The 230,686-nt window shown below is 42.9% G+C and carries 196 protein-coding genes, 4 tRNA genes, 1 other RNA gene and 2 riboswitches (2 of these 203 only partly in view); of the genes, 99 read left to right on the top strand and 102 right to left on the bottom strand.

From position 1 onward, the window contains the following. The 6 genes from JMX96_RS04175 to JMX96_RS04150 all read left to right on the top strand — a co-directional run. Positions 1 to 180: the final stretch of a glutamine synthetase family protein gene (locus JMX96_RS04175; RefSeq protein ID WP_201567509.1), read on the top strand. 1,164 nt of this gene lie to the left of the window's left edge; only the last 180 of its 1,344 coding nucleotides appear in the window; its start codon lies beyond the left edge, outside the window; its stop codon occupies positions 178 to 180. A 1-nt stretch (position 181) separates the two neighbouring features. After that, entirely contained in the window at positions 182 to 1,558 is a 1,377-nt protein-coding gene (locus tag JMX96_RS04170; RefSeq protein ID WP_227676907.1) for an NAD(P)/FAD-dependent oxidoreductase, read from the top strand. A 198-nt stretch (positions 1,559 to 1,756) separates the two neighbouring features. Continuing rightward, positions 1,757 to 3,250: a Na+/H+ antiporter NhaC family protein gene (locus tag JMX96_RS04165; RefSeq protein WP_101205679.1), complete on the top strand. Its 1,494-nt coding sequence runs from the start codon at positions 1,757 to 1,759 to the stop codon at positions 3,248 to 3,250. Positions 3,251 to 3,382: 132 nt separating this feature from the next. Next, positions 3,383 to 4,255, top strand: coding sequence for an N-carbamoylputrescine amidase (aguB, locus tag JMX96_RS04160; RefSeq protein ID WP_201568033.1), 873 nt, complete (start codon positions 3,383 to 3,385; stop codon positions 4,253 to 4,255). Between the two features lie 68 nt (positions 4,256 to 4,323). Further along, positions 4,324 to 5,439 carry an agmatine deiminase gene (aguA, locus tag JMX96_RS04155; protein WP_201567508.1) on the top strand — a complete coding sequence of 372 codons (1,116 nt, stop codon included), beginning with the start codon at positions 4,324 to 4,326 and terminating at the stop codon, positions 5,437 to 5,439. 97 nt (positions 5,440 to 5,536) lie between these two features. After that, positions 5,537 to 6,910 carry an NAD-dependent succinate-semialdehyde dehydrogenase gene (locus tag JMX96_RS04150; RefSeq protein WP_201567506.1) on the top strand — a complete coding sequence of 458 codons (1,374 nt, stop codon included), beginning with the start codon at positions 5,537 to 5,539 and terminating at the stop codon, positions 6,908 to 6,910. Between the two features lie 80 nt (positions 6,911 to 6,990). Here JMX96_RS04150 and JMX96_RS04145 read toward each other — a convergent pair whose 3' ends face one another. From JMX96_RS04145 to JMX96_RS04130, 4 genes are all read right to left on the bottom strand, one after another. Further along, complete coding sequence (locus JMX96_RS04145) at positions 6,991 to 8,433, bottom strand: APC family permease (protein WP_201567504.1); 1,443 nt, start codon at positions 8,431 to 8,433, stop codon at positions 6,991 to 6,993. A gap of 60 nt (positions 8,434 to 8,493) precedes the next feature. After that, positions 8,494 to 8,643: a hypothetical protein gene (locus JMX96_RS04140; protein WP_201567502.1), complete on the bottom strand. Its 150-nt coding sequence runs from the start codon at positions 8,641 to 8,643 to the stop codon at positions 8,494 to 8,496. Positions 8,644 to 8,757: 114 nt separating this feature from the next. Then, entirely contained in the window at positions 8,758 to 10,017 is a 1,260-nt protein-coding gene (gene gabT / locus JMX96_RS04135; protein ID WP_201567500.1) for a 4-aminobutyrate--2-oxoglutarate transaminase, read from the bottom strand. Between the two features lie 201 nt (positions 10,018 to 10,218). Continuing rightward, positions 10,219 to 11,682: an NAD-dependent succinate-semialdehyde dehydrogenase gene (locus tag JMX96_RS04130; RefSeq protein WP_156410706.1), complete on the bottom strand. Its 1,464-nt coding sequence runs from the start codon at positions 11,680 to 11,682 to the stop codon at positions 10,219 to 10,221. Between the two features lie 232 nt (positions 11,683 to 11,914). Here JMX96_RS04130 and JMX96_RS04125 point away from each other — a divergent pair, with 232 nt between their 5' ends. Next, positions 11,915 to 12,691 carry an IclR family transcriptional regulator gene (locus tag JMX96_RS04125; protein ID WP_201567498.1) on the top strand — a complete coding sequence of 259 codons (777 nt, stop codon included), beginning with the start codon at positions 11,915 to 11,917 and terminating at the stop codon, positions 12,689 to 12,691. Between the two features lie 47 nt (positions 12,692 to 12,738). Here JMX96_RS04125 and JMX96_RS04120 read toward each other — a convergent pair whose 3' ends face one another. After that, positions 12,739 to 13,947, bottom strand: a complete 1,209-nt coding sequence (locus tag JMX96_RS04120; protein WP_201568032.1) for a CaiB/BaiF CoA transferase family protein — start codon at positions 13,945 to 13,947, stop codon at positions 12,739 to 12,741. Positions 13,948 to 14,152: 205 nt separating this feature from the next. Continuing rightward, complete coding sequence (locus JMX96_RS04115) at positions 14,153 to 15,337, bottom strand: acyl-CoA dehydrogenase (protein WP_201567496.1); 1,185 nt, start codon at positions 15,335 to 15,337, stop codon at positions 14,153 to 14,155. Between the two features lie 176 nt (positions 15,338 to 15,513). Between JMX96_RS04115 and JMX96_RS04110 the strand changes: the two genes are divergently transcribed. Continuing rightward, on the top strand, positions 15,514 to 16,341 hold the full coding sequence (locus JMX96_RS04110; protein WP_227676905.1) for an IclR family transcriptional regulator: 828 nt from the start codon (positions 15,514 to 15,516) through the stop codon (positions 16,339 to 16,341). 73 nt (positions 16,342 to 16,414) lie between these two features. Here the strand turns inward: JMX96_RS04110 and JMX96_RS04105 are convergent, their stop codons facing one another. Together JMX96_RS04105 and JMX96_RS04100 are read right to left on the bottom strand one after the other, a co-directional pair. Beyond that, the gene (locus tag JMX96_RS04105) at positions 16,415 to 17,407 is read right to left on the bottom strand and encodes a hypothetical protein (protein ID WP_201568053.1); all 993 of its coding nucleotides are present in this window, start codon (positions 17,405 to 17,407) and stop codon (positions 16,415 to 16,417) included. Positions 17,408 to 17,428: 21 nt separating this feature from the next. Next, the gene (locus JMX96_RS04100) at positions 17,429 to 18,292 is read right to left on the bottom strand and encodes a hypothetical protein (RefSeq protein WP_201567494.1); all 864 of its coding nucleotides are present in this window, start codon (positions 18,290 to 18,292) and stop codon (positions 17,429 to 17,431) included. A 485-nt stretch (positions 18,293 to 18,777) separates the two neighbouring features. On the opposite strand from JMX96_RS04100, the gene JMX96_RS04095 reads away from it, so the two are divergent. Both JMX96_RS04095 and JMX96_RS04090 read left to right on the top strand, forming a co-directional pair. Further along, the gene (locus JMX96_RS04095) at positions 18,778 to 20,592 is read left to right on the top strand and encodes an FMN-binding glutamate synthase family protein (protein ID WP_201567492.1); all 1,815 of its coding nucleotides are present in this window, start codon (positions 18,778 to 18,780) and stop codon (positions 20,590 to 20,592) included. 105 nt (positions 20,593 to 20,697) lie between these two features. Continuing rightward, entirely contained in the window at positions 20,698 to 21,510 is an 813-nt protein-coding gene (locus JMX96_RS04090) for a phosphodiester glycosidase family protein (protein WP_201567490.1), read from the top strand. 216 nt (positions 21,511 to 21,726) lie between these two features. Here the strand turns inward: JMX96_RS04090 and JMX96_RS04085 are convergent, their stop codons facing one another. The 5 genes from JMX96_RS04085 to JMX96_RS04065 form a co-directional block, all read right to left on the bottom strand. After that, on the bottom strand, positions 21,727 to 22,944 hold the full coding sequence (locus JMX96_RS04085; RefSeq protein ID WP_201567488.1) for a globin domain-containing protein: 1,218 nt from the start codon (positions 22,942 to 22,944) through the stop codon (positions 21,727 to 21,729). Between the two features lie 311 nt (positions 22,945 to 23,255). Continuing rightward, positions 23,256 to 24,479 carry a vWA domain-containing protein gene (locus tag JMX96_RS04080; RefSeq protein WP_201567486.1) on the bottom strand — a complete coding sequence of 408 codons (1,224 nt, stop codon included), beginning with the start codon at positions 24,477 to 24,479 and terminating at the stop codon, positions 23,256 to 23,258. A gap of 153 nt (positions 24,480 to 24,632) precedes the next feature. Continuing rightward, on the bottom strand, positions 24,633 to 25,496 hold the full coding sequence (locus tag JMX96_RS04075) for an AAA family ATPase (RefSeq protein WP_057760758.1): 864 nt from the start codon (positions 25,494 to 25,496) through the stop codon (positions 24,633 to 24,635). 298 nt (positions 25,497 to 25,794) lie between these two features. Continuing rightward, a complete protein-coding gene (locus JMX96_RS04070; RefSeq protein ID WP_201567484.1) occupies positions 25,795 to 26,391 on the bottom strand; it encodes a hypothetical protein in 597 nt (198 codons plus the stop codon). Positions 26,392 to 26,652: 261 nt separating this feature from the next. Next, positions 26,653 to 26,973, bottom strand: a complete 321-nt coding sequence (locus JMX96_RS04065; protein WP_057760762.1) for a YcgL domain-containing protein — start codon at positions 26,971 to 26,973, stop codon at positions 26,653 to 26,655. A 249-nt stretch (positions 26,974 to 27,222) separates the two neighbouring features. After that, a riboswitch (glycine riboswitch) is annotated at positions 27,223 to 27,362 on the top strand. A 69-nt stretch (positions 27,363 to 27,431) separates the two neighbouring features. Next, positions 27,432 to 27,580: riboswitch (glycine riboswitch) on the top strand. A 168-nt stretch (positions 27,581 to 27,748) separates the two neighbouring features. Here JMX96_RS04065 and gcvT point away from each other — a divergent pair. The 5 genes from gcvT (at position 27,749) to JMX96_RS04040 (ending at position 34,399) form a co-directional block, all read left to right on the top strand. Further along, complete coding sequence (gene gcvT, locus JMX96_RS04060; RefSeq protein WP_201567482.1) at positions 27,749 to 28,930, top strand: glycine cleavage system aminomethyltransferase GcvT; 1,182 nt, start codon at positions 27,749 to 27,751, stop codon at positions 28,928 to 28,930. A gap of 117 nt (positions 28,931 to 29,047) precedes the next feature. After that, on the top strand, positions 29,048 to 29,428 hold the full coding sequence (gene gcvH, locus JMX96_RS04055) for a glycine cleavage system protein GcvH (RefSeq protein ID WP_201567480.1): 381 nt from the start codon (positions 29,048 to 29,050) through the stop codon (positions 29,426 to 29,428). Between the two features lie 353 nt (positions 29,429 to 29,781). Further along, positions 29,782 to 30,540: a nitroreductase family protein gene (locus tag JMX96_RS04050; protein ID WP_201567478.1), complete on the top strand. Its 759-nt coding sequence runs from the start codon at positions 29,782 to 29,784 to the stop codon at positions 30,538 to 30,540. Between the two features lie 64 nt (positions 30,541 to 30,604). Continuing rightward, complete coding sequence (gcvP, locus tag JMX96_RS04045) at positions 30,605 to 33,502, top strand: aminomethyl-transferring glycine dehydrogenase (RefSeq protein WP_201567476.1); 2,898 nt, start codon at positions 30,605 to 30,607, stop codon at positions 33,500 to 33,502. A 207-nt stretch (positions 33,503 to 33,709) separates the two neighbouring features. Further along, complete coding sequence (locus JMX96_RS04040) at positions 33,710 to 34,399, top strand: esterase/lipase family protein (protein ID WP_201567474.1); 690 nt, start codon at positions 33,710 to 33,712, stop codon at positions 34,397 to 34,399. Positions 34,400 to 34,494: 95 nt separating this feature from the next. On the opposite strand, the gene JMX96_RS04035 is transcribed toward JMX96_RS04040, so the two are convergent. From JMX96_RS04035 to JMX96_RS04020, 4 genes are all read right to left on the bottom strand, one after another. Then, positions 34,495 to 35,835, bottom strand: a complete 1,341-nt coding sequence (locus JMX96_RS04035) for a ribonuclease D (protein WP_227676903.1) — start codon at positions 35,833 to 35,835, stop codon at positions 34,495 to 34,497. A gap of 135 nt (positions 35,836 to 35,970) precedes the next feature. Next, positions 35,971 to 36,564, bottom strand: coding sequence for a recombination mediator RecR (gene recR / locus JMX96_RS04030; protein WP_057760773.1), 594 nt, complete (start codon positions 36,562 to 36,564; stop codon positions 35,971 to 35,973). Positions 36,565 to 36,681: 117 nt separating this feature from the next. Further along, the gene (locus JMX96_RS04025) at positions 36,682 to 37,011 is read right to left on the bottom strand and encodes a YbaB/EbfC family nucleoid-associated protein (RefSeq protein WP_045445429.1); all 330 of its coding nucleotides are present in this window, start codon (positions 37,009 to 37,011) and stop codon (positions 36,682 to 36,684) included. A 111-nt stretch (positions 37,012 to 37,122) separates the two neighbouring features. Further along, entirely contained in the window at positions 37,123 to 38,397 is a 1,275-nt protein-coding gene (locus tag JMX96_RS04020; protein ID WP_201567472.1) for an O-succinylhomoserine sulfhydrylase, read from the bottom strand. Positions 38,398 to 38,843: 446 nt separating this feature from the next. On the opposite strand from JMX96_RS04020, the gene JMX96_RS04015 reads away from it, so the two are divergent. From JMX96_RS04015 to dusA, 3 genes are all read left to right on the top strand, one after another. Beyond that, positions 38,844 to 40,478: a phospholipase D family protein gene (locus tag JMX96_RS04015; RefSeq protein WP_201567470.1), complete on the top strand. Its 1,635-nt coding sequence runs from the start codon at positions 38,844 to 38,846 to the stop codon at positions 40,476 to 40,478. Positions 40,479 to 40,701: 223 nt separating this feature from the next. Beyond that, on the top strand, positions 40,702 to 42,006 hold the full coding sequence (locus JMX96_RS04010; RefSeq protein WP_201567468.1) for an MFS transporter: 1,305 nt from the start codon (positions 40,702 to 40,704) through the stop codon (positions 42,004 to 42,006). A gap of 132 nt (positions 42,007 to 42,138) precedes the next feature. Further along, positions 42,139 to 43,122, top strand: coding sequence for a tRNA dihydrouridine(20/20a) synthase DusA (gene dusA, locus JMX96_RS04005; protein ID WP_201567466.1), 984 nt, complete (start codon positions 42,139 to 42,141; stop codon positions 43,120 to 43,122). An 81-nt stretch (positions 43,123 to 43,203) separates the two neighbouring features. On the opposite strand, the gene JMX96_RS04000 is transcribed toward dusA, so the two are convergent. The 4 genes from JMX96_RS04000 to JMX96_RS03985 all read right to left on the bottom strand — a co-directional run bounded on the left by JMX96_RS04000 (position 43,204) and on the right by JMX96_RS03985 (position 49,467). After that, positions 43,204 to 43,992, bottom strand: a complete 789-nt coding sequence (locus JMX96_RS04000; protein WP_227676902.1) for a CPBP family intramembrane glutamic endopeptidase — start codon at positions 43,990 to 43,992, stop codon at positions 43,204 to 43,206. A 68-nt stretch (positions 43,993 to 44,060) separates the two neighbouring features. Further along, complete coding sequence (locus tag JMX96_RS03995) at positions 44,061 to 44,951, bottom strand: alpha/beta fold hydrolase (RefSeq protein WP_201567464.1); 891 nt, start codon at positions 44,949 to 44,951, stop codon at positions 44,061 to 44,063. Positions 44,952 to 45,231: 280 nt separating this feature from the next. Next, positions 45,232 to 46,284: a signal peptide peptidase SppA gene (gene sppA / locus JMX96_RS03990; RefSeq protein WP_201547820.1), complete on the bottom strand. Its 1,053-nt coding sequence runs from the start codon at positions 46,282 to 46,284 to the stop codon at positions 45,232 to 45,234. A 222-nt stretch (positions 46,285 to 46,506) separates the two neighbouring features. Next, entirely contained in the window at positions 46,507 to 49,467 is a 2,961-nt protein-coding gene (locus JMX96_RS03985; RefSeq protein ID WP_227676900.1) for a ComEC/Rec2 family competence protein, read from the bottom strand. Positions 49,468 to 49,712: 245 nt separating this feature from the next. On the opposite strand from JMX96_RS03985, the gene JMX96_RS03980 reads away from it, so the two are divergent. After that, positions 49,713 to 50,288: a DUF2062 domain-containing protein gene (locus JMX96_RS03980; protein WP_227522947.1), complete on the top strand. Its 576-nt coding sequence runs from the start codon at positions 49,713 to 49,715 to the stop codon at positions 50,286 to 50,288. Between the two features lie 58 nt (positions 50,289 to 50,346). Here the strand turns inward: JMX96_RS03980 and JMX96_RS03975 are convergent, their stop codons facing one another. The 3 genes from JMX96_RS03975 to JMX96_RS03965 form a co-directional block, all read right to left on the bottom strand. Further along, the gene (locus JMX96_RS03975; RefSeq protein ID WP_201567460.1) at positions 50,347 to 50,652 is read right to left on the bottom strand and encodes a hypothetical protein; all 306 of its coding nucleotides are present in this window, start codon (positions 50,650 to 50,652) and stop codon (positions 50,347 to 50,349) included. A gap of 178 nt (positions 50,653 to 50,830) precedes the next feature. Further along, entirely contained in the window at positions 50,831 to 51,511 is a 681-nt protein-coding gene (gene lolD / locus JMX96_RS03970) for a lipoprotein-releasing ABC transporter ATP-binding protein LolD (RefSeq protein ID WP_057760792.1), read from the bottom strand. A 57-nt stretch (positions 51,512 to 51,568) separates the two neighbouring features. Beyond that, positions 51,569 to 52,804, bottom strand: coding sequence for a lipoprotein-releasing ABC transporter permease subunit (locus JMX96_RS03965; protein WP_102092330.1), 1,236 nt, complete (start codon positions 52,802 to 52,804; stop codon positions 51,569 to 51,571). A gap of 444 nt (positions 52,805 to 53,248) precedes the next feature. On the opposite strand from JMX96_RS03965, the gene JMX96_RS03960 reads away from it, so the two are divergent. Beyond that, on the top strand, positions 53,249 to 54,223 hold the full coding sequence (locus JMX96_RS03960) for a hypothetical protein (protein WP_165596796.1): 975 nt from the start codon (positions 53,249 to 53,251) through the stop codon (positions 54,221 to 54,223). A 132-nt stretch (positions 54,224 to 54,355) separates the two neighbouring features. On the opposite strand, the gene JMX96_RS03955 is transcribed toward JMX96_RS03960, so the two are convergent. Beyond that, the gene (locus JMX96_RS03955; RefSeq protein ID WP_057760797.1) at positions 54,356 to 54,745 is read right to left on the bottom strand and encodes an SCP2 sterol-binding domain-containing protein; all 390 of its coding nucleotides are present in this window, start codon (positions 54,743 to 54,745) and stop codon (positions 54,356 to 54,358) included. An 866-nt stretch (positions 54,746 to 55,611) separates the two neighbouring features. Between JMX96_RS03955 and ccoN the strand changes: the two genes are divergently transcribed. The 6 genes from ccoN to JMX96_RS03925 all read left to right on the top strand — a co-directional run bounded on the left by ccoN (position 55,612) and on the right by JMX96_RS03925 (position 61,798). Next, positions 55,612 to 57,093, top strand: coding sequence for a cytochrome-c oxidase, cbb3-type subunit I (ccoN, locus tag JMX96_RS03950; RefSeq protein WP_201567458.1), 1,482 nt, complete (start codon positions 55,612 to 55,614; stop codon positions 57,091 to 57,093). Between the two features lie 9 nt (positions 57,094 to 57,102). Further along, positions 57,103 to 57,741 carry a cytochrome-c oxidase, cbb3-type subunit II gene (gene ccoO / locus JMX96_RS03945; protein ID WP_057760802.1) on the top strand — a complete coding sequence of 213 codons (639 nt, stop codon included), beginning with the start codon at positions 57,103 to 57,105 and terminating at the stop codon, positions 57,739 to 57,741. Beyond that, positions 57,741 to 57,920, top strand: coding sequence for a CcoQ/FixQ family Cbb3-type cytochrome c oxidase assembly chaperone (locus JMX96_RS03940; RefSeq protein WP_057760804.1), 180 nt, complete (start codon positions 57,741 to 57,743; stop codon positions 57,918 to 57,920). The genes ccoO and JMX96_RS03940 overlap by 1 nt, the downstream gene beginning before the upstream one ends. Continuing rightward, positions 57,920 to 59,065 carry a c-type cytochrome gene (locus JMX96_RS03935; protein WP_201568027.1) on the top strand — a complete coding sequence of 382 codons (1,146 nt, stop codon included), beginning with the start codon at positions 57,920 to 57,922 and terminating at the stop codon, positions 59,063 to 59,065. The genes JMX96_RS03940 and JMX96_RS03935 overlap by 1 nt, the downstream gene beginning before the upstream one ends. 527 nt (positions 59,066 to 59,592) lie before the next feature. Further along, complete coding sequence (gene ccoG / locus JMX96_RS03930; protein ID WP_201567456.1) at positions 59,593 to 61,002, top strand: cytochrome c oxidase accessory protein CcoG; 1,410 nt, start codon at positions 59,593 to 59,595, stop codon at positions 61,000 to 61,002. 214 nt (positions 61,003 to 61,216) lie between these two features. Further along, positions 61,217 to 61,798 carry a FixH family protein gene (locus JMX96_RS03925; RefSeq protein ID WP_057760810.1) on the top strand — a complete coding sequence of 194 codons (582 nt, stop codon included), beginning with the start codon at positions 61,217 to 61,219 and terminating at the stop codon, positions 61,796 to 61,798. A gap of 97 nt (positions 61,799 to 61,895) precedes the next feature. Here the strand turns inward: JMX96_RS03925 and ttcA are convergent, their stop codons facing one another. After that, a complete protein-coding gene (gene ttcA, locus JMX96_RS03920) occupies positions 61,896 to 62,918 on the bottom strand; it encodes a tRNA 2-thiocytidine(32) synthetase TtcA (RefSeq protein WP_227676947.1) in 1,023 nt (340 codons plus the stop codon). A gap of 434 nt (positions 62,919 to 63,352) precedes the next feature. Here ttcA and queC point away from each other — a divergent pair, with 434 nt between their 5' ends. The 12 genes from queC (at position 63,353) to JMX96_RS03860 (ending at position 76,901) form a co-directional block, all read left to right on the top strand. Next, entirely contained in the window at positions 63,353 to 64,129 is a 777-nt protein-coding gene (gene queC / locus JMX96_RS03915) for a 7-cyano-7-deazaguanine synthase QueC (RefSeq protein WP_201567452.1), read from the top strand. Between the two features lie 344 nt (positions 64,130 to 64,473). Then, positions 64,474 to 64,803 (top strand): hypothetical protein, encoded by a 330-nt coding sequence (locus JMX96_RS03910; RefSeq protein ID WP_057760815.1) that lies wholly within the window; start codon positions 64,474 to 64,476, stop codon positions 64,801 to 64,803. A 175-nt stretch (positions 64,804 to 64,978) separates the two neighbouring features. After that, on the top strand, positions 64,979 to 65,476 hold the full coding sequence (locus JMX96_RS03905) for a peroxiredoxin (RefSeq protein WP_201567450.1): 498 nt from the start codon (positions 64,979 to 64,981) through the stop codon (positions 65,474 to 65,476). A 144-nt stretch (positions 65,477 to 65,620) separates the two neighbouring features. After that, a complete protein-coding gene (locus tag JMX96_RS03900) occupies positions 65,621 to 67,111 on the top strand; it encodes a dihydrolipoyl dehydrogenase (RefSeq protein WP_201567448.1) in 1,491 nt (496 codons plus the stop codon). A 160-nt stretch (positions 67,112 to 67,271) separates the two neighbouring features. Next, positions 67,272 to 68,456: a mechanosensitive ion channel family protein gene (locus tag JMX96_RS03895; RefSeq protein ID WP_227673188.1), complete on the top strand. Its 1,185-nt coding sequence runs from the start codon at positions 67,272 to 67,274 to the stop codon at positions 68,454 to 68,456. 150 nt (positions 68,457 to 68,606) lie between these two features. After that, the gene (gene rlmKL / locus JMX96_RS03890; RefSeq protein ID WP_201567444.1) at positions 68,607 to 70,913 is read left to right on the top strand and encodes a bifunctional 23S rRNA (guanine(2069)-N(7))-methyltransferase RlmK/23S rRNA (guanine(2445)-N(2))-methyltransferase RlmL; all 2,307 of its coding nucleotides are present in this window, start codon (positions 68,607 to 68,609) and stop codon (positions 70,911 to 70,913) included. Positions 70,914 to 71,191: 278 nt separating this feature from the next. Next, complete coding sequence (locus tag JMX96_RS03885; protein WP_057760825.1) at positions 71,192 to 71,767, top strand: TerD family protein; 576 nt, start codon at positions 71,192 to 71,194, stop codon at positions 71,765 to 71,767. 227 nt (positions 71,768 to 71,994) lie between these two features. Beyond that, a complete protein-coding gene (locus JMX96_RS03880; protein WP_057760827.1) occupies positions 71,995 to 73,062 on the top strand; it encodes a DUF475 domain-containing protein in 1,068 nt (355 codons plus the stop codon). 244 nt (positions 73,063 to 73,306) lie between these two features. Further along, complete coding sequence (locus JMX96_RS03875; protein ID WP_165596804.1) at positions 73,307 to 74,227, top strand: glutaminase; 921 nt, start codon at positions 73,307 to 73,309, stop codon at positions 74,225 to 74,227. A gap of 454 nt (positions 74,228 to 74,681) precedes the next feature. After that, positions 74,682 to 75,257 carry a TerD family protein gene (locus tag JMX96_RS03870; protein ID WP_057760832.1) on the top strand — a complete coding sequence of 192 codons (576 nt, stop codon included), beginning with the start codon at positions 74,682 to 74,684 and terminating at the stop codon, positions 75,255 to 75,257. Positions 75,258 to 75,463: 206 nt separating this feature from the next. Then, on the top strand, positions 75,464 to 76,216 hold the full coding sequence (locus JMX96_RS03865) for a TIGR00266 family protein (protein WP_057760834.1): 753 nt from the start codon (positions 75,464 to 75,466) through the stop codon (positions 76,214 to 76,216). A 76-nt stretch (positions 76,217 to 76,292) separates the two neighbouring features. After that, positions 76,293 to 76,901, top strand: a complete 609-nt coding sequence (locus JMX96_RS03860) for a TerD family protein (protein ID WP_057760836.1) — start codon at positions 76,293 to 76,295, stop codon at positions 76,899 to 76,901. A 121-nt stretch (positions 76,902 to 77,022) separates the two neighbouring features. On the opposite strand, the gene JMX96_RS03855 is transcribed toward JMX96_RS03860, so the two are convergent. Then, positions 77,023 to 78,297, bottom strand: a complete 1,275-nt coding sequence (locus JMX96_RS03855; RefSeq protein WP_201567442.1) for a TerD family protein — start codon at positions 78,295 to 78,297, stop codon at positions 77,023 to 77,025. 288 nt (positions 78,298 to 78,585) lie between these two features. Between JMX96_RS03855 and JMX96_RS03850 the strand changes: the two genes are divergently transcribed. Then, on the top strand, positions 78,586 to 79,737 hold the full coding sequence (locus JMX96_RS03850; protein ID WP_201567441.1) for an ATP-grasp domain-containing protein: 1,152 nt from the start codon (positions 78,586 to 78,588) through the stop codon (positions 79,735 to 79,737). A 128-nt stretch (positions 79,738 to 79,865) separates the two neighbouring features. On the opposite strand, the gene JMX96_RS03845 is transcribed toward JMX96_RS03850, so the two are convergent. Next, positions 79,866 to 80,606 carry an MHYT domain-containing protein gene (locus tag JMX96_RS03845; protein ID WP_102093609.1) on the bottom strand — a complete coding sequence of 247 codons (741 nt, stop codon included), beginning with the start codon at positions 80,604 to 80,606 and terminating at the stop codon, positions 79,866 to 79,868. Between the two features lie 119 nt (positions 80,607 to 80,725). After that, positions 80,726 to 81,433, bottom strand: coding sequence for a hypothetical protein (locus tag JMX96_RS03840; protein WP_201567439.1), 708 nt, complete (start codon positions 81,431 to 81,433; stop codon positions 80,726 to 80,728). Between the two features lie 722 nt (positions 81,434 to 82,155). Here JMX96_RS03840 and JMX96_RS03835 point away from each other — a divergent pair. The 5 genes from JMX96_RS03835 to JMX96_RS03815 all read left to right on the top strand — a co-directional run bounded on the left by JMX96_RS03835 (position 82,156) and on the right by JMX96_RS03815 (position 87,970). Further along, complete coding sequence (locus tag JMX96_RS03835; RefSeq protein ID WP_201567438.1) at positions 82,156 to 83,382, top strand: S1 family peptidase; 1,227 nt, start codon at positions 82,156 to 82,158, stop codon at positions 83,380 to 83,382. Positions 83,383 to 83,424: 42 nt separating this feature from the next. Next, positions 83,425 to 84,732 (top strand): phosphoribosyltransferase domain-containing protein, encoded by a 1,308-nt coding sequence (locus JMX96_RS03830; RefSeq protein ID WP_201567437.1) that lies wholly within the window; start codon positions 83,425 to 83,427, stop codon positions 84,730 to 84,732. 30 nt (positions 84,733 to 84,762) lie between these two features. After that, the gene (locus tag JMX96_RS03825) at positions 84,763 to 85,593 is read left to right on the top strand and encodes an HAD hydrolase family protein (protein WP_201567436.1); all 831 of its coding nucleotides are present in this window, start codon (positions 84,763 to 84,765) and stop codon (positions 85,591 to 85,593) included. Between the two features lie 65 nt (positions 85,594 to 85,658). Beyond that, a complete protein-coding gene (locus JMX96_RS03820; RefSeq protein WP_201567435.1) occupies positions 85,659 to 86,840 on the top strand; it encodes a cysteine protease StiP domain-containing protein in 1,182 nt (393 codons plus the stop codon). Between the two features lie 65 nt (positions 86,841 to 86,905). After that, positions 86,906 to 87,970 carry an HpcH/HpaI aldolase/citrate lyase family protein gene (locus tag JMX96_RS03815; RefSeq protein ID WP_227676899.1) on the top strand — a complete coding sequence of 355 codons (1,065 nt, stop codon included), beginning with the start codon at positions 86,906 to 86,908 and terminating at the stop codon, positions 87,968 to 87,970. Between the two features lie 153 nt (positions 87,971 to 88,123). Here the strand turns inward: JMX96_RS03815 and JMX96_RS03810 are convergent, their stop codons facing one another. Further along, the gene (locus tag JMX96_RS03810) at positions 88,124 to 88,936 is read right to left on the bottom strand and encodes an alpha/beta fold hydrolase (protein WP_057760852.1); all 813 of its coding nucleotides are present in this window, start codon (positions 88,934 to 88,936) and stop codon (positions 88,124 to 88,126) included. A gap of 338 nt (positions 88,937 to 89,274) precedes the next feature. On the opposite strand from JMX96_RS03810, the gene JMX96_RS03805 reads away from it, so the two are divergent. After that, entirely contained in the window at positions 89,275 to 90,072 is a 798-nt protein-coding gene (locus JMX96_RS03805) for an enoyl-CoA hydratase/isomerase family protein (protein WP_201567434.1), read from the top strand. Positions 90,073 to 90,142: 70 nt separating this feature from the next. Here JMX96_RS03805 and JMX96_RS03800 read toward each other — a convergent pair whose 3' ends face one another. From JMX96_RS03800 to acnB, 3 genes are all read right to left on the bottom strand, one after another. After that, the gene (locus JMX96_RS03800) at positions 90,143 to 90,583 is read right to left on the bottom strand and encodes a PACE efflux transporter (RefSeq protein WP_160020982.1); all 441 of its coding nucleotides are present in this window, start codon (positions 90,581 to 90,583) and stop codon (positions 90,143 to 90,145) included. Between the two features lie 206 nt (positions 90,584 to 90,789). After that, entirely contained in the window at positions 90,790 to 91,233 is a 444-nt protein-coding gene (locus JMX96_RS03795; RefSeq protein WP_227676897.1) for a DUF805 domain-containing protein, read from the bottom strand. A 218-nt stretch (positions 91,234 to 91,451) separates the two neighbouring features. Continuing rightward, the gene (gene acnB, locus JMX96_RS03790; RefSeq protein ID WP_201567433.1) at positions 91,452 to 94,055 is read right to left on the bottom strand and encodes a bifunctional aconitate hydratase 2/2-methylisocitrate dehydratase; all 2,604 of its coding nucleotides are present in this window, start codon (positions 94,053 to 94,055) and stop codon (positions 91,452 to 91,454) included. Positions 94,056 to 94,460: 405 nt separating this feature from the next. Between acnB and JMX96_RS03785 the strand changes: the two genes are divergently transcribed. Beyond that, complete coding sequence (locus JMX96_RS03785; protein ID WP_191113905.1) at positions 94,461 to 94,871, top strand: carboxymuconolactone decarboxylase family protein; 411 nt, start codon at positions 94,461 to 94,463, stop codon at positions 94,869 to 94,871. Between the two features lie 148 nt (positions 94,872 to 95,019). Then, positions 95,020 to 96,063, top strand: a complete 1,044-nt coding sequence (gene lipA / locus JMX96_RS03780) for a lipoyl synthase (protein ID WP_057760861.1) — start codon at positions 95,020 to 95,022, stop codon at positions 96,061 to 96,063. A gap of 144 nt (positions 96,064 to 96,207) precedes the next feature. Here lipA and JMX96_RS03775 read toward each other — a convergent pair whose 3' ends face one another. Genes JMX96_RS03775 through JMX96_RS03765 form a run of 3 tightly spaced genes read right to left on the bottom strand, consistent with a single transcriptional unit; the run spans position 96,208 to position 99,782 of the window. Continuing rightward, positions 96,208 to 98,211, bottom strand: coding sequence for a TRAP transporter permease (locus tag JMX96_RS03775; protein ID WP_201568024.1), 2,004 nt, complete (start codon positions 98,209 to 98,211; stop codon positions 96,208 to 96,210). 10 nt (positions 98,212 to 98,221) lie between these two features. Further along, positions 98,222 to 98,785, bottom strand: a complete 564-nt coding sequence (locus tag JMX96_RS03770) for a DUF1850 domain-containing protein (RefSeq protein ID WP_201567432.1) — start codon at positions 98,783 to 98,785, stop codon at positions 98,222 to 98,224. Next, positions 98,763 to 99,782: a TAXI family TRAP transporter solute-binding subunit gene (locus tag JMX96_RS03765; RefSeq protein ID WP_201567430.1), complete on the bottom strand. Its 1,020-nt coding sequence runs from the start codon at positions 99,780 to 99,782 to the stop codon at positions 98,763 to 98,765. Before JMX96_RS03765 ends, JMX96_RS03770 begins: the two co-directional genes overlap by 23 nt. Positions 99,783 to 100,248: 466 nt before the next feature. Between JMX96_RS03765 and mtnP the strand changes: the two genes are divergently transcribed. Continuing rightward, complete coding sequence (mtnP, locus tag JMX96_RS03760) at positions 100,249 to 101,142, top strand: S-methyl-5'-thioadenosine phosphorylase (RefSeq protein WP_201567428.1); 894 nt, start codon at positions 100,249 to 100,251, stop codon at positions 101,140 to 101,142. Between the two features lie 161 nt (positions 101,143 to 101,303). Here mtnP and JMX96_RS03755 read toward each other — a convergent pair whose 3' ends face one another. The 6 genes from JMX96_RS03755 to JMX96_RS03730 form a co-directional block, all read right to left on the bottom strand. Further along, the gene (locus JMX96_RS03755; RefSeq protein WP_201567426.1) at positions 101,304 to 102,347 is read right to left on the bottom strand and encodes a methyltransferase domain-containing protein; all 1,044 of its coding nucleotides are present in this window, start codon (positions 102,345 to 102,347) and stop codon (positions 101,304 to 101,306) included. Positions 102,348 to 102,650: 303 nt separating this feature from the next. Continuing rightward, on the bottom strand, positions 102,651 to 103,298 hold the full coding sequence (locus tag JMX96_RS03750) for a TIGR04282 family arsenosugar biosynthesis glycosyltransferase (RefSeq protein ID WP_201567424.1): 648 nt from the start codon (positions 103,296 to 103,298) through the stop codon (positions 102,651 to 102,653). 84 nt (positions 103,299 to 103,382) lie between these two features. Next, complete coding sequence (locus tag JMX96_RS03745; protein WP_227676896.1) at positions 103,383 to 104,087, bottom strand: TIGR04283 family arsenosugar biosynthesis glycosyltransferase; 705 nt, start codon at positions 104,085 to 104,087, stop codon at positions 103,383 to 103,385. Positions 104,088 to 104,132: 45 nt separating this feature from the next. After that, entirely contained in the window at positions 104,133 to 104,954 is an 822-nt protein-coding gene (locus JMX96_RS03740) for a DUF547 domain-containing protein (protein ID WP_201567420.1), read from the bottom strand. A gap of 120 nt (positions 104,955 to 105,074) precedes the next feature. Beyond that, positions 105,075 to 106,067: an arsenosugar biosynthesis radical SAM (seleno)protein ArsS gene (gene arsS, locus JMX96_RS03735; protein ID WP_201567418.1), complete on the bottom strand. Its 993-nt coding sequence runs from the start codon at positions 106,065 to 106,067 to the stop codon at positions 105,075 to 105,077. Positions 106,068 to 106,288: 221 nt separating this feature from the next. Further along, positions 106,289 to 107,491: an FAD-dependent oxidoreductase gene (locus tag JMX96_RS03730; RefSeq protein WP_201567415.1), complete on the bottom strand. Its 1,203-nt coding sequence runs from the start codon at positions 107,489 to 107,491 to the stop codon at positions 106,289 to 106,291. A gap of 377 nt (positions 107,492 to 107,868) precedes the next feature. Between JMX96_RS03730 and JMX96_RS03725 the strand changes: the two genes are divergently transcribed. From JMX96_RS03725 to JMX96_RS03700, 6 genes are all read left to right on the top strand, one after another. After that, positions 107,869 to 108,825, top strand: coding sequence for an alpha/beta fold hydrolase (locus JMX96_RS03725; RefSeq protein WP_201567413.1), 957 nt, complete (start codon positions 107,869 to 107,871; stop codon positions 108,823 to 108,825). A gap of 224 nt (positions 108,826 to 109,049) precedes the next feature. After that, the gene (gene dapD / locus JMX96_RS03720; protein ID WP_057760881.1) at positions 109,050 to 109,871 is read left to right on the top strand and encodes a 2,3,4,5-tetrahydropyridine-2,6-dicarboxylate N-succinyltransferase; all 822 of its coding nucleotides are present in this window, start codon (positions 109,050 to 109,052) and stop codon (positions 109,869 to 109,871) included. A gap of 225 nt (positions 109,872 to 110,096) precedes the next feature. After that, entirely contained in the window at positions 110,097 to 110,828 is a 732-nt protein-coding gene (gene queE / locus JMX96_RS03715; RefSeq protein WP_201567411.1) for a 7-carboxy-7-deazaguanine synthase QueE, read from the top strand. A gap of 61 nt (positions 110,829 to 110,889) precedes the next feature. Next, positions 110,890 to 112,035, top strand: a complete 1,146-nt coding sequence (locus JMX96_RS03710) for a multidrug resistance efflux transporter family protein (RefSeq protein ID WP_201567409.1) — start codon at positions 110,890 to 110,892, stop codon at positions 112,033 to 112,035. 100 nt (positions 112,036 to 112,135) lie between these two features. After that, complete coding sequence (locus JMX96_RS03705; protein WP_201567407.1) at positions 112,136 to 112,771, top strand: trimeric intracellular cation channel family protein; 636 nt, start codon at positions 112,136 to 112,138, stop codon at positions 112,769 to 112,771. A 71-nt stretch (positions 112,772 to 112,842) separates the two neighbouring features. Beyond that, positions 112,843 to 113,508 (top strand): trimeric intracellular cation channel family protein, encoded by a 666-nt coding sequence (locus JMX96_RS03700; RefSeq protein WP_057760888.1) that lies wholly within the window; start codon positions 112,843 to 112,845, stop codon positions 113,506 to 113,508. A gap of 81 nt (positions 113,509 to 113,589) precedes the next feature. Here the strand turns inward: JMX96_RS03700 and recJ are convergent, their stop codons facing one another. Next, on the bottom strand, positions 113,590 to 115,428 hold the full coding sequence (gene recJ / locus JMX96_RS03695) for a single-stranded-DNA-specific exonuclease RecJ (RefSeq protein WP_201567405.1): 1,839 nt from the start codon (positions 115,426 to 115,428) through the stop codon (positions 113,590 to 113,592). 317 nt (positions 115,429 to 115,745) lie between these two features. On the opposite strand from recJ, the gene JMX96_RS03690 reads away from it, so the two are divergent. Continuing rightward, positions 115,746 to 116,261 carry a hypothetical protein gene (locus JMX96_RS03690; RefSeq protein WP_057760892.1) on the top strand — a complete coding sequence of 172 codons (516 nt, stop codon included), beginning with the start codon at positions 115,746 to 115,748 and terminating at the stop codon, positions 116,259 to 116,261. A gap of 184 nt (positions 116,262 to 116,445) precedes the next feature. Then, positions 116,446 to 116,835 carry a hypothetical protein gene (locus JMX96_RS03685; protein ID WP_201567403.1) on the top strand — a complete coding sequence of 130 codons (390 nt, stop codon included), beginning with the start codon at positions 116,446 to 116,448 and terminating at the stop codon, positions 116,833 to 116,835. Positions 116,836 to 116,933: 98 nt separating this feature from the next. Here JMX96_RS03685 and JMX96_RS03680 read toward each other — a convergent pair whose 3' ends face one another. From JMX96_RS03680 to uvrB, 3 genes are all read right to left on the bottom strand, one after another. Further along, positions 116,934 to 117,311, bottom strand: a complete 378-nt coding sequence (locus tag JMX96_RS03680; protein ID WP_057760896.1) for a hypothetical protein — start codon at positions 117,309 to 117,311, stop codon at positions 116,934 to 116,936. Between the two features lie 283 nt (positions 117,312 to 117,594). Beyond that, complete coding sequence (locus tag JMX96_RS03675) at positions 117,595 to 118,647, bottom strand: pyridoxal phosphate-dependent aminotransferase (RefSeq protein ID WP_227676895.1); 1,053 nt, start codon at positions 118,645 to 118,647, stop codon at positions 117,595 to 117,597. Positions 118,648 to 118,952: 305 nt separating this feature from the next. After that, positions 118,953 to 121,064, bottom strand: a complete 2,112-nt coding sequence (uvrB, locus tag JMX96_RS03670; RefSeq protein WP_201567401.1) for an excinuclease ABC subunit UvrB — start codon at positions 121,062 to 121,064, stop codon at positions 118,953 to 118,955. A gap of 482 nt (positions 121,065 to 121,546) precedes the next feature. Here uvrB and dps point away from each other — a divergent pair, with 482 nt between their 5' ends. Next, positions 121,547 to 122,029 (top strand): DNA starvation/stationary phase protection protein Dps, encoded by a 483-nt coding sequence (dps, locus tag JMX96_RS03665; RefSeq protein WP_201567399.1) that lies wholly within the window; start codon positions 121,547 to 121,549, stop codon positions 122,027 to 122,029. A gap of 158 nt (positions 122,030 to 122,187) precedes the next feature. Here the strand turns inward: dps and JMX96_RS03660 are convergent, their stop codons facing one another. From JMX96_RS03660 to JMX96_RS03645, 4 genes are all read right to left on the bottom strand, one after another. Then, complete coding sequence (locus tag JMX96_RS03660; RefSeq protein ID WP_201567397.1) at positions 122,188 to 123,276, bottom strand: cation diffusion facilitator family transporter; 1,089 nt, start codon at positions 123,274 to 123,276, stop codon at positions 122,188 to 122,190. A gap of 206 nt (positions 123,277 to 123,482) precedes the next feature. Further along, positions 123,483 to 124,043, bottom strand: coding sequence for an acyl-CoA thioesterase (locus JMX96_RS03655; RefSeq protein WP_201567395.1), 561 nt, complete (start codon positions 124,041 to 124,043; stop codon positions 123,483 to 123,485). Positions 124,044 to 124,194: 151 nt separating this feature from the next. Continuing rightward, a complete protein-coding gene (locus JMX96_RS03650) occupies positions 124,195 to 124,605 on the bottom strand; it encodes a DUF2177 family protein (protein WP_057760908.1) in 411 nt (136 codons plus the stop codon). Positions 124,606 to 124,644: 39 nt separating this feature from the next. Continuing rightward, on the bottom strand, positions 124,645 to 125,550 hold the full coding sequence (locus JMX96_RS03645; protein ID WP_261863127.1) for a LysR family transcriptional regulator: 906 nt from the start codon (positions 125,548 to 125,550) through the stop codon (positions 124,645 to 124,647). 105 nt (positions 125,551 to 125,655) lie between these two features. Here JMX96_RS03645 and JMX96_RS03640 point away from each other — a divergent pair, with 105 nt between their 5' ends. Next, a complete protein-coding gene (locus JMX96_RS03640; RefSeq protein ID WP_201567393.1) occupies positions 125,656 to 126,828 on the top strand; it encodes an MFS transporter in 1,173 nt (390 codons plus the stop codon). Positions 126,829 to 126,943: 115 nt separating this feature from the next. On the opposite strand, the gene JMX96_RS03635 is transcribed toward JMX96_RS03640, so the two are convergent. From JMX96_RS03635 to JMX96_RS03620, 4 genes are all read right to left on the bottom strand, one after another. After that, a complete protein-coding gene (locus JMX96_RS03635; RefSeq protein WP_201567391.1) occupies positions 126,944 to 128,398 on the bottom strand; it encodes an SAM-dependent methyltransferase in 1,455 nt (484 codons plus the stop codon). Between the two features lie 147 nt (positions 128,399 to 128,545). Beyond that, a complete protein-coding gene (locus JMX96_RS03630) occupies positions 128,546 to 129,574 on the bottom strand; it encodes a DUF1365 domain-containing protein (RefSeq protein ID WP_201567389.1) in 1,029 nt (342 codons plus the stop codon). Between the two features lie 83 nt (positions 129,575 to 129,657). Further along, positions 129,658 to 131,394 (bottom strand): NAD(P)/FAD-dependent oxidoreductase, encoded by a 1,737-nt coding sequence (locus tag JMX96_RS03625; RefSeq protein ID WP_201567387.1) that lies wholly within the window; start codon positions 131,392 to 131,394, stop codon positions 129,658 to 129,660. Positions 131,395 to 131,472: 78 nt separating this feature from the next. After that, a complete protein-coding gene (locus JMX96_RS03620; protein WP_201567385.1) occupies positions 131,473 to 132,210 on the bottom strand; it encodes an SDR family NAD(P)-dependent oxidoreductase in 738 nt (245 codons plus the stop codon). Positions 132,211 to 132,761: 551 nt separating this feature from the next. Here JMX96_RS03620 and JMX96_RS03615 point away from each other — a divergent pair. From JMX96_RS03615 to JMX96_RS03605, 3 genes are all read left to right on the top strand, one after another. After that, entirely contained in the window at positions 132,762 to 133,964 is a 1,203-nt protein-coding gene (locus tag JMX96_RS03615; protein WP_057760918.1) for a pyridoxal phosphate-dependent aminotransferase, read from the top strand. 255 nt (positions 133,965 to 134,219) lie between these two features. Beyond that, positions 134,220 to 134,295: transfer RNA gene (locus JMX96_RS03610), tRNA-Asn, on the top strand. A 505-nt stretch (positions 134,296 to 134,800) separates the two neighbouring features. After that, complete coding sequence (locus tag JMX96_RS03605; protein WP_201567383.1) at positions 134,801 to 135,148, top strand: hypothetical protein; 348 nt, start codon at positions 134,801 to 134,803, stop codon at positions 135,146 to 135,148. A gap of 12 nt (positions 135,149 to 135,160) precedes the next feature. On the opposite strand, the gene JMX96_RS03600 is transcribed toward JMX96_RS03605, so the two are convergent. The 6 genes from JMX96_RS03600 to JMX96_RS03575 all read right to left on the bottom strand — a co-directional run bounded on the left by JMX96_RS03600 (position 135,161) and on the right by JMX96_RS03575 (position 139,136). Then, a complete protein-coding gene (locus JMX96_RS03600) occupies positions 135,161 to 135,787 on the bottom strand; it encodes a hypothetical protein (protein ID WP_201567381.1) in 627 nt (208 codons plus the stop codon). A gap of 57 nt (positions 135,788 to 135,844) precedes the next feature. After that, a complete protein-coding gene (locus JMX96_RS03595; RefSeq protein ID WP_201567379.1) occupies positions 135,845 to 136,144 on the bottom strand; it encodes a hypothetical protein in 300 nt (99 codons plus the stop codon). A 42-nt stretch (positions 136,145 to 136,186) separates the two neighbouring features. Then, entirely contained in the window at positions 136,187 to 137,497 is a 1,311-nt protein-coding gene (locus JMX96_RS03590) for an arsenic transporter (RefSeq protein WP_201568021.1), read from the bottom strand. 64 nt (positions 137,498 to 137,561) lie between these two features. After that, positions 137,562 to 138,335: an arsenical resistance protein ArsH gene (gene arsH / locus JMX96_RS03585; RefSeq protein WP_201567378.1), complete on the bottom strand. Its 774-nt coding sequence runs from the start codon at positions 138,333 to 138,335 to the stop codon at positions 137,562 to 137,564. Then, a complete protein-coding gene (gene arsC, locus JMX96_RS03580) occupies positions 138,322 to 138,729 on the bottom strand; it encodes an arsenate reductase (glutaredoxin) (RefSeq protein ID WP_057760920.1) in 408 nt (135 codons plus the stop codon). Before arsC ends, arsH begins: the two co-directional genes overlap by 14 nt. Before the next feature lie 44 nt (positions 138,730 to 138,773). Next, positions 138,774 to 139,136: an ArsR/SmtB family transcription factor gene (locus tag JMX96_RS03575; protein ID WP_201567376.1), complete on the bottom strand. Its 363-nt coding sequence runs from the start codon at positions 139,134 to 139,136 to the stop codon at positions 138,774 to 138,776. Between the two features lie 356 nt (positions 139,137 to 139,492). Between JMX96_RS03575 and JMX96_RS03570 the strand changes: the two genes are divergently transcribed. Further along, entirely contained in the window at positions 139,493 to 140,842 is a 1,350-nt protein-coding gene (locus JMX96_RS03570; protein ID WP_201567374.1) for an MBL fold metallo-hydrolase, read from the top strand. Positions 140,843 to 141,213: 371 nt separating this feature from the next. Here the strand turns inward: JMX96_RS03570 and JMX96_RS03565 are convergent. The 4 genes from JMX96_RS03565 to msrB all read right to left on the bottom strand — a co-directional run bounded on the left by JMX96_RS03565 (position 141,214) and on the right by msrB (position 142,677). Then, positions 141,214 to 141,290, bottom strand: a tRNA-Asp gene (locus JMX96_RS03565). 37 nt (positions 141,291 to 141,327) lie between these two features. Next, positions 141,328 to 141,403 (bottom strand) — tRNA-Val (locus JMX96_RS03560). A 225-nt stretch (positions 141,404 to 141,628) separates the two neighbouring features. Continuing rightward, positions 141,629 to 142,114 (bottom strand): glutathione peroxidase, encoded by a 486-nt coding sequence (locus tag JMX96_RS03555; RefSeq protein WP_201567372.1) that lies wholly within the window; start codon positions 142,112 to 142,114, stop codon positions 141,629 to 141,631. 137 nt (positions 142,115 to 142,251) lie between these two features. Continuing rightward, positions 142,252 to 142,677, bottom strand: coding sequence for a peptide-methionine (R)-S-oxide reductase MsrB (msrB, locus tag JMX96_RS03550; RefSeq protein WP_057760931.1), 426 nt, complete (start codon positions 142,675 to 142,677; stop codon positions 142,252 to 142,254). Between the two features lie 442 nt (positions 142,678 to 143,119). Here msrB and JMX96_RS03545 point away from each other — a divergent pair, with 442 nt between their 5' ends. Then, a complete protein-coding gene (locus JMX96_RS03545; protein WP_320157901.1) occupies positions 143,120 to 144,772 on the top strand; it encodes an aminotransferase class I/II-fold pyridoxal phosphate-dependent enzyme in 1,653 nt (550 codons plus the stop codon). A 116-nt stretch (positions 144,773 to 144,888) separates the two neighbouring features. Here JMX96_RS03545 and JMX96_RS03540 read toward each other — a convergent pair whose 3' ends face one another. Continuing rightward, the gene (locus JMX96_RS03540) at positions 144,889 to 146,496 is read right to left on the bottom strand and encodes an inorganic phosphate transporter (protein ID WP_101206393.1); all 1,608 of its coding nucleotides are present in this window, start codon (positions 146,494 to 146,496) and stop codon (positions 144,889 to 144,891) included. Between the two features lie 569 nt (positions 146,497 to 147,065). After that, positions 147,066 to 148,757, bottom strand: a complete 1,692-nt coding sequence (locus tag JMX96_RS03535; protein ID WP_201567370.1) for an ATPase — start codon at positions 148,755 to 148,757, stop codon at positions 147,066 to 147,068. 320 nt (positions 148,758 to 149,077) lie between these two features. On the opposite strand from JMX96_RS03535, the gene JMX96_RS03530 reads away from it, so the two are divergent. The 5 genes from JMX96_RS03530 to JMX96_RS03510 all read left to right on the top strand — a co-directional run bounded on the left by JMX96_RS03530 (position 149,078) and on the right by JMX96_RS03510 (position 155,092). Next, positions 149,078 to 149,791 carry an FFLEELY motif protein gene (locus JMX96_RS03530; RefSeq protein WP_201567368.1) on the top strand — a complete coding sequence of 238 codons (714 nt, stop codon included), beginning with the start codon at positions 149,078 to 149,080 and terminating at the stop codon, positions 149,789 to 149,791. A gap of 87 nt (positions 149,792 to 149,878) precedes the next feature. Beyond that, a complete protein-coding gene (gene ubiE / locus JMX96_RS03525) occupies positions 149,879 to 150,982 on the top strand; it encodes a bifunctional demethylmenaquinone methyltransferase/2-methoxy-6-polyprenyl-1,4-benzoquinol methylase UbiE (RefSeq protein ID WP_413786730.1) in 1,104 nt (367 codons plus the stop codon). A 117-nt stretch (positions 150,983 to 151,099) separates the two neighbouring features. Beyond that, positions 151,100 to 151,804, top strand: a complete 705-nt coding sequence (locus JMX96_RS03520) for an SCP2 domain-containing protein (RefSeq protein ID WP_114700361.1) — start codon at positions 151,100 to 151,102, stop codon at positions 151,802 to 151,804. 102 nt (positions 151,805 to 151,906) lie between these two features. Then, a complete protein-coding gene (locus JMX96_RS03515) occupies positions 151,907 to 153,568 on the top strand; it encodes an ABC1 kinase family protein (protein ID WP_201567366.1) in 1,662 nt (553 codons plus the stop codon). A 96-nt stretch (positions 153,569 to 153,664) separates the two neighbouring features. Continuing rightward, a complete protein-coding gene (locus JMX96_RS03510; protein WP_201567364.1) occupies positions 153,665 to 155,092 on the top strand; it encodes an FAD-binding oxidoreductase in 1,428 nt (475 codons plus the stop codon). 105 nt (positions 155,093 to 155,197) lie between these two features. Here JMX96_RS03510 and ruvB read toward each other — a convergent pair whose 3' ends face one another. The 5 genes from ruvB to JMX96_RS03485 all read right to left on the bottom strand — a co-directional run bounded on the left by ruvB (position 155,198) and on the right by JMX96_RS03485 (position 160,364). Further along, a complete protein-coding gene (ruvB, locus tag JMX96_RS03505) occupies positions 155,198 to 156,181 on the bottom strand; it encodes a Holliday junction branch migration DNA helicase RuvB (RefSeq protein ID WP_057760949.1) in 984 nt (327 codons plus the stop codon). A gap of 175 nt (positions 156,182 to 156,356) precedes the next feature. Continuing rightward, positions 156,357 to 156,977: a Holliday junction branch migration protein RuvA gene (gene ruvA / locus JMX96_RS03500; protein ID WP_201567362.1), complete on the bottom strand. Its 621-nt coding sequence runs from the start codon at positions 156,975 to 156,977 to the stop codon at positions 156,357 to 156,359. Positions 156,978 to 157,055: 78 nt separating this feature from the next. Beyond that, on the bottom strand, positions 157,056 to 158,093 hold the full coding sequence (fba, locus tag JMX96_RS03495; RefSeq protein ID WP_057760953.1) for a class II fructose-bisphosphate aldolase: 1,038 nt from the start codon (positions 158,091 to 158,093) through the stop codon (positions 157,056 to 157,058). Positions 158,094 to 158,505: 412 nt separating this feature from the next. Next, positions 158,506 to 158,892: a hypothetical protein gene (locus JMX96_RS03490; RefSeq protein WP_201567361.1), complete on the bottom strand. Its 387-nt coding sequence runs from the start codon at positions 158,890 to 158,892 to the stop codon at positions 158,506 to 158,508. Positions 158,893 to 159,149: 257 nt separating this feature from the next. After that, positions 159,150 to 160,364, bottom strand: a complete 1,215-nt coding sequence (locus JMX96_RS03485) for a phosphoglycerate kinase (RefSeq protein ID WP_201567360.1) — start codon at positions 160,362 to 160,364, stop codon at positions 159,150 to 159,152. Between the two features lie 507 nt (positions 160,365 to 160,871). Between JMX96_RS03485 and JMX96_RS03480 the strand changes: the two genes are divergently transcribed. Beyond that, the gene (locus tag JMX96_RS03480; protein ID WP_102090459.1) at positions 160,872 to 161,201 is read left to right on the top strand and encodes a TraR/DksA family transcriptional regulator; all 330 of its coding nucleotides are present in this window, start codon (positions 160,872 to 160,874) and stop codon (positions 161,199 to 161,201) included. A 65-nt stretch (positions 161,202 to 161,266) separates the two neighbouring features. On the opposite strand, the gene JMX96_RS03475 is transcribed toward JMX96_RS03480, so the two are convergent. Both JMX96_RS03475 and JMX96_RS03470 read right to left on the bottom strand, forming a co-directional pair. Then, positions 161,267 to 161,935 carry a thiamine phosphate synthase gene (locus JMX96_RS03475; protein ID WP_201567359.1) on the bottom strand — a complete coding sequence of 223 codons (669 nt, stop codon included), beginning with the start codon at positions 161,933 to 161,935 and terminating at the stop codon, positions 161,267 to 161,269. 87 nt (positions 161,936 to 162,022) lie between these two features. Next, the gene (locus tag JMX96_RS03470; protein WP_057760963.1) at positions 162,023 to 163,105 is read right to left on the bottom strand and encodes a serine hydrolase; all 1,083 of its coding nucleotides are present in this window, start codon (positions 163,103 to 163,105) and stop codon (positions 162,023 to 162,025) included. A 393-nt stretch (positions 163,106 to 163,498) separates the two neighbouring features. Here JMX96_RS03470 and JMX96_RS03465 point away from each other — a divergent pair, with 393 nt between their 5' ends. From JMX96_RS03465 to JMX96_RS03455, 3 genes are all read left to right on the top strand, one after another. Continuing rightward, positions 163,499 to 164,134 (top strand): response regulator, encoded by a 636-nt coding sequence (locus tag JMX96_RS03465; RefSeq protein WP_102092927.1) that lies wholly within the window; start codon positions 163,499 to 163,501, stop codon positions 164,132 to 164,134. 33 nt (positions 164,135 to 164,167) lie between these two features. Then, entirely contained in the window at positions 164,168 to 165,925 is a 1,758-nt protein-coding gene (locus tag JMX96_RS03460) for a sensor histidine kinase (RefSeq protein ID WP_201567358.1), read from the top strand. 78 nt (positions 165,926 to 166,003) lie between these two features. Then, complete coding sequence (locus JMX96_RS03455) at positions 166,004 to 167,716, top strand: sigma-54-dependent transcriptional regulator (protein WP_201567357.1); 1,713 nt, start codon at positions 166,004 to 166,006, stop codon at positions 167,714 to 167,716. Positions 167,717 to 167,790: 74 nt separating this feature from the next. On the opposite strand, the gene JMX96_RS03450 is transcribed toward JMX96_RS03455, so the two are convergent. Then, complete coding sequence (locus JMX96_RS03450) at positions 167,791 to 169,260, bottom strand: S41 family peptidase (RefSeq protein ID WP_201567356.1); 1,470 nt, start codon at positions 169,258 to 169,260, stop codon at positions 167,791 to 167,793. 234 nt (positions 169,261 to 169,494) lie between these two features. Next, the gene (gpmI, locus tag JMX96_RS03445) at positions 169,495 to 171,153 is read right to left on the bottom strand and encodes a 2,3-bisphosphoglycerate-independent phosphoglycerate mutase (RefSeq protein WP_201567354.1); all 1,659 of its coding nucleotides are present in this window, start codon (positions 171,151 to 171,153) and stop codon (positions 169,495 to 169,497) included. 247 nt (positions 171,154 to 171,400) lie between these two features. Between gpmI and ssrS the strand changes: the two genes are divergently transcribed. Next, positions 171,401 to 171,596, top strand: a non-coding RNA gene (ssrS, locus tag JMX96_RS03440) — 6S RNA. Between the two features lie 106 nt (positions 171,597 to 171,702). On the opposite strand, the gene JMX96_RS03435 is transcribed toward ssrS, so the two are convergent. Beyond that, positions 171,703 to 172,335: an FxsA family protein gene (locus JMX96_RS03435; protein ID WP_201567352.1), complete on the bottom strand. Its 633-nt coding sequence runs from the start codon at positions 172,333 to 172,335 to the stop codon at positions 171,703 to 171,705. 259 nt (positions 172,336 to 172,594) lie between these two features. On the opposite strand from JMX96_RS03435, the gene ruvC reads away from it, so the two are divergent. Then, positions 172,595 to 173,179, top strand: coding sequence for a crossover junction endodeoxyribonuclease RuvC (ruvC, locus tag JMX96_RS03430; protein WP_057760973.1), 585 nt, complete (start codon positions 172,595 to 172,597; stop codon positions 173,177 to 173,179). A 161-nt stretch (positions 173,180 to 173,340) separates the two neighbouring features. On the opposite strand, the gene JMX96_RS03425 is transcribed toward ruvC, so the two are convergent. The 5 genes from JMX96_RS03425 to JMX96_RS03405 form a co-directional block, all read right to left on the bottom strand. Then, positions 173,341 to 174,291, bottom strand: a complete 951-nt coding sequence (locus tag JMX96_RS03425; RefSeq protein ID WP_201567350.1) for an META domain-containing protein — start codon at positions 174,289 to 174,291, stop codon at positions 173,341 to 173,343. 486 nt (positions 174,292 to 174,777) lie between these two features. Further along, positions 174,778 to 175,440 (bottom strand): glutathione S-transferase family protein, encoded by a 663-nt coding sequence (locus JMX96_RS03420; RefSeq protein ID WP_201567349.1) that lies wholly within the window; start codon positions 175,438 to 175,440, stop codon positions 174,778 to 174,780. A gap of 219 nt (positions 175,441 to 175,659) precedes the next feature. Continuing rightward, positions 175,660 to 176,298, bottom strand: coding sequence for a peroxiredoxin (locus JMX96_RS03415; protein ID WP_201567348.1), 639 nt, complete (start codon positions 176,296 to 176,298; stop codon positions 175,660 to 175,662). A 243-nt stretch (positions 176,299 to 176,541) separates the two neighbouring features. Then, positions 176,542 to 177,285 carry a phospholipase D family protein gene (locus JMX96_RS03410; RefSeq protein WP_201567347.1) on the bottom strand — a complete coding sequence of 248 codons (744 nt, stop codon included), beginning with the start codon at positions 177,283 to 177,285 and terminating at the stop codon, positions 176,542 to 176,544. A 163-nt stretch (positions 177,286 to 177,448) separates the two neighbouring features. After that, positions 177,449 to 179,188: a glutamine--tRNA ligase/YqeY domain fusion protein gene (locus JMX96_RS03405; protein WP_201567346.1), complete on the bottom strand. Its 1,740-nt coding sequence runs from the start codon at positions 179,186 to 179,188 to the stop codon at positions 177,449 to 177,451. Positions 179,189 to 179,481: 293 nt separating this feature from the next. Between JMX96_RS03405 and JMX96_RS03400 the strand changes: the two genes are divergently transcribed. Together JMX96_RS03400 and JMX96_RS03395 are read left to right on the top strand one after the other, a co-directional pair. Further along, entirely contained in the window at positions 179,482 to 179,997 is a 516-nt protein-coding gene (locus tag JMX96_RS03400; RefSeq protein WP_057760980.1) for a peptidylprolyl isomerase, read from the top strand. 123 nt (positions 179,998 to 180,120) lie between these two features. Further along, positions 180,121 to 181,005 (top strand): UDP-2,3-diacylglucosamine diphosphatase, encoded by an 885-nt coding sequence (locus tag JMX96_RS03395; protein WP_201567345.1) that lies wholly within the window; start codon positions 180,121 to 180,123, stop codon positions 181,003 to 181,005. Positions 181,006 to 181,123: 118 nt separating this feature from the next. On the opposite strand, the gene orn is transcribed toward JMX96_RS03395, so the two are convergent. Beyond that, on the bottom strand, positions 181,124 to 181,711 hold the full coding sequence (gene orn, locus JMX96_RS03390) for an oligoribonuclease (protein ID WP_057760984.1): 588 nt from the start codon (positions 181,709 to 181,711) through the stop codon (positions 181,124 to 181,126). A gap of 230 nt (positions 181,712 to 181,941) precedes the next feature. On the opposite strand from orn, the gene rsgA reads away from it, so the two are divergent. From rsgA to secB, 4 genes are all read left to right on the top strand, one after another. Further along, entirely contained in the window at positions 181,942 to 183,045 is a 1,104-nt protein-coding gene (rsgA, locus tag JMX96_RS03385) for a ribosome small subunit-dependent GTPase A (RefSeq protein WP_201567344.1), read from the top strand. Positions 183,046 to 183,266: 221 nt separating this feature from the next. Continuing rightward, positions 183,267 to 183,722 carry a rhodanese-like domain-containing protein gene (locus JMX96_RS03380; protein ID WP_201567342.1) on the top strand — a complete coding sequence of 152 codons (456 nt, stop codon included), beginning with the start codon at positions 183,267 to 183,269 and terminating at the stop codon, positions 183,720 to 183,722. Positions 183,723 to 184,072: 350 nt separating this feature from the next. Further along, positions 184,073 to 184,336, top strand: a complete 264-nt coding sequence (gene grxC / locus JMX96_RS03375; protein ID WP_021813631.1) for a glutaredoxin 3 — start codon at positions 184,073 to 184,075, stop codon at positions 184,334 to 184,336. 181 nt (positions 184,337 to 184,517) lie between these two features. Next, on the top strand, positions 184,518 to 184,970 hold the full coding sequence (gene secB, locus JMX96_RS03370) for a protein-export chaperone SecB (RefSeq protein WP_057760989.1): 453 nt from the start codon (positions 184,518 to 184,520) through the stop codon (positions 184,968 to 184,970). 194 nt (positions 184,971 to 185,164) lie between these two features. Here secB and adk read toward each other — a convergent pair whose 3' ends face one another. The 6 genes from adk to JMX96_RS03340 all read right to left on the bottom strand — a co-directional run bounded on the left by adk (position 185,165) and on the right by JMX96_RS03340 (position 192,309). After that, positions 185,165 to 185,818 carry an adenylate kinase gene (gene adk / locus JMX96_RS03365; protein ID WP_180952604.1) on the bottom strand — a complete coding sequence of 218 codons (654 nt, stop codon included), beginning with the start codon at positions 185,816 to 185,818 and terminating at the stop codon, positions 185,165 to 185,167. A gap of 335 nt (positions 185,819 to 186,153) precedes the next feature. Then, entirely contained in the window at positions 186,154 to 187,434 is a 1,281-nt protein-coding gene (ccmI, locus tag JMX96_RS03360; protein ID WP_201567340.1) for a c-type cytochrome biogenesis protein CcmI, read from the bottom strand. Further along, positions 187,431 to 187,919, bottom strand: a complete 489-nt coding sequence (locus JMX96_RS03355; RefSeq protein ID WP_379545001.1) for a cytochrome c-type biogenesis protein — start codon at positions 187,917 to 187,919, stop codon at positions 187,431 to 187,433. Before JMX96_RS03355 ends, ccmI begins: the two co-directional genes overlap by 4 nt. 65 nt (positions 187,920 to 187,984) lie before the next feature. After that, entirely contained in the window at positions 187,985 to 188,662 is a 678-nt protein-coding gene (locus JMX96_RS03350; RefSeq protein WP_201567338.1) for a DsbE family thiol:disulfide interchange protein, read from the bottom strand. A 1-nt stretch (position 188,663) separates the two neighbouring features. Continuing rightward, a complete protein-coding gene (locus JMX96_RS03345; RefSeq protein ID WP_201567337.1) occupies positions 188,664 to 190,694 on the bottom strand; it encodes a heme lyase CcmF/NrfE family subunit in 2,031 nt (676 codons plus the stop codon). 280 nt (positions 190,695 to 190,974) lie between these two features. Further along, the gene (locus tag JMX96_RS03340) at positions 190,975 to 192,309 is read right to left on the bottom strand and encodes a hypothetical protein (RefSeq protein ID WP_102093742.1); all 1,335 of its coding nucleotides are present in this window, start codon (positions 192,307 to 192,309) and stop codon (positions 190,975 to 190,977) included. A gap of 494 nt (positions 192,310 to 192,803) precedes the next feature. On the opposite strand from JMX96_RS03340, the gene mrdA reads away from it, so the two are divergent. From mrdA to scpB, 8 genes are all read left to right on the top strand, one after another. Then, positions 192,804 to 194,789, top strand: coding sequence for a penicillin-binding protein 2 (gene mrdA / locus JMX96_RS03335; protein ID WP_201567336.1), 1,986 nt, complete (start codon positions 192,804 to 192,806; stop codon positions 194,787 to 194,789). A 100-nt stretch (positions 194,790 to 194,889) separates the two neighbouring features. Further along, on the top strand, positions 194,890 to 195,576 hold the full coding sequence (gene rsmD / locus JMX96_RS03330; RefSeq protein WP_201567335.1) for a 16S rRNA (guanine(966)-N(2))-methyltransferase RsmD: 687 nt from the start codon (positions 194,890 to 194,892) through the stop codon (positions 195,574 to 195,576). Between the two features lie 210 nt (positions 195,577 to 195,786). Continuing rightward, complete coding sequence (gene rplM / locus JMX96_RS03325) at positions 195,787 to 196,215, top strand: 50S ribosomal protein L13 (RefSeq protein WP_057761004.1); 429 nt, start codon at positions 195,787 to 195,789, stop codon at positions 196,213 to 196,215. A 10-nt stretch (positions 196,216 to 196,225) separates the two neighbouring features. Continuing rightward, the gene (gene rpsI / locus JMX96_RS03320; protein WP_101206364.1) at positions 196,226 to 196,612 is read left to right on the top strand and encodes a 30S ribosomal protein S9; all 387 of its coding nucleotides are present in this window, start codon (positions 196,226 to 196,228) and stop codon (positions 196,610 to 196,612) included. Between the two features lie 324 nt (positions 196,613 to 196,936). Continuing rightward, positions 196,937 to 198,025, top strand: coding sequence for a lipid A biosynthesis acyltransferase (locus JMX96_RS03315; protein WP_201567334.1), 1,089 nt, complete (start codon positions 196,937 to 196,939; stop codon positions 198,023 to 198,025). A gap of 108 nt (positions 198,026 to 198,133) precedes the next feature. After that, the gene (locus JMX96_RS03310; protein WP_191113962.1) at positions 198,134 to 199,219 is read left to right on the top strand and encodes a tryptophan--tRNA ligase; all 1,086 of its coding nucleotides are present in this window, start codon (positions 198,134 to 198,136) and stop codon (positions 199,217 to 199,219) included. Between the two features lie 180 nt (positions 199,220 to 199,399). Beyond that, entirely contained in the window at positions 199,400 to 200,221 is an 822-nt protein-coding gene (locus tag JMX96_RS03305) for a segregation and condensation protein A (protein WP_201568019.1), read from the top strand. A gap of 124 nt (positions 200,222 to 200,345) precedes the next feature. Beyond that, entirely contained in the window at positions 200,346 to 200,906 is a 561-nt protein-coding gene (scpB, locus tag JMX96_RS03300) for an SMC-Scp complex subunit ScpB (RefSeq protein WP_201567333.1), read from the top strand. A gap of 120 nt (positions 200,907 to 201,026) precedes the next feature. On the opposite strand, the gene lolA is transcribed toward scpB, so the two are convergent. The 3 genes from lolA to rplU form a co-directional block, all read right to left on the bottom strand. Beyond that, positions 201,027 to 201,713 carry an outer membrane lipoprotein chaperone LolA gene (lolA, locus tag JMX96_RS03295; protein WP_227676893.1) on the bottom strand — a complete coding sequence of 229 codons (687 nt, stop codon included), beginning with the start codon at positions 201,711 to 201,713 and terminating at the stop codon, positions 201,027 to 201,029. Between the two features lie 411 nt (positions 201,714 to 202,124). Beyond that, a complete protein-coding gene (rpmA, locus tag JMX96_RS03290; RefSeq protein WP_021813611.1) occupies positions 202,125 to 202,382 on the bottom strand; it encodes a 50S ribosomal protein L27 in 258 nt (85 codons plus the stop codon). 91 nt (positions 202,383 to 202,473) lie between these two features. Continuing rightward, positions 202,474 to 202,785 (bottom strand): 50S ribosomal protein L21, encoded by a 312-nt coding sequence (rplU, locus tag JMX96_RS03285; RefSeq protein ID WP_057761012.1) that lies wholly within the window; start codon positions 202,783 to 202,785, stop codon positions 202,474 to 202,476. Positions 202,786 to 203,354: 569 nt separating this feature from the next. On the opposite strand from rplU, the gene JMX96_RS03280 reads away from it, so the two are divergent. The 5 genes from JMX96_RS03280 (at position 203,355) to hemB (ending at position 213,090) form a co-directional block, all read left to right on the top strand. Next, positions 203,355 to 204,380, top strand: coding sequence for a polyprenyl synthetase family protein (locus tag JMX96_RS03280; protein ID WP_201567331.1), 1,026 nt, complete (start codon positions 203,355 to 203,357; stop codon positions 204,378 to 204,380). A 783-nt stretch (positions 204,381 to 205,163) separates the two neighbouring features. Then, positions 205,164 to 206,567: an efflux RND transporter periplasmic adaptor subunit gene (locus JMX96_RS03275; RefSeq protein WP_201567329.1), complete on the top strand. Its 1,404-nt coding sequence runs from the start codon at positions 205,164 to 205,166 to the stop codon at positions 206,565 to 206,567. Positions 206,568 to 206,601: 34 nt separating this feature from the next. Continuing rightward, the gene (locus JMX96_RS03270) at positions 206,602 to 209,832 is read left to right on the top strand and encodes an efflux RND transporter permease subunit (RefSeq protein ID WP_201567328.1); all 3,231 of its coding nucleotides are present in this window, start codon (positions 206,602 to 206,604) and stop codon (positions 209,830 to 209,832) included. Next, entirely contained in the window at positions 209,829 to 211,643 is a 1,815-nt protein-coding gene (locus JMX96_RS03265; protein WP_201567327.1) for an efflux transporter outer membrane subunit, read from the top strand. Before JMX96_RS03270 ends, JMX96_RS03265 begins: the two co-directional genes overlap by 4 nt. A 439-nt stretch (positions 211,644 to 212,082) precedes the next feature. Continuing rightward, on the top strand, positions 212,083 to 213,090 hold the full coding sequence (gene hemB, locus JMX96_RS03260) for a porphobilinogen synthase (protein ID WP_201567326.1): 1,008 nt from the start codon (positions 212,083 to 212,085) through the stop codon (positions 213,088 to 213,090). Positions 213,091 to 213,180: 90 nt separating this feature from the next. Here the strand turns inward: hemB and JMX96_RS03255 are convergent, their stop codons facing one another. Beyond that, positions 213,181 to 214,158: a glutathione S-transferase family protein gene (locus JMX96_RS03255; protein WP_201567325.1), complete on the bottom strand. Its 978-nt coding sequence runs from the start codon at positions 214,156 to 214,158 to the stop codon at positions 213,181 to 213,183. A gap of 311 nt (positions 214,159 to 214,469) precedes the next feature. On the opposite strand from JMX96_RS03255, the gene JMX96_RS03250 reads away from it, so the two are divergent. Further along, a tRNA-Val gene (locus JMX96_RS03250) sits at positions 214,470 to 214,546 on the top strand. A gap of 218 nt (positions 214,547 to 214,764) precedes the next feature. Here JMX96_RS03250 and JMX96_RS03245 read toward each other — a convergent pair. Further along, positions 214,765 to 214,968, bottom strand: coding sequence for a helix-turn-helix domain-containing protein (locus JMX96_RS03245; protein WP_201567324.1), 204 nt, complete (start codon positions 214,966 to 214,968; stop codon positions 214,765 to 214,767). 864 nt (positions 214,969 to 215,832) lie between these two features. On the opposite strand from JMX96_RS03245, the gene JMX96_RS03240 reads away from it, so the two are divergent. Continuing rightward, positions 215,833 to 217,224 (top strand): GntP family permease, encoded by a 1,392-nt coding sequence (locus JMX96_RS03240; RefSeq protein WP_201568013.1) that lies wholly within the window; start codon positions 215,833 to 215,835, stop codon positions 217,222 to 217,224. Positions 217,225 to 217,272: 48 nt separating this feature from the next. On the opposite strand, the gene JMX96_RS03235 is transcribed toward JMX96_RS03240, so the two are convergent. Next, entirely contained in the window at positions 217,273 to 218,166 is an 894-nt protein-coding gene (locus JMX96_RS03235) for a LysR family transcriptional regulator (protein ID WP_201567323.1), read from the bottom strand. A gap of 168 nt (positions 218,167 to 218,334) precedes the next feature. On the opposite strand from JMX96_RS03235, the gene JMX96_RS03230 reads away from it, so the two are divergent. Next, positions 218,335 to 219,312: a zinc-dependent alcohol dehydrogenase family protein gene (locus tag JMX96_RS03230; RefSeq protein WP_201567322.1), complete on the top strand. Its 978-nt coding sequence runs from the start codon at positions 218,335 to 218,337 to the stop codon at positions 219,310 to 219,312. Positions 219,313 to 219,480: 168 nt separating this feature from the next. On the opposite strand, the gene JMX96_RS03225 is transcribed toward JMX96_RS03230, so the two are convergent. After that, positions 219,481 to 220,098 carry a trimeric intracellular cation channel family protein gene (locus tag JMX96_RS03225; protein WP_201567321.1) on the bottom strand — a complete coding sequence of 206 codons (618 nt, stop codon included), beginning with the start codon at positions 220,096 to 220,098 and terminating at the stop codon, positions 219,481 to 219,483. Between the two features lie 438 nt (positions 220,099 to 220,536). On the opposite strand from JMX96_RS03225, the gene JMX96_RS03220 reads away from it, so the two are divergent. Both JMX96_RS03220 and JMX96_RS03215 read left to right on the top strand, forming a co-directional pair. Beyond that, a complete protein-coding gene (locus tag JMX96_RS03220) occupies positions 220,537 to 221,523 on the top strand; it encodes a hypothetical protein (RefSeq protein ID WP_201567319.1) in 987 nt (328 codons plus the stop codon). 120 nt (positions 221,524 to 221,643) lie between these two features. Further along, a complete protein-coding gene (locus JMX96_RS03215) occupies positions 221,644 to 222,597 on the top strand; it encodes an Imm49 family immunity protein (RefSeq protein ID WP_201567317.1) in 954 nt (317 codons plus the stop codon). An 821-nt stretch (positions 222,598 to 223,418) separates the two neighbouring features. Here JMX96_RS03215 and JMX96_RS03210 read toward each other — a convergent pair. From JMX96_RS03210 to JMX96_RS03180, 7 genes are all read right to left on the bottom strand, one after another. Then, positions 223,419 to 223,619 carry a hypothetical protein gene (locus tag JMX96_RS03210; RefSeq protein ID WP_201567315.1) on the bottom strand — a complete coding sequence of 67 codons (201 nt, stop codon included), beginning with the start codon at positions 223,617 to 223,619 and terminating at the stop codon, positions 223,419 to 223,421. 155 nt (positions 223,620 to 223,774) lie between these two features. Further along, positions 223,775 to 224,272 (bottom strand): GNAT family N-acetyltransferase, encoded by a 498-nt coding sequence (locus JMX96_RS03205; RefSeq protein WP_201567313.1) that lies wholly within the window; start codon positions 224,270 to 224,272, stop codon positions 223,775 to 223,777. 354 nt (positions 224,273 to 224,626) lie between these two features. Next, positions 224,627 to 225,400: a phosphonatase-like hydrolase gene (locus JMX96_RS03200; RefSeq protein WP_201567312.1), complete on the bottom strand. Its 774-nt coding sequence runs from the start codon at positions 225,398 to 225,400 to the stop codon at positions 224,627 to 224,629. Then, positions 225,400 to 226,536 carry a TIGR03364 family FAD-dependent oxidoreductase gene (locus JMX96_RS03195; RefSeq protein WP_227676889.1) on the bottom strand — a complete coding sequence of 379 codons (1,137 nt, stop codon included), beginning with the start codon at positions 226,534 to 226,536 and terminating at the stop codon, positions 225,400 to 225,402. Before JMX96_RS03195 ends, JMX96_RS03200 begins: the two co-directional genes overlap by 1 nt. Positions 226,537 to 226,644: 108 nt before the next feature. After that, entirely contained in the window at positions 226,645 to 227,631 is a 987-nt protein-coding gene (locus JMX96_RS03190; protein ID WP_201567310.1) for an ABC transporter substrate-binding protein, read from the bottom strand. 77 nt (positions 227,632 to 227,708) lie between these two features. Next, positions 227,709 to 229,391, bottom strand: a complete 1,683-nt coding sequence (locus tag JMX96_RS03185) for an iron ABC transporter permease (RefSeq protein WP_201567309.1) — start codon at positions 229,389 to 229,391, stop codon at positions 227,709 to 227,711. A 56-nt stretch (positions 229,392 to 229,447) separates the two neighbouring features. Further along, positions 229,448 to 230,326: an ABC transporter ATP-binding protein gene (locus JMX96_RS03180; RefSeq protein ID WP_201567308.1), complete on the bottom strand. Its 879-nt coding sequence runs from the start codon at positions 230,324 to 230,326 to the stop codon at positions 229,448 to 229,450. Between the two features lie 257 nt (positions 230,327 to 230,583). Between JMX96_RS03180 and JMX96_RS03175 the strand changes: the two genes are divergently transcribed. Continuing rightward, positions 230,584 to 230,686, top strand: partial view of a LysR family transcriptional regulator gene (locus JMX96_RS03175; RefSeq protein WP_201567307.1) — the 5' portion only. 773 nt of this gene lie beyond the right edge of the window; only the first 103 of its 876 coding nucleotides appear in the window; the start codon lies at positions 230,584 to 230,586; its stop codon lies beyond the right edge, outside the window.

Below are 230,686 nucleotides of genomic sequence, written 5' to 3'. Positions count from 1 at the left end.
AAAACCTTACCGTTGGACTGGCTCTCAGCCATTCGTCAATTTGAGAGCAGCGATGTGGTTGATTCACTATTTCCAAGCGAGATGATTGAGCTATTGATTGCGGTCAAAAAGCAAGAGGCCAAACGCTTTGCTCAGCAAGTGACCAACCTTGAATACCTCACCTATTTACAGGATGTTTGATATGTCAAATAGCAGCCCAAATAGCAATCAAAGTAGCAATATGGCAACGAACCAAAACCCACCTTCTAATAACACGCGCAATATCCCGCATTACTCGGATAAGGGTCAATACCCTGACAGCTATTATGCAGCCAGTCGTAACCCTAAGCCTGACAGACCAACGCTTAAAAACGATATTCAGGTAGAAATCTGCGTGGTCGGTGGCGGTTATAGCGGCCTATCGACTGCCCTGCACCTTATCGAAACAGATCATGAAGTCGTTGTGCTTGAAGGCGCACAGATTGGTTGGGGCGCATCAGGTCGTAACGGTGGTCAAATCGTCAACGGTCTAAATGCCAGCCTGCAAAAAATCAAAAAATCTTATGGTCAACAAAGTGCAGACTTCGTCGGTCAGCTCGTGACTCGCGGTGGCAAAATTATTCGTCGTTTTGTCAGTGACTACGATATCAGCTGCGATCTGAAAGAAAAAAACATCTTTGCAGCATTGAATAACGGACAGCTAAAAGATTTGCAAGAAACGCATGCACTGTGGGAAAGCCACGGTATGCACGACCGAGAGATGCTAGACAAAAACGGCATTCAAGAGCATATCAAGTCAGATGCTTATGTGGGCGGTGTCATCGACCATTCAGGTGGACACTTCCATCCATTGAACCTTGCATTGGGTGAAGCGGCAGCTATCGAAAAAAATGGCGGCACGATTTATGAAAACACCTTAGTCGTAGATATTGAGTACGCTGACGACTCTATTAAAGTCATTACTGAGTTTGGCACGGTGACTTGTAAGCAAGCCGTTCTATGCGGTAACGCTTATCTCAATAAAGTCATTCCTAAGCTGACTGATCGCGTAATGCCAGTATCGACGCAGATTATCGCGACCGAGCCATTGGGTGATTTGGCCGATCAACTGCTCCCTACTGATGTCTGTGTCGAAGATGTGCGCTACATTCTTGACTACTATCGCCTCTCAGCAGACAAACGCATGTTGTTTGGCGGCGGTACGGTTTACGGCGGTCAAGATCCTGCTGATATCACCGCCAAAATCAGACCCAATATGAATAAGATTTTCCCAGAGCTGCGCGATGTAAAAATCGACTACGCGTGGAGTGGTAACTTTGCCTTGTCTTTCTCTCGTGTACCGCAAATGGGCAAACTACATGAGCGCGTATATTTCGCCCACGGCTATAGTGGACATGGCGTAACAGGCTCTCATCTGTTCGGGCAAATCTTGGCCGATGCCATCAATGGCAAAACCAAAGAGTTTGACACCTTTGCACAGATTCCTTGGATTCCGTTCCCAGGTGGCAGGGCTCTACGAGTTCCTTACTCGGTCATGGGCTCATGGTGGTATGCACTAAAAGACACCACCGGCATGTAAATACATGACCAACCATGCATAAAAGCGGTCGACATAGACAACGCTTTTATCATAAAAACTACTGTTGCCTTGACCTATCACAGTAATGGATTGCTGTGATAGGACGCTCGATAGAAAGTTGATTCGCTACTGGCTGTCGAGCATCAACCACCGAATAGAGTTTGTTTTAAAAAATGAGGTTCTACAGGGAGCGTAAGTATGAACATGAAACTCAATGATGCTGTCGAAGGGCACTATCATAACAAGCGAGTCTTTCTCACCGTAATAGTAGCCGTCGTCATCTATCTGGCCTTTGCTTGGCTATCCATGAGCCGTGGTCCAGATGAATCTTGGGGTGCTTTATCTTTATTACCCACATTATTAGTATTAGTCACCGCCATTGTCTCTAGGCGACCGTTTGAATCTATGATCGCAGGCTGCGTCGCTGGCCTTGTGATGCTCAACCCCTTTGATTTGGTTTCCCCCTTTGCAGACAATATGTCGATGGTCTTGGGCAACGAGACTATCATTTGGATTGTCCTCGTCTGTGGTCTGATGGGCGGGTTAATTCAACTCCTGGAAATCAGTGGCTGCCTAGATGGTTTTAGTGAATGGCTACAAAAAATTATCAAGTCACGTCGTCAGTCATTATTGGCCACTTTTGCTTTGGGCGTTGTGGTCTTTATCGATGATTATTTAAACTGCTTGGCCGTATCAACTTCCGTCAAAAAACTCACCGACGTCTATAACGTCTCTCGTGAAAAGCTCGCCTATATCGTCGATTCGACCGCTGCCCCTATGTGTATTATCGTGCCTATCTCTACTTGGGCAGTCTACTTTGCAGGTCTACTAGAAGAAAATGGCGTAGCAGCAGATGGCGAAGGCATTGGACTTTATATCAGTGCTATTCCTTATATGGCCTATGCTTGGTTTGCCTTACTTATTGTATTCTTAGTTGCTTATGGCATATTGGGCGATTGGGGGCCGATGAAAAAAGCAGAGAAACGTGCCAAGGCTGGTAACCCTGTTCCTGAAGCATTTGTTGAAGAACAACTGATTTCAAACGTCAAAGCCAAGCGCAAGCTGTCATTCAAAGCCAATATCGCTAACTTTGCTTTTCCGATGATTCTATTGATTGTCTCAACCGTTTACTTTGAAATCGACCTGTTACGCGGGGCACTATTGACCTGTTTTGTGACTGTCGTTGTCTACTGGATGCAAGGTATCTTAAGCTTTGAGACACAAGTTGAAGCCATCTTTAAAGGCTTTAAAGTCATGCTCTATCCACTATCGACCGTTATTGGTGGCTTTTTCCTAAAAGCAATCAACGATGAGCTTGGTATGACCATGTATGTGATTGAAGCTATCACGCCTTATATGACCATTATTATCTTCCCTGCGGTTATCTTTGCGGTCATGGCCTTCTTAACCTTCGCTACTTCATCAAGCTGGGGCCTATACGTGTTGGCGATGCCTATCGTGTTCCCAATATCGCTCGCCCTTGGCGTGAGCACACCACTTATGATTGGCGCATTGTTATCAGCCTCATCATTCGGTAGTCATGCGTGTTTCTTTAGTGATTCATCATTACTTGCCGCGCAAGGTGCTGGCTGCTCACCCATGCAGCATGCCTTTACCCAATTCCCGTATGCGATGTTAGGTGCGGGACTGTCCGTCGTGACCTTCTTAGGATTGGGCTATATGATGGCTTAAGCCGATAAAACTTAACCAATATGGACTTAACTATTGTCGCTATACACTAACGAATGATGAGAAATTGTTCGTTAGCAAATACGAATCATCATTTACCTATAGTATTACTTATCTATCAATAAAAGGATTGAGATCATGCGAAACGTTACTGTGGCGACTACGCAAATGACATGCGGCTGGGACATCCAGCAAAACATTGCGACCGCGACTGACTTGGTCAAAAAAGCGGCCAACGATGGTGCCAATATTATCTTACTTCAAGAACTGTTTGAGACGCCCTACTTCTGCCAAGTTCATGACTTTGATTATTTTAAACTGGCAACTTCAGTCGAAGACAATGCAGCTATCAATCACTTCAAAAAGTTGGCAAAAGAGTTAGAAGTGGTACTACCGATTAGCTTTTATGAAAAATCAGGCAATACTTTCTTTAATAGCATCACTGTGATCGATGCCGATGGCGAGATACTGGGCACTTATCGCAAAACGCATATACCAGATGGTATTCCTTATGCCGAAAAATTCTACTTTACCCCTGGTGATACAGGATTTAAGGTTTGGCAAACCAAATACGCTAAGATTGGTGTCGGTATCTGCTGGGATCAGTGGTTCCCTGAATGCGCCCGTAGTATGGCATTGATGGGTGCCGAGTTGCTGTTTTACCCGACTGCCATTGGTGATGAGCCAACACTCGGTATCGACTCAAAAGGCCATTGGCAGCGCTGTATGCAAGGCCATTCTGCCGCCAACCTGATGCCAGTTATTGCAGCCAATCGCATTGGCACAGAAACCATCAGCCAAAATGGCAATGACAGCACGATGCAGTTCTATGGTAGCTCATTCATTACCGACGGCCGCGGCGACATCATAAAAGAAGCCTCAGCAAATACTAGCGAAGTGATTAGTACCACCTTTGACTTAGATCAACTGGCTATCGATCGTCAGCAATGGGGTGTGTTCCGTGACCGTCGTCCATCGATGTATGGCACACTGCTCACTCACGGTTAATTTGTTTTCCGTCTCTTTAGTTTACTCTCACTATTTTTATAGTCGCTCGTGTACGATAAGGTGATTTTATGTCTATATTACTGACAGACTCAACCCCGCAGCAAGATGGTTTTTATATGCCAGCAGAGTTTGAGCCAATACAAAAGGTATGGATGGTCTGGCCATACCGTGCTGATAACTGGCGACAACAAGCAATCCCTGCCAAGAAGGCTTATGCTGATGTTGCATTGGCAATTAACAAGTTTTGTGAAGTCGGCGTACTGGTTAATCCTGAGGATTATCAACAGTGCCGCGATAGCTTACCTGATGATATCGATGTTATCTCTATGCCTAGCAACGATGCGTGGGCGCGTGATACTGTGCCGACATTTTTAATCAATGACGCAGGCGAGCTACGCGCTTGTGATTGGACATTCAATGCGTGGGGCGGAGACTATGATGGGCTCTACTCGCCATGGGATGACGATGATAAACTCGCAGAACGCTTATGTGAGCATCTAGATATTCCGCGTTATCGAACGGATGACTTTGTCATGGAAGGCGGCGCGTTTCATGTCGATGGTGAAGGCACGGTTCTGACCACGCGTATGTGTCTGCTAAGCCCGGGGCGCAATCCACATCTGAGCGAGCAGCAAATCGAGGACAAGCTAAAAGCCTATCTCAATGTCCAAAAAGTGCTCTGGATTGATGATGGTATCGACCCTGATGAGACTACAGGTCACATCGATGATATCGCTTGCTTTGCACGACCTGGTGAAGTGGTTTGCTTATTCACTGATGATCCTGAGAATCCGTTTTATGAAGCAACGCAAAAAGCCTACGAGCAGCTCTCAAATATGACCGATGCAAAAGGCAGACGACTAACAGTCCATAAGCTGTGCTGTACCCAACAGCCAGTGACCTTGCCTGATGATTATGACATTGTGCAGTCTGATGATGCCAAACCTCGCCTAACGGGTGATGTTTGTATCGCCTCATATGCCAATTTTTTGATTTGTAATGACGCGGTCATCGTACCGCAATATGATGATATAAATGATGCACTCGCCATCGAGCAGCTTGAAAAAGTCTTTCCTCAGCATCAGGTAGTGGGAGTACGAACAAGAGAGATTGTTTTTGGTGGCGGTAATATTCACTGTATTACGCAGCAGCAACCAAAACCATCGATCAAAGGCAATAACTAAAAGCATTAATCAGATGCACCTGATTAATGCACACGCATAAAAATATAGACCCAAATGGATTTTGAACCCAATAATATTTTAAAATAAAGGACATAATATGAGCGATTATCAAGTTAATAACCCAGCCACTGGTGAAGTAGAAGCCACTTACCCTACTGCCACTGAACAAGATATCCAACAAGTCATTGAGCAAGCAGATACCGCTTATCAAGACTGGCGTAAAGTGCCATTAAATGAGCGCAGTGCATTACTGCATAAAATCGCTGATATCTATATTGAGCGTCAAGACGAGCTATCACGTATCGTTGCAAATGAGATGGGCAAACCTGTTGCCCAAGCAAAAGGCGAAATTGGTCTGGTGGCTGATATCTATCGCTACTATGCAGATAACGCTGAGCAGCTACTGGCAACCAGTACCATTGAAGTTGATTCAGGATCAGCATCGGTAGAAAAACACCCTGTAGGCGCGCTATTAGGTATCATGCCGTGGAACTATCCACATTACCAAGTAGCCCGTTTTGTCGCGCCAAACTTTATGGCAGGTAATACAATTATTCTAAAACACGCACCGCAGTGTCCAAACACCGCAGAAGTGATCGTCGATATCTTTAAAGATGCAGGCGTACCTGAAGGTGTTTATAACAATATCTTCGCGACTAATGAGCAATCAGCGACCATCATCAATGACACACGCGTACAAGGTGTCTCGCTAACGGGTTCTGAACGCGCTGGACAAGCCGTTGCGAAAGAAGCTGGCGGCGCACTTAAAAAAGTCGTTTTAGAATTGGGTGGTTCAGATGCCTTTATCGTTGCAGCAGATGCCGATATCGAGCAAGCGATACAAGGCGCTATCTCTGGTCGTTTTGGTAATACTGGACAAGCCTGTAACGCAGCCAAGCGTTTGATCGTCATCGAATCAGTCTACGACAAATTCGTCGAAGGTTTTACCGATGCGGTCAGCAACATGACTTTGGCCGACCCGCTTAAAGAAGATACGTTTATTGGCCCAATGTCATCAAAAGCCGCTGCGGTCAACTTGCAAGCGCAGTTAGACAGTGCTATCCAAGCAGGTGCGACAGTATTAGTAGAAGGCGGCATGGACAAAGACAAGCCTGGCGCTTGGTTTAAGCCTGCGGTACTGACAGATGTAACTGAATCCATGGATGTATATCGTGAAGAGCTGTTTGGTCCTGTAGCAGTCGTCTATAAAGCAAATGATATCGACCATGCTATCAAGATTGCCAACGATGTGCCTTTCGGTTTGGGTGCGTCTATCCAAACGCAAGATGCGGCACTGGCTGCTGAAATTGCTGACAAACTAGAAGTGGGCATGGTCACTATCAATGCGCCTTCTGGTTCTGAGGCCAATACGCCATTTGGCGGTGTTAAACGTTCAGGCTTTGGCCGTGAGCTTGGCACCCTTGGCATCACTGAGTTCTTAAACTATAAGTTGATTCGTGATAAGTCTTAATAGATTAAAACCTTAGTTGAATGAAAAAAAAGCCTAACGTTTGACGTTAGGCTTTTTTATGAAAGCTAATTAAAGTAAGTCTACTTTTTATATGGATTGTCTTTTAACCACTGCTGGTTAGCCGTTTTTAGCTCACGCAGCTCATGATCCATAATGTCTTTACTCTTACCAGGATTCTTCATCGTGGCATAACCGTACAATACGCCACCAAGTACGATCCAGCCAAGGAAAATCCACCACTCAATAGCGACAAGTGCTGATGGCATACCTGGTAGATATAGTGCCAACATACCAAGACTGAGGATAATAGTGATAATACCAACCAATTTACCTGCTGGTACTCTAAACGGACGTACCATATCAGGCTCACGGTAACGCAGCACTAAGAATGACAGAGCAACACAAGTATAAGCAATAACGATACCGAACCCACCAGCATCTACAATCCATACCAGCATTTTGCGACCAAATAATGGCGCAAGTGTCGCGAGACCACCGATCAATAAAATCGCATTGACGGGCGTATTGTATTTCGGATGCAGTTTGCACAAAAACTGTGGCAACATGTGCGTTTTGCCCATAGCATATAGCAGACGACTACCACCGATAAGAAACGCATTCCAGCTCGATAAAATACCTAGCACGCCGCCAATAACCAGTAACGTACCAGCCCATTTACCATTCCAAGCATTGGTCATCGCATCAGCCGTTGCCAATGTTGAGTCTTGCGCCTGTAATAGCGGTAAAGTCTTACCCACACTCCAAGCGACTGCTACATACCACAGTACAGCGATAATAATAGAGACGATCAAAAACTTACCGATGTTCGGACGAGATAGATTGATTTCTTCTGCAGCTTGGGGAATGACATCGAAGCCAACGAACAAGAACGGTACCATTACCATCACCGTCATGATGCCACCCATACCACCAATAAAGTTAGGCGCTTGTACGGTATTAGAAGTTTCAGGACTAAACAGTAACGCCCCCACGAATAGTAATATACCAACTAGAAAGATACCGACGACTGCTGTTTTTTGGAACCACGCACTGACTTCCATACCGCGTATGTTCAGCCAAGTAACAATCACTGAGCCTAGCATCCCGACGCCTACCCAAGTGGCGTAAACATCCCAGCCAGCAACATTCCAAAGATACCCTTGGCTATAATTGGGAATAATGTATTCGACGACGGTGGGCAGTGCCACGGCCTCAAACGCGACGACTGAGAAATAACCGAACAAAATACTCCATGAGCAAATAAAGGAAACATTAACCCCTAGTGCTCGGTGAGTATAAGTATGCTCACCGCCAGTGATTGGCATAGAGGCCGCAAGTTCAGCATATGTCACACCAATCAATACGACTACTAGACCGCCTATCAAAAAGGCGCTAATTGCGCCCCATATACCTGCCGAGATGATCCAACTACCTGCCAGTACAACCCAGCCCCAACCGACCATTGCACCGAATGCCAGTGCAATGATATCGAACACCCCTAGCGACTTTTTTAATTCAGACATAACCTACTCCTTGTCTGTGTTTCATCCGTGTGAACCTGTTACAGTTACACTATTTTTGTTTCATGGGATCATACCCATCATGTTTGTTGTGTCTGTCGCGTCGCCGAAAAACGTGTATTTGCCGTCGGTATAGTATTCAAACAGCAAATACAAAAACGGCGTCTTGACTTGCAAGGCGCCGTTAAAAAACTTACTCAAAGCGAGCGTCATAAGGGCAACCTTGCCGTTATCTTTCGTACAATCTTTTAACCAATATCGGTACTTGAATTAGCTGTACTTGGTTAAAAGCGATCCATCGCTAAAGTAAATGACACTCAGTATTGCTTATGCCGTTAGAATACCTTTGATGATATCAAGGCCTTCTTGTAACACTTCATCTTCAACTGTCAATGGCACCATCACACGAATGGCATTGCCATACATACCACAAGACGCTAGTAGCAAGCCTTGCTCAAATGATTTTGCTTTTAGATTGGCTGCGGCGGCTGCATCAGGTTTGCCTTCGCTATCGATTAGTTCAAACGCTAGCATAGCGCCTTTATAACGGATATGACCGATACTGCTTAGGTTCAAGCCTTTTAAGAACGCGGCGATGGTATCACCAATCACAACACTACGCTCAAGTAAGTTCTCTTCTTCGATCACTTCCATAACAGCAAGCGCCGCAACACAAGCAAGTGGGTTACCAGAATAAGTACCGCCCAAGCCGCCTACTTGCGGCGCATCCATAATGTCAGCACGGCCGATGACCGCAGAGATAGGATAACCACCCGCCAAACTCTTGGCAGTCGTCATCAAATCAGGCTCAACACCTAGCTGCTCACCTGCAAACAAGGTACCGGTTCTAGCAAAACCACACTGTACTTCATCAAAAATAAGTACGATGCCATGCTCATCACAAATCTCGCGCAATGCTTTGGCAAATGAAGGCGTTACCTGATGGAAACCACCCTCGCCTTGGACTGGCTCGATAATCATTGCAGCCACTTCACTAGGATCAATGTCTGCTTGGAAGATCATGTCAAGGCTGTGTAGCGCTTGCGCTTCTGTTACGTTCAGCTCTTCTGCAGGGAACAATGCATGAAACACAGGTCCTGGCATCGGGCCAAAGTTCTTTTTGTATGGCAATACTTTGCCTGTCAGGCTCATACACATCATGGTACGACCATGCCAGCCACCAACAAAAGAAATCACGCCTGGACGACGGGTTTTAGCACGAGCAATCTTGATGCAGTTTTCAACCGCTTCTGCGCCAGTGGTCAAAAAGAATGCTTTAGTGTCGCCGCTGATGGGCGCTTTTTCGCATAGCTTTTCAGCCAAATCCACGTAACATTCGTAGTTAATCATTTGCGCCGCAGTGTGCGTAAATTTGTCTAACTGCTCATGGACACGTTGGGTGATTTTTGGATGGCTGTGACCCGTGTTCAATACTGAGATACCACCGACAAAGTCGATATAACGCTTGCCTTCGATGTCCCAGATTTCTGAGTTCTTTGCTTTTTCTGCAAAGATAGGAAAGGCAACCCCAAGTCCTGTTGGTAAAACAGCTTTGCGGCGCTCAAGTAATGATTGATTGGTAGTCATGGGAATGTCCTTTTCTTTGTTCGTAACATAAGTGCCAGTTAGTGATTGGCGGTTTATTTGATGTTTATCTTTGTACTCAGTAGATATCAAATGGTGCTTGTTTGACCCAAAACACCATAGATATCTAAAAATTTGTGCTAGTTTTTTCTTTTTTAATTGCTACTTTGCTAACCATTAAGCCAACTCATTAGGTTATGGCTATTAGGTGATATCAGAGCACCAGTATTTGGTCGTGATATAGTCTTCGATACCGTATTTTGAACCTTCACGGCCAAATCCAGACTGCTTCACGCCGCCAAATGGGGCAACTTCTGTAGAAATTAAACCAGTATTATGGCCGATGATGCCGTACTCTAACCCTTCAGTAACGCGCCATGAGCGGGCATAGTCGCTACTATAGAAGTAAGCGGCCAAGCCATAAATCGTATCGTTAGCAGCACGGATAACTTCCGCTTCGTCTTTGAAGGTAAAGATGGTTGCAATTGGTCCAAAGATTTCTTCAGAAGCGATGTCCATATCGCTACTAATATCTGTGATAACCGTTGGGTTATAAGTCAGCTCTGATGCGTCATTGACACTACCACCAGTGACCAGTTTTGCGCCTTTATCTAGCGCATCTTTTAGCAAGGCTTGAACTTTATCTAACGCTTTTTTGTTGATAAGAGGACCGATATCTACGCCTTCTTCTAAGCCGTTACCTACTTTTAACTCAGCGACTTTTTTGACAAATACGTCTAAGAATTTATCTTTGATGCTGTCTTGAACGTATACTCGGTTGGCGCAGACACAAGTCTGACCAGCATTACGATATTTAGAAGCGATTAGGCCTGCTGCGGCTTTTTCTAGATCGGCATCATCAAAGACGATAAATGGCGCATTGCCACCCAACTCTAACGATAACTTCTTAATAGTCGGCGCGCATTGTGCCATCAGCGTACGGCCTACTTCTGTAGAGCCTGTGAATGACAGCTTATGAATGCGTGCATCACCCGTTAGGATGTCGCCGATGACAGAAGACTTACCAGTGACGACCTGAATGACGCCAGCAGGAATACCCGCTTGCTCTGCCAATACACCCAGTGCTAATGCAGAGTAAGGTGTCTCGGTAGCAGGTTTGACGATAATCGTACAGCCTGCCGCTAGTGCAGGAGCAACTTTGCGCGTGATCATCGCAGCTGGGAAGTTCCAAGGCGTGATAGCGGCACAAACACCGACTGGCTGCTTAAGAACGACATGACGTAGCTGTGTGCTATTAGCAGGAATCACATCACCATAGACGCGTTTGCCTTCTTCAGCAAACCAACGGATAAAGCTGTTGGCATAACCCACTTCACCACGTGATTCAGTCAGCGGCTTACCTTGCTCAGCGGTCATAATGATGGCCAAATCTTCTTTATTGGCATCGATTAGATCAGCCCACTTTTGCAATAACTCTGCACGCTCTTTGGCGGTTTTTGCTGCCCAGTCTGCTTGGACATCATGAGCGTAAGCAACGGCTTCGTTGACATCTTCTGTGGTGAGGCTTGGTACAGTACCAATGAGCTCACCATTAAAAGGATTGTTGACATCGAGCACAGCTTCATCACTAGCAGCATGCCAGCCGTCTTTAATGAAGCAAGATTGTTTGAGTAAATCTGGATTTGATAACTGCAGCGCGTGTGACATGTTGACGCTCCTTGTCATATAGGATGTATTTATAAGAATGGATACATTGGTAAGTCGTAAATAATTATTGATAATTCATTATTTGTTCAATATACTGAACACGTATTCTATATACGAGACGTCATTATAAGAACGATATGACGCTATTTGCAACCCTTAATCTCATTATTTTAAAAGTTATCTTGTACTTCTTTCTTTTATTTCATTTTTACTTCATTTCTATAGGTTACTTATGAGCTCGACTGCCGTGCCTGCGCTAGACAAAACGTTTCAGATTTTGGACTTGATTACCGATAGCTCACAGCCTCTGACAGCGGCTCATATCGCAAAAGAGCTTGGGCTACCGCGTAGCTCCACTCACAACATTCTGCAAAGTCTATTATCCAAACACGTCATTTACAAAGACCCTGAAAGCCGTTTTTATTTGGGTTCATATTTGATGTATTGGGCAGGCAAGTATGAGCAGCAGCAAGGCGTAGTGCAGTTGTTTAAAGATTTGATTGTGCAGTATCCGGTACTTCTTCAGCACACGGTTACCTTGTCAAAACTTGATTTGGGCGAAGTGGTATTTTTGGCTTGTCATGAGTCCCCTGCGCCGCTTGGCTTCACCTTTCGTGCAGGCGTTCGTGTACCTGCGGTATTTTCGGCGACAGGCAAAGCCATGCTATCCACGTTGTCGATGGACAGTATCAAATCATTGTATAAAGATGCGTTTCCGACGCCTATGACCCAGCATGGGGTCAAGAATTTTACCGATTTGGCAACTGAGCTTGCGGTGATTCAGGATAGTCGAGTATCACTCGATGATGGACAGTTGCGAGATGGGATGTACTGCTTGGGCACTTATATCCGTAATGCGTCAGGCAATGCGGTCGCTGGTATGGCAGTGAGTTTTTTGCAAGGAGAGTATGAGTCTAAACGGGCTGAGGTCAGTGCGGTATTGATTGAATTGGCCGAGCAAATTGAGCAGCATTTAGGCTTCAATTCTAACGCTGAAAGGCAGCGCTAGGATTAAATACCAGTGCAGGTCTAAAAAATATAATTCAAAAAATTCTGTTAAACAATCCCATCAGCTTTTAGCTTAGCGATCATCTCACTGTCATAACCCAAATTAGCAAGCGTACTATCAGTATGCTCGCTCAACTGCGGTGGCGGCGTACGATAGCTGACAGGTGATGCGGACAATTTAATAGGGTTACCAAGTGCACGTACTGGGCTGCCTTGCTCGGTGAAATTAACAATCATATTCCTTGCTTGCGCTTGCGGCATGGCCAAGGCTTCAGCAACGTTATGAATCGCGCCGCATGGAATACCTGCTTGATCTAAAACCTCTAACCAATAGGTACGTGGCTGCTTGGCAAATTGCTTAGACAGCTCACCGCACAGCAGTTCGCGGTTGGCAACGCGTTGTGGGTTGGTCGTAAAACGCTCGTCGGTATGCCAATCAACTGCGAGCACCTCACACAGTTTGGCAAACTGACTGTCGTTACCACAGGCTAAAATAAAGTGCTGCTCGCCCTCGCCCGCAAATACTTGATACGGCACGATATTAGGATGCTGATTACCCAACCTTGGCGGTATCTTATCGGATGCCAAATGATTCATGCCGACATTGGCCAGCATAGCCAGTGCACTGTCGAGCAATGCCACATCGACATGTTGACCAACACCCGTATTTTGACGCGCCAATAGTGCCGCCTGAATACCAATCGTCAACTGTAAACCTGCAAACAAATCGACGACTGCCACGCCAACTTTGTGCGGCTCGCCATCGCTTGGACCCGTGATACTCATCAGCCCTGATAATCCTTGGATAATATAATCATAGCCGGGGCGTTTGGCATCGGGACCTGTCTGCCCAAAGCCTGTCAATGACGCATAAATCAGCCGCGGATTGTCTTGTTTTAAGCTGTCATAATCCAAGCCGTATTTTTTCAGACCACCGACTTTAAAGTTCTCAACCAAAATATCACTGTCAGCGATTAGCTGCTTAATGATGGTCTGCCCTGTCGGCGTAGTGATATCTACCGTGAGCGACTTTTTATTGCGGTTAATGGTAGCGTAATAAGCGGAGGTATCATCGCTGAATGTTGGCGGTGCCCAATGGCGCGTCTCATCACCGATATGAGGACGCTCAACTTTAATGACTTCGGCACCAAGATCAGCAAGTACTTGAGTACAAGAAGGGCCAGCCAGCACTCTCGATAAATCGAGCACCTTGATACCATGCAATGCGCCCTTTGGCATATTAGCCATATCAATCATATCTGTCATGAGATTCCCTTACTCTGTGGCGTATTTTTTGATTTTTTAATTATAAAATTATTCTTCAGGATGTAATTTCTAAGCCGTTAAATCATGAAGAATAACTGAAAAACGTACGCTGTTGCTAATGCTTTTTTAACAAAAAGCCGAGCAGCAACGTACGTTAGGGCGTGTGCTAAACCTGAATATTTAACTTAAATTCAGTTTAAAAGAACGCTTGAATACCTGTCTGCGCACGACCTAGGATAAGCGCATGAATATCATGTGTACCCTCGTAAGTATTGACGGCTTCCAAGTTCATCACGTGACGAATGATATGGAATTCATCAGAGATACCGTTACCGCCATGCATATCACGAGCGATGCGAGCGATATCCAGTGCCTTACCGCAGTTATTACGCTTAATGAGTGAGATCATCTCAGGTGCTGCATTGTCTTCATCCATCAGACGACCCACGCGTAGCGCGGCTTGTAAGCCTAAGGTGATTTCTGTCTGCATATTGGCAAGCTTCAACTGCACCAGCTGCGTTGCCGCTAGCGGGCGACCAAACTGCTTACGATCGAGCGTATACTGACGAGCTGCTTTCCAGCAGAATTCAGCCGCACCCATCGAACCCCAAGCGATACCATAACGGGCTTTATTCAAGCAGCCAAATGGTCCTTTTAGACCACGGATATCTGGGAAAGCATTGGCTTCAGGGACGAATACTTTGTCCATGACAATCTCACCCGTGACTGATGCACGTAGTGAGAACTTGCCTTCGATTTTCGGTGCTGATAATCCTTTCATGCCTTTATCTAAAACAAAACCGCGAATCTCACCCGCATCATCTTTTGCCCACACGACAAACACGTCAGCGATCGGACTGTTGGTGATCCACATTTTATTACCGGTCAGTTCATAACCGCCATCTACAGCGCGCGCACGAGTAGACATCGACGAAGGATCAGATCCTGAGTCTGGTTCAGTCAGACCGAAGCAGCCTACATACTCACCCGAAGCAAGCTTAGGCAAATAATGCTCTCTTTGCTCTTCTGTGCCATACGCCCAAATAGGATGCATCACTAGGCTTGATTGTACGCTCATCGCTGAACGGTAGCCCGAATCAACGGCTTCCACTTCCTTGGCAATCAGGCCATAGGCGACACTTGATAGACCAGCACAGCCATAGCCCTCAATCGTAACACCAAGCAGACCCATTTCACCCATTTGACGCATGATATTACGGTCAAAATTCTCGTTACGATTAGCCTCAATAATGCCAGGCATCAACTCTTTTTGAAAAAACTGACGCGCGCTGTCGGTGACCATGCGCTCTTCTTCAGTGAGCTGGTCACGTAGTAAAAAAGGATCTTCCCAATCAAAGCGTGGGCTAGTAGATGTTGCCATGTGGATCTCCTTGGTATCAGTCATCCTGACTGACGAATAGTGATTGATACATCATTTGGTCTAACAAGTCATTGACTTCGTTATTCCGCTGTGCGAAACTTAGTTTCATAATTTAAAACCATTTAACCAAACTTTCGCTGCGCTGTAAACCTTTATCAAAAAAAGATGAGTATAAAATGACGAAACCCTTATCAACAGCTACTCCACTACTCGAACGCATGCATGCAACGATGAGTCAAAATAAGGAAGAGAATGACCGACAGTTTGTGACGGCATTGGGACGGGGACTGATCATACTGGCGGCTTTTGAGCACCATGAGCGGCTCACCCATCAACAGCTATGTCAAATGACCGAACTACCAAAAGCAACCATTACTCGCCTTATCCATACTTTGACCACGCTTGGTTTTTTACGTGTCACTGAGCACGGACAGTATCAATTGGGCAGTAGTGCGGTACGCCTAAGCGCGACCGCATGGAGTCGTCACGATATGGTGGCAGCAGCTGAACCACTATTACGGCAGTTCGCTAGTGAAAACGAAGTATCTGTGAATTTGGCAACCGAAGTCGAAGGAGAAATGCGCTATCACGCCTGTTGCCGTAGTCCTGCTCGTCTATCGGTCAACTTACAAGTTGGCTCCGCCGTACCTGTCGCACGAACTGCCATTGGACGTGCTTTTTATGCGGTAAGTACGCAAGCGAGACAGGCGGTCATCATTAGCAACCTACAAGAGAATTTGTCTGATGAAGATTATAACCATGCGCAAACTGCCCTAGACAGCGCGGCAGAGCATTATGAAAAGTATGGCTATACCGTGTCTGATGGGGAATTCTCTACTGACATATTAGCAGTCGCGGTTGGGGTCTATGATGTCGCAACAGGACAATATGCTCATTCTCTGAATGCTAGTGTGCCAAGTGCCAACTGGAAAGCGGATGACTATGCGGCGATGATAGTGCCAAAATTGCAGGCATTGGCGGAGCGGATTGGCGGTGGGGTTTAAAACAGTAATATGGTGAAGATATAAGCCTTCCAGCCAGTCATAATTTTTCTATTGATATAAACTAAATAGCTGGTTAATTGGCTGGCTCTTTAGCGTCTAGTACCCACACCGCATCATGCCCGACAAAATACGTATGATGGTCCGCCACTTCTATGTTATAGACATGGTCTTCATAAGGATTGGGGCAGACATCGTTATAGCGTCGTATCTGCTCGTGAATACTATCTTCTGATAATCCTGTTGCATCACCATATTTATCAATAGTATATAGCGCTATTTCATGAGACTTTTTATTGGTAATCTTATTTTCTCTTACTATCCTACCTTCATACATTAACGGAGCGTTTACAAACTCAATATAACGCTCTAAAGAATGAGCGGACGGAGTCATATCTTGAACTAAGCGGACATTCAATGTTTTATAAAGATCAGAGTCTATAATAAAGGGTGCCTTTTCATTGATGAGCAACTTGGCATCAGAAGTTTGCAGATTGACAGTTTTGATTTCTTCTTTGAACGCTTCTTCTGTATTGGCTAAACTGACAAACTGGTAGCCATCATCCGTAAATCTCACAAACTGAACCAGACCATCTGTCTCCCATAAGTCTTTGTCTTGTATATTTTGTATATAAGCACAGCCTTCAGGGTAGTTCGGTAAGGTACGCACAGGGATAAACGAGTAATCATCTAGCGCAATGGTATCGCCATGAGCAGAGGTTAGATAACCTGATGGCAAACGCTCCGCCGATAGCCATTCACCCTCTAAATCTTCAGGCTGGCGAGTTACCCAAAATGGGTGGTTACTGGTACATAAGATATAGTTTCTACCTTTTTTACCTTGTTTGGCTACCGTTTCGTTAAAGTATTCAACTTTAAAGATTCTTTCCTTTTTCGGAGATGTAAACGTACTTATGACAGGCTTATACTCTATATCACCGCTACCATCTTCAGGCTTGAAGAGTACAGGCTTTGATAAAATTAAGTCGCCAACTTTAATATCTTGAATCGGTACTAACCCTTTATCCGTATGAATGAGCGTTCCCGCGACAAATCCTTTGTTATTCATTAATTTTCCTTTTATTTTTTATTATCGATTTGGCTGATTGTTCAAACTGGCGTCATGCACCCATAGTCCTGCTCGACCAATGAAGTAGGTATGGTTGTCTGCCACCTCAAAATTATAGACAGTTGCCTGATATAAAATATGTTCACCTTGCGCGTTGGTCAATTGATTGAACATACGCATGGTGCCTCCATTATCTTCAATATGTTGACCCAAATAGCCTTTCTCCTGATAAAAGCTAATGTCATCAACATATCCCATACCCTTATATTCTACTTCGCTGTAGTCGAGCATATGCGCTTCGGCATCTTGTACATAATCATCGTAGTAGTCTTCATGATAGTGCTCTTGATACCAGTAATAATTTGGATTGAATTCTAAATTATCATTAGCGACTTGATAGGTAGGTTGTACACGCTCAACGGTATACATTACGCCATCAGTATTCACAGCAATTTCATACTGCTGTAGTTCATCCACACGTTTAAAGTGAGGCTGGTCATAGAACTCAATGTCCGCCTGTGGGTTTTCCATGGCACCAACGATCCAAACAGGGTGATTGGGCGTCGCTAGAAAACTACTAAAGCGGCTAGCTGCTTGAATTTTTTCATCGACAAGCAGATAGTTGTGAATATCAAAATTTTCATCATCTGGTTTTAATCTATAAGGCGAAGTATTATTTTTCTCTAAACGCACGATCCACATCTCTTTGTCTTCATGCATAAAGGTCTTGACCACAGGATTATACTCTATGTCACCGCTACCATCTTCAGGCTTGGAGAGTACAGGCTTTGATAAAACTAAGTCGCCCACTTCGATATCTTGAATAGGTACTAACCCTTTATCCGTATGAACGAGCGTTCCTGCCACGAATCCTGTGTTATTCATGTCTTATCCTTTTTAATATTATCGTTTTAACCCATCAAACCTCAGCCCAAACTTTAGCAGATACTTACGCAGTCGGTCGCTGTCGTTATTGCTTTTCAGCTGAGTTCTGGAGTTGGCGTACAGATAGCGCCCAGCCGCCGCTTGGTTTCTATGATTAATGCAAATCTCAATCACATATGCCAATTGCACCGCATCAAATGGATCAATAGTTGTCAGCATGTCTTCATCTAGATATTTTATTAAAATATTATGGCTACCCTGCTCGATGGTTTTGCTGTTTAAAGTAACATATGGGCTATTTTTAATCACTTTATTGCATATACTGTCATTACTTATTTGTGCAATCGAATTAATGCCGCTCCTAATGAAAGTGATTTTGGCAAGCTGTTACCCATTGATACCGACGTAATGACGTCATGCGTGTATGATGTACGCGACAAATGTAAGCATCTTATCTATATCAATCATTACTATTGAGCCTCGTTATGCCTGAATCTCGTACTAATCTAAACCCTGAACCCAAAACCAGCTCGCCGTATTTTATCGGATTATTACTTCGCTATAGCACGTTTGGCGCGGCGATTTTAATTCTATTGGCGGGTTTATTATTGGTAAGTTGGTGGCTGATTGTGATCGGTGGTTTGGCTGTGGCACTTGGTATCTATGATTTGATTCAGTCTAAGCATGCGATATTGAGCAACTACCCTGTCGCTGGACATATTCGCTATGTATTAGAGGATTTCCGTCCTGAGATACGCCAGTACTTGCTTGAGGACGATAAAGAACAAGTGCCGTTTTCACGCCAGCAGCGTGCGCTAGTCTATCAACGTGCTAAGAACGTCAGTGACACCAATGCCTTTGGTACGTTGGATAACCTCTATACTCATGGTAAAGAATGGTTTTTGCAATCCACCATCAGTGCACCACTAGAGAACAAAGATTTTCGTATCATGGTCGGCGGTGAGCGTTGTCAGCAGCCGCACGATATGTCGGTATTCAATATCTCCGCGATGAGCTTTGGCAGTCTGTCAGCGAACGCTATCATGGCACTTAATCAAGGCGCAAAACTCGGCGGCTTTACTCATGACACAGGCGAAGGCGCTATCAGCCCCTATCATCGCAAGTTCGGTGGTGATTTGATTTGGGAGTTGGGTACGGGTTATTTTGGTTGCCGCGATAATGATGGTAACTTTGATCCACAGTCTTTTGCTGAAAAAGCCGTCGATCCGCAAGTTAAAATGATTGAAATTAAGCTTTCACAAGGTGCTAAGCCTGGTAAAGGTGGTGTCCTACCCTCTAGTAAAATCACCCAAGAGATTGCCGACACACGCCAAGTACCTACAGGTCAAGACTGTATCTCGCCCTCTTCGCATACTGCATTTAGTACCCCACGCGAGTTGGTCGCCTTTTGGCAGCAGCTACGCGACCTATCGGGCGGCAAGCCAGTTGGCTTTAAGCTATGTATTGGTCAGCCGTGGCAATTTATGGCGATTGTCAAAGCGATGATAGAGACGGATAACTATCCTGATTTTATCGTTATCGATGGTGCAGAAGGCGGCACAGGTGCAGCGCCCGTCGAGTTTATGGACAATGTCGGCATGCCAATGGTCGAAGGGTTTTTGCTAGTACATAATACCTTAGTTGGTGCAGGCATTCGTGACAAAATTAAGCTTGGCGTCAGTGGCAAGATAGTCTCAGGCTTTGATATTGCTCGCATGATTGCGCTAGGTGCCGATTGGTGCAACTCAGCACGTGGCTTTATGTTTGCAGTCGGCTGCATTCAGTCGCGCTCTTGTCATACCAACACTTGCCCGACGGGTGTGGCAACCCAAGATCCATATCGTCAAAAGGCGCTCGACGTCCCTAGTAAGGCTGAGCGTGTTGCAAGTTTCCATAAAAACACGCTAAAATCGCTTGCCAGTATCGTAGGCGCGGTCGGTTTACAGCATCCTAGCCAATTGCAGCCGTACCATATCGCACGCCGCTTAGACGATGGGCAGATTAAGCTGTTATCCAAGTTTTTCTATTTTGCTGATAAAGGCGCATTACTTGATCATAGCGCTCGTGCCGACGTATTTAACCAGATGTGGGTCATGGCAAACCCTGATAGCTTCTTAGCCAATAATGATGCGCTCATTGCCTATAACAAAGACTCGCGCGATAAGGGTAAAGAAACTGGCGCGCCAACAGAACACAGCGCTGGGTATAATTCTGAGCATTTGACCAACCTCACCGATGGTGGGCGATTAATTGGTAATGTGAACAATACAATCCGTGACTTCCCGCCTACTAGCGATTGAATAAGCTCCTGAATTGTTGTACTTAAAAGGTAGTAATGAAAGTGTAATTAAGCAGTAGATAGCAACCAAACTTAAATAATTTGTACATTAAAAGACGCGTGATTGATGCCAAGTTCTATTTTTACCTTATCCCTATCAACGATAGTGCTTACGCTAGGCCTTAGTGCCTGCCAGCAGACAAATCCTGACGCAGTTAGCAGCGACACCGATAGCTGGTCGTGCCAGACTAAAGACACGCCTTTTACTTATAGTGTTTGCCGTGTGGATGCTACCGCATTAGCGAGCGAGCGTTATTCCTTACAACTGTTTTGGCAATCCTCTGATAACAATGAGCCTCTGCTGACCTTTGATGCGTTATTGGCCGCATTACCGAATAATGAGACCCTCAACTTTGCGATGAATGCGGGCATGTATAATGAAAACTATGCACCGATTGGCTATACCGTTATCGAAGGCAAAGAACTCAAATCGCTAAATACAAAAGAAGGTGGCGGTAATTTTCATCTATTACCTAATGGAGTTATGTGGTGGGACAAAGCTGGCAACGTGCAAATCACCGAAAGTAATGCGTTAGATGAGTTACTGACAGAGGGCAAAGCACAGCCTTGGTATGCGACCCAATCAGGCCCCATGCTCGTCATCAATAACGAGATACACCCACAGTTCAAACCTGATAGCACCTCACTTAAGATTCGTAATGGTGCAGGCGTGTGTGATGATGGCAGCATACAGTTTGTGAATAGCGATGAACCCGTCACGTTTTATCAATTTGCATCCCTATTTAAAGACAACTTAAGCTGCCCGAATGCACTGTTTTTAGATGGCGGAATTGCATCGGCATTATATGCGCCTAGCATCGATAAGCATGATAAAAAAGAGATGGGCGTCATGATTGGTGTGGTTGAAAATAAAGAGTAATGTGTCCTGATATTCTTTATTTTCAACTAAGATTAAAGAAGCACTTAGCATGATTATTTCACGCTAAGTGCTTCTTTATAAACGTTTATTTTGAATACTATAGTCAAAGAACTCTAAAATGGCTACAAGGCAGCCGACTGCAGATTGTACAAATAGTACATCTAAGGAGGGTAACGCCGTAGCGGTTTAGTAGTTCACCGACTATATGTTAAAAACTTAACCACCCAAGCTCATCTTAGGGCCAAACGGTTCATAATGGACACTATCGACACCATGATCTAATCCCACTAACCCATCAATCATACTTTCCATAAACGGCATTGATCCACATACATAGATATCAGCAGGCTTAGGCAATGTTTCAAGCCATGCAGCATCTAATAACTGTCCTAACTCAAAGTAAAAAATATGCTTTTCTACGTTCTCAGCCTTAGCAAGTAATGCCTCTACCTGATCAGAGAAAGCATGATGGGCGATATTTTGACATGCATAAACCCAAATAATAGGACGTTTAGGATTGGCTAATACTTGCGCCTCTAGCATAGACAGTACAGGCGTCACCCCGACTCCTGCACTCATCAACACCAATGGAATCTCATTCTGGTGTACCAAATCTTGATTGAGCGCAAAGTCACCAGCTGGTGCCGATAATAAAACCGTGTCACCGACTTCTAGTTGGTCATGCATATAGTTAGAGACCAACCCATGATGCTCATTACGGCTGTCACGTCGAACCGCAAACTGAATGCCTGCATCAGTACTGGCAGAGTATAGAGAATAATGGCGCAAGGCTATATGGTCGCTGTCTTTTGGGTCTGTTTTTACTGTGATATATTGACCAGCAGTTAAGGTTAACTTGCTTAAATCAATATCTTGAGCGTTTGCTAAATCATTGCCTTTATTGTTCTCACTCTTATCGACTGGTACCACGGTAAAGGCTGCGATATCTGTAGCGACCGCTTCCTTTTTAATTACCTTAAACGGTGCAAACCCCTGCCACATTGCTTCTTCATACATACCATGTTCAATCTGGATAAATACTGAGGCAATTTCATTATAAGCTTCTGTCCAAGCATCAATAATGTCATCGGTAGCTGCCTCTCCTAGCACTTCTTTTATCGCCCCAATTAGATGTTTGCCGACGATAGGATAATGCTCAGGCAATATCTGTAAGGCTCTATGCTTATGGCTAATCTGAGTCACTTGTGGCAACAACGTAGCCAGTTTGTCCAAGTGCTTGGCAGCGGCCAATACTGTCATTGCTAGTGCCGTTTGTTGTCTTCCCAATTTTTGATTGGTTTCATTAAAAATATCTAACAGCTCAGGATGCTCGTTAAACATATTTTTGTAAAACACAGTGGTAATCGCAACGCCATGCTCTTCGAGTACAGGAACAGTTGCGGTGACGATTTCTAACGTTTTTGGTGAGGCCATGTTGTTTCTCTTAGTCATTAACTACATTGATAAACTGAGATGTCAAAAACAATCTGTCTAAATTGGTAATAATGAGCAGACCTTTTTACAATGGTCATCAAAATTTTTAGCAAACCAACTCGAAAGATTTATAACATTCATTTAAAATGAATGTTAACACACTTTACTAAGCATACCAATATACAATCAATATAGAGTTCATTGGCACCGACAAAAAAACAGCCGCTATGTTGTCATAACGGCTGTTGTTATAAGGGTTTAAGCTGTGTTAACAGATTTTATTTATTCATCAATCGGGCTGAATATTAAAATCACCGTGCCATATATTGAGTCATTTCTTCAACACCATGTAGCGTCATCGGATACATCTTATTTTCGAACAGCTTTTTAATTTCAACGATGGTCTGCGTATATTGCCAATACGATGGGTTTTCAGGATTGAGCCAAGTTACTTTATCAAAATGCTCCAGTACGCGTTTCAACCATACGATGCCCGCTTCATTATTCATATACTCTACGCTGCCGCCTACTGTCATCAGCTCATAAGGTGACATCGATGCATCACCGACGAAGATGACACGATACTCACGGCCATATTTATTGAGTAGCTCAAAAGTTGGCATCGGTGCACTATGGCGACGATTGTTATCCTTCCACACATAATCATACAAGCAGTTATGAAAATAAAAGAACTCTAATGTTTTAAATTCATTTTTTGCCGCAGAAAACAGTTTTTCGAGCGCTTCAACATGGATATCCATACTGCCACCCACATCAAACAACATCAGTACTTTGACACGGTTACGGCGCTCTGCCTGCATGTGTATATCGAGCACACCCTTTTTTGCCGTACGCTTAATCGTCTCATGAATATCAAGCTCATCAGCACTACCGGTCCGTGCAAACTGACGCAGATTGCGTAGCGCCATTTGAATTTGGCGAGTACCGAGCTGATTGTCGTCATCGAGATTGCGATATTTACGCTGCTCCCAGACTTTTGCTGCGCTACGTTTGCGAGACTCACCACCGACACGCACGCCTTCTGGATGGTCACCATAGGCACCAAATGGCGAAGTGCCGCCCGTCCCTACCCATTTACTACCACCTTGATGACGCTCTTTTTGCTCTTTTAGACGCTCTTCTAACACCTTCATTAGCTCCTCTAGCGAACCATATTTTTTGAGTAATCGACGTTGCTCTTCTGTCAGATTTTTTGGGTCTAGCTTCAAGTCGAGCCATTCTTTGGGCACGTCCGTCAGCTTGGCCAATAATTCATCCAAATCTAAACTGTCGACGCCTTCAAAATAATCCGCCATGGCTCGATCGAACTTATCAAAATGGCGCTCGTCTTTGACCATGCACAGTCGAATCAGCCGATACATATCTTCGCGGCTAGCAAAAGTAGTCAGTGCTGGATCTTCAGGATGCGATTGCATCATCAGCCCTTTATCTAGCGCGGCATTGAGATCGAGCAGCTCGCGCGTACTGACTGGCACGCCGTAAGTACGCAAGGTATAGAATAGTTTGATAAACATAAGAGTCGTATCACTTATTGGCTGATATTATTATCTGGTGATATTGCTGATATCATTAATTGGTACAGTTACAGGTTGAGCATTTGCATTGACTTTCACATCAGACATCCGATATCGGACACAAGATATTAAAGCCCACGCAAGCGGCAAACATTAGCGACGCATCATATTGGCAAAACGCTGTAATAAACTCACATCGGCCTCGTTTTTGAGCAACGCACCGTATAGAGGCGGGATAGATTTCTCACCGCGCAGATTTTCTTCTAGCTCATCCTGAGCCATATCATCAGCAAGTAACAAAGTTAACCAATCAACCAACTCAGACGTTGATGGCGGCTTTTTAAGACCTTGAATACCACGCAGTTTATAGAAGATATCCAATGCATCATTGACCAGTTTTTCTTGAATATCTGGAAAATGCACTTCGATGATTTGGCGCATGGTTTCTTCTTCTGGGAAGTCAATGTAATGGAAGAAACAACGACGCAAAAACGCATCTGGTAGCTCTTTTTCATTGTTTGAAGTAATAATAACCACGGGACGCTGCGCCGCAGTAATAGTTTCGCCAGTCTCATAAACATAAAAAGACATCTTATCAAGCTCATGTAGCAAATCATTTGGGAACTCGATATCGGCTTTATCAATCTCATCAATCAGTAGTACGCTACGCTCTGTACTGGTAAAAGCATCCCACAGCTTGCCCGGCTTGATATAGTTGGCGATGTCATAGACCTTATCATCACCCAACTGCGAATCGCGCAGGCGTGATACTGCATCATACTCGTACAGTCCTTGCTCAGCCTTAGTCGTCGATTTGACGTGCCAAGTAATCAATGGCATGCCCAAACTTTCAGCGACTTCTTCGGCGAGCAACGTCTTACCTGTGCCAGGCTCACCTTTGATCAGCAATGGCTTTTGTAAGGTCATGGCGGCATTTACGGCCAGTTGCAAATCATCGGTAGCAATATAACTACTGGTACCAGTAAAGTTTTGCTTAGTATTGTCAGCTGTGGTCATAATCAGATCTCGATTGTTGTTATAGATAAGTTGTTATAAATGGATAGGTCTAAAACATAAATGACTAATAAAGGATAAATTAGTAAAGAATAAATTAGATTAGCACAGCCTGATGCATTGCCAAAATACTCATGCGTTCGCATTTATTAACAATTGTTATGTATAGTTCATAGTGAGCTATTATCTATATGCTTAATAAACAATCTGGCACAAAAAAAGACACGCAGCGGTGTCTCTTTTTCGGGTATCAAATAACTTTTAAGACAGTGATTTTGTCTCAACGCCTAGCTTATTTTTATCACTTATCAGACTTATCGCTATCTGTTCTTTTAGCCAACGTACTGTCTTTTTTTAAGCTTACATTAGTGTCAGGCTGTTCGGTTACGGTAGCGCCTTCTGGCAAATAGCTGCCTGTGGTCATTTGTAACGTGGCCTGCGTATCTTCTGCGCTGCGGCTACGTGCTTTGTCTAAACTTGAAGCAAATGCGCTGCGTATCAGCTGCCATACAAAACCAACAAACAGCCCTGCGACCAGTATCACCAATATCGGCAACATATTGGCAACCGCACCTGCGTAATCTTTCATCATCACAGCATAGACGACGCTAATACTGGCTGGTGCAAGCTCGCTCGGATCACCAAGCGCTGTGCCTGGTGCTAATAATACTGCAAACAGAACCATCCAGCTCATACCGCCCAATGGTTTTGGCAGTACACGAGCAACGAGTATCCATAGTACTAGTACCAAAACAGCACCGCCCAGATAAGCATACATCGGCAAATCAGCGGGCGGGACATCCTTTACCATTTGGCCCCACCAAATGGCAATCTCACCGAGAATGTCACTGATAGACTCTAGCGGTAAGCTATGTAAGATATTTTTTAACCAGTCCATGCGTGTTTATTTACCTGCGTTTATCGCCGATGACACAATCTGTGTCTAGCGGTATATGTGCGTTCTGTAGAACCAGAATGAGGCCAACTACATAATGAACTTATGCATTATGTAGGCTTATATGTACATTGCGTAGGGTGTCAGTTTATCACGACTCTCTACTCAAATGCATGTGAGCAAGTGTGTCGTAGGTTTTTATCGACGTTATTTTCAAGGTAGCGCATTGATATGTCCTACCACAATTACTTGCTGACAAATCTATTAATTATAGATGCTGTCCTGCGATTCACGAGCACGCAGCTCTGCTTGGCGGCGCATCACGTCTTGCGGCGGCAACTGCACAAAGTAACCTTGAGACTGCAGTTTTGCCAGTACTTCTTCTTTATCGACGCGAGCGAGCTTATCTTTAGTCGACAAGTCCAAATGCATGACGAACTTACTACGACCTAAACCTGCACGGAAATCTTTTGGTAACACACCAAGCCAGTCTTTGATTTCATCAGTATCATCAGGATAATCAGGACGCGCAATGTAGATATACATGTCGTCGTGTTTGGGAAATTTATAAATATCGCAATGCATAAAAACCACCTATCAGAAACTATGGGCGTAGGTTAGCATATTTCAGGCAAATACCAGTAGTCGCTTTGCGTTTTGCTATGGTAATTTTTGTCAAAACACACAGATAAAACGCTGATATGAGCGATAAAAATATCGTTGTAAAACATAACCTATTTAACAGACTGCCCTATCAAAACATTATTTTTGCCAAATTTATTTATTTTAATGGCTTTGATGACTTGTAAAAGCGCTTTGAACCTTTCATAATAAAAGCGTTTTTCAGGAGAGAGTTTATCAGCATCGTTTTTGTATTAAACCCTATTGGTTATACAACTATCGCAATTGTTAGATAACCACCGAAGGCGCATCCACCCTGCCAATCGCTCAGGTAAAAGGACTGAAAAACGCATGTCACTGTTGTTTGATAGTGTTTAGTAGCATGACGCTCACAGCGCACTACTTTTTTATCAAACATAAGGCATAACAAATCTGGAGAGTGGTAAGAACGGACGACGTCTTACCCACCGAAGGGGAGAAAATACGCTATCATCAACGATTGGGCTCATATAACTGCCCAAAAATGATGATTCGTGTTGAAAATCTCAGGTCACAGGACAGATAGGGCTTTAGCTTAAACTGACGTATAGCGTCTGTTTGGCTTACGTCTTCATCTTTGCTTTCTGTGTCACCCTTTGATGTGATATTTGCACCTTGCAATATTGCTTCTCGCTACTTTTACGTTGCGCATCACTCCTTACTCTGCTGAGTACGACTGATGTACACATAAGGATTTGTTATGACTGATACCCATTCTCAAGACTCTAGCAGTAACCAAGCTCCTCAGCGCACCCCTTTTTACCAGTCTCATATTGATAGTGAGGGCAAACTGGTCGATTTTTCTGGTTGGGAATTGCCAATTCATTACGGTTCACAAATTGAAGAGCATGAAGCGGTACGTACAGATGCAGGTATGTTTGATGTCTCACATATGGTTGTGACTGACATCAAAGGCGCTGATACCAAAGCTTGGCTACAAACACTGCTCGCAAACGATGTCAACAAACTCACTACCGCTGGTAAAGCGCTATACTCTGGCATGCTCAACGAGCAAGGCGGCGTCATCGATGATTTGATCGTCTACCTGATGAATGCAGAAGAAACTGAGTACCGTATCGTCTCTAACGCAGCCACTCGTGATAAAGACTTAGCACAATTTAATAAAGTCGCCGAAGGTTTCAATATTGAGATTACCGAGCGTCCTGAACTTGCCATGCTCGCCGTCCAAGGTCCAAATGCTATTGCAAAACTGGCTCAAGCCAAACCAAGTTGGGCAGATACCTTAGCAGCACTAAAACCTTTCGTTGGTGCTGACTTGACCGATATCGAAGGCACTGATTGGTTTGTAGCTCGTACTGGCTATACTGGTGAAGATGGCGTCGAGGTCATTATGCATGCCGATGATGCGCCTGCTTTCTTTGAGCAGCTAAAAGCAAATGGCATCAAACCTGCTGGTCTTGGCGCGCGTGATACCTTGCGTATGGAAGCGGGCATGAATCTTTATGGCCATGATATGGACGAGACCATCAGCCCTTACGAGTGCAACATGGGCTGGACGCTTGCACTAAAAGACGATCGTGCCTTTGTCGGCCGTGAAGCATTGGTCAGCAAACGTAAGCAGTCAAAAGAAGACAATACTGCTATGAAGCAAGTGGGTCTGCTATTGACCACGCGTGGTGTATTGCGTGAAGGCATGACGGTGACTATCAATCAAGGCACTGACAATGAGCAAACTGGCATTATCACCAGCGGTACATTCTCCCCTAGCCTAAAAAACTCAATCGCGATTGCCCGTGTACCTACCAGCTTATCAGAAGATGACAGTGTACAAGTCGATCTACGCGGCAAAGGTAAATTCGTCGATGTACGCGTACTGAAGCTACCTTTTGTCCGTAACGGCAAGCAACAGTTTGACTCTTAGGTCTTATAAATTCTATCATTAGAGCGCGTTGTCATTTTACACACGATTATAAAAATGACGACACGCCTAGCCTCCATTATTTTTGTTAATTAACCTCTATCACTTAGGAGAGAGACCATGAGCAACATCCCAGCAGAGCTAAAATACATTGCGAGTCACGAGTGGCTACGCCTAGAAGACGACGGTACGATCACTGTTGGTATCACTGACCATGCTCAAGAGCTATTGGGTGATGTGGTATTCGTTGAGCTACCAGATGTAGGCGACATCATCGCTGTTGATGACGAAATCTCAGTTGTTGAATCAGTAAAAGCGGCTTCTGACGTTTATGCACCGATCTCAGGTGAAGTGGTTGCTATCAATGAAGGCCTAGAAGATGATCCTGAAATCATCAACTCTGACCCATATGGCGAAGGTTGGTTCTTCAGAATGAAGCCTGACAACATCGCTGACTACGAAGCACTGATGACTGCTGACGAGTACGAAAGCGACTTATAAGCTAAGCACGTAAGCTAAGCATGCTCTCACAAGACATTAGCATTTGTAAGACTTTAGCTCGTACAAAGTACTAGCCCCGACTAAACATCATAGATACTGGCAGCAGCTGGTATCTATACTCTCTATTTAAACTGTTTGAACAACCTTTCTCATTAAAAGTATTGGCTCATTGACCATGCTTGTTATTTGAAAGCAGCTTTATATGTAGATCTCCAACAATCATTATCGTCCGATGTTATTGCTACCAAGCGTTATCTCATTGACTCGTATTGATCACCTATTCGAATCCCAATGAATACGTGCTATCAATAACGACGCAAACTGATAACCCAATTCTCAGCATGGATCCTAATATGAATGCCAACACCGATAATAAAGACCCCATTGCCACACCAAACCATACGCCACAGCTACAAGCATTTCGCGATATCGTAGAGTCACGCCGTTCCGTGCGTCGTTTTACTGACACACCTATCCCTGACGATGTATTGGCAGACTGTCTGCGTTTGGCCATGCTAGCGCCAAACTCTAGCAACCTACAGCCGTGGGAATTTTATGTTATCGATGATGCTGACAATCGCAAACGCGCTGTCAAAAACTGCATGAATCAAAACGCAGCAAAAACATCAGCCCGTTTGATTGCCATCGTTGCTCGTACGGACATTTGGCATGATCACGCTAAGCAAGTATTGCGTGAATACCCTGATCAGCCAGTGCCAAAGAAAGTGAAAGACTACTACAACAAAGTCGTCACAATGGACTTTTTGCGCGGCCCAGCCAACGTGGTTTCGGCTGCGAAATGGGGCGCGACGCAAGTGGTCAGACGCGTAAAGGGCCCAATCAAGTCGCCTTACTATACGTTTGAAGACACCAAAAACTGGGCAACCAATAACACCGCACTTGCCGCCGAAAACCTCATGCTAGCACTACGTGCTCATGGGTTTGATAGCTGTGCAATGGGCGGCTTCGATGAGCCTGCTATGAAGCGATTACTAGGTCTGGGCGACGATCAGCATATCATTATGATGATTGGCGCAGGTGAACGTGCTGACAATGGCGTTTACAACACTCAGTTCCGCTTTGATCAAAAACAGTTTGTGCATTACGTATAACGTACCGCTCACACTATTCCCTTAATTGCTATTTTGTTTATTATTCCCTTAACCAAGGATTGTCATGACTATCTCTCAAAACCCATCGTTTGATACCTTTCAAGGATTGTTCAACGAAGCTGAATTTGTCTATCGCCACTTAGGTTCGAACGAGACCAAGCAAGCTGACCTACTCAGCGCTGTTGGTTATAAAGATATGCAAAGCTTTATCAATGACACTGTGCCTGAGCCAGTACGTTTGCACAAAGAATTGGATTTGCCAGTAGCGATGAGTGAGCACGCTGCACTTGCCAAACTGCGCACGATGGCAGACGACATCACTGTCAACAAAAGCTATATCGGTCAAGGCTACTCTCCAGTTCGTATGCCTGCGGTCATTCAGCGCAACGTTCTTGAAAATCCAGGTTGGTATACCGCTTATACGCCTTACCAAGCGGAAATCGCTCAAGGTCGTCTAGAAGCACTGCTGAACTTCCAACAAGTATGTATCGATTTGACGGGTCTTGAGTTAGCTGGTGCATCATTGCTTGATGAAGCGACAGCAGCGGCAGAAGCGATGGCGATGTCAAAGCGTGTGAGCAAAAGCAAATCAATGCAGTATTTCGTCGATGAACGCGTCTATCCACAAACACTAGATGTTATTAATACTCGTGCGAAATACTTTGGTTGGGAAGTGGTTGTTGGTGATTTTGAAACCGCTAAATCTGGCGACTATTTCGGTGCGCTATTCCAGTACGTTGGTGCTGAAGGTGACGTTAAAGACTTAACAGACGTCATCAGTGCAGTAAAAGAAAACAAAACTTACGTCAGCGTCGTCAGTGACATCATGAGCTTGGTGTTATTAAAATCACCAGCCGATATGGGTGCAGACGTAGCGCTAGGTAGTACTCAGCGTTTTGGTATTCCAATGGGCTTTGGTGGTCCGCATGCTGCTTACTTTGCGTTCTCTGATAAAGCCAAACGTTCAGCGCCTGGTCGTATCATTGGCGTATCAAAAGACGCACAAGGCAATACAGCTCTGCGTATGGCTCTACAAACGCGTGAGCAGCATATCCGCCGCGAAAAAGCCAACTCAAACATCTGTACCTCACAAGTATTGCTAGCCAACCTCGCTGGTATGTATGCGGTATATCATGGCCCAGGTGGCGTGAAGCGTATTGCCACTCGTATTCATGCGTTTGCCACTGCGTTTGCTGATGCTATCACAGAATCTAACGACAGCAGCTTGAGCGTGGTACATGATCAATTCTTCGACACAGTCGTGGTTGATTGTGGTTCAGAGAAATTGGCTACTCAAATCTTTAAAAATGCAGACAACGTTGGCTACAACTTATGGCGTTTAAGCGACACCAAATTGAGCGTTGCCTTTAGTGAAACCAGCGATCAGCAAGACTTCAACACTTTGACTCAGCTATTCGTCAACAAGTCACACGATCTACCTGAAACAGCTCGCGTCTCACTTGATAGCGCACACCTGCGTACGGATGACATCTTGACTCATCCAGTATTTAACTCGCATCACACCGAGCATGAAATGCTACGCTACCTAAAGTCGCTTGAAGACAAAGATTTGGCGATGAACCGCAGCATGATTTCACTGGGTAGCTGTACTATGAAGCTAAATGCCACCAGTGAAATGCTACCGATTACTTGGCCTGAGTTTGCCAATGTGCATCCTTTTGCTCCGCGCGACCAAGTTACTGGCTATATCGCAATGATCGATAGCTTGCAAGATCAATTAAAAGCCATCACTGGTTTTGATGATGTCTCTATGCAGCCAAACTCTGGTGCCTCTGGTGAATATGCTGGTCTGTTAGCGATTCGCCGTTATCATGAGTCATTGGGCGAAACTAATCGCGATGTTTGCCTAATTCCTATGTCGGCGCACGGTACCAACCCTGCTACCGCTATGATGATGGGTATGCAAGTGGTCGTGGTCAAAACTGATGAAAACGGCAACGTTGATATCGACGATTTAACCGCCAAATGTGAAGAGTACAGCGACCGCCTAGGTGCTTTAATGATCACTTACCCATCGACGCATGGTGTGTTCGAAGAAGGCATCCGTCATATCTGTGATTTGACCCACAAACATGGCGGTCAGGTCTATATGGACGGCGCGAACATGAATGCTCAGGTAGGCATGATGCAACCTGCAGACGTTGGTGCTGATGTATTGCACATGAACCTGCACAAAACCTTCTGTATCCCACATGGAGGCGGTGGTCCAGGCATGGGCCCTATCGGTATGAAAGCGCATTTGGCAACGTTTATGGCCAACCATACCTTGAGCCCTGTACACAATGCACAAAAGGACTGCTCAGCAGTATCAGCAGCACCTTATGGTTCAGCGAGCATCTTACCTATCTCATGGATGTACATTGCTATGATGGGCCGCGATGGTCTATTAAAAGCAACGGAGTTGGCATTACTTAACGCAAACTACGTGGCAGCTGAATTAAAAGGTCACTACCCTGTCCTATATGCTGGCAAAAACGGCCGCGTAGCTCACGAATGTATCATCGATATTCGTCCGCTAAAAGAAGAAACTGGCATCACGGAAAGTGATATCGCTAAGCGCTTGATGGATTATGGTTTCCATTCACCAACGATGAGCTTCCCAGTCGCTGGCACGCTTATGATTGAGCCAACAGAGTCTGAGTCAAAAGAAGAGTTGGATCGCTTTATCAGTGCGCTAAAATCTATCAAAGCTGAAGCCATGAAAGCCAAAGCTGGTGAAGATAACTGGACGCTAGAAGATAACCCGTTAGTCAATGCACCGCATACGGCTGCTATGATTACTAGTGAAGAGTGGACGCATCCTTACAGCCGTGAGACTGCTGCATTCCCACTGCCGTACATTCGTGCAAACAAGTTCTGGCCAAGTGTCGCGCGTGTCGATGATGCGTATGGTGATAAGAACCTAATGTGCTCTTGCCCAAGTATCGAAAACTATATGTAATTATCATTTTCGATAGTTATTCTCTGTAGTAAAAAACCTCCAAGTCAGCAGCTGACTTGGAGGTTTTTATTTGTCTGACTTTTTATCTATTACATTAGCAGGTAATATTATAAATAAAATAAACAATAAGAACTCAGTGCGATAAAAGCTTATATTGATAATAAGCTATTTATCTTAAATTTCTGAAGCAATCATTTGGACAATGCTATGCAACATAAAGCGCCTAAACAAAAAACTCGCGTCATTCTAATCCACGGGCTACATCAAACCCCATGGATCATGCGGCCATTAGCCAAGCGCCTGCAAGCAGCAGGATTTGATACCCATCAGTATGGCTACCGTAGTATGCGTGATGGTATCAAAACCAATAGCGCTCGCCTAAATAGCTGGCTAAAAACAAACCATCACCCAGATTATCCTATAGATTTGGTCGGGCATAGTTTAGGTGGTTTGATCATTCGTGACTTTGTCGCTCAGTATCCAAAATGGCAAATTGGACGTTGCGTGACTCTAGGAACACCGCATATAGGTAGTGTTTGTGCAGATTATATCTGGCGATTGACTCCTGTTGTCGTAGGTCGCTCATATGTCGACGCACTCGACGGTACAGTCGCACCACTGCCCAAACATATGACGCTAGGCGTCATCGCTGGCAACCGCCCTTATGGTCTAGGTCAGTTATTTTTGCAATATCACAATCGCAAACTGCGCAAATCTGACAAGCCACCCCTTAATGAGCAGCTTGCACATGACGGGACAGTATATATAAAGGAAACGAAAATAGAGGCTGCAGCTGATCATATTGTCATGCCAGTCTCACATACTGGCATGCTAGTAAACCCAGAGGTCGCCGAGCAGACTCGATACTTTTTAGAGCATGGACAATTTAAACGCTAAGAGCTGTATGAATACTTGAGTGTCAGTTTTCAGTCTTATCGAACGCTTCCTTATTAAACGACGCCTTATCGAACGCTGTCTTATTGAACGCTGCTTTATTGAACACGAATACCCATGCCCTGCTGCAGTTCAGTTTTATGCTTCTTGATGACTGGAATTAAGGTTCTAACAACCCAGTCGTTACGCCAACCTTTTAGCCCTTGTGGCAGTTCGCTCACGTCTTTATCAAGAGCAACCACTTCATACAATTGCCCTAGCCATTTTTTACGCATCAATACACTGGCAGGTATACCGATTTCGCGCGCATGCTCATCAATCGCTTGCTGCACTGCTTTTGAGAGTACTTTATTTTTTGAGCGATATGGCGGCACTAGACAGTCTGGATGCTCTGTAGGCGGTAGACTCTTGGCATCTCTGATTACTTTCAGCAGCTCTTCGCCATATAGTCGCAGCATACTACGGTGCATGGTCGTTTTATGTGCTAGCTCGCGCATGCTGTTTGGTTTTTCAGTGACTATCTCTCGTACTGCTTGTTTTTTTATCACAAAGGTACGGGGTTGATTGGTTGCACGTGCCAGCTCTTCTCGCCACGTAGCCACCCCTTTGAGTATCGCCATTTGCTGCGAGTTATAGCGATAATCTGCCATCGTAAGATACATCGCTTCATCTTCGACGTGCTGCGAGTCATACAAATCACTGGCATAGAGCTGACAGTCAGCCCAAACATAATCATATAAACCTTGAGCCTTAAGCGCATGCTCGATACTGAGATATAGCGCTGGCAAATAACGCACATCATCGATAGCATATTGCTCTTGTTCATCTGTCAACGGACGCTGGAGCCAATCAGACTGACTATGTTCTTTATCAATATGCATATCTAGCTGATCAGCCAGTGCCTGCTGATACCCCATTTGTAATTGACCGGTTAGATAAGACAACGCTATTTGCGTATCAAATATATTGGTCAACGGTGGACAGCCAGACAACAGATAAAAAATGCCCAAATCTTCGCCGCAAGCGTGCCAGATAGCCACATCTACTTTGCGTAGCGCTTCCCAAAGATCAGCCAATTGCAACTGTGGTGCATCCAACAAATAAACATGATCGCCAGTATTCAGCTGCACCAGTGCCAAACGTGGATAATAAGTATCACGCTTGATAAACTCAGTATCTAAGGCCACGCGTCCACAAGTCGCTAAGGCATCGATAACCTCATCTAAATCGCTTTGCTTACGTACCCAAGTAATAGCGACGTCATCGGCAATATCCAATAGTGAATCAATATCTAGCACCTCAGCATCTGGAGTATTAGACACTGACTCAGATGAAGTGGCTGCTGACATTGGCTCAGTATTAGCGGCTTCTTGCGATGAGCCATCATTGATATCAGAAGCATTTAATTGAGCTGAGGCGTTTGAAACGTTATTGGACACGGGCAGATACCTGCATTAATAGGAGAAAATAAAACGCTAAACCGCGCCTTAATAAAATTAAAAGATAAACAATAATAAAGTAATTATAGCAATTCCAAGAAATGAATTGGGTAAGACTTTGAAGCAATCAAAACATTATAAAAAAGAACGATTTTGCATGGCTTGACCAAGCGTCATACTATCCAGATACTCAAGCTCGCCGCCCATCGGGACGCCTTGTGCTAAACGCGTCACTTTATTGACATGACGACTGACAGCCTCACTGATAAAGTGCGCCGTAGTCTGACCTTCGACAGTCGTACCTGTTGCCAGTATGAGCTCTTCGACAGGTTCTTGCTTCACTCGCCATACGAGCTGATCAATATTTAAGTCATCGGCGCTGACACCATCAATTGGCGATAGATGCCCGCCCAACACAAAATAACGTCCACGATAGCCAGCTGTCTGCTCAATCGCCATCACATCTGCTGCTGTCTCGACCACGCATAGCAGACTGTCATCACGTCTAACGTCTTGGCATAGCGGACATACAGCCTCATCACTAAAGCTATGACAACGTTGACATTCAACAATATCACGCATGGCTTCATCTAGTGCTTGGGCGAGCGCCATGCCTTGTGGGCGTTTTTTACTGAGCAGATGTAACGCCATTCGTTGGGCACTTTTTTGACCGACGCCTGGCAATATACGCAGCTGTTTGACCAGCTGATCAAATTTGGCTGTAAGCAAAGTAGCTTCCTTTAGTTGACTTTATCTAACTGAATTTATAAATCGTAGCTATAAAAATGGGGTCGTATCGTGTCGATAACAACCCCATTTTTGTCTTTAGTATGAAGTATTTAATGCTTAAAACATGCCTTGCATACCTGGTGGCAGACCCATACCTGAAGTCGCGCCAGCCATGGTTTCTTCATATAGTGCATCTGCTTGACGAACCGCATCATTGATAGCAGCAGCGATAAGATCTTCAATCATATCTGGCTCATCTTCTAACAGACTTGGATCAATAGTCAAACGCTTAACCACATGACGACCAGTCATCGTGACTTTAACTAAGCCACTGCCCGCTTCTGCTTGTACTTCTTTATTAGCAAGTTCTTTCTTAGCGTTTTCAACGTTTGCTTCTACTTTCTTTTGCATCGTTTGTGCTTGTTGCATCAATGCTTGAATGTTCATAGTTGCCTCTTTTGTTATTTATGGTTTGTATTTTATGCTAGTGCGTATAGTAATGAATAATTAATAACGTAAAGTTAATGCAATGCGTTAGTGCAGATTATACCGTTATCTTTACAAACTGTCTAAACCACGTGCCAAGTCTTTGATAATATCTTCCACATCTTCCAGACCTACCGATAGACGAATCAGACCGTCTTTGACACCAGCTTCGGCACGAGCTTCAGCAGTTAGACGGAAATGCGTGGTGGTTGCAGGATGAGTAATCGTGGTTTTGGCATCGCCCAAGTTATTGGTGATAGAGACCATTTGTGTTGAATCAATCACATGCCACGCCGCTTCTTTGGTATCACGGCTATCAGATGCCTTGACTTCGAAGCCCATGATAGCACCGTAACCATTTTTCATATGATGCTGACGTGTGGCAAGTTCGTGCGCAGAATGGTCACTCAAGCCTGAGAAATGCACGGTACTGACATTAGGATGATTGACCAAAAATTCTGCCACTTGATTGGCATTTTGGCAATGCGCTTGCATACGCAATTTGAGCGTCTCAAGTCCCTTAGTAAATACCCAAGCATTAAATGGACTCATGCTGATACCGCCCGAGCGCACCACGGTAAATGCTTCTTGCATCAGCTCATCACTACCGACCAACGCACCGCCTAATACTCGACCCTGACCATCCAAATATTTGGTCGCAGAGTGAATGACCACATCCGCACCCAAATCTAATGGGCGCTGCAATGCTGGTGTCGCAAAGCAGTTGTCAACGACGAGTAATATGTCGTTGGCTTTACATAGCTGACTCAGATAACCGATATCACAAATCTGCGCCAATGGATTACTTGGGCTTTCGCAATAAATCACCTTGGTATTTGGTTGAATAGCATTGGCCCATGCCTCATTGTCGAAGCAATCAACGTAGCCGACTTCAACACCAAACTTGGCCATATAATTATTAAATAGACCGATAGATGAGCCAAATAACTGGTTGGCCGCTAGCAAATGGTCGCCCGCTTTTAGATATGCCAAGCACATGGTCAAAATAGCGCCCATACCAGAGGCCGTCGCAACCGCGCGTTCACCGTTTTCTAATGCAGCTAAACGACGCTCAAAAGTACGTACACTTGGATTGGTATGGCGAGAGTAGACATTGCCTGTTTTTGTACCGTCAAAATGAGCAGCGGCATCAGCGGCTGAGCGATAAACGTAAGAGCTGGTGGTAAAAATAGGCTCTGAATGCTCGCCTTCGTCCGTACGATGTTGACCTGCCCGCACTGCGATGGTCTGCATGCCATAATCAAGACCTAAATCTAAGGCATCGTTGCGCCAGTTTGGATCTAACTTGTTCAAACTGCTCTCATCATGGTTTTGCGACTGACTCATAAACGTTCCGTTACTTTGGTTGGTATTTTATTGGTTAATACTTTATTGGTTGGTCTTTTAATTGAAATAAAATGACTGCTTATTCTTCTGATTATCGACCGAATCTATCAGCGTTATCATATCATGTCGACTTATTCCGCACAGCTGGTTTCAAATGGCCACTAAATATTATTTTCGAATACCAAAGATGTATCAATTTTAATGCTTAAAATCTGCCACATATACAATTAAACACTACTTAAAAAACAATGATTTCGTGCGCTAAATCTAACAAAAATAACGTATTTATAATAGGCAGATATCGCAACAGCTGCTAAGCTTAGCGACGATTTAGATTTTGCCACGCGTAATACAACAACAGTTTGGTAATTCATCTAACAAGAGTGATTTAAGCACTCAGAATCATTATTTATCAGTACATTTAGGCTCATTAAGGTAAATTCGTTATGTCGATGTTCAGTATAGAACCAAGCAGCTTATCGTTGAGTCTAACCCTAGGACTGACTTTAGGTCTTAGTGCTTGCCAGAGTTTGCCCAAGCAGCCACATTTACCGGAAAGCCAAGCACTATCAGCGCGTATAGAGGCGCTATATTCAGATAAGCAAACGACGCAAGGTGAGCCGATTAAGACCAGCAGTACGGATTTGGTCTCTGCTATTAGTGCGCAGAACGATATTCATCCTGACTTGTCTGGCTATCACCCAATCGTGACAGGAGCAAATGCTTTTGCGGCACGTAGCATCCTGACGGATATGGCCACGCGTAATATTGATGCGCAGTACTATATTTGGCATAACGATCAGGCTGGCCAGCTTCTGTTAAAAGACTTATGGGACGCGGCTGAGCGCGGCGTAATCGTGCGCTTATTGTTAGATGATTTTAATAATAGTGCCAAGTTCGACCAGCATTTATTACGTTTTGCCAGTCATCCCAATATCGCGGTGCGTATTATCAATCCTTTGATGCATCGTAAGTTTCCGACGTTGAACTATGTGACTGGTTTGCCACGTATCAATCGTCGTATGCACAACAAGAGCATGACCTTTGATAAGCAAATTACAATCATCGGTGGGCGTAATATCGGCAACGAATATCTTAGCAATGACCAAAGCAGCCAGTTTGCAGATTTAGATGTCTTACTTATCGGTAAAGTCGTCGCAGATATTGATAACAGTTTTTATGACTATTGGTCATCGCCTTTATCATTTGATATCGAGACCTTAGCGAAATTTGATGATGACGTTACGCCTGATTTTTTAAAAGCTTTAGATAAGCTCGGCCTGGATGAAGAAAACAACGAAGGCAGCAGCTTGACGGTTTATAAAGCTGCGATCAAAGACTCTACGATCGATAGTGACTTGATCAATAAACGTGTGCCTTTCCGTTGGACCGACATGCAGTTCTTAAGTGATGATGTTGGCAAACTAAGCAAAACGGTTCCTGCCGATACCAACTTGGTTCATCAGCTGCGTAACTTGCTTGGTAGTCCAACCAAGAAATTGACGATTATTTCTTCTTATTTTGTACCGACCAAAGATGGCGTCGATACGTTGGTTAAACTGGCTGAAGCTGGTGTCGATATCAAAATATTAACCAACTCATTTGATGCGACCGATGTGACTGCCGTGCATTCTGGTTATAGCCAGTGGCGACCTCGACTGCTTCGTTCAGGCGTCAAAATATATGAACTTAAATCGACCGCTGCTGAAGAAAAGCGTGACAATAAACTGTGGCGAGCACGTAGCCAATCATCGACCAGTTTGCACGCAAAAACGTTTGCAGTAGATGATTATCAAGTCTTTATTGGTTCATACAACGTTGACCCACGCTCTGCCAATATCAATACCGAAATGGGCGTGATTATTAATGATGATGAGCTAGCAAGGCAGCTGCATGGTGCTTTGAGCGACGATCTATTAAATCAAGCGTATGAGGTCAAGCTGCTAGAAAATGGCAACCTGCAATGGCATACCATGGAGAAAGGCGAAAAAGTAGTCTATGACTCCGAGCCACGAGTGGACATGGGTGACCATGTTTGGCTAACCATTATGTCTTGGTTACCCATTGACTGGCTATTGTAAATACATAACTTATTAATTTCGACAATTATAGAAAATTTAGTTTTGCGACTCAGTTGTATTAAGTAAACAAAGTACTATTCAAAGTGCTTTTATTTTAAACACCCAACTTATTGTTTCGGCAAATCATCTTTTATATATCTTGATTTGCCGTTTTTACCATGGCCGGTTATCCAAACGATGATCGTCTTAATGACCACTTTACTCTGTGGATATGTGATCTATTATGCCGTCTCGTTCTCAATACGCCCTAATGTCTACTAAAGACAAAAACATAGTGATGTTCATTAGCTTCATCAGCGCTGTGATATTTTTTGATTTTTTGATTTATTTGTATATCTCAGATATTGTTTCAGCGGCGATTTTTCCTGCTAATGCTGACCCTAGAGTTGCTAAGCTGCAAGGAATGGGGCTTTTTGTTATCGGTTATTTAGCACGTCCAATCGGAGGTGTTCTCATCGGTCGTTATGGTGATATAAAAGGTAGAAAACCCGTTTTATTGCTAAGTATCGTAGTCACCGCATGTAGTCTCCTAGCAATGGCATTTTTGCCCACTTATGCACAATGGGGCATCTTTGCGCCTGCTTTATTCATTTTGTTAAGAATCATACAGGGTATGGCATACGGACTTTATGTTCCCTTATCTTGGGTATTTGTGGCAGAGCATGTGCCTAGGCAGTATTTATCAGTAGCTTGTAGCTACGTGACTGCCAGCTTCTTTGTGGGCGTTTTATTCTCAAATGCATTTTTCATGTGGCTCTCTAGCTTTATGACTACAGCCGAGTTAACCGAGTACGGATGGCGCTTGCCATTTTTAGTGGCCGCTGTACTAAGTGCTTTGCCGTTATTGGTGTGGCGCATGGTTGGAGAGACGCCTTTCTTCTTGGCACTCGTAAAACCGAAGACAGGTAAAAATGCAGGCAAGCCGCTGACGTTACTTTTTAAACATTGCAAACATTCTATTTTTATCGGTATGGTGCTGACGTTAGTAATCTCTAGTATTTCTACTGTTATCGTTTTGCTCTTACCAGACTTGATAGAGATAAACTTTTCGTTGGACAGTGATTTATTCGGATTTTCCCATAGTCTAGGCATCATATTTATCATTTTTGGCTGTATATTCTATGGGATGATTTCTAATCATGAGAATTTTGGTAAAGTGTTGGTAATCGGTTCGATTTTACTGATTGCCCAAATGCTGGCGTTCTTTTACCATTTGCAGGCGGGCGGTGATTATATACTGATCATGTATGCGATTTTGGGCTTCTGTGCTGGCGTGATTGGTATGGTCCCTGCTATCCTTGTAGAGCTGTTTCCGACCAATGTACGTCTAACTGGCGTTGCTTTTTGCAACAATGTCACACAGGGCATTACTGGTGTGCTAATACCTTTTGGTCTTGGATACGCCACGACTCTAGTCAGTTTTTCACCAGCACTGTACATTGCCTTTATTGGCTTTATCGGTATTATCATGGGGCTTTATTTTTATAATTTGCCCGAGTTGAAAAAGATTGACCACGTTATTGTATAAGTAAGATAGTCAATCGCCGCTTTGCATAACGCTTGAAGCTCTGGAAACGATTGAAAATAAGGTGCAATGGGTTGTCTCATCCATTGCACCTTCTCCATTTATTTAAGACATAAATATTAAGGCTTGATAACCATGGTTGATATGACCAACAAACGCCTCTCAGTTGCGCCAATGATCGACTGGACTACGACAGACTATCGTTATTTTGCACGACTGTTTAATCCGCATACCTATCTATATACTGAGATGATCAGTACTGGTGCATTGATTCATGGCAATCGAGCACGCCACTTGCGCTTCGATACACTTGAGCATCCTCTTGTATTGCAGCTCGGCGGTGCAGATATCAATGAGATGACACAATGCGCAGAGTTTGCTCAGCAGTATGGCTATGACGAGGTCAATATCAACGTTGGCTGCCCCTCAGATCGCGTACAGCACAACAAGATAGGTGCCTGTCTGATGGCAGAACCTCAGACTGTCGCTGATTTGGTCAAGCATATGCAAGCCGCAGTCGATATTCCAGTGACGGTCAAACATCGTATTGGCATCGATGACTTTGATAGTTATGAGTTTATGGTGGACTTTGTACAGACAGTCGCAGCGGCAGGGTGTACCCGCTTTATCGTACATGCGCGTACAGCATGGTTGCAGGGGCTCAGCCCTAAGCAAAACCGCGAAATACCACCGCTGCGTTACGATGATGTGTATCGTCTAAAGCAGGACTTTCCTGAGCTGGATATCGAAATCAATGGCGGTATCGATACAATTGAAGATATAAAAATGCATCTACAGCATATCGATGGCGTGATGATTGGCCGGGCGTTTTATCACAATCCTTATCTATTAGCAGAGGCCAATAGCTTATGGAACGAGGCAACTCCTGAGACAATACCTAAGCGCTCAGAGATTTTAGAGCAGCTATATCCTTACCTAGAAGAACAACTCGCAAAAGGCGAAGCGCTACCAACGATGACAAGGCATTATTTGGGACTCTTCCAAGGTTTGATGGGCGCGCGTAAATGGCGCCAAGCATTGAGCGGCAAACCTCAGCTGACGATTGATGATATTAAGCGAGCGGCCGATGAAGTGCTACTATTAAATCCTGATGCATAATCCTAACGCGTAGCTAAATTTTCATATCTGACTGTCTCGATAGAATTTACATGCCAGCCGTTGTTGTGGACAGCATTTTATCTACGTCGCTTGCGCAATATACTGCCACATCGCCGCGCCATTATTGACAATGTGCAGTACGATTGGCAGTAATAGCGAGCCTGATTTAATCCGTGCATAGCAAAATATCAATGCCAACACTACGATGGTACTAATCTCGTAGATACCATACTGCACATGGATCACAGCGAATATCAAACTTGTCACAATGCTGGCGACAATCGCCCCATGATTCGCTGAATATGATGGTGCTATGAACTGTTCTGCGATGGCTGACCACAATATACCGCGAAAGATAACCTCTTCATAAATTGGTGCGACGACCACCATGGCAAAGACCAATAGCCAAACCGAACTTACTGACTGGTAGAGAGGATCGACAAACACCAACGGCGCCATATCGAGTACATACGTCAGTGCCTGACTGGCAATCATAAATATCAGTAGTAGCCCAAGCATGCCTATACCTACCGACAGTGAGAACGGCTTTAGCGCTAGATATTGACGCAGACTGCCACCTTTTAAACGAATGATAAGCATGCTAATTGTCACTAGCAATACACAGCCGATAAGTATAGACAGGCTCACAACCGTTCCATCATTACTACCAAAATAGAATATCCGCCCTATCGATGTCTGTTCATCGGCAGGTAATACCAGCTTGCCAGCGACATAAACACCTACCAACTGACTGATAAAAAACGCAAGCACCATTCCTACTGTTAGCACGAATGTAGCCACGCGCGAAAATAGCGGCAGAGACTTAGGTGAGACAGTCTTACTAGATGGCGCAGTTAGGTTCTTTGGCATAAAGGTATCACTTAAAAATACTCTGGCAGCTCATATCCATTACAAGCATGACTGATGGTATGTTGCGTTTATTTGGACAATTGCTGCTTGATCAATCCTAACACTAGCTTTGAGACAGACTCTGGATACTCAAGTGGGAACATATGGCCCCCTTCGTGAGTCTCATAAGGAATGCCCAAGCGCGATTTTATCTGCTGCGGAAAGCGACGTTTCAAAAAGATGCTGTCTTGACCAATGATTAAAGTTACAGGCACTTTGGGGCCACGATTCGGTGACAGCCAATACCAAGATGGATTGGTACGGAACACAGCGACTTCGCTAGCTTTAGGGATAGCCAATGTCACTTTGCCATCAGCACGCTCATGTAATCCGTGATCGATATATCCTTGAAAGCTACGCTCATCAAAATTCTTAAAAAACCCTTTATGTCGCATTTTCTCATATGCTTCATCCCGGCTATCCCACACATCACGGCGATGCTTAGACACGCCAGCTGGTGACAGTTTGTCCATCAGACGATTATTCATAAGCGGTAATCTGTCTGCTGTCTTTGCCAAATGCCATAACAAGCTGACTTTGCCATAAATCCAAGGCGGGTCCATAAGTACTGCTTGTGCAAATAGTTCAGGCTGGCGATACGTGGCTTGCAACGTACACATGGCTCCAAGCGAATGCCCTACTCCTACCACCTGCGCTACGCCATGCTTTTCGCAGGCACTGTTTACGCTATCAATGATTTGCTGCGTCAGACTACGCCAATGATCGTCCACTGGATAATCAGGCGTATCACCCAACATCGCAATATATTCAATCGTAAAAAATTTTGATAAACCTTTAAAAAATGGCTCATATACCGCGCTTGGCATTCCATTAGCATGAGCAAAATGCAGCACAGGTTTATTGGTTATTTTAGAGACAGGTAGTTTAGCAAAGGACTGCAAATTTATTTCATCACTCATGACAGACTCTCGTGGGATCGTTTATGTTATATATTATTCTAATGATTGAACCTTGTACTATTTTCAAAACCAACAGCATCAAAACTAATCCCTTCAAAACTAACCATGTTTATATGACAAATTTGACGACTGTGTTTGATGGTTATAGTTGTATAGCTAATTTAATCAGGCTATCACTTGGGCCAAGGTTTTTTATTTGGTATTACATACAATTAAGGCTGAGCACAATCATATGCTCAGCCTTAACAATCATACACATTATATCTAAAACATAAAACGCTTAACGCATCTGCCCAGTGTTGCTTTCTTGTGGCAATACATCAAGACTAACGCTAGAGCCAATACCTGCACCTAACTTCACTGCAAAACGATCCATAAACATTTGGAACGGATCGGTTGGGCTATAGCTAATGATTGTATCAAGGTCAAGTTGCTTACTTAGACTTGTGATACTACCTGTTTTGTCTGCTAAGCCTAGCTCAATAGACTGCTCACCTGTCCAGAATAGCCCTGAGAACAGTTTGTTTTGCTCAGGATTTTTCAGACGGTCACCGCGACCTTCTTTGACAGCGTTGATGAAATGCTTATGCGTGTTTGCTAGTACTTTTTCGACATGATTTTCTTCATAATCAGTCAACGGACGAGATAAACTTAAGATATCTTTATACTCACCAGCCGTAATCGTACGATCTTCTACGCCAACTTTGTCCATCAAACCTTTAACGTTGTAGCTTGGCATGATGACACCGATAGAGCCGACCAAACTTGATGGATTGACATAAATCTCATCGGCGGCAGACGCAATATAATAAGCACCTGACGCACCGATATCACCAATCACCGCATAAAGCTTTTTGTCTGGGTATTCTTGGCGTAAGTCCATCATGGTCTGCCAAATCTCGTCAGACTGTACCGGTGAACCGCCAGGTGAATTGATATCTAAGGCCACTGCTTTTGAGTTACTGTTTGCAAAGGCATCTCTCAATGCTTCATTGACATCATACGCATTCGCTACATCATCATTACTGATGACGCCTTGTAGCTCAACCACTGCCAAATGCGGATCGCTAGTATCGACTGCGTCCATACCTGTTGGTGCACTGCTGCAACCACGACCAAGGGTCAAAAATATCAATAGGATATAACCAAAGGTCAGTAGTTTAAAAAAGATACTCCAGCGACGAGCGCGGCGCTGCTCAACCACACTCGCTAATAACGTGTTTTCCAGCACCTTCCATTCTTGTCCACTTGGCGGGCTTGGTTGCTGCAGTTGCGTTGGCTGATTTGCCGAGTTATCAGGACGTTTGTTAGGGTCTGGTGGCCAGTTGGGCATATAACTTCCTAAGTTAGAAACAATCTAAAACAATAAAATGAGGTTGTTGAGAAATACAGTTAAAGCGGTAGTGTATACCTTATACTGTCTCACCATACCTGTGACCTATGTTAATAGTCAGTGACCTGTATTAATAGGCTGCTAAGTATGGTGGTATTTCGATAATGGTTCAATAGTATAACTGTGAAATATCACTATATTGTAACGCTGATAATATAAGCCTTATTTTTGAGGGTGAGTAGTTTCGGCATTGGGAGTGCTATTAATGTTATTTAGCGATAATGCAGCTTCTAACGGCTTATTATCATAGGTTATAACTTCATCGATTCTCTGACGACTTGTGATATCGCCTGTAATTTGCGAGGCACTATGACCAAGCCAACGTGTATTTTTGAATAGCATATTCTCATTATTCGATTCAACTGAACATAGTAATGACCACAGTTGCCAAACGCGTTGATGAGTAGCAGTATCTAGAATCAAACGCGACTGGGAAGACGCTGACTGTTTGCCAGTTAACTGGTTAGATGCTATTTGTGCTTGAGGGTTAACAGGTGAATTGGCAGGTAACGAATTGAGTGGATCTGCTGCATTGTATCTAAGAACGCGTATAGGCAGATTAGTATCAAGAGCAATTGTACAATCCCAAACGCTGGTATCACCTATTTCATTCCAACCAGTGATGGCTTGTACTGACAACTCATCGTTGGCCGACTGCCATATTTTGCCTTGCTCACAACGTTGGGCACTGATAGTGGGCGTATATTCAGACTGCTTAACTGTTTTGTAAGCTTGCTGAAATGCAGACCAACGATCGGAGCGCCCTGCTTGCCAATATTGGCTAATAGATAACTGCTCGTTTAATTGCGCAACGGTCATTGGTAGTAATTCAGAATTTTTGGTACTAGCAATATTCTTATCGTCAGGAATTAACGTATCAGTCAGGCCGACACTGCTACTCTGTACGACAATACTCTCTAAATTGTTGACAGATAAACTGCCCAGTTGCTGCTTTAAATTTTCAGATAATTTGTCTGCTGTCAGGCTGCTTGGCATCGTTCGTGTAGAGGCTGGTCTATGATCAGCTAAGAACAACCAATTGGTATTTTCTTCGTTGACGGTAGGATATTGTAGCAATGCCGCCGTTATATACGAATCACCCGTTGGCAAAATATATAGGGTCGGCATCGTGACAAATGACTGCTGATTGGCATACACCGTCATCATCAGCAACGTTAATGGTGGCAACGTTAACCAACGACTAAGCAAACCTTGTGGCAGTAGCCAAGGCAATGCACTTAGCAAAGCCATCGATAGTATCGCGATATTAACTGGTGTATAGAGCCACGCATCCGACAACGCTAGCAATGACGTCAGCCAACTCATCAAATCGTGTAGATGACCGACAATCGTACTAATAACCATCCAAAGAATATCAGCAATACTCGGCATTAAAAGGTAACACAACCCTGCTAATAAATTGAGTGGTACAATCACCCAACCAAATAGCCCGATAGCAAATAAATTGATAAAAAGACCCCATAACGACGCCTTACCGAATAAAAGCAACGTAACGGGTAATAAAGTAAGAAACAGCCAAAACTGTAGCTTAAACACTCGCTTGAACGTTTGCCAAACACGGTCAGATAGCGCGTTATTGATATGAGTACGTGGCTTACTATCATGTACAGTCGTTGCAGCAGTAGTCTGATGCTGATACGACTTATCGTCATACTTGAGTAATAATGCCACTGCAATAAAAGATAGCCAGTAACCTGCCTGCCACAATACGTAAGGTTCACGCCAAACCATCAACACAGCTAGCGCCAATAGCACGCGCATTGTACTAATAGGGAGCAATGTTAATCTGACAAATCCAATCGCTAATAACATCCAAGCCGTACGGGCAGCAGGCACGTCAAAACCAGTAAATAGCGCATAAATAAAAGCGGCGCCAATCATTACCCACCAGCGCACTTGCCAGCGCGGAATACGACGGTAAATCGCCGAATAATTACGATCAAACAGCAGTACAACTATACCTGCTAACACAATAGCTAAAAACAGTACATGCGTGCCTGAAATAGCGAGCAGATGTGAGATACCCGCCAGTTGATATAAATCCTTAGTATCACGATTAATCAAGCTACGATCACCCGTAAGCAAACTTAATGTGACGGCTTTTGCTTGTTGCTCTGCTATCGTTTGCGCTGACCAGTCTTGATAGAAATGCTGTCGTAATCGCCAACGCCCTTGATCAATACGAGTACGAAAGCGCTGAAGATATGAGTCAGAATCTAGCGACTGCTTCGAATATTTTTCATCGATGATTTCATTGCTAATTTCGTTACTGTTTACCAATGTAGGACTAATGGCCAAAATATTCGCAACGCCATCAATATGCCGACCTCGCAACCAGCGATAACTGTCAAAACCAGTAGGGTTATTGACTGCTTGTTCAGAAGTAGCCAATGGCGCTAGTGCTAGGCTCATGAATATCTCATCACCGGGCTGCAAATCGTTTAAGAATGCAAACTGGCTCTTATTCGCAGACTTTCTTGGATAGGCGTTAAGTAGGACTCGGTGCTCGCTGACTTTGATATTAACTTCATTGGGATTAACATCGTGATTAGTGCTTAGGCTATTTTTATTAACCTCTAAATAGTCGGATGTTTTAGTTGCTAACTCTTGGGGCGTTAGCTCAGCGACTAACGGAGCGATATTCGTTATCACCGCTACTTGGCGATACCCGCTATCTGTAGTGGCATCATAAACACTGTCGCTCAACCCTTCGATACGAACGAGTGCTTGTACTCGTATCGGTGCAGTTATTTCAGCGCTTTCTGCTTGTTGATGAGTAACCAAGGCTTGCAGTGCGCTGCCTATCACTAATGCAGCCGTTAGCAAAGCTAAGACTAAATATCTAATAATACGGAAAGGAAGTTTAGTATGAAGAGTTGCGTTGTTAGAGGTCTTTTTATCAGCGCTGTGACTGTCTATCGAAGGTATGTTGAGTTGAGCAGACGCCAACAGAAACGTAGCAAATACAATCAGCGCCAACGACAGATTAGACGGATCAATCATATCTAGCAAAGATAAGTCGGTTGGCATTATCACATTATCTGCGACTGCCAATACGCCCATCATAACTATAATTATGAGGCTACCAATCAACCAGTACACCAGCACTCCTTGCTTGATGACTTAGATATTATTCGGCCAAATATGGTTACTTACTATAGCAAATGGTACGCGATGCAATAGCATTTATATTTATATTACCCTATACTGAGGCAACGTATTAGGTGGTAACTATCTGACACCACCATTCTGTGTGTTCTAACCTTTATCCTACTCACCATATATTACTTTATACCAGCTTCTCAATACCATTGAGTAGACTGTAGTTAATGATTAAAGGCAATCCTGTGCCCCAAAAACGTCTAAAAGACCTACTTCCTACACCAGAGAAAATCTTAGAAAGTCGCACTTTAAAGCTGTTTGCACCGCACTTGGCTGATCCAAGGCTATGGCATTTCAATCGACACAGCCTAAATAAGGCCGTCTATATCGGTGTACTAAGTGCATTTTTTCCGCTGCCAGGACAGATGTTACTGGCACTTATTGGCTCGCTTATTTTTCGTGCCAATGTCCCTATGGCGCTTGGTTTAACATGGATTACCAACCCAGTCACTAGCTTGCCAATATTTTATGCTGGATACTATATCGGCGCAAAAATTATTGATGCACCTGTGATTAGCTTGCGATTCATCGGTAGAATGATTGCTGATTTTAGCTTATGGGCATTATCAAACGGTGCCAATCCGTTCATTACTTATCGCGGTACAGTATCACTTGCTGCATTTTGTATCGGGCTAACGATTTTAGCCGTAGTCACCAGTCTTATTTGCGGTTTGGCATTTAAGGCCATTTGGCGTTATAAGACCGTGGCGAGCTGGCAGAAACGTCAGCAAAAACCTTCTGATGAATCTGACAAATTATAAGGCAATCTATCTTTATTACACGGCTATAACGCTTACGCCCTAGCTAAACTAACACAGCTTATTCTTCTTTACTGTTCTCTATAGCATTCAAAACTTTGTCAGTGAAATTACTATCCATCGGTACGATCTCAATGACTTCATCATTTTTACAGAGCGTATAACGCTTACCTGTCGCGCTATCTTGGACTTTTAGGTCATAATCAACCCCAGCCAAAGTGATAGCATCAAACACAGGGGTCAGTAGCTCAGTTTGTGCCTGTCTATCGAGCGCTTCAAACAAAGTTGGATCGATGTAAGGCTTTAACGGCTCATCACCCTCTTCCGCACTGCCAAAAGCCGCAATTGGATTATCATCTTCACGCATTTTACGCATCCTTATAAAATAGATAAGGCGGCTGGCTCACAACCGCTTAATCGCTAGTTTCTATGATATGTTTTCTTAGTAATACAACAATAACTTTTCAATATAATAGCCATCACATCTATGACAGACGCCAATAGATGGCGTTTCGGTCAGTTTTTCAACATAATATAAAAAATTATTAATACTGTTCCCAATGCCCATTGCGTAGCAACAACTGACGGTCAGCAAGCGCCGCCAAATTGCGATCATGCGTCACCATAAGTAGCGCCGTTTGCATAGTGCTTTGTAGCTCTGACAACAGGCCAAAGACGCTTTGTGCATTGTCATAGTCCAAGTTACCTGTTGGCTCGTCCGCCAAAATAAGCGATGGCTTAGTCACTAGCGCGCGTGCAATTGCCACACGTTGACGCTCGCCACCTGATAGCTCACCTGGTCTATGCATCAAACGATGCTCAAGACCGACATTTTCTAGAATCTCAACCGCTTGCTTACGAGCATCAGTCGTTGATACTTCTGGACGCATAAGCAACGGCATAGCTACGTTTTCGATTGCTGTAAACTCTGCCAACAGGTGGTGAAACTGATAAATAAAACCCAAATGCTTGTTACGCATTGCCCCGCGCTCAGTTTCATTCATGCTATTTAATAGCTGACCATGCAACCAAACCTCACCACTGGTTGGCGTATCTAGACCACCAAGCAAATGTAGCAACGTACTTTTACCTGAACCACTGGTTCCAACGATAGCGATGCGCTCACCCGCATGAACAGTCAGATCAAGACCAGTCAATACTTGTGTACTGACCGCGCCTTCATCATATATCTTATTGATATTGGTCGCTTCTAAAATGGCAGACATAGCGCTTCCTTTATTTTATTTATTTCGGTATTTATTTCAACATTTAGGCGTTTGCGATTACTCATAGCGTAACGTTTGAGCAGGCTGAATCTTAGCCGCTCGGCGCGCTGGATAAATCGTTGCCAAAAAGCTCAGTACAAACGATGCACCTGTAATTAATACCACATCTAACAAACGCAACTGCGATGGCAAGTAATTGACAAAATACGCATCAAATAGGTTCAGACCAAAGGCTTGGTTAATAAAGCCTAAAATATCGCTGACCGTAAGCGCAAATATCACACCCAGTATCGTGCCAGCGATAGTACCGATAACCCCGATGACCACACCTTGGACCATAAAGACTTGCGTAATCAAGCGAGGAGACGCACCAAAGGTTTTTAAGATTGCGATATCTGCTTTTTTATCGGTCACTAGCATGACCAAACTTGAGACAATGTTAAAAGCAGCAACTAAGATAATCAAAAATAGTAATAGGCCGACCATGGCTTTTTCCATTTGAATTGCCCCAAATAGATTGCCATGAGTCTGTGTCCAGTCATTTGGATATAGCTTTTCAGGTGCGATAGCAGCCGCTTTTTCCGCAGCTATCGGCGCAGTAAAGATATCGTTAAGCTTCATGCGTACGCCCTGTGCGCCTTCTGGCAGACGCAGTAACTTTGCCGCATCTCCCATCGGGATAAACGCCATGAGACTGTCTACTTCTGGGCTGATCGTAAAGATGCCTGTCAGAGTAAATCGCTTAAATCGCGGTATCACGCCTGCTGGTGATGGTGACGCTTCTGGCAATACCAGCGTCACCTTATCCCCTATTTGCAGACCCAAAGACTGCACCATCTCCTCGCCCAACACAATACTGAAGTCACCACTTTTCAGGGTGTCAATACTACCTTCAATCATGTGCTCATTGATGATGGAGACGTTTTTCTCGTATTCAGGCTCGACGCCTGTCACCATGATACCTGCGACCTGACCATTTGATGTCAGCATTCCTTGCAGTTGAATGAATGGTGCCACAGCTGCCACTTCTGGGTCTTCTTTGATCTGATCAGCTAGCTGTTCCCAGTCGCCAATAATTTCTGATGAGACCACAGTAGCCTGCGGTACCATTCCCAGAATACGGGTTTTCAGTTCACGGTCAAAGCCGTTCATCACTGATAGCACCGTAATCAATACGGCAACCCCAAGCGTCAGACCAATCATCGAGATGAGTGATATAAAGGAGATAAAGCCATTACTACGTTCTGCTCGGGTATATCGTAAGCCGATAAATAACGCTAAAGGACGAAACATATTCAAACTCTTTATCTTATCTACGTGCGACTTTATATAGGTTGCATAACGAGCAGTAGTAAATGCATCATACAGTTGCTACTACTCACATATAAATCAAACACAAAAACAGGGTGTCAGACGAGCCAATAACAGCTGTCAAAAGGGAGCTAGTTTGACACAAACTAGCTGATATGTGCCAGTCATTAGCAACAACTGAGAGTATTTTTTACCAAAAAACTGGGTTTTGTTATTATTTTTTATAGGGGGCTTGCTATTAGCTGTACCAATACCTATATATTATATGCTAAAGACAATTGTCATTAACCCCTCATTGAGGTTTACTCACTATTTACTGATAATATCGCTGACCATCATAAACCAATCATTTAAAATGTTGGATGGTACACAAGCAAACACAGTATTAGATACAAACCTCACGCTGACTTAATTTTGAGTATTTTCATGACCATAAATTATCAATACAAAAACATTCAATCTCCCACCAAGATCACGTTGACCGATGAGCAGTCTGCAGGTCACGCCGATCACTGGCGTATTCTGACCGATGATATGAGTCATGATGTGCCTGAATGGCTACAAAAAATGATCGAAGTCGCGGCGATGCCTAAAGGCCTGAACAACAACGTCAGTGCAAAAGACAGCTGCCTGCTTCTATCAGAAGATCAGCCTTGTCATATTAATCAAGTGCTCGCGATGAAAGATGGTAAGCCAGAATGCTTCATCAACGCCTATCCTTGTGTCGATAGCCCTTACGGATTGAACTGCAAAATTGAGCGTGTCATCGCTAATGACAACTCACACGATGCCGTGTTGCGCTTACGTACTGCTGATGGCAGCATTATTTATGCGTTTGATCAACTCTATACGACTAATCGCCATCTCTATCAACGCGACACCTCTTACTATGTGAACTTTAGTGCTTGGGCGCACGAAATTAAGCTAAGCGAGCAAAACGAAGTCATCATGGTCGAAGACCAAGAGTCTATCCGTTATCATCGTGCCTTTAACGATATTGTGGCGGCAAATGACGGAAAAATCCCTGATGACCTACAAGAGCAAATCAGCGAATGGAAGCCTGAAACTAAAGAGCAAATGGCACCTGTCGAGATCAACTTAGGCCATATGTGCGCTTACTTGTTTGGCGATACGCTAGGACAAGAAGATGAAGCTTGGTGTCAGGGTCAAGTGCTTGGCAAGCAAGAAACCGTATTTAATGGTAAATCTATCATATTGTTTGACGTGGTGACGCTACGTGAGCAAGATGCAGATCCTTTTGTGGTGCGTATCGGTGCGCTTAATACTGCTGAAACCAATAGCATCAAAGTACATGACTACGTCCAAGCAAACGTATGGCTGCAAGCAGCAATATACAAAGAAAACCAATCAAATGCGACGCAGCAATCAAAAGCTAGCTAGGCTGTTTGAGAGACTTTTTATGCCTATTTGATTGCGCAATAAAAAAGCCCCTAATATGAATTAGGGGCTTTTTTGTGTCTTATGGATTCTTACAAACCAAAAACGTAACGTAAAATTCGTATAAATATACGATTAAGCCATCGTCGTCATCGATTTGATGCGAGTGTATAGCTCTTTTTGCTCTGCACTTGGTCGAGCAGTCTGTACTGCCATTAGCTGTGACATATCGCCTTCAACACGGATTTTACCACTCATAAATGCACCCATGATTTGATTGGTATCAAAATCAGTGATGATAGACTGTAGGATATCGCGATCTAATAGCAGCGTCGTCGTTGCATTATCGTTTAAGCCGCGATGCAGCAGACCATTTGCAAAATTGGCTTCGATAGTTTTATCAGCTTCAGCCACTTTTAAGTTGACGACCATATTGGCAAGTACTGGCGGTAAGTTTAACTCACCTGCTTCGTTGCCCATTTTTTCTACTTGCTCAAACCATTCATCTGTCAAAAAAACTGCCATATTATATTATCCTTAATTGATATTATGTCAGACCAATATCCCTTGAGGCACTATTGGCCTAACTATTAGAATTATTAAAATGATTGCTATCAATAGACCTATGCAATACATAGCCATTAATGACGTTCAGCCTCATTATAAAGGGCGACTTGATAAGAAGTAAAACCTATTTATCGGCTCAGCAATGTTATTGTTACAAAAATTCTTTGCAGGTCTACGCTTATGTTTAGCGAGCGCCTCCCCTATTCAATCAAGATGAGCATCTAGAATAGTGACAAAATTGTGTATAAAATAGAGGAGTAGCACAGCAATAATAAGTTGCTCGCTAACATTTATACCAAAGAGTTTGTATTTTGGCGCATAGTTCTGATGATATTTAATTAGGATTGCGTTACAATACCCTTAAACAGAGTCGGGAGTTTTAACCAAACATTACATAATCGTGTTTTTTGTCAGCCGCCGCTAGCATACATCTATGGTCAATGCGTTTTAATAGCCCTATAGATATGGGTATCTATCTTCATTAGTACAGATTTTTTCGTAATAATTAAGATACATATTTAGCCTTATGAGATGTTTGATGCTCAAAACGGCGCGTCTTCTTATTTACCTTGATGATCTATTAACAATCCTATTATCGATTGACCTTGAGTAAGGTGCATGAAGTGCCTATTTCTATTTATTAGTATTAACTGATAGACAGCAAGGGCCTGAATCGATATTTAATGATGTCATTGCGCTAAGTAAGTCAAAAAACAACATGTGTTGGCACCAGTATAAATATGAATTTGAGAGTATTTATAGTGCAGACAGCATAGATTGTTGGTTAATTCTGTTGATAATTCGGGCTGTAAAGGAATCATCCAATGAGTTTACAAAACACAGCAGTCGCCCCAGTTGACCGTGAGTATGAAATTACTGTCGTAAGATTTTTTACGATCATGGCTGTCGTTTGGGGCATCGTCGGCATGAGTCTTGGTGTGTTCATTGCTTCACAGTTAGCATGGCCAGCACTCAACTTTGACATTCCATGGCTGACCTTTAGTCATTTAAGACCACTGCATACCAATGCGGTGATTTTTGCGTTCGGTGGTTCTGCCCTGTTCGCAACGTCTTACTACATCGTTCAGCGTACCTGTAAAACGCGCTTATTTGCGCCATACTTGGCTTGGTTCACCTTTTGGGGTTGGCAGGCAGTCATTGTTGCTGCCGTCATCACGCTTCCTCTAGGTTTGACTTCAAGTAAAGAATACGCTGAGCTTGAGTGGCCTATCGATATCTTAATTGCCTTGGTATGGATTTCTTATGCCATCGTATTTTTCGGTACACTCATCAAACGTAAAACCTCACATATTTATGTGGCTAACTGGTTCTTTGCCGCCTTCATCATTACGATTGCACTACTACACATCGTAAACAGCATGGCGATTCCTGTTAGTGCGTTCAAATCTTACTCGCTATTTGGCGGTGCAACTGATGCGATGGTGCAGTGGTGGTACGGGCATAACGCGGTAGGTTTTTACTTAACGGCAGCCTTCCTTGGAATGATGTATTATTTCGTTCCTGTACAGATTGGCCGTCCTATCTATTCTTATCGTTTGTCTATCGTTCACTTTTGGGCATTGATTGCTTCATATATGTGGGCTGGTGGTCACCATTTGCATTATTCAGCGCTTCCTGATTGGACGCAGTCTCTTGCTATGGTCTTCTCAATCATCCTATTCGCACCATCTTGGGGTGGTATGATTAACGGTGTACTAACGCTATCAGGTAGTTGGGATAAGCTGCGTACCGATCCGATCATTCGCTTTATGATTGTTGCATTGTCGTTCTACGCGATGTCGACGTTCGAAGGCCCAATGATGTCTATCAAAACAGTGAATGCGCTATCGCATAACACTGACTGGACAGTTGGTCACGTACACTCAGGCGCACTTGGCTGGGTTGGTATGATTACTATTGGTTCGCTATACGTATTGTTACCACGTATTTATAACAAACCGAAGATGTACTCTATCAGCTTAATCACCACGCATTTCTGGCTAGCGACTGCAGGAACGATCTTCTATATCGTGTCTATGTGGATCTCAGGTATTGGCCAAGGCATGATGTGGCTTGCTACTAACCCAGACGGTACTTTGGTATATAGCTTCGTTGATACTGTTGAATTCTCGCATTTCCCATATATTGGCCGTGCATTTGGTGGCTTCTTATATGTATCGGGTATGTTTGTAATGGCTTATAACTGCTATAAAACACTCAAAATGCCAGAAGGTAAGCCTGTAGATGTCGCTGATCCAACGGATCATGAACCTAGTGTCGAAAAACCTTCGACAGCTAACGTATAAGGAGCGATCATGGCTGGTACACCGCATGAAATTATTGAAAAAAATACAGGCTTGTTAGTCATTGGTATCGTGATTGCTATTAGTTTTGCAACGCTAGTTGAAATCGTGCCATTGATCTATGACAACAAGGGTCCTGAAGAAGGTGGGGTGAACGCTCCCCTTCCCGCTATGGAGCCTTGGACAGCGCTTGAATTTGAAGGTCGTGATATTTATATCCGTGAAGGATGTCACGTTTGTCATACTCAAATGGTTCGCCCATTACGTGCAGAAGTTGAACGTTATGGACCATATTCACGTGCCGCTGAGTCGACGTGGGATCATCCATTCTTATGGGGATCGAAACGTACTGGACCAGATTTAGCACGTGTTGGTGGCCGTTATTCTGAAGATTGGCAAAAGCAACATTTGATCAATCCACGTTCGCTAGTGCCTGAATCAGTTATGCCAGGTTTCCCTTGGTTGGCGACTAACGAAGTAGATGGCGAAAACATTCAAGCTAAAATGCGTCTATTCCGCGATCGCTTCGGTGTTCCTTATACTGAAGAAGACATTGAAGGCGCTCCAGATGCAGTGCTTGGCGCTACTGAGCTTGACGCTTTGGTCGCCTATCTACAGCAGTTAGGTACCGCAATGGAAGGACAGCGCTAATGGGTATTGGTGAATTACAAACAATTGCGACCGTTTCTGCCTTTATTGCCTTCGTAGGCGTTGCATGGTGGGCGTATTCGCCAAAAAACAAAAAACGCTTCGAAGAAGATGCACAACTTGCGCTTGATGACGAGGATATAAAATCTCTGTCTGAAGAGCAGCGCAATAAGGATAAATGATGACATTTTTTTGGAGTTCTTGGATCACGCTAATCAGTTTCGGTTGCTGGCTTTTTATTCTTGGCGTTCTGCTGTTTGTACTAAAATACAAACCAGACGTTGAGGAAGACGGTACCACTGGTCATGAATACGATGGTATCCGAGAATACGACAAAGCACTTCCTAAATGGTGGTTGGTGATATTTTTTGGTTCAATCGTTTGGGGTGTGGCTTACTGGGTATTCTTTCCAGCTATGTTCCCAGCACATTGGAAAGGTATCGCTACCGTAGAAGTTGACGGTGAAACTGTACCGTGGACCTCTAAAAACGAGTTGTTCAGTGAGCTTGAAAGCAACAACAAAGTATTTACTGATAACTTTGAAAAAAGCATTTTGGTAAAAGCAGATGCTGCAGGCGCGACTGCGACATTAGGGTCGTTGAATGAGTTACAAGCGACCATGCGTCGTAGCGAAAACCCACCAGCAGATCTACAGACTAAAATTGACGAAAAAGTTGCAGAACTTGCTCCTTATGTCGAAAAACTGTCTGAAAATCCAAATGCTTTAAAAGTTGGTAGCCGCTTGTTCTTACAGAACTGTTCTGTATGTCACGGCTCTAACGCCAAAGGTGCGACAGGCTACCCTAACTTAACAGATAATGATTGGTTATATGGCGGCGAAGCTAGCAACATTCTGACCACGCTACACAATGGTCGTATTGGCGGTATGCCTGCTTGGCGTGATCAGATCGGCGAAGACGGTGTACGTGCAGCTTCTGAATATGTATTGTCACTATCTCCAAACAACGGTAGTAAGAGTAACGGTGAACTTGATCAAACTTTGGTTAATCAAGGCGAAGCGATCTTTAAGCAACAGTGTGCACTTTGTCACTCTGAAAGCGGTAAAGGTATGATTTCAGCAGGTGCACCGAACTTGACTGACAATATCTGGTTATATGGCGGTGAGCGTGAGACTGTACGTAATACATTACGTTATGGCCGTGCTGGCGTTATGCCTCAGTGGGAAACTAAGCTAGGTAATGAGCGTATCATGCTACTTGCTGCTTATATCTACTCACTATCAGATAAAACAGGCAAATCACCTGAAGCAGCACCGGTTACTGCTGCTACTCAGCCTGTAGCAACTGAAGAAGCAACTGCTAACTAAGACGTTGTTACTGTACTGAATATGGACGAGATTTAATGAAGGGAGAACTGTTATTGCAGTTCTCCCTTTTGCGTATAGTGGTATTGATTTTCATTTAGAAATGACGATGATGAGCGGCTATAAACACTATAAAACGTTCTCATATATTCGTTGCTTTTTACGATTATCACCCCATTATTAGTAGGGAGAATGTTAGAATAGCTATTTTTTAAAATAGTCTATTGGTCATGGCTTTATATCGCTCTGACTCAATCACATAACACGATAGTCAACTTCACATAAATTAGATACAGGCTTGTTTAGTCTACTATTTGTAGTACCTTTGCTCCCCTTTGCTTGTATCAAGATTATGTTGAACCGACTATATTTACAATCGATCATTTGGTAAGCAGATTAGAAGATTTTTTATCGAATTTTTTATCCGCTATTTACTGACATTGATAACATCATACACTCATATACCTCGACGCTAGAGGTGTTTGTTCATCATGCCAGCAGACTGATTCTTTTTTTAAAGAGGCACGTTTATGTCAGCACAACAATCCAATAAAATTCCTGTACAACAAGTCGATCTTGATGCAACCAAGCATCGTGTACACCCAAGGTTTGTCACAGGTTTTTATCAAAATATTCGTGTCATCACGATGTATGCTCTTTTGGCGGCTTTTTTACTTTTGCCATGGCTGCGCTATAATGATAGACAAGCGATATGGTTTGATGTGCCATCGCAGCATTACTATATTTTTGGCATGACGTTTTTGACGCAAGATTTTTATTTTATTGCTGCATTTGCCATTATTGCAGCGTTTACGCTGTTTATGGTGACGGTATATGCAGGACGCGTTTGGTGTGGTTACGCCTGTCCTCAAACGATATGGACCCATCTATACCAATATGTTGAAAAATGGGTGATTGGCGATCGTAATAAACGCATCAAGTTTGATAAAGCGCCATTAAGTGCGAGCAAAGTATTCAAACGCACGGTTGTGTATTCAATTTGGTTCTTGCTTTCTGTGATTACAGCAGCGACCTTTGTTAGTTATGTGGCGGGAACAGACTCTCTATATCATAGCTGGCAGTCAATAGGAATGATTCCGTTCCCTGATTGGCCAACGTGGGTATGGGTCTCAATGTTTATCTTTACCTTTGCTACTTATGCCAATGCAGGCTACATGCGTGAGCAGATGTGTGTACAGATTTGTCCTTATGGCCGCTTTCAGAGTGTGATGTTTGATAAAGACACATTGATCGTATCTTATGACTATGAACGCGGTGAGCCGCGCGGCGCTCGTAAAAAAGGCACAAATCCAGAGCACTTAGGCGACTGCATTGAATGTACCATGTGTGTGCAGGTCTGCCCTACTGGTATCGATATTCGTGATGGTCTGCAAGTTGCCTGTATTCAGTGTGCGGCTTGTATCGATGCCTGTAACGAAGTGATGGACAAGGTCGGCTATCCGCGTGGCCTGATTCGTTATACGACCGAACGTCAGCTGGCAGAAAAAGAGCCAAGCCGCGTACTGCGCCCACGACTATTTGCTTATTTGACATTATTAGCCGTACTATGTGGCGGTGTGATATATGCGTTAACCGATCGCGTGCCCTTGGAAATTGATATCCGCCGTGACCGCAATCAGTTATCGTCTATCAACAATCAAGGCATGATCGAAAACAGCTATATCGTCAAGCTAACCAATAAGACACAGGATGCTCATACCTATACGATAACGCTTGCACCGCAAAAAGGGCTGAGCTTAGAGCTACGCTTTAATGATGTACCATTAGAAGCGGGCGAAAGCTTTGATATGCCAGTCAGTATTTATGGTGATCCTGATGTGATAGAGTTTGGCCAAACGCCTGTCACGCTAAATGTGAGCAGCGAAAATGGTAAGTACAAGGTAAGTAAGCAAAATATCTTTACAACCCAAGGTCAGTAAATGATTAGCAGACCTATTGTTTAATTTCATGTATATCATTCGGTCGTCTGTAGTTAGGGCAAGTAGTTAAATGACTATTCTAGCTAAAGACTATCGAATAAATGTTTTACCATTAAACTGGTAGCGCTTAGCCGCCAAATTATCCGTTGATACCATTTGTAGATGTCTAATGAACAGCTATCTATTGAATGCGTATCTGATGCATAGGTATTTTATGTCTACTCCAGCACCGAACTTTAAACATCAAGATAAACAGCCATGGTATAAAAATTACATGGTCGTTATCTTTGTGATTGGCATGCCTGCTGCGGTCGTGATCGCTTGTATCTGGTTTGTTTATTACTCTTACCAGATCCGTGATAGCGTGGTACGTGACGACTGGTATATGGATGGCAAAACGCTCTATCACGATGTGTCTCGTGACAAGCTCACGTATGACTTAGACTTGCATGGACAAATGCAGTTTGCAGAAAATGGCGATATTGTGTTTTATCTTAACTACCCTGAGCAAAGCGTCCAGTCAGGCAAGCTGTTAAATGGTACTCCCCTTACCTATCCTGATACGTTAGAGCTTTCTATTTCTCATGCAACGGATATCAAAAAAGACCGCGACGTTGTCCTTAAGCATGTTGAGGGCAATAAATACAGCGCACAAGTCGATATCGATCCTGTAAAAGCCAAGTATTACCTACAGGTTAGCAACGACGGTAAAGATGATTGGCGTATGCAAGATGTCGCAAAACTGCCTCGTTCAAAGGTCAGCTTTGACCCGCTACCAGTTTTCGCTAAAAGTTAATGCTGTTAGTAGCATCCAGACATAAAAAAACCAGCCACTCGTCAGAGATCGGCTGGTTTTTTTTGAGCTATTTAATATCGTACTAATTTTTCAATTACTAAATCACAGGATTAATCGTTGGAATTTTCTGTGCTTTACGCTCGTTTTGCGCGGCTTTATCCGTCTCTGTCGAATAAGGCTTGTCACTAGCAAACTTAGGATTGAACGTTTGCGTCCTTGGCGATACAGGTAAACCAATCTCAGCCAAACTATCCATCTGCCCAGCTTGAATATTGTCGCCTTCAAATAAACGCTCATCATTATCACGATCAAGACTGAGTGTTTCAAAATCAAACAATTCACGATCAGCTAACTGTGATGGCGCTACGTTTTGCATTGCCTTAAAGATAGAAGCCAGACGCTGCGGGTGAGCGTCATCCCATTCACGCAGCATATCGTTGATGATGGCACGCTGTAGATTGGTTTGACTGCCACATAGGTTACAAGGAATGATTGGAAATTCCTTTAATTTGGCATATTCGATGATGTCTTTTTCTTCGACATAAGCCAATGGGCGAATCAGCATATTTTGCTTGTCATCGCTCAGCAGTTTGGGCGGCATGGATTTGAGCGCACCACCATGGAATAAGTTCAAAAAGAAGGTCGCCAGCATATCGTCACGATGATGGCCAAGGGCAATCTTAGTCGCGCCAATTTGTTTGGCAAAGCCATATAATGAACCGCGGCGCAGACGTGAGCACGCAGAGCAGTAAGTCTTGCCTTCTGGCACTACGCTTTTGACGATGCTATACGTGTCTTTTTCTAAAATATAGTGGGCGATGCCCTGCTCGTTTAGATACGCAGGTAAAATATCTTCTGGATAGCCTGGCTGCTTTTGGTTGAGATTGACCGCGACGATATCAAAATGAATCGGCGCAATGCGTTTTAGCAGCAATAAAATATCGAGTAAGGTATAACTGTCTTTACCACCCGAAACACAGACCATCACCACATCGCCATCTTCAATCATATTAAAATCGCGGATTGCCCAAGAAACTTGGCGACGCAGCTTCTTTTGTAGTTTACGAAAGTACGCTGATTCAGTAGGTGCTTGCGCATCGGCACACTGCTCGTCAATCATGTCCTCATCATTGCCATCTTCAGAGACGTCATCGTACTCTCTATTATCAGTATCGGTGTCCAAAGCCTGACTATCAAAGCTCGTTGCATCCGATACGTCATCAGCTTGAGAAGGAATATTTGGCGTAAATAAGGTTGCTGCGGTCATAAGTTACTCAATATCTTTATAAGGGTGATTTTACTATAAAGCGATTTGCGATAAAGCTTTTAAAGCATTATCACCGATGTCATGTGACTGATACTTTAAAAGCTGCGATTATAACAAATATTGCTAACAGATTGAAAAGATGACAGTAATACCTACTTTATTTTATTACGATGCTGTTTAAATTTGCTTTGGCAGCTTAGTGACGGGTGATTGGTCGCTTCGTGGTTCTGTAGTAGACGTATTTTTGCTAAAATAGCCGTTTTCGTAAACCAATAATAGATATCACTATGACTAACGTTACTTTGCAAGACACCCCCAATCAAGTATCAGATGCTGATTTAGCTGCTCTTACCAAAAGCCAAAATGCGGTTGTCCTTTTATCAGGCGGTCTCGATTCGGTGACTTGCTTATATTGGGCAAAAGCGCGCTATGCATCAGTGACAGCAGTCAGCTTTAACTATGGTCAGCGTCATAATAGTGAACTTGTGGCCGCAAAGACCATCGCTGAGACAGCAGGTGTCAATCATAGAATCATCGATATTGATATCGCACAACTGGGTGGTTCATCACTAACAGATCACAGCATGATTGTGCCAGACGGTGATTCGGATAAATTCCCTAGCAAAAAGCGCGATGAGATTGATAACGACGCTATTCCTAATACCTACGTGCCTGCGCGCAACACAATATTCTTATCATACGCGTTAGCAGTCGCCGAAGTCGCTGATGCCAACCATATCGTCATCGGTGTCAGCTCAGTTGACTATTCTGGCTATCCTGATTGTCGCCCAGAGTATATAGCTGCCTTTGAACATATGGCCAACCTTGCGACAAAAGCAGGCGTTACTGGTCATCGCTTATCGATTCAAACGCCATTGCAGCAATTGTCAAAGGCACAGACTATCGAGCTTGGTCTGTCACTAGGTGTCGATTACGGCCAGACGATTTCTTGTTATCGCGCAGATGCCAATGGTCTTGCTTGCGGTGTTTGTGATAGCTGTGCATTACGTCGTCAGGGCTTCGCCCAAGCTGGCGTCACTGACCCTACTCATTATCAGTCTTAATTAATTTTAGTCAGTCCTATATCAGTTATATACGGTATAAGGCGTGCTTAGTCCACTACTTGCAGTACGTCTACTTATCTCCCTTGTACCCAAATCATATAAGGCCGACTATGTATTAACGCTAAATGTTGCGTGGTATGATTATATGCATCAACATTCGCGCAACATTCGCTTGCATTAACACAGCACGTCGTTCTTGTATTCTAATCGACATACTTGCTATCGTATGAACGATTATATTTATCGAAAGATGTAACTGACGATATCGGTCACTCATATATTGATGAGTTGACTTTGCATTGAGCAAAAGATAAAAAATTGACGCTACCCGTAAGAGGAAATTTATGAAGTTGTTGCCAGTACTACCCCTAGCCTTAGCGGCCCTGTTTGCCATGCCACAAGCCAACGCTGCTGACATTAAGCAAGACAATATTAATTCATGTGTCAATGGCGCAGTCAAATACAAAGTCGCTGACAAAAGCAACGCAACCAAACTATGTAACTGTACTATTGGCGTGCGCAGCAACATGACTATCGGTCAAATGTGGGAAATCGAAAGCTACGCGCAAGATAAGAAAGACCCTTCTAATCTGCCATATGTGAAAGCGATGCAAAAAGATTTGCAGCAGTGCACCGTTGGCTTGGATTTGAAGAAGCCACAAAAACCTGCGTAACCTCTAATCGTTCGATATACAAAAGACTGGCCATTGCCAGTCTTTTTTGTTGCCAATGAATGGGCAAAGTGTAAAACTGATTATTTATTTCTACTAATCTGCCTATAATAAGAACACTATAAATAGAACCATCATTAAGCCAATACACATAACTAAAACTAATAAGGATTTTATAATGGCCAAGCCAACAACAGAAACCATTCGCCTACCTGATTTTCCAGTAACCATAGTACGCAAACTTGCTGGTAACTTTATTCATGATGAAATCAATTTAAAAGAAATGGTCGCCAATACTGATAAAGGCCTTATTCTCTATTTTTATCCCAAAGACAACACGCCAGGTTGCACCACACAGGCAACAGAGTTTACCTCGCACCTTCACGACTTCGATGAATTGGGCTACGACATTATTGGCGTCTCTCGTGACAGTGTTCAATCTCATGAAAAATTTATCGACAAATATGACTTACAGATTCCTCTCATCAGTGACGCTGATGAAAAGCTATGCCAGTATTTTGATGTTATCAAAGAAAAAAACATGTATGGCAAAGTTACGCTAGGCCTTGTACGTTCGGCATTTGTATTCAATAAAAACAGTGAACTGACTCATGCCCAGCGTAACCTACGTGCCAAAGACTACACCAGCCGCTTACTGACTATATTGGCGCCGTAATTACTGGTTTTGTAATTAAGTCAGTATTATTGATGTTGTAGTTAAATCAGTATTGATCATAAGAACGATAAAAACCGAATAGCAAATATAAGCCAAGCATTCAGTCTATTACTGAATATAACTTTGCCCCTATTAGAGAATAATATGAATAAACAATCTGACACGACCACCGACGATACGCCGAAAGAAGTCACACGTAAAGTATCTGTCGCTATTATTGGCGCGGGTACCGCAGGTCAAAACGCTTTTCGCCAAGCGAGTAAAATCAAAGATGACGTAGTCATTATTAATGAAGGGTTTTGGACCACGACCTGTATTGCGGTCGGCTGTATGCCTAGTAAGCTGTTAATTACAGCTGCTGATCGCGCACATGATGCCAACCATTCTGCTGAGTTTGGTATTCATGCGACCGCGCAAATTGATGGCAAACGAGTCATGGAGCGTGTGCGTGACGAACGCAGTCATTTTGCCAGCTATATTAAAAAGCAAGTAGACAGCTGGCCTGATCATAAGAAAATCGACGGTCGTGCTCGTATTAATGAGCAAGGGCTAATCGAGGTCAATGATGAGCTAATTGCTGCTGAGCAAATCATTGTCGCCACCGGTAGCTCGCCATTTATTCCTGATGGATGGGCGGACAAGCTTGGTGATACCATGCTAACGTCTGATAGTGTCTTTGAGCTTGAAGATTTGCCAAAGACTATGGCTGTCGTCGGTGCTGGTGCTATTGGTCTAGAGCTTGCACAAGCGTTTACACGCTTGGGTGTAGAAGTCACGCTGCTAAACCGTGCCAAACAAGTGGCTGGTCTAAAAGACGATGATATTAATAATAAAGCCATGGATTGCTTAAGTCATGAATTAACCATGCATCTAGGCAGCGAAATTACCGATGTAGGTACAACAGCAGATGACGGTAATAAAAATGCATTTATCGAGTATGAAGACAGCTCTGGTGAGTCTCAGCAATGGCAAGGCGAGTACGTATTAGTTGCTACTGGTCGTCGCAACAATATTAAGCAGCTAGGTGTTGAAAACTTAGGTGTCGAGCTAGACGATAAGAACCGCCCAAAAAACTTGAGTAAAAAAACAGGTCAGATTGGTGACTTAAACGTCTATATCGTTGGTGATGCCAATGCTAATATTCCGTTACTGCACGTGGCCAGCGATGAAGGCTATAGTGCGGGCAGTATGGTCTGCGAAAACACAGAAGCAGCCTATATTCGTCCACCTGCAACGCCGTTTTCTATCGTATTTTGCTCACCGCAAATCGTCAATGTTGGTATGTCGCTACCAGAGATTCAAAAAGATTCAGAACTCGAATTTGTTATCGGTAGTGTGAGCTTTGATAATCAAGGACGTAGCCGTGTGATGGGTGTCAATTGCGGATTGCTACATATCTATGGCTGCAAAAAGACAGACAGAATTTTAGGCGCCAGTATGGTCGGTCCTGATGCTGAATATATCGGTCATATACTTGCTACAGCGATTACCAATGATTTGAGCATCAAAGATATGCTCGACACCCCTTTTTATCATCCGACAATACTAGAGGGACTACGTACGGCGTTACGTGATGTGCAGTATAAAATGGAGATACCTTTCCAATCTCTAGATACCCAAAAGGATAATTCTTAATCGACCCTTTAGCTAAGTCCTCAAGTCAGCAATGCCTTTAAATTAATAGTAGCTAGTCTTAACCATTACTTTATTTGATTGCTTTGACGACTTGAGGTAATTTATAAATAGATATTCTTTTATAACTTTTTGTACAAACACATCCTGCATGGACGAAAAAATGCCAATCGCTAGTGTTACTGACTTTTTTGAAGAGATCATTCGCGACTTACATACTAGCCTATATCTTGCTCTCGGCGGCTCTATCGATGAAGAGTCACTTAATTGGTCCTCTCAGGCAGTAGAACTGGCGAGCACTGGCATCAAAATCCTAATACTGCTTGCGGTATTGGGATTTTTTTATTGGTTGGCCAATTATATCCTTAGACAAAGCCGTGCCAAAATTCGATTAAATGAGCGCCGCACCAAGATTGTACGTTCAGTTTTGCGCTATGTCTGGATTGTCGCCAGTCTGATAGCGATTATGAGTCAGATAAACTTTGAACCAGAGACCATCAAAGCCACCGCAAAGGCAAGCACTTGGGCAGGTATCTATTACGTACTTTGGGCATCATCAGGACAAATCATTCACAGAGTCCTACAGCATTATGGTCTCAATGCTTCCATAGAGCAGCTGCTCAAAAATATTTTATCTGTACTACTATTGGTACTCGGGCTTGCCAGCGTCATGGCTCAATTTGGCTTTGACATTGTATCGTTAGTGGCGGGTTTAGGTATTGTTGGTTTAGCGGTTGGTTTCGCCGCTCAGTCTACCCTTGCTAATTTTATCGCTGGTATCACCATTCTGCTTGAGCAGTCTTTTCAAGTCGGTGATTGGATTCATATCAATGACAATGAAGGGCGGGTGGTACTTATCGCGTTGCGCACCACTCATATTCTCACTCGAGACAATATTACTGTCATTATCCCAAATTCCAATGTTGCCTCATCAGAAGTCATCAACCTGACTTCCAAAAACTTTATCCGTTTTGATATTCGTGTACGTATCGCGTTCGAAGATGATATAGAAACGGCTCGCAAGGAAATATTGCAAGTACTCAGCGATACCGATGCGGTGCTTAATCGTCCTGAGACCTCAGCGACCGTAGCAGAAATCGGCGAGTACGGGGTGTTCTTTATCGTACGCTTTTGGGTCAAACCAGCAGCCGTTGCCCGCATCCCCAAAATTAAAGAAGTGCTGCAAGAAGAGATTAAAATCGCGTTTGACGCGGCTAATATCTCTACGCCCTATCCGCATATGCGCTTGCTGATGCCAAAAGATGTCGACTACCCTATTGCAACCAAACCCTTTGCAACCACCACTCAAATCGTCCCAGAGGAATTACCACTGACGAAAGGTGAGTAGAGAATTTGTTTTCCCGTATTTGACTATCACATCTTAAAATCTTAAACACGGCTACTTTGAACCATCCTACTGTGAATTATGGTAAAATTGCTGGTTACACCGATTATCTTATTATTTGCTTTTTTGTCAATTTAGCCCACAGGTACCCGTATGACCGAACAAACCGCGCCCGCATCTCTAACAGCAGCTTCACCAGAGTTGTCGCTTGATCTTATTATTACCTGTGCCGATGGGCTTGAGGCACCACTGCAGACTGAGCTAACCAGTTTTGGCATTGACAGCGAAATCAAAAGTACCGGCCGTCTAGCTGTCACTGGTGGCTTACGTGAGCTATATACTATTTGCCTATGGTCACGCGTGGCCTCGCGGGTATTGATGCTGATTAAACGTAAAAACATCAATGCAGAATACGACGTTGCGGAGCAGCTATACGGCTTGGCAAAATCGGTCAATTGGACTGAGCAGTTTAGCCTAGAGCAAACCTTTGCTATCCGTCTGTCTGTCGATAAGCGTGTCGCTGTCAGTCAGCAGTTTGCGATGCTACGTATCAAAGATGCGATTGCCGATACCTTTAACGAAGTTTACGACAGCCGTCCTAACGTCGATAGTAAAAACCCAGACTTCTCGGTTTTTGCCACTATCAATGATAAGCAAGCCGAGCTATATCTAGATTTATCTGGTACCAGTTTGCATCGCCGCGGTTACCGTGTGGCCATGACAGAAGCACCACTGAAAGAAAACTTGGCAGCCGCCCTGCTCTATAGCGCTGGTTGGCACAAGAAAAACGAAGCTGGCGACGCACCTTTCTATAATGCGTTAATCGATCCAATGTGCGGCTCTGGAACGTTCCTTATTGAAGCGCTATTGATGCATTGTGACTATGCTGTGGGTATCGACAAAGCTGCCAATCAATTTGGTTTTTACCAGTGGCAGCATCATAATGAGACGCTATGGCAAGAGATGATTGATGATGCTCAAACGCGTTTCCGCGAAGCATTAGAGATTGCCAACGAGCAGCCTGATACGTTGCCACTTATGCTGGGCTTTGATGCTGATAGTGGTGCGATCCTCGCCACAGAAAAAAACTTAATTGCCGCAGGTCTACAAGACCTTTTACCGTTACTCGATATTGAGCATCGTGCGCTTGACCAACTTAGTAACGTGCTCAAGCCATTAGTCAATGATGGTCGATTGAGCAATCCTTTGGTCATTACCAACCCACCGTATGGTGAGCGTTTGGGTGATGAAGAAATGATTAAGCCGTTGTATCAAGCGATTGGGCTGATATTGCAAGACAGCTTTGCCGGTAGTGGCATTGACCCGATGCTTGGCATATTGGCCTCTCATGTCGAACAAGTAGATATTCTACCGATTAAAGAACCAAAAACCTTACGCTGTCATAATGGTGCTATTACCGTCTATTTCCGCTACGGAACGCTTATCGCTGGACAAACGGGTAATCTTGTTAGTCGTTTTGAGAAACGCGAGATTGAAGTAGAAGATGGTCAAGACTTTATTAATCGTCTGCAAAAAAACCTTGCTAAGCTTAAGAAACTGGCCAAAAAAGACAACGTAAGCAATATTCGTGTTTACGATGCTGATTTACCTGATTTTAAAGTCGCGATCGACTTGTACGGTGATTATGCGCATGTGCAAGAATATGCACCACCAAAGACTATCCCACCTGAGACTGCGAAAAAGCGCTTTAACTTGGCGTTAATGGGTATCCGTGAAGTCTTTGATATTAACCGTGAACAGATCTTTATCAAAACGCGTGCCCGTCAGTCTGGCAACGATCAGTACAGCAAGCAGAACACCACAGAAAAACGTGGTAAGTTCCATGTTGCGCGCGAAGATGGTGCCTATCTGTATGTCAACTTTACAGATTATTTAGATACTGGTCTGTTTATCGATCACCGTAATATGCGTGCTCGTATCAAGGACAACAGCCGCGGTAAAGCCGTACTTAACTTGTTCGCTTATACTTGTACTGCAAGTGTGCATGCAGCGCTTGCTGGTGCGAAAAAAGTCACTAGCGTCGATTTGTCACAGAACTATCTAGATTGGGGCAAACAAAACTTTGTCTTGAACGGTTTGGACGTTAGCCGCAATAAATACCAATTCGTTGCTGCCGATATCTTTGAGTGGATTAAAGACAATACCGAACAGTTCGATGTTATCTTTATTGATCCACCGACCTTCTCAAACTCTAAAAAATTCCAAGGTACTTTTGATGTGCAACGTGATCATGCTGCATTGATTAATCGTGCCATGAACCGCCTCACCTCTGATGGTGTCTTGTACTTTTCTAACAACTTTACGCGTTTTGAGTTAGATGAGCAGTTGACTCAGCGTTATGACATCATTGATATCACGCAAAAAACCATTGGCTTTGATTTCAATATCAAAAAACCGATTCATCAAAGCTTTGAGATTCGTCATCGTCAAAGTCTATAACTCGAAGTTTTAGATTTACAGTTTAGAATCTAAAGTCCGTAAATAGGATTTTGATAAATAAAACTATAGATTTATAGTGGCAGTATAAGTACCTGAAACTTCTGTTTTTTGCCGAATGTATATGAAATATAACAATGGCCCAATCAGCTTTGATTGGGCCATTTTTTGTTGCTATGATAGAGCGTTACTAGGCGATGGATTTGCGCAGTTATTGCGTAAGCATCGCCTTTTTTCGATGCCCTCATAAACCACTAACGTCTAATAAAAAGGATAACACCATGGCTTTATCACTTAATAAAGGCGGTAATTTATCGCTAACGAAAACTGACCCAAATTTAACCAAGCTACTTATTGGTCTTGGTTGGGATGAGCGTGCCACTTCTGGTGCTGAGTTCGATCTGGATGCTAGCGTATTTCTGCTAAATGGCGCAGGCAAAGTGCGCGGCGATCATGACTTTATCTTTTACAATCAGCTGAAGTCTGACAATGGCGCTGTCGAGCATACTGGTGACAACCGTACTGGCGAAGGCGACGGTGATGATGAAGTTATCAAAGTCAACCTCACTCAAGTACCTGCAGACGTAGATAAAGTAGTCGTGACAGTGACTATTCATGACGCTGCAGCGCGTAGCCAGAACTTTGGTCAAGTCGCCAACGCCTTTATCCGTGTCGTTAATGAAGAAACAGGTACTGAAGTCGTACGTTTTGATTTAGCAGAAGACTACTCTGTAGAGACAGCAATGGTGTTTGGCGAAGTATATCGTCACAACGGCGAATGGAAATTCCGTGCTGTTGGTCAAGGCTATTCAGGCGGCTTGCAAGCGATGTGTCAGCAATACGGTGTCGATATCTAAAACTATTATTTACTGGTATTTAGTCTGTTATTAGTCACCGTCATCACGTCCAAAATAGCAAACCGCCATCGTTGCAAATAGTCACAATTTTTAATGGCCAAATCACTAGTAATGCTTTACGTTTCGTTTAAAATTATGCATAAAAAGTGGTTAGTAATAACCGCTTTTTTGCGGTTCATGCCTATACTAGGTAGACCTTAGCTTTACGCAACCATACAGGATGTGTCATGAGACATTTTTATTTAGACTTTATCTTTACCGCAATTGCTTTGGCAATAGCAGCATGGTGGGGATATTCACATGGCGGTATGGGTGGCATGATAGCCACTCTTTCTATTACCGCTATTTTGGCCGTCATGGAGATTTCATTATCTTTTGATAATGCGGTGGTCAATGCTTCAGTCCTTAAGGGCTGGGACGAATTTTGGAAAAAGATATTTTTAACCGTTGGTATCCTGATCGCCGTATTCGGTATGCGATTGGTCTTCCCTATTGTCATCGTCGCGGTTACTGCCGACCTTGGTATGATGGAAGTCATCAACTTGGCTTTATATAGCCCTGAAGAGTACTCAGCAAGACTGATGGCACACCATGCGGAAATCTCAGCATTTGGTGGTATCTTCTTGCTATTGGTATTCTTGAACTTTATTTTTGATGACAAAGAAGTACATTGGTTTGACTGGCTTGAGAGCCGTTTAGCCAAGCTAGGTAAAGTCGATGCCATGAGCGTATTTGTAGCGCTTATCGTCTTGATGATTGCGGTATCGTGGGCTAATGCAGAGCAGTCAAGTGCTGTTCTAATCGCAGGTGTTTGGGGTATCTTGGTTTATCTGGGCGTACAGGTTGTATCAGGTATGCTTGAGGGCGATCTGGAAGAAGACCTAGAAAACGAAGAGAATGGTTCGGGCGCTGCGGCGACCAGTGCCATTATGAAGGGCGGTATCATTGGTTTCTTATACTTAGAAGTTCTAGATGCCTCATTCAGTTTCGATGGTGTGATTGGCGCATTTGCAATCACTAATGACGTGATTGTTATCATGTTAGGTCTTGCGATTGGTGCGATGTTCGTACGTTCTATGACTATCTTCTTGGTAGACAAAGGCACGCTTGACGAGTTCATCTATCTTGAGCATGGCGCACATTATGCCATCGGCGCATTGGCACTGATTATGCTATTGTCAGTGAAGTTCCATGTACCAGAGATTATCACTGGTCTGATTGGTATTGCCTTTATTGGTTGGGCGCTGCTAGCGTCACTTCAGCATCGTAAAGCTGAGAAAGCAAGCCTGAACTAAGGCATGTTCTCAGTGTAGTCTGTATCTAGTTATACATCTAAGCAGGTCATATCATCAGGTATGGCCTGTTTTTTTTGACAATTTTGCCTTACTGTTAGGTCATATTGAAGCCCCAAAATATCGGAATAACCGATAATTGAGACAATCAATGGTTAAAGTTACGTTCGCCCTGTTACTATTGTCCTATCTTCAGTTAAAATCCTCATCTTTAAATAACTTGTCGAAATAAGACCCTATAAACGATATGCAAAAAATTCTTGATGATATTGCCGCAGAGATGGCAAGAGAAACTGACCGCGGCAAAGTCGCAGATTATATCCCTCAATTGGCTCATATTGATCCTAATCAGTTCGGTATAGCCGTAGCGACTCCTGATGGGCATATGTATGCAGCAGGTGATGCAAGCACTCTGTTTTCCATCCAAAGTATCTCTAAGGTATTTACCTTAACCATTGGTCTTGGCAAGCTAGGCGATACACTTTGGACACACGTCGGACGCGAACCATCTGGCGATCCTTTTAATTCAATTGTGATGCTCGAGCATGAGTCTGGCCGACCGCGCAACCCATTTATCAATGCTGGGGCAATCGCAGTTGTCGACGCCATCATGATGGGGCATAAACCCAAAGAAACACTGGGTGAAATCCTGCAGTTTGTTCACCTCATTGCAGATGATGAGTCAATTCGCTTTGATCATAAAGTAGCGGCTTCTGAGATGGCGCACAAGGACCGAAATGCCTCTCTGGCGCACTTTATGAAATCCTTTGGTCGTTTAAGACACGATGTGGATAATGTATTAGGTACGTATTTTCATCAGTGCTCAATTGCAATGAACTGCCAACAGTTGGCCAGTGCCGGTCTTTATTTAGTGTCTAATGGAGTTGATAAGCACTCAGGAGTACGTGTAATCAATGAAAAACGAGCACGCCGTATTAACTCATTGATGATGATGTGTGGTCATTATGATGGTTCTGGCGAATTTGCTTACCGCGTGGGCTTACCAGGCAAAAGTGGTGTTGGTGGCGGTATTTTGACGATAGCACCTGGTAAAGGTTCTATCGCTGTCTGGTCACCAGGGCTTGATCATGTAGGTAACTCCAAGCTTGGACTAAAAGCACTAGAGCGCTTCGTACAAAAAACTGGCTGGTCGGTTTTTGCAGAATAAGATATACATGTCTATTTGTCTAAATAGGTTTTTTATATAATGCCAAGCTCTCATACTAGCTGCGAAGCATACCTAAGGCATGAGTTGGTTTATTCTAAGCTTATATAGTCAGTCGGTGCTTTTTAAAGCGATTGTTTTATCTAAGCTACCTTTGTGCTAAATCCCTTTTGTATGAAACATTACTTTTCATAACAATATCTTAACGACTATTGCTAAGTTGATTAGAAATTATCAAAGATACAGAAGTATTATGTCCCTTAGTAAGCATATAGTAAGCGCACAAAATACGCCTTGCTTAGTGAGCAAACGCTTAGTATAGTAAAACCTAATGATATGCAGGGCATAGCGTACAGGTAAGTTTTTATTATTTGCTCTGAGATATCAGTCACTGCACAACTTTTAGTTTATTTTTTATCAATCAATCCACTTAACTATTAATCCAAAGGATATTTGTATGGCTATTAGCTTAACAAAAGGCGGCAACGTAAACTTATCAAAAGAAGCGCCAGGTTTAACTAACATTACAGTCGGTCTAGGCTGGGATCCACGTGCCACTGACGGCCAAGAGTTTGACTTAGATGCAATCGGTTTCTTGATTAACGAAGCAGGCAAAGTCCGTAACGACCAAGATTTTATCTTTTTCAATAACCTAAAATCAGACAACGGCGCTGTTGAGCATACTGGTGATAACCGTACTGGCGAAGGCGATGGCGATGATGAGAAAATCAAAATCAATCTTGCGAGCATCCCAGCTGACGTCAACAAAGTAGCTATCTGTGCCATCATTTATGAAGGCCAAGCACGTAACCAAAACTTCGGTCAAGTGGGTGATGCTTACATCCGCGTTGTAAACGACAATGGTGAGTCTGAAATCGCTCGTTACGACCTATCAGAAGACGGCAGCACTGAAACAGCGATGATTTTCGGTGAATTATATCGTCACAGCGGTGATTGGAAATTCCGTGCGGTTGGTCAAGGCTTCAGCGGTGGTCTTGGACCATTAGCAGCCTCTTATGGCGTAAATGTTTAACGTTAAAACCAACGTAAACGTTTAGCAAGCCAATTATCATAAACAGACGTCTGGTTATGATCTAATGAGCCATCAAGTGTGCCCCTTTAACGCATTTGATGGCTTTAAATTTAATTGGCTTATCATTAAAAGCTATAGAGCACATAAAAGCACACGCACACATTAAAAGCATTTAACAAAGATATTAGAATAAGGATTTGCAAGCCATGGCCGCAACATTCAGTTTAATCGGTACTATTGAACCTTTTTTGCATTGTAATCTTAAAAAAGGCGATTCAATTTATTGTGAAGCCAATGCGATGGTGATGATGGAGTCCAATCTTGAGCTGAAAGGTAAGCTACAAGGTGGCCTGATGCAGTCACTGATGCGCCGCTTTGCAAACGATGAATCGTTGTTTCAACAGCAAATTGAAGCGGTTAATGGTGAGGGCGATTGTCTGCTTGCGCCCACGCTTGATGGTGATATGCAAATTATAGAAGTTGGCAAGCAGCAGTATACATTGAGTGATGGTGCGTTTGTCGCGGCTCAAACTGGCGTCGATATCAGAGCCAATATTCAGCGCAATTTAGGCGGTGCAGTATTCGGTGATACAGGCGGCTTTATGGTGATGCAGACCCAAGGCCAAGGTCAAGTCGTGGTATCTGGTTTTGGCTCGTTGTTTGAGATTGATGTTACACCAGACAAAGACGTCATTATTGATAACGGTCATGTGGTCTGCTGGGACTCAAATCTTGAATACAAGTTGTCAGTTTCGACCAGTAAGAAAAAAGGCATCATGAGCAATATTATCAACTCCGTCACTAGTGGTGAAGGTATGGTTCTGAACTTCTCAGGAAGTGGTAAAGTCATTATTTGCTCACGCAATCGTGACAGTTATCAAGGTTGGATACAAAGCGTCCTAGGTAGTAGCTCAGGCGGACGTGGCGGCGGCGGTGGCTTCTTAGACAATATCTTATAGTGCATTTCGCAATTTATACCAATTTCTAACTTTATTTTTAAACGATTTTACTCACAATTATTATAAGGATACTCACATGGCAGTTAGTCTTCAAAAAGGTCAAAAAATCTCCCTAAGCAAAGAAGCTGGTGGCGAGCTTACTCAAGTTAAATTGGGTCTAGGTTGGGATGTCGCTCAAGGGCCACAGGATAAAAAAGGTGGTTTCTTAGGAAAATTATTCGGCGGCGGTTCTGGCGGCGATTCTATCGATTTAGATGCTTCATGCATTATGTTTGATGCTAATAAGCAAGCAGTCGATGCCATTTGGTTCAGTCAGCTAAAATCGAAAGACGGCAGTATCGTGCATACTGGCGATAACCGTACTGGCGACGGTGATGGTGATGATGAAGTCATCAACGTCGATCTCTCAAGAGTACCTGCCAATGTGGTTTCATTGGTATTTACGGTCAATAGCTTTACTGGTCAAACGTTTGAAACCGTAGAAAATGCGTTTTGCCGTATCGTTAATGCCAATAATAATAGCGAAGTAGCACGTTATAACTTGTCTGCGCAAGGTGGACACACAGCGATGGTAATGGCAAAGGTCTATCGTCATAATAATGAGTGGAAAATGCATGCGATTGGCGAGACAGCTTCTGGCCGCACCTTCCACGACTTAATGCCTGCTATCACACCGCATGCATAATTGATTTGAGACTTTGACTGGATTATTACCAATCTAGTTAAATAGTTTATTTCAAAAGAGAGCGGCCCATCTATCAATAGTTGGGCCGCTCTTTTATGCTTATTATTTATAGTTAAGAATACTATTTACGTCCACGCTTCCAGCTAAAGCCCCAGTTAAATGCTTTGTCCATTTCTTGGTGACCTTTGAAATATTGGTTGATACGCTCAACATTAATACTGCCTTGCTGATTAACCAAACGGGCAATGGCACACATTGGTAGATTGCCTGCACCTTCGGTCAAACGTGTCTCAATCGGTGATTGCTCTGGGACATGAATAGTCACAACCCCATCGGTTTTTTCCCAGTTGGGTGCGCCTTCGTAAATAAACGCAAAGATAAATACTTCTTCAATCTGTGACCATTGCTGACCATTGATATCCAGCCATTCACCGCCACTTACCTGCCCCGTTCTATCATCCGCACGTAGGCAAACATAAGGCGCTGATTGTAAACTACCAAAGCGATTACCCAACGCTTGAATAAGGGTTTTTTCACCATTTTTTAGATGAATCATAGCGCCGACATCTAGATCGATACCGCTTGATTGATGCTGCTTAAATAAATCACCCAGTATGCCTTTCTTGGGCGCTGCTTTATCATTTTGCGGGCGTTGATTCCAATCTAAATTGACCGAAATTTTGCCAAAGTCATCACGTTTTTTAAGATTGATGCTAGATTGGTTTTTAGTTAATGTTATTTTACTTAAGTTAATCGAAGGGTTAGCAGGAATCGGTGGCGGGTTGTTAGCTTGAGACGTGCTGCCTGCTTTTTGCGTATTGATTGATCGCTGCGTGTTGATAGGTTGAGGTTGGCTTTGTTCAGGGTTATGATTTTGGGCAGGTGCGTCATCAGCTATTTCCACACCGAAATGCTCAGATAAAGGTTTTAACCCTCCCTCAAATCCTTGGGCGATAAAACGAAATTTCCAGCTTCCTTGTCTGCGATAGCATTCAGCTAATATAATGGCTTTTTCATTACGGCCTGCGCTACTCAGCTGACAGGTCATCAGCACTTGACTGCCCTGTAATACTTGAATATCCACATCGCCAACTTGCGACAGTGTTTGCGCGCTAGAGAACGCTAGGGCAATTTTCTCAATACTTGCAGGCTGTGCAGACAAATTGACATCAAAAAATCCATCACTGTCATGACCACGGAAGCTAACGCTACCATCATCACTACGTGTCTGACCATAAAATATCATGTCTCCATCACCGCGTACTTTGCCGTCATTAGTCAGGCGATAAGCGGCACAATCAATAGCATTTTGGCTTAAAATACGAATGCTAATATTGTCAGTCGGTAGTGGCGCATTGGCACCTGCAATTAGTTTTTGAGGTTGGTTTTGACTCATCATACATCCTTTAGATTATTTATTATGCTGTTGTCATTGTCATGCCGACTATCATCATATAGTAGCATGGATATTATGAAAGTTTTGAATCAGGCAATCGTGATATAAGCGATAAAGTCATCCTTACAAATCCCTATGACTATTTTATTAGAGGCGTTTATAACGCATATCATTTGTATATAATACGTCCTATTAAACCGTATACCTTTGCTAATATTACTACTAGATTTGCAGTAGCAATATTGACCTACCCATTCCCCGATACCTAATGATAACGCTGAGAGAATTATGAATAATCTTGCTGACAATAGTAACCCTTCAATACCAGTAGCGGCGTGGTTAGCTGAAGGCCAATCTAGCCAGCGTGATATGTTAGAGAGCTTACAAAGTCTAAAGAGCAAATCAAGCAGTCCTTCAAACAACCCTTTTCAAGTTATTGCCTCACACCGTCATGATAGACCTGAAATTTTTGAATTCGCCGATATGATTTATCGCGAGCCATCTGACTCGATCGTAGATACTGATATCCAAATGACTGATGAAACTGCCATACCACGCTGGCAGTTCGTATTAGAACAAGCTCAAAAGTATAACGTAAAAGTACTACTGACTGGGCGCAATGGTATTGACTATGAAGCGCATCGTGAAAAATTTGACGCTGCTGGTATTCGCTTATTGACGGGCGCAACCAGCGTGGCGGCACTAGAGTCGATCGATGATAAATTTGCTTTTATGCAGCATTGTCACACTCATAATATCCCAGTGGCAGACGCATGGCGTTTTGACAATACGGTAGAGCTTGAGGCTTTACTAGCCGAGCATGGTGACCAGCCTCTATGTGTGAAACCTGTCGTCGGTATTTTCGCCCAAGGGTTTTGGCGACTAGACACGGGTAAAGCAGATAGTACTACGTACGATAGCTTTGAGCACTTATATTTCACTGAAGAGAAAAAAATAAATACAGCCCAATTTGTGAATGCCTATGCTAACAGCGAAATGGTACACGATCGCCCTATTCCAATGTTGCTTATGCCTTATCTGTCAGGGCAAGAGTACTCTATCGATGTAGTTTGTGAATATGGTGAAGTCCTAGCTGCTGTCACTCGTCATAAAACAGGAAAAATACAACATGTTGGTTATGAGCAGTCTGTCATGGATGTCGTAATCCCATTGATTAGGGCTTTTGGCTGTGATGGTATCGTCAGTGTACAGACCAAAGCTGATGATAGCGGTCAGCACCGTGTTCTTGAGATCAATAGTCGTCCATCAGGTGGTATTGGTTATACTTCTCATAGTGGAACTGACCTGACGCAAGTCGGCTTTTCTTATTGGTTGGGGTTATCAGAGAGACCTAACTTAGAGACCAATATTCAGCATATTGAACCATGCCAAGTACGCTCTATTATGATGAGTGTCAAAATTGAAAAGGATGACGAATAAATAGTCCGCTAAGCATGCATGTGATTAGCAGAGGATTTGAACAAACACGAAAAAAGGTTTTTAGATATTAATCTAAAAACCTTTTTTTATTTTCACTTTCAATTGGTATTAAAAATGAGCGTTTAAAATTACTCGCCAAATGCTAGTGTCGCTTGCTTAGGTGCATTTTTAGAAGCAATGACCCATAGTAAGCTCAATACGATTGCTGAACCGATGAAGATCATAATCGATGAAGAAATGGCACCTGCATGCGTATAATCCATAGACATTGAGTGATCAGTCATCGTCATTTCCATCGCGGCTATACCAGTGTAATGCATACCACAAACTGCAAGACCCATGATAAACGCACTACCAAAACGCTGTAATGTACCACGTAGATTGAATGCCAACCATAGCGCAGCGATAGCGGCTGCAATAGCAATTACAATCGATAAGATAAGCAGCGGTATATTGTATGACATAGTAGCGTCCATTTGCATAGAGGCCATACCGGTATAATGCATGGCTGCAACACCCAGTCCAGTAAGTACGCCGCCACCGATTAACTTAGCAACGCTTGATTCACCGCGACCTACGATGACAATACCGACTGCAACGAAACAAATCGCGAGTAACATTGAGACAATCGTCAGACCCAAGTCATAAGTCACAGGCATTTTCATATCTACTGCCATCATACCGATATAATGCATAGACCAAATCGCACCACCGATAGCAATCGATGATAGCGCTACCCAGAAATACAAATCCGTTCCTGGCTTAGCAGAAGGTACTCGAATGGCAAGGTTTAAGCCAACATAAGAACCAAATACTGCAATGGCGTATGAGACCAACACCAAAAGTAAGTTATATTCAACTTCCATCATTTTTTTGCCTTTTATCTATCATAAGAATTGAGTCAAATAACGTTACTTTTATTGCAACACGGTGCGTCATTCGCTCGTTGATTTTTTGCATAGACATGAAATTATCTATGCATAATTTTTTACCCAATGGTAAATTCACAAATATTGGTACTACCTGCGCCGCAGTTAGTCTCTTCAACTTGAACCACATCTATAGCAGGGTTGCTTGCCAAAAAGCCTTCTATATAGCCCACAATAAAATGGCATCCTGAGTGAGTATGATCTGACGACTTACAGAACGGACATTTGATTAAATAAATTACATTATTCTTTGCTTTAACTTTAGACAGACCTTTTAGTGCTGGTACAAGCTCACGAGTGATAGTAGTAGGCATCTTTAGTGGACTACCAAGTGAATAATCACGCTGGTAAATACCGCCGCCAACCTTGCGACCCAACTCCTGCAATGCCGTCACACGTCGCTCAATAGGTAAACTATCTTCATACTGACTGACAATATCTGCTATTTTAGGGTAATAAGCACCAATGGCTGATAAGACGCTTTTTTCATCTAATGTCTTTTTTGCAGGGGCAGTTGACGATCCGCCCTCTTCATCTATTTCTAGATTAAAAAGCGTACAACCTTCAATTGAAGATAAGTCATCGATTAGATCTGCTTGCGTTTTAGAGCCTAGACTTCTTGCGATCACATGAATGATATTACCACCATTCTCTGAAGCCTCTTGTCTTTGGGAGACCAGCTGATAACCTGCTTTGATAAGCGGCGAAATAACATTGACCAGACGAATACGTTCAGAAGACGTTTCTAATGCACAAGAGAATTTCACAGAGCACTCCTTTTCTTAAAATACTGCTACGCTTTCTTATATCAAGCTATCTAGATAAACTAATGTGAATAACGTTTCAAAGGTCCGACCAACTGGCTTTCTCACAATATAAAAGATATGCAGACATCAACCATGTAACAGTTTCTATATATCTTTTATATTATAAGAAATGAAATATCTTCAGTAGACGAAACTTCGATTTTTATAGTTATTAAGCATACAAGCGCTCTAACTACTAGAAATTCATTAATCGAAAAACAGTAATAAGCTTGAAAATAAGATTGAGATAAATAGGTTTGAATCAAATACTATTCTTAAACTTTATAAATAACACTTGGTCACAGTAAAGTTACTAAACAGCAATAGATTTTGATTGTATTATCACCGGAATCTTGTTCTGTAGCAATACACTATACGGCTTTGTCCGATAAGTGGCTACATTAGCCGACAAATGGCTAGACTATAAAACCTCATTATTATTTTCTAAAAGTAATTAATTATTAAAAGGAATTCCGAAACTATTAAAACCTATATATCTTGATATATCTATTATGCAATTAATCTTAACTGTATATTAAAACACCTATTACTGTTTTCTCTTTGTAGAATGATAGTTTCAAAATAAAATCAAAACCCTTTATGTGGTCAGACTTTAGTCTCAAGGATAAAATCATTAAACAATAAAAATAACTATAATCGCGTAAATAAACTAAGGAAATGTGATGTCGAAGCAAGTTGAGTTAAGGCTAGGGGCCAATACGGTTATCGAAAACACTAAATGTTCGATCGCATTTTCTACTACTAAACCATTAGAGTTTGGACAGCAGCTTGGGCTATTATGGTTGCCATTAGATGCCAATCGTAAAGCCGTTTGTAGTCCTGCTTATTTACATGAGTCTAAAGACTGGGCTCAGCTCGATAACAAGGATAATCCAAATACATGGCAGTTAGATTTACCCCAGTTATTTGATACACTTGGCGTTAGTTTCTTACAACTGATTGCCTATGTTTATCATGAGCCAAGCCTAAAATTGCCAGCGGTAGAGTTAAACGACGTAAGTCTCACGCTCAATAACGGAGATATTCAATATAACTTCACAACAAACGAGCGGCATATCAAAGCGGCGATTATATTAGAAATATATCATCGTAATGGACAGTTCAAATGTCGAGCACTTGGCGAAGCATCAACGCAAGGCTTGGCGAGCCTTGAACATCATGTACAGGTTAGTCTGGATGTGCGTCCACCTAGCACACATACGCTTATTCAAGAAGCTCAGCATCAGCAGCGTACTCAACCAAACAACGAAGCTCGCCCTCCCCGTCAAGTACAAGCAGGCGAAACTTGGACAGGAACAGCGTTTGCTATTGATCCCTATCATCTGCTCACCTGCTATCATGTGATTGAGTCAGCAGCGATGGTTGGCGTACGTCAGCAAGGTCAGCCTGATCGCGAGGTACAAGTCGTGCTCAGCGATATCGGAAGCGACTCAGCTATTATTAGAGTTAGTGATCCTTTGCCTAGCTACCTTCCATTGGCGCAGCAGTGTGTTGATATATTGGGTGAGACCATCACCACACTGGGGTTTCCGTTGTCAGGACTGAGTAGCCAACTGCAAGTCACTCAAGGCTGTATATCAGGATTGACAGGTTTAAATAACGATATCCGTCATATGCAATTCACCGCACCCATTCAGCCTGGATCTAGTGGTAGTCCTTTATTATTGCCGACTGGAGAGGTAGTCGGTATGGTCACATCAAGTCTGGTTCATGAACATGCACAAAATATGAACTATGCGGTGAAATTTCAGTTATTATCTGCCCTACTGGCGAGCGCTGGCGTCAGCTTGGAGAACACGACTGATTTGACCAATGCTACGCCTCTTACCACACCTCAGCTAAGCAAGCAAAGTCGCAGTGCCTTATGGCTGGTTGGCTGTCAGGGTTAAAAATCTACGACGACATATAATTAAAAGCGCCAAGGAATATGAATGTTAAATGAGCAACACAGTACGACCATCACCCTACCCCGTGGTACGCTAGATCTAACTTATCAAACCAACTCAGCCACCAATAAAAATGGCGCAGAACAACGCGCCCATTATCAGTTAGAAGATTTACTTGGATTTGCCCAGCGTATTAATCCAAAACGGGCATTTTTGTTTGTCTCAAAAGTGCTAGGTCGTCATATTCCCGTTGCGCCAAGCACTATGCGAAACGCATTTACTGATTTGGCTGATTTAGTGCCTAATGACTTGGCCGAGCCAGTGCTAGTCATTGGTATGGCAGAGACCGCTGTTGGTCTATCTGCTGGTGTCCATCAAGCGCTACAAACGCGCTATCCTCAAGCTCTGCTATTGAACTCTACGCGTCATGCACAGCACGATGAAAGTAGTGATGCCAATGGTACCGACTCCTTGCTGACGACGTTTTGTGAAGATCATAGTCATGCCAGCCAGCATTTGATTTATCAGAGCAAAGATAGCGTTACTCAGGCGCAGCTACTGGCCAGTAAAACACTAATTATGGTCGATGATGAAGCCTCAACAGGCAATACCTGTGTTAATGTCGTCACGGCCCTACGTGAAGCAGGATTTAACCAGTTAGAGCAAGTGCATCTAACAACATTGGTCGACTGGTCATTAGATCAAGAGAAACCTAATCCACAGTCAGATGCTAAACCTGCACGTATGGCCGATCGTCTCGCTGGTATTGAGTTTCATCGCCATCATTTATTGTCTGGCGCATGGCAATGGACAGACGCACCCAACCCTGAACCCATTACGATGCCATCAGTTGATACTACGGCCGCTGGTAGTCAAGCGCTTGGTTATACGGGCAACTGGGGGCGTTTTCCAACGCTAGACAGTACAAAGGGATTTGCTAACTATCTTTCGAGTTTTCAGGCTGCATTTACCCGTTTTAATGATCAAGAAAACTTTGATGTTACTCAGTTGCCAAGAAGAATCTTAGTATTGGGCAGCAATGAGTTTGTTTGGTTGCCGTTTCTATTGGCTGAATGGCTTGAAACAGAGTCCGACAAGCTCAACGACGATACAGCATCCATGGTTAATTTTAGCGCATTAACCCGCTCACCGATTGCGCTTGGTGGAGCGATTACCACGATGCTGAGCTTTAGTGACAATTACGGGCTTGGTATGACCAATTTTGCTTATAACGTCGAGCCTAGTGATTGGGATTTGATAGTGTTGTGTATAGAAACATCAGCTGATAGTGTGGATGCTATGTGGCGAGGTTTGGATAACGTGCTGATGGTGAGCCCTAAAATTGCTCTCTAACTTTCAAACCTATTATTGACGGACGACGCCATGACTACCTCCTTTTTTAAAGCCAACCCAGACATTATTAAGCCTTATGCCTTGATGGATCTAGATGATACGCTTTTCCAAACTCAGCGTAAAATCGACGCTTGGGATTTGCCCACTACTGAGCCTGAATCTTTGATATGTGCGACAGTCAATAAACAAGACGAGCCTTTGAGCTTTATGAGCCAGCGTCAAGCAATCTTTTTTAATTGGTTGCTTGCTAGCACTGAATTAATTGTAGTGACGGCACGGGATCGTAGTGAAATAAAACGCGTCAAGCTGCCGTTTGATAGCTGGCAGGTATTGACCCATGGGGCGATTATTTTAACGTCTGACGGAGCGCTGCTAAGCAGTTGGCAGCAGCATATGTATAGTAAGCTCGCGCCATTGCAAGATAAGCTTAATAAGTTAAGCGAATTGTTTGCCAGTCATAGTCAAAGCGAGCAAAGTCATTTAGTATTCACACCGCATATCGATAGCTTTAACAATGGCTCTACGGATGAAGAGCTCACCATTTATCTGGCTATCAAACATGCACAGAAAGATCATCAAGCGCTCGTAGATTTAGCTGAGAAACTGCCCACTTTGATACGTGATTTTGATCAAGATTTCTATGTACATGTGAATGCTAATAACCTAGCGATATTGCCCCATGGAGTTCATAAGCGTCATGCGGTACAGTTTTTATTAGAGCATCATTTAGACCATCAGCGTCCCAGTTTTGGCTTTGGTGATAGCTTAGCTGATCTGCCTTTCTTGCAGTTATTGGACTGGTACGGTATGCCCAATCATGGCCAACTGCATGAGCAATACCAGTCTAAATCGTCAGGCTAAACCATCAGCTTAAACAACAGCCACGCAAATCCACTGTTATCATTCCGAGTGCTATTATTCATACTATGACTTTACCTAATATACAGATAAAAAGAGCTGCTCTGCAAAACTATGGCTCAGGCAGCTATCTTGCAAGCGATGTCACTGTCTTACTCGATATGGTAGATAAGGACGCGGTTGCTGATGTACCAGTCAGTCAAAAAGAAGCGCTTATCCAAAGTGGACAACGCCATTACTCTGACATGTTGACCTTAGAGCAAGCACCTACTGCAATGCATGAGCAGCTATACATACAGGCGTTAGAGCAAGGGTCAACAAGGACCGCGACCGATATCGCTCATTTGTCTCATACGCTACATCAGGTTTTTCAGCAGAATGTGAGTGATGAGCACCCACTGGTTTTGGTCAGTTTGGTGCGAGCTGGTCTACCGATCGGGGTATTATTGCAACGTGCGCTGTCGGATACAGACAGTAGCTATCACCTGCCAAGTGTGCATTATGGCATCAGTATCATTCGTGATCGTGGTCTTGATCCAGTGGCCCTGCAAATGCTACTGGATGCTTATCCAAACAGTCCAATCGTATTCGTCGATGGTTGGACAGGTAAAGGCGCTATTTATCAAGAGTTGGCTCGTAGTCTAGAGACGTTTAGTGATTCCACCCATGTTAATTTTGCCAACATTTTTCATCAAGGCGCTGACGTCATTCCGCTACTGACTCTTGCCGATCCGGCTGGCGTTGCTTGGCTGGCGGCAAGTGAAGAAGACTGGTTAATCCCATCGGGTTTGTTAAACAGCACCGTATCAGGATTAATTTCGCGCAGCTTATACATGGAGCCGTCATCAGGCCTGCATCGCAGTGTCTTTTATGATGATTTAATTGAGGTAGATCACAGCTTAGCATTTATTAATCATATCGATGCAGCGAGACGATCATTGGCTACTACTCCAGCGCGTTTACCGACTTACCAGCAGCCACGCTACCAGACTGCGGCGTTGATAGAGACGCTGGCAGCAGATTATCATATTGTCAATCGCAACCGTATTAAGCCGACTATTGCCGAGGCAACACGTGCCATATTACGCCGTGATCCAGAGCGTATATTGCTCGCCACTGCTGAGCACCCTGATACCGTACTGCTACGCCATTTATGTGCGCAACGAAACATCACTATCAGTGTATTAGGTGATAAAATACTGCCTTATCAAGCCATCACGCTTATCAAGCAGCGCTCCCAAGACACTTAATACATTTACCAGTATTAAATACTTTCTTTTTCGCTCTCTTATACCCTCTACTTATGATGCCAATTATGTCAGATATGCTAAAAACCGAGTCAGACCTTTACAATGATACCCAATCTTATGCGCACCTGATCACTGAGCGTCATGCGATGGTCAAACCACACACGCACCATCCATATCAGCTCGGTGCTAGCTTGTACATGCCTGCGACTCGCCAAGATATTTGGCAAGTCATCAAGCGGGATAAATTACCGACGATTAATAGTATTATTATCTGTCTAGAGGATGCGGTCAGTCAGCAAGATGTAGAGTTAGCGCTTGAGCGTTTGCGCACTCTACTGGATACGTGGGCTGAGCATGTGAATAGCATTAATGCGCCATCTAAATCGGCGAAAATTCATGCCCAGCATCCGACACGTCCACTAGTCTTTATACGTCCACGTAGCCCGATGATGCTACAGCAACTGGCTGACTATACCCATATCAATCTTATCGATGGTTTCGTTATGCCAAAAGTTGATATGTATAGCTTATCTAACTGGCGCATGGCTTGTCAGAACCTAAAAGTAGATCAACTACTTATGCCGACGCTCGAAACCGCAGCGCTGTTTAATCCGCATCACAATCAGGAGCTTGCCATCGCTTTTAAAGAAGCGTTTAGCCAACCAGTTTTTGCATTGCGTATCGGCGGTAATGACTTGTTCGCAGCATTGCGCTTACGCCGCCCAAAAAACAGTATTGTCTATGACTCGCCTATCGGTACATTGGCTTATCAAATGCTTGGCTGTTTTGTGCCGCATGGTTTTTATCTTACCGCGCCAGTATTTGAGTACTTGGATCAGCCGACGCTGTTTATGCAAGAGCTGAACCGAGACGTCAGCTTAGGGATGGTAGGCAAAACTGTCATTCATCCAAGCCAAATCGCCCTAGTACAGCAAGCTTACTGTGTGCCACTGAGTACACTGGATGAAGCACAAGCGATCCTTCACACTGAGGCCAAAGCGGTATTTAAGTACAATAATACAATGCTAGAGCCTGCGACGCACCGTGCTTGGGCGACTGAGATTGTCAATCGTGCAGAAGCCTTTGGAACCATTGATGACGGACATAGCCAATACAGCTCACGAATGTAGCTGTCATCGCTAACACAGATAACTGTCTGCCATTTAACAACTTACACCATACAAAAAGCCGCTATCAAATACAGGTAGCGGCTTTTTTATATAGATATTTGTTTGGGATTTTCTATAGATATAAGGCTTTAAAGCTCTCGAACAGTATCTATATTAAGCACAACTTTCCAAAAACTGACGAAGTACTTGATTCACTTGATCAGGCTCTTCTACTGTCGATGTATGACCTGCACCTTTGATAATAGCAAGCTTGGACCCAGCGATAGCAAAATGCATGCGTTCAGATTTGGCATAAGGCGTGGCGGCATCTTCATCCCCTACTACAATCAGTGTCGGCGTTGTAATCTCACCCAACTGCTCATAAGTACCGGTACGCTCAATCACGCCCATTGTTGCTTTGACCACACCGCCCTTACGATTGCTTTGTAGCATCGTTAGCCACTGCTTACGGTCAGATTTGCGCAGCTTATCTGCCAAAAACGTACTGCCAAACATAATTGGCATCACCTTATTACTCACACGCTTCATACCTAACCAGCGAATCGCTTTGACCAGCTTACGATACTGAGGTATATTTTTTGGATCTTCAGGGTCAGCAGAGGTTTCTAACAGCGTTAATGACAACAGTAACTCAGGGCGTTTGAGCGCAATACGTTGAGCCACGAACCCGCCCATAGATAGCCCAACAAAGTGACATTTATCTATACCAAGCGCTGCAAGTAAGCCAAGCGTATCTTCAGTCAGCGTCTCCATATCATAGCCAGACTTAGTAACCTGCGACTGACCTTGCCCGCGAAAATCAAAAGCAATACAACGATAGTCTGTTTGAAAATGCTCTACTTGCTTATCATACATCTGTGAGCTCCACAATAGACCGTGAGCAAATACGATAACGGGCTTTTGTGTGTCGTTCGGTGCACTGTCTTCGTAATAAATATCAGCGTTATTTACAGTTATAGTTGGCATAACCACATCCTTGTTTGATCAATGAAAGTTCGAGCGTACCCTTGTGTCTTTTACGACTCTTTTACGCTCAACCTGGCATATTAGCATAATCCATTAACCCCTTAGGTCATAGCCTTTTTACGAGCCAGTCGTTTTGTCTCATTAGCTAGCATCAGCTTTTACGATAGAATAGTAAAGTTTACCAGTATGTAGATGTGTCTTAAGCGCCCACAAAACACGCTTTTATAATCATAGCAAGCTGCTATAGTAATCAGCATTGAACCATTTTTACCTTTATCTCAAAGTATTGTCATTGATACAAAATATTAAAACAGTCATTTAAAATAAGGAAATCTCAAATGTCACAGTCTCTCGTCGATTATCAAGTTGCAGAGCACATTGCTACCATTACATTTAACGATCCAAAAAGCTTAAATGCCTTTGGCACACCTTTAAAAAACCAAGTCTTGATAGCGCTAGATAAAGCGGCTGCAGATGATCAAGTGCGTGTAATTATTTTGCAAGGGGCTGGTGGTAACTTCTCAAGCGGCGGCGATATTAAAGAGATGTTGTCTGAAGGATTAGACAAGGATATTGTTTCAAACAAATTAAGAGGCATGGTAGAAGGCGCAGGCGAAGTCAGCTTAAAATTACGTCATATCCATAAGCCGATTATTGCTAAATTAGAAGGCGCTGTAGCTGGTGCTGGCATGAACTTGGCGCTTACTTGTGACTTCCGAATTGCCGCAGACAATGCGAAGTTTGTACAAGCGTTCGTCAATATCGGCCTAGTTCCAGATGCAGGTGGTATTTACTTATTAAACCAATTGGTTGGTGCAGCAAAAGCCACTGAACTTGTAATGCTAGGTGATAAACTGAAAGCCGAAGATATGGCACGCTTAAACCTAGTAAACAACGTGGTAAGTATTGACGAGCTAGAAGCCACCGTACAAGCATTGGCGCTACGATTGAGCCAATTACCAGGCAAAGCGTTGGCCGCTATGAAAGAGAGCTTCAATGTACACGCCTTCGCTGGTTTGAGCGCGGCTTTAGATACGGAAGTAGAGCAACAGACAGTGATGGCAAAAACCGATGACTTTATCGAAGGGGTTAGCGCCTTTATAGCAAAGCGTAAGCCTGTATATCAAGGTAAATAAGAAGATAAGCAATGATGCTATCAAAAAAGGGCTACCAATATGGTAGCCCTTTTTTTGTTAATGCCTTTAATTAAGAAGCGGTCGCTGGTTTAGAATGATGAGGTAAAGTAAATATCTTGTCAAAGATCAGAGTAAACGTAAACGTATAAACTAAGAAAAACAGCAGTAGCGCTACTTCCATCATAAAGGCTTTTACTAGACCAACATCGTACCAAATCATATACAGTGGCAAGCAGATCAACACTAGCCCACCCTCAAAACCAAAAGCATGAACACTGCGTATCCATAACGTGCGACGTACAATACGTCTGCGGCGTTCCCACGCTTCAAAAGCGGTATTATATATAAAGTTCCAAACGACGGCTGCTACCGACATCATTACGGCGATTGGTAAGGATTCTGATGCATCACTGTGACTGAGTTTCATCAATATGAGGGTAGATAAGATAATCGCGATAATTTCGAAAGCGGTCACATAAATTAAGCGACGTTTAAGCGGTGATAAGGTCATCAACCAAGACTCCAAAGCACCTGTATTTAAACAGCAAAGTGCATATCAAAGTATCGGTCCGTCCCGAGTTAGAAAAGATAAATAAAGTGCAGAGCCACGGTTTCCGCCTGCCCCTATATTATACATAAGATGGCATAAAAAATCAGCCTGTACATTTATACAGACGTAAGCCGTTTTATTAACGATTATCGCCTGTTTTAACCGGACTATTTCGCTGGTAGACCCCATTTATTGGTTTCAGGCTTGGTATCACTCGCTAGAAATACCAGTAATATAATAGAGCCTATCAGTGGCACTATCCCTATCAAAAACCACCATCCTGAGCGGCTAGTATCATGCAAGCGACGGATAGTCACGGCAAGACCAGGCAGAAATAAACCAAGTGCCGCTACTATGTAAAATAAACCTGTCTCTGAGCTGAATATTATTGCGTCTAGCAGCATTGCAACGATCATCACCCCCATTTGCACTAGAAAGAAATACCAATACTCCTTACGGCGAGCACGACCAGAAAAATTCGTGTAATTTCTCATGCCCTTTTTAAACCAATCAATGATGCCGTAATTTGCTTCAGCGCTATGATTGTTAGCCATCGTAGATCTGGGCAGTGGCGGCGGAGTCGCTTTATCAAGCTTAATATTATTTTCCATAGGGCTTTTTATCTCAGTCGTAGAAAGTAGAAGTTGTCAATGAAGATTATCAACAATTGGCTTTGATTATAGATACTCAATAAAAATTTGTAAATGAGTACTAGTTTTCTTAGAGTCATTAACAAAAAACCCCGCATCATGACGATACGGGGTTTTTTGTTTTACGTATAAAGTTTTTAGTATAAAGCTTCTAATTTTAAAAGCTTGTATACTCAAGATTAGGTCAACTGAGCAACGTTGATCTTATCTGCTTCTTCAGTATAGTCTTCCATACGATCGAAGTTCATGTATTGATAGACTTCATCACCCATGCTGTTTAGCATGCCAGCATACTGCTGATACTCATCGTTAGTCGGCAATTTACCAAGTACCGCTGCGACTGCTGCAAGCTCTGCAGAAGCTAGGTATACGTTAGCGCCTTGACCTAGACGGTTCGGGAAGTTACGAGTTGAGGTCGATACCGCTGTAGATTTCGGTGCGATACGTGCTTGGTTACCCATACATAGTGAACAACCTGGCATTTCAGTACGAGCGCCGGCTTGTGCATAAATGTTGTAGTAACCTTCTTCCATCAACTGGCGTGCATCCATCTTAGTAGGTGGTGCAATCCATAGACGAGTTTTCAGGCTACCTGCTGGTACGTCTTGTAGCAATTTACCAGCGGCACGGAAGTGACCGATGTTAGTCATACATGAACCAATGAATACTTCATCAATGGTATCACCAGCCACGTCTGCTAGCGTTTTTGCATCATCTGGATCGTTCGGGCAGCAAAGGATAGGCTCTTTGATTTCGCTCATATCGATAGTGATGTCGATAGCGTATTCAGCATCGTCGTCAGCACGCATGAGGCTTGGGTTAGCCAACCACTCTTGCATTTGCTCAACACGGCGGCTGATCGTACGTGCATCGCCATAGCCTTCTGAGATCATCCACTTAAGCAGCGTGATGTTTGAGTTTAGGTACTCAGTCACTGACGCTTCAGACAAAGTGATGGTACAACCAGCAGCACTACGCTCAGCTGAGGCATCAGATAGTTCGAACGCTTGCTCAGCGGTCAAATCTTCTAGACCTTCGATTTCAAGAATACGGCCGTTGAACTCGTTGATTTTACCTTTCTTATCAACCGTCAGGTAACCTTCTTTAATGGCTTGATAAGGGATAGCATGTACTAGGTCACGTAGGGTGATACCAGCTTGACGCTCACCAACAAAACGAACACGAACAGATTCAGGCATATCAAGTGGCATAACACCAGTTGCAGCTGCGAAAGCAACTAGACCAGAACCCGCTGGGAACGAGATACCCATTGGGAAGCGGGTATGCGAGTCACCACCAGTACCAACGGTATCTGGAAGTAGCATACGGTTCAACCATGAGTGAATGATACCATCACCTGGACGTAAGCTTACGCCGCCACGGTTCATGATAAAGTCAGGTAGTGTGTGCTGAGTCTCAACGTCAACTGGCTTTGGATAAGCGGCAGTATGACAGAATGACTGCATCACGAGATCCGCTTGGAAGCCCAAACATGCTAAGTCTTTTAGCTCATCACGCGTCATCGGACCAGTCGTATCCTGAGAGCCGACAGTCGTCATCTTAGGCTCACAGTACATACCTGGACGTACGCCTGTCAGGCCACAAGCTTTACCAACCATTTTCTGTGCAAGCGTAAAGCCTTTACCAGTATCAGCTGGCTCTTCTGGCTTAGCAAAGATGTCTGAATGACCAAGACCCATGTATTCACGAGCACGGTTAGTCAAACCACGACCAACGATTAATGGAATACGGCCGCCAGCACGAACTTCATCAAGCAATGTTGGTGAGTTTAGTGAGAACGTTGATAATACTTCATCAGAGTCATGCTTAGTGATTTTGCCTTCGTATGGATAGATGTCAAATACATCACCCATGTTTAGGTTATCGACTGCCACTTTTTCGATTGGCAATGCGCCAGAATCTTCCATCGTGTTGAAGAAGATAGGAGCGATATTGTTACCAAGTACGAGACCGCCGCCACGTTTGTTTGGCACGTTAGGGATATCTTCACCCATCAACCACAATACTGAGTTGGTTGCAGACTTACGGCTAGAACCAGTACCAACAACATCACCAACATAGGCTAGCGGATGGCCTTTTTCTTTCAGCGCTTCGATTTGCTTCATTGGGCCAACAATGCCCTCTTCGTCAGCATTGATGCCGTCGCGAGAGTTTTTGTGCATAGCTAGTGAATGCAATGGGATATCAGGACGGCTCCATGCGTCTTGCGCAGGTGACAAGTCATCCGTATTGGTTTCGCCAGTTACTTTGAACGTCGTGTAAGTGGTTTTCTTTGGTACTTCAGCACGGTTCAAGAACCATTCTGCGTCAGCCCAAGACTGAATCACTTCTTTCGCAATAGTGTTGCCAGCTTCTGCTTTTTCAGTCACGTCATTGAACGCGTCAAATACTAGCAAAGTTTTCTTTAGTGCTTCAGCAGCGTCTTGTGCAACTTCGCTATCATCTAGTGCAGCAACTAATGGCTGAACGTTGTAGCCACCTTGCATAGTGCCTAGAATTTCAACCGCTTTTTGCTTGCTGATAAGTGGTGATGACGTTTCACCTTTTAAGATAGCAGCCAAAAATGCCGCTTTAACGTATGCTGCTTGGTCAACACCAGCAGGAATACGGTTTTCTAATAGGTTCATCAAGAACGCATCTTCGCCTGCAGGCGGGTTCTTTAATAATTCAACCAACTCTACTACTTGTTTTTCATTTAGTGGTAGGGGTACAGTTCCTAGCTCAGCACGTTCTTCGACATGTTTACGATAAGCTTCTAACACAATAGTCGTCCTCGTCAGTTGGGGTGTAGCACATTACGTGGGTAGTCAGCATGACTGCCTGCGTCTATATACTATATGAAATAATTATCCGTGCAATCATAGCTTAAAACGCTTTAAATGTTAATGGCTCAGCTCTGAAAAGGCGCATAGTAAGGCCATATTGAACATTTATTATAAAAATAGTGCCATCAATAATATGATTGTAATGCTCATTATAACTGGCATTTGCCTGATTACACTTACCAATAAGTACTTGCTTTATGACTGAGCAGACACCATATGACTGATATACGATTTTGTAAGACATAACTTCGATAAAATTTCTCTTAAAGAAATGTAGCAGCATCGATTTATTAGTAGTCGATTTGGTAAAAACATTCTGGTAAAAATATTAAGGACGACGATATGACTGATGGCAATACGGACAACACTCCTAACTATGACAATGGTCTCAAGGTACGCACTGAGGTGATGGGTGAGCAGCATGTCAAACGCTCGCTTGATGCTGCCACAGGATTTACCCAACCGCTGCAAGACTGGATTATCGAACACGCTTGGGGCAGCACTTGGCAAGATGACTCAGTATTACCGCGTAAGTATCGCTCATTAATCACTATTGCCTTTTTAATTGCCCAAAAAAGCCCAAACGAGTTGAAAGGTCATATACGCGGTGCCATTAACAACGGGGCTAGTGTCGCCGAGATTAGAGAAGTGCTCATGCATAGCTTGCCGTACTGCGGTGCACCTGCTACTCAAGAAGCGTTTCGCGCCGCCATAGATATACTGAATGAGTTGGAAATCGATATAGATATTTAAAACTATGGTCGTCCGAGCAATCATAGTAATCTTAACAATATTGTTTAAAAATTGACGACCAAATTTCTGCTATAATATCTGCACTCATAAAACATTCTGATAATTCCATAAACCCTTATAATATAAAGGGTTAAGAGATAACTCCATTATGACAACTGCCGTACAAACACATGTACCTGCTGCTAAAGCCAAACCAAAAAAAGCCATCCAAGGCGAAAAGCTGCGTGGCTATGACAAAGTTGCCCGTATCCCAATTAAGGTGATCCCGACTGTCGAGGCAAAGAAAAAGCCTGATTGGATTCGGGTAAAAATGTCCTCGCCTGCTGAAGTTGCTCGTATCAAAGCAACCTTACGTGAGCAAAAGCTTTATACCGTTTGTGAAGAAGCGGCCTGCCCTAACCTGCCACAGTGCTTCGCTGATGGTACAGCCACTTTTATGATCATGGGTGATATCTGTACGCGTCGCTGCCCATTCTGTGATGTAGGTCATGGTCGTCCTAATGAGTTAGACAAGGATGAGCCGCGTCATACCGCTGAGACGATTCAAGGTTTACAGCTTAAATATGCCGTAATCACCTCTGTCGATCGCGATGACCTCAAAGACGGCGGTGCGGGACATTTTGTAGAAGTCCTAAACGAATCAAGAGCACTTAGCCCAAACTGCTTGATTGAAATCCTAGTACCAGATTTCCGTGGTCGTATGGATATTGCGTTGGATTTATTGACAGAGACCGCACCAGATGTGTTTAACCACAATATCGAAACGGTGCCACGTCTATACAAAGCTTTCCGTCCAGGTTCTGACTATCAGCATTCGCTAGATTTACTTAAGATTTATAAAGAGCGTCGTCCTGATATCGCCACCAAGTGCGGCTTTATGGTTGGTCTTGGTGAGACAGAAGAAGAGATCTATGCCCTACTCGATGATCTAAAAGCTCATGATGTAGATATGATTACTATCGGTCAGTATCTACAGCCTAGTAAAAACCACGCACCTGTTGATCGTTATGTCCATCCAGACGAGTTCCAACGCTATATGGATTACGGGAAAAAAATTGGCTTCTTTAGCATTTGGGCAGGTCCAATGGTACGCTCAAGCTACTTTGCCGATCGTCAGTACTATGGCGAAGACTGCCCAGCACCTATCCGTAGCAAAAAAGCATTAGAAGCTGAAGGCAAACTTGGCTGCTAATTTATTAATAAAGTGATATGAAAGTAGTTGCGAACAGCAGTCGCTAAAACATTTCTTAAGAATGTTAAAAAGGGTGAATAACAGATTTGCTATTCACCCTTTTTTTGAGCTTTATTAGATTTACGAATGACTAAACCTAACGCTTTACACGGTTAAAGTTGGCGTTGGCTTTCCAGCTGTTTTTATATTGAATGCAGCAATACCAAGGACAACAATACCACCTGCGATACCAGTCGTAATCTCAGGATAAATCAATAGTAAAGCACCAATAGCTAAGATGATACGAGTTACCGTATTCATACCGCCTCTGAAGTAGCCTTCAAGTGCTGAGCTCAGCGCAATGACACCTGTCACCGAAGTCACTACCACTGTAATAATATCTACAATAGGTGGCAGCGGGAAATCTTTTGCCGTGACTGCTAGGCCAGTTGGATCTATCATCAACATCGTTGGATTATAGATAAACATAAACGGCACGATGAATCCCGCGAGGGCAAGTTTGAGGGACAAGAACCCTGTCTTCATCGGATCACCACCGGATATACCTGCACCCGCAAAGGCTGCAAGACACACAGGCGGTGTAATATTGGCAAAAATACCAAAATAGAAAACAAACATGTGCGCTGATAAGATTGGAATATCAAAACCGGCCAATGCTGGTGCAGCCATCGTCGCCGTAATGATATAGGCAGGAATAGAGGGTAGCCCCATGCCCAAAACCATTGATGCCAACATTGTTAAGATAAGCGTAAAGAATAGCGATCCTGCGCCTAGCGTGACGATAGAGGATGTCATCACCGTACCAAAACTGGTCAGACTCACCACCCCAATGATAATACCGACGACGGCACAAGCCGCCATGACCGCTAGTGACTGGCGCGCGCCATCTTCTAATGCACCCAAAATATCAGAAAAGCTCATGCGCGTTTCAGCACGTAGCATACTGATCACAACCGTAAAGCCAATGGTATAAGCTGCTGCATATCCCACAGGTACGTTTCTGATTAATAAGAAAATCAAGAAGACAATCGGCAATAGCATGTGACCGCGGGCTTTTAATACTTCTTTGACCGCTGGTAAATTTTCTTTAGCAATGCCTTTTAGATCGCGACGTCCAGCGCGGAAATGCACCTGTGCAATGACGCCTAAATAGTACAATATCGCTGGCAATAATGCTGCTAAGGCAATCGTGCTATACGGCAAGCCTGTTGTCTCAGCCATAATAAAAGCACTGGCACCCATAATCGGTGGCAAAATCTGTCCGCCAACCGAAGCACTGGCTTCAACTGCACCTGCGAAATCTTTGTGATAGCCGACCTTTTTCATCAACGGAATGGTAAAGGCACCTGTACTAACCACATTCGATAAAGCTGAGCCGTTGATACTGCCCATAAAGCCACTAGAAATAACCGCTACTTTTGCAGGCCCGCCCTTTTTATGACCAGCGATAGCCAATGCCAAATCATTAAACAACTGCCCCATTCCCGAACGTGCTAAGAATGCACCAAAGAGAATGAATAAGAAAATGAATGTTACCGATGCCCCAATCGCGACAGAATATAAACCTTCTGTTTTTAAGAACAATTGACCAAAAATATCACCCATATCATAAGGACGAGTCAAAAGCCTGTCAGGCATAAAGTCTAAATGACTAACAAATGGATAGGCCAAAAATATGCCGGCCAAGATTGGCAAAATCCAACCAGTAATACGGCGACTGCCTTCTAACACGCAGACTACCGTAATCAAAGAAAATATCACATCGACCTGATTGGCCATACCGCCACGCGAGGTCACGATATCTTGATATTCATAGATGAGATAGCCCATACCGGATAGAGACAGGGCAAACCAAATCCAGTCATACCATGCCACTCGTTTGCGACTGCTTTTTTTACTGGCTGGAAAAATTAGGAATATCAATGCAAAACCAACGCCCACGTGCACAGAGCGCTGCAACAGTGCTGGCATTGGATTAAAAGTGATATATAAATGAAACAGTGAATAGAGTATACAAATGCCAGCGATAAAATATTTTACTGGTCCTTGAGTGATATGACGCGTGATTGACTCTCGGTCATATTTTTCCAATACTGCTCGGTTGACCGCATCCGCCTCAGCATCGTTATCAACTTGAGCATCTGGCATGGTAGTCACACTACCTTGATCCGTCACTTGGGAGTTCATGACAAAAGTCCTTTTTAAATCTATCAATTAAATCATACGTCTTAGGCATGATCACCACTTCAGAATAGTCTGGCACCCACTGGTGAATCAAGACACGATGACCACCATAATCCATTTCACCTTTGGTTAGTCTAGATACGACCCAATTAAGGCGAGGCAGTTTTTCGTTGATTTGATAACCCAGATAGCCAGGCTTTTGTATAGGAGCGAGCATTTCGGTGGAGGGTGTCCCTGCACCGAACGCTTCAAAATAGGTCGTGGTCAGTAACAGCTCCGCACCTGCTGTACTGCTGCCGTCTATACGTTGATACTGCTCTTCCCACCACTGTTTTTCTACAGAATGTATCCAACGTAGCTGAAAATCAGGCTCAGTGAAATAACAAACCTTATCATCAGCACCGTCTACGCCTGCGACTCGCACTTCAACGACAGACTGAAGCGTAGAGCCTAACCATAGCGTAAAAAAAACCAGCGCTGCAATAAATGCCGCGCCAGTTGATAACCATAATGAATTACTTGGCTGCTTGTTCGTCATAGTACTTTTTAGCTCCAGGATGGATTGGGGCTACCATGCCATCACGAGCGGTTTCTAGACTGATATCATTGGCCGCTTGGTGAGCTGTTTTTAGACCATCTAAATTATCAAATAATGCTTTGGTTAGTTTATAACCATCCGCTTCAGATAGATCAGAGCTAACCAATAATGCATTCATGATTGCTGCAGTTGGTACGGCTGTTTCGTTGCCATAAGTGCCAGCAGGAATCTCAAAGGTTTTGAAATAAGGCTTGGTCGCGATGATTTCTTTTAGCTTGTCTTGGTTGATAGTGACAATCTGTAAATCTAAACCTTGCTCTAACTCCATCAAAGATGAGTTTGGTAGGCCACTACTAAAGAATGCCGCTTCAATCTTACCTGCTTTCATACCATCAGCAGCTTCAGCAAAGCCTAGATAATCAACGGTGACATCATCATATGTGATACCGAACCCTTCAAGTAGAGTACGAGCATTGACTTCTGTACCAGAACCTTGATCGCCTACAGCAATACGCTTGCCACGCAAATCTTCAATATTTTTGATACCAGATTTTTTCGAGGTTACGATTTGCACCACGTTAGGGTACAAAACAGCAATCTGCTGAATGTTAGTGATTGGCTGCTCAAAGTTGTTTTTACCTTCGACAGCATCCGTCACCACGTCACTCAATGCCAAGACCATGTCGACCTTGCCTTGGGTCAATAGATTAACGTTTTCAACCGATGCGCCAGTGGTTTGAGTTTTTGAGTTTACGCCAAAAGTTTTGACATAGACCTCAGACAATGAAGTACCAATAATGTTGTAAGGGCCAGACGCACCGCCAGTAGCGATGGTCAAAAACTTAGTATCAAGCTTAGCTGCTGCAGTATCTGTTGCCGCACTATCTGCAGATGCAGTATCATTGCCCTCTGAGCTTGGAGATGAGCATGCGGTTAGACCTAACGCAGCACTCAACATAGCTGACAAAAGTAATGGGGATTTTAAAGAATTAAGCATTGAATTCATCCTTGAAGTGATCGGTTTTATACGTTTAACAATATCCGTATTTATACATAAATACGTTACAGACGAGTAATAATATAGTAATTCTGTCAATAAATAAACCTTAGCTTACTTTCTCTTTTTCTTTCAATACCTTATATTTAAAGCTATCAGAGAAAATATAGGCAATTCATTAATTGAGCTAATATATACGTATGTTTTGCTATGCGAAACAAAGTTCCATTTAATAAACATTAAAACAAAAATTGTCGCTATTGTAAACCTTTATCGATATCTGAAAAATATTGTCATATCCCATTATTTCTTAAGAATTTTTAGATATAGCAAATTAATGAGAATTCTCGATTTATAACTATAAGGGCAAAAGTTCTGCTATATTTTATCTGAGCTATTTTTGGTTCAGGATGTTACATGGCACTAGTCTGTGTCTCTCTTTTATTAACCCATTCGGATAGTCCTTATGACAATACCCCACACGGAAGTACTGGCAACGTTATCTGCTGATATTGCTATCATCGGTGGCAGCGGTCTCTACCAAATGTCATCGCTGACCAACAAACGCAGTGTGACGATACAGACGCCTTATGGCAGTCCATCTGATGATATTGTCTTAGGTGAGCTTGAGGGAGTGACAGTCGCATTTCTAACACGGCATGGTCAGGGCCACAGACTGACCCCGTCTGAAGTGCCCTATCGTGCCAATATCTACGCACTAAAAACATTAGGCGTGCGCTACATCGTCTCCGTCTCAGCAGTAGGCTCTCTACGAGAATCGCTTAAGCCATTAGATATGGTCGTGCCTGATCAAATGATTGATATGACCAAGCAGCGAGTGAGTACGTTCTTCGGTGAAGGTGCCGTCGCCCATGTATCAATGGCAGACCCACTATGTCCTGCCCTAGCAAATATCTTGACGCGTGCTTATGACCAAGCGGATATTACAGAAGGCACTAGTCACCCACAGGCGACTTATGTCTGTATCGAAGGGCCACAGTTCTCAACTCGTGCAGAGTCAGAGTGGTATCGCCAAATGCAGGCAGATATTATCGGTATGACCAATATGCCAGAAGCCAAATTGGCTCGTGAGGCCAGTATTGCCTATGCTACGCTGGCACTGGTGACAGATTTTGATTGTTGGCATCCGACTGAAGAAGCCGTCAGTGCCGACTATGCAATAAAAAACCTCATGAAAAATGCGGACAATGCTCAAAAAGTGATTAAAGAAGCCGTCGCTTTGATTGCCGCTGAGCTGCCTGAGTCAATCGCCCATAATGCCCTTGCGCAAGCATTGGTCACACCTATAGATGCGATGGACGAGCATACCAAGATTAGACTGGCCGCCTTGCTACCTTAGACAATAAAAAGTGGTTGAATAGATGTTTATCTGAAATAAAGATAGCAAGAGAAACGTTATAATACTATGCATATAAAAAAGGGCCGTTATATGAACTAACGGCCCTTTTTGTGGTTTTAATCTGTATATTTAGAACGTATGCTAACTATCTCTCTTTAGTATCAGCAACAACCACCTGCACCAGATGCCAGCATCATAGGTTGATTAAATGGCAGTAGCTCACCGCAACCCGCAAAAATACCGTAGTGACGACTGTCATCACCGATAAACTCAAAGTGCGGTGCAAAGCGAGACTCTTTCAGCATGCGAAACGTATTGCCACATACTGGGAATACCCGACCAGCTTCGATAGCATGATGTTTATCTAAATCAAACCGATGCGGTGACTGCTCGATAGTTCCTTTATATATCACCGCTTGTCCGTGATCTTCGCAAGCATCCTCAAGCGATGCTATCTTAAACAAACGGTAAGTCGCAGAGAAAAACTGAATATCACCAATTTTAGCTGATAAGGTAGGATCTGTAATCTCAAGTGGGCGATCTTCAACCAAACGTATGTCTAAGAAACCTGCATCTCGTGACAAACGGTTAAAATCCTTCCAATACAATGCACCGCTCAAACACTCTCCATATAAGACTGGGTCATCGATTAAGTGTTGCGGGATACGGCGATCAGCATAGACGTCAGAAAAATAAAACTCCCCACCAGGTTTCAGCAAACGCTGCACACTGGCCATAACCGCGGCTTTATCTGGTGATAGATTGATAACGCAGTTTGAGACGATAATATCGAAGCTACCAGCCGCCAGCTCTAGTTCATCTAGTTTCTCGATATAGCCATGCAAAAATGTCACATTGTCATAACCAAACTTGTCGATGTGATATTGCTGATGCTCTTTGGCGACCGCTAGCTGCTCATCGGTCATATCCACACCGACCACATACCCACTCTCACCAACCAGTTGCGCTAATGCATAGACATCTCGGCCTGAGCCACTGCCCAAGTCTAAAATTCGGCAGCCCTCAAGCAGTGCTGGACACACCAGACCACAGCCATAATAACGACTCAATACTTCATCGTGAATATTTGCCAGTAGCGGCTTAAGCCACTCAGGCATATTGCTGACATCACAACAAGCGGAAGTCTTTAAATCATCGGTACTCTGTAACTCTTTGCCATAGTAATTTTGTACGACGTCATGCATAACAATATCCTTATTGAATGTACCATCCGGTTAAAAGTATTAGGGCGTGTCCTCATTTTAAAAATGGTGATAAAAATGAGATAAATTGCAGTCAAACAAGGAAAATAGCGCAGATAATATCGAGATATTAGTCAGCTATTTGATGCCGTTTGGCAAGATTTAGCCATTTTTAACCCATTTAGATAACTATCGATTGAATTGAGGACACGCCCTAGTAAATCGTCTTAGAATATGCAACTACATTAGTGAGCTTATTAACACAGTTGTCAATTATCCGTAATCAGCTATCAGTCTTTATCGACATTAAACATTAATGTCAGAATCTAGCCAGCCTGACGGTAAATGTTTTAGATCTTTAGGCTCATCAATATCATGCAAAGGATCAAATAGCGCAAGTGTCCAACCTAATGCCGCCATGCGCTGCTTAGTGACAGCAGCAACACTAGGCGTACTCCAAATAATGTCCGAAAACAGGCTTTCATCAACTCGCTTAAACCCTAACAACACATAACCACCATCAGTCGCTGGAATCATAACCGCATCGTGCTGGTTTAGCTGCTGTACCGCTGTCTGAATACGTGCTGTCGTAAGACTAGGGCAATCCGTACCAATTAACACAACCTTTTGAAAACATTCTAATGCTTGCTGACTGGCTATCAACATACGCAAACCCAAATCACCATCGGCCTGAGCAGACCAGCGCAACGAGTTGGGCAAATCAAGCGCATGCCAGCATGGATCTGTTGGTGCTGGACTCATACATAACTCAACGGAAAAGCCCGTATCAATAGCCTGCTCAATACTATGCAGTAATAGTTGCCTCGCCATACGTGCAGCACCATCTACCCCTAACGCTGGTTGCAAACGAGTCTTTGCCTTATTAGGCGCTGGATATTTTGCAAACAGAATGATACAGGTATCTTGCTGTCTTGCAGATAAATCAGCTGTCACTATAACGGTCTCTCAATTAGTCAAATGCACGAGGATGAACTCTTTCTTATCTTGTCTATCATGTTGATAAATCAAACAACTTCATTAATTATAGTAGCGTTGCTTTAAGACATCAGGCGATACGCCGCGCCAATAATCAAAGCGCAAATGCCACATCAAGAAAATTGTCCGCCATGTACCATACTGCTGCCAACGCCGCGCTGAGGTCGTGACTTTACTTTTTAGACAAGCTGGTCGAGAAATTTTCTTTAGCCGTTTACACAGTTCTATATCTTCCATCAGTGGCTGATCAGGATAGCCACCAATCTGCTCGAACACAGACTTTTTGATAAATATTGCTTGATCGCCAGTAGCTATACCCATTAAGCGCGAGCGTTGATTTATCATTAATCCGACGATGCTCAACAATGGCTCACGGCTATCTAAACGGACATCAAAACGGCCCCAATCGTACTGAGCTATTGCTTGTTGAACGTTGTCTATCGCGTCAGCAGGCAGCGCGGTATCAGCATGTAAAAATAGCAGCACGTCACCTGTTGCCAACATAGCGCCCTCATTCATTTGGTGAGCACGTCCTACGGTAGATTCGATAATATGCCAATCAATAGCTGATTGAGCAGTCTCTATACTTTTGAGCACACTGTCGGCGATAGCAACCGAACCATCCACTGAACCACCATCGACCAATACTACTTGCTGCGGTGCTGGATCGAGACGGACAATATGAGCCATAAGCTCAGGCAAGTTATCCGCTTCATTTAATAAAGGAACAATAATTGATAGGTTCAATGGATATACCGTCACGTTAATCAGCAATTAAGATTAAAAACTGGCTTATTTTTTGTTCAAATTCCAGTTGTAGTCGGTATAGCTTATTTTTATCTTGCCTTGTTTTAGCTCTGCTGTCTGAGCTTTATTCAGTCCTAATGACGAGCTATAACGACCCAAAAACCCTGCTAAATCTTTGGTGCCACGCCAGTTGGTTGCAAAATCTTCTTTATACCATTTAAAAATTGGCGACACTTTTAGCGTACTGCCTTTGAGAGTGTTGCGACTACTGTCTGCTAAAAACTTAGACGTTGCCTGCTCTAATTGACGGTCTAAGCGCTTGCCAGTAAAGGCATCATCTTGCAGTGCTGGGCAACCAATACTGGCACAATTGACCGCAAAGTGAATGCGCGGATCGTTGTAGCGTTTAGAGCCACGAATGAGATTGTGCTCGATATCATCAAGTGAGCGCGTCTTACCGAGTACCGAAACAAACTCTTGCTTCCATGGTGACCCAAACAGTCCGCCGATATCTTTGATAGATTTGACGTTTGGATATTTCGTCAATACCAAATCAATCGTACCAGCGTTATAAACGTTGATTAAAAATGCCAACTGCTCGTTTTTACTCCAACGATTGAATTCTGATTGAGACACTTTGCTTGTCGCTTCCAGATAGCTTGTCAGCTTACTTTGATCTGCTTTCATGCCAGCATAATTGACCATTGAAGCTTTGCCACCGTTGGTCATGGTCACATGCTTATTTAATAAGCTATCCCAGCTCTGATGGTTAAAGTCAGCATGAGCGGCCACGCTTGCTAATAAAATAGTCGTAGCAATCACTGGTTGGGCGAAAAATGTCTTCGCTGAAAAGTTAGATACTGACATAAGGCTTACTCCGTTTATACTGATTGTTTTTTATCTAAATTTTTATGTATGCTAAAAGCACTTAGGCTTAAAGCACCTATGTTTAAAATGCTTATATTAAAAGCACTAACATTAGAATTGCTAAGGCGTGTCTGCTAACGCTGGTTCTACTGCCTCTTCTTCTAACGCGCCGCCACAACTACTGCCCTGTCCTGCTGTACAGCCATAGCAGTGGTCAGCAATGGCGATGTCATCACCAGAAGGGTTTTGCGTTAACAAATCACTTAGGTGTCGCCGTAACTTGTTTGGGACAGGAATCTCTAACTGCTGATTGAAATCACAATCAAATAACTCACCCAACCAATTGACACTAATGGTCGAACGGCACATAACCTCGGCTAAATTGGCAGCCATATAATTAGCTTTGAGCAAATCCATATACGGATGGAACTGGTCTTTTGCCAATAGCACCGCTCCAAAACGCTGAATCGGCATATTGGTTAGGGCAAATAGATGATTAAACTCAATATCAAAGTGCGCTTTTAACTCACGCTTATAGTCGGCTTCAAGCTGTTGTTGATTGGGCGGCAGTGTCGCACCTTGCGGATTGAAAACCAAGTTTAATGTTAAATCTGAATCAGGCTTGCCGTACCCCAAGCTGTTGAGCTTCTGCAATCCTAATATACTGTCGTCAAACGCGCCTTTACCGCGTTGTTTGTCTACGTTTTCTAAGGAATAACAAGGCAAAGAAGCCACCACTTCCACTTGGTTGTCTGCTAAAAACTGCGCCATATCCTCATAACCCTCTTCCATCAGAATGGTCAGGTTACAGCGGTCTATCACTTTGACACCTAATGCCCGAGCTGCCGTGACTAAATACTTAAAATCCTCATGCATCTCAGGCGCACCGCCCGTCAAATCAAGCGTATCGATGTTTTGTGCTTGTAATACCTTCGGTATCAGCTCAACCAACTCACGTGACATCAGCTCGGTACGATAAGGGCTTGCAGCCACATGACAGTGCACACAGGACATATTGCATAAGTAGCCCATATTGACTTGCAATATCGTCAATTGGCGTCGTTTTATCGCTGGAAAATCAGTATGCTCAAGTAGCTCGATGGTTGATTTCATGGTGGTATAAAATCCTGTTAGCAGTACAACTAAAAAAGGATAGCAACGTGACATTAAAGATTAGAAAACAAAGTTAGCGCATTGCTTTTACTGTTTATTTTTAAGATTTACAACGTAAAACCCACTTTCTCGCTTTACGGTTTATCTAATCAATCATACCTGATTATCAATAAGCATTGACAACTAATCATGTGGATCTTATGGTTTATTCCAAATGAGCATTAACCCTTATCCGCCTCTATGAAGCGTTTATCAATATACTTTTTGAGATGCCATACCCAGCGACCTTGTAGGTTTAGATTACCCCAACTACCAATGGCGTATTTATCACCGCAAGACAGCAGATATAGCGTGCGTGACTTTGGCTGATAGCTCTTCATTACGCTCTCTTTCAAATAGGCTAATAAATTATCAGCTTCGATAGCACCACCATGCACTGAATGAACCCCCGAGTGCGCCACGTATTTATCGATTCGTGTCGCCACATCACCAACGGCAAAGACATTAGAATGAGAGACACTTTGCTGCTTATCGTTTACCGCGACAAACCCATCGCCTTCTATCTCCAAATCTGTAGAAGCCGTCCATGCCGAGCCTATGACGCCAGTCGCAGCGATGACCGCATTGATGGGCAATGATTTATGCGTAGTTGATAATTTACCGTCACGATAATCGGTCGCTCGTTCTCGAACTATCGTAATGTCATGTCGATCTAGCTGCTTGATAACCCGCTGTCGAAAGCCCGAATTAAACCCTGACAATAGATTTTGACCGCATACTAATGTCACTTGATGATTACGATTGATGTTCCGTAGCGCGACTTGGGCTGCCATGACCAATTCTATTGCCGCAGCACCTGCCCCAATAATAGCCAATTGATACTTTTCAGACTGCTGAGCGGCCTTTAGAATCTGCTGCCATTGAATGATAAATGTTGATAACGGTCGTATGGCAATCACGTCAGTATTAGCATAGGTATTAACAGCGCCAACATCTCTATCATCACTATCGCTTTTATGCTCGTTGTAGCCATTGTGGTCACGTAGCCAACGCATATCTGTATCTGCGCCCGTATTTAAAGACAAAACATCGTAGTTAAAATCCGTTTGTTCATCGCCAGTCGTAACCACCTTGTTTGACGCTGCGTTTACTTGTACAAGCGACTGCTGAATCAAGCGCACCCCTGCTCGTACACAAAGCGATTTGATATCAATACTGATATCATGCAGCTGATAATGCCCTGCCATCCAACCCGGTAACATGCCAGAATAGATGGTTTGCGGTTGCTCACTAATTAAGTGAATATCTGCATCTATAGTTTCGGAGGCCTTTAAACGCGCTGCGCTAAGTCGGCGTAACATGCCAATGTGAGCATGACCTGCGCCTGCCAATAGTAGTGTCTTTTTCGGTAAAAATTTTGTCATAGATGATTTTATCAAGGCGGTTGGTTGCTGTTAGTGTTTAATGGAGTGTTGATTGATATAAATGACTTTAAAAACTCATTTAAAAGTATCATATAAATAAGACCAGTCTGTTGCGGGCGAACAGTAAGAGCGTAAATGACTTATGTGATTCATGTGACTTATACAGATTCAATCATAGTCACTGCGTTAACCGTTATTATTAGAACGATATTTTGTATAACTGAATTAAAATCATAAAATAAGGTGAAATTATTTATCATCGCCCAGTACAATAGGACATTATAAGAGCCGCAGGATAAATTGCGCTACTTGACCCATTATTTGAGAAACATCGTCAAAACCGTTAATGAAAATTATAAGTAATCAAGGAACATTACATGAGTACCAGTATCGATACCAGTAACGATCACATTTTGTCTTCTGACAATATTCACTACTTGCATCATGACTTTTTTGAACCAAGTAGCAAAGACGTCGAGATTAGCGCGACTTTACTGATTGTGCATGGCATGGCAGAGCACAGCGGTCGCTATAGCGATTTTGCACAGTTTTTAGCAGACAATGGTATCGCTGTGGCCACTTATGATCATTTGGGTCATGGACAGACTATCAAGACTGAGGCCGATCTTGGGTTTTTCGGTGAAGAGCATCCAGTACAGTCACTTTTGAAAGACGTGATTGTCATGGCCGATAGCCTAAAAGACCGTCATCCAGACGTCCCGCATTTTGTGATGGGTCACTCGATGGGCTCATTTATTGTGCGCAATGTACTCAAGCATCATGCGCATAATTTCACAGGCGCCATCCTCATGGGTTCCGCAGACGCCAACCCACTGGCCAAGGTTTTATTACCTATTAACAAGCTACTGGCCAGAGTCGCTCCAAGACAACCGAATACAGTTTTTGCCAAGGTGATGAACAAAGTCCTTAACAGCCAACTCCCTGATCGCAATTCGTCCTCACAGTTTGCGTGGCTCAGTGAAAACACCGCAAACATTGAAGCCTATGAAGCCGATCCTAAGACTGGTTTTGACTTTACCAATAATGGCTTTATGACATTATTTACCTTAATGGATACTGGACTGAATAAAAATTGGGCTACTACTATTGCCAAAAACTTCCCGATGTTATTTATCAGCGGTGAAGATGATCCGATTGGTGAAATGGGTCGCGGTATACGTAGGGTTGTCACGCGTCTGGACAAGCGTCATTTCAGTCATGTCGATATTCAGCTGTATCCTAATATGCGTCATGAAGTGCTACACGAAAAGGATAAGCAGACTGTTTATCAAGATATTTTAGAATGGATAGAGACCAACACGACAGACGATTAAATCATGATAAATGAGTTGTTTTGAGAGGATACCTGAAAACAACTCATTCAATATTGTCACCATAAGACCCTCAACGTGTTTGCTAAAAGTGGTCAAATTAGCGACAATACGGCAAGCAAGTTTTTGGACCAAGCCGTACCTTGAATTTTCTTTAGGCTGGGTCATATAAGTCTTTAACCATAACATTAAGATCACCCTCCCTTTCATTCATTTTAGGAACCTTTATGTCATTACAACAAACCATCGAACAAGCATTTGAAAATCGCAATGAATACAGCCCAGCTAATATGCCACAAGACGTACGTGATGCTATCAATCAAGTACTTGAGCAACTAGATAACGGTAGCCTGCGCGTAGCAGAAAAGAAAGATGGCGAATGGGTTGTCAATCAGTGGGCCAAAAAAGCCGTACTATTGTCTTTCCGTCTAAACGACAACTACGTCCAAGCCGCTGGCGAACACGTACAGTTCTATGACAAAGTACCGACTAAGTTTGCTAACTGGACCGAAGCGCAGTTTAAAGAAGCAGGCGTACGCGTTGTACCACCAGCTGTCGCACGTAGAGGTTCTTTCATCGCAGCAGGCGCAGTATTGATGCCGTCATACGTCAACATCGGTGCATATGTCGATCAAGGTGCGATGGTTGATACGTGGGCGACTGTTGGTTCATGTGCTCAAATCGGTAAAAACGTGCATCTGTCAGGCGGCGTTGGCATCGGTGGCGTATTAGAGCCATTGCAAGCAAACCCTACTATCATCGAAGACAACTGCTTCATCGGTGCACGCTCTGAAATCGTTGAAGGTGTTATCGTTGAAGAAGGCGCTGTCATCTCTATGGGTGTCTACATCGGTCAATCAACGCGCATCTATGATCGCGAGACTGGTGAGATTCATCGTGGCCGTGTACCAGCAGGTTCTGTTGTCGTACCAGGTAGCTTACCGTCAGAAGACGGTACGCACAGCTTGTACGCTGCCATCATCGTGAAGAAAGTTGACGCGCAAACTCGTGCAAAAACATCAGTAAACGAGCTATTACGCCTAGCCTAAATATTTGGCACGTACCATTATTTAGCACATAATATTGTTTTATATGAAGATGCTGGAGGATGACTCCAGCATCTTTTTTGCAGCTTAATATAACGCGTTACGTTATAATCCTCTTTTAGTTTGTCTTTATACAAACACAAAATCATTCGTACCATCCCCTGCCTTTTTATTACGATTGATAAGCGCTTCATCGCCTTATCGACCTTTAACTGTATTTGAAATATTATGAGTGAATCATCATTACGCACCGCCGCTATCCCTGTCACTGACCCTGAAGCAGGGTTACGTCTGACTGAGATTTTTTATTCCTTACAAGGTGAGGCAATCACCTCAGGCTTGCCGACGATATTTGTGCGTCTAACGGGCTGTCCGCTGCGCTGCGTCTATTGTGATACCGAATATGCTTTTACTGGCGGCGAACGTCAATCATTAGAAACCATCATAGAAACTATCAAAAGTTACCCGTGCAAGCGCATCTGCCTAACGGGCGGCGAGCCGTTAGCACAGCCAAATGCTGTTGAATTGATGAAACGTTTGCTGAGCGATGGTTATGAGATATCCCTTGAGACCGCAGGCGCGCTCACGGTAGAAAACGTGCCAGCAGCAGTCAGCAAGGTAATGGATCTCAAAACGCCAAGCTCAGGCGAAGTCAATAAAAATCTGTGGTCAAATCTCGACTATCTCACTCAGCATGATCAAATCAAGTTTGTCATTATGAATCGTACAGATTACGACTGGGCAAAAGCTAAATTGACCGAGTATAAGCTAAACGAACTGGTCGGCACGGTGTGGTTCTCTCCAATGTTTAACGTCGCAGATGATGTCGATGAACAGCTAAGCCCGGAAGTACCTGTATTGGCGCGCGAGCTAGCAGAATGGATGTTGGCTGATGCCTTGCCAGTTCGCTTTCAGCTACAATTGCACAAAATCATTTGGGCAGATGCCAAAGGCAAGTAACTATCAGCAAGTAACAAACAAAAAATGTGAATACGTAGAGTGCCATGGATAAGGTAGCGGTATGATCAAACTCATTTTATTGGGCTTGCTAGCAGGTGCGTTTTTTAGCTCGACATTTATCTTAAATGAGCTTATGAGTAGCGCAGGTGGACATTGGTTTTGGTCAGCGAGTCTACGCTATGTCTTCATGCTGTTAATTATTACCGCCGTTATTACGATGCAACATGGCTTTGGTCGTATTAAAGCGCTAATGAAAATTTTTCTACAGCATTGGGGCTTTTGGTGTATTACTGACAGTATCGGATTTGGGCTGTTTTATACCGGTATTTGCTATGCCGCAGATCATGTTGCAGGATGGGTGGTAGCGGCCACCTTTATGTTTACCGTCGTCGCCAGTTTGCTTGTGCTATTGGCATTTGGTCAATGTTTTGACAAAAAATTCATCGTATATGCTGTCATTGTCTTTATCGGTGTGGCACTCGTCAATATCAGTGAAGGTCTGCATGCTGCTGCTATAACTGACACCGTTCCAATGTCTGACATGCTGCTCTACGGTGCGCTACCCGCTCTTATCGCCGCTTTTAGTTACCCAATTGGTAACCAGCTGGTTTGGCAGGCCTCTCATAATGCCCGCCAGCGCAATACTGAACTACAAAAAACGGCGGAACTAAATGCTCAACGAGCTAACATTGATATTAACGAGCAGAGTGAACCACTCATATCCGAAGCTTATGATTTACCAGCTACGACATATGATGCTACCGACCTCGATAGCGTACTTCAAAGTGACAACACTGCGGCAACCTCCTCCATAAAAAATCTAACTACTCGTATTCCTTCTATCGAAACCACGCTACTGCAAAATGCCTTTAACAAAGTGTGGCTAATGACTCTCGGGTGTTTGCCATTTTGGCTGTTTTTGAGCATTATAGTGCGCCCTGACCAGCCCCACCCCTCACAAATAATCAATACGTTGCTCGTTGCTCTATTGGCAGGCGTGGCAGCAACCACTATATTTTTGTATGCGCGCGAGCAAGCTGTTACTTCAAGCGAGGTTGCAGGCGTTGACTCAACCCAAGCCAGTGAAGTTATCTTTGCTTTGAGTGGGGGTATAGTATTATTAGATAACGCCATACCTTCGGCGATGGGACTGGTCGGTATAGGGCTGATTATTGTGGGGCTGATATTATTTGCAAAAGACGGCTAAATGGCACTGTAAAACTAAGCCTATTTCGTCACAGTCATGCATTGAATAACCGCCTAAAAAACACCTATCACTTTGATGATCACGATTTGGCGCTATAACCATGGGTAATGCTTTGATTTTTCCTGATATTCTATTATATTTATTGGACATGGTTGGCATTATTGCCTGCGCGATTGCAGGGACTTTACTTGCGCAGCATAAAGGCTTTGATATTGCTGGTTGTATCTTGGTAGCGATGGTCAATGCCATCGGCGGTGGTACTTTACGTGATATGGCTCTCGACCGTCATCCTCTATTTTGGATGACTGATCTTAATTACGTGATCGTTATCACAGTGACCTCTCTTATTTTACAAATATTCTTTCACCTTTATCATAAGATTGATAATGCGTTGAAGCTCTTTGATGCCATTGGGTTGGCTGCCTTCAGTGTCATTGGTTTTAAGGTGGCCTTAACCCTAGATATGTCTCCCCTGATTGCTATTATGATGGGCGTCTGGACCGCCATTATTGGTGGTCTGCTACGTGATATCATTTGTAATGAGATTCCGCTGGTGCTACAGCGTGAGATTTATATTACTGCCAGTATCGCAGGGTCTGTGACTTATTTATGCTTACAGTATTTTGGGGTAGGCGCCAGTCTCAACGAATTTATTATGCTGTTTGTCATCTTTGCAGTACGTATGCTCGCGCTTAGATTCGACTGGCATCTGCCTTCTATTCGACTCGTAAACTGATTAATTGAGCAAGTCTCTGCGTAGATAGCCTTTGTTTGACTGACAATAATTGAAAATAGTGAGAACTGCCCATGTTGGCTATCGTATTGGACCCTACCGTACTGATCACTACTTTTGACCCGCGCTCTTTGATATATTTCTTTGATATGATTGGCATCATCGCCTGTAGCGTCTCGGGCACGATACTTGCCAAGCACAAAAATTTTGACGTCTTCGGCTGTCTGCTTGTGTCTATTGTCACTGCTATCGGCGGCGGCACGGTACGTGATGTCATTCTAGATCGCCATCCGTTATTTTGGATGGTAGATATGAGCTATCTGACCCTTATTACGATTTCATCCTTAGCGATGCAGATATTTTTTCATCCAAATTCAAGACGAGTGGATAAGTTCCTCAAACTATCTGACACCATTGGTCTGTCAGCATTTACGCTGATCGGTATCAAAGTCGCTGATAGTATGGGTGCCAATGTGCCTGTAGCGCTATTATTAGGTGTGATTACCATCGTGGTTGGTGGCATCATTCGCGATATGATTTGCAATGAGATTCCATTGGTACTACAGCAAGAGATTTATATCACGGCAGCGTTGACAGGTGGGGTTCTGTACTTTGCTCTAAAGAACTTAGGCGTGACAGATTGGGTAGCTGATATCTCTACGATGAGTACGATTTTTACTTTGCGTATGCTGGCTATTCGTTACGATTGGCAGTTCCCCACACTAGAGTGGAAATACTGATACTAGAGCGTGTCTTCATTTCCAAAATACCAACGCGCCCATATTTGAGCGCGTTGGTACTATCGATTTAACATTGTCATTTTACCCCTGCTCTACCACAGCCAAATCTTTGACCATCAGCTGTAAGCTTTGTTTGCCATTCCATTCATTGATGTCTAGCTGAAATAATAAATGGACTTGCTTGGCACGGTAATCCCACGCGTCATTATCGAAGTTAAAGCAAATGGCCTCTATCGGATATTGAACGTCTGGATAGCGCAGCGATAACTTAAGATGTTTGTCTTTTAAAATCTTGAAGCTCAGTACCTCAAACACACCATCAAATATTGGCGGTGCAAATCCATGACCCCAGATACTGGCATCGGCTAAATGCTCGGCAAACCATAAGCTAAAGTCACTCGCTTGCAAAGGTCCATCGGTGAATTTTTGCTCTGCAAATACCTCATCATCCATCTGAGCCATCACTTCATTAAAAGCTGTGACAAATGCCTCAAAGTTGCGGCGCTTGAGGGTTAAACCTGCCGCCATCGCATGCCCACCGAAGTGACTGATTAAGTCTGGATAGCGCTCCGCAACTTGTTCAATCGCATCACGAATATGTACGCCAGCGATAGAACGTGCAGAGCCTTTAATGGCACTATCTTCATCTGTTTGCTCAGTGTCTGCTGGCGCAAATACGATACTGGGTAAATAATGGCTTTCTTTTAGACGACCAGCGACAATGCCGATGACTCCTTGATGCCAGTCATCTTGGTACAGAATAATACTACGCGCACCTGAATTGCTGGACTTAGCAGTAGGGACAGCTTGAGCAATTGTGTCATCATTACTGGTATTGTTGTCGCTATCACCACTCACACTCTCGTCGCTATCATCTTTATTAGCCAGTGCTTGTACGATACTATCAGCTTGCGCACGCATCTCACCCTCTACATGACGACGCGTACGGTTCAGCTGCTCAAGCTCTTGTGCCAAACGTTGCGCGGTACTCCAGTCTTCGGTTAATAAGCACTCGATACCAATGCGCATATTGTCCATACGCCCAGCTGCATTGATACGTGGGCCTAATACAAAACCGAAATCCTGCGCATGAAGCTGCTTGGGATCACGGCCCGCTTGCTCAAGCAATGCCAATATTCCCATACAGCAGCGGCCTTGACGAATAGCTGATAATCCGTGATGTACCAAGATACGGTTGTTTTTATCCAGTACCCCAACATCTGCAATCGTCCCAAGTGCGACCAAATCTAAATATTGGCTCACCTGTACCGTAGACTTGCCAGCTTCGCGGCGCAGCTTTGCTAAGCGTCCGAGCACATAAAACGCGACTCCAACTCCGACCAATGCTTTACTAGCAAAGTCACAACCTAGCTGATTGGGATTGACCACCGCTTCCGCAGGTGGCGTCTCTTTGGTCGTGAGATGATGGTCAGTGATAATCACCGTAATACCATCAGCTTGGGCACGCGCCACCCCTTCGTGACTTGAGATGCCATTATCAACCGTCACTATCATATCTGGCTGAAAAGTCTCAATACCTAACTCGACAATCTCTGGCGTCAGGCCATAACCGTACTTAAAACGATCTGGTACTAGGAAATCAACGACCGCACCCATCTTTGTGAGCGCACGCATCATTAAGGCTGTACTGGTGGCACCATCACAGTCAAAGTCACCAACGATCAAGATACGCTGACGCTCATCAATGGCCACATCTAATAAGCGCACGGCTTCAGTGACACCGTGCAATGCCTCAGCAGGCAATAGACCTGACAGGCTAGTCTCCAGCTCATCAGGCGCAGTGATACCTCGCCCTGCATACAGACGGGCAAGCGTGAATGATTGAGCGGCAAATGGTTGCAGCGCGGCGGGCAACTCGTCGATGCGAGTGCTGGTATAACGGGGGGTTAAATTTAGCATGAGGGTATTCTACTGGCTTTAGTAGAGGCTCACAATGACAATTTATACTACCTCTGTATATCATTAGGCATTGTGCAACCTGATGAATAATGCCCATATATTAGTGATAATTGAGACTGCCATTTTTATAGCTTATACAAACCACATTCATTTAATCACTTACAAAAAAGGTGCACAGTGTGAGTAATTTCATTCATTTTGCTACAAAGCAATGATTGTAAGCCACGCATAAATCCATAAAATAGTAAGCAACTGAAGGATTTGTTATCTATTGAACTTTTTATCATTTATATTTTAATTATTTATAAGGACACTTTATGAAAACCACGCCACTTGCTGAAAAACTTCCAAATACTATCGACCCTAACCTAGACCTTGATAAGGTTAAAAAAGAATGTCAGGGAATGGTAAAAAGACGCGCTAGAGTTTCTGCTGGTGTAGCGGTTGTGCCAGTGCCATTTTTTGATGTGGCAGTTGATGCAGGGATGTTGACGCAATTGATTCCAGAAATTAGTGAGCGTTTCGGTCTCATTGAAGACCGTCAATCAGCCATTAATCTGGAATCTCGCGAAGTGCATTGGAGCGCAGTAAAAGACCGTACCGTAGATTTCGCTGGGCTAATGGCAACACGTGGCATCGTCAAAAAAACCATCCAAGGTTTCGGTGGTCGTATCGCTGCCAAACAAGTGACCAAGTTTATCCCACTTGGTGGTCAACTGGTTGCTGCAACTATGGGTTATACGATTTTTAAGAAAATCGCTAATGACCATATCAATGAATGCTATAAATTGGCAAAAGATATTCAGCAAAAAGAACACGGCAAAAACGTGTAAATAAGCCGAATAGCTTAGTCTATATCAAGCCAGTTAAGTGATTACTTAGCTGGCTTTTTTGTGGTTAATACATATAGGTTATAGAGTTTTAAAATAACATGCGCTTGTGGTTAATGATGTCATTGCTAGGTTTTACTGATAATATACAGCTTTATTTATGACAGACACCTTAAAGGACTAACTTATGAAAAAAATCTTGGCTTCAACGATGATGTTAGCGACTTTTGCCTTGGCGGGATGTACCACAACAGGTGCGACAAACAATGGTACAGGTACAGCAATCGGTACTGCAAATGAGATCGGCATGAATGTTTTTAGAGCTGCGATCGACAACCAATGCCGTAGCCAAATTGAAAAACAAAACGCGTGGCGTGTTGCAAGCGTCGCCATGACAGAAGCACAGCAAGAATCTGTTAAAACCAATGTTTGTGGGTGTGTCAGTGAGCAAGCACCGCAGCAAGTAACCATTGTTGAGCTGGGCAATGCCGCGATTGACTCTCAGTACCGTACTCAGTTAGTCGCACAAGTCGTCGCCAAATCTCTACAGAGCTGCTATACAAGCTTTGTTCAATAGAACAATCAAATTATTCAATAGAATAAAAAATAATAAAAAGGGTGCGTTATACATAACGCACCCTTTTTATTGCTAATAGATTGGTTCAATTAATTAGCCTAAAATTTATTTGTATCAGATGGTTGAGACGTTATAGAAGCCGTAAAAGGCAATGATTGGCTACGACGGAAATACTTCGAGGTGCTATCAATGATTTTATCTACTTCCTTAATTAAATCATTAATCACGTCATCATAGATACCATGATATAGCTCTTTTTCAAATGCTGTAAATGGGTGCTTGCGCGACGCTGAACCCACCTCAGTGACACCGTCTTTACTATAAAAAATATCTACGCGACCATCACTATTCAACACACAATTTAATAGTCCGCCTTCAATTTCCATCTCTACGCGTTCTGGCATAAAAATATAGTCATCTACATTGATAAGCTTTTTCTCTACTTCTCGTTTAAAAAATGATTTGATATCGAACATAGGTACATCCCTAACTTTATAATTATAAGATACGTGAGCATGCCGAGCACTGTTACTCAGTATTCATCTGCGTGATTAACGGGTCATGCTTTACTCAGTTATCCTATAAGATAGCGTTAGATTATTTAAGGTGCGATATGTAAAACTGCGTTTGATGTTGGTAAAAATGTGCGCTTAACTTTGGCTTCAATACAGTTCCAACAACCGAAATAAACACAACAAAAAAGGAAGCTACCAATAAGCAACTTCCTTTTTTATTATTGAACTCCATTAACTGACTTAATTAGACCCAGCCCTTCTCACGGAATGATTTGAGTACTTCTACAAATACTGCCATCTCATCAGGTCTGCCAAGTGTTAAGCGATTAAAGCCAGTGATTGGCGCAAACTCACGCCCGACCGCAATACCATGCTCACGCATTCTGTCGATATAGGTTTGTACATCGCCTTTTATCTCATGGAATATAAAACTGGCCTGTGATGGCAAATAGCGTAAGCCAAGCTCATCTAATGTTTGCTCAACCAACTGACGCGATTGATTGGTCGTACGTAAGCTCAATGCTAAAAACGACTCATCATCAAGGGTCGCTAATGCAGCTACAGCACCTGACAAATTGGTATTATCAATTGAGATAAATGCTTCTAATCTAGCAATCATTTTCGGGCTAGCAACTGCATAGCCGACGCGCATGCCAGCGAGTGCACATAGCTTTGAGAAAGTACGCACCACAATAATATTTTCTGAGTACTCCTCTCGTAACCATGTAACACCACTCTCAAAACTTGGATCAGTCACATATTCCGAATAAGCTTCATCTAATAAAAAGTAATGGTTACTTGGTGTATGCCCTACCCATTCTTTGAGCTTTACTGTGTCAGTAATAGTCGACGTTGGGTTGTTTGGATTGCACAGATAAAACAAGCTAATACCGTCAAAGTCATCAGCCACTTTTTGCATGCTTTGCAAGTCAAAGGCATAATTTTCAGTCATCAGCGGTACTTTTACCACAGGTACATCGATAGATGTCGCATACAACTCAGCATAGGCAAAGGTTGGATGCGGCACGATAACTTGGAATTTTTTGCCTGCTACTAATGCTTGATTTTGTAGCATTTGGACGACAGTACGAATATTTTCACTAGAGCCACTGCCTAGAGAAATTTGACTCTCTGCTACACCGTTTATCTCAGCGACTTTGGTAATCAGAGCCGAACGTTGGTCATCGGGATAACGAAAGCCGATGTCTAAAGAGTCGATAACGGCTTGTTTGGCCGCATCTGACATGCCGAGTGAATTTTCGTTAGAGTTTAATTCTATTAAGTTGTTGGTAAGCACAGTGAATAATACGCCTAGATTATGTCCATTCCAAAAATTTAGTCTGTGTTGATAATATGAGCTATGAGAACGATAAGCCTAGCCTAGCTTAACAAGATCATTACTCACGCTCAGCTTTTTAGCTTGTGCCTTAAATTTTTGAAATATTATATGGATGGTGAGGTTTATGCGGATATGGTAAGTGGCAATGCGTTGTATTACAAGTATTCTGCACATTCCGATATTGAATAAACCACAAAAAAGTGAGGTACTCAAAAAGCACCTCACCTACGCTATTGTTTAGCCTTAATATTTAACCCAAGCTATCAGATTAAGTGTGCTTTTAACTCAAGCACTTTATCACGCGTTTTTGCTGCTTCTTCAAACTTCAAATCACGCGACATTTGCTGCATTTGCTTCTCTAGACGTTTGATTTCTTTGGCAAGCAGATCAGGACTACGCAAGATATTGATATCGACATCTGGCAAGTTACTCTTAACTGGGATAGCTTGATTGTCATTGGCATCCAAGCTTTCACCCGTATCAATCTTGTCCGTGATACTACGACGAGCACCTTTTGGCGTAATGTTATGCTCAAGGTTAAAGGCAATTTGCTTATCACGGCGACGATCCGTCTCATCTATCGCCTTTTGCATACTTGGCGTAATGCGATCGGCATAGAGAATGGCTTTACCATTCAAGTGACGGGCGGCACGACCAATCGTCTGAATAAGCGAACGCTCTGAACGTAAGAAGCCCTCTTTATCAGCATCAAATATCGCTACCAGTGATACCTCAGGCATATCCAAGCCTTCGCGTAATAAGTTGATACCGACCAACACATCATGCACGCCAGTACGGAGCTCATGGATAATCTGCATACGCTCAACAGTATCGATGTCCGAATGTAGATAGGCGACCTTTACATCATACTCTTTGAGGTAACTGGTCAGATCTTCTGACATACGCTTGGTCAATGTGGTAATCAGTACACGCTCGTCCTTTTCACGGCGTTTGGTAATCTCTGATAGCACATCATCAACTTGCGTCAAGACAGGACGTATCTCGATCTCAGGGTCAATTAGACCCGTCGGACGGACGACCTGCTCAACGACTTGCTCGCTGTGCTCAAGCTCATACAATGCTGGCGTGGCACTGACATAAATTGTTTTGGGCTTGATACGTTCCCACTCTTCAAACTTCATCGGGCGGTTATTCATCGCACTGGGTAATCTAAAACCATAATTGACCAAGTTTTCTTTACGCGATCTATCGCCTTTATACATCGCACCAATCTGTGAAACCGTCACATGCGACTCATCCAGGAACAGTAAGGCATCTTCTGGAATATAATCAAACAACGTCGGCGGTGCTTCTCCTGATGGACGGCCAGAGAGATGCTGCGAGTAGTTTTCGATACCGTTACAGTAACCAAGCTGCTGAATCATCTCTAAGTCGTACTGGGTACGCTCTTTGAGACGCTGTGCTTCAATCAGTTTGTTGTTGTCACGGAAGTACTCTAAACGCGGCTCTAGCTCAGCACGAATCGTGTGGCTGGCAGCTTCTAGCTTATTACGCGGCGTCACATAGTGCGACTTTGGATAAATGGTAATACGTGGCACGCTGCGCACCGTCTTACCCGTCAAGGGATCAAACCACGTAATCTTCTCAACTTCGTTATCGAATAAATGCACACGTACGGCTAGCTGCTCAGACTCAGCAGGATAAATATCTAACAGCTCTCCACGCAAGCGATACGTACCACGACCAAAATCTAGCTCATTACGTGTGTACTGCATCTCAACCAAACGCTTGATAGTCGCTGTACGGTCGATGTTATCGCCTACAACGACATGCAGTAGCATTTTTAGATAGCTCTCTGGATCACCCAAACCATAGATACAGGATACCGAAGCGACGATGATCGCATCACGGCGCTCTAACAAGGCACGCGTGGCTGACAGGCGCATCTGATCAATATGATCATTGATAGCGCTGTCTTTTTCGATGAAGGTATCACTAGCAGCGACATACGCTTCTGGCTGATAGTAATCATAATAGCTGACGAAATATTCGACCGCATTATTAGGAAAGAACGATTTGAACTCACCATATAGCTGAGCGGCTAGCGTTTTATTATGCGCCATAATAATGGTTGGGCGCTGAGTTTCAGCGATGACCTTTGCCATGGTATAGGTCTTACCAGAGCCAGTCACACCTAGTAGCAACTGCTCGTCCATGTTCGAATTGATACCGTTAACCAGCTTTTTGATGGCTTGCGGCTGGTCGCCTGCTGGCTCAAAGTCAGTAACCATCTCAAAGGCACGACTTGATATTTGCGTCCCTGACGCATTAACACCACTAATTTCAGCTTCGCCTTGGAGCTGAGTGGCCAATTGATTTAACTGACGCGATGAGCGCGGTTCAGGCATTCGCATAATGGCTTTCTTCTTCTTAAGGTTTATAACAATATGGGGTCTGAGCAGCGGTTTTTAAAGGAGGATAAGGAGTCTTATCCTATAGTCGAAACGCTCTCTCGCTGCCCAAAACATGAGTATATAAATGTACGATTTATCAAAAGTTAAAGCCTAATATTAGCGGATAAAACTTACATCGTTATAAAAAACGCACACAGTATTTGATAAATTTACAAAGCTTTTCATGGTTAACAAACTCGTTACACGACCACCTAACAAAGCCTAACACTCAACGGTTCCAACACTGAGTTAAGCTGCTATTATCGTTATTGAATTAACAAGTTGATGACTTCTAAGTATTAGTGATCAGTACTAATGAATTGATAGCTGTACAGCAATTCTTATCATTAGTTTTAACTTGATTGTCATCGAATAGAAGACCAATAAAAATACATTGAACTTTCATTCAATATAATAATTTTAAATAAATGACGGAGTAAAATATGAGAGAACGTTACGCAAGTGGTATTTCAGACGAAACTGCGAAAAAAATGATTGATTTGCTAAACGCTAACCTAGCAAACGTTATTGATTTGACCTTAGATGGCAAACAGTGTCATTGGAATCTACAAGGTACTGGCTTTATCGGTGTGCATCAATTATTAGATGAGACATCAGATCGTATCCTCGAAGTATCAGATACTATCGCAGAGCGCATTGTGATTTTAGGCGGTCAACCAAACGGTTTAGCAAGTCGCGTAGTGAGAGAATCTATTTTAGATGACTACCCAACCGATATCACTGAAGTAGATCAGCATGTTCGTGAGCTAACAAGCCGTTATAAAAAAGTCGCAGAGACATTGCGTGAAGCGATTGCTACTGCTGGCGACGCAGGTGATGAAGACACCGCTGACTTATTTACAGAAGCTAGCCGTATCATCGATAAAGATGCATGGTTCATCGGCGCAAACGCGCCGAAAAAATAGTATCGTTTAAGTTAAATAATTACTAAGTACTAGAGTCATAAAAAAAGCCGTCATGATTGACGGCTTTTTTTTGTTTGGTGTTTTGTTAATTTAAAAAGAATACTTAGAAGCATTCGATAAAACATACATATTACATATTCAATTCATCAAACCCCAGATTAAATATTCTCTAAACTTAGTAGCTCAGCGTTAGGTTCTGACAGCGTCAAGATAGCCTCTTGAAAGACTGGGTTACCTCTGAATAAATTTTCAATCTCTTCAAACTTCTGAGCGATATGTTCTTCTTTTTGATTCCCTGCGATATCTACTGCTGCCACCATAAATATCTTTTTTGGGCCGACCCACTCTAGGTGCAGATAGGACACACTATCGATATCTGGATGATTCAACAGCTCGCTCAAAACATATTCGTGCATACGGTCAGTGACTCTATGTCCGACCAAGAAATCTCGGTTACGACTGATCAAAAATATGGCGACAATGCCCAATAATAGCCCGACGATGATAGACCCTAACGCATCCCAATATGGTTCACCCGTATAAGCGTGCATACCCATAGCAGCAGCGGCAATCACCAAACCGATAACCGCTGCTAAATCTTCAAAGAATACACCGCGCAACGTTGGGTTAGACGTATCTACGACATAGCCAAGCGCACTGATATCAAGCGCTTCACCATGTTTTTTACTTTGTCTGTAAGCCTGAACCAATGAGATCCCTTCGAGCACAAATGCCACTGCCAATACGATAAAGCCAATCGTATAATTAGCCTCAGACTCAGTAGCGTTCCATTCCTTAATACCGGTATAGATAGAGACAATCGAACCTGCCGTAAATACACCAAAAGCAGCAATCATCGACCAAACATAAGACTCTTTGCCATAGCCTAACGGATGGCTTTTATCAGCAGGTTTGATGGATTTTTTTTCTGCGACGATTAGCAAAGTACCATTGCCAGCATCCGCCCATGAATGAGCTGCTTCCGCAATCATAGAGGCTGAGCCTGTCATAAAGGCGGCAACAGTTTTTGCGATAGCGATAACCAGATTGGCCCCGACCGCAATCAACACAGTGATCAGTGAGCCTGAATACTCATCATTAGTTTCAGGGCTTTGATTAAGGGTATGTTTTAGTTCAGGATCATTTGAAATTTTAGGATTACCTGCCCCACGCGCGCGAGGTGTTTGCGCCTTAGGAGAGGCTGGTAAATGGCGCTGGGGATTAGCAATAGATGGCTTTAGACTCATGCTAGACTCACTGAAATAACGTATTGATAGTAGAATTTTGCCATAGATGAATGGCTTGAAATCTATATCAGCTTAAAATAAGCGCTCTACAATAACAGTGTCTTTTTAGTGAGTCGTTGTATGAATTATTAATTCAATAAAATTAGATAACTTTATACAATTTTAGATAGCTTTAAATAACTTTAGATAGCTTTGAATAACTTGGGCTACTTTTCTACCTCGGCATCTGCTTCGTGTTCGCCAAACTGCTTGTTAATTTCTTCGAAATCACAACTTGGACGATGCGAGCTTTCCATACGCAGCTTCTTTCGTTCTTTAGCTGCATCAGCTCGACATTGCTGCATCTTGTTTTTGATATCGAGTGGCGGTGCGGATGTCGGTTTACCATTGTCATCGATAGCCACCATCGTAAAGTAACAGCTATTGGTATGACGAACAGTACGACCACGCACATCTTCTGCTTCGACGCGGATACCTACTTCCATTGAAGTGTTACCAACATAATTGACACTGGCTGCAAAAGTAACCAACTCACCTACATATATCGGCTCACGGAACATCACCTGATCGACAGACAGTGTCACCACATAATTACCACTATAGCGACTGGCACAAGCATAAGCGACCTGATCAAGCATCTTGAGCAAATCCCCACCATGCACATTGCCAATGAAATTCGCCATATCAGGCGTCATCAGTACTGACATGTATAGCTCGTGGTTTAACGGGGCTTTTTTGGCAGTGGAGCTGGTATTGTATTGCGGCATAATATTCCTTAATGGTTTGACACTTATTTATTATGTCTACCATTTATACAGCAGGTCGCCATATAGCACAAACAGACCTCTGTCATTGGACAGTCTAAATTGTGTAAATCAGGGCTATTTAAACAGCGTTATATAGGCCAAGATATAAGCATTAGCTTAACCAATGAAAGCGATACGCAAGCCATGCCACTATCGCACTCACTGAACCGGTCAAAATACCACCCCATACAAAGTCAACCAACGCTGTATCTAGCGTAAAGCCTTTATACAGTGCCAAATTGGTAAAGTCATATGTCCCGTAAGCCATCAAGCCAATCAGCCCGCCGAGTAAGAAGATATGACCAACGGATGCGCCAGCTTTAATTTGCGGATATAAAACCAAAATACAAAGTGCCAATATATAAAACATATAAAACACGCCAGCGGCCATCATGTTTGGCTCATCAGCCAATAGATGCCCGATACGCGACTCATAAAAGGCGCCTTTCATAGTCGTTAGCCATACAGCATCGACACCCAAAAAGATAACCACAGCAGCGAGATAAATAAAAACGTAACCCATGATATTACCTCTTATAAAATGAATAAAAACGGATAAAAGTTACAATGTTAATCTTGGTTGGATAAAGTCTAAAAATGCCAGAATACGCGAAGATACGGCACTGTTTTTGTAATATACCGCCTGTATGGCTTCGCGGTTATTTGGTCTGACTATCGCTTCAGGCAATACTTCAACCAATCTGCCAGACTCCAAATCTTCACCAATCATAAAATGTGACAGTAAAGCGATACCTTGGTGATTTAAACATAGTTGACGCAAGGTCTCGCCACTACTGCCAGTCATATGAAAATTGAGCTTCACTGATGTTTTTAGTGGCCAACTATTTAGTTTTGACGCATCGTTAAAGCCAATTAATTTATGAGTGCTCAAATCCTCAATATTCAAATCATCAATATGAGCTACTTCATTATGCTGATATAAATATTCAGGACTGGCTACTAGCCGCAGCTTACTGTTACCTAATAGACGCGCATGCAGATTTGAGTCTTTTAAATCGCCAATTCTGATAGCCAGATCCGTCTTGTGCTCAAGCAAATCAATAATATTGTCATGCGAGGTAAGGTCGAGCGTAATGTGTGGATATTGCGCCACAAAATCACCAACCAAAGGCGTCAGTTGATGAAAGACAAACGGGCTGGCGGCGTCAATTCGTAGATGCCCACTCGGCGCTTGTTTTAACAGCTTAATCGCCTCTTCACCGGTATATAACGTATTTAAACTCTCACGCGCATATCTTATAAAGACATGCCCTTCCTCCGTCAGCTCCAAGCGCCGTGTCGTTCTATTTAGCAGCGTGCATTGCAGTGTATCTTCGAGTCTGGACACTGCACGAGATACCTTAGCTACTTGCTGATTCAGTAAGTTGGCAGCGCCAGTAAAGCTGCCCGTGTCTACTACCGTCAAAAATATCTCTATATCTTCTGTTTTAGCATGTCCCATCATCATGATTACCTTTACAAAATTAACAAAGGTATTTTGTCATTTATGCTGTTTTTTGCAAACTATAAATCGGTCAAACTACGCGCATCATTTAATTATTAGGATGTCGTTATGCCACTCGCTTTATGGGCGCTTACTCTAAGCGCATTTGCAATTGGGACAACCGAATTTGTCATCGTTGGATTGGTGCCAACTATTGCCGCCGATCTAGGCGTGAGCTTACCTTCAGCAGGGTTGCTCGTTAGCCTATATGCTGTTGGTGTTGCTATCGGTGCCCCTATACTTACCGCACTCACTGGCCGCTGGAACCGTAAAATAGTACTGATGAGCCTAATGGGTCTGTTTGTCATCGGCAACTTGCTGGCTTGGCAAGCACCCAGTTATGAAACCTTAATACTTGCCCGTATCTTGACTGGTCTAGCGCATGGTGTGTTTTTCTCTATTGGTTCCATGATTGCTACCAGTCTTGTCAGTAAAGAAAAAGAAGCCAGCGCAATTGCCATTATGTTTACAGGACTTACCGTGGCGCTCGTCACTGGTGTACCTCTTGGCACATGGATTGGACAGCATTTCGGTTGGCGCGCTACGTTTCTAGTCGTCTCAGTACTGGGTTTAATCGCTTTAATTGGTAGCGCCATATTGGTACCGAAAAACCTTAAGAAATCTATCCCTGCAACGTTCAAAGAGCAACTACAAGTCATTGTAAAACCACAACTACTGCTAGTTTATCTAATGACTATTCTTGGCTATGGCGGTACGTTTACGGCGTTTACCTACCTAGCACCTATCTTAGAGCAGCAGACCAAATTTGCACCATCAGCCATTGGTCTCATCATGCTCGTATATGGCGTGTCTGTTGCGATCGGTAATATCTGGGGCGGAAAACTTGCAGATAAACGTGGCCCTATTAGTGCGCTTAGCATTATATTTAGCGCCTTAAGTGTCATTCTTTTATTGTTCACCTTTACTATGCAATCCAAGATTGCTGCTGTGCTGACTATTTTGGTATGGGGTGCTTTCGCCTTTGGTAACGTACCAGGCCTACAAATCTACGTGGTCAAACAAGCTGAAAAATATACACCGAACGCCGTCGATGTCGCTTCTGGATTGAACATTGCTGCATTTAATGTCGGTATTGCATTAGGCTCAATCATCGGTGGTAGCGTGGTCGAAAATATGTCGTTGCAAGATACAGCTTGGATCGGCGCTGTCATCTCTTTAATGGCATTAGCGGTCACACGCTATTCAGGTCTGCGTGATAAGCGTGCCCTGCAAGCATCGTAGTACCTTTCGATGTAAAACCTTTCAATGTACAACCTCTCAACATATGGGTCTCAAACTGTTAGACAGTATGAGACCCTATGAAAGTTATAAGCAAACCCTATCTATATCACCTAACTTATACCGATGCGGTGTCTGTCATATCTGCATCATTAAAGGCTGTCTCATCGTTCAAAACCGTTTTATGATTTAAGACGGCAGATGGCAGATCAGAAAAATGCAGCGTGTCGATATTGTTAGGCTTCACCGCAGTGACTTGCACCACACCGATCGTGCGCTCCAAGAATCCCCCTTCGCAGTAACAGAAGTAAAACTCCCATAGGCGTATAAAGGCATCGTCATAGCCAAGCGCTTGAATCTCTGCACGCTGGGCCATAAATGCAGCACGCCAGTCACGCAGCGTATACGCATAATCAAAACCATAATCATGCAATTGTTTGACGACCATATCGGTTTGTTCAGTAAATTGTGTCGTCAGCTCTTGGTTTGAAAGCAGACAACCACCTGGGAAGATATGCGTTTGGATAAAATCGACTGAATCGATATAGTCTTGATAATTTTGATCATTAAAGGTGATGGCCTGCAATACCATAAGACCTGTCGGCTTGAGCAAGCTATTACATTTAGCAAAGAACGTCGGCAAATACTCATGCCCCACCGCTTCAATCATCTCGATACTGACTAACTTGTCATATTGACCTGTCAGCTCGCGGTAATCTTGCTTGAGTAGCGTGATTTTGTCAGACAGCCCTGCCGCCTCGACTCGTCGCTTCGCTTCATCATACTGGGCATCAGAGATAGTCGTGGTGGTCACATGGCAGCCGTAATGCTTGGCCGCAAAGATAGCAAAACCGCCCCACCCTGTACCGATTTCAATCACATTATCATCCGCACTGAGCTGTAAACGTTGGCATATAAGAGATAATTTGTGCTGCTGAGCATCACTGAGCGTCACGTCAGGTGTAGGATAAACTGCTGATGAGTACATCATCGTATCGTCCAAAAACCGCTCATACATGTCATTGCCCAAATCATAATGCGCTAAGATATTGGATTTGGAGCCAGATTTGTCATTGCTACGCAGCTGATGCTTCGCTTTTTCAAATGCTTTACTAATACCAGCAAAACGATTCTCTAGTTTATTGAGTACGGCTAAGTTACGAGCTGCCAAGCGAATCAAACCTGTTAGATCATCCGTATCCCATTCACCATCGATATAACTGTCTGCTAGCGCGATAGAGCCACCAAGTAATAGCTGACGATAAACAGCAGGATCATGAATTTGTAACGTCACATGTAGCGAATGGCGACCAACCGCCGAGCTACTAGCGTCATTAGTAGCTACTTTACCAAAGCTACTTGTCTTAGGTTCCTGCTCATCGAATGTCTCAATCAACGTGAGGCTACCAAACTGAACGTGCTGTAACGCACGAAAGATAAGCTTTCTCGCTAAGTGATTCACACTATTGCTGACTGGCTGTAGTACAGCACTTTCATTAACTACTTTGCTCACACGAGCAGTTAATTTTTCTAGTTTTGTGACTGGTGCTCGATCGGTCGGTCGTGCTGGCATCGTGTATTTATCCTTGTTTAAATGCTTTATTTTTTAGTGATTCATTCTTAGTATTACATTGACGAGATTTTTGGATTGTTGATATTTAAAAATTGCTGTAACTATAAGACATCTTTTTTGACTATTATTTTTCTGCTAGCTGCTTTTCTACTGTCTACTTTTCTGATGTCCGCCTTTCTGTTGACTGTCAGCTAATTTTTCATCGTAGTTGATATATGGCACCTTTTTAATCGCATAGAGCTTAAACGCGTGCCAATAAATACGGGTTAATGACGTCATATTCATCAAAGGGTTTTTCCGCAAGCTATGACGAACAGCATCCTCTGTCATCAGTACGCCTGATATCTTTATACCAGTTTTTAGAACGTCACCGCGCTCATCGCTGATATTGATAGCGATACGCACTTGTAAGCCAGTATTAGGTTGCTCATCAGTTTTAGTACGTTTTACATTTACCTGCCAGCGGTACAGCTGATCAATAGGGTTAAAAGGGGATACGTGAAAGTCCTTGTCATGACAGAACTCAGTGTCTTCTCCTTCTAACAGAAACCCGTAGTAATAACGCTTGTCCCATGGCGTATTAGACACTTCAGCCAGTAAATGAGTGGGCGTTTGCTGCGCATCAAACCCCAAGTAAAAATTAACTGGGCTAAAGTACATGCCCGCATTACGGCAGACAAGCAATCCCAACATATCGCCTTCAGGCGCGCTACCTGCATGTTTTTCAAATGCTTGGCTTAGACGTTTTTCTAGTGCTTGAATAGACTGTCCGTTACTATCATGTTTTTCATCGTTACTTAGGCTATTAGCACTCTGTAGGTCAGTATGCTGTAGATAGTCATCAGGACAGAATTGTTGTAGCGCCTTTTTCTTTGCTGAAAATAGAGGCAGACCTTTTGCTAGTAGCTTTTTCGGTAATACTTTACGTAATGGTAACTTTTCTAAAAACTTACTCTCATCAAATGACGCCGTGCTAATTTCAGGAAGTTCTTGCCCTGTCGCCAATGCGCTAATATTGACGCCCCAGTAGCGATAAGGGTAAACGAATTTATTCAAACTAGGTAGCAGCCGACTGTGCCATGTCGTACCCTCAAACAGCTGATGCGGCAATGCAGTGGTATCATAAGAATACTCATGACTTGGCATAGCATTGGTATCTTGAGCGGACGTGGTCATAAATAGTCTCTTATATAACGGCATACTTTTATATGGCGAATCTTTCAAAACACTTAGAATACATAACGGCATTAATCGTCATATTATTTGGTTTTACGGCGACCGAATAAGCCACGTTTCTTATATTGGCTCGTATCAGCAGTTGAACTCTGCAAACGATCGGCATACTCAACCAGTTCCCGATTGGTCGTCGCTGTGGTTACTTCGCGCTTATTCAACCTACGTAATTTGGTATCCGCTTTTATAGGTAAGTCTTTATAACGAAACGGTGTATGCGCGCTATCAGCGTCAGGTAAATGAGCTGGGTCAACCTCGTCTTTTATATCAATATCAAGACCAAGCGCCTGACAGACGCGTAATCCACTGCGTACGCCATCTTCATGAAAGCCATTAAACCAATAAGCCCCGCAGAAATGCGTGTGCAAACCATTACCCGAGATACTCGACCATTTGGTCTGCGCATCAATCATCGCAAGATCGAATACTGGATGACTGTAATCGATGCTCTTAACTATCTGCTTATCATCAACGCTTTTATTGTCTAAAGCTGGATTTAGGGTAACCAAATAATTGTGTTTTTTGGTTAAGCGTTGCAGAATATTCATATGATAAGTCAGCACTGGCTTTGTAGGTATCTGTGCGTTTCCAGACGCCTGCTCATCCTTAGCATTACCTGAAACTGTTTCATCTATTAAATAATTCCAGCTTGCCCATGCCAATGGTTTCTTAGGTAAAACACTGGTATCGGTGTGCAGTACAGCCGTGTTTTTGGTAAAGCGGAAACGACCTAGCACTTCAGATTCATCGGTGCTCGCATCCTTTAAAATCTTTAATGCGGTATCTGCATGACAAGCAAAAACAACCTCATCGAATACAAGTTTTTCGCTACGGTTGTCAGCGTTACCTTTATCCTGCACTGTCAAAGCATTCTGTACCGTCAAAATCACTTGCTCGCCATCACGAACTACAGACTGTACTGGGCTATTGACCCGTATCTTGCCACCCGCTTTGATAAAGCGTGGAATCAATTTGTTGACATACTGTTTTGAACCGCCTTTTATCGTAAACCACTGCGGACGATTGACCACGTCGAGCAACCCGTGGTTGTCAAAGAATTGTGCAAAAAACACCAAAGGAAATTCTTGCACTTCATCTAGGCTGGTTGACCAAATGGCCGATACCATTGGCAATAGATAGTTATCAGTAAATAGCTGACCGTATTTTTTTTGTGTCAAATAACCGCCAAGCGTTTGCTCTGCAAAGCTACTGACATCTTGTCCTTGAGAGCGCGCGCTATCATAATCTTGGCGTAGCTGTTTGATATGCTTATTAAACTGTAAAATATCTTTGATAAACTGCCAGAATTTCGGATTGATTACGTTTTTACGCTGCGATAATAAAGTGTTAAGCGTATGACCATTATATTCAAAATGACGTGCAGTGTTTTTGACAGAAAAGCTCATGTCCGTTGCCTGAAACGGCACCTGCAACTCATGAAGCAAACGAAAGAAGTTCGGGTATGTGCGCTCATTAAAGACAATAAACCCTGTATCTATCGCACTACTCTCTACATTGCTACTCTTCGCTTTTTTACCGTCTTGTAGTGCCACGTCAATCGTGTTTACATGCCCGCCGATATAATCATTGGCTTCAAATACCGTCACATCATGTTGCGTACCTAGATAATGGGCACATGTCAGTCCTGATACACCTGAGCCGATGATAGCGATACGTTTTGGGGTAGTCTGATGGTCAGAATCTGTTGCAACCTTGGTAGCATTTTTTTGGTTACTTGCAGGCTTGAAACGAGTAAACGGCATAAAAGCATTCCCTTCTATATTTTTCTGTCGATATGATGGCTAAGAGTTCTATTAGCTAAGATCTCTATTAATGGTAGATTATTTTTTATTAAGTTTTTCACTAACTTGCTGCCAGACCAAATCAGGCAATGTGCCTAATGCTTTCAAAGGCATGGTTAGTTTTTTTGGAAATTCAATCACGTCATGCCCACTCTCGATACCATCGCGTATGGCTTGACTGGCCTGCGCTGGCGTCTGGATAAATGGCATCGGAAAGTCATTCTGTTTGGTCATCGGTGTCTCAACAAAACCAGGCACGACTAAGCTGACTGACACACCATGCGGAGCAAGGCTAATCTGTAGAGTCTTCATTAGATAATGGATAGCAGCTTTTGAGCTACCATAGGCTTCAGCGCGCGCAAAAGGCACATAAGCAGACGCTGAACCGATACCGACCAAGCGACCTTTTGAAGCGATTAGCTTTGGTAATACCCCTTCGATCGCATGGGACAACGTACCCATGTTTACCGACATTACTTTCATAAAGACACTGCTATCAAAGTTCGGCATATCTAAGTACTCGCACATGCCAGCACCGCAAATCGCTAGATCGACATTGTCGATTTTTTCAAAAGCTTCGATGACCTTTTCTCGATCCATTAAGTCTAAATCAATCGTTTCCGCGCCTAACGCCTGAAGTTCAGACAACGCTTCGTCGTCACGGCCAACTGCATATACATGATGTTCTGCTAGCAGATAGTCTTTTGCCAACTGCTTACCAATGCCTGACGTCGCCCCAGTAATGAGAATATGTAATTTTTCAGTAGAATCTGTCATCGTAAATATCCTTTTTGAGTATTCTTATCTTTTTAAATATTTTCATAATATGGAATTACTGGGCTTAAACTGATTGCTTAATGAAAATTTAGATTTTTGATAACAGCTATCTATTATCGTTATTCTTGGCAGATATCATTGGTCGCATTTTATTAAGCTATAGGCCATTTTATTTAACAAATCTAAATAATTATAGTGGTCGGCTACAGGTTTATTGTTGTGTCTTCGCAATCGTCTGGGCTCAAGCTTAATATAAGCGTGTTGTTTACTACTTTCACAAGGATGCTGCTATCACAAGCAACGACACAATATTCTGTTACTAGCGTCATAAGACAGCTCAATATCAGCATGCTACAATGCAAAAATTAGCAATCGCATCGTTTGCCGAAGCATCATCACCATCATCTATAATTGAATGACCGCCGTATTACGGTAAGATGATGCTATCTTTTCTTAAACTATCTGACATCTTGTCCTGATAGCAATGAAAACGTTATATAATTAATATCAGATTTCCACCAACCCCACCCTCATATAAAAAAGGATCTCTCATGAGCGAGTTGCAACTGTCTGACCGCGTCAACAACATCCAACCATCACCTACGCTAGCGATTACCAATAAAGCCAAAGAGCTAAAAGCAGCTGGTAAAGATATTATCGGTTTGGGCGCTGGTGAACCTGATTTTGATACCCCTGAACACATCAAAAAAGCAGCAATCGATGCAATCAATGATGGCTTCACTAAATATACAGCTGTCGATGGTACGCCAGAACTGAAAACAGCCATCATCGAGAAATTCAAACGCGACAACGACATCAGCTATGAGCCAAACGAAATCCTAGTATCGGTCGGTGGTAAGCAGTCGTTTTTTAACCTTGCCCAAGCATTTATCAATCCTGGCGATGAAGTCATCATCCCAGCGCCATACTGGGTCAGCTATCCTGATATGGTTATCATCGCAGAAGGCGTGCCAGTCATTGTCAAATGCCCAGCTGAGCAAGACTTCAAAATCACCCCTGAGCAGTTAGAAGAAGCCATCACTGACAAGACTAAATTGTTGGTATTAAACAGCCCATCTAACCCAACAGGTATGATTTATACATTAGATGAGCTAAAGGCCATCGCTGAAGTATTGAAAAAGCATCCACAAGTCTATGTAGCTTCAGACGATATGTACGAGCACATCCGCTGGACAGGTGATAAGTTCTACAATATCTTAAACGCGGCACCTGAGCTAAAAGATCGTGCCATTATCTTGAACGGTGTGTCTAAAGCGTATGCGATGACAGGCTGGCGTATCGGTTATGCGGGTGGCCCTGCTAAGCTAATCGGCGCTATGAAAAAGGTACAGTCACAATCTACCTCATGCCCGACGTCAATCAGCCAAGTGGCAGCGGAAGTCGCTATCAGTGGTGATCAGAGCGTACTAGAGCCGATGGTAGCCGCCTTTGAGAAACGCTGTGACCTAGTCGTAGATGGTCTAAATGCCATTAAAGGTATTACTTGCTTGCGTCCTGATGGCGCATTTTATGTCTATCCAAATATCGTACCGCTCATCAAAGCGGCTGGCCTGTCGTCATGTACTGAATTCTCAGCATGGTTATTGGACAAAGTTGGCGTGGCAGTCGTACCTGGTGATGCGTTCGGTCTTGGCGGTTATATGCGTATCTCGTACGCTACTGATGAGGCGACGTTAAAAGATGCACTATCACGTATCGAAAAAGCAGTGGCTGATTTGGACGTTGCTGAATAAATTGTAAATAGCAACAAGTCTTACCGCTGTTCATAAAAAAGACGCCCTATACACTCTATAGGGCGTCTTTTTTTTACGAGTTTTAGATATAAATAGGAAAAACACGCTATCTCATCATTAAAATGACAATTTTTACTAATTATGCAAAAAAAGGCTTGACGTATTTTTTAACTTTGCTAGAATACGCCCCACTTAGCAAGAACTCGTTAGAGACTTCTAAGGCTCGTTGTAAGCGATTAAACACTTACAGCCTATTCTCCAATAGCTCAGTTGGTAGAGCAACGGACTGTTAATCCGTGTGTCCCTGGTTCGAGCCCAGGTTGGAGAGCCACATTTTAGTAGTAAATTTCTTGAGTCAACTTTGATTCAATTATGGCATTTGCCAAAACCCTCATCAATTTGATGAGGGTTTTTTTATGCGTATCATTTAGGGTCTGTTGAACATTCAAATGTGGTACTGGCAGTGACTATTTTTTAGACAATACGCAGTGAAATTTTTGACGCCTAGTCGTTCTAGGTTAGACAATTTCGCCAGGTATTGGCAAAAAATAGCCCTGTTCTGAAAGGCTGATGCTAAAATCACCTCAAACGTTGTTGCAAGCCTAGTTAAGGTCTCGACATTATCGTCGGTTTACACCTAGTTTGATGCGATTTTAGCGATCAGCAGTCCTAATATTTGGATGTTCAACAGACCCTAATATTGGTTATCTATTTTGCCATTTTGATAAGCGCTAATCACTACTTTATCTCATACTTGATTATGACAATGATATTTAAAAATGAATATCATTGTCACGATAGAATATTACTGAAGCTACCAGAGAGAGAAAGTTATTATGAAATATATATTATTTGTATTTGCACTTATACCAATGGCAAATGCTGAATCATGGATTAAACTAAACGTACCTAAAGGGTATGTAGATTACATTGATAGAGATTCTATACAAATAAAAGGTGACTTTACTTACTATACGATGAAAGATGCTGATGTATACGAAAATTACAGTCTCATAAAATTTAAGCACGACTGTAAGTATAAGGCGCGTCAGGCATTATCTTCAACCTATTACGATAAGAAGACTCATAAACTTACACGTTCTGAAGTTTATTCTACTAGTGAAATGGTGCAATATCCTAGATCATTTGCAATGATCAATATAGAAAACGTGATCTGTAGCTAGCCACTTAATCTCTTACAGTCTACTGATAGGGTCTTTTTTCTCTGAGCTTATTCGTGCTCCATAGATAACAAAATGTACTAACCATGAAAATATAAGATAGGGAGTAGCAAATATAAAGAATAGTCCGAAACCTTCGAAAATGCGATGTAAGGTATAATCTTCAAAATACGACTCACCCTCTTCAACTATATTGTTAAATGCTATTTCATCTTCTGGATTGATAAACTCTATTCGTCCTCTTGTTAGAAGATAAGGAAGAATACGGCGCATATCCTCGTACTCACAGTAAACATCTTTATTTGACCATATGTAACAACTGTTTGTTTCTAGCATTTTACTGTCTACTAAACTACTTACATCTAGCATCTCGCCATCAATAGTCTCAAAAGAAATTTTCATAGGAATATCAATATTATATAACCCTAAAAGCCTGTCTGTGGGATAAACAAAATATCTCAATTGTTTGTGAAGTACTTGTGTGGAAGTGTTTATCATTGCAGAGCAATTAGCTTCACTCACACTACATTGTACAAACTGCCCTCTCTCATGAATAACATCTTGTTGCCCTAAATAGAGACTAAAAGCTAAAGTTGGAACGGCTAAGACTATTGATAATCGAATATATTGTTTTTGATTCAAAGTAACCTCGTATACGTAGCTCCATAAACTTTGCATTCTCAAGATTTATGGAGCTTTTTAATGCTTAAAATAATTAATCATAATAGCCTTTGATTGTTCAATAGCATCATTAAATTCTGAGATTAATATAAGGTCTTTTGAATTACCCCTCATATCCCTAATATCTTTAAAGCTTTTCTCATCTAAATTCTTAGCTCTATTATACAATTTCGCAGCGATATTCTTAATTTCTATCGTTACATCCCTTTCTTTAGTGGCCAACTCACCAAAAAGCGTAGCACGACTACTAAGTTGCTGAGCAATTTGGTGCAGTTCTTCCAGCTTATTTCTGTTATCACTTTTTGATGATTTCATCATTTCACTATCTAAATAGATATAGCAAGTTCTCTATTGGCTAGCTTAGCTTGGCAACAGTGGCAACCAGAATACCAATGCCAACAGTGTCACTAACAACACAGGCGGAGTGATCAATAGACCAATCTTTATATACTGTCCCCAACTGATTTTGTAGTCCTTCTCTGCTAATACATGTAGCCATAGTAAAGTAGCCAGACTACCAATCGGCGTAAACTTAGGGCCCAAATCATTACCGATGACATTAGCATAAATCATTAGCTCTCGCGTTGCAGCAGGCACTTGTGCTTGATCAATCGCAAGCGCGCCGACTAAAGTTGCTGGCATATTATTCATAACAGACGCGACTATAGCAGACAAGAATCCAGTTCCAACGGTAGCAATGACTGCGCCTTGTTGACCCAACCAGTTAAGTACTTGCGCACCATAAGCAGTAAGCCCTGCATTACCCAGACCATATACCACCAAATACATACCGATTGAAAATAGTACGATTTGCCAAGGCGCTTTACGTACTACATCGCTCACAGAGACTACCGCACCGTGCCCACCTTGCCATATGCGGCCAGCGATTGCCATTAACGCGACAGCAGCGATGCCCGTGACCAGTGAAATAGGTAGTCCTAACGGCTCAGTCGCAAAATAGGCGACCAGTAGCAAGCCTAATAGTGGAAAAGCAGCTCGGAATACCAATGGATCGGTAATAGCAGACTCTGGAGCGCTGAGCTCGCTAGTCGAGTAAGTTGTTGGAATATGACGTGCATAGACAACCCACAACACCAGTAGCGTCGCTAATACAGACACGATATTGACTGGTACCATCACCGCCGCATAACGACCAAAGCCAATATCGAAATAATTGGCACTGACAATGTTGACTAAATTTGAGGTAACCAATGGCAGGCTTGCCGTATCAGCGATAAAACCAGTTGCTATGATAAATGCCAAAGCTGATGGTGGCGAAAATTTCAGACGCAGCAAGATAGCAATGACAATCGGGGTTAGTAATAGCGCAGCACCATCATTGGCAAAAAATGCAGAAATAAAGGCGCCGAGCACGACAATCATCGGAAACAATAAACGCCCTTGCCCATTGCCAAGGCGTGCCACATGTAATGCAGCCCAGCCAAAGAACCCTGCCCGATCTAAGATAAGCGAGATGATAATCAGCGCCACAAAAGTAAAGGTCGCATCCCAGACAATATCCCAGACGATACCCACATCTGATAACTGCACGACGCCAAGTGCTAACGCGACTAAGGCACCACCCATGGCGCTCCAGCCGATACCCAAACCTTTAGGTTGCCAGATAACTAAGACTAAAGTGACCACAAAAATAGCAAATGCAAGCATTATACGACCTTACTTGAGCTGACTTTATTCAGCCGATTTAATATAGGGAATTAGATCGATTAGGAGGTTAGATCGATTTTTGATTAACGCGGCTCGATAGTTCTTCAGCACTCTCAACGCGTTCTGAATAACGATCAGTGAGATAATCTGAACGTCCGCGTGTGAGCCAAGTAAACTTCACTAGCTCCTCACAAACATCGACAAGACGCAGATATAACGGAGACATATCCATACGATTGTCGTCGTTGAACTCTAAGAACGCTTTGGGTATCGAAGATTGATTGGGGATAGTAATCATCCGCATCCAACGCCCAAGAATACGCATCTGATTAACCGTATTAAAGCTCTGACTACCGCCGCTGACTTGCATCAGTGCTAGGGTTTTACCTTGAGTTGGACGTACGCCACCTAGGGACAGCGGTATCCAGTCGATTTGCGCTTTCATGATACTGGTAATACTGCCGTGACGCTCTGGACTCACCCACAGCATGCCTTCTGTCCACTGCGCCAGCTCCCGCAATTCTTGTACTTTAGGATGGTCTGAATCTACATCATCAGGCAATGGTAGGCCAGATGGATCAAACATTTTTACTTCACAACCATACCAACGCAGCAATCGGCTTGACTCTTCAGCGGCCAACCTAGAAAACGAGCGCGCACGGACAGAACCATATAGCACTAATATTTTCGGCGGATGACGTGAATCATTCGGTGCAACCAAAGAATCAATGTCGATAGGTTGAAGATTATCTATATCAATATTGGGCAAATCGTCTAAGCTAAATTCTGGCGAAGCAGTAGATTTGGCTTCCAATGCTTGGTCAACCTCAGTGTTTGTCATGAGTAACAACCTCGCCGTCTTCTTTTGTGAAGCTACTTACTGGATTGGCTAGTAATTCAAACACACGCTCTGACGGGCGGCATAGAGCAGCGCCTTTATCAGTCACCACGATAGGACGGTTGATTAAAATAGGATGCGCAATCATGGCGTCGATAATTTGGTCGTCAGACAACTCAGGATTATCTAGACCAAGCTCATCATTGATAGCTTCTTTGCTTCTTAATAGTTCTCTAGGCGAAATCTGCATTTGTGCCAACAGCTCCACTAAACGGTCGCGCGTTGGTGTATTTTTCAGGTATTCCACCACTTCTGGCTCTTCACCTGATGCTTTAATAATGGCAAGCGTGTTACGAGAGGTTCCGCATTTAGGATTATGAAAGATTAATGGCTTCATAGTGTTTACACCTATTTTATGTATTTATCGAAATGATAATTGGTTTAATCGTTACCTTGCTCAACAGACTCATTTACTCTGCACCCACTCAGGCTATCCATGAGTGACGCACACAATTCTGGATGTCCCGCACAGCAATCTTGCAACAGGAACTGAATGACGTTTTCCATATGTGATAGCGAAGCACGATAGATAATCTGTCGGCTATAACGCTGTGAAACTACCCACCCTGCCCGTGCTAGCACCGATAGGTGGGCTGACATTGTGTTATGAGGTACAGAGAGCTGACGGGCTATTTCGCCCGCAGGTAGGCCTTCAGGCTCATGGCTGACAAGCAGCTTAAAAGCTTTTAAACGAGTATCTTGAGAGAGCGCAGCAAAGCTTGCGATAGCATTAGTTATTTCCATATGTCCAATAATACAGACATATTAAAATAATTCAATGTTTTACAGATATTTTTATTCTAAAAAAGATATATCTGTGTGATTAAACTATATATATCAACGAGTAAAAGCGATTAACCAAATAGTGAAAATAATGATCCCTTCACCTTCTCAACCTAAAGCCTTCTACGTTTGGCCTTATGTAAATAACAAGTTTAATATATGTTATTGTATATTGATGATACTTAGAATTTCATGCTAGATTGAATACAAGTTTATGCAACAGTAAAACTAGATTTGGCTGGTAGCTCTCGCTCTGTACTGCCAGTAAACCTGATTAAAATAACTATTATGATTAAAACAACAATAAGGAAATGACCATGCTACTAGAGAAAATTAAGACACCTGGACTTTCGCACCTATCCTACTTGGTAGGCTCTGGTGGTCAAGCAGCGGTAATTGACCCACGTCGTGACTGCGCGATATATGTAGAAAAGGCGCGTGCAGCAGGACTTGAGATTACTCATATTTTTGAGACACATCGTAATGAGGATTTGGTTTCTGGGGCACCTATCTTGGCCGCAATGACAGGAGCAACAGTTTTGCATGGCCCTAATCCAGAGCAACCTGTTGTCTACGCTCAGACCGCACGTAATGGTGATTGCTTTTCAATTGGCCAATTGGAAATCCACGTCCTAGAAACGCCTGGTCATACCGATGATCATCTTGCTTATGCGCTGTTTGATACGGCGTATCCAGATAAGGCGGTTGGCGTTTTTACTGGGGATGCGCTCTTTGTAGGTGATGTCGGTCGTACGGACTTCTATCCTGAGCGTCGGAGAGAAGTTGCAGGTTTACTTTATGATTCGTTACAAGACATTCTAGCGCTCGGTGATCAGGCAATTATTTATCCGGCTCATGGTGCTGGGTCCGTCTGCGGATCAGGTATGGCGGAGCGAGAGTTTTCTACCGTTGGTCACGAAAGAATGAACAATCCACGTTTACAGATTACCGATCGTGAGGCATTTATTGATTTCAAGACGAGCGAAAACCATTATCAGCCGCCCTACTTCAGATTGATGGAGCGCCTTAATATGGAAGGTGGTGAAGCGCCTCCAGTCGTTATGCGTCCGCGTAACCTTTCGCTCAAACAGCTGCATGACTGCGATGCTGATCATCTCATCGATATTCGTGAACCCATGGCATATGTGTCAGGACACCTGCCCGGTTCTATGAGCTTACCTGTCAACATGTTACCTGCGTTTGCTGGATGGTTTATCGAGGAAGGACAAAGCTTGGCACTGATTGCCTCTGATGAAGAGCAACTGGCGATTGCGATGGAGCATCTGGTACGTATTGCTTTTGATAACATCATAGGTGGCTATGTGGGTGTCGTCCCTGCCGCTGCTAAAGGGGAACAGATGCAGCAAACCCCTATGATCGATACAACCGAGGTAGAGAGTCGTCTTAATAATGCTCAGAACTGGACATTGCTCGATGTGCGCGATATCGATGAGAGAAATACCAATGCGATTGAAGGCTCACAGCATATCTATGTTGGTCGCCTGAACAAGCGTTGGCATGAGCTTGACCAAAGTCGCCACTATACCTTGATGTGTGCCAGTGGTGCTCGGGCAACAATAGCAGCAGGGTGGCTCGCTAGTCGAGGTTTTGAGAACATTGATATCTATCTAGGGTCAATGGGCGCATGGCAAGCAACGCATGAATAATTCTTTATTCGTAGATAAAATTTGCAATGAGCTAAAACGCATCTCAAGTTTTAGATAATTAGTTTTAAGCAAAGGCATTTTAAATTGCTGTAAATAAGACATGTTATACCTAAGATAAATACGACGACCCTTCTTCTATTCAATATCAGACTGATATAAAAGAAGGGTTTACGTTTTAGCTGACCTTTGATTGATACGACTTAAGTACATATAAATCATAGTACTAGGTTCTAATTCTTACCGTACTTCCTTACCTGACTTATCACTCATAAAACATAGATACATAAAAAACAGACACAAAAAAACCTCAAACAATCTAATGCTTGAGGCGAAACTTGCTTAAACCCAAAGGTTTAAATTCGTTTTAAATATGGCGCAGCGGACGGGACTCGAACCCGCGACCCCCGGCGTGACAGGCCGGTATTCTAACCAACTGAACTACCGCTGCTTAGGTCTCTTAGCTTGTTTAGCCACTTGCTAAGAAGTGGTGGGTGATGACGGATTCGAACCGCCGACATTCTGCGTGTAAGGCAGACGCTCTACCAACTGAGCTAATCACCCTTCGAACAATTGCGATGCAATTTATTCAACATCAACTGAGCTCTTAAGTTTGTCACTAAGCTCCGTTGCTGTGGGTGTGTATTATATAGATTTACTGTTGGGTGTCAAACAGTATTTGCCAATTTTTTAGATATTTTTTCAATTTTTATTAGGATATCCAGCAAGCATTTGTTTTTATTGATTTTATATTCTCATACAAAACCAATGTTTTTTTAGATTTGATGCTTACTTATTGGCTAATGCTTGCTCTATATCGTTTTTGATGGCTTCTGGCTTGGTCGTTGGTGCATAGCGGTCAATAACCTGACCTTTACTATCGACTAGGAACTTGGTGAAATTCCACTTAATACCATCTGTCAGCACGCCACCCTTTTGTTCTTTGAGCCATTCATAGATAGGATGAGCATCTGCGCCATTGACATCAGTCTTTGCCATCATCGGAAAGCTGACACCATAATTCTTTTGGCAAAACGCACCAATCTCGTCATTGCTACCTGGGTCTTGGCTACCAAATTGATTACAAGGAAAACCGACGACAACCAGTCCTTGCTCTTTATACTGTTGATATAGCGACTCTAAGCCTTCAAACTGCGGCGTAAATCCACATTTGCTTGCGGTATTGACGATTAATAATACTTTATCTTGGTAATCTGAAAACGCTTGCGAGCTACCATCCATGCGCTCAGCCGTAAAATCGTAAATTGTACTCATCATTTATCCTTAAATTGAGGTTTTTATTGTTTTGGGTGTTTATGCACTATTTCTTTTTCTATCATACACATAATAAAACTATTGAAAAGGAAGCACCTTGTACTTCCCTTTCACGTTTCTAATAATATTCAGCCTACTTATTTTTCAGATTTATCTAAATCGATAGATACTGAGTTGATGCAATAGCGCATGCCTGTTGTCTCAGTAGGACCATCAGGGAACACATGGCCTAAATGTGCGCCGCAGTTGCTACAAGTGACTTCGGTACGAGTCATGCCTAGCGAGTTATCAACGTGCTCTTCAATCGCGCTGTTATCGATACCTTGATCAAAACTTGGCCAGCCACAGCTCGCATCAAATTTATTGCTTGAGTCAAATAAGCTTGCACCGCAGCCTTTACAACGGTAAACGCCGTCATCTGTCGCATCATTATATACACCTGTAAATGGGCGTTCAGTGCCCTTCTCACGCATAATATGATACTCATCAGCGGTTAAACGCTCTTTCCAGTCAGCTTCAGTCAACTGGCTGATTTCTTCTTTGCTTAGTTGGTTGTCTTGCATAATTTATCCTTATTCGAGTATTTATTATCTAATCTCGGTAACTATTTTATCGCCATATGATTATGAGAACGACGTGCTCTATCTGTTGGTTATCGGCACACTATTCAAGGCATATATAAGAAAAGTACTCTTTGTATTGTGAGATAGACAGCATGATTGGCGAGATTAACTAAGTTAAATATACCAAATTAATTTTAGATAATGATGGGTAAAGATGTAATTTTGATATCTATACATTTTATAGTCTATATGAGATTTAGAGCCGTATGAATATAAGCTAAATGTTAATTGCAAGATATACTTGCAAAGACTAATAGAGCTGATTGTAAAATTATTTGCAAATTAACTATCAATGCAATAATATCTTGCATTAGTGTTTAACTAAAATGTTTAATATATCTCTACACTGAATAACTACTGATTAATAAAGGCTCAAACGACAATGTCTGACGACAATAGTAAAAGTACGCAAGCGGAACGACTGGTACAGTTGCGCCGTGATAAAGGATTTACTGCTGAGCAACTAGCACAAGCCATGACAGCCGCTGGTGCAAAAGTGAGTCGTGGTGCTATATCAAACTGGGAGCGCAGTACCAACGGCATTGTCTCATCCAAGCTGCCTACGCTCGCGCGTATTTTGGGCTGTAGTGAGGGATATCTGTTGCGCGGCGACCTCAACAATGAAGCTATTGATGCAGACGAATCGACATCATCTATAGAGCGCAGTGAACATCAAGAGATGGATACGATTTCCTACACCCAGTCAGATATTAAAGCAACTGACGCTCAATCAACAAAACCTTTTACTGCTCCTAAAGGCTCAAAAACCAATTCGACAACCAATCCGAAAAACGGTCATGCTATGAACACTATAAAAAAATCTGATAAATTACAAAACGTTTGCTATGACATTCGTGGTCCTCTATTGCAGACTGCTAATAAGATGGAAGCAGAAGGCAAACGCATATTAAAACTAAACGTGGGCAACCCAGCGCCTTTTGGTTTAGAAGCCCCGCATGAGATTTTACGCGATGTCGCTATGAACTTATCTGAAGCGACTGGCTATTCAGACTCACAGGGGATTTTCTCAGCGCGCAAAGCCATTTTGCAATATTACCAATCAAAGGGATTGCTGTCGGCCGTTGACGTACGTGACGTATATTTGGGCAATGGGGTTTCTGAGCTTATTGTCATGACCATGCAGGCATTGATGAACGATGATGATGAAGTCCTTATTCCGATGCCAGACTACCCGCTTTGGACAGCAGCAGCCAATCTCGCTGGTGGTACTGCGGTGCACTATCGCTGCAATGAAGAAGATAACTGGCACCCTGATATTGAAGATATTAAGTCTAAAATCACGAGCAAAACAAAGGGCATCGTGGTTATTAACCCAAATAACCCGACAGGCTCCCTTTATAGTGATGAGTTATTAAAGCAAATTATTGAAGTCGCTAAAGAGCATGATTTGATCATCATGGCTGATGAGATTTACGATCGCATTCTCTATGATGATAATGTACATACCCCGATGAGCACCTTGACTGACGACGTGCTGGTACTTTCTTATAATGGCTTGTCAAAGTCACATCGTATTGCAGGATTTCGCTCAGGTTGGATGATGGTATCGGGCCGCAAACAGCACGCAGCTGACTTTATTGAAGGCTTAGATATGCTAGCATCCATGCGTCTTTGCTCTAACGTGCAAGGACAGTACGCCATTCAAACCGCGATGGGTGGGCATCAGAGCATGCAAGACCTAACCTCTGAAAAGGGTCGCCTATATAAGCAACGTGAAATGGCTGTCTCACGTCTAAATGCTATCAAAGGTATTTCTTGTACCATGCCTCAAGGCGCGTTTTACTGTTTCCCAAAAATGGATCCAGAGGTTTACCCTATCACCGATGATATGGACTTTATGATGGACTTGCTCGTTGAAGAAAACGTATTGATGGTTCAAGGTACTGGGTTTAACTGGGACAGACCTGACCATTTCCGCCTGGTGTTCTTACCTAACTTGCTTGACCTAGAAAATGCGATGGATAGATTGGACAGATTTTTTGCCAAAAAACGTAAGCAGTTTGGTACCGAGTAAATCGTCATATATCATTAAAAAAACGCTTATCGGCATGATGCTGATAAGCGTTTTTTATTGCGTTGAACCTAGTTATTCAAACTCAATTATGATAATTCACTGATGAAAACAGCGCATTAAAAAATGTTGCTCAATACAAGATAACTGATGGCAGACATAGTAGCCGCTGCAGGTAGCGTCACAATCCAAGCCAAACCAATCGGCTTCATAAGCTTCCAGTTCGTATCTCTGTTGACGATACCGATACCCAGTACCGCACCTACTAGCGTGTGAGTACTTGATACAGGCAGACCCATAGTCGATGCGCCCATTACAACAGCAGCAGCAGCTAACTCAGCTGAGAAGCCTGAAGCTGGATGCATTTTCGCTAGATTGGTACCGACAGTTTGAATCACTTCTTTACCAATGAACCAAAGACCAACGATTAGTGCCACACCAAAAGTCAGCATAACAGCAGGTGGCACCGCAGCTTCAGTAGCGATACTATTAGTACGAATCACATCCATGATGGCGGCAAAAGGACCAACCGCGTTGGCGATATCGTTTGAACCATGACTAAAAGCAAAAGCTGACGCGGTAAAGACCTGCATCCAGCTAAACATAATGAACGTCGCTTTGGTCAAATCTTCTTTGTGCTTACCGCGAATACTCTTGGTATAGATATAGGTCGCTAGCCATACTAGCGCCGCTATCATACCCATAATCAAGAAGCCCTGTAGTGTGGTCAGGCCGCTATTAACATTTTTCAGACCTTTAAAGACGACTAGAGAAGTCATTACCGCACCACCTGCGGCAGCAATGATAGGTACCCATTGCTTAAGTGCTTTTAGAGTATCAAGGCTACTACGTTCATTTTCAATATCATAAAGCTTTTTGTAGTAATCAGTTTCTAGGTCTTCAACGATACAATCGTCATCTTTATAGATTTCCTGATCACGTAGCATCGCTGACGTATAGGCCAATTGTTCAGACTCTGTCAAACCATCCAAAAACTCTTTATGGTTTTGCTTTAAGACTTTTTTATTGCCTTTTAGCGTCGCAATATAGGCTTCGGTTTTATCATTATATTCAATGATGTTTTTCTTGATTTGTCCATATAAAAGATAAGACAACACGCCACCTAGTAGCGGTGACAGCACCCAAGAAATAGCGATAGTTCCAACCGTTCCCCAGTCTACCGTTGATAGCGCCATGTCCGTACCACCTAACGTGATACCTAAGACAATGGAGCTACCAATCACACCGCCAATAATGGAGTGAGTGGTCGAAACAGGCAGACCTTTTTTGGTCGCAAATAACAGCCAAAATGCTGCTGCAACCAATGCGGAGAGCATGACATAAATGAACTGATTGGGCGTCACTGATAGACCATCTAGATCGACGATGCCGCTTCGAATCGTATCAGTCACCTCCCCGCCTGCAAGGACTGCCCCCGATACTTCAAATATCGCGGCAATACCCAATGCTTGCGGGATAGTCAACGTCCCTGCACCCACCGAAGTACCAAATGAGTTGGCGACATCGTTACCACCGATATTGAATGCCATAAAGACACCAAAAGCGGTCGCCACGATGAATAGCGTCGTTTGCTGACGCATGGTGTAATCTAAACCCCACCACAAAAAGTAGGAAGTCATCGCAATCAGTAAAATGGCAAAAAATAGATTGATTCTCATAGAGCCAACTGGCTTGACTGACTCTGTAGAACTGCTGCTAATACCCATACGTTAGTACGTCCTGCGTAAGCTGATTAAAATTATATGAGGTTGATAATATTGCGCTGCTACTCACAGTACTTGTTACGGCATCTAATGAAGTAGCATATATAAAATATACAACATGCGATTAGAAGGTCTTAAACCGACTAGAGCGAAAGTAAATAATACATCTCTCAACATGTCACAAAGCCGCAAGTGATATTGCCAAATCGTCTGATTACAGCATCTTGCGGCTTATATATTTCTTAGCGATATTTGTGGTACTACTAACAGCTATTGTAACAATTTTTGTCGTAATTATTAAGTTATCTATACTAAATAACTAAAACACGTTGTTTGCTAAATTAAAATTATTATTTAGCAGAAGCTGTTTTGCGCTCTATTATATTAAATATGAGCACATAATGCATAATGATATTGCGAGATTTGTAACTGCGAGTGTATACGGACAAGACCACACTCTTTAAAAGACAGGGTGGCTCGAATATGTTTCGAGCCACCCTATTTAGAAAATACGTGGAAAATACAGTTATATAAATCTATAAGAGTCCTTAAACTTCAATCATTTCTAACAATTATTTGCTTTCAGTCAGTGCAGACAACTGCTCAATAGCATGATCTAACACGTCTAAACGCGCCTGACGCTTTTCGTTGGTCGCAATAACACACCATGGCGCTGTCGTTGTATCCGTGCGTGCCAGCATATCTGCTGCAGACTGCACATAGTCTGACCATTTATCACGGTTACGCCAGTCATCATCCGTTAGTTTAAATTGCTTATGCGGTGTTTCTTGGCGATCTTCAAACCGTTTAAGCTGCTCTTTTTTATCAATCGCTAACCAATACTTGATAACCAACGTTCCTGCTGCTGCCAAGTCCGCCTCGAAACGATTAATTTCATCATATGCTCGTTGCCATTCATTAGGAGACGCAAATCCTTCGATGCGCTCAACCAACACACGCCCATACCAAGTACGATCGAAAATGGCGATACGGCTAATACGGTTCGTTTGCTCGTTAGGCAATCTTGTCCAGAATCGCCACAAGTAAGGATGCTGGGTCTCATATAACATCGGTGCGCCAATATTATAGATTTGATACTCGCGGGGATCTAGCGGTGCAACTAACCTTTTGATTGCACCGCCCTTGCCGGCGGCATCCATTCCTTCAAAAGCAAACACCACATGCCGACCTTGGCGTGCACGTAACAACTCAGCGAGCCTTGCTTGCTTCTCCGCCAATGCCTCACGATAGTCGGACTTACTGATTTTTTTATCTTTAATAGACGTCAGTTGCTTAGGTATCGGTACAGGTTCAAACTGTTTTTGTTTAGTATCTAAGCTAAGTTCCAGTGTCTCGGACTGGAAATGGTTTTCTGACGTTTCCTTGTCGTTGTCATCGCTATCTGTCCGACTACTCGCTAGCGCGGTTTGCATAGCATGTAGCACCAAATGGCAAAAGTTATCAGCGGCCTCTAACTTATCATCACCATCAATAATGACCCAATCATCCTGCTGACGCAGCAAGGTCGCAGCCACCTCATTAAACTTCTCAATGACTTGCTTATTATTCCAGTCAATTTGATACAGAAACTGCGGATCTGCCTCATCATCCTTTAAGCGACTGTGCAACGTTTCAATATCGACATGAAACCAACATTTTAATAACTTAGTTTGATTGGCAATGAGATCCTTTTCAAATGCCTTTAGCGTGTCTAACTGCTGCTGTAGATAGTCTTGCCACTGAGCGATAGGGAGCGGATTTTTACTTTTTTGACCTTTATCATTTGATAATGCTTCAAGGTTCTCACTATCTGATGTCGCTAGTCGCATGACGTTGTATAATAAATCAGCATACCAGTTGCCAAAATACACCATGACATCACCATGGCGTGGCATTGCGCTAGTATGCGCTTGCCAAATGGGTTGATAACTCAATGGCGAATGACCAATGGTTGCCTCAACTTTAAGCAGCCTGGGATCTACCCATTGCCGTAACTGCTTAACGGCGGTACCTTTACCTGCTTGCTCCATTCCATTAACTAGCACCAATAGACCTGTTGGCTTGTTGAGGGTCGGCGGCGTTTGCTGGCGAGTGGCTTTTAAAGCATACTGAGCTGTTACCAATGCCAATCTAAGCGAATCCTCATCCAGTGAAAACTGACTTAAAGGATTGGGCTTTAGACGCTGCTCCACAACTTGCTCACTAAATTGTGTACTTACCGCTTGTGGTGCTTTTGGTTCAGTAGTATCATTTTTTTGAGACATGATTACACTCGCTATTATTGTTGTTGGGCTGCTTTACCGTTGAATGACTTATGGGATAGCTATTAATAGGACAACTTTCCATATTTCGACCTCATCACTCATTTTTATCTCATTTAATCATAGCACTGCACCAATCGAGTAAATAATATTGCTGTGTAACAGATTGGTATTTGTATTCTTAATTATTTTCTTTTAAGGTGAACACAATTTTGGGTATAGGATAGAACAGTTGTTGAAAACCTTATAACCCTGAATCACAATACTTAAAACAACCATACTCAAATTTGATCACCCTATTTACTTCTACAGGATTCACTGCCATGACCGCTTTAGCTGATTTACAACAGCATTTAACACGTTTTTGGGCGATGCCTCATCACCAAGATGATGAGTTAAATGCTAAGCTCAAAGAAGTACAATCATGGCAACAAGCTCGTCTCCAGCAGACGCATCGTGAGCTATTTGAACAACCCAAAAACCAGCTAATGGCAGATTACTTCCTCACCCAACTGTATGGCGGTGAAGAATTCAAGTTATTGGCAGAGCAGTTAGCACGTATTCTGCCAAAAGCAAAAAAGCTAGAACGTCTTGCCAAAGAGTCAGCTCTAGAGGCTGGTAGCATGGGTATCCAAGCAGCGATTTTTGCCATTGAGCTAGATCTGCATTTAGCCCAGTGGTTGCTCGCTCAAGATTTGCCAGTGAATGAAGAAAACATGCTAGCCGCCTATCGTACTGTCGATGAAGAAGACGAGCGCCGAGTTCAGATTGCCAATCTAAAAGACGTCTGCTATCGCACGGACAAACATCTAAATTCGTTTATGCTCAAAAAAGCCTTTGCACTAGCAAAAAGTACAGCCTATCGTCATGGCTACCAGCCGCTTTATGATTTTATTGATACAGGATTTAAGGCCATGAAACCTCTGAGCAGCGTCAGCGATTTTATTGAGCCGTTCTGCAAGCGTGAACTGTCCATTATCGATCAGGTTCATGATACGGATAATGGCAGTAAGCCGGTAGCGTTTGGTGTATCATAAGGTCAATATGCTAAACAGCCAATTGATGCTTACTATTTAACGACTTCCTCCGATAAAGACAATCATAAAAATAAATTCTAGGACAACATGATGACTGATAATTCAAAAGATAGCAGCGCTCCTTCTAATCAAGCCACAACGACTAATGGTCATTTGCAAGACAAACTGGTAAAAGACAGCATTGCTCATAATCAGCAGATTAGCGCGCAGATATTACGTAACCAAACAACCAATGTCGTGCCGAGCAAGAATAATAGCGTTGCTAATGACGACAATAGCGACTTTACTAAAGTTCAAGATCTACCAACTGGAACGCCGCAAGGCCAACAAACTACTATGCCAAACAACGATCAAACGACTCGCACAAACCCTTCAGAGCAAACCATAAAACAAACGCTATTCAATCAGCGTGATGATATCAATAATCCGCACACGCCTGAAACAGACGGCAACGAGCAGACGCATTTTGGCTATAAGACAGTCAATAAAGCAGAAAAACAAGCACGTGTGGCTGACGTATTTACCTCTGTTGCCAAAAAATACGACATCATGAATGACTTGATGTCATTTGGTATTCATCGTCTATGGAAGCGCTATGCGATTAGTCTATCAGGCGTGCGTGCTGGTCAGCATGTCCTTGATATCGCTGGTGGTACGGGCGATTTGGCCAAAGTATTTAGCCGTGAAGTCGGTAGAAATGGCCACGTGGTACTATCTGATATCAATGCTGCGATGTTAGAAGTGGGCCGTGAGCGCTTGATCAATGCTGGTTGTAACAACGTCGATTTTGTATTGGCGAACGCTGAAACGTTGGCCCCTTTTGATGACGAAAGCTTTGATTTGGTCACCATTAGCTTTGGTTTGCGTAACGTCACAGACAAAGATGCCGCGCTAAAATCTATGTATCGCGTCCTAAAGCCAGGCGGTCGTCTATTGATTTTAGAATTCTCCAAGCCAGTATTTGAGCCGCTCTCTAAAGCCTATGATTTGTATTCATTTACCGCACTGCCAGTAATGGGTAAGTTAATTGCTAATGATGCTGAAAGTTATCAGTATTTAGCTGAGTCAATTCGTATGCATCCTGATCAGCAGACACTTAAGCAGATGATGCAACAAGCTGGGTTTGAGAACTGTGATTATCATAACTTGACTGCTGGTATCGTGGCTGTCCATCGCGGCTTTAAAGCATAACATAAAGTACGATTGGCAAGACTATTACGTTTAACAGACCCTATTGAACCTAACACGAACACACGATGCGCTGATGCAGCTAATGCGAAGGCGCTCACTTACCGATGCGAGAGCCTTATGCTGACTGTCCTTCTATTAGCTGGAGCCGAAAAGCTAATTAACATTGCCATTGCTAGTGATGAGATTACCAAAGCAGGTTTAGCGCCGCTTGCAGGTAAGGTGTTACGTCTTAATATGGGAATGCCTGAAATTCATTTAGACATCTTGTTTACTCAAGAGCGTTTGCGCTTTGAGCCGGTCACGACGGATAGCGTGTTTGAGCCAAGTGGCCAGATGAATGAGCGCCAAAAAGCCAGCATGGAACGCGCACGTTTTGGTCATAGTCGTCCAGACTGTACTATCACTGTAGATAATGCCGCTCAACTGCTTAATCTAATGCGCGGTGCGGAAGGCAACTTGCCAATCGCTGGTGATTACAAGGTGCTAATGCAGCTCAAACAACTGGTTGCAGGGTTTGATCCTGATGTGGCTGGACAGCTTGAACCGTTTATCGGTAAACCCATGGCTAGCCAGTTACATCTTCTTATCTCTCAGCTCAAAGGTAGCTGGCGTCATAGTGCCAAACGTGCTTTTGATGACGTTAGTGATTGGGCCAATGAAGTGGCTGGTAATAGCACACCTGACCCTATCGAGGTGGCTGAAGTAAATGATCTTAAACAGCAACTGTTAAAATTACGTGCGGACGTCGAACGAGAAGCAGCCAAACTTGCTGCTATCAAAGAAGAGCAAGCGCAGTTTCTTAATAACTCGTTTCATCAATAGCCGATTGCATCCATCATAAATGAATGCTATTACCGATGGCACTATTTATGATTAAGCGCAGCGCTTACCCCATTTTCGTCTTTGTTTAGAGTACCTAACCTCATGCTATTATCGCACCGCGCTCGTCTACTTGAGCTTTGGCGTATCGCCGCAATGTATCGCCTTGATACCCATTTTTCTATCGAAGAAGCACCGCAGCTGCAACCTTTGGCGCGATTAATTCGCATTCATCCAGCAGCATGGGGCAAAAAGCACCAACCAAATGCGATTAAGTATGCGCTTGAGGACATGGGTACGCTGTTTTTGAAACTTGGCCAGTTACTCTCAACGCGTCGCGACTTGGTACCGCCTGAGATTATCGCTCAGTTGATTCAGTTGCAAGACAAAGTTAAGCCTTTCGACGCTGATATTGCTGTCGCTCAAATTCAACATTCTAAACATGGTCTTGGCCAGTCCATTGAAACCTTGTTTGCTCGATTCGATATCAAGCCGTTAGCGGCTGCTTCTATCGCTCAAGTTCACACAGCTGCCCTACATGATGGGCGTGAAGTCGTGGTAAAAGTGGTTCGCCCCGATATTCGCACTGTGATTGTTTCTGATTTTGAGCTACTGCGAGAATTGGCAAGTTGGGCATCTGCGCGTATTGAGGCGGCACGTGCCATCCATATCATTGATATTGTCGAAGACTATCGGCAAGTCATGCTCAATGAGCTTGATTTGACACTTGAGGCTGATAATACTACTCAGATGCGTAATAACTTCTTGGGTTCAGCACTGATGTATGTGCCTGAAGTTTACGACGCTGCCAAAAACGTGATGGTCATGGAGCGTATCCAAGGTGTCCCTATCTCACAAGTTGAGATGTTTGATCAGTTAGGTTATGACCGTGCAGCGCTTGCAGAAAAAGGCCTAACGATATTTTTTACCCAAGTCTTCCGTGATAACTTCTTTCATGCTGATATGCATCCAGGCAATGTGTTCGTAGAGACGCCACCTGTGCAAACCTTACATGCAGGTATGGAAGCAGTGGATTTAGGCCATGAACCACGTTATATCGGGCTTGATTGCGCCATCATGGGCACTTTATCAAAAGACGATCAGCTCATCGTGGCGCGGATGTTACTTGCCGTGATGAACAATAACTTTACCGCTGTGGTTGATATTGTTAGCCGTGCAGGTTGGATACCACCAAATGCTGATAAGCATGCCCTGATGCGTGATATGAAACGTACCGTCGGCCCTATGCTACAAAAGTCAATCGATGATATCGACTTTGCTGGCGTACTGATGCAGATTTTGGACATTGCGCGTAGACATCATATGAGTATCCCACCGCAGCTGATGCTTCTGCTAAAAACCTTGGTCCATGTGGAAGGACTCGGTCGTGATTTATATCCTGATCTAGACATTTGGTCACTTGCCAAACCAATTCTAAGCAGTTGGATTAAAGAGCAGTTAGATCCTATGCGTAATCTACAGCAACTGCGCCAACAACTGCCTGAAATGCTACTCTCTACCACTGATATTCCTAAACTATTAGATCAAGGACTACAAAGCCTTGCCTCACAGGGCTCTCGTCAGGACAGTCAACTACGTGAAATACAGCAAATTCGTGCTGACATGTTAAATGACCGTCGCCGCGATTGGTTGGCACTTGCAGGGTTTGCTATTTTTATCGCTATCGCTACGCAAGTTATCGGTTGGCTATCACCTATATTTTATATACTGGCTGTTCTGATAGTTGTTTGGCGTATCCTAATTTAATTACAAAAGAACAAATGTCTGTTATTAAAGCATATTAAGTGGATATTGAATATGCTAAGTTAATGCTAAATAGTCGCATTATCTATAGGAGCACTAATGTCATCGTTGCCACTGTCACAGACCCATAATACTAATAAACCAGACTATAGTGAGGCTATCACAGCTTTTCAGGAACGTTTTGGTAAACAACTGAGTGTGAACGCTACAGTTCGTGAGCAGCATGGCCATACCATGACGTGGTTAGCCAATCAGCCGCCAGATGCAGTATTAACAGTACAGGACAAACAAGAAGTAGCTGCGGCCGTTGAAATTTGTCATCAGCATCAAATGCCAGTGATTGCTTTTGGTATCGGTTCTTCTTTGGAAGGACAATTAAATGCTCCCTATGGTGGATTGTGCATCGATATGCATGCGATGGATGCTATTTTACAGGTCAATAATGAAGATTTGACTGTTACCGTTCAGCCCGGCGTGACGCGTGAGCAGCTAAACCACTATCTGCGTGATACAGGACTGTTTTTTCCGATAGACCCCGGTGCCAATGCCAGTATTGGCGGCATGGTAGCCACTCGTGCCTCAGGTACTAATGCGGTGCGTTATGGCACTATGAAAGATGTGGTACTCGCATTAGAAGTAGTGACCGCAAGTGGCGATATCGTACGAACAGGCACACGCGCTAAGAAGTCTGCGGCCGGTTATGATTTGACACGCTTGATGATAGGCTCAGAAGGTACACTTGGTATTGTCACTGAGGTCACGCTGAAACTATTTGGTATTAGCGAGTGTATAGGCAGCGGCGTTTGTCATTTTTCGACCATCGAAGATGCTTGCCAGGCAGTAATGCTGACTATTCAGATGTGCTTGCCTATTGCTCGTATCGAGCTGCTTGATGCAATGCAAATCAAAGCATGTAATCAATATGCCAATCTCGATTTGACTGAAATGCCTACGCTATTTGTTGAATTTCACGGTACAGAGGCAAGCGTTGCTGAACAGGCGCAAATGTTTGCTGATATTATCGAAGAGTTTGATGGTCGTGATTTTGCTTGGGATACCAATGAAGCTGAGCGTAAACGTCTCTGGCAGGCAAGACACAATGCTTATCATGCTAGCTGTGCGTTACGTCCTGAGACAAGCGCCCTATCGACTGACGCTTGCGTACCTATTTCGCGCTTGGCAGAATGTGTCAGCGCCACTGCAAAAGATATTGAAGCATCAGGGATGATTGGACCAATTGTAGGTCATGTAGGCGACGGTAACTTTCATGTTTTATTATTGGTCGATACCAATAATCCTGAAGAGGTAGCTACTGCTGAGGGTATTATCGGTCGTCTCGCCACGCGGGCTATCGAGATGGATGGTACTTGTACGGGTGAGCACGGGATCGGACAAGGCAAACAAAAATACATGCAGCAAGAACATGGTAATGCGCTGATACTTATGGAGGCTATCAAAGCAGCCCTCGACCCTAAAAACATCCTTAATCCAGGGAAGATATGGCCTGAGGCTTTATCTATTTCCTAATACTATTAGAAAAACTAAAACCGTACTAAAACCAAAGCAATAGCCAAAAAGAATGCGCCTACTTCTAATCAAAAGCAGGCGCATTTTTCTATTGAATACTGATTACTATAGCATCTGGTCGATTGCCATCTGTGTCAGTACGCGGCCACGAGCAGTACGCAGCACATAACCTTGTTGAATCAGATACGGCTCAATCACATCTTCAAGCGTACCACGGTCTTCAGCCATCGCTGCTGCCACTGCCTCAACACCAGCAGGACCACCATCGAAGCGCTCATGCAATATTTCGATATAGCGTCTGTCTAGATGATCAAGACCACGTCTATCCACTGCCAGCATATCTAGCGCGCTACCTGCAATCGCGCCATTAATACTACCGTCGCCTCTTACCTCGGCATAGTCACGCACGCGGCGTAATAGGCGGTTAGCAATCCTTGGTGTACCGCGGGCACGGCGCGCAATCTCTACAGCCCCATCTTCACTCATTGGTACACGCATTAGACGTGCGGCGCGACTGACAATCGTCGTTAGATCAGCGATATTGTAAAATTCAAGGCGCTGTACAATCCCAAAACGGTCACGTAGCGGTGACGTCAGTAGCCCTGCTCTAGTCGTTGCTGCTACCAAGGTAAACGGTGGCAAGTCAAGCTTGATAGAACGCGCAGCAGGCCCTTCACCAATCATAATATCCAATTGGAAATCTTCCATCGCTGGATAAAGTATCTCTTCAATAACCGAGCTCAGACGGTGAATTTCATCAATAAACAGTACGTCACCCGCTTCTAGATTGGTCAGCATGGCCGCCAAATCTCCTGGGCGTTCAAGTACAGGCCCTGAAGTAGAACGTAAATTACCACCCATCTCACGAGCGATAATATTGGCGAGGGTCGTCTTGCCCAGACCCGGTGGACCAAATATAAGTGTGTGATCTAGCGCTTCGTCACGGCCACGAGCAGCACCGATGAACACTTCCATCTGCTCACGTACCACCGGCTGACCAATATACTCAGCCAATAATGCTGGTCGGATATTGGCATCAGGAGCGTCACTTGCACCTTCTAGCGGATTAATTAAACGATCTTGCGTCATAGAATTTATCATTATATTAAAAAATTAGTTAACAAATAGCATAACCAAACGCTGCGCATAAGTCATGCAAAACCTGATTAAGCGAACACTAAAACGAAAATAAGCGACATTTAATGTCGCTTATTACTTTGATACATTATGTGGTTGTCATCGATAGACGGCTAATTAATATGAATTAAAAGCCAGATAGCTGCTGCAAAGTAGCTTTTAACAAGCCTTGAGTATCAGCAAAAGTATCTCCTTTACTTTTAGCAGCCTTGATCGCTAGCTGAGCTTCTTTTTCTTTGTAGCCCAAGCTAATCAACGCGCCTTCTACTTCAGCGATGATACTACCTTCGTGAGAAATCGTAGTTTCCTGAGGCGTCAATTCAAACGCACCATTATCAATGTCGATATTCTTCAGCTTATCTTTTAGCTCAATTAATAAGCGTTGCGCCGTCTTTTTACCGATACCTGGGATACGAGTCAATGCTGTCTCCGACTCTTGCTCGACGTGCATCTTTAGCTCAGCTGCTGACATTGCAGACAGCATAGCCAAGGCCATTTTTGCCCCAACCCCGTTAATTTTAATTAACTGGCGAAAAACATCACGCTCTTTTCGATCGATAAAGCCATAGAGCAACTGGGCATCTTCGCGAACATGGAAATGTGTCCAAATGCTGGCTTGTTCATTAAGCTGTAACTGACAAAATGAAGGCAATGGCAGTTCGATATCATAACCCACACCCGAGGTCGTCATGATACAAGCCGTCGGTGCCATCAAGTACTGCACCTGTCCGGTAATCAATCCAATCATTATTTACGACCTCTTATGTGGAATATTATAAAATCAGCTGCTACTTCATGATTAACAACTACGTTCTACAACACAGTCTTATTGGTAAAAATTCACCATACCTTCAAGACTGGTTGGACGAATTTTGTGTGCTTGACCTGCAGAACCAAACGCTTCAAAACGATTGGTACAGATATCTGACATCGCTACCATAGACGCTTTGAAGTATTTACGCGGATCGAATTCACTTGGATTTTTTGCAAGGAATTCACGGATAGCACCAGTTGATGCCAGACGTAAATCCGTATCGATGTTTACTTTGCGAACACCATGTTTGATCGCTTCAACGATTTGCTCAACTGGCACGCCATAAGTTTCGCCGATATCACCGCCGTTTTCATTAATAACTTTTAGCCATTCTTGTGGCACTGATGAAGAACCATGCATGACAAGATGGGTATTAGGAATACGGGCATGAATCTCTTTTACACGCTCAATAGATAAGATATCGCCTGTCGGTGGACGTGTGAACTTATAGGCACCATGGCTAGTACCGATAGCAATCGCTAACGCATCGACATTGGTATCTTTTACAAACTGCTCAGCTTCATCAGCACTGGTCAAGAGCTGCTCATGATCCAATACGCCTTCAGCGCCAGAACCATCTTCTTCACCAGCCATACCGGTTTCAAGGCTACCTAGGCAACCGATTTCGCCTTCTACAGAGACGCCGCAAGCATGAGCCATCTTAACAACTTCGCGCGTAACGCTAGCATTGTAGTCATAGTCCATTGGCGTTTTGCCATCTTCACCAAGTGAGCCGTCCATCATCACTGATGAGAAACCTAACTGGATTGAGCGTTGGCAGATAGCTGGTGACATGCCATGATCTTGATGCATCACCACTGGAATATGTGGCCATTCTTCGATCGCAGCGATAATCAAATGACGCAAAAATGCTGACCCTGCATAGTTACGTGCGCCTGCACTGGCTTGGACAATAACAGGTGAATCACAAGCATCCGCAGCCATCATGATTGCACGCATTTGCTCTAAGTTATTGACGTTAAAGGCAGGAACACCATAGCTGTGTTCAGCGGCATGATCTAGAAGTTGACGTAAGGATATTAGGGCCATAAGACGCTCTCTGATTAGATTTTGAATAGTATTTTAAAAAACAGCTTGGTAGCAATCATTTCACTGTATATTCGACCATACTGACAGTATATAAGTTAGTAAAAGTCTGAATGATATTGGATATGATTACCACGCGGTGATTATAGCAAAAATTGTTCTGTCTTCGTAGCAGTTGACCGACTATTTGTCAGTCTATACCGTCTCTTGATAACAGTTTAATTTTATAAACTGTCACTTTATAAACTGCCACAACGACATACAACGCAAAAAGCCTTGGCAATCACCAAGGCTTTTCTAGTATTTTGAGGCTTATAAAGCAATGACTATTCTTAAAGGTTACATATCAATCGATAGCTTCCCAGTAAATCAGTCATTATAGTGCTTAGTTAATAGTGCTTAGTTATCGCGTAGCTTAGTACTGCTGCTCTGCATCAACTGCAACATCATTTGCGCCATCAGCGACAGCGTTAGCGCCATCAGCAACAGCTTCAGCAGTATTTTCGACCGCTGTGTTAGTGCTTTCAGCAATGGCATCGCCAGTGTTTTCTAGAGCGTCTGTCGCAGCTGCACCAGCAGTGTCAGCGCCTTCAGCAACTTCTGTACCAGCGTCTTGAGCAGCAGCTTCAGCTTCAGCAGCAGCAGCGTCTGTTTCAGCGGCAGCAGCATCAGCGTTTGCAGCAGCATCATCGCCAGCAGATTCAACAGCAGCTTCAGTGTTTTCTTCTGTTTGTTGGCTACATGCAGTGATTGCAAAGGTACCAGCAAGTACGCTAGCAAGTAATAAATGACGTTTTAACATAATAAACCTCTCGTAAATAATGCATGTCAAAATACATGGTCGCGCTATTCTATAGAGTGCGAATCAGACATGCAATAATAATTTTCAGTATATAGATAAATAATTACTGCTTAATAATACTCAATGGCTATTTGACTTACTTATGCTAATAAAAACAAGCAAATCAACAGTCAAAATATTATTTTTACAGACTACCTTAGTTATTTAAAGTTAGTTGTACGTCTAATGTTACTAAGCTACAGAGTATCGTTAATTAGTTAGGCATCTATTTGCAGTGCAGCAACTGCCGGAAGTACTTTACCTTCAACAAACTCTAAAAACGCACCACCACCTGTTGACATATAGCTCACACCGTTAGCAACTTGATATTTATCGATAGCTGCTAACGTATCACCGCCGCCCGCGATAGAGAAACCATCGCTGTCTCTTACCGCAGTAGCTAATATCTGTGTGCCTTGCCCGAAAGCATCAACTTCAAAGACACCCACTGGACCATTCCACAAGATAGTTTTTGCATTAATAATGGCATCAGCAAGCTGCTTTGCGCTTTCTGGTGCGATGTCCAATATCATGTCATTGTCACCAATCGCATCAACTGATTTGATCGTTGCGGTGGCTTTTTGCAATGAGCCAGTAAAGTCAGCGAAATCGATGTCATTTTTATCAGCGACGACGACGTACTCAGGCAGCAAAATTTCAGTCTTGATCATAATGTCACGTGCAGTATCGAGTAAATCTGCTTCATACAACGAGGCGCCAATACTGTGACCTTGTGCTGCTAAGAAAGTATTAGCAATACCGCCACCAACGATAATCTGTGTGCAAACTTCAGCCAAGCTGTGTAGCACTTCTAATTTGGTTGATACTTTTGACCCACCAACGATAGCAAGCATTGGTTGTGCTGGTGTTTCAAGCGCTAGGCTCAAAGCATCAAGTTCGGCGGCTAACAATGGCCCTGCACAAACGGTTTTGTCTGCTTGATGCATTGCTTGCGTAACGCCTTCTGTTGAAGCCTGTGCACGGTGCGCTGTACCAAAAGCATCCATCACAAACACATCGCACAAATCAGCGTACTTTTTCGCTAGCGTGGCATCGTTTTTCTTTTCACCGTCATTGAAGCGTACATTTTCTAATAGAACCACTTCGCCAGATTTTACATTGGCACCTTGGGTAAGATAATCACTATTAAGACGTACAGGTGTCGATAGTTGCGAGCTTAATTTATCCGTCAAATAGTCAGCAACTGGTGCCAATGAGTATACAGTTTCAGGACTGCCTTCTGTTGGGCGGCCTAAATGTGAGCAAACAATTACCGCAGCGCCTTTTTCGAGCGCCATTTTGATGGTAGGAAGACTGGCTTGCAAGCGCGCATCGCTCGTGACCTTACCGTCCTTAATAGGCACATTTAAATCTTCTCGGATCAACACCACTTTATCCGTTAAGTTCAACTCACTCATACGCAAAAAATTCATTACCTGCTCCTATGCATCAATATATCTGTTAATTTGCGATTACTGTCGTTACTGATATAACCATTATAGTCAGCTCTATATAAATCAGATTCAGTGCTAAACTCGATCAATCCACTATTTTGTAGCACTCTCGCTCGTCTGTCTTATAATCACGCTATCTTATAGCCAAGCTATATAGTCACTATCAGCTTTATTACTTTTTAATGTTTTTTTTAACGCTTGGCTCTGACACTTATCAAGCCACTCTGGTGAGTTGATCAAATAAGCAGAATTCAGCGGCGGTGTATTCTACCAGTTTTCTAGCGCAGTCTCACAAGCAACCTAACACAAATTTCAGCACGTTTAAGATATTTAGTCTATATTCTCAGAGCATTATTCGATGGCAACAATTGCAGTTGCTAGCTTTAAGCATAGTCAATAAACCGTAACATTTCGTGGTGGTACTCAGCAGTCAAGCTCTTTATGATAGAAACATTGACAATAAAAATAATCTATTAGGAGAAAACAATGAGCATCAACTTAGACACTGCGAAACAAAACCTATTAAAATTAAAAGATGAGTACGAATCTCGAATTGATAAGATAGAAGATCATATTCAGAATCCGCAAGATGATCTCAATGAACACTGGGAAGATCAGGCCATATCCTATCGTCAAAACGACATGCGTAAAAACTTGATGAGTGAGGCACGTCAAAGCTTAATCTATGTCGAAAATGCATTAGGTCGGATTGAGAACGGTACTTATGGCGAGTGTGAAGTCTGCGGTGAACAGATCGAAGAGCAACGCTTAGAAGCGCTACCCTATGCTACCTTATGTATGGAACACGCTGAGTAGCGCTGTCATATTAGTACTCTACTGTAAGACTATTGCTACTCTAAAACCTCTCTAATAAGAGTACTTCAAGTAGGTATTTTCCATTTAGAAAATGCCTGCTGCCACTCACAACAGCGCTGAGCTATGTCTGCTGCTGGCAAATCTATGATATCCCCGACTACTGCTACAAGCGCAATGGGCAAATCTACTAAATCTGAGACATTTTCTGCGGTTAACCCCCCTATCACACAGATTGGTATGCCTTGCTGACACCCTTCCACAAGCTGCTGACGTGAAATGATATTAGCATTTGGCTTAGTTGTAGAAGTAAATACAGCACCCATCGCAGCATAGCTTGCACCATCATTTTTTGCTTCTTTAATCAGTGCTATATCACCATGACAGGTACGACCAATTATTTGATGTGGCAATAGAGACTGTAGAGCATCACCGATACTGCCGTCTGTTTGACCAAGATGTACCCCAACGCCAAGTTTTTCGGCTAACTTCACGTCATCATTAATAACAACTGGCACGTGATACGTTTTAGCTAACTCAACAATTTTTTGCGCCTCATCAAAGAGCTTCAAAGCTCCATCAGGCAGATTAAGAATTTGCTTACGACGAATTTGTAATAGCGCAATTAACCCTGTCGACAAGGCTGCCTCTAGCTTTTGATATAACAGCTCGAACTCATCATCGTTGGTCAATAGATATAGCTTAGGTGTAGGAGAAGAGAATAGTGAATGACCCATAGCATGTATCCTTAATTCTTAAATTCAACACAATAAAAAAGCTGTTATATGATATAACAGCTTTTTTATACATTTAGAACCGATAGCTTATACTGTACGGCGTGTAGCCAAACTATTTAAGATATTTTTAGCATCGCCCCAACGTGTTGCTGAGCTGTTTGCACCTAAGATAACGATAATCGCAGGACGGTTATTGACCCGAGTTTCCATTACCACACAACGTCCGGCTTCATTAATAAATCCTGTCTTAGAAATCCCGATTGGATAGCTGCCGTCACGAACCAACGTGCTGGTATTACTGGCTTTATAGGTACGGTTACCACTTGAGTAATTTGAGACAAAAAAGTCATAGCTCTTAGTGGTAGAAAAACGACGAATCACATCATAGTTACCAGCGGCACGTACCATCTTAACCAAATCTTTTGAAGAAGCTACGTTACGCTTATCAAGTCCAGTTGGATCACCAAAAAATGCCGTATTCATGCCCAAATCTTGCGCTTTACGATTCATTGCACGCATAAAGGCATCATAGCCACCTGGGTAATTACGCGCTAAACTCTTCGCTGCTGGATTTTCAGACTTCATCAACGCCATCAATAGCATCTCAGCGCGGTTTAAACGATCACCTGATTTCAAACGCGAGCTTGCACGCTTAGGACCAACAAAATCCTCTGGATCAAGCGTGATTTCTTCACGCATATCAAGGCCTGCATCCAATACAACCATCGCCGTCATAACTTTAGTGATACTGGCCATGGGACGCGCGATATCAGCATCTTTTTCGTAGATAGATTCGCCAGTTTCAGCATCGATCACCGCAACGCTACGTGAATCCGTGCTAATCGGAATCATATCGCTACTACCAAACGCCCCACGATAGGTTGTGTTATAGCGAGCACTATTGGTGTTATTACTACTAGCAAAACTATTAGTATTCGTAATATTGGTAGTACCATAGCCATTATCGACTTTCTTAATAGCAGAGCCATTAGACTTGTACATAATATTGCGGGCTTCAGACAAACTATCAGCGCCGCCCCAACTCAGGCGTGCACTAGAGGCAGTGTCAGTGCTACCATTAATTGTAAGTGCGGCTTGTGCAACACTGCCCAAACTCAATGAAATCATAGCAGCGATCAATTGCTGTTTGGTTAATGGTAGTTGCTTCATTATGCCTCCTGCTGTCGCTATTACGCCAGTTACATATTGTCTGACGCCAAAAACGTACGTAGCGTTTATAGATGTGTTTGTAAGTACTCACATAGAGCTTTTGTATTTTTAGTGTATCATGGTTTACATTTAAGTTTAATCTATCAAACTGATTTAGTAGTTTTTTTTGGCTTCATTCAAACTTTGCTACAACCAATTTATATTCTAGAAACATCAATTCACACTGCAGCAATATAATTTAACTTCGAATGTTATGATTACTCGTATTTTGTTATATTAATCGGCGGTATTTTGAATATACAAAGATAAAAACAATGGTTGAAATATATTCATTTTTTATACTATCTGGACCTAATAAAGCGTTCATTCTGACAATCAATAAAGAGTATGGTTATGATTAAAGTATTAGTGGTAGATGATCATGATTTGGTACGGATGGGTATTAGCCGTATGTTGTCAGACAGCCCCGATATCGAAGTGGTAGGTGAAGCAGACAGCGGTGACATGGCTATTAAACAAGCCAAACAACTACATCCTGATGTGATTTTGCTAGACGTCAATATGCCGAATATTGGCGGGCTCGAAGCAACCAAACGTCTGATACAACTCGACATAGGTATCAAGATTTTGGCTGTCAGTAGTATGTCTGCACAGCCCTATCCTTCAATGCTGATCAAAGCAGGTGTTAATGGTTACATTACCAAAGGCACGCCACTTGATGAAATGATACGTGCGGTCAAAAAGATTTATCAGGGAGGTCGCTACTTCAGTCAAGATGTCGCTGAACAGTTAGCAGATGTTCTATTGTCTGATAATGCCAACTCACCTTTCGACTTATTAAGTGATAGAGAAAAACAAGTGGCGATGATGGTTGTTAATTGTCAGAGCCCTCAGCAAATAGCCGATCAATTGTTTGTTAGCGTCAAGACTATTAATACATATCGCTACCGTATTTATGAGAAAGTTGGGGTTGATAGTGATGTTAAATTAACTCATTTGGCCATTCGTCATGGTCTGATTCAACCATAAACCATTTAGCGTTTATTTTATTACGGCCAGTTTATGAACCCTGCTACCAATCTGAGCTCTGCCATTACTCGTTATGTTCATCATGACGATACGCTTCCTCTGCCGCAGTTGCGTAAGTTGGGGCTGATTTATAGCAGCTATCGCTTCGTCGTTAGCCTATTCTCTATGCTCATGCTATACATTTCTGCTCGTACCGGTGATAGCGCGTCTTTACCGAGTTTTTTACAACAAACAACTCTAAGCTTTTACGTACTACTAAGTTTAATACTGCTTGGATTATTTTATGTTGTTAGAAAACATATGCGCCGGCAGCTCGCATTCGGACTAGCGTTAGACGTTATTATATTAAGTCTGCTGCTCTACACGACAGGCAATCCTGATTTGCAGTTAACCATGCTATACATGGTAGTCGTAGCGGCCAGCTTTATGCTACTACATGGCTCACAAGCGCTGGTTATTACTTTACTTGCCATCATTCTCGTTATTTATCAGCAATTTTTTTACGCTATTGCTAATAGCATGAGTCTAGCTAATTTAGGTGATGCGCTACTGATGTCAGCGAGCTTTTTAGCAGTAGGCGGTTTGAGCTGGTCTATCTCTCAGCGATTGGTACAGCTTGAAAAGGTCGCGGCAAACCATGCTAGGGAAGTTGAGCGACTAAACGTGATTAATCAAGAGGTTATCACGCAGATGGTAAATGGTGTTATCGTTATCGATAAGCAACATATTGTCTTAGCAAATCTTGCCGCACATCAGTTACTGAGCCTTTCTCTTGTCACGCCCACCACAGCGCAGAATACCTTTGAAGATGTGAAAGAGACTCAAAACAAAGCGCTTCTCTCTAATTTCGAGCAGCAACTCAATAAGCAGCATTCACAGTTGTTTAATGCCTGCTTGTCGGTAGCATCTGGGCAGTCACGCGCTTTTACCTACGACGTGCCAGCTGTGGCAAATGCCTCAATATTTGGCAAATTACGTGTACAAATTATTCCACTAAAAGACGATAGTAAGCTTGTCATATTAGAAGACTTACGCCGTGAGCAAGCCAGTGCTCAACAGTTGAAACTGGCTTCTTTAGGGCAATTAACTGCCAGTATTGCCCATGAAATCAGAAACCCATTAGCAGCGATATCGCAAGCCAGTCAGCTATTAATGGAAGATGTTGCAGAACAAATGGAAGATGACAGTGCATTAACAAGTGAATCGAATGCTGCCATGACCGGCAACCATGAGCTTTATGAAATGATATTTTCACAAACAAAACGTGTAAACCGTATCATCGAAGATATTTTAAAGCTGTCTCGTCAGCAGACGGCTACCCAGCAGGTGCTCGAATTGGCTGAATGGATGCCATCGTTTTTGAAGAATTACTTTCAAGGACACGACATTTTTCTACGAATAAAAACCAAACCCATCATATCATTTGATACTCATCAGTTAGAGCAGATATTAATCAACCTAATCAATAATGGCCTGCGTTATAGCAGCTATGCTCATCCTCACGCTTATGTGGAAATCGACATTTACTGCGCAGACAACGATGTTATAATCGATATATTAGATAATGGTAATGGTGTTAGTGCTGGAAATTTAGAACTTTTGTTCGATCCGTTTTTTACAACAGATAAAGCTGGTACAGGACTGGGGCTCTATTTATCACAAGCATTTTGTGAAGCCAATCAAGCACGTTTACTCTACATTCCTGAACATGAGAAAACATGCTTTCGATTAATTGTACCTTCTATTAAGTCTGATAATAAATTTCAAACTATCGAAGAAAACCTTTCCTAAATTTATCCTTCGAAAACTATTACACCTATTTAGACCTAGCTATTGATTTTATAGCCATAAAATACGATGAGATGATGTATGACAACAACCGCGCTAGTCGTCGATGATGAAGTAGATTTATGTCGATTGATGCAAATTACCTTGACTAAAATGGGTATCAAAAGTGATGTGGCTTATACATTGTCGCAAGCAAGAACATTTTGGCAAGACAATGACTACGATTTTTGTCTGACGGACTTAAAACTGCCAGATGGCTCGGGACTGGAGCTGGTAAAAGAAATTAGCAATAGCTCTAATATTCCAATAGCGGTGATTACGGCTCATGGCAGCATGGATTTGGCTATTGAGGCATTAAAGCTTGGTGCCTTCGATTTTGTCAATAAGCCGCTAGAACTACCACGTTTGCGCCAACTGGTAGAGAATGCCCTAAAAGTTATTCATCAGGATAACGAAGTACAGGCTGCACCGGAATGCTCTCCTGAACAAAAAATGCTAGATAGTAGATTGATTGGTAATTCTGCTGTCATGCATCCCCTTAAAAACACTATTTTAAAGCTAGCGCGCTCACAGGCACCTGTGTTTTTATCGGGCGCTTCTGGCACAGGTAAAGAAGTGGTCGCCAGATTGATCCATGATTTAAGTCCACGGCGTGATGGCAGCTTTGTACCAGTAAACTGCGGTGCAATACCATCGGAGTTAATGGAGTCGGAGTTTTTTGGTCATAAAAAGGGTAGCTTTACAGGGGCTGTCGCTGACAAACAGGGGTTATTCCAACAAGCCAATGGCGGCACGTTATTTTTAGATGAAGTAGCGGATTTACCTTTAGCCATGCAGGTTAAATTGTTACGTGCCATTCAAGAAAAAACAGTAAGGGCAATTGGTGATACAAAAGAAGTTCCAGTAGACATCCGCATTTTGTCTGCCACTCACAAAGACCTGAGCCAATTGGTACAGGATGGTGCATTTCGACAAGATTTGTATTATCGCATCAATGTTATTGAGCTAAAGCTTCCAACGCTTAATGCACGTCGTGATGACATCCCTGTGTTGGCAGACCACTTTTTGGCTATGATTGCTGACGACTGGCAACTAGAGTCGCCGCCGTCATTGACGATGGAAGCCTGCGAACGCCTACAACGTCACGATTTTGCGGGTAATGTCCGTGAACTGCGCAACTTGTTGGAGCGTGCAGTTACGTTAGCTGAAACCTCACACATTGACGTTAGTCATTTAGGTCTTCCTGACATTGAACCTGAGCTTGTAAATACACAAGAGCAAGATCATAGCTCAGCTATCGATAGCTCTGAGCCACCTGCTCGTAACGTAGAAAATCAAATAGACGTTCAATCTACAGCCCAATCAACAAAGGACGGTGAGCAAGCCATTCAATCTAGCAATATGGCAACGCCGGTTGAGCAAAGGGTGACCAATTTACACCCTTATCGTACTAACAACAACCACTACCCTTCAATGGTACAGCATTCGTCAGCTAGTAATGACAGTTCGTCAACCAACGTAGCAAGTACTCATGACAAAGAGTCGCTCCTTGACTCCACCGCCCAACAAGAAACCGCTCAAGACATATCATGTTTACAAGAATTGTTTGACGGTCAATTACCGCCTCAAGGGTTAGAGCATTATTTGCAGGAACAGGAAAAGCAGCTGATTATCACAGCACTCAAACAAACTGGCTGGAACAAAACCCAAGCAGCTGAATTATTAGGAACCACCTTTCGCTCTTTACGCTACCGTATGAAAAAGCTCGAAATTTCTGAAGATGCGTCTGATTAGCTTCTGTTAAGCGACATCTTCAAATATTTTTAAGCGTTGAATGGTATGTGCTGTTAATTAATTGCTACGAAAATCTATTCTTTCGTAGCATTTTTTCTAACAAAGCGAATGCCAGAATCAAGTGCGCGCGCCTTTACTAATGCTAAAGCTTGCTGCTCCCACGTGTTCTCGCTGCCTGATAAGGTCACATCAGGTTCTACGCCGATCTCATCTATTTGTTTGCCTGCTGCCGTCATATAATTGGCCACAGTCAATTTAACGGCTTGCTCATCGTTTAACGGTATGACCGATTGTACTGAGCCCTTACCATAGCTAACTTCACCGATAATAGTAGCGCGTTTTTGTGCTTGTAAACTACTGGCAAGCACCTCTGCCGCTGATGCTGAATAGCGGTTTTGTAATACCACTAAAGGCAAAGGTCTAAGTATCGCATCACCTTGGGTCGATAGTACCCGTGATTTATTTTGACGTGCTTGCACCTGCACTATATCAGTATCATCCATAAATAAACTGGCCACGCTCACTGCCGATGTCAGTACGCCACCTGGATTATCACGCATATCTAGTAAAATGCCTGATATCGGAGCGTTTAAGTTAATTAAACCTTCTAGTAATTTTTCACGGCTGTTGTTTTGAAACGCCGGTAATTTAACAATAGCAATGCCATCGACCAGTTTGGTCTCGACAATCTGCGGATGACTATTATTACGCTGCAACGTCGTTGTGTGCTTACGGCGACCAGCTTTGGAAGTGATAATATCTACCTGCGTACCGGCAATACCTGTCAAAAGCTGCTCAACATCATTGACCTGTCGTCCTTCGTCTAGCTTAAATTCATCAACCTGATGCAAATAATCACCAACTGCGATGCCTTTTTTGTCTGCAGGTGAGTCGTCGATAACTTCTGTCACGACCCAATACCCCGCCTCTGGCTGGTAATTAACCTTAATACCAATATCACCAACGTCGCCCTCAGTAAAAGCACGCAGGTTCTCATAGGCTTCTGCGTCCAAAAACTCAGCATGGCTATCAAGCTTGGTCAGCATACCGCTCATCGCATTGCTAAATAACTCTTCGTCATTGACTGCATCGACGTATTGACGGCGTACTAAATCCACCACAGCCACAAATGTCTTTAGCGTCTCAGGAGAGATAGCATTTAGCGATACTTGTGCGACCTCTGCTGGAATCTCCGTATCAATATCATCAGCATCATCTGTCAGCGCGCTTTCATCTGGCACACTATCTATCGAGTCATCTGGCTCATCAGCGACATCTAACATATCAGCAATGTTAGATAAGTTATCAGCGTCGTTTTCATCCGCTATCTCATCTGCATTCAAACTGATGAGCTGTAGACCATTCGTAGGATTATCATTATTTGTAGAAGCTCCCACTGCTGCTTGTACATTTACGCTAATCGCACAACCAAGCACACCTATTAAAATTGCAGGCTGCAAAACCTTGGACACGACTGATGCCCTCCCTACTGATTTACTTAACTCTTTGGATAAAAAAGAACGTGCAAAAGAAATAGGCTGCATAAAAGAACTCATTTGAATAATAGAGAATACGAATTTATCGTTATATAGCGATTTATAAGATAGCACCAAACGCATATTTCGAACTAGCATAGTATTGCAAGTAAATTAAGTAAAATGTATCACAAAAAAAGGAAAGGATAATAGGTTATCCTTTCCTTTTTGATATCTTCTGGTACAGCTGTCAAGTCAGTATAAACCACAGTCATTCAAGTACTGTGTTTTAATTCGACTGGCCTAGACTGCTGGAACCAATAAGCTTTCACCTGTCATTTCGGTAGGGGCGTCAACATTCATCAATGATAAAATAGTCGGTGCCACATCACTGAGTTTACCGCCACGGCGTACTTGCAACTTTTGCTCACCTACGTAAATTAATGGTACATGTTCTGTCGTATGCTGTGTATGTACTTGTCCGCTTTCATAGTCTTGCATCTGCTCACAGTTACCATGATCGGCTGTGATAAGCATATCACCACCAGCAGCTCGGACTGCTGACTCGATACGGCCAACGCATACATCCAAAGCCTCTACCGCTTTTACCGCTGCATCAAAGATACCCGTGTGCCCAACCATATCACCATTGGCATAATTGACCACCAATACATCATACTTACCAGACTCAATTGCCTCTACTAATTTATCAGTGACTTCAGGCGCGCTCATCTCAGGCTGTAGATCATAAGTTGCAACGTCTGGAGATGGCACTAATATACGGGTTTCACCCTGATACTCTTCTTCGCGGCCACCACTAAAGAAAAACGTCACATGCGCATATTTTTCAGTTTCAGCGATTCGAAGCTGTGTTTTTCCTTGATCTTGCAAGTACTCTCCCAATGTATTGGCCAAAGACGTTGGGTAGTAAGCAATGCTGGTTTTTGGATTGTCAGCTAGGACATCGGAATACTTAGTTAGCATCACAAATGCCGCCAGTTTTGGCTGTTTTTGACGTGCAAATCCAGAAAACTCATGATCTGGCAAGACAAACGCTTGGGCAAGCTCACGAGCACGGTCAGCACGGAAATTCATAAAGATAAGTGCGTCGTTATCATTAACAGTATATGGCACTTCATCACGTCCAATTACGGTCGTTGGACTGACAAACTCATCGGTCTCACGCGCTTTATAAGCAGCTTGGACAGCGCCGTCTGCCCGTGTCGATAGACGATCAGCTTTACCTTCAGTAATCAGCTCATAGGCTTTTTGCACTCTATCCCAACGATTGTCGCGATCCATTGCATAGTAGCGTCCGATGATACTTGCAATCTGTACGCGGCCACCTTCGTAATGAGCATTCAACTTATTGATATAGTCGCGCAGACGATTGATGTACTTATCAGCAGATTTAGGCGGGGTATCACGGCCATCTAAGAAACAATGAATAAAGACATTCTTGGCACCATGGACCAATGCTGAATGACACATGCCTTCGATATGGTCTTGATGTGAATGGACGCCGCCATCAGAGAGCAAGCCCATAATATGGACATTACCGCCACGCTCATTGGCCGCTTTTACGGCATTGACCAATGCTTCGTTCTTATAAAATTCACGATTGGCAAGCTCACTTGAGATACGAGTTGAGTCCTGATACAGAACGCGACCTGCCCCTAAATTCATGTGACCGACTTCTGAATTACCAAACTGTCCATCAGGCAAACCAACATCTTCCCCTGAAGCTGAAATCAGCCCATGAGGATATTGCTGATAAATCTTGTCTAAATTTGGCATATTGGCGGCAGCGATGGCGTTATCTTTATCTTCTTCACGATGACCAAAGCCGTCCAATATCATCAAGACATGCGGTATTTTTTTATTCTGTGCACCGTCTTGGTTATTGCTAAGCTGTGTCTTATTATTATCAATAGAGTCTGATGCTTGTTGGGTACTGGTCATATATTACCGCTCCTCGAGTGAATGAACGCCTATAATGCTGTGTAAGGGAATATAAAGCCCTCTATATTAACACACATCTTGAAATAGCTGAAAAACTGAGCATTTTCCGTGAGTTTATGAATAATTTTATAGGGTTATCTTATGATGATTTTTCTAGATAAGGCGATACGAATGCAGTCAACCAACCAAGCTACGTATCAATCTGTAATTCAGACTTGCAATCACTCTTTTCATTGGTTAAGATAAAACTATTCTGAAGTGTTGGCTAGTAGATGTTTATTCCCTGAGCCGATAATGCTTTACCAGGATGTGGTACCTATTGTCTCATTGTGTATGCCTGCACCGCTTGCGGTGTATCAGGAAACCTGCAGAGATGATGACGCATCCGCCCTGAACTTCACGGTTCATGGGTCACCATCTTACAGCGGCACTTCGGTTGTTTCATTCGGTTAGTAAATATATTTCTTATAATTTATTTACTACCACTAAAAAGCCCCTTTCGTCATCGACGAGAGGGGCTTTTTTTATGCTTATGATTTAACTAAATAGTTATTCGTCATTAGCAGATTTAGTAATCTTTTTCACATCTTTAGGGATGTTTTTAGCAGTACCATCAACCGTAGTATGTTGTTTAAACACATCACCAAATGGGTTTTGCTGCTGTTGACCAAATGGATTCTGGCCATTCATGCCACCTGCGCCACCGAACGGGTTTTGACCGCCCATGCCACCAGCCCCGCCAAATGGGTTTTGACCGCCGCCCATTTGACCACCCATCTGCTTGGCCATCATTTCCATCATTTTCTGCTGATTATTCATGACGTAATTATTGGCCAAGTCTTTTAGCTTTTTCTGCACAGGTGGCAATACTACCAACAACGCCATCAAGTCACTAAGTACCCCAGGAATAAGCAACAAAATACCTGCAGCTGCCATCGCGATACTCTTAATCATCGTGGTCTCTGGCGGACGCATCGCAGGGTTCATCATGCCACCAGCTTTCATTTGCTGTGCCATTGGATTAAGAGCAGCCATACCTTTGCGCATCAAGGAGATACCGATAACCGCGGCGATAATAAACCATATAAACACCCACCAGCCGCTCATAAACTGAGCAAGCAAATACCACAGTAGCATCTCGATAATAAACCAAACGATGGCTATACCAACTATCTGACCCATAAAGTGTCGTCCTATAAAATAAAAACCAATAAATTGAGCGCCATGAAAATTAAAATGGCTAACATATGATGTATATGGGGATTGGTTGCTATACTATCAAACTTAAGGCTGATTTTTAAGCCATATAGTCGGTACAATATAATTTGGACACAAGGAAGGCGAACGTCAGTACTACGAATAGTAGGCTAAGCGAGTCTGACTCCGTATCCGATTTATATAGGATTGAATATAAAATGACAGGTAAGTAAGACGGAATATTATGGCAATTATTATAGGAATTGATCCAGGGTCACGCATGACGGGTTATGGGATAGTACAGCAGACAGGTGACAAGCTGACCTATATCGATGCAGGGACGATTCGCACAGATACCAAAGAGATGCCTGAACGCCTCAAGCGTATCTTTAATGGACTAACCCGTATCACACAGCATCATTTAAAATACGCAGACGAGCCTATATATACAGCGATTGAGCAAGTATTTATGGCAGAAAACCCTGACTCCGCACTTAAGCTTGGGCAAGCACGAGGTGCAGCGATTGCAGCGATGGTTGCACTAGATTTAGAAGTATCAGAATATACGGCTCGGCAAATCAAACAAGCCGTCTGTGGCTATGGAGCGGCGGCCAAAGAACAAGTACAGGAGATGGTGTGCCGGATATTAGCGTTAGAAGTCGTACCGCAACAAGATGCTGCCGATGGTCTTGCCTGCGCCATCTGTCATGCTCACTCAAGCCATTCAATGAACAAACTGATATTGAATAGCGCCATGCGTGGTCGCGGTGCTTCTAAAAAGAAAGGCCGTTGGCGTTTGACCGAAGAAGATTTGGGTAACTTACGTTAAAGATCAGCGTTAAAATAGTGAGGCGTTAAGATAGCGAGGTGTTGAAGCAGAAAAGCGTCAAAATAGATAAACGGCAAAGTAGACACCCCACAAAAAACACGCGCTACTAGACGCGTGTTTTTTATAACTATGAGCATTTCAAATGCTCAAACTATAGTAGGCTACTCTACAACTGCACTTTCAATGACAGCATCTAGTATATAAGCATACTTTTCATCAGCAGTATCATCTTTAGTTGGCTCATTAGCCTCTGATAATTCATCGATGTTTAGCGGATAGCGTTGTAAGCGCAGCACTTCCTCATGCGTATTATCATGCTGATAGCCATCGATTTCACCAACGAATACTCGCCACTGTCCTTCGTGAGTTTTAATGCCCTGATCATTATAAGTAATAGGCTTAACTTGTAGACACTGCTCAGAGTTACCTGCTTCGCAAGGTACTGTTTCGGAGTTTACTGCCCAAAATACTGTTTCACCCTTACTGTTATATTTCGCTTGTGCAGTGAACCTACCATTCCATACTAAAGTCACATCATCGTCAGTAAACTGGGTCAATACTGGATTATCGCCTTGATCAATTTTGAACTCACTACTGCCCTGCATCAACGTATTCAAGGTGTTTTCTGCCATATCTAGCTCACCACAAGACATCTTCGTACTCATACCCTCTTCAGTGGTTACGGTATGCCCTTTTAGCTGATAGCCAGCACTAATCGTATTACAGCCTACGCTATAGCTTAACGTGTCTTGCCCTTGATACTGGTTGAATGCAAGCGTTACCTGACTGTTGATATTCGCAAATTCAGCCATAGGTTGTTCATTGGCGTCAACAGCATTTACTAACGTCCAACGATGATGAGATAAGGTGGTCTTCAGCTTGTCTTGAGCGGTTAATTCAACAGGTTCAGATTCGTCTGATGTAGGGCCCATACTAGATACGAGACCTTCACTTACGGCTGAGTCTGTCATCTCGCCAGCTTCAGCACCCTGCGATGTATCATTCTCGCTAGACGCCGCTTCTTTTTGACACGCACTTAGCATCAGACTAACTGCCATCATACTGGGTAATAGCAGTAATTTTAACGTTGGCTTATTTCGGCTACCTACCATATTACATACCTCTTAGTAAGCTTGTACAACTTATCTCGCGTACCATCTATATTTTAAAAAACCTATTCAAAAGAAGTCACAATTTAAAAGCATTCCTCTTAAATAAACGTTTTAAAAACATAATTGATATAACTAAGCTAGATTACCCACTATAACCTTGGCACTATTAACCTATGTAACGAAATGTTGATTTTTATTATATTTCATAAAAAAACAGCTAACGATTGAGGTTAGCTGTTTTGCTTTATAGCGATCAATTTATCGGATAGGTTAATAGATAAATTTTATGATTTAAACTATTTTTCTACGGCGTGTCCTCATTTTAAAAATGGTGATAAAAATGAGATAAATGGCAGTCAAACAAGGAAAATAGCGCAGATAATATCGAGACATTAGTCAGCTATTTGACGCCATTTGGCAAGATTTAGCCATTTTTAACCCATTTAGATAACTATCGATTGAATTGAGGACACGCCCTAGAACCTTTTAGTCATTCATACTTGCAGGTTTGGCTTTAGCCATATTTTTAATACTGAAGCGTTCATTCATCTTTTGATAAAAACGAGCCAAGTTTTCGCCTTGCTCATTAGGATTAATTTTCAATACTTTACCAAAATCCAAGCTGAGATATAGGACTATATCCGCAAAACTTAATTGCTCACCTACTAGGTATTCACGACCTTCTAATATCGTCTCAAAATATGCCATGGCTTTAACAGCACGAGCAATTGATGGTGCGACGAACTCTGGCACTTGCTCAACACGTTGTGCTTTAGATGGATGACTGTGCTGAAATGCGAGCATCAAGTTATACATCACCTCAAACTCTGCAACACGGCGCATAGAGCAAACTTGCGCACGCTGTACCACATCATTACCCATGACTGAACGCTCACCGTAAACGCGATCCAGATACTCACAAACTGCCTGAGAATCATTTAATACGGTACCATCATCTAAGGTCAAAACAGGTACGGTCTGCATCGGATTCATTTGCGTAAAGGCTTCTGACATTTGCTCATTTGCCGCAAAATCAATATCGATCACATCGACATCATCCATATCATCGACATCGATACCTTTTGAAGCCAATAAGATAAGCGCTTTACGCGGATTGGGCGCTGTACGGGTAATATATAGTTTTTTCATAGCAAACTCCTTGTAAGAATGATTGGACAGCAATTTGACGCTGATACGCTTTATTATGGTTGTTGTACTGATAAGCACAAATATTGATACGCTATACCACAGTTATAGCCTAATCTGGCCATCATGGCAAAGTGTTATTAATCATAAAGTAGAAATAATAAAAGCCCCATAACCTTGAGTCATGGGGCTTTATTTAATCACATTTATACATCAGTCTAATTATTTGTTTGGTGCAGGTGTGGTGCGTAAATACGGCTTAATCTCTTTATGTCCTTTTGGATATTTTGCAGCGATATCTTCATTTTTCACACTTGGTGGAATGATTACGTCATCACCATCTTTCCAGTCTACAGGTGTCGCAATGTTATACTCATCCGACAACTGTAGTGCGTCAATTACGCGAATAATTTCATCAAAGTTACGGCCACAGCTAGCAGGATATGTCAGCGTTAGACGGATTTTTTTGCTTGGATCAATGATAAAGACGCTACGTACTGTATGAGTGCTGTCGGCATTAGGATGCATCATGTCATATAGCTCAGCGATTTCTTTATTAGGATCAGCGATGATTGGGAAGTTCATATCTGTGCCTTGAGTCTCACCGATATCGCTCGCCCACGCTTTGTGATCTTCTAGGCTATCAACAGAAATACAAATCGGCTTTACATTGCGCTTTTGGAACTCGCCATTTAATGCAGCGGCGCGACCAAGCTCAGTGGTACATACTGGCGTAAAATCTGCTGGATGCGAGAAGAAAACAACCCAATGATCACCTGCCCACTCGTGAAAATTGATGTCACCTTCTGTGGTTGTAGCGTCAAAATTTGGTGCGGTATCACCTAAACGTAAATGTGCCATGCTTGATTCCTTAGCTATGTGAATGAACGCTTATATCGACACGTCGGCCTCGCGTTCTATTATTATCATCGACGTGCTCAGTTATCAAATATAACATAAAGCACATCCGTAAAAACTGACTTTATCTTAACAAACTGGTTATGAATGTCTTGTGACGGATTGTAATGCGGTTATTCCTTTTACCTCTAAGCTGATGGACAAATTTTCTAATGAATTTTATGGACCAGCAGCTTTGTTAAATAATTAAACCACCATCCCTGCATCCCATAAGCAAAACTCGCCAAACTTACCCTTTTTACTGGTACCACCAGCTGCGCGTCCAGCATCAGTCAATACTAGCTCACCATCTTGCGATTGTAGGTAACCCGCTGCAAGCAGCTTTTCATTCAACTCTTGAGTTTTAAAGCCCAACTCTTTAGCAAGCTTGGCGGTGGTCAGTTTAGAATAATTGGGTGTGGTTTCTGTCGTAGAGTTACCATTTACGTTGGTAGTAGAGTTTGTTGTTTTGGTACTAGGCTCAGACTTACTTTCAGTTTCGGTCACTTTTTCAAGGGACATTCTCACTTCATCACTGATACGAATGATGCGCTGCGCTTCCTCATAAGTGTCGGCATAAAGTTTGGCATCATCATTACGATAAATCAGTACACCCATCTCATTGTTATTAACTTGGCTAAATTCATAAAGATTTAAACTGGTAATAATGCATTCATTTTCATTCAGGTAGCATTTCGCATGTAAATTTTTGCAAAAGCTAGTACGAATAAAGGTCAGGTTTTTGAGCCAGTTTATTTCTTCAGGGTGTAAATCATTCTTACCATAAACAATGCGAATGTCGATCTTGAGGCGGTTGCGGTCTTCCAATAACTCTTTGATACGTTCATTAAGCTTCAAGTATGGGCTAATAATAATCAACCTGTCAGAAGCATTTTTAATCAACTCTTCTAAATGATACGTTGTACCACTGCTGTTTAGAAACTTTGCCATTCTTATTTCCTCAAATCTTACTATGCTTAACTTTATAACTGCACATAAAAAAGCCCATTCCTAGCGTACTAGAAATGGGCTAACTTGCAAACTACTATTGTTCAGTATTATTTCAAAATATCCATTTGGATAAGGATACTTTTAAATACTAAGCCAATATAAATTAAGCTGGCTTATAGCTATCACGTAAGCTAACGATTTGGTTAAAGACTGGCTTATCCGTGCTGTGATCTTCGCTATCAGATATGAAATAACCTTCACGCTCAAACTGGAAACGCGTGCCAGCATCTGCATTGACCAAAGATGGCTCAACTACTGCATTTAACTCAGTGAGCGAGTTCGGGTTTAGCGCTTGATGAACATCAGCGACGCCACTTGGGTTCTCAGCACTGAATAGCTGCTCATACATACGCACAGTCGCTGGTACGCCTTGACTGGCTGATACCCAATGAATCACGCCTTTGACCTTGCGGCCTTCAGGGTTGTTGCCCAAAGTAGCAGGGTCAATCGTCGCTTTTAGCTCAACGACATTACCATTTTCATCAGTGATATGTTCAGTGACGGCTAGCACATAAGTATTACGCAGACGAATCTCTGGCTTTTCTGGAGAGAGACGCTTATAGCCTGCTGGCGGTTCAATCTCGTAATCACCTTGATCGATGTATAGCGTCTCGGTAAACGGAATTTCACGCTCACCCATATCGACGTTAGGATGGTTCGGCTGAGTCAACCAAAGCGTCTGAGTCGCATCGTCAAAACGTGCATTAACGCTATCAGCTTTTTGCGACTTCCAACTGCTGACCGCTTCGCTAAAGTTAGTGATAGTCACTTTCAATGGCTTTAGTACCGCCATACCGCGACCAGTTGTCGTCTCTAACGATTGACGAACGCTAAATTCTAGCAAACGGAAATCAACCACACTATCCGCTTTGGTCACACCCACACGCTCACAAAAATCACGCAAACCTTCTGGCGTATAACCACGGCGACGCATGCCAGCGACGGTCGGCATACGAGGATCATTCCAACCACTAACGATACCTTCATCTACCAGTTGCTTTAGCTTACGTTTACTGGTCAATGTATGGTCAACATTTAAGCGGCTAAACTCATACTGACGTGGTGGTACGTCAAAGCCGATTTTTTCGATGACCCAATCATAGAATGGACGATGATCTTCAAACTCAAGCGTACATAATGAATGGGTAATCCCTTCTAACGCATCCGAGAGTGGATGAGCAAAGTCATACATCGGATAGATGCACCATTTATCACCAGTCTGATGATGCTCTTGATGCATCACGCGATAGATGACAGGATCACGTAGGTTCATATTTGGGCTAGCCATATCAATCTTGGCACGCAAAATAGCCTTCCCTTCAGCGTATTTACCATCTTTCATATCGTTGAAAAGGGCTAGGTTTTCTTCAACACTGGCATCACGATATGGTGAAGGCGTTCCGGCTTCATTGAATGAACCACGGTTTTCTTTGATTTGCTCAGGGGTTTGCAAATCAACATAAGCGTCGCCTTGCTCAATCAACTGAATTGCCCATGCATGCAATTGATCAAAATAACCTGAGGCATGATGCGCCTCGCCTGCCCACTCAAAACCTAACCACTGCACATCGTTCTTAATATTGTCGATGTAATCTTGCTTTTCAGCGGTTGGGTTGGTGTCATCAAAACGCAGGTTGCACACACCGCCGAACTCTTTAGCCACACCAAAGTTTAAGCAGATAGATTTTACGTGACCTAAATGCAAGTAGCCATTTGGCTCAGGCGGAAAGCGCGTTACAATTTGCTGATATTTTTGCGCATTAACATCGTCACGAATGATATTACGAATAAAATCGTTTTTTGCTTCGTCTTTTTGTGCATTGTTGCTTGAGTGATCACTCATCGGGCATTGCTCCTAACGCAAATTGTCAGTTCATGGTGCGTGCCATCACGCATCACGAAACGTTTAAACTAAAGTGTTAAAATAAAACGAGAATATTAAAACCTAGATAGTGCGACCGCATTATCAAAATTTGTCAAAAATGGGTAAAGTTGCGTTATTCTATCAGGTTTCGCAAACGCATTAACAGCCTGATACATGACACGGGATAAAAAAGCCGTTAGACTACCCGTAACTTTTTAACCACCACTCACAATAGTGCTATTTAAGGCGCTGCAATCAAAAAGGAATATCCCATGGTAGACATGCCACCAGTAGTAGAACTTGAAACCAATATGGGTGCGATCGTTATCGAACTCAACGAAGAAAAAGCACCAAAAACCGTAGAAAACTTTTTAAACTACGTAAAATCTGGTCAGTATGACGGTACAATTTTCCATCGCATCATTGATGGTTTCATGATTCAAGGCGGCGGAATGGACGCTGAGATGAATGAAAAACCAACCAATGCGCCTATCGAAAATGAAGCGGACAATGGTCTAAAAAATGACAAAGGTACTATCGCAATGGCGCGTACCCAAGATCCGCATTCAGCAACTAGCCAGTTCTTCATTAATGTAAAAGACAACGACTTCCTAAACCACTCTGGCAAAAACATGCAAGGTTGGGGTTATACCGTATTTGGTAAAGTAACAAGCGGTATGGACGTTATCGAAAAAATGCGCAGCGTACCAACTGGTCGTTTTGGCATGCATGCTGATGTGCCAAAAGAGCCAGTTGTTATCAACTCAGCAACCATCATTACTCAGTAATATTCATTCAACAGCAGCTAGTCAGTAATAGTTACTTAGCGATAGCTGTGAATGAGCGAGCATTTTTTAGTAGAATTTATTAAGTAATGCTCGCTATACGATAAGTCACGAGGACCAAGATAAATGCAAAGTTTTAATCACTTAATCACGACCCGCCCTCACCAAGTGCGGCAAGTATTGATTAGCGATTTGCATTTATCGCCTCAGGAGCCTGCCTTAGTGCAGGCTTTTTTGGCGCTATTAGATGACTGTCTTGCCCTACCTGCACTAAAACGCCTCTTTATATTGGGTGATTGGTTTGAGGTATGGCTAGGTGATGATACTTACTTATCCCTATTAGAAGAGAAAAGGTCAGAGGATGAACAAATAACGCATTGGCTAACCCCATTGATTGCGAAGTTAAAACAGTTACGTATCAATGGCTGTGAGATATTGGTCATGCATGGCAATCGTGACTTCTTGTTGGGTCAGCCATTCTGTAATCTGTTCGGCGGTGAGCTAATCAGCGAGCCGTATACTTTGCCTATTGGTCAGCAGAATTATCGCTTAGAACACGGTGACGCACTCTGTACTGATGATAAAAAATATCAGTTTTTTCGTAAAATCATGCGCAACCGTTTAACTCAGTGGTATTTGCTTAATAAGTCATTAGAAAAACGCTTAGCCATCGCAGACAACATGCGCAAAAAAAGCCAGCAGAACAATGCGAACAAAGCTGCGCATATCATGGACGTGAATGATAAAGCCGTACGTCAAGCCATTACTACTAGCGATGCATTATTACACGGACATACTCATCGTCCAGACATTCATCAGGCGACTGATGATAAAAAGCGCTACGTGCTTGGTGACTGGCGCTTGATAGATACCGACACACGCCAGCCGAAAGTCAGTGCTGTGATTGGTGCAGTAACAGGCGACGAGCATTCAAATGACGGTTTTAGTAGTAACGATTTAAGCAGTAATGCTGCTGAGTTTGGATTGTTTAAGTTTACAATGCTTGTTTGACTTGATCGTTGAACCTATCTAGAAAACAAAAGGGTCTGTTGAAATATCAACAGACCCTTTTTATTTTTACTACAATTCTTTTACTACACTTTTAAATAGCTTATCTCTTGCCAGTTTTTTAAGGTATTAGCTTAAAGAAATGTTGACGATAGTGCTTTAGCTCACGGATAGAGTCACGAATATCGTCTAAGGCTAAATGACTGCCACCTTTTTCGAAGTTCTTTAAGATATCAGGACGCCAGCGGAAACAAAGCTCTTTAATTGATGACACATCAAGATTGCGATAATGAAAGAACCGCTCAAGTTCTGGCATTTGGCGCGCCATAAATCGACGATCTTGGCAAATAGAGTTACCGCACATTGGCGACTTACCACTATCGACCCACTTATTCAAAAACTTAATAGTCTCAGCTTCGGCTTCTGCCAATGTCACTGTACTACGACGCACACGATCGACCAATCCTGATTGACCATGCTGCTTGGTATTCCAGTCATCCATTTTGTTTAAGACTTGATCTGATACCTTGATAGCAAACACAGGCCCTTCAGCAAGTACATTCAAATCTTCGTCAGTAACGACAGTAGCAATCTCGATAATCTCATCGTTTAAGGTATCAAGTCCGGTCATTTCTAAATCAATCCACACCAGCCCTTTTTTGCCTTGATTTTTGATTTTAATCTTGTTGGGATGGTCACCGGTAGTCATACAATATCCTATGGTCATTAAATTTTGGGACAGTTTTAAACATAATTTAAAAAACGTATTGCGGTTGAATACTCATATTCAGACAGCATTGCAATGCACTGATTGATTCAAAAAATCTAGCAAGCAGCCAAAATATTACAAAACCCCTGTCTGCCGCAGACGCTTTAGGCTGTATGTTAGCAAATTTTCACGCTACACTTAGCAATATTTTTATAATAGGTCAAAAACCCATGGCATTAATCCGGCAACGCAAACTGACTAAACAACAGATTCGTCGCATCGACAAGCAGCAACTGTCCAATCAAGATAGTATTGATGACAGTTTGATGGATGGCGTGGTCATGGCGCATTACGGTAAGCAACTAGAAGTACAAGTCACTAGCCTGCCAGCTGTCATACCTGAGCAGCCAGAGATTGCCCCTGATGATCCTGAGCCGTTTTGGCAAACGCTTGAATTGAATGATATCTGGCGCTGTCATGTGCGTACCAATCTACCGATGCTAGCTGCTGGCGATCAAGTACGCTGGAATGCTGACTCTAATACTGGCTTTGGTCGTATCGAAGCGGTCAAGCCGCGTACATCGCTGGTTTCTCGTCCTGACCGCTATCATAAGCTCAAACCTGTTGCCGCGAATGTCGATATTTTGGCGATTGTTTTTGCGCCATTGCCTGCCGCTGCGCCAACGCTGATCGATCGCTATCTTGTGGTATGCCATCATGCAGGGGTCAAACCACTGTTGGTACTCAACAAAGCCGACTTATTGGCAGCAGAAAACGGTGTGGATACCAATGAGCTATTGGCGCAGTATGCCGCGCTTGGTTATGAAAGTGTTCTAACTTCGGTCGACTGCCCTGAAAATATCGCTGAGAGCGATGAGCAAGAAGGCCTTGATGAACTAAAGCGTTATATAGATAAAAAGCTAGTCATCTTCGCGGGTCAATCTGGCGTCGGCAAAAGCAGTTTAATCAATGCCCTTCTGCCTGACTCTGGACAGAGCGTCAATATCATCTCACAAAATTCTAAGCTCGGTCAGCACACCACGACGACCAGTAGACTGCTGCCATTTAACCCAGAAGACCTCACCCAAGGCGGTATCGTCGATACACCAGGGATTCGTGAGTATGGTATTTGGCACCTTACCCCTGACGATATTATTTCAGGCTTTGTTGAACTAGCACCATTGGCTGGTGACTGCCAATTCCGTGACTGTCGCCATACCCATAACAGCAAAGGCTGTGCACTATGGCAAGCAGTAGCGGATGGTGAAGTATTGCAGCGCCGCGTTGAAAACCTCGTCACGCTACGAGAAGAGGCAGATACGAAGCCTTATTAATATTTGGCTTGTGAGTGTCCGCCTTAATTAAACACGGTCTTGTGAATAGATATCTTTATTAAGCTAAGAAGATCCATAGATAGGTACAATAACCGCTCAATTACTGCCCGCGTCATCGCCCGTTTACTATGGATGGCCTTATCGGTATAATAGCGCCTTGTTCAATATCATTGGGCTGTCTTCTCAGCTTAATAGAACACTTATTTTTTTGGAGGTATGGTTTGGATCGTGCGCTGGAATTTGTGGGCAACCACCCGTTTTTATTTGGTATATTAGCCGTACTTGCTATACTGTTTTTTACGATTGAAAACAAACGTAGCGGTAGAAAAATATCGCCTAACACGCTTGGCATGATGGTCAACTCTCAAAACGCGCAGCTTATCGATATTCGCGCTAAGAAGAAGTTTGAATCAGGCTATATTCAAGGCAGCCGTAACATACCATTCACTGACCTCAAAGACCGCTTAGAAGAGATTCGCGCGATTGAGCAGCCAGTGATTATCATCTGCGACATGGGCGTCCAAGCAGGCGCTGCGATTCAGATGATTGGTAAAGATAGTGTCTATCGCTTAGATGGTGGTATTGGCGGCTGGCAAGGCGCTGGCATGCCGTTGGTTGGTGTAAAAGACGCCAAAGCAAAGGCTAAAGGTAAAACAAAACCGAGTCTAAGCAAGTAAGAGACCTGTATAGGCGCTTAAATAAAGCATTTATACACATCGCTTAGCTGACGTTTATGCGACCTGACTAACATTATCAGCTCTATAAAAAAGACACCTTTTTATCAGGTGTCTTTTTTTGTGGTTTATTTTTTATGTTCTATTTATCATGTTTTACAGCACTAAAATACGTTTTGAGCCAAAACGGCTTGAATTTGTTATGCACATCCCCACTTTAGTAATGAGCATCACCGAATGCATTTTTGCTTTACTCATTGATAACAGACTATACCAACGCTTAGACTATGATAATTTATCATGCTCTCTATAATACGTTTGTTATCCCATAAATTTATAAATAAGGATTTACCATGACTGTATCTGTGAAAGTTTACACTACCCCTATCTGCCCATATTGCTCAAACGCCAAACAACTACTAAAAACCAAAGGCGTTGATTATGAAGAAATCGGCATGCACGATATGAGCAGCGAAGAGCGTCAAGCGTTGATGAAAAAAACCAATAACTATCGCACTGTGCCGCAAATCTTCGTTGGTGAAACCTTTGTCGGTGGTTTTGATGAGCTCAACCAAATGAACCAACAAGGCAAGCTTGACGAGCTATTGGCAGGTTAATCTGCTACCTTTCTTTACTGTCTGTCTTTATTTATGTAAAGATAGACAGTGACAGGTTTTAATAGAGCAGTAAGAAGTAACGATAAAAAATATCGAGTTTTCGTCTCGATTTATATTACAATGAACTTTTATTAAAATGACGATTTGCCCAATCATTTGATTTAATTTTAGAGGATTTACCATGGCTGAAGAACAAGCACAACCACAATTGGCACTAGAACGCATCTACGTAAAAGACATGTCACTTGAAGTCCCAGGCGCTAGCGTATTCACCAAAGAGTGGAACCCAGAGCTTGATATCAATTTGTCTAGCAACGCTGAAAAACTAGATGACGATCATTATCAAATCATCCTAACTGTGAGCGTTACTGCCAAAAATGCGGAAGAAGCAGCATTTATCGCTGAAGTGCATCAAGCAGGTATCTTCTTACTAAAAGATATTCCAGAAGATCAAATCGGTCAAATCCTAGGCGCATACTGCCCTAATGTGTTGTTCCCATATGCTCGTGAAGTCATCAGTGACATCGTGACGCGTGGTAGCTTCCCACAATTGCTACTAGCACCTGTGAACTTTGATCAAGCATATGCACAGAGCCAACAGCAAGCACAAGTTGATGCTCAAGGTAATGCTTAAGCGCTAACCAAAAATATATGAGCTCTACCAGTCGTATATTTGATAAAAGGCCGTTTACTTATAATGAGTAAGCGGTTTTTTTGTGGGTATGTTTTTATAAGGCATAAAATCATCAGCCATAAAAAAACCCTGCTATTAAACAGGGTCTTCAACGACTACATCGACTGGCTAAATTACTTAGCTAACATCGATAATTAGCCTTTTAGTGCAGACAAAATTTGCTGCTTAACGTCATCGATACCTTGCGTACCATCAAACTTGTCATAGTTAGGCGCATCATCGCCTTCTTTAGCTTTGTCTTGGTAGAAGCCAACCAATGCTGACGTTTGCTCATGATAAGTCGATAGACGGTCACGGATAGTCGCTTCTTGGTCATCTTCACGTTGGATAAGCGCTTCACCAGTGACGTCATCGATGCCTTCAACCTTTGGTGGATTGTGATCGACATGATAAACGCGGCCTGAACCTGGATGCTGACGACGGCCAGACAAACGGCTCACGATTTCATCATCAGGTACACTGATTTCGATAACATGGTCGATAGCAACATCAGCGTCTGCAAGTGCTTGCGCTTGAGGAATAGTGCGCGGGAAGCCATCTAGGATACAACCATTCACACAATCAGGCTTAGCGATACGCTCTTTCACTAGGTTGATAATGAGGTCATCAGAAACCAAACCACCAGCATTCATGATATCTTTGGCTTTTTTGCCAAGCTCGCTACCTTCTTTAATTGCTGCACGTAGCATGTCGCCAGTTGAGATCTGTGGAATATCATATTCTTTAGAAATAAACTGGGCTTGGGTACCTTTACCGGCGCCTGGTGGTCCTAGTAAAATAATACGCATCATTACACGACTCTCCTTAATAGATAGGATTTTGGGATTAATAAAACTCTGGGATTAGTTGTTTGCAAAGCTACCTTACCTTGTGGCCCTGCAAAGCTCAAGTATTTTCATTATTGATGTGATAAGTTGGCATGACTTATCTGTTCATACATGGTCACTTCAAGATAAAAAGCAGCAGCATTGACTGCGTTTGGAGTGCCCATTTATCTTTCTGGGTTCACTTCACATCTCTATCAAATTAGAACAATCATAGCACTGTTGCTCGCGTCCATACTGAGCAACAGCGTCTATATAATAAATACCATTAGCGTCCAGTATTTATATTACTACTATGGCTATGGAACTTGCTGATTGATTTCCACGTTGACCTGATTTTGTTCTGCGCTGATAACCACTGGATTGCCTGAGAGGTCGCCTGACTCTGCGGTAGCATTGCCACTATGGCTGATACGAGCGATGACCGCTAACTGTACTTTATCAGAACGAGCCGATCCTAGGGTACGTTCTGGCATCATAGCATCAAGATCACTTAGGCTAATAACAGCTTCGCCTTGTTTGATATTGCTAATCGGTAGGCGCTTAGCAGCAAATGGTGGACCACCTTTCACGTCACGTATCGCTACAAACAGCGTATCGTCAGCTTTTACCAATGGTAACAGACTAGCATTTATTTTAATTGTCACTTCGACGCCTTCAGAGGCTTGCTGCTGCTGCATGATTACATTAGCACTAAGCTCATCTAGACTTGATAGCGCTTGCGTGTGATCGCCTGGTTTGGCCGCGATACTGTCACGCAGACGTTTAATCCAGCCTTGCGCTTGATCGAAGTTACTAGCACGTGCTTCACCCATCGCCATAAGCATTTGTGCCCCCTCATGCTCTGGGTTTGTGGCCAGTATGTTTTCTAACACTCGGCGGCTATTGGCATCTAACTGACCTTTATTAGCAAAGAAACTGATCTGCGCATAAGTGGTCGCAATCTCTTCATTATCAGGTGATAGACGATAAGCGCGCGACAACGCTTCTAATGCCGAATCAGTCGCCTCTAATGACAAGAACAGCTCCGATAGGCGCATCCAGCGATTATAGTCGCTAGCATGACGATATACATTAGTCTGCATGGCACTAATCAGCTGATTACCATCTTCAATTGCCCAAGCTGGTGGTTGATCGATTCTACCTGTCAGTAAGTCATCCGCCACTTGACCGACTTTGTCCTCGGCAGCCCAAAGCTCAAAGACAGGTGTGCGATCACCGACCATCAGATATGCCATAGCAGTTAATACAGGTACCCAAACCATAATAATCAATCGGCTTTTGATACCTGGCGTGACCATCGGTGACACTTCACGCTGAGCGTCCAAAAGCTGACGTTCAAGCTCAAGCTTCTGGTTTTGATAGTGATAATCATCAATGATACCACTGTCTTTGTCTGTTTTCAGCTCTGCTAGTCGCTCACGAAACACAGCGACGTTAATATCCAGCAGTTGATTGTCCACAGGCTTACTATGCGAACGCGGTGCTCTTAACCATGGCTTAATGGTGATAACGCCCAACAACAAAGCGACAAGTAAACTCAGCGCAATAAATAAGCCAACAGTAGAAAATATGGTCATTTTTTGCCCCCAAGGCTTGTAGTGTCGTCTTTGTCATCGTTATTGGCTCGTGACAATAAGCGATCAAGTTCTGCTTTTTCAGCGGCAGACAACGCTTTAACATGGTTGTCTACTGCTACACCACTCTCGCCGCTGGCGACAAGCTGACGGCGTTTACTTTGCCAAAACCAACCGACCAATAAAACGATCAATAATAATGGTGGGAAAAACCATAAAATCCATGTTGAAGGGCGTACTGGCGGCTTATAGCTGATAAAGTCGCCATAACGCTCTTGCATATAGGCTCGAATCTCGCCATCACTACGTCCATCTTTTATTAAGTCATAGGTTTTTTGCTTTAAGTCTTGCGCAATGGGCGCATCAGACCCTGCCAAATTTTGGTTTTGACATTTCGGGCAGCGCAGCTCTTCGATAAGACCGCGATACTGGGCTTCTTGTTGCACAGAATCAAAATCATAGACATCAATGGCAGCAAAGCTTGCCATACTGAATAGACAAGCGATAAACAAGCTTGCTAACTTTATGGTCGCATTTCTTATTTGGTAGGCTATCATTTGCACGCCTCCGCAACTTGGCTCGGATCTGGACTGACACCATTGTTACTAGCGTCGTTGAGTACCATTAAGCAAGGCGTGATACGACTTTGCCAATTGCTCTCATTGATCTCGCCGATGATATGCTGACGAATAATCCCATCACCATCGACGATGAAAGTCTCAGGTGCACCGGTCAGACCTAAGTCAAGAGCGAACTGTCCTGATAAGTCCTGAATAGACATAGAGAACGGGTCGCCACCGCGATTCAGATACCCTAACGCATCACCAATATCATCTTTGTAGTTTACGCCCACCAAGTTTACACCGCGCTCTTCTAGTTTCATTAGAAAAGGATGCTCAATGATACAAGTTGGACACCAAGAGCCCCAGATATTCATGAGGAATGGCTTATCTGGCAAGTTGTCATTGGTCATGATACGACTGGTATCTGATAACAATGGCAACTCAAAAGCAGGTACTGGACGCTCAAGCGCTGTATTGGTCACGATATCAGTCGGCTTGCCCAAACGCATATAAAGCATAGCGACCAAACCAATAAAGATAACCAGCGGAATCAAAAACCCAATTTTAAGTTTTTTCTTAGTTTTTACTTTATTGCTGCTCGCAACTTTAGGGTCGTTGACAGCCTTTTGCTGAGCTTTTTTATCAGGTTCATTGTTTGAGGTAGTCATATTAACGCTCCCCTATCTTTGTAGCTGACGTATCCAAATCTGCAACCGTCGCAAAGCCTGATTTTTTGGCCGCGATTTGTGCAGGTGTTTTGGTTTTTTTGATACGGTAACGACTGTCTAGCATGCTGAGCAAGGCACCGAACGCCATAATAAGTGCACCCAACCATATCCAGCGGATAAGCGGTTTGACATAGATACGGAAAGCCCATTCATTGCTATCTTCAGCAATTGGCTCACCAAGTGCTACGTAAACATCACGCATCAAGTTGGCATCAATGGCAGCCTCCGTCATCGGCATCATACTGATAATATAGTTACGCTTTTCAGGATATAACGTGATCACTTCTTGACCGTCTTTACTGACTGTTACTTCTGCTTGCGTAGCGTCAAAGTTACTGCCTTTTACTTCACTAAAGCCTTTTACCGTAAAGTCATAGCCTTGCACGTTGACACTGTCATTAGGCCCTAATGCCACATCGCGCTCAATGCTCAACGTACTGGTAAATGCCACACCGATAACTGCAATGATAACGCCAATATGAGCGGTCTGCTGACCCCAGTAGCTCAGACGCAACTGACGTAAACCGTTTAAACGACTCGGTGCGTTTTTGGTTTTGTCTTTGAAATCGACAACCATCCATAGCAACACCCAAAAGCTCACCGCCAATGTGACACCGATATTTAGCATCGCTGATGGACTGGTAAAATAGGTGATAATGGCGGCCAATACCAAACTGCTTACCGCGATAACCATGCCAGCACCCAATAACGGGCGACTGTCTTGTTTCCAGCGGATATTAGAGCCCATACCCATCGCCACCAGTAGCAGCCATGTCAACGGCACAAATAGAGCGTTGAAGTATGGAGGGCCAACAGATACCTGACCTAAATTAAAGGCATCAGCAATAATAGGATATAGCGTACCAAGTAGTACGACTAAGGTTGAAATTAGAATAATAACGTTGTTAATCACTAAAAATGATTCACGTGAGATAAGTCGATACTGACTCTCGACCGTCAAACGCCAACCACGTACAGCAAACATCAACAGACCACCACCGACGATAATACCGAGAATGACTAGAATCACTAGACCACGCGTCGGATCAGCGGCAAATGAATGCACTGAGGTAATGACACCTGAACGTACTAAGAACGTACCAAGCAGACTAAGCGCAAAAGCAAAGATCGCGAGCATAATCGTCCATGCTTTAAATACACCGCGTTTTTCGGTGACAGCAAGTGAATGCAGTAGCGCTGTTCCTGCCAACCATGGCATCAATGAGGCGTTCTCTACTGGATCCCAGAACCACCAACCGCCCCAGCCAAGCTCATAATAAGCCCACCACGAGCCAAGCGCGATACCGACTGTTAAGAAACCCCAAGCAGCCAATGCCCATGGACGCGACCAACGTGTCCATACCGCATCCAAACGCCCTTCCCACAGTGCTGCCATACAAAACGCAAATGGCACAACCATACCCACGTAGCCCATATAAAGCATCGGTGGGTGAATAATCAGACCAAAATCTTGCAATACAGGGTTTAGATCCGCGCCATCAACAGGTAGATTGGGTAATGTGCGATCAAATGGCGATGAGGTAAAGATAAGCATCGCTAGCATCATCATCTGCACGCCTGCCAATATCACCAGCACTCGCGCACGCATAGACAACGGCAACCCACGACTGAAGTATGAGACCAGCGCACACCAAGTGGCCATGATGGTCATCCACAATAGCAGCGAGCCTTCATGCCCGCCCCATGTCGCCGACAGCTTGTAGTACCAAGGCAGCAATGTATTGGAATGCTGAGTGACGTAGACGAGACTAAAATCGTTGTAATAAAAGCCTGCCATCAGCGCAGCAAATGAGGTAATCATTGCTGCAAATTGCGCCCATGCTAGACTTGGCGCCAAACGCTGCCAAGCGACGTGGTCACGCATGACGCCAATGGTTGGTAGTACCACCTGCAAAATCGCCAATATAAAAGCGGCCAGCAAGGCAAAATAACCCAATTCTGTGATTAACATACGGTCTAACCTTGTTTACCTTGGATACAATTAAGGGTTCACCGATGGCATTGCTAGCCACTGGCAAACGCTAATAGTCCTTTATGCGGTCATAGTTTACGGTTAAAAACTGAGGTTTCAATTGCTGTAGAAGCACATAAAACCCGCTACTATCATTGTGACGTACCAATATGAATGATTGATACAAAATGCTTATCTGTTGCTAATTTTACATTTTTTAGTTATTCAAAGCATATTCAATACAGCCGTTCATGACTAATTAAAAATACTTATTGATGCATTACTGCATCGAGGGGAAAAATACTAACACTAAATGCAACCAACCTGCTAGAAAACCAGTCAAACCACCCAAAACAATCAACGTCATCTCATCCTCGCGGAAAGCTGGACGCAACAAATTTTGAAACTCATTTGGCGTGAGCGCACGTATTCTATCGCGAAACAGACCAAATATCTTACTGGCTCGGCTTTCATTTAGCTCAGGATCTCGCAGTGGTACCATCGTTGCGACAATAGACTTGTCAATAATGGTATTTTTGAGTTGTCCATAATCACGGCGACCCAATCCCACACGTAATGTCGTACTAATCACTGGTGACTCTAGCACCGTATATAGATGCGATTTCATCAAATCACGGGTTTGCGCTGAGCGATCACCATACATCATCTCATTCATGATGTTTTCTAGAGTGACCAAATCCTTTACCACAATCTCAGCAAAAACCTCAGAAACTTCCTCTTGGCGTTTCATAAAGCCGCCTTGCAAGCGATACTTTGCGATATGCGGTATAACGGGTTTGATAAATGGAAAGCGACTCTGCACCGAAAACAGCTTTAAATAAGGTATAAAATGTGGCTCCACTGGATTAAACACCATCCAAATGGCAATCCAATTAGTGAGAAAACCCCAAATCGCGGCAAAGAACGGTACGGTCCAATGCTGCGGCACCACCAAAAATATAAACATTTGGATAATACCAAATACCAGACCAATCAAAGCACTGATGTGCCAGATAAAATCGATCTCTTTTTGTCCGACTTTTAGAAACATATTGACCATCAGGCGACGATCGTTTTCCATGGTGTTAACAATCATCTTACGCATATCGACCAAGTCTTCGACATGATAAGTCAAATCTGTCACAAGCGACTGCATAATACTAGGTAGCTCTTTATGGGCTTGCGCATAGACACGGCGCTTTAGGGCGTAAGGTAGATTGCCCCACAATGCTGGCGAGTGATCTAGCATAATCTCATCAATCAATGGCTCAAGGTTTTTGTCCACCGTATCAGTGACAAATATCGCCATTTGCTCAGGTTCCATCGCCTTAAAAAACTCATCAAGCGAACCGAGTTTTGAGAGCGTCTGGTCAACGATAACCCCTGATATCTTGCCCGCTTTGCGCGGAACAATACCTTGCCAACCGATACCTGGCAGCCCAAAAAATGGGAAGTTAGGAATACGAATACCCCAAAACTTGACCGGATAGAACAGCATCTTGAGCGCCATCCACACATGTACCCAAGTGACGAATGCCGTCACTGGTGGGATGGTCAGCATGGCAAAGAACTCTGGGTGTTCAGCTATCGTCTGCCATAATGAATTTACGTCCATGACTTATCTAGTCCCTGACAGGTTGATTGTCGTTGCTAATACTGTCGCTACTGATAACGAGACTTTAGCAAAATGAGAACGTTTCAAAAGACGCTCCGCCCATAATAACTACTATAAAATAAATCGCCTGATTTTAGCATACTTGCCATTTATTAGCACATATAGACCAGCGGCAAGTTGTGACTAAAGATGACATGATTCATATCGTCTGTTACCCAATAAAAAACTCGAATATAAGCCAGTTCTTGGTCAGTAGATAATCAAGACAAAATATATGACTGAGTACTGCGTCTGCTCATTTGTTCTGTTATAATTTGTAGTGCAATAACAAAGACTACCTGCGTATAAATGACTGCATAACGATTTCACCCCATACCCTTCTATGTGATTGAAACCATTTGCATTATCTTTTAGACTCACCGCACTTTGGTTAACCAACCTGCCCTCTTATTTTTCTTTTATTGACTCACTGACCGTTTGGGCTCTGATCTTCTATGAATAAACCGATAACTCCCAATACCGAACAGGTCAACAGTACCTTTACTAACCGTATTATTATTTTTGGGATTATAATATTGATTGGTTTGGGCGGTTTGATAACACGCTATGGGTATTTGCAAGTCTACGCTCATGATCAGTACACAACGCAAGCCGATAACAACCGTATCAAACTGATATCTGCGCCGCCTAGTCGTGGGTATATCTATGATCGTAACGGGGTAATACTGGCGGACAACCAGCCTGTATTTACAGCGATGCTCAGCCCTGATGAGGTCGAAAATCCTGAGCGCACGTTGCATCTACTCGCGCCAATTTTTGATTTAACCGATACAGATATCACTGATATCTTGGCGCGTCTAAGTAAAAATAAAAATGACCCGGTAACGATTAAGATCGATTTAACAGAAGCACAGTTGGCTCAGTTTAGTGAACGTAAGCCATTCTTCCGTGGGGTATCTATTCAGAGCAAGCTTACGCGCTCTTATCCTTATGATGAGCTGTTTGCTCATGTCATCGGCTATGTCGGACGTATCAATGACAAAGAGTCAAAGCGTATTGATAAAGACCGTTACGCTGGTACTGACTTGATTGGTAAGATTGGTATCGAAGATTACTACGAAGATATTTTGCTTGGGCAACCGGGTTATCAATCGGTAGAAACAGACGCACATGGTAATATCTTACGTCAACTGGATACCAAGCCGCCGATAGCGGGTAACGATATTACGTTGAGCTTGGATTATGGTCTGCAAACCATCGCCCAGCAGCAACTTGATGGACGCCGCGGTGCAATCGTTGCGATAGATCCCAAAAACGGTGACGTCTTGGCGTTTGTTAGTAATCCAAGCTACGACCCTAACCCTTTCATATCAGGTATCTCTTTTAAAGATTATGACGATCTGCGCGAAGATTTAGATCAGCCACTATACAATCGGGCACTCCAAGGGATGTACCCCCCTGCTTCTACTATTAAACCGTTCGAAGGTTTGGGCGGTATTCATTATGGTCTACGCGATTGGAACAGCACTATCTATGACCCTGGTTATTTTAGCTTACCTGGTGACACGCATCGATTCCGTGACTGGAAACGTGGCGGTCATGGCACGGTAGACCTCAAAAAATCCATCATGATGTCGGTCGATACGTATTACTACAAACTGGCCTACGAGATGGGCATACAACGTCTACATGATTGGATGACACGCTTTGGTTTTGGTCAACAAACAGGCATTGATTTGCCCAACGAAAAATCAGGCATCATGCCATCGCCAAAATGGAAAAAAGACACTTACGATAAAGATTGGCTACCGGGCGAAACCATCTCGGTCAGTATTGGACAAGGGTATTTCTTGGCAACGCCGCTACAGATTGCCAACGCTACAGCCATGACAGCCAGTAAAGGTCAGCACATTACCCCGCATTTATTAAAGAGCAGTGACGGTGCTGCGGACGTCAAAATCATCACTAAGCCAGATGGCAAAATAGACTACAACGGTAAGCCGTCTGACTGGCTACGAATGCATGATGCTATGGAAGACACCGTCAAAAGAGGGACAGGCCGCGGCATCTATACTCCACGCTATCGTATTGCTGGTAAAACAGGTACTGCACAGGTAAAGTCTATCGCTCAAGGCCAGCGCTATGACAAGTCGGCAATCGATAAGCGTCACTGGGATCATGCTTGGTTTAATGGTTTTGCGCCAGTAGAAGACCCGCAGATTGCCCTTGCAGTATTGGTCGAAAATGGCGGCGGTGGTAGTGCTGTTGCAGCGCCTATCGGCCGTGCTCTATTTGATTACTGGGTATTACAACGTAAGACAGATCCTGTGCTACCACCTTCTGCTGATGAGCTAAAAATTATTAAACGCCAAAAAGCTTTTGAAAAAGCCATGCGTGATGCTATTCGCGATAAAGAAGCAAAAGCATTGGAAGAAAAAGAAGCCGCGGAAGCCGAAGCGGCAGCAGCGACATCTGAGTAACTAGACGTTTAAGTGATTAATAGTATAAAAAGCAAAACCTAGCAAAGAAAAGCCTAGTAAAGGTAAAACCTAGCAAAGAATTGGTAAGCGAGACACAATAATGAAAAAAGCTTCAAATGGACGCGCACCAAAGAACAACCGTAAAGCGAAAAGTGCGGCAGCGGGTGATGTGCGCATCATTGGTGGTCAGTTTAAGCGCCGTATTGTAAGTTTTATCGATGCAGATGGCCTGCGCCCGACCCCAGATCGCTTGCGGGAGACTTTATTTAACTGGCTACTCGCTGACATTCATGATGCCCATGTACTTGATAGCTGTGCTGGCAGTGGCGTACTAGGATTTGAAGCGCTATCTCGCGGCGCTGCCCACACGACATTTATCGAAATCAACCCAGCACAAAGCAACATGCTACGTCAGAGCGCTGAGCAATTACGCCTTGAGGCTGCTGCTTATCAAGTCATCACTGGCACTGCTGAGCAAATATTGCGTCAAGAGCAGCTGACTGCGCGCCCCTTTGACATTGTATTTATCGATCCGCCTTATGCTCAAGATTTATGGCAGCCTATTTTGACTGCACTTATTACCAATACCTTAATCAATACTGAAACATTGATTTATTTAGAAGCTGATAAAGATTTGTCAGCACAGCTTAAGCAATTGGAAGCGTCGCTAAATGAGAATTTAGCCCCCCAATCAAGCGTTACTCAGCAACCAATTGCTTTTGAATGCTTGAAACAAACCAAAGTCGGACAAGTTGTTGCTGGACTTTATCGTCTATCATCGTCATAATTGTCGGGTTAATGAAAGCCGTTAACTTATTTTACAAATGTTTAGAACCGCTAAAAACTGGCCGACGCTGCAGTTTAATGTATATAAGGCGAAAATAAACCCCAATGCAGCTTGCAAGCGTAGGCGCTACTGCTTATAATGTGCAGTCTGTTTTTTGAGAGCCCCGTTCCCAGCTAAACTCTCAACGAATTCTAATTTTAAGGTTTTATCATGAAAACACTTAGTGCAAAACCAGCTGAAGTGACCCATGACTGGTATGTCGTAGATGCTGACGGCAAAACCCTTGGTCGCTTAGCCACTCAAATCGCAACTCGCTTACGTGGCAAGCACAAGCCTTCTTTTACTCCGCACGTTGATACTGGTGACTTTATTGTTGTCATCAATGCTGACAAAATCACGGTAACGGGTAAAAAAGCACAAGACAAAAAGTACTATCGTCACAGTGGCTACCCAGGTGGTATTAAAGAAACCAACTTCAATAAGTTGCTTGCACATAAGCCTGAAGATGTTCTACACAAAGCAGTTAAGGGTATGCTTCCAAAGGGCCCTCTTGGCTATGCGATGATCAAGAAGCTGAAACTTTATGCGGGTACTGATCATCCACATACTGCACAGCAACCTAAAGAACTAGACATCTAAGGATATACTTATGGAACGCAATTACGGAACTGGTCGCCGCAAGACGTCTACTGCTCGTGTATTTTTATCAAAAGGTACTGGTAGTATCGTTGTTAACGGTAAGCCACTTGACGAATACTTCAGCCGTGAAACTTCACGCATGGTTGTACGTCAGCCATTAGAACTACTAGACTCTGTTAACGCATATGACTTATATGTAACTGTTGCAGGTGGTGGTATTAGTGGTCAAGCTGGCGCAATCCGCCACGGCATCACACGTGCATTAATCGAAGCTGACGAAACTTTGAAGCCTGCCCTAAAAGCAGCTGGTTTTGTTACTCGTGATTCACGTCAAGTTGAACGTAAGAAACTGGGTCTACGTAAAGCACGTAAACGTCCACAGTTCTCAAAACGTTAATCAAAACTCTCTCTTATCTTTTTGCTGCTGTTGTCTTTTTCTCAGAGCTTCAGTGGCAAAGTTAAATAAGAGTCTGGTTTTGCAAAACCTTATAAGCTGGTCACAGCTTATAAGGTTTTTTTATGCCTACTGATAGCACTTTAATTGTCTTCATCAAACCAGCTTTGTTTTACAGCAATAACTAACATGAGCACCTTGTTTCGACACTATAAAGTAGATCGTCTGTAGAAATTCTAACTTGCAAAGCATTAAACGCTACCCCATCATATCAGTAACTTTTTATTATTAGCCATGATGCCTCAAACCGTGCTGCAGAAGGATATTATGAAAGCGCCAGAACAATTCGACCCTAGCAAGCCATCTGCCAACAGCAGCGTGCCGCCTAGCATGAAACAGTCGGCTAAGTCGCCTGCGATACCTGCTGGCACACCGACAATTACCCAAAATCATAAGCGTACAGCGCAAGCAGATAACAAGCCATTTCAGTGGCAGTTTTTATCACCAAAGAATTGGGGCATTTGGTTATTATTCTTAATAATGCTACCGATGATATATCTGCCGTTACGTTGGCAGTTTTGGCTAGGTCGTAAGCTCGGTATATTGATTTATAAAGTTGCTGGCTCACGTAGACGCGATACATTAATCAACCTGAAGTTGGCGTTCCCAGAGAAGCCTGAAGCTGAACGTGAATTAATGGCCAAGCAAGTCTTTGTCAATCAAGGCATTGGTGTGTTTGAAACGTTATGCGCTTGGTTCCGACCAGATGTATTTACTAGAACTGTATCCATTTCGGGTTTACAGCATATTGTTAATGCGCAAAATGAGCAGCGACCAGTTATCCTGCTCGGTGCACATTATACGATGCTAGATTTGGGTGGCCTATTATGTGCGCAGTTTTTCCCAGTAGATTGTATGTATCGTACGCAAAACAATCCTTTATTAGATTGGTTTATTTATAATGGTCGTACCAATATCTTTGGTAAGCAAATCTCAAGTCGTGATATGCGAAGCTTAGTTACCTCTATTAAAGCAGGACACGTCATCTGGTACTCTCCTGACCAAGACTATGGTCTCAAGCAAGGTGTCATGGCGCCATTCTTCGGTGTGCCTGCTGCGACGATTACTGCATCGCGTCGCATGGCAAAACTGGGTAGCAAAGAAAAGCCACCAGCTGTTATGGCACTACATACTTATCGGCAGACACCTGACAATTTGCCGCGTGGTAAACGCCCTCATTATCATTTAACAATTACGCCAGAATTAGACAATTATCCAAGTAAAGATGAAGTCGCTGATGCCACTCGGGTCAATGAAGTCTTAGAAGGACTCATTCGTATTGATCCCACTCAGTGGATGTGGTTCCATCGCCGCTTCAAACATGGGCCAAACGGTCGTACTGATATCTATAAGTAAGCCTTTATTCCCAAAAATACTGGTGAAGTTTGCTATACTTTGCGGCTAATATTTTGCATTTTAGCTATGCACTGATAATAATTTGATAAACAAAATAACGGATTTTCCATGAGCAATAACAGTACTCCTGACAATCAAGCTTCTGATACTTCAACTGAAGCCAAGCGCATCCTGACTGGTATCAAACCGACTGGTATTCCGCACTTAGGTAACTATGTTGGCGCGATTCGTCCAGCGATTGAGTCTATTCAAAATAGTGATCATGAAGCGTTTTTCTTTTTGGCAGACTACCATGGCATCATCGGCTGCTATGACCCTGCTATCATTCATGAATCGACGAGAGCTATTGCCGCTACGTGGATTGCTTGTGGTCTAGACCCAGAGCGTGTGACATTCTACCGTCAGTCAGACGTACCTGAAATTCCAGAGCTTGCTTGGATTTTGAACTGCTCATGTGCCAAAGGTTTGATGAACCGCGCCCATGCCTATAAAGCAGCCGTTGATATCAATACAGAAAAAGCCGATGTCGATCCTGATCAAGGTGTCACCATGGGTCTGTTTGGTTATCCCGTGCTAATGGCGGCTGATATCTTGATGTTTAATGCGACCCACGTGCCTGTTGGTCGTGATCAAGTACAGCATATTGAGATGGCGCGTGATATCGCAGGTACTTTTAATCATCGTTATAAGTCGCTTTTCACGCTACCGTCAGCAGTCGTTGATAATGATATACCGCTGCTTACTGGGCTTGATGGCCGCAAGATGAGTAAGAGCTACAGCAATACGATTCCCCTATTCGGTGAGCCAAATCCACAGGTCAGTCCTGAAAAACAAATGCATAAAGCCATCATGAAAATAGTGACTAATTCACAGCTACCTGATGAGCCAAAAGATCCAGATGACTCAGCTATCTTTGAGATTTATAAAGCATTTGCGACCGCTGAAGAGATTGCTGATATGCGTGCGCGTTATGCCGCTGGTATTGGCTGGGGTGACGCTAAGCAAGCCCTATTTGATAAGATTAATGACGAAATCGCGCCATTCCGTGCACGTTACGAAGAGCTGATGGCCAATCCAAAAGAGCTAGAAGAAATCTTGCAGATGGGTGCGGATAAAGCCCGTCGCCATAGTCGTAAGCAACTAGACAAAGCTCGCCGTGCTATTGGCATCCGTCCGCTTGCTAAGCTTAAATAATCGTTGCTGGAATAGTCGTTTCACTGACGCAATTTATTATCAAAGCGGGTGCTAAACGTGCAAACTGAACCAAACACCAAACAGGCGGCTTTGTCTAAAGCCGCCTTATCTGCTATGGCTGATTCAACCTCCGAGCTTACAGACAATCAGAGCGAGCATGATGAATCAGTCAACCATGATATGTCGCTACGTATCTATCAGACGCCTGTGCAGCATTTGCCAGAAGACCTGTATGTACCACCGCAAGCCTTTGCTATTTGGTTAGAGCAGTTTGCTGGTCCATTGGATTTTCTGTTGTATTTGGTCAAAAAGAACAACGTCGATTTGACTCAGATGCCCATTCTGCCCATCACTGAGCAGTACTTAGCTTATATCGGTGAACTGGATACCGAGCATTTTGAATTAGCGGGTGATTATCTGCTTATGGCATCAACGCTCATTGCTATCAAAACCGAACTGTTATTGCCTGCCCCTGATACCCCAATCGACGAGCGTGACCCAAAAGCAGAGTTGATCGAGCGCCTCGAAGAGTACGCGCAAATCAAAGTGGTTAGTCAGCGTTTAGATAATCTAGTACGCTTAGAGCGCGATGTGTTTTTGGCAATGGTCAGTATGCCTGGTCAAGACGTTATGAATGCGGAGCTGCCAAGCTACTCACCTAACTTGCTGATTGATAGCTTATTTAAAATGCAACTACAGCCCGACTATCAAATGCATACGATCAAAGTTGATGCTGTACCCCTTGCCGATCGTATTGCCAGTATTAGTAGGCAACTAAGTACAGATGGGGCGCGCTCCTTTTATGAACTACTAGATAAAGCACAAGGTAAAATAGGCGTGGTCGTGAGTTTTGTCGCCGTACTTGAGCTTATAAAGCGGCAGTTGGTTGGTGTGGTTAACATTGAGACAGATAGCGATATCGTCAACTCTGTTTCCAATAATTCTGATCAGACTAATATGAATAATGAATCCACAAATCTCACATTACAGTGGTTAGCCTAGTAGGCTCTAAAACTGTCTCCTAGCCTATTCTCTATCAAAATCACAATATTGAAATAAGAGCATACTTTAGATGGTAGATATTGAAGACCTAAAACAACATGATGAGACCCAAGAATCAACAACTATGACCACATCTCCATCAGCTGAAGCGCAGCGTGACTCTTTGGAAGAGTTGAGTAGACGTATTGAGGTGTTGTTGCATGCATCAGAAGCACCGCTGACCGCTCACGCATTAAAGAAACATTTGTCATTATCTACTAAAGAATTAAAGCAAACCTTGGAAGTGCTGCAACAACGCTTAGATACAGGTGTGCTTAGGCTACATGAGACCGCCAGCGGTTATCGTTTACAGATATCTGATGACTATAGCAGTCTAATTCAGCGTATTTTTCCGCAGCGTCAGGAACGTTTGAGCCAAGCCTTACTTGAAACCCTAAGTGTCATTGCTTATAAACAACCTGTGACACGCAGTGATATCGAGCATGTGCGCGGAGTGACATTATCGAGCAATATACTGCGCCAGTTATTTGATAAAGGCTGGATTGTGGAGAAAGGTTTTAAAGATACTCTAGGTCGTCCTGCATTGCTGCATACTACTGCGCAGTTTTTAGATGCGTTTGGATTAAGCCATCTGGATGAACTACCGCCTATGCCAGATATGGAAACCATACGAGCCATGTCTTAAAATTTCTGCTGAACAAACTATAGTTACTCACACAAAAAAGGACAGACCGCATAGGATCTGTCCTTTTTATTACGTTACTAATTTTGAACTGATATCAAAACCTAGCAATATATCTATTAATTACTGATTGATAACGTCAACACCCTTTGGTGGTGTAAATTTAAACTGACTGCTACCAATACTTGGGTTCATCTTGATACTGCTAAACTTGATAGAGGTTGTTTGACCCAAGGTGTCATTCAATACCATCATGACAGGTTTGCCACCACTAAAGCTTATTGAAAGACTTTTAAAACTTGCGCTGTCTGACTTAGGATAGAGCACATAGTAGTTTTTGTTGTCATATGGCTGAGTGATCTTAAAGTTTTGATCAATCTTGCTTGGATCACCTGACAGTAGCAAGGCTGGAGTATTACCTACTTGGCTGTCGACGTTTTGCTTAGTCGCTTGCTCTAAATCCTTGTCATAAACCCACATAGAGTTACCATTAGCCACGATCAGCTGCTCTGATGGTGACTTGGTTTCCCAACGGAAATTATTTGGACGTTGGACACTCATAGAGCCTGTAAATGTACCACTACTCGCGCCTTTAGTCGTTTGGCTAAAGTTAGCCGTCATACTCTTGGTATTGGTCAGCAATTTGTTCAAACGTTTAGCAGCTGTTAGGTTGTCAGCAGGAGCTGCGGTAGCCGTTTGAGTCAATGCCATCATTGGCGCTGCGATACCTAGCGATGTCATTAATACACCTGCTAAAGCACCACTCATCATTTTTTGTTTGGTTGATTTTTTCGTAGATAAGTTCATCATAAATCCTCTCTAAAAAAGCATAATCGCTTTAAAGTTGTCGCTAAAAATAAAATGTTCTATTGAAATTTTTGTTTTCTATAAGTACTGATTTTACCAAGCTAAAGCTGGTAACCATCAGCAATGGCAACAGTGTGCCAGTTTTTTTATTACGCGCCTAGTCATGATTTGCAATCTTTACTACGGCTGCCATACACGCTTGTAACCAATGCAGTTACACAGTAAAAGTTTGCATTTAGAATTCTTAGCTACAGTAATTATGCCAATAATGGCCTTAAAGATATCGCTTAGAAGAATCATTATTAACTTACGATACCCTACAAACGTAAAAAGCCCCTACTACCATAAGGCAGTAAGGGCTTTTTTAATTATCTGATCATTCTATTCAACGAATAAAATAACCTAAATAGATAATTATGCGTTTTCAACCGTAACATAACGACGGTTAAATTTACCTTTGGTCGCAAACTTTACAACACCGTCATTCAGTGCAAATAAAGTATGGTCACGACCCATGCCAACGCCTTCGCCTGCATGGAATTCTGTACCACGTTGACGAACGATGATGTTACCAGCTGTGATAGCTTGGCCACCAAAGATTTTTACGCCTAGCATTTTTGGGTTTGAATCACGACCGTTACGGCTCGAACCGGCAGCTTTTTTATGTGCCATGAGAAAATCTCCTTGTTAATTTGACTTATCGCTGATGCGATAACTCTTAAGCATTTAGTGCGCTATTTAGCAATAATTGCTAAATGGATAATTAGGCATTAATCGCTTTGATTTTTAACAAGGTGTACCATTGGCGGTGACCTTGTTCTTTGTGATAATGCTTACGACGGTTGTGCTTGATGATACGGATTTTTTCGCCGCGACCATGCTCAACAACTTCAACTTCTACGCTAGCGCCGTCAACAACAGGCTGACCGATTTTGACGTTATCGCCGTCAACAACCATCAACACGTCTTCAAATTTGATTGTTTCGCCTTTTTCTGCTTTTAGTAGTTCAACTTTAAGCAATTCATCGACGACTACACGGTGCTGTTTACCACCAGTTTTGATTACTGCGTACATTGTATGACTCCGTTTAACCCGTGTGCCGTGGCTGATGTTATACCAACGCTTTTACGACGAACACGACAGGGAAAAATTAAAGGCAAGATTTTACGGCTTTTTGCTCATAAAAGCAAGCCGCGCCTCTTGTTTTTGCAAGGTGGTTACACTAATGACCATCTCTCATTTAGCTATAACTGCTGCTCGTCAAAGAAAGTCGATAAACGACAATACGAATATAAACATGAGAAATAGTAATGATAAGTGATAGATTAAGCCCAACAGCGGCCATTATAACTTATGCAATCAGTTACTTACAGCCTTTTATGAATCATTTATGTGACCAATAAGCTTAAAATGCGCTAGATAACATACCTGTAAAACATAAGACATTTCTTATCGTTTTTATTCTATTTAATAGGCATAGTAAGCCCTATATATCATACGCCTGACCTACTTGTGCTATATACTTTAACCAACAATTTAAGCAGATAGCTATGCTATCATAAGCGAAATAATACCTTACCTATAGATAGATAAAGTCAAGGTTATAACAATTCTCTTTACTCTTATTAATATGACTATTTATTATGACTAGTACCTCTTTAAATAATACCGTGCCTGCCTCTCAATCGACGCCTAGCTATGCTGATATTCAAAGTATTGTAGCCAATGACTTTGAGGTAATGGACAAGCAAGTGTTTGGCAGTTTGAACTCAAAAGTACAACTCGTCATGAGCGTCTCGCAACACGTGATCAATGCTGGCGGCAAACGTATGCGTCCGTTGATTACCTTGCTCTGCGCACGTATGTTTGATGATAATCCATCAGAAAAGGCCATGCATCTAGCTGCTATCACGGAAATGCTACATACCGCTACCCTAGTCCATGATGATGTCATTGATGAGTCAGGGCAACGCCGTGGAAAACCGACGGCAAATGCGACGTGGGACAATGCCACTGCAGTGTTAGTCGGTGATTATTTGATTGCCCGCGCCTTTAATCTATTGGTTGGTTTTCAAAGCCTACCATTGTTGCAAGTGTTCTCAGATGGGACTTGTGATATTGCCGAAGGCGAAGTGTTACAGCTACAGCACCAGCATAACCCTGCCGCGACAGAGGAAGATTACTTACGCATTATCGATGGCAAAACTTCACGCCTGTTCATGATGGCAACCCAAGGTGCCGCTATCTTGCAAGACAAAACAGAATACATGACGGCATTGGGCGATTTTGGGCAGCATTTTGGCAATGCTTTTCAGATTATCGATGATGTGCTTGATTATAGTGGTGATAGTGAGGTGATGGGCAAAAATCTAGGCGATGATTTAGCAGAAGGCAAGCCTACCCTACCGACTATCAAAGCACTCGAGTTACTTAAAGACAGCGACGTTGAAGGTTATGAGCAGTTACGGATCGCCGTTCAGACAGGTAAGACACCAAATGCTGAGCAGCTGATTGAATTGGTACGCAGTTCTGGCTCATTGGCTTATTGTAAGCAGCGCGCGTTGGAAGAAACCAAACTGGCGCAAGATGCACTGAGCACACTACCTGATAACCGTTATCGTACAGGCTTATATCAATTGACTGAACTCGCTAGCGCCCGACTAGTATAATTGAAGCTGAGTCGTCTATGTTATTAACTAAGACGACTCTTTTTTTAACAGGGTTTTTTAGCAAACTTCTATAGCAATTGATAAATAAAAGCCCATAAATTAGAAATTACCCTCTTAAAAAATAGCGTGTCAGCCAAATCGTTACCTTTCTTTAAGTTTCATACATCCTTGCAGTACTATAATCGTATAAGGCTTTTTGACAGTCGGTTAAAGTTTGCTAACGCGGATAGCGATAGTTATTTTTTATGACTGTAATTAGGGGTTGCTAAAATTGTCATTTTGTTGACAAAGTTGATTTTCTATCGTTTAAAAACCTTAATTACTATAGGGTTTTAGATTTATAACAAAAGTTTACAATATATTTTGATACTAGGTTGTGCATGGTTCTATTAGCTGTTAATAGAGACGACGCTTACTATGACGGTAATCTATTAATTCGTAAACTGTAATATTGCTGCTTTTCGGTCCAGCTCATATCGCAAACTACTTGACTGTGGGGTTACCCCAATAGTTTATAATGACTCATTAAATTTATTAATCCATTCTGTGGTTTGCTTAAACAATTAATGCTAAATAATCCTTTCGATACTTAATCCATATCGATGTCAGATTTTCTATTAGTCGTATTTCACTGACGGAATAATCTGAAACTGGAATAAATAATGCTAGCTTAGGCTATTTATTCTTTTCATTTAGCATTAGCAAGACCCTTATATTCAGTACGCCAAACTTATTGATCGATTTTTATACTGTCACTATTTATATATATTGCCGAGGACATTGATGAAGCACTCTTATCTTGCGCTTGTAATAGCATCTGTACTATCTGGAGCTGTACTGGTTGGCTGTGACAAAAACGAGGACGCCGCTGGTGCGCAAGCCGCACAGCAGCAAATGCCGCCCGCGGTTGTCAACGTTCAGACAGTCACTCTCGATACCGTCCCTCAAGTACAAACTTTTTCTGGTCGTACTGCAGCTTATCAAACTGCTGACGTCCGCCCACAGGTCAACGGTGTGATTGACGAAGTACTATTCCGTGAAGGAAGCAACGTCAAAAAAGGTCAGCCACTGTATCGCATCAACACCGATAACTATGCCTCGTCTGTAACGAGTGGCCAAGCTGCCGTACAGCAATCACAGGCTAACTATCAAACTGCTGTGGCAAACAATGCCAATGCAAAAGCTGAGCTAGTCAGTCGTCAAGCGTCATTAGCACAAGCGCAAAATGACTTACAACGTCTGCAAGGTCTGGTCAGTATTGATGCCATCTCAAAACAGCAGTACGATCAAGCACAAACAGCCGTGCGTACAGCACAAGCAGCAGTACAAAGTGCCGCCGCCGCTGTCGGTCAAACTCAAGCAGGTATTGAGAGTGCAAAAGCAGGCATTCAGACCGCAAAAGCAGGTTTGGAAGCCAGTACCTTAGATCTAAACCGTACAATCGTACGCGCACCGCTAACCGGTCGTACTGATCGCTCTAGCGTCACTGCTGGTACTCTGGTCAGTGCTGGTCAAGCAGATCCATTGGTGACTATTTCACGCTTAGACCCTATCTACGTTGATATCAGCCAGTCTTCTTCTGAATTGCTAAAGCTTCGTCAGCAGATCGCAGATGGTACTGCTCAGCCGGGTATGAACTCAGTCGAATTGGTGCTAGAAGATGGTTCTGTTTACCCAGTACGCGGTAAGCTTGCACTGTCGGAAGCCAAAGTTGACGAGTCAACAGGTGCTGTCACCTTGCGTGCGATTTTCCCAAACAGCAATAACATCCTGCTACCAGGTATGTATGTCACGGCACGTTTGACGCAGAGCGTTATTACCAACGCAGCTCTCGTCCCGCAAAGTGCGGTCACTCGTACGCCGAAGAGTGAGACGCAAGTCTATATCGTTGACGAAAATAATAAAATCCAAGTACGTCCGGTCACCATTAATGGTACTTACGATGGACAATGGGTCGTCACTGAAGGCTTGAAAGCAGGTGACAAAGTGGTTGTGATTGGCGGTGCTAAGGTCAAGCCTGACCAAGAGGTAGTCGCCAAACCGTTAGAAAGCGCAAATCCAGCACCAGCTGCTGCAAAGAATGCGCCTAATACCAAAACGCCGCAGCAAGCCGCAAAAACGATGGATAAAAAGCCAGCTGGCGATGAGACTTCTACCAAAAAACCAACAGAAGCCGCTGCCAACTAATTCCATTCAAGACAGGAAGACTTAGGGATATACTATGTCACGTTTTTTTATTAATCGCCCTATTTTTGCATGGGTGCTGGCTGTTTTGGTCATGCTCATCGGGGTGATATCCGTTCTTAATCTACCGATTGAACAATATCCACGTATCGCACCACCAACGATTTCAGTCAGTGCAAGCTATCCTGGTGCCAATGCGCAAACCGTAGAAAACTCAGTAGTACAGATCATTGAGCAGCGTATGAAAGGCCTAGATGGCCTGATGTATATGTCATCGTCGAGCTCGTCAAATGGTAGTGCGTCTGTGACGCTAACCTTTGAAAACGGTACCGACTCTGATACTGCGCAAGTGCAGGTACAGAATAAACTACAAGCCGCGATGAGCTCGCTACCTGAATCAGTGCAGCGTCAAGGTGTCAACGTCAACAAATCATCTAGCAGTTTTATGATGGTACAGGCGTTTATCTCTGAAGACGGCAATATGGATCGGTCTGATATTGCCGATTATATTAACTCTAACGTCCTCGATTCGATCAGTCGTGTCGAAGGTGTGGGTGACGTTCAGGTCTTTGGTTCTACTTATGCGATGCGTGTTTGGTTAGACCCATCACGCCTACGTAGCTACAACATGATACCTTCAGATGTCGTCAATGCGATACGAGCACAGAATGCTCAGGTATCTGCTGGTCAATTGGGTCAAGCACCTGCCGACACAGATAAACAGGTTATCAACGCCACTGTTACTGTACAAAGCTATCTACAAACGCCTGAAGAGTTCAAAAACATTCTGCTAAAAACGGACACCTCTGGTGCACAAGTACGTTTGGGTGATGTAGCAGATGTTGAAATCGGTAGTGAAAACTATAGTATTTTGTCTTTATATAATGGACAAGAAGCCGCCGGTCTAGGTATTTCGCTTGCAGGCGGTGCTAACGCGCTTGAAACTCGCGAAGCGGTTGCTACGCGTATGGCAGAGCTGGAGCAAAACTTCCCAACAGGTCTAGCATCAGTTGTTCCCTATGACACAACGCCATTCGTGAAGCTTTCTATCGAGCAAGTTGTACATACGCTCATCGAAGCCATTGTATTAGTATTTATCGTCATGTTCATTTTCTTACAGAACTGGCGCGCAACCATTATTCCAACGCTTGCAGTACCTGTGGTTCTATTAGGTACCTTTGCGGTGCTATACGTTGCTGGCTTTAGTATCAACGTATTGACCATGTTTGCCATGGTATTGTCCATCGGTCTACTGGTCGATGATGCGATTGTAGTCGTAGAGAACGTCGAGCGAATACTAGAAGAAGATCCTCACATCTCTATCAAAGATGCAACTATCCAGTCGATGGGTGAAATCAGTAAAATCGTTATTGGTATTGCGCTTATCTTGTCTGCCGTATTCGTACCGATGGCCTTCTTTGGTGGCTCAACAGGTGTGATTTATCGTCAGTTCTCTATCACGCTGATTACCAGCATGGTGCTCTCTGCCATGGTCGCGCTTGTATTCACCCCTGCCCTATGTGTAACCTTGCTAAAACGTGGCAAAAGCCATGAAAAAGGCAGTACCGAAAAGCAAAAAGGCTTCTTTGGTTGGTTCAACCGCGGCTTCTTTAAACTTAGCCGTTCTTACGAAAACTTTGTAGGCAAAAGCATTCGTTTTAAATGGTTATATATGATTGGTTATGCAGCCATCATCGGTATTATGGCGGTCGTATTCTTACGTATTCCAGGCTCGTTTTTACCAGAAGAAGATCAAGGCATTATGTTTACCTTGGTTCAGCTTCCGGCTGGCTCTACGTTAGATGAGACGCAAGACGTATTGGATAAAGTTAGAAACTATTACGATACCCAAGAAACCGATAATATCGCTTCGGTCTTTACCATTGCAGGCTTTAGTTTTGCAGGTCAAGGTCAGAATATGGGTCTGGCGTTTGTGCGCTTATCAGACTGGGAGGAACGCTCGGGCGATGAAAACACCGCTCAAGCTGTCGCTGGTCGAGCGATGGGGTATTTCTTTACTCAGCTAAACGAAGCACAAGTATTTGCCATCGTACCACCCGCGATTACCGAGCTTGGTAACGCCAGTGGTTTTGACTTAATGATTCAGGACAGTGGTAACCTTGGACACGATGGGCTACTTGAAGCCCGAAACATGCTCTTAGGTATGGCTGCACAGAACGACCAAGTAGCTGGTGTACGTCCTAACGGTCAAGAAGATTCGCCACAACTTAAAGTAAATATCAATCAAGAACAAGCGGCGGCTTATGGCCTGTCACTAAGCAATATCAACAGTGTTATCTCAACAGCGTGGGGCTCAAGCTACGTTAATGACTTTATCGATCGTGGCCGTATCAAACGTGTCTATGTACAAGGTGAAGCCAGCAGTCGTACCAACCCTGATGATATTGGCAAATGGTATGTACGAAATGACATGAACGATATGATTTCGTTCGATGCATTCTCTAGTAGTGAGTGGCAGTCAGGTTCACCGCGTCTTACTCGTTACAACAGCTTACCGTCAATGAACATCCAAGGTAGCGCCGCACCCGGTCTCAGTACTGGTGAAGCGATGAGCTCAATGGAAGCGATGATAGACAAGCTCCCTGAGGGTATCAGTTACGAGTGGACAGGCATGTCATTGGAAGAGCAAAAGTCAGGTGCCCAAGCGCCGATGCTTTATGCGCTTTCAATCCTAGTTGTTTTCTTATGTTTGGCAGCTTTGTATGAGAGTTGGTCGATCCCCTTCTCTGTGCTACTAGTTATTCCACTTGGGGTATTGGGTGCAGTGATATTTACTTGGCTACGTGGTTTTGCCAATGATATCTACTTGCAGGTTGGTCTACTGACTGTCGTTGGTCTATCCGCCAAAAACGCCATTTTGATTATTGAATTTGCAAAAGAACACCAAGAGGAAGGTTACAGTCTCAGAGAGGCCGTCATGACCGCAGCACGCCAGCGTTTGCGTCCGATTATCATGACCTCGCTTGCCTTTGGTCTGGGTGTTGTGCCATTATTCTTGGCGAATGGGCCAGGTTCAGGCAGTCAAAACGCTATTGGTACTAGTGTTGTTGGTGGGGTAATCACAGCAACCCTCTTAGGTATCTTCTTTATCCCAATGTTCTATATCTGGGTGCGTAGTGCGTTCCCGCATAAATATGAGAACAACACACCCAATGATAAAGATGGTGGCAATGGTACGCCTAACTCGCATAACCTAACACCTTCTGAGAGTTATCAGCCTGCAAGTCTTGGAGACAATACACAATGAGTGCTCAAAAAACATCTATCATCAACTCGTCATCGGTAGCTATTACAGCTATCGATGCGCAGCCAGCACTATCTCGTTTGCGCAAAAATAGTGGTCGCCTATTAGGGCTGACTGCATTGGCAATCAGCATGGCCGCTTGTAACACCATTCCAAAAGCGGATATGCGTCCTGTGCTAGCAGAGCCAAATATTCCTATGCAGCAATCTTACGGTGCATTTGATAAAGAGACTGTCAGTAGTGCTGACCAAGCAAGCATCGCCAGTCAGCGCTGGCAGAATTTTTATAGCGACGAGCGCCTAAAAGGTCTGATTGCTCTCGGTCTTGAAAATAATAAAGACTTTGAAAGTGCGCGCCTAGCGATTGAAAAAGCACGTGCACAGTATCAGATTACCGATATTAATGACTTGCCAGCTATCAACGGCAGTGCTGGTTATACTCGCTCAGCACAGAATCGTACTGATCGAAACGCTAGTAGTAGCTACAGTGTCAACTTAGGCCTTGCCAATTACGAGCTCGACTTTTGGGGTAAAATCTCAAGCTTAAAAGATCAAGCATTGCAGAATTTCTTGGCGACGACAGCAGCCAAAGATGCGACCCAAATCAGCTTGATTAGTAATATTGCCCAAAGCTACGCCAACCTAAGCTACAGCTTAGCGCAATTAAAACTGGCTGAAGCCACAGTCGAGAGTCGTGAGCGTTCGCTATTTATCGCGGATAAACGTTTTGAAGCAGGTATCGATCCTAAGCTACCTTCACTACAGTCTTCTGCTTCATTAGAGAATGCCAAGCTTGCCGTATTACGTGCACAGACCAGCGTTCTTCAATCACGCAATGCATTGCAGTACTTGGTTGGTGGCGCTATTCCAAACGAGCTTATTCCAACACCTGCCGTCAGTAATATCACCAGCCAGCAGATATTTAATGCCGGCCTACCAAGTGAATTACTACGCTATCGTCCTGACGTACTACAGGCAGAATATAACCTAAAAGCTGCTGGTGCGAATATCGAAGTGGCGCGTGCCTCTTACTTCCCATCTATTAGCTTGACCAGTAGTGTGGGCGTCAGTAGCGGCAGCTTAAATGACTTGTTCAAAAATGGTGCCGTTGGCTGGTCGTTTGGACCTAGCGTTAGCGTCCCTATCTTTGATGCAGGCCGTTTAGATGCCAACTATGATGTGGCTCAAATCGAACGTGAGCAAACGCTTGCTAGTTATGAGAACTCTATCCAAACGGCATTCCGCGAAGTGTCAGATGTACTTGCCACGCGTGCAACACTTGGTGAGCAGTTAGAGGCGCAGTATCGTCTGCAGGATAATTTTGAACAGACCTATCAGATAGCAGATGCGCGCTTTAAAGCCGGTATCTCGAACTATCTGGACGTACTTGACGCGCAGCGTTCACTGTTCTCTACTCAGCAAGGTATCCTAGATTTAGAGCTACAGAAAATCGTTAGCCAGATTGAATTGTACCAAGCGCTTGGTGGCGGTGCGAACCTTGATGTACCGTCTGTCATTCCTGTACCGCAGCACACCAACTTGGCGCAGATTGTCACTGGAACTGCTACTAGTGCAAAAACCAAAGCGACAAACGCCATCAAAGCAGCTGGTTCAGCGCGTGTGACTACGCCGCAAGAAGCTATCGCCATTAAGCAGTCGCAAGCGGTAGAAACGACTACTTTTGAACCGACTGCTATCATCGATGTGAATGACGATGGTAAGAAAGATGCCGCTGTCGGCGTGATCACTGAAGAGACTCGCTTCAATAACAATAGTGTTGAGCAAGTTCCTGTGACCCAGATTGTTGAGCCTTAAATGACCCAACCTTAATCTGATGACGCAGCTCTATCATCATATTGACAGTCGATACGTACTATCAGCCCTACCGACTTAACGTGGTGGGGCTTTTTGCTTTTATTAACGTCTTTTGGTTATAGTAGGCTCACTTTATACAAGCTCTCTTTATTTATAGCCACTTATAAAGCACAGATTTTGATAAGCTAATTCTATAAAATACCGCTTATAGCGATATTATTTTAACTATGTAACATGATAACTATTAGGGCGTGTCCTCAATTCAATTGATCATATCTAAACGGGCTAAAAATGGCTAAATTTTGCCAAACATCGTTAAATAGCTGGTTAATATCCCGATATTATCTGCGCTATTTTCCTTGTTTGACTGCAATTTATCTCATTTTTATCACCATTTTTAAAATGAGGACACGCCCTAAAACAATCACAAGGAATTATTATGAGCTATACCTTTAACCGTCAATACCCTGCTACTCGCTTACGTCGTCTACGCTACAATGACAATGTACGCTCAATGATTCGTGAAGTAGAGCTGCATCCTAAGCACTTTATTGCCCCTGTCTTTGTCTTAGAAGGCGAAAACCAACGCGAAACCATCGCTAGTATGCCGGGCGTTGAACGCTTATCGATTGATTTGCTAATCAACTATGCCAAAGAGTTATTAGCAGAAGGTGTCACAACCATCGACCTTTTCCCTGTGATCGATAACGCTTTGAAAACACCGGACGGTAGCGCCGCTTATGACGAAAACGCCTTGACTGCACGTACGATAAAAGCGGTCAAAGACGCTGTGCCAGAAATGGTCGTTATGACTGATGTAGCATTAGACCCTTATACCTCACATGGTCAAGATGGGCTGCTTGATGACAGCGGTTACGTCATCAATGATGCAACCATCGAAGTACTGGTCAAGCAAGCGCTAGTACATGCGCGTGCCGGTGCAGATATCATCTCTCCTAGTGACATGATGGATGGCCGTATCAGAGCCATGCGTGATGCGTTTGAAGCAGAAGGTTTTGTGAATACGGCTATCATGGCTTACTCAGCCAAATATGCTTCTGCTTACTATGGTCCATTCCGTGATGCCGTTGGCAGTGCTGGCAACTTAAAAGGTGGCCACAAAAAGCAATATCAAATGGACTTTGGCAATCGTGCTGAAGCCTTGCATGAAGTGGCTATGGATATCAACGAAGGCGCAGATATGGTCATGATCAAACCTGGTCAACCTTATCTTGATCTGATTCGTGAAGTCAAAGATACCTTTGGCGTACCCACCTTTGCGTATCAAGTCTCAGGCGAATATGCCATGCATATGGCAGCCATTCAGAACGGCTGGTTAAGTGATGCAGTGATTTTAGAGTCGCTGATTGGCTTCCGCCGTGCTGGCGCTGATGGTATCTTGACCTACTTTGCTCTAGAAGCAGCACGCCAGCTAAACAATGCCTAATAGTCATTGTACTATCTTCTATAATGTAAAAGCCCCAGCTACCTATTAGTAGCTGGGGCTTCTTTACGCGGTTACTCTATTAAAATAAAACTATAGACGTGCACGGTCATGTAGTTCATTAAAATCAATCACTGGGCCAGCAGGGACAATACGCGTGGGATTAATATTGGCATGACTGGTGTAATAATGCTGCTTGATATGCGTCATATTTACCGTCTCTGCAATACCTGGCACTTGATATAAATCACGCAGATAGCCCCACAGATTTGGATAATCAACGATACGACGCAGATTGCATTTAAAATGCCCAACATAGATAGCATCGAAACGAACCAACGTCGTAAACAGTCGCCAATCTGCCTCAGTTATGGTGCTACCTGTCAGATAACGCTGTTGTTCTAAGCGCGTCTCAAGTGTATCTAATGCCGCAAATAGCTCAATCAAAGCCTCTTCGTAAGCCTCTTGTGTGGTAGAGAATCCTGTCTTATACACGCCATTGTTGATAGTAGAATAGACGAAGGTATTGATATCATCAATTTCTTGTAATAACTCTGCTGGCACAAAATCACCTGCTAGTGCCCCAACCTCATCAAAGGCAGAGTTAAACATGCGAATAATCTCAGATGACTCATTACTCACGATTGTGTTTGTTTTTTTATCCCACAAGATAGGTACGGTGACACGGCCTGTATAGTCTGGCTTGGCCTTGGTATACAGCTCATAGGCATAGTCTGCATTGATAACTGGGTCAGCAACGACGCCTGCACCTTCTGCAAACGTCCAACCATACTCACCCATATACGGATGTACTACAGATAGCGGAATGATGTCTTCTAAGCCTTTAAGCTTGCGATAGATAAGGGTGCGGTGTGCCCAAGGACAGGCTAGCGACACGTATAAATGATAGCGGTCAGGTTCGGCTTTAAAGCCCTCAATACCTGTAGGCCCTGCGCTACCATCTACCGTTACCCAGTTTCTAAAACCAGCATCTTCACGCTGAAAGCGGCCGCCACTCTCCTTTGTCTCATACCACTTGTCTTGCCACTGCCCGTCTACCAAGAGACCCATGTTATTCTCCAACTGTTTTTAATATTTGTTTAACGCTTAGTCAGCATGACTGACTTTAAGCCATTATTATCATGACGATTACGTTGTTTAGAGAGATATCATACCAGTTATAAGGGTTTAATCATTAGCGTTACCCTTTTTATTAACAATAAAAACTAAACGTATTAAATTCAATATTTAGTAAATATACACAAAAATATATCTAAATAACTAATATGAGCCTGAATAGCAGATATTATGATAATAAAAGAGGTTTATGCTAAAAAAGACTTGCAAAGTCTGGGAAACTTGCTAAAATGCTCAACCTAAATAGGCGTATAGCTCAGTTGGTTAGAGCGCTACCTTGACATGGTAGAGGTCGTTGGTTCGAATCCGATTACGCCTACCAGATTCGAAAAGCCCCAATCTTAAGATTGGGGCTTTTTTTTGTCCGTGAAATATGGGCTGTAGCGGAAAATACTTGTCTACATCGACTCATAGTCATGATGATGCAATCAGATTTAAATCATTTAAAAAAGTGACGGTGATTAAATGGTGACCGACCCTTAAAGACCATTAAAATTAAAACCCTCTTTTTGACCTCTACTTTAAACTGTAAGCTAAAGCCTATTTCTGAGTATTTTTCTCTTTATCCTCTTTTATATATTCAAAAATATCCCCCACCTCTACTTCTAAATACTCACAAAGCTTATCTATAGTATCAAAATCAACTCTAGATGATTGATCGTTATATATCTTATGTAATGTCGTCTCGCTTACCCCTGTTGCTCGTACAGCATCCGCTACTTTTAGCCTTCTTTCAGCTAACAATTAACAGTACTGGCAGGCATTGATTATTCCTTAACACGCTGGAAAATTGCTGGTTGTTATAGTGAGGTAATGATAGCAGGGTATATAGTCGATATCTTAAAATGATGGGTTTTTAATTATTAGAATTTATCAAAGTAGCGGTACTGGAAATACCAAGCTATCGCTTTGCTTGTTCTTACTCATAGCACACTCATCACTGCATCATTAATTTATCAAACTTGTCTCTACGATCGTTTCAATATAGTACCGTCTTATTTTTCAGAATAAACCACTAAGACCATCTAATGACTGTTAAGGTTAAATAGTTGATATTTGTTTACATCTCTGTTAGATTTTAACTCGATACATAATGTATCATTTTATTTATAACTGTATATAAATAGTGGCAAACCTTTCAGTGTTTGCACATCACATTGTTATAGCAGTTGTATTAGTCACATTTCATTCATGCTAAGGATAGCGATTATGAACAACCATTCCGTCAGTTCAATCTTATAAGCCAAACCTTTTCAGGTAACAATAAAATAGTATCAACTTGCGCTATAAAGCCCTAGTGGTTTGTGTTTTATGCTATGAGTACGTTTAATATCGAGAAGAATTCGAGTCATATATATCGGCTGGGCATTAACCCTAATGCTCTATCTACGAAATGGTTAGATATCAGTGATCCTTTACGCTATGGCATAAGATATTTTCATCCATTCGTTACTCACTACGACATGTTCCATGTCTAAATAGCAACTACGAAGAAGATCCTAGAAATTTTTATCACATAATAACCAGACTAAATTCTGTTTATCAGAAGCATTATCTTATTCACAAAGTATAATTTTACAGCGTATTTTTCCATGGAAGGAAATTAAAATTATGAGCATTTTTGCTATTTTTTTGTCTTTATCACTCTTAATATATTTTGCCTATAGAGGTGTCAGCGTATTAGTCTTAGCGCCCTTACTCGCTATTTTAGCTGTTGTTTTAAGTGGTGATAGTAGTCAAACGATGGGGATTTATACTGAAGTATTTATGCAGGGGCTTGGCGGATTTGCCGTCAAATATTTCCCACTATTTATCTTAGGTGCGATTTTCGGCAAGTTGATGGAAGATTCTGGTTATGCCTATAGTATCGCACACAACATCGTGGATAAACTGGGAGACAAACATGCTTTGTTAGCCGTCGTCTTAGCATGCTCAATCTTGACTTATGGAGGTGTATCAGCCTTTGTCGTTACTTTCGCAATATACCCCATTGCTGCCGCCTTATTTAAGCAGACGAACATACCTAAAAGACTGATACCTGGAGCCATTTGTATTGGTGCCCTAACTTTAACCATGACGGCATTACCAGGTTCACCTGCCATTCATAATGTTATACCGATGCCTTATTTTAAGACCGATGCATTTGCAGCTCCTAGTTTAGGCATTATTGCCTCGATAGTCATGCTAGGCGGAGGTATGTTGTGGATGAATCGCCAAACGCGTATTGCAAGTGCAAATAATGAAGGTTATGGAAATCATACGTTAAATGAAAAAGAGCCTCACTCAGGTATCGACATACCCAATTTTTGGCTCGCATTATCGCCTATTCTCATTGTGATAGTAGGCAACTATGCTTTCTCAAAAATTATAATACCCTTATGGAACAACAGTTACTTAGCTGACGAAAAGTTTGGTGGGGTAGCGTTAAGTTCAGTTATTGGCATTTGGGCCATTATTTTATCGTTGTTCTTAGCTTGTATGTTTGTTATTGCTTCGAGTTTCAAAAGAATAGATAGTGTGGCAGAAAGTTTAAACAAAGGTGCTACCGGGTCTTTACTGCCTATTTTTAACACAGCTTCAGAGGTGGGTTACGGTTCTGTGATTGCAACTCTGGCAGGTTTCGCGATTATCAAACAGTCTCTCATGGGAATTTCACCTGGAAACCCTCTCATATCAGAAGCAATCATGATTAACGTTTTAGCAGGTATTACTGGGTCAGCTTCAGGTGGTTTGGGTATAGCGTTAGAAATTATGGGTGCAAGCTATATGCAATTGGCAGAACAATATAATATTGACCCCGAATTAATGCATCGCATTGCTTCTTTGGCTTCCGGCGGTTTGGATTCATTACCACATAATGGGGCAATAATAACAATGCTAACTATTTGTGGTTTGACTCATAGAGAGTCCTATAAAGATATATTTGCTACTGCTGTGGTCATTCCTTTAATTGCTCTCACTCTAGTCATCATACTCGGTACCGTATTTGGGTCTTTTTAGGCAGTCATCGACTATAACAATTTGTGCGACCAAGCTATAGACCCAAACTCAAATCGCTATCATGTATTCTACCAAAAAATCTAAAAAAACGCGTGTTTTTGGTGAGATCATATCTCGCTTTAAATAAATAGCGTAAGTAGCACTAAGCTCTTCATAGGGACTGAAAATATGATCTGGCATGACTTGAACCAATGACCCGTTCGCCAATTCACTTTTAACAGCCCACAATGGGATTAGCGTCAGACCTGTATGATTCAATACCAGCTGCTTCTGACCATTCACGGAGTTCACTGAAACCTGACTATTAATCATCAACTTTTTACGATCTTCTGCTATCAAAAACCACTCTTTCCAACCGTTATAACCATATCGGATACATTGGTGATTAGCTAGATCATCAACCCTAAGAGGCGTGCCATTATTTTTTAAATATTGGGGGCTTGCACACAGTAAAAAATCATTAAATACCAAGCGTCGGGCAACCATGGTCGAATCAGATAAGCGTCCACTTCGAATAGCCACGTCAATATTTTCTTCTATAAGATCTACAACCCGCTCTGTTAACTCAATTTTTATATCAATATCTGGATATAACGACATAAATTTCGGTATCAATGGTAATACCATACTTTCACCAAAACCGACTGTCATGCTGATTTTCAGCTTACCCTGTGGCGTTATTTGTAAGTCATTAACGGCTCTTTTGGCATTATCAAACTCTGACACAATTCGCTGAGAGTATTCGTAATATTTGTGCCCCGCTTCAGTCAAACTGGTGTTTCTGGTCGTTTTATTGAGTAGACGTACTCCCAGCTCCTTTTCAAGCACTGCTAACTGCCGTGAAATGGAAGACGGCTGTACATCAAAGATGCGGCTGGCTTCTGAAATGCTACCGGTTTCGACAACACTATTGAAGTATGCCAATCGATTTATTGAGCTCATTGCCACTCCTTTATTAAGTTGATAGGTATTCCATTTAACTGTAACCATGGCTTGCTCAAAAAGCAAAAGTAATTTGTTTACTGGATAATGGTTTGCTGGATTAGCAACGTCTAAACTGATTCTCCTGAAACAAACAATAAGACATTTACACCAGTAAAGGGTAATAACATGAAAGCGATGATCATTAAAGAAATCGGTACAACTGCAGTTTTTCAATTGGCAGAAAAACCAAAACCAACGGCAACACTAGGTCACATGGTTGTGGCAGTGAAAGCCACTAGTGTGAATCCTATTGATACCATGCTGCGCTCAGTCGAGCTGCCTTGGTCGGAGAATTTGCCAGAGATACTACACGGTGATGTAGCTGGTATTGTGAGCGAGATAGGTGCCGACGTCACTGAATTTAGTGTTGGTGACGAAGTTTATGGTATGGCTGGTGGCCTCTACGGTATTGATGGTGCACTTGCTGAATTCATGTTGGTCGATGTGCGTTTAATGGCTAAAAAGCCTAAAACACTCAGCATGAAGCAAGCCGCAGCCCTGCCGTTGGTCGCACTCACTTCTTATAAGGCACTCGTACAAAAAATGAATGTCAAAGAAGGCGATAATGTCTTGATTCATGGTGCAACAGGGGGCGTTGGTCATATTGCCGTTCAGCTAGCAAAAGTACTTGGCGCGACAGTCACCGCTACCTATTCTCCTGCTAATAGTGCATTAGCTCAATCACTAGGCGCGGATCATCTAGTGGATTATACAACAGCGGAGGTTGATGACTATGTGGCGACGTATACTGACGGCGTGGGTTTTGACAAAGTTTTCGATACGGTGGCTGGTGATAATATTCAAAAATCGTTTCAAGCCGTTAGATTCAATGGCCATGTCGCCCCTATTTTACCGATTGCAGATCCATTGCAAGTTGCTCTCAAAGCCTTATCATTTCATGGTGTTTTGGTGCTTATTCCATTATTTCATGGCATCAACCATGAATCGCACGGTCGTATCCTGACAATGATTGCAGAGCTGGTTGATAGTGGCAAAATCACGCCTATCATAGATGATAGTAACTACTCAATTTGGGAAGTAGCGCGCGCGCATGACCATCTTGAATTAGGTAAAGCAGTGGGTAAAATTACTCTCACTGTATAGTAGTATTCGGACGTGTCCTCATTTTGAACATGACGATAAAAATGAGATAAATTGTAGTCAGACTGTATTAAATAGCTGTGTTAAAAATGAGATGTTCACAGGTAGTAACGACTCTCTAAAATAACACAGCTTGCTCGTAGAAATTCTTATAACGATAGGGTTACTATTTTATTTGGAATTTTCTAACAAATGAAATATGGGTAATCGCCACTTTGCTCTAACCGCTACCATACGGATTAAGTAACCAGCAATTAAACTAATAATGACACTGATATTACTACTAACAGCAAAATACTGAAGTGTTAAATATAAACAAGCAATGATTAAAGAAACTGAAGCGTATAACTCATGATGTAAAACCAATGGGGTTTGGCGACATATTAAATCACGCAGCAATCCACCAAACACACCTGTTGCAATGGCCGCAACTATACAAACACCGTAATGGAGTCCCATGTTAAGCCCTACTTGACAACCAATGATACTAAAGGCCGCTAGTCCTAAAGCATCCAAACGTATGAAAACGCCATTAAATTTAACAACCCATTTAGCCAACCAAGTCGTTATAAGGCCAGCCACACAAACGATTAATAAATATTTAGGATGTTCTACCCAAGTTAAAGGGTAGTTACCAAGTAGGATATCTCTTACACTACCACCGCCTATCGCTGTTACACTCGCGATAAGCATAACCCCAAACCAATCCATATTCTGTCGTCCCGCGCTTAGTGCCCCCGTCATTGCCTCTGCTGTAATACCAATAATGTAAACTATACTCAAAAGCATGGAATACTCACCTTAAATCTATCTGATAATGTAAATAAAGGGGGATTGTAAAGATAAAGTTAGTGTATTACGAATGATAATTTGAATCATTTTGAAAGCATCGAGCACTGATTTACTCTAGCAACGAGAAAGCAAAAATAGTGCAACATTATTGTTACTTTATATGCAAAAGTACTGCTTTTCCCAAGCATAAATCGCGGCTTATGCGTAAGCATCAAATTTTCATAAACAAGTAAAAAAATTACTGAATACACATGGTCGCAGGCTTTGAACTCCACTAGCCTAGTGCCCTGACTTGAATCCCATTGAGAAAAATGGGTAAAAACCAATATTCCATGCCAAGAATGGATAATGGTTTTTTAAATTGCTAAATGATGTGGGCTGTAATGAATTTATTATGAATGGCCCATATAACGATCTTCTGAAGGAATAAAAATTATGATGAGAAAAACGTTACTGCCCAGCATGCTGTTATTAAGTCTGACTGCGTGCCAGAACACTAATACACAGGGCCTTGAGACAACAACGGTTTTACATAACGACCTACCGACGACAACCTCAACCGATAAGTATACTAACAATATAACGGGCGATTACGTCACAGATGGCTATACAAAGCGTAACGAGGGTTATGACTGGTTTGCGATCAGCGTACGTGATGCTGGTCAAGATGCTATTAGTGTGTCTATTCGTTCTCGCATAGACAAAAAGAAACCTATTTGTACATTAGACACCGTACTTCATAAAGCTCATGATGGACGGTATCAGTTTTGGGTAGATAATAACCCCGTTTATTTGCGCTTTAATGACAATAGCTTATCCATTGAAGGTGAAGAAGCCTATCTACAAAAAACAGCTTTTTATTGTAGCGGCGGTGCAACGCTTGGTGGCGTATATCAAAAATTAAGCGATACGCTGGATACTCGACAAGTGGATAACTCGCAATACGCTACCTCACTCAACTATGGTGATTTTTCTACTCAAGTGACCAGTACCTCTGACGGTAATGGTGGCTATATCTTGCAGATTCAGCCAATGGGCGAAGACATTATCGAGCGACCAATTAGCGATCCTGTTGTTAGTGCCGATGTGGGTGATATAAATGGCGATGGATATCCTGAAATTCTAGTATTCACTCAAAGTGTGGGTAGCGGTTCATATGGTGATGTGATTGCTTATTCGAGCAATAAAGGGCTGTCGTGGAGTCAAGTCTCTTATCCAGAGCTGACTGATGCACTCAAACAAGGTTATATGGGTCATGATGAATTTGCCTTGGTTGAGAATGCGTTGGTTAGACATTTTCCACTCTATTTAGAAGACGATAGCAATGCTAACCCCCAAGGTAAAATCCGCCAAATTCAGTATGATATGAAGGATGGGGAAGCTTCTCGTCAATTTGTAGTTAATGAAGTCAGCGAATTCTAAGTACTTTGCTATGAAGTCTCACTACATTCGAGCAGATCAAGATTTCTTGTAGTTTTAACCTGGAGGTAGTCTTTTATAGGTATACCCATATCAAAAATTAATAAAAAAGTGAGAACTCAAATGACTAACAACTATAAAGTATATTTAGGTAGTGAGGCAGGAAGAGATTATCAAGAAAGTTTTGAGCATGTTATGGGCATAGCTAATTTTATTATTAACCCAAGTGAAAATGAGGACCTTTCAGGTTCAAAACGTAAATTAAAAATTATTGAAACTTTCGAAGGTAATCCTTTAGCCTGTATGCGTGGTTTAGGTGTTTATTACGAAGCAAAAGCCTCCTCTGACTTGCTACTGCATGCTGATATTGATGCATTTAAGCAAGATGCTTATATGGCAGCCAAACTGCAAATGATGGGTAAAGAAGAAATCTATTGGGCATACAATGGCTATAATACTAATAACTTTTTTATAGCCATCATGTCCGATAATCTTGATTTAATCAGATTTTTGATTGAGCACCGAGATGAGGTTGTTGAAGTTAATGAGCTATATGATCGCAAAGATACCCGTTCCTATTTTAATAAGAACACCTTACTTGCACTAGCAGGAGAATGGACTGCATTAAAAGAACGTAGCTTGGTTTTTTTAGAAGATGATAACAAGGATAAACGAGATATCATAAGAATACCTGATCATGAGTTTTATATTGCTCTATGTGATAAAAACATAAAAGCTATGCAAATGGCACTAACTAAACTACTTGAACCTAAACTAGCAAAAAAGGCAGCGTATAACGCGAATACTTGGTTTGACTTTTATCTTCAGATACAAGTGCTGTTATATGCCAAGATTGCAGCAATACATGGCTATGATTTAGGTATAAATAGTCCAATTGCACCGAAAGAGCTGATAGAATTTAAACCTTTATCAAGCTACTCTCAACCTTATGATTTTATGACAGAGTTTAATTATAACCAACCGCAACAAGACTGGATTAACATGTGGCAAGAACGTATGAGAGTAGCTAATGAGAAAAAGAAGAAAAAGGGACTATTTTCTTGGCTAAAGAAATAGTTTGCTTATAACAAGCGTAGAGACTATTTTACCAAGCTATCCAGTATGCTTCGTTCTTACCGAGGAAAGAAGCACAAGCCTAACTGTTAAAAAAACCTTTGCTTATTGCCCTTCTCTATTCTTAATGAACTCAGACATAGAAGTTATTGAAAAATCTAGTATATGTACACCATGAAGTACACTGTGGTTATCTCAGCAGGTTAAAACCTTGATACCATTAGCCCACAGCCAAACATTCAAGTCCTCACTAGGGTACCGTATCTACAGTATGTTATAAATATCTTTATTGACAATGGTTATCACTAACCTTACTATTCAATATTTTAAATAAACATACGTTCATTTATTAGGATTTTTGATGCGGAAATTTGTCCTAGATTACCCAAAGGGAAGTTACCGCAAGTTTTTTATTGTGGCTTTAATCCTAAGTTTTGGTTTTTTTATACACTCCCTTATAGATAGAGATATACAGAATATCTTAATGTGGCTAGGGTTATTTTTAGGAGCTTTGAAACAAGTTGTCATACCTATAGATCTAGATCAAAAACTATCTTTATCGAAAAAAAGGTACTCTATAAGTGATGATGATTTCATAAGTCATTACAACAGTAGTTCTATTACTCATAATAACACCAAGGGTAAAACTTGGCATAAATTAATAATACTGGGTGATGATATTTCGTCTCTTTTGCTTATTGCTTTCATAACCTATAGCATATTTGGTTAACTGAATTATATTAGTAAGCCATAACAAAACTATTATAGATTACTAATATAATGAAAGGCTTGCTACTTAAAACTGGGCATTCCAAGTAGCGGACTCAAATCTGTTCAGCTTCTAACTTAGTTACTATACTTTCAAAAACTTCTTCAAAATGCTGGCTATCAGTACATCTTTTAAACGCATTACCATTCCAAAATCCTAAATGAAATGTGATTGTAAGTCGCTTTTTATCCGCAGTTATCTTTTTAATTTCCGATAGGTTAATAATTCCATTGTCTATAACTATAAAGGTTGGCATATCAAGCTCTTTCTATGGTTTTTATTAATAATAGGTAGCTATAAACTTTACTTAATCTATTTGGTTTTAGTGCCAGAGCCGGGGTACTCTATCACTAAACCGTCCCAAGATAGTTTGAGACAGTATAGGAAAAGGTATGCTTAAAATAACAGATATTAAAGTGTTTTTATCATTCTGATATCTGTTATTTTGGTGCCCTCGTATAGCTCTTCATGACATTGGCTATCAGAATCAAAACCAAATTTTTTATAGAAACTAATCGCAGATAGATTGGTTTGTAAAACCCATAAAGATAGACTAGAGCAGATATTACACTGAAAAGCATCAATTAAAGCTGCATTAATTAACTTAGTACCTATACCTAAATTCTGATATTGAGGTAAAAGATATAGAGTGGTTATTTCACACTCATGATCTTTCTTAAAGTAAGAAATAAACCCTACAGTGGTATTCTCAGTATCATATGCTACCCATGTGTTCACACCAGGGCTAGGTAATATTTTCCCCCACATCTCCATTTTTTGAGATAAGTTATTTTCTTTGTTTCTATACGTTTCGGGTAAAAGGTTCGAATACGTAGCATTCCAACTTTCAAAGTGTATATGAGCAATATCTGCTGCATCGTTCTGGTCTGCTTTCCGTATAAAAAACATGTGGTACTCCATAGTTAAATATTAGGGTAATACCACAGCGTAGCAAAAAATATCTCGTCTGAGGTCTCTAAATAGTTTTGAGATTATCAAAGACTCAAGCTTATTCATCGAATCGTATAATGGATGTCAGGCTGTATCTAAGGTCATGTACTTAGCAGCCTAGCAAGCGTCGATCCGTGACTGGACGTCTGTTTTAGATCGCTTTATGTTTGATGACTGTATCAGTAAGCCTTTAACTTAAACGTCAATTACACAGAATCTGAGATATTTTATCCAAATTAAAAAAGCCATAAAAGTCATTGCTCTTATGGCTTTACTATTTTTTATATATTGAAGCTTAGACTTAGCTTTGAGTTAAATGAACTCCTTTAATTCAGTCAGCTTGTCTAAAACCGCATCAGGTGAATATTTCACTAGCTGCTGCTCATTTTGTGCACCAGATAGCACACCTAACACTATCCCACACCCTGCATTCCTACCCTCTTCAATATCGATACCACTATCCCCTGCTTTTAACACCTGCTGTGAGTTATCAACATTGAACTGTTTCATCGCAAGAGTAATCATATCAGGACCTGGGCGCCCATTATCTACATCATCGGCTGTTATTAATGCATCTACTTGATCCCCCACAGACCAACCTAAGATAGTCAAAATTTTATTAGCAGTCTTAGCATCATATCCTGTATTCAATACGACATTACGACCGCTCGCCTTCAACTGCTCGAACAACTCTGACATGCCTTCAAACTCAGATAGAGTGTGCTTGCTATAAGCAGTTGCAAGATTGACTTTAAAGGCTGCAAACGCTGTATCCGTTAATGATTCAATATCAGCATTAGATAAATCTATCATATTCAAAATATCACGGATGGCATTGCGTTTTTCTTTACCTGCACCATATTCTAGACATAACTCAAGACTCACTTGCTTATCTGATTTGCCAGTGCTCTTCAATGCTTCATTGATAGCATTACATACGGTCTTATAGACCAGGTTACTTTCATCTACTGTTGTGCCAGCCATATCAAATACACAGAGCTTAATATCAAAAAATTTGTTTTTAATACTGTTTAAACTATCACTATGTGAGCTGCTGCTTATTATATTATTATTTGCTGTATTCATTACTTTGATTCCAATACCAATTCAATTAACTCTTCGCCAAATGCGAAACCTGTTGATGCCCCTGTACCACTGGTGACTGCACCGACCACCACACCTTTTTCAGGTGATGCCTTAAATACCACATCATCTGCACTTGGATATACACCCAACCAGTGCTGAGTAACATCTATCTCACCAATATCCATCACCTGCTTAAATTCATTAATGATTAGATCATCAATTCGAGTGTCTCTAAACGGTAGTTCTCTATCACTATAATCATGACTATCGCCAATGATTAGTGAGCCATCTTCAGACTGAACCACAATTAGGTGGACACCTGCTTGACGCTCTGCACTTTGAATATCGTCAAGTAAGCTTTTTAGTACCGTAGCTTCAGGTAACTGAGCAAATCCATCATAACGGGCAAAGCTTAAATCTGACATGACAGCAGCATTTAATTTAAATGTTTTTTTGGGCATGACTCGCATCATATTTAGCGTGCACATTTTAGCTTTGGTCTTAGCGAACACGTTTGGATATAAGCTGGTAAAGTCCGCTCCGGGGCAGACCACACAGTGCTCAGCGTTAAGTACACCGCGACTGGTATGCACTTTTGGCAATTCCACTGAAGTCACCGTAGTATGGTTGTAAAAATCCACACTCTGCGTCTCTTGTAACCAATGAGTCAGCTTAGCGATTGCAGTATTGGACTCTATTCTAAGCTCATGTGGACTATATAACACCCCTTCTCCCTTGTTCAGATAAGGCGCGGCTTCATTAATTTCAGACTGTGTCAGTAGTCGGCAACCTTCACCCATTTCTGTCTTTAAAAAAGCTTGTGCAACATCTACCGCTTCAGGTCGCTGCATTAACATATGCAGACCGATATGCTCTACCTGAATACCTGCTTTTGGGGCAATTTCGGCCCAAACATTACGCGAGTGCATGGCGCGTTGCCAATGCTTACCTCGACGCTGACCACTAACGGTCACAAATCCAAAATTACGAACAGAAGCATCTTTGTTCTGAGATTGGCGTTCTACAACCGCAACACTCAGCCCCTTTTTAACGGCGGCGTAGGCGCTTGCCAGCCCAACGATACCCCCACCTACGACAACGACATCGTATGTTTTATCAGAAAGTATTTTGCTCATTGTCATACCTGCTCTTCCCATATATCTTTATTAATTAGCCCTCTACTTGCTTAACCTATGAACTAATATAGCTAAGCCTGAATGGTCATTATTTTGATTCAACTAAAATTACTCACCGTGGAAAAAAGCACGGTGCTTATCTAACAGCTCGGCAGTTAATGGCTCTGGATAGGTCTTAGAGTTATCAATCTGATTTTCAGCAGCTACTGTCTCACCGTCATACACAATATTTGGATAAATTTCTAATAAACGTGGGCGAGCTTTAGTGACAATTAACTCAGCCATTTTCATTGCTTTAGGATTGGTTTTCTCTCCTTTATCAATAACAGCAACCGATTCAGTCAATGTGTAATTACCTTCACTAGGATCAACAAAATCAATTGGTAAACCTTTTGCTTTATTAGCGACTGCCTGATGACGTAGACCGAAACCGATAGGCACCTCACCTGCCATTACCTTTTTAAGAGGACCAGAGCCAGATAGCTCTAAATTAGGTCCTGCATTTTCACGAATAGCATTCATGATTTGTTGACCTTCAGCATCGGTGCCATATTCAGCAGCAATGTCTTGTACAAACAACCAACCAGTTGATGAACCATTTGGATCAACCATAGAAATTTGATTTTTATAAATAGGATTCGCTAAGTCTTTGGCACTAGTAGGTACTGGAAGATTATTGGCTTCCATCTCTTTGGTATTGAGTAAGATAGCACCCGTAAAGCTGAGAATCGGTGCATAGTAATTAGGCGTCGCAATCTGTGGGTTTGCTGTAAATGCTAACGCTTTAAACATCGGGTTCTTTGCTTGAGCACTTTCGATATAAAACGAGCTCATTGTCACCATATCAGCTTCAATATTTTTTCCTTCTGCTAATAGTCGTCCCCCAAGCTCACCTGTTCCGAATGATTGAAATATGTATTGATCTTCAAAGCCTGCCTCATCAAGCACCTCTTGAATAACCTCGACTGCCTCTTCATCAGCATTACTATAAATAATCACCTCCTCGCCAGCTGTATCGTCCGAGCTTTGCGACCCACAACCTGCTACTAAAACTCCACAAGTTAATCCCATTACTATCGTTTTGAATAAGTTCATTGTTGTTCCTAATTATTTGAGTGGTTAACGGTTCAATTGGTTTTCGTCACATTAAGGCCTAAATTGTGTTGAAATATCTAAGCGACTGTCGTCACTGTCGTCTTTATCACTTTTATTTTTTTTGTTCCATATATGCTTCTGGTATAAAGGTATCGCACCGCTGCGAAGAATATTAATGCCGTGATATTTGTGAGTAGCACCATCAGTGACAAGATAAAGATCTCATCAAAGCGGGCGAAGTGCTGTAGTTCGACAATCTTTGTAGTTAGCACCATCGTCTTTGCACCTGAAATGAATATCACTGCACTGATGCTAACCATCGCACTGATAAAAAAGTACGAGGCCACTTCGATAAGCGTAAGTATTGAGTTGGGTACAACAATTCGGCGTAAAGACTGTAGCCATGAGTCTCCCAGTAAAGAGGCTGTAGTCTCCCAACCTAGATTCATTTTTGATAGTGCGTTTTTGCTCATGAGATAAGGTGTCGAGAAGTAATGAATGATATTGCTAATCACAATAATGAAGATGGTGTTCGATATCGATGACCCTGAAAAAACCATCAGGTAAGCAATACCAATAACCATACCTGGCACTGTATTGGTTACTAATGCTGAGCTTTCTATCGTCAGCTTTCCTATCTTGAATAGCCCTGAACGCTCGTATATCAACGCGGCAACATAGGTAATAATAGTGCCAAAAACAGCCGTTAAGGTCGCGACAATAAGTGAATTTTTATACACTCGCATTAGGTTCGAGGACTCAATCACCTTAGTAAATGTGTCTGTACTAAACGCCATCTCGTAAGGCCATGTCTTAATCCATGGAATGATGAATATCACAGCAAATACGAATAACAGTGAAATCAAAATACCACTGGACAACACACTCAGAATTCTGTCTTTGACTTTAGATGTAGGCAAGTCAAAATGCTCTACTGAGTCATATCTGACATTAAATCGAGCCACATACCAAAGCAGTAGAATGCTCAAAACAGAGGGGATTAGCATAAACAAAGCAACCACAGAGCCCTTTTCAAACGAGGGAGATGCACCCAGTATTTGGGTATAAAGCTCAGTGGCTATAACCTTATACTGACCACCAATAGAGGCTGGAATACCAAAGTCAGTAAAGGCCAAAAAGAAGCATTGAATAATAGCGGCTGCAAACGTACCAATTAAAGGACGAATGACCGTCATATCTATCTGGCGTAAGCGTGAATCGCCCATCAGTTCTGATACGATCACAAACTTCTTATCCAAATATTGAAAGGTATTGTTAAGCAGTAAAAAGGCTATTGGCAAGGTATAGATAGTGTAGCCAAGCCACATACCATAGAAACCATATATGTCTTCAAACAACTGAAAGCCAATTATCTTAGTGAGTAGACCTTGCTTACCAAAGGTGTAAATAATGGCAAATCCATAAGTCACTGTTGGCAATAGCATAGGGAACAGTGATGCAAGCTTAATGGTTTGTTTAAAACCCTTTGGCAAGTTAGTCCAGTGCACCGTATAGGCAAGGATAAATGCCAAAAAGGTGGCACTCATCGCACTAACAATGGCGACAAAAAAACTATTTAACATCACTTGTCTGAAGTCATTACTGCTGATGATATCGACGTAATGGCTGAGACCTAATCCATCAGCCACATTAAATGACAGCATCAACATTTTGCCCAAAGGCACAAACATAAAGACGATGAATAGCGCACCAATGAAAAGCCACGAAGCTTTCATTAGCGATGAGTTATTAAGTTTCATAATGACCTACGCGCAAAATAAGTAAGTTTTGAGAGACCAGCGTTGGCCTAGTGCGATTAACTTGTGGAAGTGTCTTTAATGGATTTAGCAGCTGTGCGCTGGATTATGGCGTTGATATCTTCAGTAACTGAGCTACCAGTTGGTGTAGGTCTCATTTGAGTGTATTTTTCTAAAGGGTCAGCTGGCGCATCGTCCGCTTCAAATAGGCTCAAGATATTACGGCGTTTGATATTTAGCTGGTTCAAGATAAAGCTTTTAACAAAGTCATTCGCAGGGTTTTGAATGATTTCTGATGGCTTAGCATATTGAGCTACTTTGCCGTCTGATAACAACAAAATACGATCAGAGAGTGTCATCGCTTCTTCAGGATCATGTGTCACAATCAAAGTGGTTAACTCATAACGCTCTGCAATCTCACGAATACGTGCCTTAATCGTCTCTTTAATAACCCCATCTAAAGCAGATAAAGGCTCATCTAATAATAAAATTTTAGGCTTCATCACTAAAGTACGTGCTAATGCAACACGCTGCTTCTGCCCACCAGAGAGCTGGCTGATTCGCTTGTTCAAATGCGGCTTAATCTCCAAAAGGTCAACTAGCTCATCAACCTCCGCTTGTGTGCTGACGTTAGGTCTATTACGTAGCCCATATTCAATATTCTGCTTTACATTCAAGTTAGGAAACAACGCATAGTCTTGGAATACAATATTGAAACCTCTGTGCTTCATAGGCACACGTGTGATGTCTTCCTTATCATAGGCAAGTCGACCAGAACTAATATCGGTTAGACCTAAAATAATATGTAGCAACGTGGTTTTCCCACAGCCAGATGGGCCCAATATTGAAACAATCTCACCCTTATTCACTTTTAGGGAGATATCCTCAAAAATAACTTTGCCATCATACTTCTTAGTCACATTTCTTAGTTCTAACATAATTCAAGCCCAAACTTATATTTTGGTATTAGCAGTGAGTGATAGCTCAAGCAAATACATTTAGGTAAATTGTTCAATGCTTTAATCGTTTACACGTAACTAATATAGAAGATGAATATGACAGTTTGGCGTCAAATATAAGGTTAGCTTATACATTTAATCATTCAGTCTTATTTATCGTGTATAACTTCTCGTACTTCCCGGAGATAAGCCTGACAATCTCTGCAACTGAAACCTATATGAAAGACGGGGGTCATATGACGAAAAAACCTTACACCTATAATCAGTTAAATATCTTGAACTCTGTGCTTGAGGAAGGTAATTACACGCAGGCGGCTAAACGTTTGGGCGTGTCTCAAT

The organism is Psychrobacter sp. JCM 18900, assembly GCF_904846625.1.
Classification (GTDB): Bacteria; Pseudomonadota; Gammaproteobacteria; order Pseudomonadales; family Moraxellaceae; genus Psychrobacter.
Note: the sequence above shows the minus strand (reverse complement) of the source record. Positions and strands in the feature narration are given on the sequence as shown.

Excerpts from the sequence above, each read along its gene's own strand:
- JMX96_RS03220 (WP_201567319.1), top strand. The coding sequence starts at position 220,537 with ATGATGAGAAAAACGTTACTGCCCAGCATGCTGTTATTAAGTCTGACT.
- JMX96_RS04095 (WP_201567492.1), top strand. The coding sequence starts at position 18,778 with ATGCCTGAATCTCGTACTAATCTAAACCCTGAACCCAAAACCAGCTCG.
- JMX96_RS03200 (WP_201567312.1), bottom strand. The coding sequence starts at position 225,400 with ATGAATACAGCAAATAATAATATAATAAGCAGCAGCTCACATAGTGAT.
- JMX96_RS03515 (WP_201567366.1), top strand. The coding sequence starts at position 151,907 with ATGCTATTATCGCACCGCGCTCGTCTACTTGAGCTTTGGCGTATCGCC.
- recJ (WP_201567405.1), bottom strand. The coding sequence starts at position 115,428 with ATGCTAAATTTAACCCCCCGTTATACCAGCACTCGCATCGACGAGTTG.
- JMX96_RS04000 (WP_227676902.1), bottom strand. The coding sequence starts at position 43,992 with ATGCCAAAGAACCTAACTGCGCCATCTAGTAAGACTGTCTCACCTAAG.
- ccoN (WP_201567458.1), top strand. The coding sequence starts at position 55,612 with ATGAGTTTACAAAACACAGCAGTCGCCCCAGTTGACCGTGAGTATGAA.
- JMX96_RS03910 (WP_057760815.1), top strand. The coding sequence starts at position 64,474 with ATGAAGTTGTTGCCAGTACTACCCCTAGCCTTAGCGGCCCTGTTTGCC.
- JMX96_RS03935 (WP_201568027.1), top strand. The coding sequence starts at position 57,920 with ATGACATTTTTTTGGAGTTCTTGGATCACGCTAATCAGTTTCGGTTGC.
- JMX96_RS03870 (WP_057760832.1), top strand. The coding sequence starts at position 74,682 with ATGGCTATTAGCTTAACAAAAGGCGGCAACGTAAACTTATCAAAAGAA.
- JMX96_RS03480 (WP_102090459.1), top strand. The coding sequence starts at position 160,872 with ATGAGCATCAACTTAGACACTGCGAAACAAAACCTATTAAAATTAAAA.
- JMX96_RS04050 (WP_201567478.1), top strand. The coding sequence starts at position 29,782 with ATGAATGCCAACACCGATAATAAAGACCCCATTGCCACACCAAACCAT.
- JMX96_RS03575 (WP_201567376.1), bottom strand. The coding sequence starts at position 139,136 with ATGGAAATAACTAATGCTATCGCAAGCTTTGCTGCGCTCTCTCAAGAT.
- JMX96_RS03235 (WP_201567323.1), bottom strand. The coding sequence starts at position 218,166 with ATGAGCTCAATAAATCGATTGGCATACTTCAATAGTGTTGTCGAAACC.
- JMX96_RS03995 (WP_201567464.1), bottom strand. The coding sequence starts at position 44,951 with ATGAGTGATGAAATAAATTTGCAGTCCTTTGCTAAACTACCTGTCTCT.
- JMX96_RS03685 (WP_201567403.1), top strand. The coding sequence starts at position 116,446 with ATGAAAAAAATCTTGGCTTCAACGATGATGTTAGCGACTTTTGCCTTG.
- JMX96_RS03190 (WP_201567310.1), bottom strand. The coding sequence starts at position 227,631 with ATGAACTTATTCAAAACGATAGTAATGGGATTAACTTGTGGAGTTTTA.
- JMX96_RS03800 (WP_160020982.1), bottom strand. The coding sequence starts at position 90,583 with ATGACCTTATCACCGCTTAAACGTCGCTTAATTTATGTGACCGCTTTC.
- JMX96_RS03700 (WP_057760888.1), top strand. The coding sequence starts at position 112,843 with ATGTTGGCTATCGTATTGGACCCTACCGTACTGATCACTACTTTTGAC.
- uvrB (WP_201567401.1), bottom strand. The coding sequence starts at position 121,064 with ATGCGAATGCCTGAACCGCGCTCATCGCGTCAGTTAAATCAATTGGCC.
- JMX96_RS03795 (WP_227676897.1), bottom strand. The coding sequence starts at position 91,233 with ATGGAAAATAATATTAAGCTTGATAAAGCGACTCCGCCGCCACTGCCC.
- fba (WP_057760953.1), bottom strand. The coding sequence starts at position 158,093 with ATGGCCCTAATATCCTTACGTCAACTTCTAGATCATGCCGCTGAACAC.
- JMX96_RS03775 (WP_201568024.1), bottom strand. The coding sequence starts at position 98,211 with ATGCCAGATGCTCAAGTTGATAACGATGCTGAGGCGGATGCGGTCAAC.
- lolA (WP_227676893.1), bottom strand. The coding sequence starts at position 201,713 with ATGATGAACTTATCTACGAAAAAATCAACCAAACAAAAAATGATGAGT.
- JMX96_RS03680 (WP_057760896.1), bottom strand. The coding sequence starts at position 117,311 with ATGTTCGATATCAAATCATTTTTTAAACGAGAAGTAGAGAAAAAGCTT.
- JMX96_RS03965 (WP_102092330.1), bottom strand. The coding sequence starts at position 52,804 with ATGTTTCGTCCTTTAGCGTTATTTATCGGCTTACGATATACCCGAGCA.
- JMX96_RS03450 (WP_201567356.1), bottom strand. The coding sequence starts at position 169,260 with ATGCAGCCTATTTCTTTTGCACGTTCTTTTTTATCCAAAGAGTTAAGT.
- JMX96_RS03530 (WP_201567368.1), top strand. The coding sequence starts at position 149,078 with ATGACCGCTTTAGCTGATTTACAACAGCATTTAACACGTTTTTGGGCG.
- JMX96_RS03835 (WP_201567438.1), top strand. The coding sequence starts at position 82,156 with ATGTCGAAGCAAGTTGAGTTAAGGCTAGGGGCCAATACGGTTATCGAA.
- arsC (WP_057760920.1), bottom strand. The coding sequence starts at position 138,729 with ATGAAGCCATTAATCTTTCATAATCCTAAATGCGGAACCTCTCGTAAC.
- JMX96_RS03305 (WP_201568019.1), top strand. The coding sequence starts at position 199,400 with ATGTCGCTACGTATCTATCAGACGCCTGTGCAGCATTTGCCAGAAGAC.
- JMX96_RS04110 (WP_227676905.1), top strand. The coding sequence starts at position 15,514 with ATGACGAAACCCTTATCAACAGCTACTCCACTACTCGAACGCATGCAT.
- JMX96_RS03770 (WP_201567432.1), bottom strand. The coding sequence starts at position 98,785 with ATGACGAACAAGCAGCCAAGTAATTCATTATGGTTATCAACTGGCGCG.
- JMX96_RS03460 (WP_201567358.1), top strand. The coding sequence starts at position 164,168 with ATGAACCCTGCTACCAATCTGAGCTCTGCCATTACTCGTTATGTTCAT.
- rpsI (WP_101206364.1), top strand. The coding sequence starts at position 196,226 with ATGGAACGCAATTACGGAACTGGTCGCCGCAAGACGTCTACTGCTCGT.
- JMX96_RS04125 (WP_201567498.1), top strand. The coding sequence starts at position 11,915 with ATGAGCTCGACTGCCGTGCCTGCGCTAGACAAAACGTTTCAGATTTTG.
- hemB (WP_201567326.1), top strand. The coding sequence starts at position 212,083 with ATGAGCTATACCTTTAACCGTCAATACCCTGCTACTCGCTTACGTCGT.
- JMX96_RS04120 (WP_201568032.1), bottom strand. The coding sequence starts at position 13,947 with ATGATTGATATGGCTAATATGCCAAAGGGCGCATTGCATGGTATCAAG.
- secB (WP_057760989.1), top strand. The coding sequence starts at position 184,518 with ATGGCTGAAGAACAAGCACAACCACAATTGGCACTAGAACGCATCTAC.
- JMX96_RS04115 (WP_201567496.1), bottom strand. The coding sequence starts at position 15,337 with ATGGCAACATCTACTAGCCCACGCTTTGATTGGGAAGATCCTTTTTTA.
- JMX96_RS03205 (WP_201567313.1), bottom strand. The coding sequence starts at position 224,272 with ATGTTTTTTATACGGAAAGCAGACCAGAACGATGCAGCAGATATTGCT.
- JMX96_RS03340 (WP_102093742.1), bottom strand. The coding sequence starts at position 192,309 with ATGGACGTAAATTCATTATGGCAGACGATAGCTGAACACCCAGAGTTC.
- ruvA (WP_201567362.1), bottom strand. The coding sequence starts at position 156,977 with ATGATTGGATTGATTACCGGACAGGTGCAGTACTTGATGGCACCGACG.
- JMX96_RS04040 (WP_201567474.1), top strand. The coding sequence starts at position 33,710 with ATGCAACATAAAGCGCCTAAACAAAAAACTCGCGTCATTCTAATCCAC.
- JMX96_RS03880 (WP_057760827.1), top strand. The coding sequence starts at position 71,995 with ATGAGACATTTTTATTTAGACTTTATCTTTACCGCAATTGCTTTGGCA.
- JMX96_RS03705 (WP_201567407.1), top strand. The coding sequence starts at position 112,136 with ATGGGTAATGCTTTGATTTTTCCTGATATTCTATTATATTTATTGGAC.
- JMX96_RS03625 (WP_201567387.1), bottom strand. The coding sequence starts at position 131,394 with ATGCCGTTTACTCGTTTCAAGCCTGCAAGTAACCAAAAAAATGCTACC.
- JMX96_RS03850 (WP_201567441.1), top strand. The coding sequence starts at position 78,586 with ATGAATAATCTTGCTGACAATAGTAACCCTTCAATACCAGTAGCGGCG.
- JMX96_RS03475 (WP_201567359.1), bottom strand. The coding sequence starts at position 161,935 with ATGGGTCATTCACTATTCTCTTCTCCTACACCTAAGCTATATCTATTG.
- JMX96_RS03755 (WP_201567426.1), bottom strand. The coding sequence starts at position 102,347 with ATGCATGACGTCGTACAAAATTACTATGGCAAAGAGTTACAGAGTACC.
- JMX96_RS03310 (WP_191113962.1), top strand. The coding sequence starts at position 198,134 with ATGAGCAATAACAGTACTCCTGACAATCAAGCTTCTGATACTTCAACT.
- JMX96_RS03435 (WP_201567352.1), bottom strand. The coding sequence starts at position 172,335 with ATGGGTCAGATAGTTGGTATAGCCATCGTTTGGTTTATTATCGAGATG.
- JMX96_RS04090 (WP_201567490.1), top strand. The coding sequence starts at position 20,698 with ATGCCAAGTTCTATTTTTACCTTATCCCTATCAACGATAGTGCTTACG.
- dapD (WP_057760881.1), top strand. The coding sequence starts at position 109,050 with ATGTCATTACAACAAACCATCGAACAAGCATTTGAAAATCGCAATGAA.
- JMX96_RS03255 (WP_201567325.1), bottom strand. The coding sequence starts at position 214,158 with ATGGGTCTCTTGGTAGACGGGCAGTGGCAAGACAAGTGGTATGAGACA.
- JMX96_RS03645 (WP_261863127.1), bottom strand. The coding sequence starts at position 125,550 with ATGATGATGGGACATGCTAAAACAGAAGATATAGAGATATTTTTGACG.
- ccoO (WP_057760802.1), top strand. The coding sequence starts at position 57,103 with ATGGCTGGTACACCGCATGAAATTATTGAAAAAAATACAGGCTTGTTA.
- JMX96_RS04070 (WP_201567484.1), bottom strand. The coding sequence starts at position 26,391 with ATGGACTGGTTAAAAAATATCTTACATAGCTTACCGCTAGAGTCTATC.
- JMX96_RS04140 (WP_201567502.1), bottom strand. The coding sequence starts at position 8,643 with ATGACGCTCGCTTTGAGTAAGTTTTTTAACGGCGCCTTGCAAGTCAAG.
- JMX96_RS04100 (WP_201567494.1), bottom strand. The coding sequence starts at position 18,292 with ATGAATAACACAGGATTCGTGGCAGGAACGCTCGTTCATACGGATAAA.
- rlmKL (WP_201567444.1), top strand. The coding sequence starts at position 68,607 with ATGACCGAACAAACCGCGCCCGCATCTCTAACAGCAGCTTCACCAGAG.
- JMX96_RS03955 (WP_057760797.1), bottom strand. The coding sequence starts at position 54,745 with ATGGCAGTTTTTTTGACAGATGAATGGTTTGAGCAAGTAGAAAAAATG.
- JMX96_RS03535 (WP_201567370.1), bottom strand. The coding sequence starts at position 148,757 with ATGTCTCAAAAAAATGATACTACTGAACCAAAAGCACCACAAGCGGTA.
- ubiE (WP_413786730.1), top strand. The coding sequence starts at position 149,879 with ATGATGACTGATAATTCAAAAGATAGCAGCGCTCCTTCTAATCAAGCC.
- ruvB (WP_057760949.1), bottom strand. The coding sequence starts at position 156,181 with ATGACGCAAGATCGTTTAATTAATCCGCTAGAAGGTGCAAGTGACGCT.
- JMX96_RS03315 (WP_201567334.1), top strand. The coding sequence starts at position 196,937 with ATGAAAGCGCCAGAACAATTCGACCCTAGCAAGCCATCTGCCAACAGC.
- dps (WP_201567399.1), top strand. The coding sequence starts at position 121,547 with ATGAGAGAACGTTACGCAAGTGGTATTTCAGACGAAACTGCGAAAAAA.
- JMX96_RS03660 (WP_201567397.1), bottom strand. The coding sequence starts at position 123,276 with ATGAGTCTAAAGCCATCTATTGCTAATCCCCAGCGCCATTTACCAGCC.
- arsS (WP_201567418.1), bottom strand. The coding sequence starts at position 106,067 with ATGAAATCAACCATCGAGCTACTTGAGCATACTGATTTTCCAGCGATA.
- JMX96_RS03185 (WP_201567309.1), bottom strand. The coding sequence starts at position 229,391 with ATGAAACTTAATAACTCATCGCTAATGAAAGCTTCGTGGCTTTTCATT.
- JMX96_RS03655 (WP_201567395.1), bottom strand. The coding sequence starts at position 124,043 with ATGCCGCAATACAATACCAGCTCCACTGCCAAAAAAGCCCCGTTAAAC.
- JMX96_RS03725 (WP_201567413.1), top strand. The coding sequence starts at position 107,869 with ATGAGTACCAGTATCGATACCAGTAACGATCACATTTTGTCTTCTGAC.
- JMX96_RS04150 (WP_201567506.1), top strand. The coding sequence starts at position 5,537 with ATGAGCGATTATCAAGTTAATAACCCAGCCACTGGTGAAGTAGAAGCC.
- ttcA (WP_227676947.1), bottom strand. The coding sequence starts at position 62,918 with ATGATTGACGAGCAGTGTGCCGATGCGCAAGCACCTACTGAATCAGCG.
- JMX96_RS04080 (WP_201567486.1), bottom strand. The coding sequence starts at position 24,479 with ATGTTTATCAAACTATTCTATACCTTGCGTACTTACGGCGTGCCAGTC.
- rpmA (WP_021813611.1), bottom strand. The coding sequence starts at position 202,382 with ATGGCACATAAAAAAGCTGCCGGTTCGAGCCGTAACGGTCGTGATTCA.
- JMX96_RS03195 (WP_227676889.1), bottom strand. The coding sequence starts at position 226,536 with ATGAGCAAAATACTTTCTGATAAAACATACGATGTCGTTGTCGTAGGT.
- JMX96_RS03875 (WP_165596804.1), top strand. The coding sequence starts at position 73,307 with ATGCAAAAAATTCTTGATGATATTGCCGCAGAGATGGCAAGAGAAACT.
- JMX96_RS03865 (WP_057760834.1), top strand. The coding sequence starts at position 75,464 with ATGGCCGCAACATTCAGTTTAATCGGTACTATTGAACCTTTTTTGCAT.
- aguA (WP_201567508.1), top strand. The coding sequence starts at position 4,324 with ATGTCTATATTACTGACAGACTCAACCCCGCAGCAAGATGGTTTTTAT.
- JMX96_RS03490 (WP_201567361.1), bottom strand. The coding sequence starts at position 158,892 with ATGTTAAAACGTCATTTATTACTTGCTAGCGTACTTGCTGGTACCTTT.
- JMX96_RS03630 (WP_201567389.1), bottom strand. The coding sequence starts at position 129,574 with ATGACCACGTCCGCTCAAGATACCAATGCTATGCCAAGTCATGAGTAT.
- JMX96_RS03900 (WP_201567448.1), top strand. The coding sequence starts at position 65,621 with ATGAATAAACAATCTGACACGACCACCGACGATACGCCGAAAGAAGTC.
- mtnP (WP_201567428.1), top strand. The coding sequence starts at position 100,249 with ATGACAATACCCCACACGGAAGTACTGGCAACGTTATCTGCTGATATT.
- JMX96_RS04065 (WP_057760762.1), bottom strand. The coding sequence starts at position 26,973 with ATGCATTGCGATATTTATAAATTTCCCAAACACGACGACATGTATATC.
- JMX96_RS03405 (WP_201567346.1), bottom strand. The coding sequence starts at position 179,188 with ATGAGTGATCACTCAAGCAACAATGCACAAAAAGACGAAGCAAAAAAC.
- JMX96_RS03830 (WP_201567437.1), top strand. The coding sequence starts at position 83,425 with ATGTTAAATGAGCAACACAGTACGACCATCACCCTACCCCGTGGTACG.
- adk (WP_180952604.1), bottom strand. The coding sequence starts at position 185,818 with ATGCGTATTATTTTACTAGGACCACCAGGCGCCGGTAAAGGTACCCAA.
- JMX96_RS03635 (WP_201567391.1), bottom strand. The coding sequence starts at position 128,398 with ATGCCAGCACGACCGACCGATCGAGCACCAGTCACAAAACTAGAAAAA.
- queE (WP_201567411.1), top strand. The coding sequence starts at position 110,097 with ATGAGTGAATCATCATTACGCACCGCCGCTATCCCTGTCACTGACCCT.
- JMX96_RS03975 (WP_201567460.1), bottom strand. The coding sequence starts at position 50,652 with ATGCGTGAAGATGATAATCCAATTGCGGCTTTTGGCAGTGCGGAAGAG.
- orn (WP_057760984.1), bottom strand. The coding sequence starts at position 181,711 with ATGACTACCGGTGACCATCCCAACAAGATTAAAATCAAAAATCAAGGC.
- JMX96_RS03355 (WP_379545001.1), bottom strand. The coding sequence starts at position 187,919 with ATGGCAAGCTTTGCTGCCATTGATGTCTATGATTTTGATTCTGTGCAA.
- JMX96_RS03395 (WP_201567345.1), top strand. The coding sequence starts at position 180,121 with ATGCAAAGTTTTAATCACTTAATCACGACCCGCCCTCACCAAGTGCGG.
- JMX96_RS03345 (WP_201567337.1), bottom strand. The coding sequence starts at position 190,694 with ATGTTAATCACAGAATTGGGTTATTTTGCCTTGCTGGCCGCTTTTATA.
- dusA (WP_201567466.1), top strand. The coding sequence starts at position 42,139 with ATGGTTGATATGACCAACAAACGCCTCTCAGTTGCGCCAATGATCGAC.
- JMX96_RS03410 (WP_201567347.1), bottom strand. The coding sequence starts at position 177,285 with ATGGCAAAGTTTCTAAACAGCAGTGGTACAACGTATCATTTAGAAGAG.
- JMX96_RS03455 (WP_201567357.1), top strand. The coding sequence starts at position 166,004 with ATGACAACAACCGCGCTAGTCGTCGATGATGAAGTAGATTTATGTCGA.
- gcvT (WP_201567482.1), top strand. The coding sequence starts at position 27,749 with ATGACTGATACCCATTCTCAAGACTCTAGCAGTAACCAAGCTCCTCAG.
- sppA (WP_201547820.1), bottom strand. The coding sequence starts at position 46,284 with ATGCCCAACTGGCCACCAGACCCTAACAAACGTCCTGATAACTCGGCA.
- JMX96_RS04015 (WP_201567470.1), top strand. The coding sequence starts at position 38,844 with ATGTCGATGTTCAGTATAGAACCAAGCAGCTTATCGTTGAGTCTAACC.
- JMX96_RS04145 (WP_201567504.1), bottom strand. The coding sequence starts at position 8,433 with ATGTCTGAATTAAAAAAGTCGCTAGGGGTGTTCGATATCATTGCACTG.
- JMX96_RS03275 (WP_201567329.1), top strand. The coding sequence starts at position 205,164 with ATGAAGCACTCTTATCTTGCGCTTGTAATAGCATCTGTACTATCTGGA.
- JMX96_RS03415 (WP_201567348.1), bottom strand. The coding sequence starts at position 176,298 with ATGGCACATTTACGTTTAGGTGATACCGCACCAAATTTTGACGCTACA.
- JMX96_RS03420 (WP_201567349.1), bottom strand. The coding sequence starts at position 175,440 with ATGAAAAAACTATATATTACCCGTACAGCGCCCAATCCGCGTAAAGCG.
- JMX96_RS03785 (WP_191113905.1), top strand. The coding sequence starts at position 94,461 with ATGACTGATGGCAATACGGACAACACTCCTAACTATGACAATGGTCTC.
- JMX96_RS04010 (WP_201567468.1), top strand. The coding sequence starts at position 40,702 with ATGCCGTCTCGTTCTCAATACGCCCTAATGTCTACTAAAGACAAAAAC.
- JMX96_RS03895 (WP_227673188.1), top strand. The coding sequence starts at position 67,272 with ATGCCAATCGCTAGTGTTACTGACTTTTTTGAAGAGATCATTCGCGAC.
- mrdA (WP_201567336.1), top strand. The coding sequence starts at position 192,804 with ATGAATAAACCGATAACTCCCAATACCGAACAGGTCAACAGTACCTTT.
- gabT (WP_201567500.1), bottom strand. The coding sequence starts at position 10,017 with ATGACTACCAATCAATCATTACTTGAGCGCCGCAAAGCTGTTTTACCA.
- JMX96_RS03730 (WP_201567415.1), bottom strand. The coding sequence starts at position 107,491 with ATGACAAAATTTTTACCGAAAAAGACACTACTATTGGCAGGCGCAGGT.
- JMX96_RS03765 (WP_201567430.1), bottom strand. The coding sequence starts at position 99,782 with ATGCTTAATTCTTTAAAATCCCCATTACTTTTGTCAGCTATGTTGAGT.
- JMX96_RS04130 (WP_156410706.1), bottom strand. The coding sequence starts at position 11,682 with ATGTCACACGCGCTGCAGTTATCAAATCCAGATTTACTCAAACAATCT.
- JMX96_RS04085 (WP_201567488.1), bottom strand. The coding sequence starts at position 22,944 with ATGGCCTCACCAAAAACGTTAGAAATCGTCACCGCAACTGTTCCTGTA.
- JMX96_RS03925 (WP_057760810.1), top strand. The coding sequence starts at position 61,217 with ATGTCTACTCCAGCACCGAACTTTAAACATCAAGATAAACAGCCATGG.
- JMX96_RS03650 (WP_057760908.1), bottom strand. The coding sequence starts at position 124,605 with ATGGGTTACGTTTTTATTTATCTCGCTGCTGTGGTTATCTTTTTGGGT.
- JMX96_RS03270 (WP_201567328.1), top strand. The coding sequence starts at position 206,602 with ATGTCACGTTTTTTTATTAATCGCCCTATTTTTGCATGGGTGCTGGCT.
- lolD (WP_057760792.1), bottom strand. The coding sequence starts at position 51,511 with ATGTCTGCCATTTTAGAAGCGACCAATATCAATAAGATATATGATGAA.
- JMX96_RS03740 (WP_201567420.1), bottom strand. The coding sequence starts at position 104,954 with ATGTCAGTATCTAACTTTTCAGCGAAGACATTTTTCGCCCAACCAGTG.
- JMX96_RS03640 (WP_201567393.1), top strand. The coding sequence starts at position 125,656 with ATGCCACTCGCTTTATGGGCGCTTACTCTAAGCGCATTTGCAATTGGG.
- gpmI (WP_201567354.1), bottom strand. The coding sequence starts at position 171,153 with ATGACCAGTACCCAACAAGCATCAGACTCTATTGATAATAATAAGACA.
- scpB (WP_201567333.1), top strand. The coding sequence starts at position 200,346 with ATGACCACATCTCCATCAGCTGAAGCGCAGCGTGACTCTTTGGAAGAG.
- JMX96_RS03885 (WP_057760825.1), top strand. The coding sequence starts at position 71,192 with ATGGCTTTATCACTTAATAAAGGCGGTAATTTATCGCTAACGAAAACT.
- JMX96_RS03230 (WP_201567322.1), top strand. The coding sequence starts at position 218,335 with ATGAAAGCGATGATCATTAAAGAAATCGGTACAACTGCAGTTTTTCAA.
- JMX96_RS03605 (WP_201567383.1), top strand. The coding sequence starts at position 134,801 with ATGAAATATATATTATTTGTATTTGCACTTATACCAATGGCAAATGCT.
- JMX96_RS03215 (WP_201567317.1), top strand. The coding sequence starts at position 221,644 with ATGACTAACAACTATAAAGTATATTTAGGTAGTGAGGCAGGAAGAGAT.
- JMX96_RS04020 (WP_201567472.1), bottom strand. The coding sequence starts at position 38,397 with ATGAGTCAGTCGCAAAACCATGATGAGAGCAGTTTGAACAAGTTAGAT.
- gcvH (WP_201567480.1), top strand. The coding sequence starts at position 29,048 with ATGAGCAACATCCCAGCAGAGCTAAAATACATTGCGAGTCACGAGTGG.
- JMX96_RS03180 (WP_201567308.1), bottom strand. The coding sequence starts at position 230,326 with ATGTTAGAACTAAGAAATGTGACTAAGAAGTATGATGGCAAAGTTATT.
- JMX96_RS03465 (WP_102092927.1), top strand. The coding sequence starts at position 163,499 with ATGATTAAAGTATTAGTGGTAGATGATCATGATTTGGTACGGATGGGT.
- JMX96_RS03595 (WP_201567379.1), bottom strand. The coding sequence starts at position 136,144 with ATGATGAAATCATCAAAAAGTGATAACAGAAATAAGCTGGAAGAACTG.
- rplU (WP_057761012.1), bottom strand. The coding sequence starts at position 202,785 with ATGTACGCAGTAATCAAAACTGGTGGTAAACAGCACCGTGTAGTCGTC.
- rplM (WP_057761004.1), top strand. The coding sequence starts at position 195,787 with ATGAAAACACTTAGTGCAAAACCAGCTGAAGTGACCCATGACTGGTAT.
- JMX96_RS03470 (WP_057760963.1), bottom strand. The coding sequence starts at position 163,105 with ATGAAGCAACTACCATTAACCAAACAGCAATTGATCGCTGCTATGATT.
- queC (WP_201567452.1), top strand. The coding sequence starts at position 63,353 with ATGACTAACGTTACTTTGCAAGACACCCCCAATCAAGTATCAGATGCT.
- rsgA (WP_201567344.1), top strand. The coding sequence starts at position 181,942 with ATGGCATTAATCCGGCAACGCAAACTGACTAAACAACAGATTCGTCGC.
- arsH (WP_201567378.1), bottom strand. The coding sequence starts at position 138,335 with ATGACAAACACTGAGGTTGACCAAGCATTGGAAGCCAAATCTACTGCT.
- gcvP (WP_201567476.1), top strand. The coding sequence starts at position 30,605 with ATGACTATCTCTCAAAACCCATCGTTTGATACCTTTCAAGGATTGTTC.
- JMX96_RS03485 (WP_201567360.1), bottom strand. The coding sequence starts at position 160,364 with ATGAATTTTTTGCGTATGAGTGAGTTGAACTTAACGGATAAAGTGGTG.
- ruvC (WP_057760973.1), top strand. The coding sequence starts at position 172,595 with ATGGCAATTATTATAGGAATTGATCCAGGGTCACGCATGACGGGTTAT.
- JMX96_RS04025 (WP_045445429.1), bottom strand. The coding sequence starts at position 37,011 with ATGAACATTCAAGCATTGATGCAACAAGCACAAACGATGCAAAAGAAA.
- JMX96_RS03555 (WP_201567372.1), bottom strand. The coding sequence starts at position 142,114 with ATGAGTACAATTTACGATTTTACGGCTGAGCGCATGGATGGTAGCTCG.
- JMX96_RS03860 (WP_057760836.1), top strand. The coding sequence starts at position 76,293 with ATGGCAGTTAGTCTTCAAAAAGGTCAAAAAATCTCCCTAAGCAAAGAA.
- JMX96_RS03570 (WP_201567374.1), top strand. The coding sequence starts at position 139,493 with ATGCTACTAGAGAAAATTAAGACACCTGGACTTTCGCACCTATCCTAC.
- JMX96_RS03265 (WP_201567327.1), top strand. The coding sequence starts at position 209,829 with ATGAGTGCTCAAAAAACATCTATCATCAACTCGTCATCGGTAGCTATT.
- JMX96_RS03805 (WP_201567434.1), top strand. The coding sequence starts at position 89,275 with ATGTCACAGTCTCTCGTCGATTATCAAGTTGCAGAGCACATTGCTACC.
- JMX96_RS03940 (WP_057760804.1), top strand. The coding sequence starts at position 57,741 with ATGGGTATTGGTGAATTACAAACAATTGCGACCGTTTCTGCCTTTATT.
- rsmD (WP_201567335.1), top strand. The coding sequence starts at position 194,890 with ATGAAAAAAGCTTCAAATGGACGCGCACCAAAGAACAACCGTAAAGCG.
- JMX96_RS03540 (WP_101206393.1), bottom strand. The coding sequence starts at position 146,496 with ATGGGTATTAGCAGCAGTTCTACAGAGTCAGTCAAGCCAGTTGGCTCT.
- JMX96_RS03690 (WP_057760892.1), top strand. The coding sequence starts at position 115,746 with ATGAAAACCACGCCACTTGCTGAAAAACTTCCAAATACTATCGACCCT.
- JMX96_RS03225 (WP_201567321.1), bottom strand. The coding sequence starts at position 220,098 with ATGCTTTTGAGTATAGTTTACATTATTGGTATTACAGCAGAGGCAATG.
- JMX96_RS03510 (WP_201567364.1), top strand. The coding sequence starts at position 153,665 with ATGTCATCGTTGCCACTGTCACAGACCCATAATACTAATAAACCAGAC.
- JMX96_RS03710 (WP_201567409.1), top strand. The coding sequence starts at position 110,890 with ATGATCAAACTCATTTTATTGGGCTTGCTAGCAGGTGCGTTTTTTAGC.
- JMX96_RS03400 (WP_057760980.1), top strand. The coding sequence starts at position 179,482 with ATGGTAGACATGCCACCAGTAGTAGAACTTGAAACCAATATGGGTGCG.
- JMX96_RS03905 (WP_201567450.1), top strand. The coding sequence starts at position 64,979 with ATGGCCAAGCCAACAACAGAAACCATTCGCCTACCTGATTTTCCAGTA.
- JMX96_RS03845 (WP_102093609.1), bottom strand. The coding sequence starts at position 80,606 with ATGATGGAAGTTGAATATAACTTACTTTTGGTGTTGGTCTCATACGCC.
- JMX96_RS04165 (WP_101205679.1), top strand. The coding sequence starts at position 1,757 with ATGAACATGAAACTCAATGATGCTGTCGAAGGGCACTATCATAACAAG.
- grxC (WP_021813631.1), top strand. The coding sequence starts at position 184,073 with ATGACTGTATCTGTGAAAGTTTACACTACCCCTATCTGCCCATATTGC.
- JMX96_RS03350 (WP_201567338.1), bottom strand. The coding sequence starts at position 188,662 with ATGACTACCTCAAACAATGAACCTGATAAAAAAGCTCAGCAAAAGGCT.
- JMX96_RS03855 (WP_201567442.1), bottom strand. The coding sequence starts at position 78,297 with ATGAGTCAAAACCAACCTCAAAAACTAATTGCAGGTGCCAATGCGCCA.
- JMX96_RS03960 (WP_165596796.1), top strand. The coding sequence starts at position 53,249 with ATGACCATAAATTATCAATACAAAAACATTCAATCTCCCACCAAGATC.
- JMX96_RS04105 (WP_201568053.1), bottom strand. The coding sequence starts at position 17,407 with ATGAATAACAAAGGATTTGTCGCGGGAACGCTCATTCATACGGATAAA.
- lipA (WP_057760861.1), top strand. The coding sequence starts at position 95,020 with ATGACAACTGCCGTACAAACACATGTACCTGCTGCTAAAGCCAAACCA.
- JMX96_RS03620 (WP_201567385.1), bottom strand. The coding sequence starts at position 132,210 with ATGACAGATTCTACTGAAAAATTACATATTCTCATTACTGGGGCGACG.
- JMX96_RS03815 (WP_227676899.1), top strand. The coding sequence starts at position 86,906 with ATGTCAGATATGCTAAAAACCGAGTCAGACCTTTACAATGATACCCAA.
- ccmI (WP_201567340.1), bottom strand. The coding sequence starts at position 187,434 with ATGACCATATTTTCTACTGTTGGCTTATTTATTGCGCTGAGTTTACTT.
- JMX96_RS03520 (WP_114700361.1), top strand. The coding sequence starts at position 151,100 with ATGCTGACTGTCCTTCTATTAGCTGGAGCCGAAAAGCTAATTAACATT.
- JMX96_RS03210 (WP_201567315.1), bottom strand. The coding sequence starts at position 223,619 with ATGCCAACCTTTATAGTTATAGACAATGGAATTATTAACCTATCGGAA.
- JMX96_RS04075 (WP_057760758.1), bottom strand. The coding sequence starts at position 25,496 with ATGACCACAGCTGACAATACTAAGCAAAACTTTACTGGTACCAGTAGT.
- msrB (WP_057760931.1), bottom strand. The coding sequence starts at position 142,677 with ATGCAAGACAACCAACTAAGCAAAGAAGAAATCAGCCAGTTGACTGAA.
- JMX96_RS03825 (WP_201567436.1), top strand. The coding sequence starts at position 84,763 with ATGACTACCTCCTTTTTTAAAGCCAACCCAGACATTATTAAGCCTTAT.
- JMX96_RS03425 (WP_201567350.1), bottom strand. The coding sequence starts at position 174,291 with ATGGTAGGTAGCCGAAATAAGCCAACGTTAAAATTACTGCTATTACCC.
- JMX96_RS03810 (WP_057760852.1), bottom strand. The coding sequence starts at position 88,936 with ATGCCAACTATAACTGTAAATAACGCTGATATTTATTACGAAGACAGT.
- ccoG (WP_201567456.1), top strand. The coding sequence starts at position 59,593 with ATGTCAGCACAACAATCCAATAAAATTCCTGTACAACAAGTCGATCTT.
- JMX96_RS03615 (WP_057760918.1), top strand. The coding sequence starts at position 132,762 with ATGAGCGAGTTGCAACTGTCTGACCGCGTCAACAACATCCAACCATCA.
- JMX96_RS03280 (WP_201567331.1), top strand. The coding sequence starts at position 203,355 with ATGACTAGTACCTCTTTAAATAATACCGTGCCTGCCTCTCAATCGACG.
- JMX96_RS03820 (WP_201567435.1), top strand. The coding sequence starts at position 85,659 with ATGACTTTACCTAATATACAGATAAAAAGAGCTGCTCTGCAAAACTAT.
- JMX96_RS04170 (WP_227676907.1), top strand. The coding sequence starts at position 182 with ATGTCAAATAGCAGCCCAAATAGCAATCAAAGTAGCAATATGGCAACG.
- JMX96_RS03545 (WP_320157901.1), top strand. The coding sequence starts at position 143,120 with ATGTCTGACGACAATAGTAAAAGTACGCAAGCGGAACGACTGGTACAG.